Consider the following 230686-nt stretch of genomic DNA (forward strand, 5'->3'; position numbering starts at 1 on the left):
GTACCACGAGCCGTACAGCGCCCGTTCCCGCTCCACCAGCAACGGCAGCGGCTCCGAGACCGTCACCAACTCCCGCAGCGGATACCGCGCCAGGACCTTCTCCACCTCGGGAGTGAGGGCGGCGGCCAGGCGCCAGGGGGCGGGCCGTTCCTCGTCGCGGAGGGCGGCGGCCGCGGTCAGCAGGATTTCCCGTTTCTTTGCCTTGGGGACCCCGGCGGCGGCCCGTTCGTAGAGCCGGGCACCCTCCTCCAGGACCAGTTCGGTGTCGATGCCCGCGGGTATCTTGATCTGCGCGTGGTGGCGCCAGGTGGCGACCGGATCTCCCCATGCCTCGACCTGGTAGGTCCAGCGGCCCGGTTTCCCGTCGACGGTCACCGTGGCGCCCCAGCGGTCCGTGCCGGGGGCCAGTTCCCGCATCGGGGTCCAGGGGCCGGGTCGGCCCTTCGGGTCCTTCAGTACGACGTTCGCGGCGACGGCGTCATGGCCCTCGCGGAAGACGGTGGCGGTGACCTCGAACGACTCCCCGGTGACCGCCTTTGCGGGCCGGCGTCCCTGCTGGACCAGCGGACGGACGTCGAGGACGGGTATGCGGCCGACGGCGGTGGCCTCGTCCGCGGGGGGTGGCGCGCCGGGTGACGTGCGCCGGGTCGGAGGTGCTGACGGTTGGTGCGTGGCGGGCATGACCGCTCCTGTCCGCGGCAACGTGGGTGTGGGCGGATGGGTGGTGGGGAGGTGGGTCCTGCGGGGTGTACCTGGTGTTGTACCGCTGCCTGGTGTCAGTGCTGTGTCTGTGGGGTGTACCGGAGGAGCCTTCCCACCCTATTCGGGTGGGCAATCCGGCACTTTGTTAACTACTCAGCCGTATGTCTACGTACAAGACCGGCCCCGTTCACGGCGAACGGGGCCGGTGGCGTGATCGCATACCAGAAACCGCTTTACGACTCCGGCACCCGAAGCAGCCTGTTGGGCGACCCGCGCCCCGCATCCGACACCTTCCCGCTCGTCGCCCCCGCAATCAGGACGGCGGCGACCTGTGCGGGTGTCGCCCTTCGGTGCCCGGCGAGGAAGAGGGCGGCGGCGCCCGCGACGTGCGGTGCCGCCATCGACGTACCCGAGTAGGTGGCCCTGGCCGTGTCGTTCGCGTTCGAGTCCGAGGTGATCGCCACGCCCGGGGCGAACAGGTCGACGGCGGAACCGTAGTCCGAGAAGCCCGCGCGGGCGTCGGTGCGGTCGGTGGCGCCGACGGTGAGGGCCTGCGGCACATCGGCAGGCGAGTAGCGGGCGGCCGGGTCGCCGCCGTTGCCGGCGGCGACCGCGTAGGTCACGCCCGCCCTGATCGAGTTCCGTACGGCGGTGTCCAGTTGGGGGCTGTGGTAGCCGCCCAGGCTGAGGTTGGCGACCGCCGGTCTGCGGGCGTGCGCGGTGACCCAGTCGACACCGGCGATGACCTGGGCGGTGGTGCCCGCTCCGGTGTCGTCCAGGACCCGCACGGAAACCACCCGGGCCTTCTTGGCGACGCCGTACCTGGTACCGGCGATGATGCCGGCGACATGGGTGCCGTGCCCGTTGCCGTCGCCGGCCGAACCGTCGTTCCCGACGAAGTCCCAGCCGTAGCTCGCGCGTCCGCCGAAGTCGGTGTTCGTGATGCGGACACCGGTGTCGATCACGTACACGGTGACGCCCGCGCCCGCCGAACCCGGCGAGGCGTACGACCTGTTCAGCGGGAGTCCGGCCTGGTCGACGCGGTCCAGTCCCCAGGACGGCGGGTCGTTCTGGGTATGCGTCCGGGCGCGAGTCAGCCGCACCCGGCTGTCCTGCACGACGGAGGCGACCCGCGAGTCCGCGGCGAGCCGTCCGGCCTGTGCGGCGCTTGCTTCGACGGCGTAGCCGTTCAGCACGGTGCCGTAAGTATGGCTTATTTTCGCCCCATACCGGGCGGCGACGTCCCTCCCGGCCGCCGACGCCCCTTTGATCCCCTCCCTGAGCGTCACCAGATAACTCCCGCCGACCGAACCGGCCCGGCCGGCGCCGACGACGGTTCCCTCCGGTAAGGCGTGCGCGGGCAGGGTGGCCGTCGACAGCACCGCGGCCGTCACGACCGCGGTCAAGCCCCCCACCACACGCAGCCGTCGGCTGTACGTCCGTGCCATGGCTGTGAGTCCCCCTCCTCGGCTCAGAGAGGCAGGGTCTCGTACGGCACGAAAGCCGACAAGAAGGCCCCGAGGCCGAAGCGGGGGGTCTGGGGGAGGCGGCCCCCAGCGGAACCCCCGCACCGGTACTGTCGGACAGACGCCGAGCCGCACAGGGTTGTACGGCTCCCCTTGCGAACTGCACGAGGTGGAATGTGAAGGCGATCCGTCGGTTCACCGTCCGTCCCGTTCTCCCCGACCCCCTCCGCCCCCTCAGCGACCTGGCCCGTAACCTGCGCTGGTCCTGGCACGCCGAGACCCGTGACCTCTTCCAGGCCGTCGACCCCGAGCGCTGGGCCGCTTCCGAGGGCGACCCGGTGCGGCTGCTCGGCAGTGTGCCGCCGGCGCGCCTCGCCGAGCTGGCCGGGGACCGCCGCTTCCTGCGCCGGCTGACCGCGGTCGCCGACGACCTGGGCGACTACGTGACCGGCGACCGCTGGTACCAGACCCACCCGCAGCCGGCCGAACTCCCGGCAGCCGTCGCCTACTTCTCACCCGAGTTCGGGATCACGGCCGCCCTGCCGCAGTACTCCGGCGGCCTCGGCATCCTGGCCGGCGACCACCTCAAGTCGGCCAGCGACCTCGGCGTGCCGCTGATCGGCGTCGGCCTGCTCTACCGGCACGGCTACTTCCGGCAGACCCTCTCCCGGGACGGCTGGCAGCAGGAGCACTATCCCGTCCTCGACCCCAACGAACTTCCCGTGGCCCTGCTGAAGGAGGCCGACGGCACCCCGGCGCACGTCTCCCTCGCGCTGCCCGGCGGCAGACTGCTGCGCGCCCGCATCTGGCTGGCCCAGGTCGGCAGGGTGCCGCTGCTGATGCTGGACTCGGACGTCGAGGAGAACGACACCGGCGAACGCGGGGTCACCGACCGGCTCTACGGCGGCGGCAGCGAGCACCGGCTGCTCCAGGAGATGCTGCTCGGGATAGGGGGCGTACGGGCCGTACGGACGTACTGCCGGCTGACCGGCCACCCCGAGCCCGAGGTGTTCCACACCAACGAGGGCCACGCCGGCTTCCTGGGCCTGGAGCGGATCGCCGAACTGGTCGCCGCCGGGCTGGACTTCGACGCGGCACTGGAAGCGGTCCGCGCGGGCACGGTGTTCACCACCCACACCCCCGTCCCGGCCGGCATCGACCGCTTCGACCGTGAGCTGGTCGCCCACCACTTCGGCGCCGACGCCGAACTCCCCGGGATCGGGGTGGAGCACATCCTGCGGCTCGGCATGGAGACCTACCCGGGCGGCGAGCCCAACCTGTTCAACATGGCCGTGATGGGGCTGCGGCTCGCCCAGCGCGCCAACGGGGTCTCGCTGCTGCACGGCAACGTCAGCCGGGAGATGTTCTCCGGGCTGTGGCCGGGCTTCGACCCCGACGAGGTGCCGATCACCTCGGTGACGAACGGGGTGCACGCCCCGACCTGGGTGGCCCCCGAGGTGGTCCGGCTGGGCGCCCGGCAGCTCGGCGACCGCCGTACCGAGGAGGCGCTGACCGTCGGCGGCCCGGAACGCTGGGACGCCGTCGCCGAGGTCGCCGACCAGGAGATCTGGGAGCTGCGCCGCAGCCTGCGCGAGCAGCTGGTGCTGGAGGTGCGGGAGCGGCTGCGGGCGTCCTGGCGGCAGCGCGGCGCCGGTACCGCCGAGCTGGGGTGGATCGACGGCGTCCTGGACCCCGACGTGCTCACCATCGGGTTCGCCCGGCGCGTCCCCTCGTACAAACGTCTCACGCTCATGCTGCGCGACCGCGACCGGCTGATGGACCTCCTGACCCACCCCGAGCGGCCGATCCAGATCGTGGTGGCCGGGAAGGCGCACCCGGCGGACGACGGCGGCAAGCGGCTGGTCCAGGAACTGGTCCGCTTCACCGACGACCCGCGCGTGCGTCACCGCGTCGTCTTCCTGCCCGACTACGGCATGGCGATGGCGCAGAAGCTGCTGCCCGGCTGCGACATCTGGCTCAACAACCCCCTCCGACCCCTGGAGGCGTGCGGGACGAGCGGGATGAAGGCGGCGCTCAACGGCGGCCTCAACCTCTCCGTCCTGGACGGCTGGTGGGACGAATGGTTCCAGCCGGACTTCGGCTGGGCGATCCCGACGGCGGACGGCGCCGGCACCGATCCCGACCGCCGGGACGACATCGAGGCCGCCGCGCTGTACGACCTCCTCGAACAGCGGGTCACCCCGCGCTTCTACGAGCGCGGCCGCAGCGGCCTGCCGGACCGGTGGATCGAGATGGTCCGCCAGACCCTCACCCTCCTCGGGCCCAAGGTGCTGGCGGGCCGCATGGTCCGGGAGTACGTGGAGCGCCTCTACACCCCGGCGGCCCACGCCCACCGGTCCATGACCCCGGACACGGCCCGTGAACTGTCCGCCTGGAAGGGCAGGGTGCGCGCGGCCTGGCACGGAGTCTCGGTGGACCACGTCGAGACGGCCACCGCCACGCCCACCGCCGAGCTCGGCACCACCCTGGCCGTCCGGGTCCGCGTCCGCCTCGGCGACCTCGCCCCCGACGACGTGGAGGTCCAGGCCGTCTCCGGCCGCGTCGACCCGGAGGACCGCATCACGGACGCGGCCACGGTGCCCCTCAAGCCGGTCTCCGGCCCCGACCTGGAGGGCCACTGGACCTACGAGGGCCCCCTCTCCCTGGACCGCACGGGCCCCTACGGCTACACCGTCCGCATCCTCCCCACCCACCGCCTGCTGGCGTCCGGCGCGGAACTGGGCCTGGTGGTGGTACCCGTGGAAGGGGCGGTGACGGGGGCCGGGGTGCTGATGCGCTGAGCCTTCGAGCGGTGCTCCGAGGGCGGGTGGTCTCCGCTCGCCCTCACGTCCGTCCCTCAGGGCCTGCCGGGCGCGATCGCGTCAGAACTCCGGCTCCGGGTCCGCGCACAGCCGTCGCAGTACCGCGCCGCACCTGCGTGCGTACGCGTGCTGCAGGCCCCGGGCCGCGGCGCCGCCGGCGCGGGTGTACCACTTGGCGGGTCTGCTGAAGGCGGCGACCGTGAGCCAGACCGTGCCGTCGCCGGTGCGGTCGACGACGAAGGCCTCCTCGCCGCTCTCGGGGTGACCGGCGAGGGTGCCGTAGGCCCAGCCGGCGCGGCGGGACTCCTCGGCGGTCCAGACGATTCGGCAGGGGGCCTTGATGAGGCCGGCCAGGGTGACGGTGACGTCGACGCCGGGGGCCGCGCGGTCGGCGGCGGTGTCGATGCCCACACCTAGGGCGCGGTGGAGTTCCCAGGTGAGGACCGCCTCGGCGGCCCGGCGGAAGACTTCCTGGCCCTCGCCTATGCGCGTGCGCACGTGCAGGGGATGGAAGCCCGGCGGGCAGGCGGCGAGGTTCTCGCGAGTGGCGCCGACCGCCTCGTACGTGAAGGACATGGGAGAGAGCGTAGGGCGGGCCCCCGGGATGCCTTCTCCCCGGGGGCCCGCCCATGGTGCCGGGGGCGGGGTCAGCTGACGTTGACCGCGGTCCAGGCCGCCGCCACCGCGTTGTACTCGGTCGAGCCGGAGCCGTACAGGGCGGCCGCCGCGGACAGCGTGCCGGTGCGGGCCGACTTGTAGTTGGTGGTCGACGTGAAGTACGTGGTCAGGGCCTTGTACCAGATCTGCAGGGCCTTGTCCCGGCCGATGCCGGTGACCGTGGAGCCGTTGTAGGTCGGCGAGTTGTAGCTGACGCCGTTGACGGTCTTCGAACCGCTGCCCTCCGAGAGGAGGTAGAAGAAGTGGTTCGCGACGCCGGACGAGTAGTGCACGTCCAGGTTCTTCACCGACGAGGACCAGTAGTCGGCGCTGCCGCCGTCCTTGCTGGGCTTGTCCATGTAGCGCAGCGGGGTGCCGTCGCCGTTGATGTTGAGCTTCTCGCCGATGAGGTAGTCACCGGGGTCGGAGGCGTTGTTGGCGTAGAACTCGACGCCGGTGCCGAAGATGTCCGAGGTGGCCTCGTTCAGGCCGCCGGACTCGCCGCTGTAGTTGAGGCCTGCGGTGTTCGAGGTGACGCCGTGGCTCATCTCGTGGCCGGCCACGTCCAGCGAGGTCAGCGGGTGGGTGTTGCTGGAGCCGTCGCCGTAGGTCATGCAGAAGCAGCTGTCGTCCCAGAAGGCGTTGACGTAGTTGCTGCTGTAGTGGACGCGGGAGTAGGCGGCGACGCCGTTGTTCTTGATGCCGCTGCGGCCGAAGGTGTTCTTGTAGAAGTCCCAGGTCTCGGCGGCGCCGTAGGCGGCGTCCACGGCGGCCGTCTGGTCGGTGGAGGAGCTGGAGGCCGCACCGGTGCCCCAGGTGTTGTCGGCGTCGGTGAACAGCGTGCCGGTGCCGGAGGTGCCGCGGGCCAGGTTGTACGTCTTGTGGCCGCCGCGCGTGGTGTCGTACAGCTGGTACGTCGAGCCCGACAGGTTCGTGCTCAGGCTGACGGTGCCGGAGTAGAGGCTCTTGCCGGTGCCGGTGGCGTTCTCGATGCCCTGGTACTCGAAGAGCTTCTTGCCGGTGGCGGCGTCGGTGATGACGTGCAGCTGGTTGGGGGTGCCGTCGTCCTGGAAGCCGCCGACGACCGTCTCGTAGGCGAGGACGGGGGTGCCGGAGCCGGCCCAGATGACCTTGCGGGCGCCGTCGGCCGCGGACTTGGTGGAGCCGAGGGTCTTGGCGACGCTCAGCGCCGACTTCTCCGCCTTGGCCGTGCTGATCTGCGGCTTGAGGGAGGCCACCTTGATGGCGGTCTTCGTCGCCTTGGTGACGCCTTCGGTCTTGCCGGCCTTGGAGGTGTGCACGACGAGGTCGCCGCCGAGGACGGGCAGGCCCGCGTAGGTGCGCTCGTAGCGCGTGTGGACCGTGCCGTCGACGTCCTTCACGACGTCCTTGACGACCAGCTTCTCCTTGGCGCCGAGGCCTATCTGCTGAGCCGTCTCGGCGACGTTCGCCTCCGCCTTCTGGATCAGGGCGGTGCGGGCGGAGTTGGAGAGCAGGGTGGGGGCGGCGGCCAGCGGCTTCTTGTCGACGGCCGAGGCGTTCGCGGTCATACCGGTGGTGAGGAGGGCGCCGGCGGCGACAGCAGTGGCGATGGCGAGCGTGGTGCGCTTGTGACGCGCGTAGAGGGGGCTCACTCAAGCTCCTTCAGGATGTGGGGAGTTCGGGGCGGTGTGGGGTTACCGGCCCGGCTGTGGGGTTGTGGAGTTGCTGTGCTGTGCGACGGGTGAAGGAAGAGTGACATCAAGGTCGCGTACATGTCAGGACCCTGAAGTGATGTTGGCCGAAAAGCAGGTGTTGGGTGAACATTGCGGGCATGTAAAACGGGCGCCGCCCGCGGGGAGGTCCCCCGCGGGCGGCGTCGGGTGCGTGTGGTCGTTACCTGGGGTTACGGGAAGGTCAGCTTCCACCCGTTGATCGTGCCGACGTCCTGCGCGGCCTGGTCCTGGACCTTCAACTTCCAGGTGCCATTGGCCGATTCCGACGAGGCGTTCACCGTGTAGGTGTCCGTCACGTCGTCCGCCGAGTCGGACGAGCTGAAGTTCTTCAGCCGGTACGACGTCCCGGACGGACCGACCAGGTCGATCACCAGGTCGCCGCGCCACGTGTGGCTGATATTCGGCGTTACCTGCAAGTTGCTCGGCGCGTTCCCGGTCCGGCCGGAGACCGTGATCGAGGAGGTGACCGCCGGGCCGTTGTCCGGAATCGACACGGGCGTGGTGCTCTCGTACGAGGTGCCCGTACCGCCACCGCCGCCGGAGCGCGAGCCGACCGCGACGGCCGCCCAGGCGTCCTGCACCGCCTTGTACTCGGTGCTGGTGGTGCCGTACAGCTCGCCCGCCGCCGCGAGGGTGCCGGTGCGGGCGGCCGCGTAGTTGGTGGTCGAGGTGAACTTGGTGGTGAGCGCCCGGTACCAGATCTGCAGCGCCTTGTCCCGGCCGATGCCGGTGACCGGAAGGCCGTCCTTGGTGGGCGAGTTGTAGCTGACGCCGTTGATGACCTTGGCGCCGCTGCCCTCGCTCAGCAGGTAGAAGAAGTGGTTCGCGACGCCGGACGAGTAGTGCACGTCGAGGCCGCCCACCGACGAGGACCAGTAGTCGGCGCTGCCGCCGTCCTTGCTGGGCTTGTCCATGTAGCGCAGCGGGGTGCCGTCGCCGTTGATGTTGATCTTCTCGCCGATGAGGTAGTCGCCGACGTCCGAGGAGTTGTTGGCGTAGAACTCGACGCCGGTGCCGAAGATGTCGGAGGTGGCCTCGTTCAGGCCGCCGGACTCGCCGCTGTAGTTGAGCCCGGCGGTGTTCGAGGTGACGCCGTGGCTCATCTCGTGGCCGGCCACGTCGAGGGCCGTCAGCGGGTCCGCGTTGCCGGAGCCGTCGCCGTAGGTCATGCAGAAGCAGCCGTCGTCCCAGAACGCGTTCACGTACGAGTTGCCGTAGTGGACGCGGGAGTAGGCGCCGACGCCGTTGTTCTTGATGCCGCTGCGCCCGAAGGTGTTCTTGTAGAAGTCCCAGGTCTCGGCGGCCCCGTAGTGTGCGTCGGCGCCCGCGGTGGCGGCGTTCGACGTGGTGCCGTTGCCCCAGGTGTTGCTCGACTGGGAGAACAGCGTGCCGGTGCCCGAGGTGCCGTGGTTCAGGTTGTACGTCTTGTGGCCGCCGCGGTCGCCGTCGGTCAGGTTGTACGTCGACCCGGACTGGGTCGTCGTCAGCGACACCGTCCCGCTGTACTGGGTGTTGCCGGTGCCGGTGGCGTTCTCGATGCCCTGGTACTCGAAGAGCTTCTTGCCGGTGGCGGCGTCCGTGATGACGTGCAGCTGGTTCGGCGTGCCGTCGTCCTGGAAGCCGCCGACGATCGTCTCGTAGGCGAGGACGGGGGTGCCGGAGCCGGCCCAGATGACCTTGCGGGCGCCGTCGGCCGCGGACTTGGTGGAGCCCAGCGTCCGGGCGACGGCGAGGGCGGTCTTCTCGGCGCTCGCCGCGGTCTTGGCCGGGGTGAGGTCGGTGACCTTGAGCGTGGCGTTGTTCGCCTTGATGACGCGCTCGGTGGCGCCCGACTTCGCGGTGTCGACGATCAGGTCGCCGCCGAGCACCGGCAGGCCCGCGTAGGTGCGCTCGTAGCGGGTGTGCAGGGTGCCGTCGGCGTCCTTGACGACGTCCTTGACGACCAGCTTCTCCTGGGCGCCGAGGCCTATCGCCTTGGCGGTGGCGGCCCGTTCGCCGCTCGCGTCGCGGAGCAGTTCGGCGCGCTGCGAGGGGGAGAGCCTGACCGCCGCGTGGGCCGGGTTGACCCGGCCGGGCTGCGGGGCGGCCGGGGCGGCGCTGGCGGCGCCCGACTGGACGGCGGCGGCGATCAGGGCGCCGACCCCGGCGAGGGCGACGGCCGCGGTGCGGCGGTACGTGCTGTGGGGGGTGCGTCTGCGAGAGGAACTGCTTCTCAACACTGACTCCTTCTGCGTGGCCGCGGGTCGCACGGCCAGGGGAGATCCGGACGGCGGGTGGGCCGGCCGGGCAGAACTGGGCGGAACGCGGAACCATGTGCGTGTGCAGTGCCGGACCCGACAGCGACGGTGGGGGTGAAGCTGTGGGGTTGCTGTGAGTCGGCCGTGGGAAGAGTGGCAGCAGAAAACGCAACCTGTCAGGACCGCGTCAGAAACTTGGCCGGAAATCGTCCGTTGTCCGGATGTTCATGTTCGGTATGCGGATTGTTGCGAGGCCGTCGAGAGCAACAGCTGCCGCGGCATCCGCTCCGGCCGTTCAGGGCGCCGTGTCCCCGTGCCAGGTCGCCCACAGCGCCGCGTACGCCCCGCCCGCCGCCACCAGCTCCTCGTGCGTGCCGAGTTCGGTGAGGAGCCCGTCCTCCATCACGGCCACCCGGTCGGCGTCGTGGGCGGTGTGCAGCCGGTGGGCGATGGCGATGACCGTACGGCCTTCCAGTACGGCGGCCAGCGCGCGCTCGGTGTGCCGGGCGGTCGCCGGGTCCAGCAGCGCGGTCGCCTCGTCCAGGATCAGCGTGTGCGGGTCGGCCAGCACCACCCGCGCCAGCGCGAGCTGCTGGGCCCGGGAGCCGTCGGTGGCCGTCCCGCTCACGCCGCCCGTGCCGAGGGGGGTGTCGAGACCGCCGGGCAGGCCCCGCACCCAGTCGTCGGCGCCGACGGCGGTCAGCGCCGCCCACAGGTCCGCGTCGGCCGCGGCCGGTTCGGCGATCAGCAGGTTGTCCCGGACCGTGCCGAGGAAGACGTGATGCTCCTGGGTGACCAGGACGACCTGGCGCCGCAGCCGCTCCGGTTCAAGACCGGCGACCGGCACCCCGCCCACGGTCACCGTGCCCGATGCGGGCGCCTCGACGCCCGCCAGCAGCCGGCTCAGCGTCGTCTTCCCGGCGCCGGAAGGACCCACCACCGCGAGCCGCTCCCCGGGCCGCACCGTGAGGTCCACCCCGCGCAGCACCTCGCCGCCGCGCTCGTAGGCGTACCGGACCCCGCGCACGTCGATCCGGTCGTCCGCCGGCGCCGGCGCCGCGCTGTCCGCCGCCGCGCGCGGGGCCCGCGCCAGTCCCTCCACCCGGGCGAACGAGGCGCCGCTGGACTGGAGTTGCTCCACCCGGATCAGGATCTGGTCCAGCGGTTCGGTGAACTGCCGCAGATACAGCGCCGCCGACACCACCACCCCGACGCCCGTGTGCAGCAGTCCGCCCACCAGCAGTACCCCGGCCACCGGCACCGAGTACGACACCTCGACGGCCGGGAAGAACACGGTCCGCAGCCACAGGGTGTAGAACCGGGCCTTCCGGTTGGTCTCCAGCGCGTCCCGGCTCGCCGTGATCCGCTGCTCCTGGAGCCGGAACGCCTCCACCGTGCGGGCGCCCGCCACCGTCGCCGTGACGATCTCCGCGACGCCGGAGGTGGCCGCGCCCTCGGCGAGATAGCCGTCCCGGGCCCGGCGCAGGTACCAGCGCAGCGCGAACCAGACGGGGGTCAGCCCGAGCACCCCGAACGCGGCGAGCGCGGGGTCCAGGACGAACACCGCGCCCATCACGAACACCGCCTGCACCGTGTTGACCAGCAGCTCGGGACCGGCGTCCCGCAGGGTGGTGCCGACGGTGTTCACGTCGCCGGTGCCGCGCGCGGTCAGGTCGCCGGTACCGGCCCGCTCCACCACCGACGCGGGCAGTGCGAGCGCCCGGTCCACGAACTCCTCGCGGACGCGGGCCAGCGTGCGCTCGCCGAAGCGGTGGCCGAGGTAGCGGGCGGAGCGGGCGAGCAGCAGTTCGGCGAGGGAACAGAGCAGGATCCACCGGGCGAGGTGGTCCACGGCGCCGACCCCGCGGCCGGCCCGGACCTCGTCCACGATCCGGCCGACCAGCCAGGGGCCGACCAGGCCGGTGCCGGCCGCCGCCGCGTTCAGCAGCAGCGCCGCGGCGAAGGGACCGCGGTCCGCCCGCACCAGGCGGAGGGCGGCCCGGCGTACGTCGGCGCGGCCGGCGACCGGGAGTTGGCTCGTCGTCACCTTGCGAACTCCTCGTCCTCCGTGTCCCGGGCCACGAGGGCGCGGTAGCCGGGTGCGGCGTCCAGCAGGCCCTCGTGCGTGCCGGTCGCCGCGACCTTGCCGTCGACCAGGAAGACCACCTCGTCGGCGTGGGCCAGCAGCAGCGGGGAGGTGGTGGTGAGGAGGGTGGTGCGGCCCGCGCGGGCGGTACGGAGGCGCTCCGCCACCAGGGCCTCGGTGTGGGCGTCGAGGGCGGAGGTGGGCTCCACGGCGAGGAGGACCTCGGGGTCGGTGAGCAACGCCCTTACGAGGCGGATGCGTTGGCGCTGACCGCCGGAGAGATTGCGGGCCTGGGCGGTGAGTTCGGAGCCGAGGCCGTGGGGGAGGGCCTGGACGATGTCGTTCGCCGCGGCGGCGTGGAGGGCTTGGGCGGTTCGCGCGTCAGGGGATGCGGCGGGGGGTGCGTCGGCGGGTGCGGCGCCGTCGTGGCCGGTCGCGCCGTTCCCCGCGCCCCTGCGGGGCGCGTCGGCGCTTTCGGTGATGACATCGGTCAGGGGGCCCGCGAACAGGTCGGCATCGTTGTCGGCGACCAGGATGCGGGTGCGTACCTCCGCTAGGGGGACGGCGTCCAGGCGTACTCCTCCCCAGGTCACGTCGGAGGGGGTGTAGCGGCCCAGGCGGTCCACCACCGCTCCCGTCTCCGTCGCGCTGGCGCCCACCAGGGCCGTCAGGCGGCCGGGGCGGAGCCGTACGCCGGATTCGGGGTCGTGCAGGACGGCGGGGCCGGCCGGGGGGCGCCGGGTGCCCTCGTCCGGCCGTGGCTCGTGGCGCAGGAGGCGGACGACCCGGCGGGCGGCCACCACGCCGCGGCTGAGCTGGTAGCCCATGTCGAGGAAGAAGGCCACCGGGCCGATCAGGACCGCGGCATAGCCGTACACCGACACCAGCTGGCCGACCGTGATGTCGCCGCGGGCGGCCATCCGGGCGGCGATCCAGGTCACCACCGCCAGGAACACCGTCGGCAGGCCCATGCCCAGCGCCTGGACCCAGCTGGCGACCGCGCCCACCCGGTAGCCCTGGGCGCGCAGGTGCTGGGAGTCCCGGCGGAAGGCGTCCGCGAACAGGCCCTTGCCGCCGAGGCCGTTGAGGACGCGCAGGCCGCCCGCGAGGTCGCCGATCCGGGCCGTCAGGACGCTCTGGCGTTCCCGGTACTCGGTCTCCCTGCCCTGCAGCCGCCGGGCCAGCGGGCCCGCGACGAGCGCCACCACCGGCACCCCGAGCAGCACCACGCCGGCCAGCAGGGGCGAGATCGTCAGCAGCAGCCCGGCCACCACCCCGTACACGACGACCGCGCCCACCCCGGGGCCGACGACGGTCAGCGCCTGGGCGATGGTGTGCACGTCGCCGACGCCGATCGTCACCACCTCCCCGGCGTCGGACCGGCGCGACAGCTCGGCGCCGAGCCGCACCGTCTGTCCCATGAGCACCTTGACCGTACGGAAGTAGGCGTCCATCCGCACCCGGGTCATCGTGCGGTGGCGCATGATGCTGATCCAGGCGTTGACCGCCCCGAGGACGAAGATCGCCGCCGTCCACCCGGCCAGCACCCCCATGCGGCCCGGCACCAGCCCGTCGTCCACGGCCCGGGACATCAGGTAGGGCGTCCCCGCCATCAGCGTCAGCCAGACACTGGCCAGCAGCGCCCCGGCGAGCGAGCGGCCCGGCTGGCAGGCCACCAGCCACCACAGATAGGACCACCCGCCGCGCGTGTCGGGCGTGCCCGGATCCTCGTACGCGTCGATCACCCTGCGACCCCCGTTCTCGCGCCTTCTCCCGCCTCGTTGCGCCTTCTCCCGGCCTAGGCCAGGCTGTCCCGCCACGCCCGGTGCAGATCCGCGAACCGGCCCGTGCCCGCGACGAGGTCGGCCGGGCGGCCGTCCTCGGCGATGCGGCCGTGCTCCATCACCAGCACCCGGTCGGCGATCTCCACGGTGGACAGCCGGTGCGCGATCACCACCGCCGTACGGCCCTTCAGCACCGTCGACATCGCACGCTGCACGGCCCGTTCGCCGGGGATGTCGAGGGAACTGGTCGCCTCGTCGAGGATCAGCACCGCCGGGTCGGCGAGCAAGGCGCGCGCGAACGCGACCAGTTGGCGCTGCCCGGCCGAGATGCGCCCGCCGCGCTTGCGGACGTCCGTGTCGTAACCGTCGGGCAGTGCGGCGACGAACTCGTGCGCGCCGATCGCCTTGGCCGCCTGCTCGATCTCCTCGCGGGTGGCGTCCGGGCGGCCGATGGCGATGTTCTCGGCCACCGTGCCGGAGAACAGGAACGCCTCCTGGGTGACCATCACGACCCCGCGGCGGAGTTCGGCCAAGGTCAGTTCGCGCAGGTCCACGCCGTCCAGGAGGACCCGCCCGTCGGAGGGGTCGTAGAAGCGGGCGAGCAGTTTGGCGAGCGTCGACTTGCCGGCGCCGGTGGAACCGACGACCGCGACCGTCTGCCCGGCGGGGAGGGTGAGGTCGAAGGTGGGCAGCACCTCGCCGCCGGTGCGGTAGGCGAACCGGACGCCGTCGAAGACGACCTCGCGGCCGGGTAGTTCGGTCGCCGGCGGGGGCAGCTCCTTCGGGACCGAGGGCTCCGGCACGGACGGGGTCTGGGCCAGCAGGCCCGCGATCTTCTCCAGGGATGCCGCGGCCGACTGGTAGGAGTTGAGGAACATGCCGAGGCGGTCGATCGGGTCGTACAGCCGCCGCAGGTAGAGGACGGCGGCGGCCAGGACGCCCAGCTCCAGCGAACCGGACGCCACCCGGTAGGCGCCCCACAGCACGATCACCGCGACCGAGGTGTTGGCGACCAGCCGGGAGCCGACCACGTACCGCGCCATCTCGAGGAGCGCGTCGCCGTTGGTCCGCTCGTGGCGGCGGTTCAGCACCGCGAACTCGGCGTCGTTGGCGGCCTCCCGGCGGAACGCGCGCACCGGGCGGATGCCGTTCATCGTCTCCACGAACTTCACGATCACCGCCGCGATCGCCGTGGACCGCGCCTTGTACACCCGCACCGCGCGCCGCTGGTACAGCCGGACCAGCAGGTACAGCGGTACGAAGCTGGCCACCGCGACCGCGCCGAGACCCAGGTCCAGCCAGAGCAGCATCGCCGAGATGTAGAGGAAGGAGAGGATGACCGTGACCAGCTCCTGGAGTCCCTCGGTCAGCAGCTCGCGCAGCGACTCGACGTCCGTGGTGGAGCGGGAGATGAGCCGGCCCGACGTGTAGCGCTCGTGGAAGTCGATGCTCAGCGCCTGCGCGTGCCGGAAGATGCGGCCACGCAGGTCCAGCAGGACGTCCTGGTTGACGCGGGCGGAGGCCTTGACGAACGCGTACTGCAGACCGCCGGAGAGCAGCGCGCTCAGGCCGTACCCGGCCGCCACCGCGAACAGCGGGCCGTGGTCGTGGCGGCGGAACGCCGGGACGGCCGTGTCGATGGCGTACGCGACCAGCAGCGGGCCCGCCTGCACCGCCGCCTGCTGGAGCAGCAGGAGGAGTGTGGTGACGGCGACCCGGGACCTCATGGGGGCGAGGAGCGAGCGCAGCAGGGCAGCCGTGGCGCCGGGCGGGGTGGGCAGGACGTCCCGGTCGAACGGGTCGCCGCCGGAGGTGCCGGCCGGGTCAGGGTGCCGGCGCTCGTCGTCCTCGTCGGGGGCGGGGAGGGAGGTGGCTGCGGTCATCGGCGGTGATCCTCCCCGGACATCAGGTGGGCGTACTCGGCGTTCGTGCGCAGCAGTTCGTGGTGCGTGCCGACCGCGGTGACCCGGCCGCCGGAGAGCAGGGCGACGCGGTCGGCGAGCAGGACGGTGGAGGGGCGATGGGCGACGATCAGCGCGGTGGTGTCGGCCAGCACGTCGCGCAGCGCCGCCTCCACGGCGGCCTCCGTGTGCACGTCCAGCGCGGAGAGCGGGTCGTCGAGCACGAGGAAGCGGGGCCGGCCGACGACCGCCCGCGCGAGCGCGAGGCGCTGCCGCTGGCCGCCGGAGAGACTGAGGCCCTGCTCGCCGACCTGCGTCGCGGTGCCCTGCGGGAGGGCGTGCGCGAAGTCCGCCTGGGCGACGGCGAGGGCACGGGACAGCTCCGGCTCCCCGGCGCCGTCTTCGGCTCCCATGAGCACGTTCTCGCCGACGGAGGCGGAGAAGAGGGTGGGTTCCTCGAAGGCGACCGCGACGAGGGAGCGGAGTTCCTCGCGGGGCATGGCGGTGATGTCCACGCCGTCGAGGGTGATCCGTCCCGAAGTGGCCTCGTGCAGGCGGGGGACGAGCGCGGTGAGGGTGGTCTTGCCGCTGCCCGTCGCGCCGACGAGGGCCATGGACTCGCCGGGGCGGATGTGCAGGTCGATGCCGGCGAGGGTGGGCGCGGAATCGGGGGCGGCGTCGGGGTAACGGAACTGCACGTTCTCGAAGCGGATGCCGTCGGGAGCGGGAGCCGAAGGGAGCGGGCCGCCGTCGTCGGCTGCGGGTGCGTGGGGGCTGAGCGCGCAGTTCCCCGCGCCCCTTTGGGGCGCTGCGCTGAGGCGCCCCGTAAGGGGCGCGGGGAACCGCGCGACAAGCCCCCACCGGCCCGCGGCCGACGACGAATCGGCGTCCTCCGGCACCGCGTCCCGCACCTCGAAGAAGCGCTCCGTCGCCGTCGCCGCCTCCTGGCTCATCGCCAGCAGGAACCCGATCGACTCCACCGGCCATCTCAGCGCCAGCGCCGTCGACAGGAACGCCACCAGCGTGCCCGCGCTCAGCCCGCCCTCCGCGACCTGGATCGAGCCCCACAGCAGCGCCGCCCCGATCGCCACCTCCGGCAGCGTCACGATGACGCCCCAGATCATCGCCAGCATCCGCGCCTTGCGCAGCTCCGTGCCCCGCAGGGTCCGCACCAGTTCGCGGAACGCGTGCGCCTGGCTGCGGTGCCGGCCGAAGCCCTTGATGATGCGGATGCCGAGCACGCTCTCCTCGACCACCGTCGTCAGGTCGCCCACCTGGTCCTGGGCGAGCCGCGCCACCTCCGCGTACCGCTTCTCGAAGATCACGCAGGTCCAGATCACCGGGATCGTGGGGCCGAGGATGACCAGGCCCAGCGTCCAGTCCTGGGCCAGCATGATCAGCACGCCGACGAGGATCGTCACCCCGTTCACCAGGAGGAAGGTCAGCGGGAAGGCGAGGAACATGCGGAGCAGCATCAGGTCGGTGGTGGCCCGGGAGAGCAGCTGGCCGGAGGCCCACCGGTCGTGGAAGGCGACCGGCAGGCGCTGGAGATGGCCGTACAGGTCCGCCCGCATCCCCGCCTCGACGCGCGAGAGCGGTCTGGCGACCAGCCAGCGGCGCAGACCGAAGAGCAGTGCTTCCGCGATGCCGAGCAGCAGCAGGTACAGCGCGCCGAGCCACACCCCGGCCGGGTCGCGGTCGGCCACCGGGCCGTCCACCATCCACTTGAGGACGAGGGGGATGACGAGGCCCGTACAGGAGGCGACGACCGCGACGAACGCGGCGATGGACAGCCGCACCCGCACCGGCCGTACGTACGGCCACAGGCGCAGGAGGGTGCGGACGGCGGACCGGTCCTTGGTGGTTGCACGTGTCGGAGGCATCAGGGGCGAGCCTACGGATCGGCACTGACAACGCCCACCGAGTTTTGGCCGGACCGGAATCGGCCGCTGGTCCTACGACCTGGGGGTCCCTCCGGTTCGCGCGCCGCCGAGAACCGGGGAGTGTGCGAGGGTCGTACGACCGGAGGCGGCGCATCAGCCGATCGGTCGATGGCGGTTCGAGCGGGGCGGCCGATGTGGCGGACCCGGGGTGGCCGGGACCCTCGGAACATGCCAACCGACATCGAAGTGACAGACCTGCGCAAGTCGTACGGCGGCCGGGCCGTCGTGGACGGGGTGAGTCTCGCCGTCGAGGAAGGCGAGATCTTCGGGATCCTCGGGCCGAACGGCGCCGGCAAGACCACCACCGTGGAGTGCGTGGAGGGGCTGCGGGTGCCCGACGCGGGCCGGGTCCGGGTCGCCGGGCTCGATCCCGTCGCCGACCACGACAAGGTCGCCCGCGTCCTCGGCGCCCAGCTCCAGGAGAGCGAGCTGCAGCCCAAGCTCACCGTCCGCGAGGCCCTTGAGCTGTACGCCTCCTTCTATCCGGACCCGCTCGACTGGGCGCCGCTCGCCGAACGCCTCGGGCTCACCGACGGACTCGCCACCCGGTTCGGCAAGCTGTCGGGCGGCCAGAAGCAACGGCTCCTCATCGCGCTGGCGTTGATCGGGAACCCGCGGATCGTCGTCCTCGACGAACTGACCACCGGGCTGGACCCGCGGGCCCGGCGGGACACCTGGAAGCTGATCGAGGACGTCCGGGACCGCGGCGTCACCGTGCTGCTCGTCACCCACTTCATGGAGGAGGCGCAGCGGCTCTGCGACCGGATCGCGGTGATCGACAAGGGCCGGGTGGCCGCCCTCGACACCCCCGCCGGGCTGATCCGCCGCAGCGCCGGCGCCACCGTCATCAGCTTCACCCCGTCCGCACCCCTGGACGACCACGACCTCGCCGCCCTCCCCGCCCTCGCCTCCATCGAGCACAAGGACGGCCGGATCACGCTCTCCGGCACCGACGAGACCGTCAACGCCGTCATCACCCTGCTCGCCAGGCACCGCATCACCGCCCACCAGCTCCGGGTCGTGGACGCCACCCTCGACGACGCGTTCCTCGACCTGACGAAGGAGGAAGCAGCATGAACACCGCCGTCCTGCGCACCGAGTTCCAACTCTTCCGCCGCGAACCCGGCGCCGTCTTCTGGGTCTTCCTGTTCCCGACCCTGCTGCTGGTGATCCTCGGCTCGATCCCCTCCTTCCGGGAGGCCGACACGTCCCTGGGCGGACTGCGCCCGGTCGACGCGTACGTTCCCATCGCCGTGCTGATCGCCCTGATCATGGCCGGGGTGCAGACCCTGCCCCAGGCGCTCACCGGCCACCGGGAGCGGGGCATCCTGCGCCGGATGCGGCTCACCCCGGTACGGCCCTCCGCGCTGCTGTCCGCGCAGATGGCCGTGCAGGGCACGGTCGCCCTCGGCTCGGCGCTGCTGGCACTCGTCGTCGGCCGCCTCGCCTTCGACGTACGGCTGCCGAAGCAGCCCGGCGGATACCTGCTGGCCCTGCTGCTCGCGGCCACGGCCGCGCTCGCCCTCGGCTCGGTCGTCTCGGCGCTGTCCCGCACCACGAAGATCGCGGGCGCGATCGGCTCGGCGGTGTTCTTCCCGATGATGTTCTGCGCGGGCGTGTGGATCCCGGTCCAGGAGATGCCGCGCACCATGGCCCGGGTGGTGCAGCTGACCCCCTTCGGCGCGGCGGCCCGCGCCCTGGACCGCGCCGCCGCCGGTCACTGGCCCGGCTGGGAGCACCTGGGCGTCCTCACCCTCTGGACGGTCCTGCTGACGGCGGGCGCCGCCCGCTGGTTCCGCTGGGAGTAGGAGACGGCCCGGCATGCAGACTGGGGACATGACCGCCGACGACAACCGGATCGACCGGCGCTGGGAGCAGCTGCACACCTGGGGGCCGTACGGGTTCCTCGGTGTCAGCATCGTCCTCGGGGTCGTCTCCGCCGACCCCGGCACCCCCCGGTCGACGTGGCTGACCGCCTGGTCCCTGGTCGGCGCCGCGGTCGTGCTGCAGCTGTGGTGGCACGCCAAGCGGTCCCGCCGAACCGACCGCGGCCGTACGCCTTCCGCGGCCGGGAGCGCGTACTACGCGCTCCGCTGGGCCCTCGCCTTCGTGCTCACCTGGCTCAGCCCGTTCTTCGCGTTCTACGCCGCCTCCGGATACATGGACGCCGACGAGCTGCTGCCGCGCCGGTGGCGGCGGCCGGGGCTGCTGGCGAGCGCCGTCACCGTGGCCGGCGCGCAGACGGGCGGGATGCCGTTGCGCAGCGTGCTCCAGTGGCTGCTGTTCGGCGTGCTGCTGGTCGCCAACTCCGTACTCCAGGTGGGGGTCGCCCACCTCACCGAGCAGGAGAAGCAGCGGTCCCTCGAACGCACCGAGACCATCGCCGCGCTGCGCCAGGCCCTCGACGAGAACGCGGCGCTGCACGCCCAGCTTCTCCTCCAGGCACGGGAGGCCGGGGTCGCCGACGAGCGCCGCCGGCTCGCCGCCGAGATCCACGACACCATCGCGCAGGGCCTGGCCGGAATCATCGCCCAGCTCCAGGTCGTCGCCAACACCCCCGATCCGGCGGTGGCCGAGGACCACGTGGGCCGCGCCCTCGCGCTGGCCCGGCACAGCCTGGGGGAGGCCCGCCGTTCCGTGCACAACCTGGCCCCGGTCGCGCTGGAGCACGACGGGCTGCCCGAGGCGCTGCGGAAGACGGTCGCCGAGTGGGGCGAACGGACGGGCATACGCGCCGAGTTCACCGTCACCGGCACCGCCGAGCAACTCCACGAGGAGGTCGCGGCCACCCTCCTGCGCATCGTCCAGGAGGCGCTGTCCAACGCCGCCCGGCACGCGCGGGCCTCCCGGGTCGGCGTCACCCTCTCCTTCCTCGGCGACTTCCCGGGCGGCGAGGTCATCCTCGACATCCGCGACGACGGCACCGGCTTCGACCTGCTCGCCGTGCCCGCCCGCAGTCGCGCCGGCGGCTTCGGCCTGGACGGCATGCGGGCCCGCGCCGAGCGCATCGCCGGCTCCCTGACCGTGGAGTCCGAACCGGGGCTCGGCACCGCGCTGTCGGCGCGCGTACCGTTGGTCCGCCATGACAACTGAGCCCCCGATCTCGCTGCTCATCGTCGACGACCACCCGGTGGTCCGCGACGGCCTGCGCGGCATGTTCGAGTCCGCCCCCGGCTTCACGGTCCTCGGCGAGGCGTCCGACGGCGCCGAAGCCGTCACGCTCGCCGGCACCCTGGACCCCGACGTGGTCCTCATGGACCTCCGCATGCCGGGCGGCGGCGGAGTCGACGCGATCCGCGAACTCACCCGGCGCGGCGCCCGCGCCAAGGTCCTCGTCCTCACCACGTACGACACCGACTCCGACACCCTTCCCGCGATCGAGGCGGGCGCGACCGGCTACCTCCTCAAGGACGCCCCGCGCGAGGAACTCTTCACCGCCGTCCGCGCCGCCGCCCAGGGCCGCACCGTCCTCTCCCCGGCCGTCGCCTCCCGCCTGGTCTCCGCCGTCCGCACCCCCACCGCCCCCGGCAACGAGCCACTCTCCGCCCGCGAACGCGAAGTCCTGACCCTCGTCGCCCGGGGCACCTCCAACCGCGAGATCGCCCGCGAACTCTTCATCAGCGAGGCCACGGTCAAGACCCACCTCACCCACCTCTACGCCAAGCTCGGCGTCAACGACCGAGCGGCGGCGGTGGCGACGGGGTACCAGCGGGGGATTCTGGGCCAGCACGGTGCTTGACCGGCGGTCGTACAGGAATGGGGTCGGATGATTTCCCTTGCTCATTTGGCAGATCTGGCACGGCGATTCGAGGCTGACCTCTCCTTACCCGTCGAACCACTCCGACTGGGGGACCGGGCAATCGATGTCGACACCACCCCCGCCATCATGGGATGCGTCAACCTCTCTCCGGACTCCACCTATCGGGAGAGCGTCGCGACCTCGACCGGGTCCGCTGTCCGAAAGGGCCGCATCCTCGCGGCACAGGGCGCCGACATCGTCGACATCGGCGCCGAGTCGAGCAATCCCCGCACGCGACAGGTCTCCGCGGCGGAGCAGGTGGCCGCCCTGGCGCCGGTCGTGAAGGCGCTCGCCTCGGAAGGCATCGCCGTATCGGTCGAGACGTACGAGCCTGCCGTTGCCCGGTCGTGCCTGGACGCGGGGGCGCTCCTGGTCAATTACTCGGGCGGGCCGGCATCGGACGGCGAGATGTTCCCCGTGCTGGCCGACCACGGCGCGGCAGTCGTCCTGTGCCATGTCGAAGGGAGGAACTCCAGGGACGTGGGCGCCAAGGGCATAGACGAGGACCCCGTTCCGAGAATGCTGGAGTACTTCGAGAGACGCGTGGACCACGCCCGTTCGGCCGGAGTCGAACGAATCGTCATCGACCCCGGCATCGGCTTCTCCCACGACAGGCACATATCCGCCGACACCCGTGTGCACTATCAGGGCCGTGCCCTCCTGAACACGTTCCGGCTTCGGCGGATGGGCCTTCCCATCTGCCACTCCTTGCCGCATGCCTTCAGCCTCTTCGAGGACGAGTTCCGCACCGCCGAAGGCTTCTTCACGGTTCTGGCGCATCTCGGGGGAACGGGCGTCTACCGCACCCACGAAGTTCCCCGGACAAGGGCGGTACTGGCCGCTTTGCGGGCACTCGGCCCGCAGTCCTTCGCTCCCGGAGCCTAGCGCGGGCACGGCAGAGGACCGGGGGCGGTCGTCGGTGTCGACGGGTCAGTCGGCCACTCTCAGCAAGAGCACCGCGCGTCCCGGCACCGTGATCGCCGTCCCGGACTCGTGGACCACTGCCGGCTCCGCGTGCTGGTCCTCCAGTGAGGTGTCCACCAGTACCTCGTAGCGCTGCGCCCACGGCGGGCCCGGCAGGACGAACTGGGTCGGGCGGGCGCCGGCGTGCAGGACGGTGAGGAAGCTGTCGTCGAGGACGGGGGCGCCGCGGTCGTCGCGGCCGGGTATGTCCCGGCCGGAGAGGAACATGCCGAGGGTGGCGGCGGGCGCGTACCAGTCGCCCGCGGTCATCTCCTCGCCGTGGGCCGTGAACCAGGCCAGGTCGCGCAGGCCGTCCGCCGAGTGCGCGCGGCCGGAGAAGAAGGCGCGGCGGCGCAGCACCGGGTGGCGGTGGCGGAGCCGGATGAGGCGGGAGGTGAGGTCGAACAGGGGCCGCCAGGCGGGGTCGTCGAGCAGGCTCCAGTCCAGCCAGCTGATGTCGTTGTCCTGGCAGTAGGCGTTGTTGTTGCCGCGCTGGGTGCGGCCCAGTTCGTCGCCGGCGACCAGCATCGGGACGCCCGTCGAGAGGAGGAGGGTGGTGAGGAGGTTGCGGAGCTGGCGCCGGCGGAGCGCCTGTACGCCCTCGTCCTCCGTCTCGCCCTCCGCGCCGCAGTTCCAGGACCGGTTGTCGCCGGAGCCGTCCCGGTTCTGCTCGCCGTTGGCCTCGTTGTGCTTGCGCTCGTACGACACCAGGTCGCGCAGGGTGTAACCGTCGTGCGCGGTGACGAAGTTGACGGAGGCGTAGGGGCGGCGGCCGCCCCAGGCGTAGAGGTCGCTGGAGCCGGAGAGGCGGTAGCCGAGGTCGCGCACGTCCGGGAGGGCGCCGCGCCAGAAGTCGCGGACGGCGTCCCGGTAGCGGTCGTTCCACTCGGTCCACAGGGGCGGGAACGCGCCGACCTGGTAGCCGCCGGAGCCGACGTCCCAGGGCTCGGCGATCAGCTTGACCCGGCGCAGCACCGGGTCCTGGGCGATCACGGCGAGGAAGGGGGAGAGCATGTCGACGTCGTGCATCGAGCGGGCCAGCGCGGCGGCGAGGTCGAAGCGGAAGCCGTCCACGCCCATCTCGGTGACCCAGTAGCGGAGCGAGTCGGTGATGAGGCGCAGCACGTGCGGGCGGACCACGTGCAGGGTGTTGCCGCAGCCGGTGTAGTCCGCGAAGCGCCGGGCGTCGTGGTCCTGGAGGCGGTAGTAGCCCCGGTTGTCGATGCCCTTCAGCGAGAGCGTCGGGCCCAGCTCGCCCGCCTCCGCGGTGTGGTTGTAGACGACGTCGAGGATGACCTCGATCCCGGCCGCGTGCAGCGCCCGGACCATCCGCTTGAACTCGCCGACCTGCTGTCCCGTCGTACCGGAGGCGGCGTAGGCCGCGTGCGGGGCGAAGTAACCGATGGAGTTGTAGCCCCAGTAGTTCTTCAGGCCGCGCCTGAGCAGGTGGTCCTCGTGGGCGAACTGGTGGACGGGGAGGAGTTCCACGGCCGTCACGCCGAGGTTGACGAGGTGGTCGACGGCGGCCGGGTGGGCCAGGCCCGCGTAGGTGCCGCGGAGTTCCTCGGGTATCCCGGGATGCAGCCTGGTGAAGCCGCGCACGTGCAGCTCGTAGATGACGGAGTCCGCCCACGGGGTCTTCGGGCGGTGGTCGTCGGACCAGTCGTCGTCATCGTGGACGACCACGCCCTTGGGGACGTACGGCGCCGAGTCGCGGTCGTCCCGGACGGTGTCGGCGACCTGCTGGTCCGGCCAGTCCCGGACGTGCCCGTACACCTCGGGCGGCAGCGCGAACTCACCGTCCACCGCCCGCGCGTACGGGTCCAGGAGCAGCTTCGCCGGGTTCCAGCGGGCGCCGGTCCACGGGTCCCAGCGGCCGTCGACCCGGTAGCCGTACCGCTGCCCCGGCAGCACGCCGGGCACGAACCCGTGCCAGATCTCGTGCGTGAGTTCGGTCAGCGGGATGCGGGTCTCCCGCCCCTGCTCGTCGAAGAGGCAGAGCCGGACCGCCTCCGCGCCGGCCGCCCAGAGCGCGAAGTTGGTGCCCGCCACCCCGTCGGGCCCGACCCGGAACCGGGCGCCGAGCGGTGTCGACGCCCCCGGCCACGCCGCCGGGACGGGGAGGGGCGTCCCGTTCACCGCGGGCCCGTTCACCGCGGGGGCGTGCGCCGTGGCGCCGTCCGCCCTCGGGGCCCGCGCCGGTGCCCCCTGCTGCTCGGCTGCGCTCGTCACCTGTCGGCCCCTTTTTGTGTCCCGCGGCTCGCCGACCACCGGGGCGCGCCCATCCGCGTCCGAGCAGCCGACGGCGCCCGGACTCCCGGTCCCGGGCACGGTCGGCGGCTCGCTACGGACGTGCCCGCCACGGCTCGCGCACGGGCACGGCGGCTCCCCAGCTCGTCGTCCTTCCCTCTGTTCTGCCCAGTGCCGGCGTCGCACTCACGTTTCCCAGGGGCATGCCCGCTCGTTGAGCCGCACGTGAGGCATCCACAAGGGCGCGCACGGCGCGCGGGGGCCGCGTTGGCCGCGGCACTGACATGGGCGGGGCTGCTGGCGGGAGCCGCCGGCTGCTCCTCGGACGGCACGCACGGGCTCGGCATCGACCACGTCCTCGGCGGCAGACCCGCGGCGCCCGAGGACGTCATCCGCATCTCCCCGGACGACGGCACCAGGGCGGTACGGCCCGACAAACCGCTGATGGTACGGGTGCCCAGCGGCCGCCTGGAGTCCGTCAGCGTCGTCAGGTCCCAGGACGCCCAGGACTCTCCGGTCCCCGGGCACATCGCCGGGGGCGGCACGATCTGGCGGCCGGACGACCCGAAACTCGCGCTCGCCGCCAAGTACACCGTCGACGCGGTGGCCGTCGACGGCACCGGCCACCGCTCGGCCCGCCACACCACCTTCACCACGCTGGTCCCCGACGAACGCTTCATCGGGTACGTCACCCCGGAGAACCGGGCCACCGTCGGCACCGGCATGATCGTCTCCCTCGCCTTCAGCCGCGACATCGAGGACCGCGCCGCCGTCGAACGCGCCATCCAGGTCACCGCCAGGCCCGCGGTCGAGATCCGCCCGCACTGGTTCGGCAAGAACCGCCTCGACTTCCGCCCCGAGAACTACTGGCACCCCGGCACGGTCGTCACGGTCGGCCTGAACCTCCGTGACGTCCAGGGCGCCCCCGGCGTCTACGGCCTCCAGTCCAAGACGTTCACCTTCACCGTCGGCCGCAGCCAGGTCTCCATCGTCGACGCGGCCGCCCACACCATGGAGGTCCGCCGGGACGGCGAACTGCTCGCCACCGTGCCGATCACCGCGGGGGCGCCCGAGCACACCACCTACAACGGGAAGATGGTGGTGATGGAGATGCACGACGTGACCCGCATGAACAGCCGCACCGTCGGCTTCGGCGGCGAGTACGACATCCCCGACGTCCCGCACGCCCTCAAGCTGACCGACTCCGGCACCTTCCTGCACGGCAACTACTGGGCGCCGGACGCCCCGGGCCGCGTCAACGTCAGCCACGGCTGCGTGGGCCTGCTCGACGTGAAGGGCGGCAGCTCGGACACGCCCGCGGGCTGGTTCTACGACCGCAGCCTCATCGGTGACGTGATCGAAGTCGTGAACAGCAAGGACAAAATGGTCGCTCCCGACAATGGCCTCGGGGGATGGAACATGGGGTGGAAGGAGTGGAAGGCGGGCGGCGCGGTCAAGTAACCAGGTGGGGGGGCGGTGGGGGCGAGAAGTTGCGACGCAACGGTGACATTCGCCCAACACCAAGCTCAAAACCCTGCGGTTACTATGCGCCAATGCGCGCGCCTGACGCGCCGGGGTGGGCCTGACCAGGCCCTGGGAGGGGAGAACGACTTTGAACGAGCGGCCGATATCGGGGGCGTCGGTGCGGGGGAAGCGGCGCAGGCAGGGGATGGCTGTCGTCGCCGGTGTCCTGCTCATGGCCGTCACCGCCTGCGGCGGGGGCGGCTCCTCCGACAAGGGGGCGGACCCGGGCAAGGCCAAGGACGCCACCACCCAGGCGAGCAAGCAGTCCGTGGCGACCGTCAGCATCAGCCCCAAGTCCGGCGCGACCGGCGTGGACACCAGCGGGGAGCTCAAGGTCAGCGCCGCCAGGGGCAAGCTGACCGACGTCGAGGTCAAGGACGCCAAGGGCAAGGAGATAGCCGGGGCGATCGCGGCGGACGGCGCCAGCTGGACGCCCGCGACGCACCTCGCCAACTCCACGAAGTACACGGTGCACGCGGTCGCGAAGGATGCCGACGGACGTGAGTCGGCGGAGGACTCCAGCTTCACGACGCTCACCCCGAAGAACACGTTCGTCGGTTACTTCACGCCGGAGGACGGTTCCACGGTCGGTGTCGGCATGCCGTTCTCCGTCCACTTCACCCGGGGCATCACCGACCCGGCCGCGGTGGAGAAGGCGATCACCATCAAGACCGAACCCGCGGTCGACGTCGAGGGCCACTGGTTCGGCAACGACCGGCTCGACTTCCGCCCGGAGAACTACTGGAAGTCCGGCACGAAGGTCACCGTCTCCCTCAACCTCGACGGCGTCGAGGGCCGTGCCGGGGTGTACGGCGAGCAGGCCAAGACCGTGAAGTTCACGATCGGCCGCAACCAGGTGTCCGTCGTCGACGCCAAGAAGCACACGATGAAGGTCATGCAGGACGGCAAGGTCGTGAAGACCCTCGCGGTCACGACCGGCAAGCCGGGCTACGACACGTGGAACGGCCAGATGGTCATCAGCGAGAAGCTGCGCGTGACGCGCATGAACGGCGAGACGGTCGGCTACGGCGGCGAGTACGACATCAAGGACGTGCCGGATGCGATGCGGCTGACCACGTCCGGGACGTTCATCCACGGCAACTACTGGGGTGGCGACGCGTTCGGCAACTACAACGCGAGCCACGGGTGCGTCGGCCTCCGGGACATCCGGGGCGGCGGTGACCGTGCGTTGCCCGCCGCCTGGTTCTTCGACCACTCGATCATCGGGGACGTGGTGACGGTGAAGCACTCCAACGACCAGACCGTGTCGCCCGACAACGGCCTCAACGGCTGGAACATGTCGTGGAAGGAATGGACTGCGTAGTCGTTCGGCTGCGGGTGCGTGGGGGCTGGTCGCGCCCACGCGGCGGAGCCGCGCATCGACACAGCCCCGCGCCCCTGACGGGGCAGGCTGCTGAACGGGCGTTAACCTGCCAGGCATGACTGTGACCCTCGAAGTCTCCGAAGGCGTCGGCACTCTCCGCCTCGACCGGCCGCCCATGAACGCGCTCGATGTCGCCACCCAGGACCGGATCAAGGAGCTGGCGGAGGAGGCCACCCGGCGCGAGGACGTGCGCGCCGTCGTCGTGTACGGCGGTGAGAAGGTCTTCGCGGCCGGCGCCGACATCAAGGAAATGCAGAACATGGACCACGCGGCCATGGTTCTGCGGTCCCGTTCCCTCCAGGACTCGTTCAGCGCCGTCGCCCGGATTCCCAAGCCGGTCGTCGCCGCCGTCACCGGCTACGCGCTCGGCGGCGGTTGCGAGCTCGCCCTCTGCGCGGACTACCGCATCGCCGCCGACAACGCCAAGCTCGGGCAGCCCGAGATCCTCCTCGGGCTCATCCCGGGAGCCGGCGGCACCCAGCGGCTGCCGCGGCTGATCGGCCCGTCCAAGGCCAAGGACCTGATCTTCACGGGCCGTATGGTCAAGGCCGACGAGGCGCTCGCCATCGGACTCGTCGACCGGGTCGTGCCCGCCGCCGACGTCTACACCGAGGCACACGCCTGGGCGGCGAAGCTCGCGCAGGGCCCGGCGATCGCGCTGCGGGCCGCCAAGGAGGCGGTCGACACCGGCCTGGAGACCGACCTGGAGACCGGGCTCGCCGTCGAACGGAACTGGTTCGCGGGGCTGTTCGCGACCGAGGACCGCGAGCGCGGGATGCGCAGCTTCGTCGAGGAGGGGCCGGGCAAGGCCAAGTTCCTGTGATCTTCGTCCTGCTGTGAAAGCCCCGAACCCCTTGCAATTGACGCGATGTCTGATTCCGGGTCCCCCGATGGGGCGGATTATGGGAACCTTAAGGCAACCCTAAGCCCGCCTTGTCGAGGGGGTCTGGCGATTGCCCGGAGATGGAACGTCGTCGCAGGTCGGACCGGCTTCCGATGCCTTCGGAATGCCGATGGCATATGCCGATCACCCGGTGACGGGTGGAAGCTTTGCGGGGGCGTATTCCCCGGGAACGGCCACGGAGGGCGCTCCGGACGGCCATGATGGGGGCATGGCGGGGCTGGAGGGCATCGAACAGCCGCGGGGACACAGCCGTGCGGCCGCGGCGCGCTGGTCGCCTGCGGTCGAGGACGAGCGGGCGCTCAAGGCGATCGAACTGTTCGGCAATCCGACGGACGCGGAGGTTCCGCTGCCGTCCCGCCCCGAGTCCGCGGCGACCGCCCGCCGGCTCGCCCAGGTCGTCGTCCTCCGCCAGTGGCGGCTCAGCCCCAGGATGACGGAGGACGCGGTCTTACTCGTCTCCGAACTGGTGGGCAACGCCGTACGGCACACCGGTGCCCGGGTGTTCGGCCTGCGGATGCGCCGCCGCCCCGGCTGGATCCGGGTGGAGGTGCGCGATCCGTCGCGCGGCCTGCCCTGTCTGATGCCGGTTCAGGAGACCGACATCAGCGGCCGCGGCCTGTTCCTGGTGGACAAGCTGGCGGACCGCTGGGGTGTTGATCTGCTGCCGAGAGGCAAGACGACGTGGTTCGAGATGCGGGTAGCCGATCGATAGGCCACAACGTGCAAAAACAATCCATTTCGGGTCAATAGCCACCTTTCTTACCTATGCACCTTTAAATGGTGCAGGTGACCCCCACCCGCCGACGCGACCTTCTCCGCGCAAGCGCCGCCTTCACCGCCGGAGCCGCGCTCATCACCGGTTGCGGCAACCCCGGTACGGCCACCGCGGCATCCTCCGCCAGCACCGGCCCCACCGCACCGTCGGCTTCCCCCCACCGGTTCCCCTTCCAGGTCACCCACGGCCCCCGCACCACCGCGTCCGTCGCCCTCACCTTCCACGGCCAGGGCGACCCCACCCTCGCCGACCAGCTCCTCGCCACCGCCGAGCAGCACGGCGCCCACCTCACCGTGCTGGCCGTCGGCAGCTGGCTCGACACGTATCCCACCATGGCCCGCCGTGTCCTCGACGGCGGCCACGACCTGGGCAACCACACCCAGCGGCACGTCTCCATCAACGCCATGGCGGAGGCGGACGCCCGCAAGGAGATCACCGACTGCGCGGAGCGGCTCAGGCGGCTCACCGGATCGATCGGGACCTGGTTCCGTCCCTCGAGGGCGCCGACCGCCTCCCCGCTCGTCGCCCGGCTCGCGGCCGAGGCCGGCTACCCGCACGTGCTGTCGTACGACGTCGACTCGCTCGACTACACCCGGCCGGGCGCGTCGGCCATCACCCGCAAGGTGCTCGCGGAGGTCACGGGCGGCTCGGTGGTGAGCATGCACTTCGGGTATCCGGACACGGTCGCCGCCCTCCCCGCCGTCCTCCAAGAACTGAACCGCCGTGGACTGCGCGCGGTCACCACCACGGAGCTGCTCAGCTGATGCGAACCACGAACGCCGCCCGTCTGCTGTCCGCCGGTGCCGTCCTCGCCGTCCTGGCCCTGCTGCCCGCGTGCAGCGGCGGCTCCGAGAGCCCCGCCGCACCGGCCGCCGGCACCACCGCGGCCGTGCAGCCGCCGGTGAAGAAGGCGGAGCCGGCCGTCGACGTACTGCCGGGGATGCCCCCGGTCCTGGACCCGAAGGACGTGTACGCCGCCGACCGCCCCGGCAACCTCTCGCCCGTGGTCAAGGGCTTCCCGTCCCTGGTGTACGTCCCGAACACCAACTCCGACACGGTCTCGGTCATCGACCCGAAGACCTACCGGGTGATCGGGACCATCCCGGTCGGCCGGCAGCCGCAGCACGTGGTGCCGTCCTGGGACCTGAAGACCCTGTGGGTCAACAACGACCTCGGCAACAGCCTCACCCCCATCGACCCGAGGACCGGCCGGGCCGGCAAGTCGGTCGCCGTGCACGACCCGTACAACCTGTACTTCACGCCCAACGGCAGGTACGCGATCGTGATGGCCTCCAACGACCGCCAGCTGGTCTTCCGGGACGCGCACACCATGCGGACCGTCAAGGCCGTCCCGGTCAGCTGCTACGGCGTCAACCACGCCGACTTCTCCCTCGACGGCCGGTACTTCATCGTGTCCTGCGAGTTCAGCGGCGAAGTGCTCAAGGTGGACACGGAGCAGATGAAGGTGCTCCGGCAGGAGAAGCTGCCGTACCACGGCGCCATGCCGCAGGACGTCAAGGTCTCGCCGGACGGCAAGCGGTTCTACATCGCCGACATGATGGCCGACGGGGTGTGGATCCTGGACGGCGACGCCTTCACCAGGCCGACCTTCATGGCCACCGGCAAGGGCGCGCACGGGCTGTACGTCAGCCGGGACTCCCGCGTGATGTACATCTCCAACCGGGGCGAGGGCACCATCTCCCTCTTCGACTTCGCGCAGAACCGGCTGACCGGGAAGTGGCGGCTGCCCGGCGGCGGCAGCCCCGACATGGGCGGGGTCTCGGCGGACGGCAAGGTGCTGTGGCTCTCCGGCCGGTACAACTCCGAGGTGTACGCCATCGACACCCGCACCGGCGCCGAACTGGCCCGCATCCACGTGGGCAGCGGCCCGCACGGACTCGCCGTCTACCCGCAGCCGGGCCGCTACTCGCTCGGCCACACCGGCATCTTCCGCTGAGGCCGGGTGAGGCCGGGTGAGGCCGGGCCCTCGGGCCTCAGGCCTTGAGCAGCAGCGCCTCCGCGCCCACCGGCACATAGCCGGCCGCCTGGAAGGCCCGGACGCTGCGGGCGTTCCCCGGCGCGACCTGCGCCCACAGGGGTTCGTCCGCGAGCTGCCGGGCGGCGGCCACCAGGGCCCGGCCCAGCCCCCGCTGCCGTACCCCCTGGTCCACCTCCACCGAGACCTCCAGGCGTCCCGCGACGCCCCGGCCCAGTACCAGCACGCCGCCCGCCACCGTCCAGGCGCGCACCTCGTCCCGGCGGGCCCGGGCGTAGGCGACCCGGGAGTGGTCGGGGCCGGTGAGCTCGGTGAGGGGGAGTTCCGGTCGGCCGGGCAGCGGGCGGGCCACCAGCAGCGCGTCGATCGTCTCCTGTTCGCGGCCGGTGCGGTCCATCAGGGCGGTGAGGAAGCGCGAGTTCATCGTCGCGGCCAGCGGATCGCTGGGGGTGGCGCGCAGGGTGTCGTACACCCACTCCGGGTCCTCGTCGACGAAGACGACCGAGTGCGCGGTGAAGGAGAGCACACCGGCGTCCCGCGGGGAGGGCTGCGGTACGACGGTCGTACGGCCGTCGGGCGGCGGGAAGACACCCTGGGCCGCCGCGTCCAGAATGTCCCGCAGGGTCTCCGTCACCGTGCTCCTCGACTCCCCGTGGCTCCTTGAGTCTCCACCCACTGGAAGGCCCACACTCGCAGACATGATCGACGACGGCACCGGACTCTTCACCATCGGCGAGCTGGCGAAGGCCACCGGGCTGACCGTGCGCACCATCCGCTACTGGTCGGACGAGGGCGTGCTCACCCCGGTGACCCGCTCCGCGGGCGGCTACCGGCTCTACGACGCCGAGTCGTTCGCCCGCCTGGAGCTGATCCGCACCCTGCGCGAGCTGGGGCTCGGCCTGGGGCACGTGCGCCAGGTGCTCTCCGGCGAGCGGACCGTGGCGGAGGTCGCCGAGACGCACGTGGCGGCGCTGGACGCGCAGATCCGCTCGCTGAAGGTGACCCGCGCGGTGCTCTCGACGGTGGCGCGACGTGGCTCGAACGCGGAGGAGATGACCCTGATGAACAGACTGGCACGGCTGTCGGCCGCCGAACGGCAGCGGATCGTGGACGACTTCGTGGAGGAGATCTTCGAGGGGCTGGACACGGCCGACCCCTGGATCCGGGAGCGCACCCGGACCCTCGGGGTGGCACTGCCCGACGACCCCGGCCCCGAGCAGGTGGACGCCTGGGTGGAGCTGGCCGAACTGCTGCAGGACCCGGACTTCCGGGCGGCGATGCGCAGGATGATCGAGTTCAACGCGGCCGACCGGGGGCCGGACACCCCGGCCGGTGCCTCGCAGTGGTTCTTCCGCAAGCTGGTCGACGTCGTCGGTGCGGCCCGCGGGCGCGGGGTGGCGCCCGAGGCGCCGGAGGCGGACGCCGTGCTCACCGAGGTGTTCGGGGAGGGCACCGACCGGGCGGCGGTGCTGCGCCGGATCGACCTGGGCAACGAGGTCGCCCGCTATCGGGAGTTGGTGAACATCATCAAGGGTGCTCCGGCGCCGCCGCAGTACCAGGAGGAGTTCGGCTGGGTGGTCGCTGCGCTGAAGGCCTGGCCGGGCCGTTAACCTGGCCTGCGGCACTACGCCGGTACGGCAATGGAAACACGGACATAAAGGGGCGGATCGGTGGCGGACATCGACGAGGCACGCGCGCACTTCGAGCGGATCGACGCGGACGGTGACGGTTTCATCACCGCCGCCGAGTTCAAGTCCGCTCTCGCGCAGGGGGGCGACTGGAACGTCACCGAGGCGGTGGCCGAGGCCATCATCAAGACCCGCGACCTCAACGGCGACAAGGTCCTGTCGTTCGACGAGTACTGGGCCTACCTGAACAAGTAGGTCCCACGAGCGCAGGGGCGCCCGGCACCTGGAGTGCGGGCGCCCCTTTCTCATGCCCCGGCCTCGACCCGGACCGTCCAGTCCGGCGTCCGGTGCCCCGTTCACGGGTTGGTCCCCGGTGCCGTTCAGGGTTGGTCGGCGGTGCCGGTCGTGGGGTGGCCGGCGGCTCTGCGGTACTGCCCGGGTGCCGTGCCGTACTCCCGCTTGAAGGCCCTGGCGAAGGCGAACTCCGAGGTGTAGCCGATGCGTTCGGCGACCTGGCGCAGGGTGAGGGTGTTGTCGCGCAGCAGCCGGCCGGCCCTGGTCATCCGCCACCAGGTCAGATAGGCCAGGGGCGGTTCGCCCACGAGCGCGGTGAAACGGCGGGCGAAGGCCGCCCTGGACAGGCCGCCCCGGGCGGCGAGTTCGGCCACCGTCCAGGGGTGGGCCGGGTCGCCGTGCACGGCGCGCAGCGCCGCCGAGACCGCGGGATCGGCCAGCGCCGCGGACCAGCCCCTGCCCTCCTCGCCGCCCCGCTCCCGCTGCCACCAGGCCCGCAGGATGTAGAGCAGCAGGGTGTCGAGCAGCGAGGTGACGACGGCGTCCGCGCCCGGCTGCCGCCCCTCCAGCTCCATCCCGAGCAGCTCCACCGCGGCCCGCAGCGAGCGGTGGGCGCCCACCCGGGCGGGCAGACGGACCACCTCCGGCAGCTCGGAGAGCAGCCGGTGGGCACGGGAGCGGTCCAGCTGGTAGGCGCCGCACAGCAGTACCGTGTCCGGCTCCGCCGCCCGCGCCGTACGCGGCGGTTCGGGCCAGCGGCCGTCCGGTCCGGGGCGCACGTCCTGCAGCGGTACGTCCGGCCCGCTGGCCAGTGCGTGGCCGTGCCCGTGGGCCAGGAACACCACGTCCCCGGGCCCCAGCGCCACCGGCTCGCCGGCCGCCGGCAGCAGCCACGCCGACCCGCGCAGCACCACATGGAAGCCGGCACCCGCCGAGGCCGCGAACCGCATCCCCCAGGGCGCGTACTTGTCCCGGCGGGAGGAGTGCGGCCGCCCGGTACGCATCGCGGCGACCGCGTCGCTCAGTACGTCCATGTCCACACCGTAGTCCGGCGAGACGCGCGGACAGGAAAGCGAGACAGCGGAGCATGGATCGTCTCGCGGACGCCGCCTAGCGTCGACCGCATGACGAACACCGCACGCACCGTGCTCTTCCACGAGACCGGCGGCCCCGACGTCCTGACCGTCGAGGACGTGCCGCTCCCCGGCCCCGGCCCCGGCGAGGTCGCCGTACGCGTCGAGGCGCTGGGCCTCAACCGGGCCGAAGCCCTGTTCCGGTCGGGCACCTACTACTACCAGCCGACCCTGCCCGCCTCCCGGCTCGGCTACGAGGCCGCCGGGATCGTCGAGGCCGTCGGCGAGGGCGTCACCGAACCGGCCGTCGGCGACCCGGTGACCACCGGCCCCGGCATCGAGATGAGCGCGCGGGGCGTGTACGCGGAGCGCGTGGTGCTGCCCGCGTCCTCGGTCGTCCCGCGCCCCGACGGCGTGGACGCGGTCACCGGCGCCGCGGCCTGGCTGACGTACACGACGGCGTACGGCGGGCTGCTGGAGACGGCCGGGCTGCGGCCGGGCGACCACGTCCTGATCACCGGGGCGTCCAGTGGCGTCGGCACCGCGGCGATCCAGGTCGCCCGCCGGATCGGCGCGGTCCCGCTCGCCACCACCCGCACCGCGGACAAACGCGATCGGCTGCTGGAGCTGGGGGCGGCGGAGGTGATCGTCACCGGGGGATCGACGGCACAGGACGTGGCGAAGGAGGTCAGGCGGCTCACCGGGGGCGGCGGCGCCGAGGTGATGTTCGACGCGATCGGCGGCCCGGACTTCCGCCCGCTGGCGGAGGGACTGGCCGCGGGCGGCTCGGTGGTGGTCTACGGCTGGCTGGACGGCAGCCCCGCCGAACTCCCCTGGAACTGGCCCTTCACGATTCACACCTACGCCAACGGGGTCCTCACCGCGACCCCCGAGGGCCGGCGCCGGTCCACCGCCTTCCTCAACGCGGGCCTGGCCGACGGCGGCTTCCGCCCGGTCGTCGGTGAGGTGCTGGACGGCCTGGACCGCATCCGGGACGCGCACCGCCTGATGGAGTCCAACACGCACATCGGCAAGATCGTCGTACGGATCTGAGCGGGGCCCGGGTCCGGAACCGGGCCTCACCCGTTCGGACCGGCCGTGGAATAGGCCGCGCACGCCCGAGGTTGTCGCCGCACAGCAGCGTATGTATGCAGGTGCATGGACTCTCGAAAGGTGTGTCATGAAGATCGGCATCATCGGAGCGGGCAACATCGGCGGCAACCTCACCCGGCGGCTGACCGCGCTCGGTCACGACGTGTCCGTGGCGAACTCGCGGGGCCCCGAGACGCTCGCCGCCCTGGCCGAGGAGACGGGCGCGAAGGCGGTGCGGGCCGGGGAGGCGGCGCGGGGCGCGGAGGTCGTGGTGGTCACGGTCCCGGTGAAGGCGGTCCCGGACCTGCCGTCCGGGCTCCTGGACGGCGCCGCGGAGAACGTCGCCGTGATCGACACCGGCAACTACTACCCGCGGGAGCGGGACGGCCGGATCGCCGGCATCGAGGACGAGGGCATCACGGAGAGCCGCTGGACCGAGCGGCAGATCGGCCACCCCGTGATCAAGGCCTTCAACGGCACCTTCGCCCAGGACATCCTGGACCGCGGCCGCCCCGCCGGGGAACCCGGCCGCCAGGCCCTCCCGGTCTCCGGCGACGACGAGGCCGCCAAGCAGGTGGTCCGCGCCCTGATCGACGAACTCGGCTTCGACACGGTCGACAACGGCGGCATCGACGACTCCTGGCGCCAGCAGCCGGGCACCCCGGTCTACGGCCTGCGCGCCGACGCCGAGGGCGTCCGCAAGGCACTGGCGGAGGCGTCCCCTGAGCGCCCGGAGAACTTCCGCGGCTGACGGCTCCGCCGGGTCCTGCGGGACGGCCGGCGACGGGACCGGACCGGGGCGCCCGGTCCCGCCGCCACGGACCGGCGCCGCCGCTCAGTCCTTCTTCGCGGCCCAGGCCTTGAGGGCGGCCTTGCTCGCGAAGTCCGCGACGTCCTTGTCATGCGGATCGCTGGTGTACTGGTGGAAGACCCAGTCGGCCTTGATGCGGGGGTGGCCCGCGCTGACGTAGTCCGCGATCCAGAGACCGTCGCCGGCGTACGAGGTGCTGTCGATGTTGAGCCAGAAATCCCGGTTGGTGTACAGCACCACCCGGTAGCCGGGCCGCAGTGCCTTCACCTTGCGGATGAAGGAGTCCTTCTCGGCGTTGCCGGCGTGGGTGCCGTCGCCGGTGGTCTCCCAGTCGACGGCGAGGATCTCGCCCGCTTTTTCGGGGGCGTGCTGGACGAAGTACTCGGCCTGGGCGGTGAGGTTGCCGGGCCAGAGGAAGTGGTAGTAGCCGACGACCAGTCCGGCGTCGCGGCCGGTCTTGGCCTGGGCGGCGAGTTTGGGGTTGACGTACGAATGCCCCTCCGTCGCCTTGATGAAGACGAAGGAGAGGCCGTCCGTGTCGTAGCTGGAGGACTGGTACGCGCTCACGTCGATGCCGTGCAGCATGGGGGACTCCCTGGGTGCCAGTGGGGTGACACGAGTTGCAACTGCGTATGTCGTATTCCCCGCCGCGCCGAGAGGGATCCGCGTGGGCGCGTGAATTGTCAGCCGCGGGCCGCCACCTCGCCGAGCACGGCCGCCGACTTCGTCGACCAGTCGGAGGTGATGATGCTGGCGTGGTCGCCGGCCAGCAGCGCCAGCCGGGCCGCGACCTCGGCGTCGGTGGGAGCGGTCGAGGAGATCGCCGGGGAGACGTTGTAGGCGTCCGTCATGATCAGGATGTAGTGGTTCGTGGCGTAGAACGACGTGTCGTAGCCGTTGTTCACGTACGTCGCCGCGTCGCCGTCGAAGAACACGAACCAGGGCTGGATGGAGGCGTCGTACCTGCTGGTCCGTGGGTCCCCGTTCGCGGCGCCCAGGACGGCGGGGAAGGCCTGGGCCTGGGAGATGTTCCCGGCCGCGTACAGGTCCCGCAGGTGGTCGCCGTACTCCTTGTCCGTCCAGTAGTGGTCGAACGGGTTGGCCTGCTCCACCGTGCCGGGGATCAGTTCGAAGATGAACTTGCCCTTGAGCTGGTCACGGGTGGGCCAGGCGTTGGCCTTGGCGGCGGCGTCGAGGGTGGAGTACGAGGAGCCGAGCAGGTCGGCCGGCTTGTACACGCTGCTGCCGAGCTTCTGCGAGACGAGCGTGTCGAAGGCGGTGGGCCCGAGGCCGATGGTCTGGTTGAACCCGACCTTCATCTCGACCTTGACGACGATGGGCGCGTGGTCCGGGTGCAGTTGCTCCCAGGCCGCCATGTTGTCGAGGCAGCTGCCGAGGTCCTGGCTGGTGGCCTGGCCGTAGAGCTGGCCGGGGGTGTTGGCGTGTTCGCAGTTGTTGTCGTCGCCCCACGGGTTGCTGTGGCTGACCCGCCACCGCTTGCTGATGCTGTCGACGTACACGTCCAGCTCCAGCAGCGAGGCTCCGGAGTCCAGCGCCTGCGCCCAGTAGGTGTACTTGCTCCTGTCGTACGCGTTGTGCGTGCCGACGGAGGTGGTCCCGGAGAACTTCGCCGCGTTCAGGTCCGTGGCCGTGGCCGTGGCCGTGGCCGTGGCCGTGTCCGCGTGCGCGGCCGAGCCCGCCATCACGAACAGGGCCCCGGCGCCCACGACCGCCGCCAGCCGTCTCAGTACACCCATGACCCAACTCCCTTGGATTGGTGGTGAGTTGGCGGCAGCGTAGAAGCATACGGTTACTGATCGGTAGCCCCTGGGGGAACATCGGTCTCCGGAACTCCCTCAGGACTCACGAGGCCGCACGTACGCTGGCCGCGGGCGGAGGCCGGAGGAGGCGCTGGTGCGGACGGACCCGATGGCGGTGCGGCGGCCTGCGGGCCTCTTCGTGGGACTGTGCACGCTGGACGTCATCCAGCTGGTGGACCATGTGCCGGGGCCGGACGAGAAACTGACGGCCCGTGACCAGGTGGTCGCGGCGGGCGGTCCGGCCACGGGCGCGGCGGTGGCCTTCGGCCGGCTGGGCGGCCGGCCGCGGCTGCTCACCGGCCTCGGCTCCCATCCGCTGGCGCTCGGCGTCCGGGCGGATCTCGACGCGCTCGGGGTGCGCGTCACCGACCTCGCCGCCGGCCGCGGGCAACCGCCCGCGGTGTCCTCGATCCTGGTCACCGAGGCGACCGGAGAGCGCGCGGTCGCCTCCGTCAACGCGACCGGGCACCGGCTGCGGGCCCCGGCCGGCCTGGCGGAGCTGGTGGAGTCCTGCGACATCGCCGAGTTCGACGGGCACCACATGGACCTGGCCGTCGAGGTCGCGCACGCCGCCCGCGGGGCCGGGCGGCCCACCCTGCTCGACGGGGGCAGCTGGAAGGACGGCACGGAGCGGCTGCTGGCGTCGACCGACGTCGCCGTCTGCTCGGCGGACTTCCACCCGCCCGGTACCGCCTCGCCCGCCGAGACCCTGGAGTTCCTCCGGGACCACGGGGTGACCTGGGCGGCGGTCACCGGCGGCGCGGCGCCGATCATGTGGGCGGGCCCCGGCGGCGGTGGCCTGGTCGGCGTTCCGGAGACCCGCGTGGTGGACACGCTGGGCGCGGGGGACGTCCTGCACGGTGCCCTCGCCCACCAGCTGAGCGGTCCCGGCCCCCTCGACGGGCCGGCCTTCGCCGAAGCCCTGGCCCGGGCCGCGGCGGTGGCCTCCCGCGCGTGCGCCTCGTTCGGCACACGCGCGTGGCTGACCGCGGACTGACCGGCGCCCGCCGGTGAACGCGCACCTCTGCAACTTCCCTGTCGGTCCCACGGGCCGCTCGCGTATCCGCTCGCGGCGATTCGGCCACGTTCCGTGGCCCGGGAAGCGCGGTGGTCGGCGGTCGGCGATACGCGAACCCCGGATTCACGCGGCCGGGTGGCAGCCGGGACGGTCGCGCCCCGGCGTGCCGCCACCGCCCCGTCACGCCGTCACGCGCCCGATCACCGGAGGAACCATGAATCCCGTCTCCTGCCCGTCTCCACCAAGTACGGCAGCACCACGGGTCACAAGCTCGGCGTTCTGCTCAGTGATCCCCTCGGCACGGCCACCATGTCGGTGGACGAGACCAGCGGACAGCCTTACACGCGACGCTTCTTCAAGCCCTACGGAGAAGTCCGCGGCACCAAGCCGACAAGCTGGCCAAACAGTCGTTCGTGCCTCGGCAATGGCATCGACGACACCAGTACCGCCCTCACCCACCTGGGCGCGCGCGAGTACGACCCCTCCGCCGGGCGCTTCCTGTCCGCCGACCCGGTCATCGACGCGGCCGATCCGCTCCAGATCAACGGCTACGCGTACAGCCACAACAACCCCACGACGCAGAGCGATCCGACCGGACTGTACGACCTGGACCGGATGGAGTTCGAGCGGCAGCAGGAACGGAAGAAGCGAGAGGACGAGGAGAGAAGGCGCAAGGCGCGGGCTGAGGCTTTCAAGAAGCCTCAGCGAGAAGTACACCCTGGCTCACGACACCACGATTCCGATGGCCAAGTCATGGTTGGTGATGACCCAGCCGCACGGCGGCGGATCAAGGGCGGGCCGAGCGAGCATCCCGGAAGCGACTGGTCCAACCATCCCTGGATGCCCAAGAGCCCGGTCGGAGGTGGCATCCCGATGCCGCTCCCTGTCATCCCGTGAGCCGACGGTACAGTGAGGCCCCCTGAGAGCTGTGGATCGGAGTAGTCGGCCATGGATATGACGCTTCGAAGGATTTCCGCTGCGGATGCGGACAAGGGATTCCGGCATGTCGTATCCGGGTTCTCGGGTGAACGCAGCGGCGTTGAGGGCGAGTGCTTTCTCGGCCGCGAGTCGGAAGTCCTGGAGCAGATCCTGCTGGCTCAGGGGCCTGAGGAGATCAGCGAACTTCCCATCACCATGGGCGATCTTCTCGGCGACGATGACCTCGGTACCGCCTGCTTCTACCTTCCGCCGGACGAGGTGGCGGTCGCAGCCGGTTTCCTGGTCACCATCGACGTCGATCGGTCCGTCGCCGAGCACGCCGACGAGATCGCGGGGACGTTTCGCCACGGTGATATCCCGGATGGCCACCTGGAAATCCTCGGCCGTTATCTGAAGAACGTCTGTGATCTCTACACCGCGGCCGATCAGGCAGGTGAAGGCGTTGCGAAACTCGTCCAGGGCTGAGACCCGCCGCCCCGGGCCACGGCCGGTAAGGGGTTGCGGCCGTCGTGAGCGCCACGGGTGTGCCGCTGACCCTGCTCGCCGGCTGCGGTACAGCACCTGCTTCCCCGGGTGAATCCGCGTCCGCGGGTACGTCCACGACCAAGGCCGCGGACCCGGCCACGAAGGCACACGAGATCGAGCAGGACCTGAAGACCGCCGCCCGCGCCGGTGGCCTGTCCTTGTCGGATGAGCCCAACAGGGACGAGCAGGGCTGCGTCGTCGGTTACCTACTGCATCCGTTGTCCCAGAACGGACCCGACTCCGTGGACGCCACGCTCACGAGCCTTCACGACGACGGCTGTGGTGAGCGATGGCGTACTGCAAGGACGTCAGCTCGCACGAGTACTCGGACGACGCTGACGAGCCTGGCCGGGTCGGGTGCGGGCACGTCCCTGCTGAACGTGGGGTGGCTCGCTGAGGGGCAGGAGTTCCCGCTGGGCGACGTCTCCGGGTCGGTGATGGCGGCCGAGGATGTCGATGCCGCGGGTCATTCGACGTGGGCCGAACCGGGCGAGCGGCAGGCCGCCCTTGAGGACGAAGTGCTCCCGGCCCAGGGGCCGATGAACGCCTGCGATGTGCTGGAGTTCGCTGACCCCGCCGCGTCTGCTCCGGCGCAGGTAGCGGCCGAGCGCGGACAGGGCGAGGGTCTCGCCGAGGCGGCTGCGGTGGCGCATCGCGTCGACGGCGCTGCGGGCTGCTTTGTACATGGGGATGGTCTCTCCTGGGGCTGCTTCGAACCGTTCGAGACCGAGGGCGAAGGTCTTTGCGGCGTACTGCGCCACGAGGGTCGGCGGGAAGGAAATCGTCGGGCGGCATGTACCGCGCGGCACGGCGATGTGTACTGCTGCGGGGACGTCGTCGATCAGCTCATGCAGGGCCAGGACGGATTCACCGCATACGACGGCGCGAGGGGCCCGTGCGCACGCGGCCGGCAGATCCGAGTGCGCCGTCTCTCGGGGACTTTCCGCCGCGTGAGCAGGGAAGGCCCCGACAGTGCCGAAAGACACGAACGCGCTGGTCAGGGCCCATTCCCCTAGCACTCGATGATGTTCACCGCCAGCCCGCCCCGGGCCGTCTCCTTGTACTTGACGCTCATGTCGGCGCCGGTGTCCTTCATGGTCTTGATGACCTTGTCGAGGGACACCTTGTGGGAGCCGTCGCCGCGCATGGCCATGCGGGCCGCGGTGACCGCCTTGACCGCGGCCATGCCGTTGCGTTCGATGCAGGGGATCTGGACCAGGCCGCCGACCGGGTCGCAGGTGAGGCCGAGGTTGTGCTCCATGCCGATCTCGGCCGCGTTCTCGACCTGCTCCGGGGAGCCGCCGAGGACCTCGGCGAGCGCGCCCGCCGCCATCGAGCAGGCCGAGCCGACCTCGCCCTGGCAGCCGACCTCGGCGCCGGAGATGGACGCGTTCTCCTTGAAGAGCATGCCGATCGCGCCGGCGGCGAGGAGGAAGCGGACCACCCCGTCCTCGTCGGCGCCCGGGACGAAGTTGATGTAGTAGTGCAGGACCGCCGGGATGATGCCCGCCGCGCCGTTCGTGGGGGCGGTGACCACCCGGCCGCCGGCCGCGTTCTCCTCGTTCACGGCCATCGCGTAGAGCGTGATCCACTCCATCGCGTGCGCCAGCGGGTCGCCCTCGGCGCGCAGCTGGCGGGCGGTCACGGCGGCCCGGCGCTTGACCCGGAGCCCGCCCGGCAGGATGCCCTCCCGGGACATGCCGCGGGAGACGCATGCCTGCATCACCCGCCAGATGTCCAGCAGGCCCTCGCGGATCTCCTCCTCGGTGCGCCAGGCCCGCTCGTTCTCCAGCATCAGCGCGGAGATCGACAGACCCGTGTCCTTCGTCAGGCGCAGCAGCTCGTCGCCCGTGCGGAAGGGGTACTTCAGGACCGTGTCGTCCAGCACGATGCGGTCCGCGCCGACCGCGTCCTCGTCGACGACGAACCCGCCGCCGACCGAGTAGTACGTCTTGGAGAGGAGTTCGGCCCCGGACGCGTCGTACGCCCAGAGCGTCATGCCGTTCGCGTGGTAGGGGAGCGCCTTGCGGCGGTGGAGCTTGAGGTCGTCGTCGAAGGAGAACGGGATCTCGTGCTCGCCGAGCAGGGACAGGCGCTTCGTGGCCTTGATCGTCTCGATGCGGTCGTCGGCGGTCTCCACGTCCACCGTCCGTGGCGAGGAGCCCTCCAGGCCGAGCAGCACCGCCTTGGGGGTGCCGTGGCCGTGGCCGGTCGCGCCGAGGGAGCCGTACAGCTCGGCGCGTATGGAGGCGGCGGAGGGCAGCAGGTCCTCGTTGCGCAGGCGGCGGGCGAACATCCGGGCCGCGCGCATCGGGCCGACGGTGTGGGAGCTCGACGGGCCGATGCCGATCGAGAACAGGTCGAAGACCGAGATGGCCACGGGAACTCCTCCAAAGAGGGTGGGGGCACACGTCGTCGGGTGCCCCCACCAGGGAACTACTTGTTCAGACCGGGGTAAAGCGGGTGCTTCGCCGTCAGCGCCTCGACCCGGGTCCTGAGGGCCGCCGCGTCGTAGGACGGCTTCAGCGTCTCGGCGATCACGTCGGCGACCTCGGCGAAGTCCTCGGCCGTGAAGCCGCGGGTGGCCAGCGCCGGGGTGCCGATCCGCAGACCCGAGGTGACCATCGGCGGCCGCGGGTCGTTCGGGACGGCGTTGCGGTTGACCGTGATGCCGACCTCGTGGAGGCGGTCCTCGGCCTGCTGCCCGTCCAGCTCGGACTCACGCAGGTCGACGAGGATCAGGTGGACGTCCGTGCCGCCCGACAGGACGCTCACGCCGGCCTCGCGGGCGTCGGCGGCGGTGAGCCGCTCCGCCAGGATGCGGGCCCCCTCCACCGTACGACGCTGGCGCTCCTTGAAGTCCTCCGAGGCGGCGACCTTGAAGGAGACCGCCTTCGCCGCGATCACGTGCTCCAGGGGGCCACCCTGGAAGCCCGGGAAGACGGACGAGTTCAGCTTCTTCGCGAAGTCCTTGCGGGCCAGGATGATGCCGCCGCGCGGGCCGCCGAGCGTCTTGTGGGTGGTGGAGGTGACCACGTCCGCGTAGGGGACCGGGTTCGGGTGCAGGGCCGCCGCGACCAGGCCGGCGAAGTGGGCCATGTCGACCCACAGGTACGCCTCGACCTCGTCGGCGATCCGGCGGAACTCCGCGAAGTCCAGCTGGCGCGGGTACGCCGACCAGCCGGCGATGATCACCTTCGGGCGGTGCTCCTTGGCGAGCCGCTCCACCTCGGCCATGTCGACCAGGCCGGCGTCGTCCACGTGGTAGGCGACCACGTTGAACTGCTTGCCGGAGAAGTTCAGGCGCATGCCGTGGGTCAGGTGGCCGCCGTGGGCGAGGTCCAGGCCCAGGATGGTGTCGCCGGGCTGGGCCAGCGCGAACAGGGCCGCCTGGTTGGCGGAGGCGCCGGAGTGCGGCTGCACGTTGGCGTACTCGGCGCCGAACAGCTCCTTCACCCGGTCGATGGCGATCTGCTCGGTGACGTCGACGTGCTCGCAGCCGCCGTAGTAGCGGCGGCCCGGGTAACCCTCGGCGTACTTGTTGGTGAGGACCGAGCCCTGTGCCTCCATGACCGCGAGCGGAGCGAAGTTCTCCGAGGCGATCATCTCCAGGGTGGACTGCTGGCGCGCCAGCTCCGCGTCGACCGCGGCTGCCACCTCGGGGTCGAGCTCGTGCAGGGGCGTGTTCAGAAGCGACAACTCAGACATCCGTTCTACGACTCCTCAGCCGGCGGTGAAGGCGGTGTACTCGTCGGCGGAGAGCAGGTCGGCCGGCTCGTCCGTGACGCGCACCTTGAAGAGCCAGCCGCCCTCGAAGGGGGCCGAGTTCACCAGGGACGGGTCGTCGACGACGTCCTCGTTGACCGCGGTGATCTCACCGGTGACCGGGGCGTACAGGTCGGACACCGACTTGGTCGACTCCAGCTCGCCGCAGGAGTCGCCCGCGGTCACCGTGTCGCCGACCGCCGGGAGCTGGACGAAGACGACGTCACCGAGCGCGTTGGCCGCGTGCTCCGTGATGCCGACCGTCGCCACGCCGTCCTCGGCGGCCGTGAGCCACTCGTGCTCCTTGCTGTAACGCAGCTGCTGGGGGTTGCTCATGGCCTGAATTCTCCTGTACGCGGGGGAGTGCTGGTGAAGGGGGGACTGCTGGGGATACGCGTGATCAGCGGCGATGTGCGCGGGGTCACGCCCGGTGGGCTGCTCGGTGGGCTACTTCTGGCGCTTGTAGAAGGGCAGTGCCACGACCTCGTACGGCTCGTGACTGCCCCGGATGTCCACGCCGACGCCCGCCGTGCCCGGCGCCGAGTGCGCCGCGTCGACGTACGCCATGGCGATCGGCCTGCCCAGGGTGGGGGAGGGGGCGCCCGAGGTGACCTCGCCGATCACCTCGCCGCCGGCGACCACCGGGTAACCGGCGCGCGGCACCCGGCGGCCCTCGGCGACCAGGCCGACGAGCACCCGCGGCGGGTTCTGCTCGGCGCGGGCGGCGGCCTCGGCGAGCGCGGCGCGCCCCACGAAGTCGCCCTCCTTCTCGAACTTCACCACCCGGCCGAGCCCGGCGTCGAAGGGGGTGAGCGAGGTGCTGAGCTCGTGCCCGTACAGCGGCATGCCCGCCTCGAGGCGCAGCGTGTCCCGGCAGGACAGCCCGCACGGCACCAGACCGGCGCCCTCGCCGGCCTTGGTCAGCGCCTGCCACAGCTCCACCGCGTGCTCCGGCTTCACGAACAGCTCGAAGCCGTCCTCGCCGGTGTAGCCGGTGCGCGCGATCAGTGCCGGGACGCCGGCGACGGTGCCGGGCAGCCCGGCGTAGTACTTCAGCCCGTCCAGGTCGGCGTCGGTGAGGGAGGCGAGGATGCCGGGGGACTCCGGGCCCTGGACGGCGAGCAGCGCGTACGCGTCCCGGTCGTCGCGGACCTCGGCGTCGAACCCGGCGGAGCGCTCCACGAGCGCGTCGAGGACGACCTGGGCGTTGGAGGCGTTGGCGACGACCAGGTACTCGGTCTCGGCCAGCCGGTAGACGATCAGGTCGTCCAGGATGCCGCCGTCGGCCCGGCAGATCATGGTGTAGCGGGCCCGGCCCGTGCCGACGGAGGCGATGTTCCCGACCAGGGCGTGGTTCAGCAGGGCGGCGGCCTGCGGGCCGGTCACGGTGATCTCGCCCATGTGGGAGAGGTCGAAGAGCCCGGCCCTGGTGCGTACGGCGACGTGCTCGTCGCGCTCGGAGCCGTAGCGCAGGGGCATGTCCCAGCCGGCGAAGTCGGTCATGGTCGCGCCGAGCGAGCGGTGCAGGGCGTCGAGCGCGGTACGGCGGGGTGCGGCGGAATCGGTACTGCTCATCGGTCGGTCGTCTCCCGAAGGTCCCAAGGGCATGACAGGCGAGGGCTGTCCTCCCCATCTGTCATCGGAACCTGAGAGGTTCGCCCTGACCACGGACGTGATCACGGCTTGCACCTTGGGTGGAGCCACTGACACAGCGGCCCGCTTTTCAGATGTGCCTCGCCCGCGCGGTAACGGGGCCTGAGAGATTCAAGGGAGGGACTTGCTCCTTCGGCGCCCCAGCGAAGACGGCTGGGGACTCTCCCGCGCGGATTCAAGCGGCCGGTATGCAGTTGGCGCGGACATCATTGCACGCCGCCCGGGGCCGTGGCAGGCCGGACCCGTCCCGCGCCTTTGTGACGGGCCTGTGGCAGGACGCGAACGGAACCGCGAGACACCGTGCATTACCTTCTCTTTACTTCAAGTGGGGAAAACCTTTCCTGAACCCCCAGGGAGGACGATCACGGTGACAAGGACCACGGCATACGCGACGACGACGGGTATCGCCCTGCCCCAGCAGCCGGCGGCCCCGGCCCGCGAGCGGTGCGACGAGCTCCCCGCGCCGGTCGTCCGCGACCTGCGCGGCCGCGCCGGGCACAGCCCGCGCGGCCTGCTCTTCGGCACCCGGGACCTGGTCGTGGTCACCGGGCTGCCAGGCAGCGGGAAGTCCACCCTGATGCACCGCACCGTGCAGGGCATCCGCATCGACTCCCAGGACACCCGTGACCGCTGGGACGCCCGCCTGGCCCGTCTCCTGCCGTACGCCGTCTACCGCCCGCTGGTCCGCCTCGCCCACTACGCCGGGCTGCGCCGCGCCCTCGGCACCGGCGAGGGCGTGGTCGTGCACGACTGCGGGACCCAGGCCTGGGTGCGCGACTGGCTGGCCCGGGAGGCCCGCCGCCGCGGCGGCACCCTGCACCTGCTGCTGCTCGACGTCACGCCGGGCACGGCCCTGGACGGCCAGCGCGAGCGCGGCCGGGGCGTCTCCCGGTACGCCTTCCTGCGCCACCGCAGGGCGGCCGGCCGGCTGCTGCGGGCCGCGGAGAGGGGCAGGCTTCCCGAGGGCGTCGGCTCGGCGGTCCTCCTCGACCGGGCCGCGGCGGACGTACTGCGCCGGATCGGCTTCGAGCGCTGAGACGGCCGCGACGGACCCGGTTTCGGCGTGCAGGGACGGCCGTGGCGGGCGGTGAGGGCCGTGGCGCGCCGGGACGGCCGTGGCGCGCGGTGAGGGCCGTGGTGCGCCGGGACGGCCGTGGCGCGCCGGGACCGCCTTCGCGGCCCGAACCGGCTGGTGGGGTGGCTTTGTCGGCGTCACCCGCTAGCCTTTCCAGCCTCAGCAGCGGTTTCCAGCAGGCGGTAGGCAGATGGACTTCCCGGCGGACATTCCCGCGGACTTCCCGGCACAGGCGCACCCCCACCCGCACGGCGGGTGGCCCGGCAACGAACTGGAGGAGGTCCTGTCGGCCTCCCTCGGCGTGCCCGCGGCGGCCGGCCGGCTCATCGAGGTACTGGGCCGGAGCTTCCTGTGGATCCCGCTGCCCGAGGGCGGCGGCCCGCACAGCGGCCCGCTGGACCTGCCCACCACACAGATCGACGGCCAGGTGTACGTGCCGGTCTTCAGCTCCGAGGAGCAGTTCCGGCAGGTGGCCGGCTCCCACCTGTCGTACACGATCGCCCCGGCGGTCGAGTTCGCCCGCGGCCTGCCCCCGCAGGTCGGCATCGCCGTCAACCCCGGGGGAGTGGTCGGTGTCCCGCTGCCGCCGGAGGCGGTCGCCCAGCTCTGCCGGGCCGGCCGCACCGAACTGGACGGCCCCGCTTCCGGCGGCCGGGTCCGCCTCTTCGAACCGGACTGGCAGGACGACCCGATGGACTTCCTGGCCGCGGCGTCGGCGGAGTTCGCGGCGATCGGCGTGGTCGCCACGGCCCGCCGCTGCCTGGCCGTGATCGAGACGGCCGACCCGGTGATGTTCGTGGGCATCGAACTCTCCCAGTGGGAGGGCGACTTGCGCGCCCTGCCCCTGGAGGCCCTGGGCAAGGCGCTGGGCCGGGTCCCGGTGAAGTGGCCGGTGAACCTGGTCCTCCTCGACGTGGCGGACGACCCGGTGGGCCACTGGATGCGCGAGAACGTGCGCCCCTTCTATCAGTACGGTCACTAGGAACGCCCTGGGGGCAGCCGACTCGGGGGCGCGGGGAACCGCGCGCTCGGTCACGACGAAACCCGCACCCGCCGACGGACAATCGGTGCCACCCCCCTGGCGCTTAAGCTGTCTCCAAACGCGGGGCGGTCCTCCGAACGCGGGGCACCAGATGAAGGGGCGGTAACACGTGAGCGCCAGCGGCACCGCGGCGGCCGGACAGGTCGAGCACATGCTGCGCCAGGTAACCCCCGGGCGCTACGACGCCTACGAGGCACTCCTCCGCGCCCTCGCCACGCCCTCCTCCGGTCAGATCTGGATGCTGCTCTGGCACGGTCAGGCCGGCTCCCCCGACGCCCAGTACGGCAACATGGAGGTCGAGGGCCACGGCTACGCCCCCTGCGTGACCTCGGCCCAGGAACTCTCCGCGAGCGGCTGGAACCGCTCGTACGAGGTGGTCGACGGCGTCGACGTGGCCCGCACGCTGTACCCCGACCACTTCGGCCTCTGGCTCAACCCGCACGCCCCGGGCGGCGGCGTCGGCATCCCCTGGCTGGACCTGCGCCGCATCGCCACCGGCCTGGACCGCCAGCCGGCCGGGCCGCTCAGGCTCACCGAACCGGCCATCGAGGTCCCGCAGTTCTACGCCCTGCTCACGCAGAACGCCCACCGCACCCCCGCGGTCCGCTCGCTGCGCCGCGCCTGGGTGCAGCCGGCCCTCGGGGCGCCGTACCTCGCGATCGGCCTGGACGTGTACGACACCTCGCCGTCGGCCGTGGACTCGGTGCGGGGGATGATGCAGCAGTCGATCGGCGCGGTGCCGGACGGGCTGCCGGTGTCGACGGTCGCGATGACCGACGAGTACGACCCGGTCGTGATGTGGATGCGGGCGACGGCACGGCCCTTCTACGACCGCGAGGCGCACGCGGCGCCGGCACCGGCGGCGGGGTACGGGTATCCGGGCCCCGGGGTCTTCTGAGTTTCGGCCTGTCCGGCGCAGCAGGTCCCCCGCGGACGGTGCGTCGTCTTTTTTCTGTGCTGTTGGTTCCTGCGCAAAAAATCCGGGTGAGCGGCAATGAGTCTGCCGCTCACCCGGATTTCTCGTGGTGTTGTCCTGTGTCAGCCCTGCAGCGCCATCACGGCTTGGGGGTGCAGCCGTCAGAGCTCTTTGTCTGGCATTCCGCCCAGTGTTCCGACGAAGTTATTCCCTTGAGGATTCCCATGTCCTTGACGGGATACTGCTTGCAGTCACCGCCCTCGCGCCACTTTTCGATGTCGAAGTTGTGGTACTCGACCATGGGCTCCGCGTATCCGCGCTTGTGCGAGTCGACGACCATGGTGTCCGTCACGGTGACGCCCTTTGCGGCCGTCTTGGTCACCGAGTAGCTGGTCTTGGCGTTCACCGTGGCGATGGCCCACCCGACGGACACGCTGGCCTCGCCGCTCCATGCAGACGCCCGCGTGGTGCTCGTCGTCTCCGCGATCGAGAGTGTGGCCGCGTGGGAGCTGCTGTTGTACTTGCTGCGGACGGGCCCGCGTGACTTGTAGGAGGCGCCCGTCAGCCTGGTCACCTCGTAGTAGGTGGAAGGCTCGCAGTGCGCAGCGGCCGCCGAGGTCGCCGTCGCGGGAATGATGGCGAAGCTTCCGACGAGCAAGCCGACGCTCGTTGCCGCAGAATACAGAGTACGTTTCTTCGTTGCCTTCATTTCTCCCCGTTTCTTCCCCGTTTCGCGCAGCCCCGGTAATTCGGTTGCCGGAGCGGCTGTGACGGGAATGAAGCTAGCCCTGCGAATTAATTTCGGCAAGCAGTTCGTTTTGGTCGTGTTCGGTTGAATGCTCAGAGGAACCTCAGATTCGCAAAGCGCAGGAAAATTGATTCACGCCCAAAATCCCGATTGTCCACTCTGTGTGCCAGGGCAAAAGTAAGGGAAGTGGTGAATCGGGCATGACAAGCATCGAAGTGTGACGTCAGTCACTTCCATGCGGGTCAGGCCGACCGGTCCGGGCTTCGCCGCCGCTCGCGTCGGCGCGACGGTGGGTGACGATCCGCTGACCGCCCGAGTTCGATCTCCGCGCGTAGACATGGGCCATAGATGATGTTTTGCACCATTTACCTGAATCGGTTCCGTCCGCCCTCTGTGGCCGGTCGTCCGGATAGCGGAAACCCCTATCGTCATCACGGTTGCGCATACTTTCCCCATCAGGCCTGGCGCGTGATCACCAAGGCATTGAAGACTCGCCTCTCAGACGCGAAGTCACCGATCCTGCACGCCGGTGCGCAGTAACCGGCCGAAGGGTCTCGTGGACAGTCGGGCCGTAACCAATGGCGGCCACACCGCGGAACATGCAAGCGAACCAAGCCGCCCACCGCGGCGGACAAAGGCCGGTCACCGCCGGTGAGAGGGGTCAGGTCACTGTGACCGCACCGATCGAGACCACCGGGGCGGAGGCTGAAGTGCAGCCCGAGGCCGTGCTCGCCGGGGTCAAGAAGAGCCAGATCGAAGGGCGTTCACTTTCACAGATCGCCTGGACCCGTTTCAAACGGGACAAGCTGGCTGTTGCGGGCGGCGTCGTCGTCATCCTGCTCGTGCTGATGGCGGTGCTCGCGAAGCCCATCGAATGGGCTTTCGGGCTGGATCCCAACCAGTTCCACCAGGACCTCATCGACCCGGCTCTGCTGGCCCCCAAGGGCAGCTGGGGCGGTATGAGTTGGGCCCACCCGCTGGGCGTGGAGCCGCAGTACGGCCGTGACATGCTCGCCCGCATCATCGAGGGCTCCTGGGTTTCGCTGCTGGTCGCCGGCGGAGCCACCCTGCTGTCCGTGATCATCGGTACCGTGCTCGGCGTCGTCGCCGGCTACTACGGCGGCTGGGTCGACAGCGTCATCAGCCGGCTGATGGACACCTTCCTGGCGTTCCCGCTGCTGCTGTTCGCCATCGCCATCTCGGCATCTGTGCAGGACGGTTTCTTCGGGTTCAATGGTCTGCCGCTGCGCATCGGCGTGCTGATCTTCGTGATCGGCTTCTTCAGCTGGCCGTACATCGGCCGTATCGTGCGCGCCCAGACGATGAGCCTCGCGCGGCGCGAGTTCGTGGAGGCCGCCACCAGCCTGGGCGCCCGCGGCCCGTACATCCTGTTCCGCGAGCTGCTCCCCAACCTCGTCGCGCCGATCATCGTCTACTCGACGCTGATCATCCCGACGAACATCCTTTTCGAGGCCGCGCTGAGCTTCCTCGGAGTCGGTATCGCGCCGCCGCAGGCTTCTTGGGGCGGAATGCTCAGCAACGCTGTGGATCTCTACACCGCAGATCCGCAGTTCATGTTCGTGCCCGGACTGGCGATCTTCATCACCGTCCTGGCATTCAACCTGCTGGGTGACGGGCTGCGTGACGCGCTCGACCCTCGCAGCAAGTGACCCAACGATCGAGGGGGCATTCCTCACGTGAAGACGAGAAGGCTCACCGCCGCCGTGGCGACGGTTCTGGCGGTCTCGCTCGCCGCTGCCGCGTGCAGCAGCAGTAAAGACACCAACAGCGGCGGTGGCAGCACCGTCAAGAAGGACGCGGCGCTGGACTCCATCGTCAACGCGTCGAGCAAGAAGGGGGGGACGGTCAACCTCGAGGACTCCGACGTTCCGGACTCCCTGGACCCGGGTAACACGTACTACGGCTTCGTGCAGAACTTCTCGCGTCTGTACGCCCGTACGCTCGTCACGTTCAAGCCGGCAGCCGGCAAGGACGGCCTGACCGTCGTCCCCGACCTCGCCGACTCCCTCGGCAAGGCCAGCGCCGACGCCAAGACCTGGACGTACCACCTGCGTTCGGGCCTGAAGTTCGATGACGGCACGCCGATCACGTCCAAGGACGTCAAGTACGCGATCGAGCGCTCCAACTTCGCGCCCGAGGCCCTGTCCAACGGTCCCACGTACTTCAAGGCGTACCTGCAGGGCGGCGACAAGTACAAGGGCCCCTACAAGGACAAGAAGGGTCTCGACTCGATCGCGACCCCGGACGACCAGACGATCGTCTTCCACCTGGCCAAGCCGTTCGCCGACTTCGACTACCTGGCGACCTTCTCCCAGACGGCCCCCGTGCCGCAGGCGAAGGACGACGGCGCGAAGTACGTCCAGCACATCGTGTCCTCCGGCCCCTACAAGTTCGCCTCGTACGAGGAGGGCGCCAGTGCCTCCCTCGTCCGCAACCCGAACTGGGACCCGAAGACGGACCCGATCCGCAAGGCGCTGCCGGACAAGATCAACATCAAGTTCAAGGTCAACCCGGTCACGGTCGACAACGACCTGCTCGCCGACAAGATCACGGCCGACATCACCGGCGCCGGTGTGCAGCCGCAGACCCAGCCGAAGATCCTGAGCGGCAAGTACGCCAAGCAGACGGACAACTCGTACGCGGGTGCCACGAGCTACATGGCCCTGAACGTGCACGTCGCCCCGTTCGACAACGTCCACTGCCGCAAGGCCGTCCAGTGGGCCCTCGACAAGCAGTCGGTCATCGACGCCATGGGTGGATCGCCCAAGGGTGACGTGGCCACCACGCTGCTGCCGCCGTCGGTCAACGGCTACACCAAGTTCGACACCTACCCCTCGGCCGGCCACAAGGGTGACGCGGCCAAGGCCAAGGACGAGCTGAAGCAGTGCGGCAAGCCGAGCGGCTTCTCCACCACGCTGACGGCCCGCGCCGACCGCCCCGCCGAGATCGCGGCCGCCACGGCCATCCAGAACTCGCTCAAGGGCGTCGGCATCACGGTCGACATCAAGCAGTTCCCCTCCGGTAAGTACTTCGCCAACTTCGCCGGTGTCCCGAGCTACGTCCACCAGCACAAGCTCGGCATGATGATGATGGCGTGGGGTGCCGACTGGCCGACCGGCTACGGCTTCCTGGACCAGATCGTCGACGGTTCGGCCATCAAGCCCTCGGGCGGCAACAACCTGATGGAGCTGAACGACCCGCAGATCAACAAGGCTCTGTCCGACGCCATCTCCAACACCGACGCCACGGCCCGCACCAAGGCCTGGGGCGACATCGACAAGATGGTCCTGGACAACGCCTCGGTCGTCCCGCTGGTCTACCGCAAGAACCTGCTGATCAGGCCTACGTCCGCGACCAACGTCACGGTCACGCAGGCGTACCTCGGCATGTACGACTACACGCTGCTGGGCTCCTCGAAGTAACAGCAGGCCGGATACCCCTGAAAGGCAGGTGAAGGCTCCGGGCGGCCGGGACGGACACACTCCGTCCCGGCCCCCCGGAGCCGGACAGCTGTGGCTGCGTATATCATCCGACGCGTCTTTGGCGCCTTGGTACTGCTGCTGGTGGTCAGCGCAGTCACCTTCGCGATCTTCTTCCTGGTCCCCCGCCTGGGCGGCCAGACGGCCACCCAGCTGGCCACCCAGTACGTCGGCAAGGACGCCAACCCCGAGTCCATCGCCGCGATCAAGAAGAACCTGGGCTTCGACCACCCCATCTACATCCAGTACTGGGACTACATCAAGGGCCTGTTCGTAGGCGCGGACTACAAGTTCGGTCCCGACGCCACGCACTGCAGCGCCCCCTGCTTCGGGTACTCCTTCAAGAGTCACGTCGAGGTGTGGCCACAGCTCACGCAGCGCATCCCGGTCTCCTTCTCGCTGGCCGTCGGTGCGGCCGTGATCTGGTTGATCTTCGGTGTGACCACCGGCGTCATCTCGGCGCTGCGCAAGGGCAAGCCCGTCGACCGCATTTCGATGTTCATCGCGCTCGCCGGCGTCTCGCTCCCGATCTTCTTCACCGGACAGGTCATCAACGTCCTGTTCATCTACCAGTGGCCCATCTGGGACAGCACCGACTACGTGCCCTTCACCCAGAACCCGGGTGAGTGGGCCTGGCACCTGTTCCTGCCCTGGGTCAGCCTCGCGTTCCTCTTCTCCGCCACCTATGCCCGGCTCACCCGGGCGGGCATGCTGGAGACGATGAGCGAGGACTACATCCGGACGGCCCGGGCCAAGGGCCTGCGGGAGAGCACGGTCGTCACCAAGCACGGCCTGCGCGCCACCCTCACCCCGATCGTCACCATCTTCGGTATCGACTTCGGCACGCTCATCGGCACCGCGGTGCTCACCGAGACGGTCTTCTCCCTGCAGGGGATCGGTGCGTACTCGATCCAGGCCATCAAGGACAACGACCTGCCCATCGTGATGGCCGTGACCCTGGTCGCCGCCTTCTTCATCGTCTTCTCCAATCTGGTCGTCGACCTGGTGTACGCAGCCATCGACCCCCGCGTGAGGTACTCGTGAGCAAGCTCGAAAAGGCGGCACTGGGCGAACCGGCCACGGACGTCGCCGCCCCTTCCGATGCCCAAGACGCGTTCCTCTCCGTTCGCGATCTGCGCATCCACTTCAGCACCGACGACGGTCTGGTCAAGTCCGTGGACGGCGTCAGCTTCGACGTGAAGCGGGGCCAGACCCTGGGCATCGTGGGCGAGTCGGGCTCCGGCAAGTCCGTGACGTCCCTCGGTCTCATGGGTCTGCACCGCGCGGCGAACGCCACGGTCTCCGGCGAGGTGTGGCTGGACGGCCAGGAGCTGATCGGCGCCGACCCGGACGAGGTACGCCGACTGCGTGGCCGCAAGATGGCGATGATCTTCCAGGACCCGCTGTCCGCGATGCACCCGTACTACAAGGTCGGGACCCAGATCGTGGAGGCCTACCGGGTCCACAACAAGGTCAGCAAGAAGGTGGCCCGCACGCGCGCCATCGAGATGCTCGACCGGGTCGGCATCCCCGAGCCCGCCAAGCGCATCGACGGCTACCCGCACGAGTTCTCCGGTGGTATGCGTCAGCGCGCGATGATCGCGATGGCGCTGGTCAACAACCCCGAACTGCTCATCGCGGACGAGCCGACCACCGCCCTCGACGTCACCGTCCAGGCACAGATCCTCGACCTGATCCGCGATCTGCAGAAGGAGTTCGGCTCCGCGGTCATCATGATCACGCACGATCTCGGCGTGGTCGCCGAGATCGCCGACGACGTCCTGGTGATGTACGGCGGCCGGTGCGTGGAGCGCGGTCCGGTCGGGGAGATCTTCGACAAGCCGCAGCACCCGTACACCTGGGGCCTGCTCGGCTCGATGCCGCGCATCGACCGCGACACCGCCGACCGGCTCACCCCGGTCAAGGGCCAGCCGCCGAGCCTCATCAACGTCCCCTCGGGCTGTGCCTTCCACCCGCGCTGCCCGTACGCGGACCTTCCCAAGGGGAACGTCACCCGCACGGTGCGTCCCGAGCTGGAGCTGGCGGAGGGCGGCCACTGGTCCGCCTGCCACCTCTCGGCGGAGGACCGTACGCGGATCTGGACCGAAGAGATTGCGCCGAAGCTGTGAGTGAGACCAACAAAAAAGACACCGCCGAGGACGCCGCCGGGAAGGCCGCGATCCCGGAGCAGGCCCCGGCCCCCGAGGACGGCTCCGCCGAGCGTGAGGTGCTGCTCAGGGTCAAGGGCCTGACGAAGCACTTCCCGATCAAGAAGGGGCTCCTGCAGCGCCAGGTCGGCGCCGTGAAGGCGGTCGACGGCCTCGACTTCGAGGTGCGCAAGGGCGAAACCCTGGGCGTCGTCGGCGAGTCGGGCTGCGGCAAGTCGACCATGGGCCGGGTCATCACCCGGCTCCAGGACCCGACCAGCGGCACGATCGAGTTCGAGGGCCGGGACATCACGCGGCTGAGCACCGGTAAGTTGCGCCCGATGCGCCGCGACGTCCAGATGATCTTCCAGGACCCGTACGGCTCCCTGAACCCCCGGCACACCATCGGCTCGATCGTCTCGGCGCCCTTCCGGCTCCAGGGCGTGGAGCCCGAGGGCGGGGTGAAGAAGGAGGTCCAGCGGCTCTTGGAGCTCGTCGGTCTCAACCCCGAGCACTACAACCGCTATCCGCACGAGTTCTCCGGCGGTCAGCGCCAGCGCATCGGCATCGCCCGTGCGCTCGCCCTGAAGCCGAAGCTGGTCGTCGCCGACGAGCCGGTGTCCGCGCTGGACGTGTCGATCCAGGCCCAGGTCGTCAACCTCATGGACGACCTCCAGGAGGAGCTGGGCCTGACGTACGTGATCATCGCGCACGACCTGTCCGTCGTCCGGCACGTCTCGGACCGGATAGCGGTGATGTACCTCGGCAAGATCGTCGAGCTTGCGGACCGCACCTCGCTGTACGAGGCGCCGATGCACCCGTACACCAAGGCCCTGATGTCGGCCGTGCCGATTCCCGACCCGAAGCGGCGGGGCACCAAGAACGAGCGCATCCTGCTGCGCGGTGACGTCCCGTCGCCGATCGCGCCTCCCTCCGGCTGCCGTTTCCACACGCGCTGCTGGAAGGCGACGCAGATCTGCAAGACGACCGAGCCGGCGCTCGTCGAGCTGAAGCCCGGCCAGCGGGTCGCCTGCCACCACCCCGAGAACTTCGAGGACCAGGCTCCGCAGGACACCGTCCTGCTGACCGCGGCGAAGGAGGCCGCGGAACTGGTGGGCGAGGCGGTCCTGGAGGAGTCGGCGGCGACGTCGGCGGCGGAGGTCGCCGAGGCGGCCGAGGCCGCTTCCGAGGAAGCCACTGTTGCCGACGACCGGGCCGAGGCCGATGAGACCGACGAGGCCATCGGCTCGGCAGAAGCAGACGCAGAAGCAGACGCAGAGGCGGACGGTCAGGAGTCGGCCGACAAGCAGGGCTGATCGCTTGTGCCCACGGGCCGCAGCCCGCTCCGAAGGGCCCCTGCCGGTAGGCGAATTCCCGGGGTCCTTGCACCACAGGTGATCAACTGGCTGTATGCCAGTCGCATGACGAGGCGCTCGGCTGGGGTTTCCCAGCCGAGCGTTTTGCGTGGGTGGCTGTTGACTTCGTCGACGACGGCCGCCCGCGCAGCAGGCTGTTCGTGTTCTCCACTGGCCGAGTTGCGGGGCGTCACCCCCAGACCAGCACCCGCCACGACACCGAAGGCCGCACCGCGAGGCGCAGCACCCGGTCGCTCTTCGCGCCGGTGAAGCTCGTGGTGTACGCGGCCGTGGCGCTGCAACCCCCCACGTTCAGGACGCGACCGCCGGCTCCGTCGGTCACCTTCACGGCACCGGGCCCCACACAGATCAGTCGCACCGTGAGCTGGGAGCCCGTCTTCGTCAGGGGCACCTCGAACTGCCGGCCACCCTGCCCGCTCTGCGCCACCAGCAGTTTCCCGGAGGGAGCCGGGGATTTGAGCGATTCCAGCGTCGGCAACTGCGCTTTCGCGGGCTCCGAGGCGTGTGCCGCCGTCGGAGGCACCGATTGCCGCGCCGAGGAACCCCCGTCACTGCAGCCGGCCGAGGCCAGCAATGCGGCAGTCAGTGCGGCCGCGCGTACCGCGTATTGTGAGAATCTGGCTTGGGCGACGGAAATCATCTCTTGGTTCTCCAAAATGCTGGAATCGATGAAGGAGTTTCGCGACACTCTTACGCACGACGACCCTGTGGCATCCGCGGCGACCGCGGCAGACGGCGCCGCACCGCTGGTCATCGTTCTCGCATGGGGATCAGGATTTTGTCCCTCATCGAGGTTTGGGGGAGGCCGCTCAACCACCCCGTGTGGCGACTCCCCCCGCGAGTGTGAAACTAGAGCGCAAGTCGGTTGCGGGAAAGGGATTTTGCGATCTCCTTGCCATCACTTTCTCGGTAACCTCAAATAAGGCTCAGATTTAATTCACGCGGCTGTCGTTTTCGTATCCGGTGCCGAGTGGCGAGCCGGATCGCGGAGGCCAGGAGTCAACGGCCCAGTAGCGCATGACAAGTTGGTAAAGTCGTGTACATGACCGAACGGCAGGGGAGAGGGTTCGGCGTATCCGACCGAATCGGACCATGCACCGAAGGGACGACCCATGGCCTTCTCCCGTTCGGCACGTTTAGGGGCCCTCGCGATCGCGGCGGCCTCTTTCCTTGTCGTCGCGGCCGCCCCCGCCCCCACCCCGGGCGCCGACGGCATCGGCGACCCCTACTTCCCGCAGCTCGGCAACGGTGGCTTCGACGCCCGGCACTACGACCTCGACGTGGCCTACGCCCCGGACACCGGCCGCCTCGACGGCCGTACCACGCTCACCGCCCGTGCCACCCAGAACCTCTCCGCCTTCGACCTCGACCTGCAGAAGCTGGAGGTCACGAAGGTCGAAGTGAACGGCAGACGCGCCGAGTTCACGCGCGCCGGCGACGAGATCACCGTCACCCCGAAGGACGCGCTCCGCAAGGGCCGCGACTTCACCGTCTCCGTCACCTACGGCGGGATACCCGAGCCCCTCAACGGCCCCATCGTCTTCGGCTCCGACTACGGCTGGATGAAGACCACCGACGGCGTCTTCGTCGCCTGCGAGCCCAACGCCGCCTCCACCTGGTTCCCGTCCAGCGACCACCCCGCCGACAAGGCCACCTACGACATCCGGATCAAGGCGCCCCAGGGCCTGACCGGTGTCTCCAACGGCCGGCTGGTGTCGACGTACGACAAGGGCGGCTCGACGTACACGCACTGGCGCGAGTCGAAGCCGATGGCGACCTACCTCGCCACCGCCACCATCGGGAAGTTCGACGTGCGGACCGGGAAGACCCCCTCCGGCATCCCCATCTACGTCGCCATCGACCCGGTCCTCGCGAACAGCAACAACGTCGACGTGTACGCCGTCACCGCCGCCGCGACCGACTACTGGTCGCAGCTCTTCGGGCCGTACCCCTTCGAGGAGACCGGGGCCATAGTCGACGACATGCCGGAGGCCGGGTTCTCGCTGGAGGTGCAGAGCAAGCCGGCCTACTCGGCGGTGCGCAGCGAGACCACGATCGTGCACGAGCTGGCCCACCAGTGGTTCGGTGACTCGGTGAGCGTGGCGCAGTGGAAGGACATCTGGCTCAACGAGGGCTTCGCCACCTACGCCCAGTGGCTGTGGGCGGAGCACCAGGGCACCAGGTCCGCCCACGACTCGTTCCTCGCCGCCTACAACTCCCGGGCCGCCGACAACCCCTTCTGGCAGATCACCGTCGCCGACCCGCAGCGCGACACCATGTTCGCCTCGGCCGTCTACCAGCGCGGCGCGATGACCCTGCAGATGCTGCGCGAGCGCATCGGCGACACGGCCTTCTTCAAGCTGCTCCCGGCCTGGACGAAGCTGCACCGCTACGGCAACGCCGACACCGCCGACTTCATCCGCCTCGCGGAGAAGGTCAGCGGGCAGCAGCTGGACGACCTCTTCCAGACCTGGCTCTTCACCGCAGGGAAACCCGCCCTGTAGGCCTGGGTTTGTAAGGTTCATGCACCCTGACAGGTCACAATGTCAGGGTGCAGCTCCAGCAACTCTTCTCTCCCTCCGTCCAGCACACGCTCGACGTCATCGGCATCTTCGTGTTCGCCATCTCCGGCGCGCTGCTGGCCGTCCGCAAGAACTTCGACGTCTTCGGCATCGGAGTGATGGCCGAGGTCACCGCGCTGGGCGGAGGGATCTTCCGGGACGTGATCATCGGGGCCGTCCCCCCGGCCGCCTTCACGGACCTCGGGTACTTCATCACCCCGCTGATCGCCGCCCTGGTGGTGTTCTTCCTGCACCCGCACGTCGAACGGATCCAGTCGGCGGTCCTGGTCTTCGACGCGGCCGGCCTCGGCCTGTTCGCGGTCAGCGGCACGACGAAGGCCTACTCCTACGGCCTCAACCTCACCGCCTCCGCCGCCCTGGGGCTCGCCACCGCGGTCGGCGGTGGCGTGCTCCGGGACGTGCTCGCCAACGAGGTTCCCTCGCTGCTGCGCTGGGACCGCGACCTGTACGCGGTCCCGGCGATCGTCGGGGCGACGACGGTGGTGCTGTGCATCCACTACGACGCGCTGACCCCGTTCACCAGCGGGTTCGCGGTGGTCACCGCTTTCGTACTGCGCCTGCTCGCGATGCGCTACCACTGGCGAGCGCCGCGTGCGTGGAACCGGCGTTCGACGGTTCGGGAGGAGTAGCCCCGGCCCGAACGTGGCTCTGGCCCATGTTGAGCGTGAGCCACTCGAAGACCGTCGGCACCTGGGGCCGCCACAGCGCCATGTTGTGGCCGCCCGCGCTGTGCGGCAGGTACACCACGTGCACGGTCGTCGGGGCCTTGGCGATCTGCTCCAGCGCGACCCCGGCCTGGTAGCCGTCGCCGGACTCGCCGGAGATGTAGAGCGCGATCCGGGGCGGGCTGACCGCCTTGCGCAGCAGCAGGTAGGGGTTGTTCTGCTCGCGCAGGGTCACGCTCTGCGCGGCGAGCGAGTTGCGCTCGCCGATCGGGTCGTTGTAGCCGGACAGGCTGATCGCGGCCCGGTAGCGGTCCGGATGGGCGACGGCCAGCTTGACCGCGCAGTGGGCGCCCGCCGAGTAGCCGGCCACGGCCCAGTTGGCGGGGGCGGCCGCGGCGCGGAAGTTGTCGGTCACCATCTTCGGCACGTCGATGCTGAGCCAGCTGTCCGCGTTGACCGTGCCCGGGATGTTGGCGCATCCGGTGTCCACCCCGGCCAGCAGGTTGGTGCGCGGCGCGACCAGGATGAACGGCGCGACCTTGCCGCTCCTCATCAGCGGCTCCAGCTGCTCGGTGACCTTCAGCGAACCGAACCAGGCCTTGGCCGAGCCGGGGTAGCCGGGCAGCAGCTCCACGACCGGGAAGCGGTGGTTGCGGTAGGCGGCCTCGTGGTACTGGGGCGGCAGCCAGACGTAGACCTCGGCGTTGACGCCCGAGACCCGTCCCTTGAGCTGGGTGACCTCGACCCCGCCGGCCGCCCGCATGCCCGGCCCGTCGGCCGCCGAGAAGGCCTGCTTCACCTTCGGCAGCCGTTTCAGCGCTATGCCGCCGGTACCGTCCTGGCCGAGGTTCGCGGCCTGCTGGACATGGTTGCCGGTGCCGAGGAGGTCGGCCCAGTTGTCGTACAGGTTGTTCTCGTTGTTGACCAGCACGAAGATCAGCGTGACCGCGGTGGCCTGCGCGAACAGGAGCATCAGGATCCGGGCCGCGGCGCGGACGGCCTTGGGTCCGCGCATCCTCGACCACAGGACGAGCGGCAGTATGAGGGCGACCACGGACAGGACGATGGTCGTGTAGAGGAACGGAGTCCCGGTGAGGCTCATGTCCCCATAGAGGGGAATCGAGGGCTCCGGGTTACGGACGTGTCCGGACACTTACCTAGAAATTGCCGGAACCTCACTCGACGGACGGAGCCCTTACTGGCTGGGCACCGACCGGGCACCGGCCGGACCGCTGGTGCGTGGATCACAAAAGCTACCGCTTAGTAATCACATCTTGTACTGTTCAGGCATGCCAGAAGCAGCATCCACGCGGGCCGTGATCGGCGACAGCGAGTTCGACCGCGACACCGCGGTCACCCGGCGCGCTCCCGGCGTCTACGACATCGACCTCTCGGCCGGCTGGACCATCATCAGCGCCGTCAACGGCGGCTACCTGCTCGCCGTGCTCGGCCGGGCGCTCGCGGACACGCTGCCGCACCCCGACCCGTTCACCGTCTCCGCGCACTACCTGACCGCGTCCCAGCCGGGCCCGGCCGTGATCCGCACGGACATCGTCCGCGCCGGCCGCACCCTCTCCACCGGCCAGGCCTCGCTCTTCCAGTACGACGACGAGGGCAACGAGGTCGAACGCATCCGCGTCCTCGCTTCCTACGGCGACCTCGCCGCCCTCCCCGACGACGTCCGTACGACGGCGACCCCGCCCGCGATCCCGGCCATGGAGCACTGCTTCGGCCCGGAGGACGGCCCCGCCCCGGTCGACGGCAGCTCCGCCATCACCGAGCGCCTGATGCTCAAGCTGGACCCCGCCACCCTCGGCTGGGCCCTCGGCGCGCCCTCCGGCAAGGGCGAGATGCGCGCCTGGTTCGGTCTCGCGGACGGCCGTGACGCCGACCCGCTCTCCCTGCTCCTCGCGGTGGACGCGCTGCCGCCGACCGCGTTCGAGATCGGCCTCAAGGGCTGGGTGCCCACGGTCGAACTCACCGTCCACGTCCGCCACCGCCCCGCCCCGGGCCCGCTGCGCGTCTCCATCACCACCCGCAACCTGGCCGGCGGGTTCCTGGAGGAGGACGCCGAGGTCTGGGACGCCGAGGACCGCCTGGTGGCCCAGTCCCGCCAGCTGGCCCGCGTCCGCCTCGGCTGACCCCGGCCCCGGACCGGCGCCTCGCCGTTTCGACGGCGCGAACCCCGTTCTGTCACGGGGTTGTACCAGCGAGTAGGCGCCGCCGTGCAGCGAACTACCAGGTCAGCGGCGCCTCTTGAAGAGCGCTTTACCTCCCTGACAGGCGGCGAACAGTGGGGGCCCAAGAAGGCCTTAAGCGCCGTTGATTGAGTGCCACTCCTCAGGACTCCCTCATCCTCAATGGAGTTGTCTCTCATGAAGCGTGTACGTCTCGTCCCCGCCGTGGCCCTGCTCGCGCTGTCCCCGCTGCTGCTGACCGCGTGCGGCGGTTCGGGCGACTCGTCGTCGTCCTCCAACAGCGGCAACTCCGGCGGGCAGAGCTGTCGGCGGCCGACCGGCATGCCCACCGGCAACGCGTCGGGCAGGCCCAGCGGCGCGCCGACCGGCAACTCGACCGTCAAGCCGACGGGCACCCCCACCGGCATGCCGAGCGGCGGCCCGGGCGCAGGCGGTCAGGGCGGTCAGGGCGGCCCCGGCCGCGGCATGGGCGGCTGCGGCGGCGGCCAGGGCGGCCCCGGCGCGGGCGGCGCGGCGCCCAGCGGCGCACCGACCGCACAGGCGACGAAGAGCTGACCGCAGGGGTCGTACGGTTGGGCAGCGCCCCGTAAGGGGCGCGAGGAACTGCGCGATCGGCCACGACGGCGCCGCAGCAGACTGACGGCCTGCTGCGGCGCTTCCAGCGGAGCGCTCCGCTCAGTCCAGCCAGTGCTGCCGGCCGAGGCTGATCAGCCGCAGCTGCCGGGTGGCGAGCCGGACGACGCGCTGCCGCTCCGCCTCGGAGGACTCGGCCGACTGCGGGGACTCCGGAGACTCCAGGGTCTCCAGGAACAGGGAGGCGGTGATGAGCATCTGGTCCACGTAGAGGTGGGCGAGCATCAGCAGGTCGTCGTCGTTCCAGCCCTCGGCCTCGGGATCCTTGGCCAGCTCGGTCTTGACCTCCTCGGCGAACCGGGCGAGCTGGGCCCGGATCGCCTCCCGCACCGGCTGCACCCCGCCGTGCCGCTCCCGGGCGATGAACCGGACGTGCGCCGGGTGCGCTGCCACGTGGTCGGCGATCAGCTGCACGGCCCGGGTGATGCGTTCCGCGCCGCCCGTGGCGACCGTCGTGCGGACCATCGGATGCAGGCTGCCCAGCGCCTCGTCGACGAGGGCGACGCCGAGGTCCGCCGTCGAGCGGAAGTGCCGGTAGAAGGCGGTCGGGGCGACGCCCACGGCCCGGGTGACCTCGCGCAGTCCCAGGCTGCTCAGGCTCTGCTCCTCCAGCAGGGCGAGCGCCGCGTCCAGGAAGGCCTGGCGGGTCTTCTGCTTCTGGGCCTGTCGGATGCCGAGGGTGTGACTCATGTCATCCAGTTAACAACTGTTCTCCGGAATTGAAAAGCCGTGCGAGTTGCTAGACTCGAAGTCAGTGAACAACTGTTACTACAACCGTTCACCCAAATGTAACGGAGGGGGATCGAACCCATGCTGTTCCTCGTCGCCGCACTCATGCTGCTCGGCGTGGTGCTGGGCACCGTGGCCCACGCGCCGCTCGACGTCACCGCAGGCCTCGCCGCCGTGATCGTCGTCTGGCTGGCCGTCTTCGCACTCCGCGAGCGCCTCGCCCGCCGCCGTCACACCTCGGCCAACTGACCTTCCGTCCCCGCTCACTTGAGGAGCTGAGCATGATGCAACTCACCGCCCCCGCCACCCCCCGCCCCGAGACCCGCACCGGCACCCGCGACGCCGACGGCATGGCCGTGGCGTCCTTCATCCTGGGCCTGCTGGGCCTCCTGGTCCTGAACCTGTTCCTGGGCCCGATCGCGATCATCCTGTCCCTGGTCTCCCTGTGGCGCGGCACCGCCCGCAAGGGCCGCGCATACCTGGGCCTGGCGCTCGGCGTGGCGGACCTCGCGGTCCTGGCGATCGCGATGGCGGCCTCGAACACGGTCTCCTGGAGCCTGTAAGCAGGCCCCAGGGGGGCGCGCCCCAACGGGGCGCGGGAACTGCGCCACCGTCACGAACCACCGGCACCCGCACACCGGCACAGGCCGCCCACGACGCCCCGCGGTCCTACGGCGTAGCCCCCCGTAGAATCGACCGCACCATGGCCTACCTCGACCACGCAGCCACGACCCCGATGCTCCCGGAAGCGGTGGAAGCACTCACCGCCACCCTCGGCGTCACCGGCAACGCGTCCTCCCTGCACGCCTCAGGCCGCAAGGCCCGCCGCACGGTCGAGGAATCAAGGGAGACCCTCGCGGAAGCGCTCGGCGCCCGCCCCAGCGAGGTCGTCCTCACCTCGGGCGGCACCGAGGCCGACAACCTCGCGGTCAAGGGCCTCTACTGGTCCCGCCGCGACGCCGACCCGGCCCGCACCCGGGTCCTGGCCAGCCCCGTCGAACACCACGCGGTCCTGGACGCCGTCCACTGGCTCGGCGAACACGAGGGCGCGACGGTGGAGTACCTCCCCGTCGACACCTACGGCCGGGTCCACCCCGAGGCGCTGCGCGAGGCGATCGAACGCAACCCCGACGACGTGGCCCTCGCCACCGTCATGTGGGCCAACAACGAGATCGGCACGATCCTGCCGGTCCGCGAACTCGCCGCCGTGGCGAACGAGTTCGGCGTCCCGCTGCACGCCGACGCGGTCCAGGCCTTCGGCCAGATCCCACTGGACTTCGGCTCCTCCGGCCTCGCCGCGCTGACCGTCTCCGGCCACAAGGTCGGCGGCCCGTACGGCATCGGCGCCCTGCTCCTCGGCCGTGAGTACACGCCCGTACCCGTCCTGCACGGCGGTGGCCAGGAGCGGCACGTGCGCTCCGGCACCCTCGACGTCCCGGCGATCGCCTCCTTCGCGGTGGCGGGACGGCTCGCCGCCGAGCGCCGCGAGTGGTTCGCCCGGGAGATCGGCGCCCTGCGGGACGCGCTGATCGACGCCGTCCGCACCGCCGTGCCCAACGCGATCCTCGGCGGCGACCCGGTGGACCGCCTCCCCGCCAACGCGCACTTCACCTTCCCCGGCTGCGAGGGCGACTCGCTGCTCCTGCTGCTCGACGCCCAGGGCATCGAGTGCTCGACGGGCTCCGCGTGCACCGCCGGGGTCGCCCAGCCCAGCCATGTCCTGCTGGCCACCGGCACCGACCCTGACCTGGCCCGCGGCACCCTGCGCTTCTCGCTCGGCCACACCTCCACCCAGGCCGACGTCGAGGCGGTCGGGAAGGCGATCGGCCCCGCGGTGGAGCGGGCCAGGGCCGCCGGGCTCAGCTGACCGGCCGCGGGGGTCCCGGCCGCCCCCGCGACCCGCGGATCCGCCCCCCGGCTCGGCTGCGAGGAAGCCGAGTTGAGGCCTGCCGCGCCGGCCGCCGCGAACGGCTGCCGCCGGCACTTCCACTGCCGGCGGCAGCCTGCTCGGGAGGGCCGGGCGGCGGCTAGCTGTCCGTCACCATGAGGGCCGCCATCATGCCCTCGTCCTCGTGCTGCAGCAGGTGGCAGTGGAGCATGTACATGTAGGTGTCGTCGGAGAAGTCCGTGAACTCCATGGCGATCTCGATGGAGCCGCCGCCGACCACCTCGTACGTGTCGTACCAGCCGAGTTCGACGCCGGTCGGATCCTCGCCGTTGACGGAGATCAGCTGGTAAGGCACGTCGTGCAGGTGGAACGAGTGCTCCAGCTGCGTGCTGTTCTTGATCGTCCAGATCTCCTTGGACCCCAGCGTGGTGCTGATCATGGCCATGGAGGACATGCTCGTGCCCGCCGAGCCGTTGATCAGCATCGTCGCACCGGACTGGCCGAGGGTGATGGTCCGCGCGGTGAAGTCGCTGGTGTCGTACCGGTCGATGGTCCGCAGCGAGCTGGGCAGGTCGTCCGGGGTGTCGGTGCCGCTCGCGGTGACCGCCAGGAAGTCGTACGTGCCGCTGCCGCCGCGCACCCAGCCGGTGGTGATGACCGCCTGGAGGGTGACGTCGTCCGACATGTCCATCACCATCTCGGCGCGGGCGCCCGCCACCAGCCGGATCGTGGTCACGTCCGCCGCCTCGGCCAGGTAGCCCTGGTCGGTGGCGATCTGGGTCATCGTGCCGCCGTCGCTGCGCTGGACGGTGATGATGTCCGACGGCGAGGCGTTGAGCAGCCGGAACCGGGTCCGGGTCTTGGTCGCGGTGAAGGTGAGGGTGGTGTCGTCGACGTTGGTGCCGTTGACCAGCAGCGGGTAGCTCAGGCCGCTGCCGAGGTAGCCGGTGAGGTCGTACTTGATGTCGCCGGAGCTGTCGACGGCCAGGCACTGGAAGATCAGCGGTATGTCGTCCGTGCCGTAGGTGCTGGGCAGATCGGCACTCGTGGTGTTGTCGCTGTCGTCGACGATGATCATGCCGGCCAGGCCGTGCACCGCCTGCTTCGCCGTGGTGCCCAGCGCGTGCGGGTGGTACCAGAGCGTCATCGGCTCGTCCTTGACCGTGAAGGTCGGCGACCAGGTCTCCCCGTCGGAGAAGGCGACCTGCGGACCGCCGTCCATCTTGGCCGGGACGTGCGCGCCGTGGAAGTGGACCGTGGTGTCCTCGCCCAGGCTGTTGGTGATGTTGAGGACGTTCGTGTTGCCCTTGGTCCACTTCATGGTCGGGCCGAGGAAGGACTGGTTGTAGCCGGCGGTGGTGCTGGTGACGCCGCTGAGCACCTCGGCGCTGCCGGTCTTCGCCTCCAGGGTGAAGGTGGTGGTGCTGTCGGAGGTGGTGCCCTCCAGGAGGTCCGGGACGGACAGGGTCGCGGTGTTCGTCGCCGCGCCGGCCTTGTTGCCCTTGGCGTCGGTCAGCAGGGCGAAGGTGGAACCGGCCGCGGCGACGGCGCCCAGGCCGGCGCCGGCCATGCCGCCGAGGAACCTCCGCCGGTGAACACCCTTGCCGCGCTTGGCCGTTCCGTCCTTGGAGTGCTCGGCGTCGGTGACACGCGCCGCCTTGGAGTGCTCCGCGCCCTTGGCGCGCCGCCGCCGGCCGCCGGTGCCCTGCTGCTCTTCGTCTCCGTCCGCCTCGAAGGCGGGATCTGTGGTGTGGGTCATGGCCCCGGATGTTTGACCTGAGGACTGTGTGAAATCTGAGGCGAAGTTAGGAGCCGACCGGGGCGACTGTGAGGTGGCCGTGGACGATGGTGATTCTCAACTCCCTTGGGAAAAGGGTTGGTTGAGCAGCCGCAGCTAGTGCCCCGGGTGCGGGACGCAACGGACACAGACGGCGTGCAGCACGGGCACAGGATAACGATTGAGTCACAGGTGGAACCGGGGGTCAGGCCTGTCCGACGCGCCGAACGAGCCCCATGTAACGCCCCCAGTCCCAATGCTCTCCCGGGTCGGTGTGATCCGTCCCCGGCACCTCCGCATGACCGATCACGTGCTCGCGGTCCACGGCCATCCCGTACCGCCGGCATATCGCGGCCGTCAGCCGCGCCGAGGCCGCGTACATCGCGTCCGTGAAGTCCTCCGGGCGGTCCACGAACCCCTCGTGCTCGATCCCGACGCTGCGCTCGTTGTACGACCTGTTCCCCGCGTGGAACGCCACGTCCAGCTCGCGGACCAGCTGGGTGATCCGCCCGTCCTGGCGCACGATGTAGTGCGCCGCCGCCTGGTGCGCCGGGTCCTGGAAGGCCTTCACCGCGCTCGCGTAGCCGCCCTGGGTCACATGGACGACCACCCGGTCCACGGGGTAGTCGGACGGCCGGTCCGCCGTCCGGTAGTTCGCCGGGGACGCCGCCACCCAGCGCGCGCCCCTGAAGTCCACCGCGCCCGCCACCCGCGCCTTGCGCACCCCCGGCAGCCGCCAGTAGAGCCGCGACAGCTCGTCCCTGGTCAGCGCCACCGTGCCCGCGGCCGCCGCCGCCCCGCCCACCAGCAGCGCCCGCCGCCCGAGCCTGCGGTCACCGTCCCCCGCCACTGTCTGATTCGCCCCCATGCGATCTCCAACGGATACTCGCGGGCCCTGGTTCCCGCAGTCCCCGTACCCTGGAGGGGCTATGACTGACACCCCGCAGCGCACCCGCCCCCTCCGCGTCCTCGCCGCCATGTCGGGCGGCGTGGACTCCGCCGTCGCCGCCGCCCGCGCGGCGGAGGCCGGCCACGACGTCACCGGCGTCCACCTCGCGCTCTCCGCGAACCCGCAGTCCTTCCGCACGGGCGCCCGGGGCTGTTGCACCATCGAGGACTCCCGCGACGCCCGCCGGGCCGCCGACGTCATCGGCATCCCGTTCTACGTCTGGGACCTCGCCGACCGCTTCCGCGAGGACGTCGTCGAGGACTTCGTCGCCGAGTACGAGGCGGGCCGCACCCCCAACCCGTGCCTGCGCTGCAACGAGAAGATCAAGTTCGCGGCCCTGCTGGACAAGGCCCTCGCGCTCGGCTTCGACGCCGTCTGCACCGGCCACTACGCGAAGATCGTGACGCTCCCCGACGGCTCCCGCGAGCTGCACCGCGCCTCCGACATGGCGAAGGACCAGTCGTACGTCCTCGGCGTCCTGGACGAGCGGCAGCTCGCCCACGCCCTCTTCCCGCTCGGCGACACCCTCACCACCAAGGACGAGATCCGCGCCGAGGCCGAGCGCCGGGGCCTCGCGGTCGCCAAGAAGCCCGACTCGCACGACATCTGCTTCATCGCCGACGGCGACACCCAGGGCTTCCTCGCCCGGCGGCTCGGCAAGGCCGAGGGCGACATCGTCGACGAGTCCGGCACCAAGGTCGGCACCCACGAGGGCGCGTACGGCTTCACCATCGGCCAGCGCAAGGGCCTGCGGATCGGCCACCCCGCCGCCGACGGCAAGCCCCGCTACGTCCTCGACATCTCGCCGGTGAACAACACGGTGACGGTCGGCCCCGCCGACGCCCTCGACGTCACCGGCCTCACCGCGATCAAGCCCCGCTGGTGCGGCACCGCCCCCACCGCGCCCGGCACCTACACCGCCCAGCTCCGCGCCCACGGCGGCGAGACCGAGGTGCGCGCCGAGCCGGCCGACGGCGAACTGCACGTCACGTTCACCGAGCCGGTCCGCGGCGTCGCCCCCGGCCAGGCGATCGTCCTGTACGACGACACCCGCGTCGTCGGATCGGCGACGATCGCCTCCACCGTCCGGCGTCAGCCGGTGACGTCCACCTCGTAGAAGCAGAGGTGGTCCTTGATCTGGGCGACGTCCGCGTTCGGCTCCGGATACGCCCAGACCAGGTCCGGCGCGTCCGGCAGGGACCAGTAGGAGGCGGTCCCCTTGAAGGGACAGACGGTGTGCGTGTCGGAGGGCGTGAGGAGGTCCAGGCGGACGTCCTCGGCGGGGATGTAGTACCGCACGGGCGACCCGGTCTCACGCAGGACGAGAGGCCGATCGCTCTCGGCGAGGACGAGGTCCCCGTGCGTGACACGGACGTGCTGCTGAGACTGCTCGATGGTGATCGTGTGTCCAGAGGCCATACAGGGGTGACGCTCGCGGACGCCCACTTGTTCCCGACGCTCGGTGAAGCGCCCCTGCAGGGGCGCGGGGAACTGCGCGATCAGCCACAACGCACCCGCAGCCGCCGACGGCCAACGCCTACCCTTTCCCCATGCGCATCTGTGTCTTCCTCTCCGCCGCCGACCTGGACGACCGCTACACCCGCCCCGCCCGCGACTTCGCGGAACTCATCGGCAAGGGCGGCCACTCCCTGGTCTGGGGCGGTTCCAACGTCGGCCTCATGAAAGTGGTCGCCGACGGCGTCCAGGAAGCCGGCGGCAAGTTGATCGGCATCTCCGTCGAGTTCCTCGCCAACAAGGCCCGCCCGGGCGCCGACGAGATGGTCATCGCGGCCGACCTCGCCGAACGCAAGCGACTGCTCCTGGAGAGGGCCGACGCCGTGGTCATCATGGTCGGCGGCACCGGCACCCTCGACGAGGCCACCGAGATCCTGGAGCTGAAGAAGCACGGCCGCACCGACAAGCCCGTCGTCCTGCTCAACACCGCCGGCTTCTACGACGGCCTGAAGCAGCAGTTCCACCGCATGGAGGCGGAGGGCTTCCTGCCCCGCCCCCTGTCGGAGCTGATGTTCTTCGCGGAGGACCCCGCCGAGGCGATCACGTACCTGGAGACAGGCCGCGGCACCCGCTGATGCGAGCATGGCCCCCATGGCAACTCATGTGATCACCGGCGCCGGTTCCGGCATCGGCGCCGCGGTGGCCCGGCGCCTGCACGCGCGCGGGGACGACGTCGTACTGCACGCGCGCGACGCGGGCCGAGCGAAGGAACTGGCCGCAGGGTTTCCCGGCGCCCGCACCCTGGTCGGCGACCTGGCCGACCCGGACAAGCTCTCCTGGGCCTTCTCCCACCAGAGCCTCCCGGACCGGGTGGACTCGCTGCTGCACATCGCCGGCGTCGTCGACCTGGGCGAGGTCGGCGAGCTGACCCCGAAGTCCTGGCGCCACCAGCTCAACGTCAACCTGATCGCACCGGCCGAGCTGACCCGGCACTTCCTGCCCCAACTCCGCGCCGCCCGCGGTCACGTGCTGTTCGTGAACTCCGGCGCGGGTCTCCACGCGCACTCGGGCTGGTCGGCGTACGCGGCCTCCAAGCACGGCCTGAAGGCCCTCGCCGACTCCCTCCGCGCCGAGGAGCACGGCAACGGCGTCCGCGTCACCTCGGTCTACCCGGGCCGCACGGCGAGCCCGATGCAGGCCAAGGTCCACCAGCAGGAGGGCAAGGAGTACGACCCGGCGCGCTGGATCGACCCGGAGTCGGTGGCGACCACGATCCTGACGGCCCTGGACCTGCCGAGGGACGCGGAGATCAACGACCTGACCGTGCGTCCGGGCCCGCTTCCCGGCTGAGCCTGTGTGCGGCGCCCCGTCAGGGGCGCAGGGGGCACCCCCGGCCGAAGGCTGGGGGAGGAACTCCGCGACCAGCCATGAGCGTGCCCCGCCGGACCCGCACCGCCGCACACGGGACCGCCCACCCCGCTTAGGCTCCTCCCGTGAACGCAATCTCCGACTTCGGCCCCGCCACAGGCGTCGGCTCGCTCCCCGGCACCGACGCCCGCGAGGCCGCCAAGACCGCGACGGGCAGCTTCGAGGACTTCCCCTTCCTGCCCGAGCTGCCCGCCCGCGGCCCCGGCGCCGACATGATCGGCCGCACCGCGGGCCTGCTCGTCGAGCTGTACGCGCGCGTGGAGCCCAGCGGCTGGCGGATCGGCGACCGGCCGGGCCGCGACACCCGGCGGGCCAGGTCCTGGCTGGGCGAGGACCTGGACGCGCTGGAGGAGTTCACCCAGGAGTACGCGGGCCCGCTGAAGGTGCAGGCGGTCGGGCCCTGGACGCTGGCCGCCGCCCTGGAGCTGCGCAACGGCGAGTCCGCCCTCTCCGACCCCGGCGCCTGCCGTGACCTGGCCGCCTCCCTCGCCGAGGGCCTGCGTCTCCACCTGGCCGAGATGCAGCGGCGCGTCCCCGGCGCCCGCCTGGTGCTCCAGCTCGACGAGCCGTCGCTCACCGCCGTACTGCGCGGCCAGGTGAAGACCGCCTCCGGCTACCGCACCCACCGCGCGGTCGACCGCCAGGTCGTCGAGTCCACCCTGCGCGACGTGTTCGGCGTCCACGCCGACGGCCCGGTCGTCGTCCACTCCTGCGCCCCGGACGTTCCCTTCGCGCTGCTGCGGCGCGCCGGGGCGGCCGCCGTCTCCTTCGACTTCTCGCTCCTCACCGAACGTGACGACGACGTGCTCGGCGAGGCGGTGGAGGCGGGTACCCGGCTCTTCGCCGGTGTCGTGCCGGGCACGGACACGGCATTGTCAGACCCTGCCGGTAGCGTCATGGGTGTCAGGACGCTGTGGCGCAGGCTGGGGCTGCGACCGGGGCTTCTCGCGGAGTCCGTCACCATCACCCCGGCGTGCGGGCTGGCGGGCGCTTCCCCCGCGTACGCCCGGGAGGCACTCGCCCACTGCGTCCGGGCGGCGAGATCACTCGCGGACAACCCAGAGTAACGGGAGGAACACGGTGGCCGGCGACAAGCAGCAGGCGGAGACGGCAGTGCCCGCCGAGGCACGGGAGAAGCACGCGCGGCTCGCTGAGCAGATCGAGGAGCACCGCTTCCGGTACTACGTGAACGACGCTCCGGTCATCAGCGACGCGGAGTTCGACAAACTCCTCAAGTCGCTGGAGGCGCTGGAGGACGAGTACCCCGAGCTGCGCACGCCCGACTCGCCGACCCAGAAGGTCGCGGGGGCGTACGAGACGGAGTTCACGTCGGTCCAGCACCGCGAGCGGATGCTGTCGCTGGACAACACGTTCAACGACGACGACCTGGCGGCCTGGGCCGAGCGGATCCACAAGGAGCTGGGCGAGCAGGAGTACCACTTCCTGTGCGAGCTGAAGGTCGACGGTCTCGCCGTCAACCTCACCTACGAGCACGGCCGCCTCACCCGCGCGGCGACCCGCGGTGACGGCCGCACCGGCGAGGACATCACGCCCAACGTCCGTACGATCGCGGAGATCCCGGACCGGCTGCACGGCGAGCGGGTCCCGGACCTGGTCGAGATCCGCGGCGAGGTCTACTTCCCGATGGAGAAGTTCGCCGAGCTCAACGAACGCCTGGTCGCGGCCGGTGACAAGCCGTTCGCCAACCCGCGCAACGCGGCGGCCGGTTCGCTGCGCCAGAAGGACCCGCGGGTCACCGCCTCCCGCCCGCTGCACATGGTCGTGCACGGCATCGGCGCCCTGGCCGGCTTCGAGGGTCTGAACCGGCTCTCCGAGGCCTACGACCTGCTCAAGACCTGGGGCCTGCCCACCTCCCCGCACAACAGGGTGGTCGACGGCCTCGACGGCGTGCGGGAGTTCATCGCCTACTACGGCGAGAACCGGCACTCCGTGGCGCACGAGATCGACGGTGTCGTCGTCAAGCTGGACGAGATCCGGCTCCAGGGCCGTCTCGGCTCGACGGCGCGGGCCCCCCGGTGGGCGATCGCGTACAAGTACGCGCCCGAAGAGGTCAACACCAAGCTGATCGACATCAAGGTGGGCGTCGGCCGCACCGGGCGGGTCACGCCGTACGCCCAGGTCGAGCCGGTCACCGTGGCCGGCAGCGAGGTGGAGTTCGCCACCCTGCACAACCAGGAGGTCGTCAAGGCCAAGGGCGTGCTGATCGGCGACACCGTGGTGCTGCGCAAGGCCGGTGACGTCATCCCGGAGATCCTCGGCCCGGTCGTCGACCTGCGGGACGGCAGCGAGCGGGAGTTCGTGATGCCGGCCGAGTGCCCGGAGTGCGGGACGCCGCTGCGGCCGATGAAGGAGGGCGACATCGATCTGCGCTGCCCCAACGCCCGCACCTGCCCGGCCCAGTTGAGAGAGCGCGTCTCCTACCTCGCGGGCCGTGAGTGCCTGGACATCGACCACTTCGGCGGGGTCGCTGCGGCCGCGCTCACCCGGCCGCTGGAGCCCGCCGACCCGCCTCTGGTCGACGAGGGCGACCTGTTCGACCTCACCGTCGAGAAGCTGCTGCCCATCAAGGCGTACGTCCTCGACCCGGACAGCGGGCTGCCCAAGCGCGACCCGAAGACCGGCGAGGAGAAGGTCGTCACGGTCTTCGCCAACCAGAAGGGCGAGCCCAAGAAGAACACCCTCGCGCTGCTCCAGAAGATCGAGGAGGCGAAGACCCGCCCGCTCGCCCGCTTCCTCAACGGCCTGTCCATCCGCCACGTCGGACCGGTCGCCGCCCAGGCGCTGGCCCGCGAGTTCCGCTCCATCGACCGCATCGAGCAGGCCACCGAGGAGGAGCTGTCGAACATCGACGGCGTCGGCGGCATCATCGCGACCGCGCTCAAGGAGTGGTTCGCCGAGGAGTGGCACCGAGAGATCATCCGAAAGTGGAAGGCCGCCGGCGTCCCGCTGGAGGACGAGTCCACGGGAGAGGACGAGGGGCCGCGTCCGCTGGAGGGCCTCACCGTCGTCGTGACCGGAACCCTGGAGCACTACACCCGGGACGGCGCCAAGGACGCACTGCAGAGCCGCGGCGCCAAGGTGACCGGCTCGGTGTCGAAGAAGACCGCCTTCGTGGTCGTCGGTGACAACCCCGGATCGAAGTACGACAAGGCGATGCAGCTGAAGGTTCCTGTTCTCAACGAGGACGGATTCGTCGTCCTTTTGGAGCAGGGACCGGAAGCCGCGGCCGAAGTCGCCCTTCCGACCGGGGAGTAGCGGTTGAAGGCCACCCGTTCGGCGCATATCAGATGCATACGGGTGGCCGGGGCGCAATCGGGCAACCGTCTACGACCGCTGCCCGTGGAAGCCTTCTGCGGCCTACTGTTGAGACGTGCACCTGCCGTGCCCAGCTCGGTCGGGGCATTCCCGTGCTCCGGCAGGGCACGGACCGCATGGCGTGGGCACCGCCGGCTGTGAGAGGGACGGGAATGGAACCGACCGAGAGCGCCGCCACGGGCGCGCGGCTGCCGCTGCGCCGCCGGGCGTGCGCGTGGCGGGGGAGCCGGTGGACGGGGCGGGGCGACCGGCGCCCCGGCATGCCGGGTACCCCGGGCATGCCGGCGGTGAGCGCCGCGGCCGACGCGCGCGACCCGCTGCCGCTGGCCGCCGTCGAACCGCCGCCCGGCCTGGTCGGCACCGAGCACGAACGGCATCTGTCCTGGCCCGCGCTGCCCGCCGCAGTCGTCGCGGCCGCCGCGTTCGTCCTCGGCGCCGGGTTCTACCGCGCGTTCTCCGACGACCACGCCCTCTTCCCGTCCGGCACGGTCGGCTGGTCGCTGGCCGTGCTGACCGGCATCATCGTCGGCCACCTCGTCCTGCTGGGGCGCGCCCGCTGGTGGGGCGGCACCGGCTCCGGCGCCGCCCTCACCCTCGCCGTCCTCCTCCTGTACGGCTGGGTGCCGGCCGGCATGGTCAGCCTCACCGTCGTCGTCCTGGTCGGCATAGCCAGGCGCCACCGCTGGCGGCAGGGCGTCCTGCACGGCGCGGTGGACATCCTCGGCATCGGTGCCGGCGCGCTGGTGCTCCTCGTGTTCGGACGTGTCCCGACCGTCGAGTCACCCTGGAACCCCGGCAGCTGGAGCGTCGCCACCGCTCCCGAGGTCGTGCTCGTCGCGGCCGCCTACCTCGCCGTCACCCGCGCCCTGCTCTGGTACCTGCACGCCCCCCGCGGCGGCGGCCTGCCCACCGTCGCGCGCACCGCCCTGATGCGGCAGGGCCTGGTCGCCGTCGCGCTGCTCGGCATCGCCCCGCTGATCTGCGTGGTCACCGTCGCCCAGCCGCTGCTGCTGCCGCTGTTCGCCATCCCGCTGGTCGCCCTCGACTCCACCCTGTGGATAGCCCGGGCCCGCGCCGAGGAGCAGCTGCGCGACCCGCTGACCGGACTGCCCAACCGGCAGTGGCTGCTGGAACGGATCTGGACCGCCCTCGACGACGCCGAACGCATCGGCGCCCGCTCCGCCCTCATGCTGATCGACCTCGACCGGTTCCGTTCGGTCAATGACACGCTCGGTCATCTCGCCGGTGACCGGCTGCTCCTCCAGATAGCCGACCGGCTGCGGGCCGCGCTGCCGCGCGGTGCGGAGGCGGCCCGGCTCGGCGGCGACGAGTTCGCGGTCTTACTCCCGGTGGCCGACTCCACGACCTCGGCCACCCGGGTGGCGCGGGGCCTGGTCACGGCCCTCTCCTCGCCGCTCGACCTCGACGGCCTCACCCTCGTCCTGGAGGCCAGCGCGGGGGTCGCCGTCTTCCCCGACCACGCGCTCGACGCGGAGGGACTGCTGCGCCGCGCGGACGTGGCGATGTACCAGGCGAAGCGGGACCGGACCGGCGTCGAGGTGTACGAGTCCAAGCGGGACTCCAACACCCCCGACCGGCTGGGCCTGCTGGGCGATCTGCGGCGCGCCCTGGACGCCCACGAGGTGCAGCTGCACTACCAGCCGAAGGTCCGCTTCGACGGACAGGTGGCCGGCCTCGAGGCGCTGGTGCGGTGGGTCCACCCGGAGCGCGGGAAGGTGCCGCCGGACGAGTTCATAGCGATCGCCGAGTCCTCCGGGCTGATGCCCCACCTCACGGAGTACGTGCTGGAAACCGCGCTCGGCCAGGTCGCCGAGTGGCGGGCGCAGGGGCTGCGGGTGCCGGTGGCGGTCAACGTCTCGCCGCGCGACGTCCACACGCCGGGGTTCGCGGGGCTGGTGGCGGCGCGGCTGGCGCGGCACGGGGTACCGGCCGGGGCGCTGCAGCTGGAGATAACCGAGCACGTGCTGCTCGAGGACCCGCAGCGGGCCGCCGACACCCTCGCGGGGCTGAACGGGCACGGCGTGAAGATGTCGCTCGACGACTTCGGCACCGGGTACTCGTCGCTCGTGCACCTGCGGCGGCTGCCGGTGAGCGAGCTGAAGATCGACCGGTCCTTCGTGGCCCGGCTGGCGGTCGACAACGAGGACGCGGAGATCGTGCGCTGCACGGTCGACCTCGCGCATTCGCTGGGGCTGCTGGTGGTCGCGGAGGGCGTGGAGGACGACGAGACCTGGGAGCGGCTGCGGGATCTGGGGTGTGACGCCGTGCAGGGGTGGCTGGTGGCCGCGGCGATGCCGCCGGAGGAGACCACGGCGTGGTTGCTGGCGCGGGGGGCGCGGGGGTGGCAGCGGCCGCGGGCGGCTCTGCCGGCCGCCGAGTAGTTTCCCACCCGCCCGCCCGTTCACCGTTTCTCAAGAGGTGAGCGTCTGCCGTGGCGGTGCGGTGGTGTCGGCGGGTGCGGGTGCGTTGTGGCTGGTCGCGCAGTTCCTCCCCCAGCCTTCGGCCGGGGGTGCCCCCAGCGCCCCTAAAAGCAAAAGGCACAAGTAGGGGGCCTGCCCCTCACGGAGTGACGAAGTGGTCGACCAGGAGCGCCAGTCTCGTTTCGTGGGCCTCTTCCGGGAGGCGGCCGCTGCGCATCAGGGTCACCAGGCCGTGCAGGGCTGCCCAGAAGGTCTCGGTCAGGGCGCCCGCGTTCTCGCCGGCGCCGGTGATCGGCTCGACCGCCCGCAGGATTTCGCCGAAGGCCGCCTGCAGCGGCTCCGGGGCCTCGGGGGTGGCGAACGGGAGGTCCACCAGGTGGGTGAACATCGCGTCGTAGAGGGCCGGGCGACGGCGCGCGAACGACGTGTACGTGGTCGCCACCGCGGCCAGTGCCTCCCGGGTGCCCGTCACCGACGCGTGTGCCGCCCGTAGCTCCTCCGCCAGGTCCGCACAGCCCTGGACGGCCACCGCCGCCATGATCGCGTCCTTGCCCTTGAAGTGGCTGTAGAGGACCGGCTGGCTGTACTCGATCTCGGCGGCCAGGCGGCGGGTCGTCACCGCGTCCCAGCCCTCCGTCTCGGCGAGTTCGCGGGCGGCCGTGACGATCAGCCGTTCGCGCTCAGCCCGTTCGCGTTCCCGGCGGTTCTGAATCGACATGCTTCGGATTCTAGCAGCGCTAGCCAATCTGTCGATGCTCTGCTAGCTTCGCTATCAGTCCTAGCGCTGCTAGAAAACAACCAACAGGGGGCCACCATGACCGTCACCGCCTACACGCTCGCCGTCCTGCTCGACCTGTTCTGCCTGTTCCTCGGCTACCGGTTCCTGTTCCAGCCGGGGCCTGCCGCCGCCGGCTACGGCGTGCCCGCCGACCCGGCGGGTGACGCCCGCGCCTACCTCACGGTCAAGGGCCTCAGGGACGGCACGTTCGGGGTCGTGGGGCTCGCGCTGCTGGCCTTCTCCGGCGCGCAGGCCGAGGCCTGGTTCATGCTCTGCGTCGCCCTCATACCGTTCGGGGACACGGTGACGGTGCTGCGGAACGGCGGGGCCAAGGCGGTCGCCTACGGGATCCACTTCGCCACCGCGATCGTTGTACTGATCAGCGCCACCCTGCTCTTCCTCGTCTGACCGCGTCGGCGTCTCGTCATCAACCGGGGGTTCGGAAATGTCATTGTTCGTGCCGAAGTTCGATGAATCCGTGATCGTGCGGGAGGCCGACGCCGAGGTCGTCGGCGGTGACCCGGTCGGCGTCAGGCTGCTCGCCGACAGCCCGGAGGTGCAGGAGCTGTACGACAACCACTACCTGCGGAGCGAGGCCTGGGACGCCCGGGACTGAGCCGCGGACGCACGGAGGTTTCGGGGCCCGGAGGAAACCGTTTCACGGTCATCGGGCCCCGCCCCATAGGATTGGCTCCAAACCACACACACTCACCCCAGAGGAACGCTGCATGCCTGGCATCACGCGCGAGGAGGTCGCCCACCTCGCCCGGCTGGCGCGTCTGGAGCTGAAGCCCGAAGAACTCGAACACTTCGCCGGCCAGCTGGACGACATCATCGGCGCGGTCGCCCGCGTCAGCGAGGTCGCCGACCAAGACGTACCGCCGACCTCGCACCCGCTGCCGCTGACGAACGTCATGCGCGCGGACGAGGTCCGTCCCTCGCTCACCCCCGAGCAGGCGCTCTCCGGCGCCCCGGCCCAGGAGCAGCAGCGTTTCAAGGTGCCGCAGATCCTGGGGGAGGACTAGACAGCCATGACGGACATCATCAAGCTCGGCGCCGCCGAGATCGCCGCGAAGATCGCCGCCGGCGAGCTCACGGCCGTCGAGGTCACCGAGGCCCACCTCGCCCGGATCGAGGCCGTCGACGAGAAGGTGCACGCCTTCCTGCACGTCGACCGCGAGGGCGCCCTGGCGCAGGCCCGCGCCGTCGACGAGAAGAAGGCCCGGGGCGAGAAGCTCGGCCCGCTCGCCGGCGTGCCGCTCGCGCTCAAGGACATCTTCACCACCGAGGGCATCCCGACCACGGTCGGCTCGAAGATCCTCGAAGGCTGGATCCCGCCGTACGACGCCACGCTCACCAAGCGGCTGAAGGCCGCCGACGTGGTCATCCTGGGCAAGACCAACATGGACGAGTTCGCCATGGGGTCGAGCACCGAGAACAGCGCGTACGGACCGACCGGCAACCCCTGGGACCTGACCAAGATCCCCGGTGGTTCCGGTGGCGGCTCGTCCGCCGCCCTCGCCTCGTTCCAGGCGCCGCTCGCCATCGGCACCGACACCGGCGGCTCCATCCGCCAGCCCGCCGCCGTCACCGGCACGGTCGGCGTCAAGCCGACGTACGGCGCGGTGTCCCGGTACGGCATGGTCGCCTTCTCCAGCTCCCTGGACCAGGGCGGCCCGTGCGCCCGTACGGTCCTGGACGCGGCCCTCCTGCACGAGGTCATCGCAGGACACGACCCGATGGACTCCACCTCCATCGACGCGCCCGTGCCGCCGGTCGTCGAGGCCGCCCGCAACGGCAGCGTCGAGGGCATGCGCGTCGGCGTGGTCAAGCAGTTCCGCGGCGAGGGCTACCAGGCCGGCGTCATCCAGCGGTTCGACGAGTCCGTCGCGCTGCTGAAGGAGCTGGGCGCCGAGATCGTCGAGCTGGACTGCCCGTCCTTCGACCTGGCGCTGTCGGCGTACTACCTGATCGCGCCCAGCGAGTGTTCGAGCAACCTCGCCCGCTTCGACGGCCTGCGCTACGGCCTGCGGACCGGCGACGACGGCGGCCACTCCGCCGAAGAGGTCACCTCGCTCACCCGTGAGGCGGGCTTCGGCCCCGAGGTCAAGCGCCGCATCATGCTCGGCACCTACGCGCTGAGCAGCGGGTACTACGACGCGTACTACGGCTCCGCCCAGAAGGTCCGCACGCTCATCACGCGCGACTTCGAGAAGGCCTTCGAGCAGGTGGACGTCATCGTGTCGCCCACGACGCCGACCACCGCCTTCGCGATCGGCGAGCGCGCCGACGACCCGATGGCGATGTACCTGGCCGACCTGTGCACCATCCCGACGAACCTCGCGGGCAACGCGGCGATGTCGCTGCCCTGCGGTCTCGCCCCGGAGGACAACCTCCCGGTGGGCCTGCAGATCATCGCCCCGGCGCTCAAGGACGACCGCCTTTACAAGGTCGGCGCCGCCGTCGAGGCCGCCTTCGTGGAAAGGTGGGGTCACCCGCTCCTTGAGGAGGCACCGTCGCTGTGAGCAACGCACTGTCGAAGGCCAAGGGCTTCAAGAAGTCGAAGTCCGGTACGTACCTGTCCATGGCCACCACCGCGTTCGGCGCGGTCGGTGTCGCCAAGCAGATCAAGAAGGCCCGCGCCGAGCACGACACGCTCCGGCTCATCGACGCCACCGTGTCCGCCGTCGCGATCGTCACCGGCCTCGCCATCCTCTACCGCGAGCTGAAGCGGCTGGGTGACGACGACGTCCTGCTGGGCTGAGAGGGAAGTTTCACCGTGACCACCACGACCGACCTGGTGTCGTACGAGGACGCGCTGGCGTCCTACGACCCCGTCATGGGCCTTGAGGTCCATGTCGAACTCGGCACCAGGACCAAGATGTTCTGCGGCTGTTCGACCGAGCTGGGCGCCGAGCCCAACTCGCAGACCTGCCCGACCTGCCTCGGCCTGCCCGGCGCGCTCCCGGTCGTCAACGCGACCGGCGTAGAGTCCGCGATCAAGATCGGCCTCGCGCTGAACTGCGAGATCGCCGAGTGGTGCCGCTTCGCCCGGAAGAACTACTTCTATCCGGACATGCCGAAGAACTTCCAGACCTCCCAGTACGACGAGCCGATCGCCTTCAACGGTTACCTCGACGTACAGCTGGAGGACGGCGAGACCTTCCGCGTGGAGATCGAGCGCGCCCACATGGAGGAGGACACCGGCAAGTCGACGCACGTCGGCGGCGCCACCGGCCGTATCCACGGCGCGTCCCACTCCCTGCTCGACTACAACCGCGCGGGCATCCCGCTCATCGAGATCGTCACCAAGCCGATCGAGGGCGCGGGCGAGCGCGCTCCCGAGGTCGCGCGGGCGTACGTCCGTGAGCTGCGCGAGCTCATCCGGGCGCTCGGTGTGTCCGAGGCCCGCATGGAGATGGGCCAGATGCGCTGCGACGTGAATCTGTCGCTGCGCCCGATCGGCACCGAGAAGTTCGGTACCCGCTCCGAGACCAAGAACGTGAACTCGCTGCGGTCCGTGGAGCGCGCGGCCCGCTTCGAGATCATGCGGCACGCGGCCGTGCTGTCCTCCGGCGGCACGATCGTCCAGGAGACCCGGCACTTCCACGAGGACACCGGGTCGACGACCTCGGGCCGCGTGAAGGAGGAGGCCGAGGACTACCGGTACTTCCCGGAGCCCGACCTGGTCCCCGTGGCGCCCTCGCGCGAGTGGGTCGAGGAGATCCGCGCCGCGCTGCCGGAGATGCCGCTGGCCCGCCGCAACCGGCTGCTCGCCGAGTGGGGCGTCTCCGCGGTGGAGATGCAGGCGATCATCAACGCCGGCGCGCTGGACCTGATCGTCGCCACCATCGACGCCGGGGCCGACGCGGCCTCCGCCCGCAAGTGGTGGATGGGTGAACTGGCGCGCAGCGCCAACGAGTCGGGCACCTCGCTCGACGAGCTGGCGATCACCCCGGCGCAGGTCGCCCGGGTCACCGAGCTGGTCTCGAAGGGTGACCTGAACGACAAGCTGGCCCGGCAGGTCATCGAGGGCGTCCTCGCGGGCGAGGGCACCCCTGACGAGGTCGTCGACAAGCGCGGCCTGAAGGTCGTCTCCGACGAGGGCGCCCTGACCGCCGCCGTCGAGGAGGCCATCGCCGGCAACCCGGGCGTCGCCGACAAGATCCGCGGCGGCAAGGTGGCCGCGGCCGGCGCCCTGGTCGGCGCGGTCATGAAGGCGACCCGTGGCCAGGCCGACGCGGCCCGCGTCAAGGAGCTGATCCTGGAGAAGCTGGGCGTCAGCGAGGGCTGAGCGAGCGCCACGCACCTGGTACGGCCCCGGAGGCAGCGCCTCCGGGGCCGTACCACCTCCACTGGGAGAGGGGTCCTTCGACGGTGCGGGAGAGACGGCGTCGGACATGGCTGAACGGGCTCCTTGTGATCTTCGTAGTGAAGGTCGATGCGTAGGAGCTCATTCGGACCGTCAAACAACGCACCCGCTTCGGTCGTCGGCGAGGGGCCGACGGAGGCTGACCAGCGGAAGCCGGCAGTTGTCCAGCTGGTTCGCAGCCGGTTTCCTCAGGTGCGGGCACTACGCTCGCCCGCCATGACCGCACACGCCGAATCCGACGCCGAACCCGGGACAACCGGGGTGGAGGCCGCGGACGACGAGGACGAGGACCTCTGCGAGGACGCCCGCAGGGCCCGCTGGACGGCCACCGTGACCGGGGCGCTGCTGGCCCTGATGGGGCTCACCGCCGCGCTGATGAGAGTGGGCGGCGGGGTGCCCGCCCTGGTGCCGGCCGCCTACGGCTCCGGGTCCGCCGTGTGCGTGCTCGCGGCGGTGCTGGGGGCCCGCGGCCGTACCCGCTGGGCGCTGTGGCTGATGATCCTGGGGGTCATGACCATGGCTCTCGGCGACCAGTTCGACTGACGCACCCGCCCCGGACCGGCATCGGGCCGCCCGGGCACCGCGCCGCACATGAGAGGCTCGACGTGCCGATCGAGGACGCGGTGGAACTGGAGAAGACGATGTACGCGATATCCCTGGGCGACGACGCCGAACTGCGCCCACTGGAGCCCTGGCACGCCGAGGAGTTCCTGGCCCACCTGGACCGCGGGCGGGAGTTCATCGGACAGTTCATCTCCTTCGGCTCCAAGGAGACGGACGTGCCTGCCGCACGGGCCATGCTCCAGCGGTACGCCGACATGCGCGCCGCCGACACCGCCTCCCTGCACGGCCTGTGGCTTCAGGGCACGCTCGTCGGCGGGGTGCTCTTCCTGAACTTCGACGCCGAACACGGGAACGCCGAGGTCGGCTGCTGGCTGGAGCCGGCCGGCACCGGGCGCGGACTCGTCACGCGCGCCATGCGGGTACTGCTCGACTTCGCGGTCGACCAGCGCGGCATCCACCGGATCGAGTGGGTCGCCGCCTCGGGCAACGAGCCCAGCCTGAACGTGGCCCGGCGGCTGGGGATGACCCGCGATGGCGTACGCCGTCAGGCGCACCCCTATGGTGGCGTACGGCACGACCTGGAGGTGTGGTCGATCCTCGCCCCCGAATGGCGTGAAGCACGCGCGCGTGCCGCTGCGAACGATCATTAAGACGCCTCTCAGACAGGATCCGTACGGTGCCGGACATGGGAACCAAGACAGCTGACGAGACCGGTGCCGAGACGGGCGCCGAGGCCACGACCGACCAGGAGAAGGTGAGCGTCACCAAGAGCGCCGACGACGCGCCGCAGTCCGCCACCGAGACCGGAACCGAATCGGCGGCGGCCGCCGGCGCGGACACCGACCTCGACGCCGAGAACGCGGAGAACGCCGAGAACGCGGAGAACGCCGCGGACGCTGAGGACCTGGAGGACTCGGAGGACGACGCCGACCTTGCCGGGGACCTGGCCGAGGCCGAGGGGCCGTCCGGGGTCGGCCAGGGTGCCGCCGCCGTCGTCTCCGCCGTGCTCGGCCTGGTCTCCCTCACGGGTGGCTGGATCGGAACGGTGGCCGCCGCCCGTGAGACCCTCGTCGGCCAGCTCCAGACCTCGTCGACCGCGAGCGTCGCCAAGCAGGTCAAGGAGGTGTACGGCGACGCGTGGGCGACCACCGCGCTGTGGGCCGGCCTGTTCGCGCTGGCCGCGCTGCTCACCGGCGTCGTGGTGCTGGCCCGGCCCGCCTTCGGCGCCCCCGGCAAGCCGCAGGCGCCGTGGATCAAGTCGGTCGCCTGGGCGGGTGTCGCGCTCGGTGTCATCGGCCTGCTGCTCGCCGTCCTCAAGTACTCCGACGCCCTCCTCGGAGTGCCGTCGACCAGCTGAGTCCGCCGCGACGGCCCAGTTCGGGCAGGGGCCTTAGGGCGTCCGTAAGCACCTTACGGACGGTCTGAGGCCCCTTACGCGTGTCCGGGGTCCGGCGGCCCCGCGAAGATGCGGAACTCTCCCGATGTGGCACACCCCCCTGGGAGACGAAGGTGGAGACATCGCGGAAAGCGAAGCCCGATCACCCGATCTCACAAGGGACACCACCATGTTCGAGTACGAACTCCACCAGATCCGATCCACCGAACTGCGCCGGCAGGCCGAGGACGCCCGTCTCGCCCGCGAGGCCGTCCGCTCCCGCCGCGCCGCCCGCCGCGAGGCCCGGGCGGCGGGGCACGCGACGGCGACGGCAGACGCCCTGGCGGCGCAGGAGGCCCATACCGACCGCCGTGGCCGGCGCCGGCTCCCGCGCGCCGCGTGAACACGGGAGGGCCGGGCGGGACAGACCGCCCGGAGACCGGAAACGGGGAAGCCGGTGGCCGCACGGGGGTCGGCCACCGGCTTCCCCCGTTGCCGTCCACCGGTACGACAAGCGCACCGGTGCTGTGGAAAACCGCTGCCGCCGGTTCCGTGGCCCATGCGATGCTCTGGCCTGTGGAAACCAGGTCCGTGAGTCCCGTGTTCGTAGGCCGCAACGACGAGTTGGACACACTGAACGACGCGCTGGAGCGTGCCGGGGCCGCCGAGCCGCAGGCGTTGCTGCTCGGCGGCGAGGCCGGTGTCGGCAAGACCCGGCTGGTCGAGGAGTTCACCACCGCCGCCTGCCGCCGGGGCGCGGTCGTCGCCCTGGGCGGCTGCGTGGAGATCGGCGCCGACGGGCTGCCGTTCGCCCCCTTCTCCACCGCGCTGCGCGCGCTGCGGGCCGCGCTGCCCGACGAGCTGGCGGAGGCCGCCGCGGGCCAGGAGGACGAGCTGGCCCGGCTGCTGCCCGAACTCGGCGAGGCCACCTCCGGCCGCCATGACGAACAGGGCATGGCCCGCCTCTTCGAACTCACCGCGCGCCTCCTGGAGCGGGTCGCCGCCGAGCGCACGGTGGTCGTGGCCCTGGAGGACCTGCACTGGGCGGACGCCTCCACCCGCCACCTCCTCGCCTACCTGCTGCGCACCCTGCGCACCGGCCGGCTCGTCGTCCTCGCCACCTACCGCTCCGACGACATCCACCGCCGCCATCCGCTGCGCCCCCTGCTCGCCGAACTCGACCGGCTGCGCACCGTCCGCCGCCTCGAACTCGCCCGGTTCACCCGTGAGGAGGTCGGCCGCCAGATCGCCGGCATCCTCGCCGCCGAACCCGACCCCGCCCAGGTCGACGACATCTTCGAACGCTCCGACGGCAACGCCTTCTTCGTCGAGGAACTCGCCGTGGCCGGCGCCGAGGGCTGCTGCACCGGGCTCACCGACTCACTGCGCGACCTGCTCCTGGTCCGGGTCGAGGCGCTGCCCGAGAGCGCCCAGCGGGTCGCCCGGATCGTCGCCGAGGGCGGCTCGACCGTCGAGTACCGGCTGCTGGCCGCCGTCGCCCAGCTCGCCGAGGACGACCTGATCGAGGCGCTGCGGGCCGCCGTCGGCGCCAACCTCCTCACCGCCACCCCGGCAGGCGACGGCTACCGCTTCCGGCACTCCCTGGTCCGCGAGGCCGTCGCCGACGACCTGCTGCCCGGCGAACGCTCCCGGCTCAACCGCCGTTACGCCGAGGCACTGGAGGCCGACCCCCAGCTGGTGCCGGCCGACGCGCGCGTGACCCGCCTGGCCAGCTACTGGTACCAGGCACACGACCCGGCCAAGGCCCTGCCCGCCGCCCTCGACGCCTCCGTCGTGGCCCGCCGCCGGCACGCCTACAGCGAACAACTGCGGCTCCTGGAGCGGGCGATGGAGCTGTGGGACACCGCCCCCGAGGAGGTCCGCGCGGCCCTGCGCCCCGTCGACTACACCGACGTCTACCCTCCCTGCGGCTGCGATCCCGCCACCACCCCGCTGCGCTACCTGGACCTGATGGCGGAGGCGGCCGTCGCCGGCCGCTTCTGCGGGGAGCGCGAACGCGCCCTGAAGATCACCAAGAAGGCGCTGCGGATCCTCCAGGACGAGCACGACCCGCAGCGCGCCGCCTGGTTCTGGGTACAGCGCTCCCGGCTGGTCCAGGGCCTGGCCCGCGGCGACGGCCGGCAGGAACTCGGCACCGCCCAGGACCTGGTGCGCGGCCTGCCGCCGTCCGAGGTGCACGCCGACGTGCTGGCCAACGCCGCCGCCTGGTCCATGCTCCACGAGCCGGGCCCGGAGGCCTTCGCCGCCGCCGAACGGGCCGTGGAGTACGCGCGGATGGTGGGCGCCCGCGAGATCGAGCTCAACGCGCGCGTCACCCTGGGCACCCTCATGGTCGACGCGGGCGACGTCGACGACGGCCTCGCGGAGCTGGAGCGCGTCAAGGACGCCGCGCTCCAGGAAGGCGTCGCCCACGTCGCGGGCCGCGCCTACACGAACCTCCCCTCCGAGCTGGAGTCGGTCGGCCGCTCCCGAGAGGCGGTGCCGATCCAGCGCGAAGGCATCGCCTTCACCCGCAAATACGGCCTGCTGGACGCCGAGGCATGGGTCTGGGGCAACCTCTCCGAGTCGCTGTACGCGCTCGGCCGGTGGGACGAGGCCGCCGAAGCCGCCGCGGGCGCCCTCGGATCCGCGGCCAGCGCCAAGCCCCGCGGCGCCGGCGCCCTGCACCTCGCCCATATCGCCCTCGCCCGGGGCGACACGGCCGAGGCCGCCCGTAGGCTCGCCATCGCGCGAGCCCACTACGGCACCCACGACCCGATGCCCCAGGCACAGCTGCCGGTCGCCCGGATCGCGATCGGCGTCGCCGCCGCGGAGGGCAGGCTCCTCGACGCCCGCACCGAGCTGGACCGCGCCCTTGCGGCCGGCTTCCCGCCGGGCACCCACCGCTACGGCTGGCCCCTGCTGCTGGCCGCCGCCACCGCCGAGGCCGACGCCCGCGCCCTGCCCGCGGCGGCCGACGGCCGCGCCGAGACCCTCGACCGGCTCGCCGAGACCACCCGCAAGCTCGCCACCGTCGCACCCCTGTGGCAGGCGTACGAGCGCTGGACCCGTGCCGAACTGCACCGCGCCCGGGGCACCGGCACCGCCGCGGTCTGGTCGGACGTGGTCACCGACTTCGAGCGCCTGGACCGCCCCTACGACCTCGCCCGGGTCCGCCGCCGCCTCGCCCAGGCCCTGCTCGAAGAGGCCACCGGGGACGACGAACGCGACCGCGCGACGGAACTCCTCCGGCTGGCCGGGGCCGTCGCCGACCACCTCGGTGCCCGCCCGCTCGCCGAGGCCGTCGCCCTTCTCGCCCAGCGCGCCCGCCTCACCCTCGCCGCCCGCCCCGCCCGCCCGGTCCTCGACCCCGTCGAGAGCCTCGGCCTCACCAGCCGGGAGCGCGACGTCCTGCGCCTGGTCTCGGCAGGCCGTACCAACCGCCAGATAGCCGAGGAGCTCTTCATCTCCCCGAAGACCGCGAGCGTCCACGTCTCGAACATTCTGGGCAAGCTGGGCGTTGCAGGGAGGGGCGAGGCGGCGGCGGTGGCACACAGACTGGGGATGTTCCCCGCCGAGGCACTCGACCCGACCAGGTAAGGGGACGGCGGAGGAGGCACCGTGTTCAACATGTTCGAGGAGCTGTTCGCACCCGGCCGCAAACACACCCACGAGGAGCAGAAGCGGCTGGAGCTGACCCGGGAGGACGTGGGGGACACGGATCCGGGGCGCGGGCCGATAGACCTCGCGTCCGGCAAGGTCGTCATACGGCTTCCGCAGGAGGATCCCACGGCGGAGTCGGCGGCCGAGGACGAGCCAGCGGCGGACCCCGGGGACGAGGAGGCGTGAGCGGCGCCGCCCGCGCGGGCTACTTCACCTCCAGCTCCAGGATCCGGTCGTCGCCCGGCTTCGGCTTGCCCCGCCCGTCGGTGTTGCTGGTCACCAGCCACACCTTGCCGCCCCCGGCCGCCACGACCGTGCGCAGGCGGCCGTACCTACCGGTGAGGAAGGCCTGCGGAGCCGCGGCCGCGGTGGTGCCGTCCAACGGGATACGCCACAGCCGCTGCCCCTTCAGAGCGGCCATCCAGATGACGCCGTCGACGTAGGCGATGCCGCTCGGGGAGGCGTCGTCGGTGTGCCACTGGGCGACCGGATTCACGTACTTCGGGTCCGACGACCTGCCCTCCGCGTCCGGCCAGCCGTAGTCGCCGCCCGGCTTGATGGCGTTCAGTTCGTCCCAGGTGTCCTGCCCGAACTCCGAGGCGAACAGCCGCTGCTTGTCGTCCCAGGCCAGGCCCTGCACGTTGCGGTGGCCGTAGGTGTAGACCGGGGAGCTCGGGAACGGGTTGCCGGGGGCCGGGTCGCCCTCCGGCGTCAGCCGCAGGATCTTGCCGCCGAGCGACTTCCTGTCCTGCGCGAGCCCCCGCTGTCCGCTCTCCCCGGTCCCCGCGTAGAGCATGCCGTCCGGGCCGAACGCGATCCGCCCGCCGTTGTGGATGTACCCCTTCGGAATCCCCTTGAAGATCGTGTCGGGGGCGCCCAGCTGCTCCTTGGGCGGCTTGCTCTCGTCCCAGAGCATGCGGACGATGCGGTTGTCGGAGGCAGACGTGAAATACGCGTAGATCATGTGGTCGGAGGCGAAGTCGGGGGAGAGCGCGATCCCCAGCAGGCCCCCCTCACCGGCCGCGGACACCCCGGAGACGACCCCCAGTTCCGTGATCTTCCCGGTCTTCTCGTCGACCTTGCTGATCGTCCCGTCGTCCCGGTCGGAGACCAGCAGCCCCGTCCCGTCCGGCAACGGCGCCAGCCCCCACGGCGACTTCAGCCCCTCGGCGACGGTACGCACCACCTTGACCGACCCCGTGGCGGGCGCCGCCGACTCCGACGCCCCGACGGACGCGGAGGCCCCGGAGGAGTCCGCCGACGACCCCCCGGCCCAAGTCGGCGTGGGCAGGCCCCCGCCACCACCGCCGGAGGAACAGCCCGCCACCAGCAGCACGCCGGCCATGACCAACACCGCGGCCCCACCTCGACGTCGCACGATCACGATCCCTTCGAACAGGCCTCGGCTCCTCAGACCGACGGTAGTACAACGCACCCCGTCAGGGGCGCGGGACTGTCCGGCGGATCATGAAGCGAACGCCCGCTGACAGTGCCCCGAAAGGGGTGCGGGGCTGCCGGGCGGATCCTGAAGCGAACGCCCGCTGACAGTGCCCCGAAAGGTGCGCGGGGCTGCCGGGCGGTCCTGAGGCGAACGCCCGCTGACAGTGCCCCGAAAGGGGCGCTGGGGGTACCCCCGGCCGAAGGCTGGGGGAGGAACTGCGCGACCAGCCCCCACGGCGCCGCACCGGACCACCGGCAGAGCACGGCAGTCTCCGGGCTAGTCCCAAGAGCCCTGCGCAGCAGGCAGCCCGCCCAGCTCCGCCAGATCCTCCGCCGTCAGCCGGACCTCCACCGCACCGGCGTTCTCGGCCACCCAACGCCCCTGCTTGGTCCCCGGCACCGGCACCACATGCGTCCCCTGCGCCAGCACCCACGCCAGCGCCACCTGAGCGGCGGTGACGCCGCCACCCCCCTGCCGGCCCGCCACCCTCCGCAGCCCCGCCACGATCGGCTGGTTCGCCGCCATCATCTCCGCCGTGAAGCGGGGGTGCCGCGCCCGCAGGTCATCCGGCTCGAAACCCTCACCCGGAGTGAGCGTCCCGCTCAGGAAGCCGTTGCCCAGCGGCATCGCCGCGAGGAACCCCACCCCCCGGGCCGCACACCACGGCAGCAGCGACTCCAGCGCCTCCGGCGACCACACCGACAGCTCCGCCTCGACCGCGCTCACCGGAAACACCTGCTGCACCCGCTGCAGCTGCCGCAGGGTCGCGTCGTGCAGCCGCGCGCCGGACCTGCGCCCCCCGCGCGCCCCCACGGCGCACAACCCCAGCGCCCGCACCTTTCCCGCCTGCACCAACTCCGCCATCGCGCCCCAGGTCTCCTCGACGGGCACCTCGGGGTCGGCGCGGTGCAACTGGTAGAGGTCTATGACATCGGTCTGCAGCCGCCGCAGCGACGCGTCGCAGGCCCGCTTCACATAGCCGGGCCTGCCGTTGGCCACGATGTGCTGGTCGCCCACCAGCAGCCCCACCTTCGTCGACACGAAGGCCTCCGCACGCCGCTCCCTGAGCACCCGCCCCAGCAGCAGCTCGTTGGTGAACGGACCGTACATGTCCGCCGTGTCAAGGAGTGTCACGCCCAGGTCCAGCGCCCGGTGCACCGCTCTCAGCGACTCTTCGCCCCGCTGCCGCGACCCGCTGTACCCCCAGCTCATCGGCATGCACCCGAGTCCGACGGCCCCCACCGCGAGCGCCCCCGCGCCGATCGTCCTGCGCTCCACCAGCCCGTGAACCTCCTTCTTGAGCTCCCAACCTAACCCGCCCGCCGCCACACCCCTGACATAGCCTCCTGACCATGACCCGAGACGCATGGCTGCCCATCCCGCCCGACGAGTTCACGGACCTGCCCGACGGCCTCGACTACCTCTTCTGGAACGGCGACCAGGACTTTCCCGGTGACCCCGCCGACTGCGCCGTGTACGTCGTCCCCTACATGAAGCGGCAGCCCGTCAAGGTGCGCCCGCTGGCGGGAATGCGCAACGTGCGGCTCATCCAGACCCTCACCGCGGGCGTCGACGACATGACCGCGGCCCTCGACCTGATCGTCCCCGGGGTGCAGCTCTGCAACGCCCGCGGCGTGCACGAGGCGAGCACCGCCGAACTCGCGCTCGCGCTCACCCTGGCCTCCCTGCGCGGCATCCCGGGATTCGTCCGCGCCCAGCGGCAGGAGCACTGGGAGGGCGGCTTCCACCAGGCCCTCGCCGACAAGTCCGTGCTCATCGTCGGCTACGGCGCCATCGGTTCGGCCGTCGAGGACCGGCTCGTGCCCTTCGAGGTTGCGCGGGTGGCGCGCGTCGCGCGCTCCGGGCGCGCCTCGGCGCGCGGTCCCGTGCATCCGCTCACCGAACTGCCGAATCTGCTTCCGGAAGCCGATGTCGTCATCCTCACCACGCCCCTCACGGACACCACGCGCGGCCTGGTCAACGCGGAGTTCCTCGCACGGATGAAGGACGGCGCACTGCTCGTGAACGTCGCGCGCGGGCCCGTCGTGGACACCAAGGCCCTCCTCGCCGAGCTGGAGAGCGGCCGCCTCACCGCCGCCCTGGACGTCACCGACCCCGAACCGCTGCCGGCCGGACACCCCTTGTGGCAGGCGCCCGGCGTGCTGATCAGCCCTCATGTCGGCGGCCCCACCTCGGCCTTCCTGCCGCGCGCCAAGCGCCTCGTCACCGAACAGCTGAACCGTTTCGTGAACCGGGAGCCGTTGCGAAACGTGATTTTGACGACGGGATCCACCGACAACTGACCATCACGGCAATACGCGTGTAATCCGCTTCCGGTACGGTCCGCAACCTTCCGAGCGCGGTGCGTGCGCGCATAGCCCACTGGTCGTCACGGAGCGTAGAGAAGCTATGTCCCTGAGTGACGAGACTGGTGTATCGTCCCGGAAGGGGCTGCGCCGCGCACCGTACGGCGCCGGGGATGGACATTTCAGATTTGTGAGGGGGGCGACGGGCGATGCACGGCCTATGGACGAACGATCCGACGCGGCGGAGCCGCCGGCGGCGACCCTGGCGCACAGCTGCGCGCAGACGCGGCCACCACACCAGCCATCACCACCACAGGCACAGCGGACGCAGGAGGCACGCCCACCCGGCGCACCGGGACCCGCGGGACCCGGGAGCGGTGCGGACCGGGAGGGTCCGGTGACGACGCCGACCCCTGTGACGACCACCCTCCCCGGAGCGCTGCGGGCGCAGCCTCCGGCGGGGAAGCCGTACCCCCGGCCGCCGGCGACCGGCGGCGGGACCGGCGTGGTCCGCCAACTCGTCCTGGCCCTGATCTGCGCGGGATACGCCGTCGGTTCCGCGTTCGACTGGGGCTCGAACCAGATCGCCCTGTTCATGGGTGACTTCGGTCTGACCGCGGCCGCCGGCACCGCCGCCGTGTCGTGCTTCTTCTACGCCCGCTCCCCGCGGGTCCGCTTTCGACCTGCCTGGTTGCTGTTCGCCCTCTCCTCGGCGATGGCGGCCCTGGGCAACGCAGTCTGGGGATGGTACGAGGTCGTGCTCCACCGGCCCGTGCCCAGCCCGAGCTACGCCGACCTGTTCTTCCTGTGCTTCGCGCCGCCCGCCATCGTCGGCCTGCTGGTGCTGGCCAAGCGGCCGGTGACCAGGGCCGGCTGGATCTGCCTGACGCTGGACGCCTGGCTGATCGGCGGCTCGCTGCTCACCCTGTCGTGGAGCCTCGCGCTCGCCCAGGCCGCCCGGTTCGACGGACCCAGCGTCGCGCACACCGCGCTCTCGCTGGCGTACCCGCTGCTGGACATCGCCCTGGTCAGCATGGTGCTCGCGCTGCACTTCCGGCGCTCGCCGGGCAACCGCACCGCGGTGAACACCGCGATCGGCGCCCTCGCCCTGACCGTGATGTGCGACGCCCTGTTCACCTCGCCGCTGCTGCACAGCAGTTACCGCTCCGGCCAGCTCCTTGACGCGGGCTGGTTCGCCGGCTCGCTGCTGCTCGCGTACGCCCCCTGGGCCGCCCCCCGGCCGCAGGGCGCCCAGGATCCCGAGGGGCACACGCGCGTGGTCCACGAGCACGTGCCCGGCGGCCGTGCCGCGGCGGCCAAGCAGCCGCCGGCGCCCGCCCCGGGAGGGGATCACAGCCGGTACCCGGCCGGACGGCCGATCACCGGGTCCCTGGCCGCCCTCACCCCGTACCTGGCCGCCGCCGTGTGCACCCTGGGCATCCTCTACAACGTCCTCAACGGCCGCAGCCCGGACCACGTCGTCCTGATCACCGCCGGCCTGGTGGTCCTCGCGCTCGTGGTGCGCCAGGGCATCATGCTGCTCGACAACATCACCCTCACCCAGGAACTGGCGCAGCAGGAGAACCACTTCCGCTCCCTGGTGCAGGGCTCCAGCGACGTCATCATGATCGCCGCGCCGAACGGCATGCTCCGGTACGTCTCCCCGGCCGCCGCCGGGGTCTACGGCCGGTCCGCCGAGGACCTGGTGGGTTCGGAACTGGCCAGCCTCATCCACCCGGAGGACCTGGGCTGCGTGGTGCACGAGGTACGCCGCTTCCTCGCCGCCAGCTCCGCGGAGGAACCCACCACCCGCATCGAGTGCAGGTTCCGGTCCGGCGAGGGCGGCTGGCTCAACGTCGAGTCCACCGTCAACCGCCACCACGGCGGCCTCATCTTCAACAGCCGGGACGTGACCGAAAGAGTGCGCCTGCAGGCGCAGCTCCAGCACAACGCCGAGCACGACCCGCTGACCGACCTGCCCAACCGCGCCCTGTTCACCCGGCGCGTGCAGCAGGCCCTGTCCGGCCGCCGCTCCTCCGACCGGGGCCCGGCCCTGAGGAACACGGCGGTGCTCTTCATCGACCTGGACGGGTTCAAGGCCGTCAACGACACGATCGGGCACCAGGCCGGGGACGAACTGCTCGTCCAGGCCGCGCGCCGACTCCAGGACGCGGTCCGCCAGGGCGACACCGCGTCCCGGCTGGGCGGCGACGAGTTCGCGGCGCTGATCGTCGGCGACGGCACCCGTGACCGCAGTGCCCGGGAGCGGCACATCCTGGAGCTCGCCGACCGCCTCAGGGTGACCCTCTCCCAGCCGTACGCCATTGACGGCAACGATGTCCGTGTCAACGCGTCCATCGGTGTCGCCTTCGCCGAACCGGGTCTGGGCGCAGGCGAGTTGCTGCGCAACGCCGACCTGGCGATGTACCGCGCCAAGTCGGCCGGCAAGGGCTGCGTCAAGCTGTACAAGCCGCAGATGCAGCAGGACGTCGTACGCAAGGCGGAGCTGGCCACCCGGCTGCGGGCCGCCCTGCACGACGGCGAGTTCGCCCTGCTGCACCAGCCCGTGGTGTGCCTGGAGAACGGCAGGATCGAATCGGTCTCCGCGCAGGCACGCTGGCGCTCCTCGCAGGGGGTGCTGTTCACGCCGGCCGAGTTCCTGCGGGTCGCCGAGGACAGCGACAAGACGGCCGAACTGGACCGCTGGATCCTCCAGGAGGCGGTCGAGCAGGCCGCCGAGCGGGCCGCCGGCGGGCTCGTGGTGCCGGTCGCCGTCCGGACGTCCGCCCGACGGCTGCTCGACCGGTCCTCGCCGCTCGGCTCCGTGGAGGCCCTGCTCGCCCGGCACGGGCTGCCCTCGGGGGCGCTGCTCCTGGAGCTGTCCGACACCGACCCCAGGGTCCCGCTGGACGAGCTGGAACGGCGGCTGACCGCGCTCAGCCGGCACGGTGTCCGGATCGCGCTGGACGGCTTCGGCAGCGGCTACGCGGCGATCACGGCCCTGCGCAAGCTCCCCGTCGACGTGCTCAAGCTCGACCGCAGCCTGGTCGAGGGGGTCGTCGAGTCGGCCCGGCTGCACAAGATCACCAGCGGGCTGCTGCGGATCGCCTGCGATCTCGGCCTGCAGTCCGTGGCCGAGGGCGTGGACCTGCCCGAGCAGGTCACGGCGCTCCGCGCGATGGGGTGCACGCACGGGATGGGCATGTCGTTCTCCGGTCCGGTGGACGAGTACCGGCTGCGCCGGGCGCTCGGGTCCGGCCACTATCCGGTTCCGCACGCACCGGCCGAGCCGGCGTTCGCGGGAAGCGGCCCGGGGGTGTACACCGGTGGTGTGCCTGCCGGTGTACCCGCCGTGCTCGGAGGCGGAAGTGGCCTACGCTCACATAATGAGACTCCCGTCCCACCCACTTGACACGTGGTGCGCGTCAGAGGGAGGGTCAGTTCCATGCGCACCCGAATTCTCGTACTTGGACAGCGCGTCGGCTGAGCTGGGACCCACCGGAGGACGATCCGGAATCCCCAGCGACCACACCGGCGCGCTCCCCTCGCTTGCCTTTTGGCACGAGGGGTTTTTTGTTGCACCAGCATCAGACGTACGGCGGCAAAAATCCGTACGAACCTCGCAAAAACCCTCAGCATCGAGAAGAGAATGCCGATGACCGAGCAGGCCACCGGGGCCCACCATCCGCAGCCGCGGCCCCGTTCCGGAGGACAGCACACCCCGACCGTCGAGCACGTCACGGGTGCGAAGTCCCTCATCCGCTCGCTTGAGGAGGTCGGCGCTGACACGGTATTCGGCATCCCCGGTGGCGCGATCCTGCCGGCCTACGACCCGCTGATGGACTCCACCCGGGTGCGCCACGTCCTGTGCCGGCACGAGCAGGGCGCGGGCCACGCGGCCACCGGCTACGCGCAGGCCACCGGCAAGGTCGGCGTCTGCATGGCGACGAGCGGCCCGGGTGCGACGAACCTGGTGACGCCGATCGCGGACGCGCACATGGACTCGGTGCCGCTCGTGGCGATCACCGGGCAGGTCGCGTCCTCCTCGATCGGCACGGACGCCTTCCAGGAGGCGGACATCGTCGGCATCACCATGCCGATCACCAAGCACAACTTCCTCGTCACCAAGGCCGAGGACATCCCCCGGGTGATCGCCCAGGCGTTCCACATCGCCTCCACCGGCCGCCCGGGCCCGGTCCTCGTCGACATCGCCAAGGACGCCCTCCAGGCGAAGACCACCTTCTCCTGGCCGCCGGTCATGGACCTGCCCGGCTACCGTCCGGTGACCAAGCCGCACGCCAAGCAGATCCGCGAGGCCGCCAAGCTGATCACCTCCGCGAAGCGGCCCGTCCTCTACGTCGGCGGCGGCGTCATCAAGTCGCACGCCACCGCCGAGCTCAAGGTCCTCGCCGAGCTCACCGGAGCGCCCGTCACCACCACCCTGATGGCGCTCGGCGCGTTCCCCGACAGCCACCCGCTGCACGTGGGAATGCCGGGCATGCACGGTGCGGTCACCGCCGTCACCGCGCTGCAGAAGGCCGACCTGATCGTCGCCCTCGGAGCCCGCTTCGACGACCGCGTCACCGGCAAGCTGGACAGCTTCGCCCCGTACGCGAAGATCGTCCACGCCGACATCGACCCCGCGGAGATCGGCAAGAACCGCGCCGCCGACGTGCCGATCGTCGGCGACGCCCGCGAGGTCATCGCCGACCTGATCCAGGCGGTGCAGAAGGAGCACAGCGAGGGCCAACAGGGCGAGGCCGCCAGGTCAAGGTACGCAGCCTGGTGGAAGGACCTCAACCGCTGGCGCGAGACCTACCCGCTGGGCTACGACCTGCCCGACAACGGGTCGCTCTCGCCGCAGCAGGTCATCGAGCGCATCGGGCAGCTCGCCCCCGAGGACACGATCTTCGCGGCGGGCGTCGGCCAGCACCAGATGTGGGCCGCGCACTACGTGCAGTACGAGCAGCCCGCCACCTGGCTGAACTCCGGCGGCGCCGGGACCATGGGCTACGCGGTCCCGGCCGCCATGGGTGCCAAGGCCGGCCAGCCGGGCAGGACCGTCTGGGCGATCGACGGCGACGGCTGCTTCCAGATGACCAACCAGGAACTGACCACCTGCGCCCTGAACAACATCCCGATCAAGGTCGCCATCATCAACAACGGCGCCCTCGGGATGGTCCGCCAGTGGCAGACCCTCTTCTACAACCAGCGGTACTCCAACACGGTGCTGCACTCCGGACCCGACGACGTGAACCCGGACGCCCGCGGCACCCGGGTCCCCGACTTCGTCAAGCTGTCGGAGGCCATGGGCTGCTACTCCATCCGGTGTGAGTCCCCGGACGACCTCGACAAGGTCATCGAGGAGGCGAACTCCATCAACGACCGCCCCGTGGTCGTCGACTTCATCGTCCACGAGGACGCCATGGTGTGGCCGATGGTCGCCGCCGGCACCTCCAACGACGAGATCCTGGCCGCCCGGGACGTCCGCCCCGACTTCGGCGACAACGAAGACGACTGAGCGAGAGACACCAAGAGAGACGCTGAGAGAGAGACGCAGAAGAAAATGTCCAAGCACACGCTCTCCGTCCTGGTGGAGAACAAGCCGGGCATCCTGGCCCGCATCGCCGCCCTGTTCTCCCGCCGCGGCTTCAACATCGACTCGCTCGCCGTCGGGGTCACCGAGCACGCTGACATCTCCCGCATCACGATCGTGGTGAGTGTCGAGGCGCTGCCGCTGGAGCAGGTCACCAAGCAGCTCAACAAGCTCGTCGAGGTGCTCAAGATCGTCGAACTGGAGCCGGGTTCGGCCGTTCAGCGCGAACTCGTTCTGGTGAAGGTGCGCGCCGACAACGAGACGCGCTCCCAGATCGTCGAGATCGTCCAGCTGTTCCGCGCCAAGACCGTCGACGTCTCCCCGGACGCCGTCACCATCGAGGCCACCGGCAGCAGCGAGAAGCTGACCGCGATGCTCAAGATGCTGGAGCCGTTCGGCATCAAGGAACTGGTGCAGTCCGGCACCATCGCGATCGGACGCGGGGCCCGTTCGATCACCGACCGGTCGCTGCGCGCCCTCGACCGATCCGCGTAAGGCTTGACACGGGCGGCCGACGATCCGCCTCGGCCCGCCGGCCGCCCGTATGCCGAGACCCCGAAACTTCCCGTCCGCCCACCGTCATACGGTGGGACGCAACACCTGCACACCAAGGAGAGAACCCAAAGTGGCCGAGCTGTTCTACGACGCCGACGCCGACCTGTCCATCATCCAGGGCCGCAAGGTCGCGGTCATCGGCTACGGCAGCCAGGGTCACGCCCACGCGCTGTCGCTGCGCGACTCGGGTGTCGACGTGCGTGTCGGTCTGCACGAGGGCTCCAAGTCCAAGGCGAAGGCCGAGGAGCAGGGCCTGCGCGTGGTGACCCCGTCCGAGGCCGCCGCCGAGGCCGACGTCATCATGATCCTCGTCCCGGACCCGATCCAGGCCCAGGTCTACGAGGAGTCCATCGCCCCGAACCTGAACGACGGCGACGCCCTGTTCTTCGGCCACGGCCTGAACATCCGCTACGGCTTCATCAAGCCCCCGGCCGGCGTCGACGTCTGCATGGTCGCCCCCAAGGGCCCGGGCCACCTGGTGCGCCGTCAGTACGAGGAGGGCCGCGGCGTGCCGTGCATCGTGGCCGTCGAGCAGGACGCCACCGGCAACGGCTTCGCGCTGGCGCTGTCGTACGCGAAGGGCATCGGCGGCACCCGCGCCGGCGTCATCAAGACGACCTTCACCGAGGAGACCGAGACCGACCTGTTCGGTGAGCAGGCCGTCCTCTGCGGTGGTACCTCCGCCCTGGTCAAGGCCGGTTTCGAGACCCTGGTCGAGGCCGGTTACCAGCCGGAGATCGCCTACTTCGAGTGCCTGCACGAGCTGAAGCTCATCGTCGACCTGATGTACGAGGGCGGCCTGGAGAAGATGCGCTGGTCGGTCTCCGAGACCGCCGAGTGGGGCGACTACGTCACCGGCCCGCGGATCATCACCGACGCCACCAAGGCCGAGATGAAGCAGGTCCTCGCCGAGATCCAGGACGGCACCTTCGCCCGCAACTGGATGGACGAGTACCACGGCGGTCTGAAGAAGTACAACGAGTACAAGAAGCAGGACTCCGAGCACCTGCTGGAGACCACCGGCAAGCAGCTGCGCAAGCTGATGTCCTGGGTGAACGAAGACGCGTGAGCCTCAGGTGACAGGGCCGGGGCGAGCCGCCCCGGCCCTGTTGTCCAGCCCGTCGAAGCTCGGACGGGTGATCCTTCCGCAGAGGCGCAGGACGACCTCCGTCCCGCCACTACACTGCCGTACTACATACGCGTCAGGCCCACAGCGTCGTGCGTCTCCACGCGGTAGCCAACCTCCACCGCCTGCGGCCGTCGGGACGGCCGTCCGCATTGGACATGTGAGGACTCACGTGAGCTCGAAACCTGTCGTACTCATCGCTGAAGAGCTGTCGCCCGCCACCGTCGACGCGCTGGGCCCGGACTTCGAGATCCGGCACACCAACGGAGCAGACCGAGCCGAACTGCTCCCCGCCATCGCCGACGTGGACGCGATCCTGATCCGCTCCGCCACCAAGGTCGACGCCGAGGCCATCGCCGCGGCGAAGAAGCTGAAGGTCGTCGCACGAGCCGGCGTCGGCCTGGACAACGTCGACGTCTCCGCCGCCACCAAGGCCGGCGTGATGGTCGTCAACGCCCCGACCTCCAACATCGTGACCGCCGCCGAACTGGCCTGCGGTCTGCTGATCTCCAGCGCCCGCCACATCCCGCAGGCCAACTCCGCGCTGAAGAACGGCGAGTGGAAGCGCAGCAAGTACACCGGTGTCGAGCTCGCCGAGAAGACCCTCGGTGTCGTCGGCCTCGGCCGGATCGGCGCCCTGGTCGCGCAGCGCATGTCGGCCTTCGGCATGAAGGTCGTCGCCTACGACCCCTACATCCAGCCCGCCCGCGCCGCCCAGATGGGCGTCAAGGTGCTGTCCCTGGACGAGCTGCTCGAAGTCGCCGACTTCATCACCGTGCACCTCCCGAAGACCCCCGAGACGGTCGGTCTGATCGGCGACGAGGCACTGCGCAAGGTCAAGCCGTCGGTGCGGATCGTCAACGCCGCGCGCGGTGGCATCGTCGACGAGGAGGCGCTGTACGCGGCGCTCAAGGAGGGCCGGGTCGCCGGCGCCGGCCTCGACGTCTACAGCAAGGAGCCGTGCACCGACTCCCCGCTCTTCGAGCTCGACCAGGTCGTCTGCACCCCGCACCTCGGCGCCTCCACCGACGAGGCCCAGGAGAAGGCGGGCATCGCCGTCGCCCGGTCCGTCCGCCTCGCCCTCGCCGGCGAGCTGGTCCCGGACGCGGTCAACGTCCAGGGCGGTGTCATCGCCGAGGACGTCAAGCCGGGCCTGCCCCTCGCGGAGCGCCTGGGCCGCATCTTCACCGCGCTCGCCGGTGAGGTCGCGGTCCGCCTCGACGTCGAGGTCTACGGCGAGATCACCCAGCACGACGTGAAGGTGCTGGAGCTCTCCGCGCTCAAGGGCGTCTTCGAGGATGTCGTCGACGAGACGGTGTCGTACGTCAACGCCCCGCTGTTCGCGCAGGAGCGCGGCGTCGAGGTACGGCTGACGACCAGCTCCGAGTCGGCCGACCACCGCAACGTCGTCACCGTGCGCGGCACCCTCGGCAGCGGCGAGGAGGTCTCGGTGTCCGGCACGCTGTCCGGCCCGAAGAACCTCCAGAAGATCGTCGCGGTCGGCGACTACGACGTCGACCTCGCGATCGCCGACCACCTGCTGGTGCTGCGGTACGAGGACCGTCCGGGTGTCGTCGGCACCGTCGGCCGCATCCTCGGTGAGGCCGGGATCAACATCGCCGGCATGCAGGTCGCCCGTGCGGCGGCGGGGGGCGAGGCGCTCGCTGTCCTGACCGTCGACGACACGGTGGCCTCCGGCGTGCTGGCCGAGGTCGAGGCGGAGATCGGGGCCACGTCGGCTCGTTCGGTGAACCTGGTCTGATTTTTCTCGCCCACCCGCCCACCCGACTCGGTGGGCTGGAAGGCTCGCGTCATGTCCTCAAACGCCGGACGGGCTGATCTACTCAGCCCGTCCGGCGTTTGTGTGGTCACCCCCTGAGCCGTATGGTCACCGCCTCCGCAGCGTCACCCCCGCCCCCACCGCCGCCAGTGCCAGCAGTACCGCTCCCGCGATCGCGGCCCCCTGCATCCCGCTGGTGAAGGCCTCCCGCGCGGCCCGGGTCAGGGACTCTCCCGCGGGTCCCGGCAGCCGGGCCGCCGTCGCCAGGGCGCCGCCCAGGGTCTCGCGAGCGCCTGCCGGAGCCGTGGCCGGCATCTCGTGGCGGTAGACCGCCGTACCGATCGAGCCCAGGACGGCCATGCCGAGCGCACCGCCGAACTCCGCCGCCGTCTCCAGGAGCGAGGACGCCGTCCCGGCCCGCTCCACCGGAGCCCCGGTCATCGCGAGGTCGGTCAGCTGGGAGACGATCGCGACCATCCCGCAGGCGAGGACGCCGGCGCCGGTCAGCACCAGCCACAGCGCGTCGGTGCCGGTCAGGGCGAGCAGCACGAACCCGGCCGCCATGGCCGCGAAACCGCCGGCGACCACGTACCCCCGGTCGGCGCCCCGCTGCACCAGCTGTGCCGTGAGCGGCCCCGCGGCTCCGATGAACACCGAGGGCAGCAGACTCCACAGCGCCGCCGCGAGCGGGCTCATCCCGAGGACCGACTGCAGGTACTGCGTGGTGTAGATCGCCGAACCCATCATCGCGAGCGAGGCGACCAGGTTCAGGACCAGCGCCGGGGTGAAGCCCCGGGCCGTGAGCAGGGCCGGCGGGATCAGCGGGGATGCGGTGGTGCGCTGACGGTGGACGAAGAGGACGGCGAAGAGCAGGCCGACGGTGACCGAGACGACGTAGAGCGGGTGCCAGCCCTCGGAGGGGATCTCCTTGACGCCGTAGACCACGGGGAGCACGGCGGCCAGCGAGAGAGGGACGCTCAGCCAGTCGAAGCGGCCGGGGGAGGGGGTGCGGGACTCCGGGAGCAGGAACGGGCCGACGACCAGGAGCAGGGCCATCGCCGGGAGGTTGACCAGGAAGACCGAGCCCCACCAGAAGTGCTCGACGAGGATCCCGCTCATCACCGAGCCGAGCGCGATCCCGCCCGTCATCACTCCCGACCACAGGCCGATCGCCTTCGCGCGCTGGCCAGGGTCGGTGAACATGGTGCGCAGCAGCGCCATCGTCGACGGCATCAGGGTCGCGCCGCCGATGCCGAGGACCGCGCGGGCGGCGATCAGGGTCCCGGCGCTGTCGGCGTACGCGGCGAGCAGCGAGGCGCCGCCGAAGGCCGCGGCGCCGAACAGCAGCAGGCGCCGGCGGCCGATGCGGTCGCCAAGGGCGCCCATCGTCATCAGCAGACCGGCCAGGACGAAGCCGTAGATGTCGAGGATCCACAGCTGCTGGGTGCCGCTCGGGGCCAGGTCCGCGCCGATCGCCGGGAGGGCGAAGTAGAGGACCGAGACGTCCATCGAGACCAGGAGCAGCGGAAGCATCAGTACGCCGAGCGCGGTCCATTCGCGGCGTCCGGCCAGGGAGCCGGCGGTCGGTTGTGCGGTCGTCGTGCTCGTCGGGTTCGTCATGCCAAGGAATGTACGAGCGTCTTAAACGATTGTCTAGAACGTTTGTATAATTCACGTGTCTAGGACGGTTGTATGGAACCCGGGTAGGGTGGTCGGCATGGGACACCGTGAGGATCTGCTGGAAGGCGCCAAGCGCTGCCTGCTGGAGAAGGGGTTCGCGCGGACGACGGCGCGCGACATCGTCAGGGAGTCGGGCACCAATCTCGCCTCGATCGGCTACCACTACGGCTCCAAGGACGCGTTGCTCGCCCAGGCCTACATCGCGCTGGTGGAGGAGATGTCCTTCGAGGGCGGCGACGCTGGGCTGACCGGAGCTCCCGGCTCCCTGGAACGGTTCCGCGAGGTGTGGACGAACATCGTCGGCAGCATGCGTGAGCCCGGCACGATGTGGCGGCTGAGCGTGGAGATCATGGCGATGGGTGATCAGATGCCCGAGGTGCGCGACCAGTTGGCCCGCGCCCAGCGCGAGGGCGGCCGCGGACTGACCTCACTGATGATGGGCGTACCGGAGGAGGAGGTCTCCGACGAGACCGCGGACACCCTCGGCCGCTTCTACATGACCCTGATGTCCGGCCTGATCTCCGCATGGACCTTCGACCCGAAGACCGCACCCGACGGGGACGCGCTCACCGAGGGACTGCGCCAGATCGTCGAGGCCGCGAACCGCAGCTGACCCGCCCAGGACGCCGGCGCCGGTGCGCCGGGTCAGCCGAGCGGGTACGTCACCACAGCGCGGGCCGGGAACCGGAGCGCGTCGCCGTACAGCGGTGAGCGCTCCACGGTGACCCGGACGCCGTCAACGGAGTGGTAGTACCAGACGGGGCTCTGCAGGGCGGGCCCGCACAGGCCGTCCGGGAGCTTGTGCGGCTCCCCGGCCACGCCGACGCTGCCGTGGCGCTCGTCGAACAGGTCCGCGCCCGCCGGCACGATGCCCGCGTCGCGCAGGTAGTCCGGGAGCAGGCCGCTGCGGAAGGACACGGCGGCCCTGCCGTTCCGGGTGAAGTAGTGGACGTCCGCGGCGTCGGAGGGGATCGGCGTGCCATGGACGAGGATCCGGTCCGGCAGCCGCTGCTCGCTTCCGGCGCAGGCCCGTTCGTCGCCGAGCGGATGGGGCAGGTCGTCCCGGAAGAGCCAGACGGCTCCGGACGCGCACCCCGCGAGGGCGAGCGCCCCGATCCCCAGCGCGGCCGCCCGGCGGCCCGGCCGAAGCCGTCCGCGGGCCCGGCGCCCCTCCACCGGCAGGGCGGCGCCGCCCTGCCGTATGTCCGGACCCGAGTCACCCATCGTCCGCCCCCGCCGACACCCTTGATGTGAACACGCGGAGCATACGCCGGTCGGCCTCCCCGCAAGGCACCGGGAACGCGCACCTCAGGCGAGCCGGGCCGCCTTCAACGCCATGTGCAGCAGCAGGCGGTCCTCGCCGTCGTCCAGGTCGAGACCGGTGAGCTGTTCGACGCGGGACAGGCGGTAGTACAGGGTCTGGCGGTGGATGCCGAGCGCGGTGGCCGTGCGGCCCGCCTGGCCCGCGTGGTCGAGGTAGGCCTCGGCGGTGCGGGCCAGTTCGTGGTGGGCCGGGGTGAGGAGCGGGGCCACGGCCGGGTCCTGCGGGGCCTGCGGCGGCAGCGCGGTCAGCAGTCGGTACGGGCCGATCTCCGCCCACTGGGCGACCGGCCCGAGCCGCGGCTCCGCCAGCGCCGCCCGGGCGGCCGCCGTGGCCTCCTGCCAGACCGCGCCCAGCCCGGCCAGCCCGGTCCGGGCCCCGCCCACCCCCGCGGCGCAGCCCTGCGGCGCCGGGACCGGCCCCGCGAGCCCCGCGGCGACCGCCGCCGCCGTCCGTGCCCCGGCCCCGCGGGCCGTCGCCGACCGGGCCTCCTCCGCCTCCTTGAGCAGCCGGGCGGCGGCCGTCAGGGCGGGCGTGGCCGTGTCCGTGCTGCGCAGCCGGACCAGTACGGCGAGGCTGTGGCCCGTCGCGCCCCAGGGCAGGGCGCACAGCGCGGTGGCGTGCGGGACCGTGCGCGGGGACGGGGCGTCGTCCGGGCCGGCGGACGGCCAGGGCGCGACACAGACCAGGGTGTGCGGGGCGTCCGCGCGGGTGCCGAGGGCGGTACGGAGTTCGGCCACCGCCATGTCCCGCTGCCAGCCGCCCTCCGCGACCAGCACCGCCCGCAGCTCCCGGCCGAGCCCGGCCCCCGCCTGCGCCTCGTCCGCGAGCAGCGCCCCGATCCGCCCGGCCACCTCCATGGCCGCGGCCAGCTGGGCGTCGGTCGGACCCGGATCGGAGTCGAGCAGCCACACATAGCCGAGGACGACACCCCGATGGCGTACCGGAAGGCAGATCCGCCCCCGGTACACGCCGGCCTCCGGGGTCGGCGGGATCCGTACCGGTCCGGTCGCCCGGGTGATGCCGAACCCCTCGAACCAGGTGCGGACCGCCGCCGTCGATCGCCGGGTCAGGATCGAGCGGGTGCGGACCGGGTCCAGCGCCGACGGATCGAGATCGCCCTCGCTGTCGTACGCCCCGAAGGCGATCAGCTCGAAGTCGCGGTTCTCCAGGGTCGCCGGGACGCCGAGGAGCTCCGAGATCTCGTCGACCAGCTCCTGGTAGTCACCCTTGAATTCCGACGTCACCCGGGCATTCTCCCGCAATTCACGGCCGCCTTCATACATCTGTCTGAGATCCCCTGCACGGATGCGTGACAGCTGTCGATGGCCCACGATCGGAGGGATCCTTGACTATCACGGTGGTTCCCCGTGCCGTATCCAAATCGTCGGATCGCGGCCTGTCTGGCATGTGTTGTGGAGGTGCCCCGTGCTGGGTCCCGTGATTCTCGCCGCGTCGCGCAGCGACCGGATGCGACGTCTGATCTCGGCGGCCCCGGTGACGAAGCAGGTCGTCGACCGCTTCATCCCCGGCGAGTCGGTCACGGACATCGTCCCGATCATCGAGGAGCTCACGGGCCGCGGCCTGGAGCTGACGATGGACGTCGTCGGCGAGGACATCACCACCCCCGAGCAGGCCGGCGCCGCCCGGGACGCCTACCTGGCGCTCATCGACCGCCTGCGCGAGCTGGGCCTCGGCGAGCGCGTCGAGATGTCGGTGAAGCTGTCCATGTTCGGCCAGGCGCTGGAGGGGGGCCACGAACTGGCCCTCGCCAACGTCCGCCCCGTCGTCGAGGCCGCCGCCGCCATCGGTACGACCGTCACCCTCGACGCCGAGGACCACACCACCCTCGACTCGATGTTCGCGATCCACGAGGGACTGCGCCGGGACTTCCCGCAGACCGGCTGCGTCATCCAGGCCTACCTCTTCCGCACCGAGGCCGACGCCCGCCGTCTCGCCGACTCCGGCAGCCGGGTCCGCCTGGTCAAGGGCGCCTACAAGGAGCCCGCCGAGGTCGCCTACCAGCAGAAGCACGAGATCGACAAGGCGTACGTACGGATCCTGCGGACCCTGATGGACGGCGAGGGGTACCCGATGGTCGGCTCCCACGACCCGCGCCTGATCTCCATAGCCCAGGAACTCGCCCGGCGGGCCGGCCGCAAGCCCGACGAGTACGAGTTCCAGATGCTGTACGGCATCCGCAGCGACGAGCACCTGCGGCTGGCCGCCGAGGGCCACCGGATGCGCGTCTACACCGCGTACGGCACCGACTGGTACGGCTACTTCATGCGCAGGCTCGCGGAGAAGCCGGCCAACCTGCGCTTCTTCCTCCGCTCGATGGTCAGCAAGGGCTGAGCCCCACCAGGCGCCCGCCAAGCCGCGACAAGCCTCAACACCCGCTCAAGTTCAAGGAGTTACGGATCTCATGGACGCTGTGACCCAGGTCCCCGCCCCCGTCAACGAGCCGGTGCACGGCTATGCCCCCGGCTCCGCCGAGCGCACCCGCCTGGAGGCGAAGCTCAAGGAGCTCGCCGAGAACCCGCTCGAGCTGTCGATGACCATCGGGGGCGAGAAGCGGCTCGGCGGCGGCGAGCCCTTCCAGGTCGTGCAGCCGCACAACCACAAGGCCGTCATCGGCACCGGCCGGCACGCCACCCAGCAGGACGCCCGGGACGCGATCGACGCCGCCCTCGCCGCCGCGCCCGCCTGGCGCGCGATGTCCTTCGACGACCGCGCCGCGATCATCCTGCGCGCCGCCGAGCTGCTCGCCGGCCCCTGGCGCGAGACGATCGCCGCCTCCACCATGCTCGGGCAGTCCAAGACCGCTCAGCAGGCCGAGATCGACACCCCGTGCGAGCTGGTCGACTTCTGGCGCTTCAACGTGCACTACGCCCGCCAGATCCTGGCCGAGCAGCCCCCGGCCAACTCCCCGGGCGTCTGGAACCGCCTCGACCACCGCCCGCTGGAGGGGTTCGTCTACGCGATCACGCCGTTCAACTTCAGCGCGATCGCCGGCAACCTGCCGACCGCGCCGGCCCTCATGGGCAACGTGGTCGTGTGGAAGCCGTCCCCGACCCAGACCCACGCCGCCGTGCTGCTGATGCAGCTGCTGGAGGAGGCCGGTCTGCCCAAGGGCGTCATCAACCTCGTCACCGGCGACGGCATCGAGGTGTCGAAGGTCGCCCTCGAGCACCGGGACCTGGCCGGCATCCACTTCACCGGTTCCACCAAGACCTTCCAGTACCTGTGGAAGACGGTCGGCAACAACATCGAGAAGTACCGCTCGTACCCGCGTCTGGTGGGCGAGACGGGCGGCAAGGACTTCCTCGTCGCCCACCCGAGCGCCGACCGGGCCGTCCTCAAGACGGCGCTCACCCGTGGCGCCTTCGAGTACCAGGGCCAGAAGTGCTCGGCGACCTCCCGCGCCTACATCCCCGCGTCCATCTGGAACGACGGCTTCCGCGAGGAGTTCGCCGCCGAGGTCGACTACCTGACCATGGGTGACGTCACCGACCTGTCGAACTTCATCGGCGCCGTCATCGACGACCGCGCGTTCGCCAAGAACAAGGGCGCGATCGACCGCGCGAAGACCGACCCGACCTGCGAGATCGTCGCCGGCGGCTCCTACGACGACTCGGTCGGCTACTTCGTCCGCCCGACGGTCGTCGTGTGCAGCGACCCGGAGAACGAGGTCTTCCGCACCGAGTACTTCGGCCCGTTCCTCGCCGTGCACGTCTACGAGGACGACCAGTACGACGAGATGCTGACCCAGATGGAGTCGGTGTCCGACTACGCGCTCACCGGCTCGGTCATCGCCAACGACCGCGCGGCGGCGGCGTACACGATGGAGAAGCTGCGTTATGCGGCCGGCAACTTCTACATCAACGACAAGTCGACCGGCGCCGTCGTCGGCCAGCAGCCCTTCGGCGGCGGCCGCTCCTCCGGCACCAACGACAAGGCCGGCGCCCCGCAGAACCTGCTGCGCTGGACGCTGACCCGCGCGATCAAGGAGACGCTGGTCGCCCCGACCGACTACGCGTACCCGCACATGGGCTGACCCACAGCACCCCGAACAACGGCCCGGGAAGCCCGACCCACGAGCAGGCTTCCCGGGCCGTTCCCATACCCGGCCCCGCCGCCCGCCGGTCCGTACGAGACTTGGGCCATGTCTCTCCGCATCGCGCACACCGCCGACCTCGACCCCGCCGAGCTGCGCGCCGCGCGCACCCTCCTCCACGAGGCGTTCGGCGGGGACTTCGCCGACAGCGACTGGGAGCACGGGCTGGGCGGCCTGCACGCCCTCGTCCACGACGAGGCCGGGCTCGCCGCCCACGGCTCGGTCGTCATGCGCCGCGCCCGGCACCAAGGTCGCTGGCTGCGCGTCGGCTACGTCGAGGCGGTGGGCGTACGGCCCGACGCCCGGCGCCGGGGGCACGGCGGGCGGGTGATGGCGGCGCTGGAACGGATCGTCGAGCGGGCGTACGACCTCGGCGCGCTCGGCGCGAGCGACGACGGCGCCCGGCTGTACACGGTCCGGGGCTGGCAGCGCTGGCCCGGCCGGATCTGCGCCCTGTCCCCGGACCGCGGGATCGTGCGGCTCGTGGCGGAGGAGGGGGACGTGTTCGTGTGGCCCGCCCTGGCCGGTGCCCTGGACCCCGCCCACGAGCTGATCTTCGACTGGCGCGACGGAGACGTCATGTAACCCGTTCGCCCCAACCGCCCCAGGCGTCAAAACCCCAGCTCACAGGCGGGTGGCCGGCCTCGCCGTCTCAGATAGTAGGAAGTCCGAGTAATTGTGCAGACAGAAGCGGGCCGCTCCCTTACTTTTGTAGGAGCCGAACGTCTCGCTCGATCAAGCGAATGGCGGTCGTGAGCCGGGCCCCGTGCAGGCAACCCCTGCGGCACCGCTCCCCGCCCCTTCCGGCGTCTCGTATCCCCCCTGCCGTACTCCACGTATGCCGAAGGAGTCGATTCCCATGGCCGAGACGACCGTCCGCCGCCGGGTCCGCCACGTGTCCCGCGCCAGCGAGTCCGAGCGCAAGAACGCCGCAGCCGCCCTCCAGCGCGCCCTCGACCGCCGCGACAACGGCGGCGAGACCGGCCACTGAGCCGACGGCGCACCGTTGACGCACCGCCGGTAACACGTGTAGCAACCCCTCAACGGGAGCCGCACCCGCACGGAGTACGGCGCGGCCGGGACAGCCGCGCCGTACTCCGGGGGTCAGCCGCCCCGGCGGATCTCGAAGTGGTCGATCCGCGCACCGCTCTGCGCCAGTGCCGACACCTTCAGCCGCGGGGCCGAACCCGCCTCCGCCTCGACCCTGAGGAAGGAGAAGCCGGTGTACCGCACCCGCGACCACTCCACCGTCTCCGCGACGTTGTGCTGCCCCGCGGCCCAGTGGAAGCTGTGCACCGCGTCGTGCCGGGTGACGTGCCCCTCGTAGCTGTCCCGGACCCCCGAGGGGAACCCGTACAGGTTCCGCCCGCCGCCGCCCGCCGTCACGTACACGATGCCGTCCCGCGTGGGGTCGGTCGAGCCGCCGACCGGGACCGCGCGTCCGACCCCGCCGCCCTGCACCGCGTCGGTGCGCTCGTAGACGTGGTTGTGCCCGTTGATCACCAGGTCCACCTGGTACCTGGTGAACAGCGGCAGCCAGGCCGCCCGGATCCCGCCGTCGGAGGCGTGCGAGGACGTCGAGTACGCGCAGTGGTGGAAGAAGACGACGACGAAGTCCACGTCCTTCGCCGCCCGCAGCTCCTTCAGCTTCTGCTCCAGCCATGTCGTCTGCCGGCCGCCGCTGTAGCCGAGGTTGGCGGGGATCTCGTACGACACGTCGTTCGCGTCCAGCGCCACGAAGCCGACGTTGCCATAGGTGAACGCGTACACGCCCGGTGAGCCGTGCGGGTCGAAGCCGTTGTCCGGGAGGGCGAAACGGGCGTACTGGCCGCCGTAGCCGTCGGGGGAGTACCAGGCCTCCATGTCGTGGTTGCCGGTCGTCACCATCCACGGCACGGACCGCGCCACCGGGTCGTTCTGCTCCAGGAACCGGTCCCACTCCCGGGCGTCGTAGCCGTCCGAGGTCTTCCCGGCGCCGCTGCCGTCCGCGTAGCAGATGTCGCCCGCGTGCAGGTGGAAGGCCGGGTTCTGCTTCAGCAGCGCGTTGTCACTGGCCTTCCCGGCCCGGCTGACGCCCTGGTCGCCGAAGGCCGTGAACACGAACCGCTCCGGGCTCGCGGGCGCGGTGCGGAACGGGGTGATGGTGGCGCGGTGGCCGGGGGCGGCCGGGTCCCAGCCGTCGTGGCCGACGCCGTAGTAGTACGTGGTGCCGGGAGCGAGGCCGGTCAGGGCCGCGTGCACGTAGTACTGCTCGACCACCGGGCGCACCCCCCGCACCCCGGGCGTGTGCAGGTGCCGGATCTCCGCGGCGGCGCGCGTGCCCAGCTGGTCCGGGCGCGTCCCGATCCGCACGAACGGCTTCGTCACGGCGAACGGCACCTGCCAGGAGATCCGCATCTGCGTCCGCGGGTCGGCGCCGAAGGCGAGATGCCGGCCGAACGGCACGACCGCCGCACCGCGGACCGCGGAGGTGGCCGGAGCCGGGCTCCCCGACCCCGCCGTCCTCGCGCAGCCGCCCACCAGCGCGCCGCCCGCCACCGCGCCCGCCGTCACCAGCGTGCGGCGGCTCACCAGCCGGCCGCGCAGGTACTCGTACTGCTCGGCCATGCTCATCCGGGCGGCGAGCCGCGGCGGGACGCCGAAGTCGGGGATGTCCGTGCCGGGGCGGCCGGTGCCGGGGATGTCCATGCCGGGAGCGTGCCCAGCACGGGCCAACACCAGCCCCACGTACGGGTGAACGCCAGTCGGCGGAACGACCCGCCGCGTCCGCATGCCGGACGGTGTGTGTCATCCCATGGGACGCGGAGTAGGGTGCCGACATGTCTCGCAGCATCGATCTCGCAGTGATCCCCGGTGACGGCATCGGGCAGGAAGTCGTGGCCGAAGGCCTCAAGGTCCTCTCCGCCGTCCTCCCCGAGGACGTGAAGCTGGAGACCAAGGAGTACGACTTCGGCGCCAAGCGTTACCACGCCACCGGTGAGACCCTCACCGACGCCGACCTCGACGCGCTGAAGCAGCACGACGCCATCCTGCTGGGCGCCATCGGCGACCCGAGCGTGCCCTCCGGCGTCCTGGAGCGCGGCTTCCTGCTGAAGCTCCGCTTCGCCTTCGACCACCACGTCAACCTGCGTCCGTCGAAGCTCCTCCCGGGTGTCGCCACCCCGCTGGCAGGCGAGCCGCAGATCGACTTCGTCGTGGTCCGCGAGGGCACCGAGGGCCCGTACACCGGCAACGGCGGCACCATCCGCAAGGGCACCGAGCACGAGGTCGCCACCGAGGTGTCCGTCAACACGGCCTTCGGTGTCGAGCGTGTCGTCCGGGACGCCTTCGCCCGCGCCCAGGCCCGCCCGCGCAAGAAGCTCACGCTGGTCCACAAGAACAACGTGCTGACCTTCGCCGGGCACCTGTGGACGAACGTCTTCAACAAGGTGGCCGCGGAGTTCCCCGAGGTCGCCACGGACTACATCCACGTCGACGCGGCGACCATCTACCTGGTCACCGACCCCGGCCGTTTCGACGTCATCGTCACCGACAACCTCTTCGGCGACATCATCACCGACCTCGCCGCGGCCGTCTCCGGCGGCATCGGCGTCGCGGCGAGCGGGAACATCAACCCCTCCCGCGAGTTCCCGTCCATGTTCGAGCCGGTGCACGGGTCCGCGCCCGACATCGCCGGCCAGGGCAAGGCCGACCCCACCGCCACGGTCCTGTCCGTCGCCCTGCTGCTGCGCCACCTCGGCTACGAGGCCGAGGCCGCCCGCATCGACGAGGCCGTCACCGCCGACCTCACCGAACGCCAGGGCAAGCCCGCCCGCTCCACCTCGGAGATCGGCGACGCGCTCGCCGTACGAGTAGCCGGCTGACCCGCCGAGCCTCTTCGCAGATCGTCGAAGCCGCCGGGTCGCACAAGCGCTCGGCGGCTTCCCCATGCCTGCCGCCGGGTGCCACCATCAACCCCGGGTCCGCATTCACCCCGATTCCTTCCACCTCGGCCCCCGCGCGATAATCGAACGCGGAGCCGCGCCCTGAGGGAATGCTCGGACGTCCTAGGACAAGGGTGTGAGCGCGGCCCATCACTACAACCGGTGAAGGACACCTACTCATGACGACGCCCACGATCGAGCTCAAGCCGTCCGCGCACCCGCTGCCCGCCGCGGAGCGCGAGGCGATCCTGGCCAGCCCCGGATTCGGCCGCCACTTCACCGACCACATGGTGACGATCAAGTGGACCGAGGGCCGCGGCTGGCACGACGGCCAGCTCGTCCCGTACGCGCCGATCCCCCTCGACCCGGCCACCAACGTCCTGCACTACGCCCAGGAGATCTTCGAGGGCCTGAAGGCCTACCGCCGTCCCGACGGCTCGGTGGCCACCTTCCGCCCCGACCAGAACGCCAGGCGCTTCCAGCGTTCCGCCCGCCGGCTCGCCATGCCCGAGCTGCCGGTGGAGACCTTCATCGAGGCCTGTGACCTGCTCGTCCAGCAGGACAAGGCATGGGTCCCGGCGCACGGCGGCGAGGAATCCCTCTACCTGCGCCCCTTCATGATCGCCACCGAGGTCGGTCTGGGCGTCAAGCCGGCCAACGAGTACCTCTTCCTGGTCATCGCCTCCCCGGCGGGCGCCTACTTCCCCGGCGGCGTGAAGCCGGTCTCCATCTGGGCCTCCGAGGACCGCGTCCGCGCCGTCCCCGGCGGCATGGGCGACGCCAAGACCGGCGGCAACTACGCGGCCTCCCTGCTCGCCCAGGCCGAAGCCGCCGCCCAGGGCTGCGACCAGGTCTGCTACCTCGACGCGGTCGAGCACAAGTGGGTCGAGGAGCTCGGCGGCATGAACCTGTACTTCGTGTACGGCGACAAGATCGTCACCCCGACCCTGACCGGCTCCATCCTCGAAGGCGTCACCCGCGACTCCCTCCTCACCGTCGCCCGCGACCTCGGCTACGAGTCCGAGGAGGCCCGGGTCTCCATCGAGCAGTGGCAGCGCGACTCCGAGAACGGCACCCTCACCGAGGTCTTCGCCTGCGGCACCGCCGCCGTGATCACCCCCGTCGGCACGGTCAAGCGCGCGACCGCCGAGTGGCAGCAGTCGGGCGGCGAGCCCGGCGAGGTCACCCTCAGGCTCCGCGAGGCCCTCCTCGACATCCAGCGCGGCAAGGCCGAGGACAAGCACGGCTGGATGCACCAGCTCGGCTGATCGATCTTCGGTTGTCCGTTCGACGCGTATCGCCTCCCCCGTACGGGTATCTCCTGAGTCCACACGGGGGAGGGAGCACGCGTGAGCGGACGGTCGCCATTGCCACGGCTGCGCTGGCTGATGCGCACGTTACGCACCCCGCGCCGCCCGCAGAGCCTCACCGTGCTCGCCCTGCTCACCGCCGTCGCGGGCCTGCTGCTGTGGCGGGCCTCGACGATGGACAACTACGGGCAGAACCTCGCCCTCAACCTCGGCACCGACATCGTCGGCGTGGTCGTCACCGTGTTCGTCATCGGCCCGCTGATATCCCGGGCCCAGGAGGGCCGGGTCCGCGAGCACACCCGGCTGGACTACGAGTGGTTCGCCGCCCAGGTGCACGGCTCGACGTCCAACGTGAAGGTCCTCGACACCTTCTCCAACCTGTTCGGACCGCAGTTCTCCGAGCGCCTGTTCCGGGGCGTCAGATCGGCCACCGCGAACGGTGCCCGGGTGCAGATCCTGCTCCTGGACCCCGACTCCCTCGCCGTCATCCTGCGCGGCCGCGAACTGGGCGAGCAGAGCGCCGACATCCGCCGCGACATCATGCGCAACCTGCGCACCCTGGACGGGTTCGCCCGCCGCCTCGACACCGCCTCCCGGCAGCTCCTGGAGGTACGGCTGTGCTCCACCTCCCCGGGCGTCACCCTCTACCGCTGGGACGAGCGCTGCCTGGTCTCCTTCCTGACCGTCGGCCGGCTCTCCGGCGAGGGGGTCCAGCTGGAGGTCGCGGTCCGCTCCCCGCTGGGCACCTTCGTCGAACAGCGCTTCGACGAGCTGTGGCAGCAGGGCAAGCCGATGGAACGCTTCACCCGCCTGCCCGTCACCCTCGTCGACGCCACGGACGGGCGACGCGAGTTCGTCTGCCACTTCGTCTTCCTCGACGACCGCCTGTACGTCGCCGCCCCCGACCTCGTCACCTACCTGGCCCGCCGCCGCCTCGACCAACTCAGCGCCTACAGCGAGACGCTGACCGGGTCCGGCGCGCACGACGTCATCGTCGTGGACGACGAGAGCGAGCTGCACCGGCGGCTCATCCACCACTTCGGGGAGAAGTACGATGCGCAGGCGGCCGCCTTCGTGGAGTTGCGGCCGTCCACGGTCCTGGTCACGGAATAGAGGGCCCCCGCACCATGAGTTCAGCGCACCACCCCCGTTTCCGCGCCTTCACGCCCCGTGACCTGGAAGGTCTGCTCCGGCGGGTCTCCCTGACGGACGATCAGCGGCTGGCGCTGCGGGCGGTCTCCTCGGTCCTGCCGTTCCGTACGAACGCCTACGTCGTCGACGAGCTGATCGACTGGTCGGCCGTGCCCGAGGACCCGGTCTTCCGGCTGACCTTCCCGCAGTCCGGGATGCTGCCCGCGCCCGACGTCCGCCGGATGGCCGACCTGCTGACGGGGGACGCGCCGCGCGCCGAGATCCAGCGTGCCGCGCACGAGATCCGGATGCGGCTCAATCCGCACCCCTCCGGCCAGCTCGACGTCAACGTCCCCGTGCACGAGGGGCAGCGGCTGACCGGCCTCCAGCACAAGTACCCGGAGACGGTGCTGGTCTTCCCGCGCCAGGGCCAGACCTGCCACGCCTACTGCACCTACTGCTTCCGCTGGCCGCAGTTCGTCGGCGAGGCCGACCTGCGCATCGCGACCGACGACATCGCCGCGACCGATGCGTATCTGCGCGCCCACCCCGAGGTCGCCAGCGTCCTGGTCACCGGCGGCGACCCGCTGGTGATGAGCACGGCGGTACTGCGCCGCTACGTCGAGCCGCTCCTCGCGATCGACACGGTCCGCTCGATCCGCATCGGCACCAAGTCCCTCGCCTTCTGGCCGTACCGTTTCACCACCGACCGCGACGCCGACGACCTGCTGCGGCTCTTCGAGGAGGTGGTGGCGAGCGGCCGGCACCTGGCTCTGATGGCCCACTTCACGCATCCGCAGGAGCTGCGTCCACCCGTCGTCCGGGAGGCGATGCGGCGTGTCCGGGACACCGGGGCCGTGATCCGCTGCCAGGGTCCGCTGGTGGCCGGGATCAACGACAGCGCGGACGCCTGGGCCGAGCTGTGGGAGGAGACGACCACGCTGGGGGCGGTGCCGTACTACCAGTTCGTGGAGCGGGACACCGGCCCGCAGGGCTACTTCGGCGTCCCGCTGGCCCGCGGCCACGCCGTCTTCCGCGACGCCTACGCCCGCGTGTCGGGCCTCGCCCGTACGGTCCGCGGGCCGGTCATGTCGGCGATGCCGGGGAAGGTCTGCGTGGACGGCGTCGCCGAGGTGGCCGGTGAGCGGGTCTTCGTCCTGCACCTGATCCAGGCCCGTGATCCGGGCCTGGTCGACCGGCCGTTCTTCGCCGCGTACGACGAGGGGGCGACGTGGTGGACCGACCTGAAGCCGGCGTTCGGGGCAAGCCGGTTCCTGCCGGGGCTCGAGCCGGGGTGAGGGGCGGCGGACGTTGTCGGGTGCGGCGCCGTGGGGGTGGCGGTCCCTCTGGGGGCTGCGCCCCCAGACCCCCCTTCGGCCTGAACGGCCTCGTCCTCAAACGCCGGACGGGCTGAGGGGTGGTGCGGACCGGTCTTCGTCCTCAAACGCCGGACGGGCTGAGGGGTGGTGCGGACCGGTCTTCGTCCTCAGACTCCGGAGGGGCTGGGGGGTGGTGCGGACCGGTCTTGGTCCTCAGACTCCGGAGGGGCTGGGGGGTGGTGCGGGCCGGTCTTCGTCCTCAGAGGCCGGGCGGGCTGGGGGGTGGTGCGGGCCGGTCTTCGTCCTCAGAGGCCGGACGGGCTGGCAAGTGGTGCCGTCCGGCCTTCGTCTTCCGAGGCCGGACGAGAGGGGTCGGCCGGGCGGGAGGACAGCAGCAGGTAGACCAGTCCGCCCACGGTCCCCGACAGCAGGAAGCTGCAGTCCACCCCGCCCGTCAGGGACAGCAGGGGGCCCTCGTACGACGGCAGGGAGACCGCGAGCAGGCCGACGGCCGCTCCCAGCGCCCAGGACGCGGTCGCCCGGACGTTCCAGCCCGCCCGGTACCAGTAGACGCCGCCCCGCGAGCGGCGGTTGAAGACCTGGAGGGCGTCCGCGTCGTACACGCCCCGGCAGCGGGCGAAGCCGATGAGGGTGATGACCGCCCAGGGGGTGCCGATGGCGGTGAGCAGGAGGACGAAGGAGGTCATCGCGGACTGCGCGTTCCAGGCGTAGTGGCCGGCGAAGACGCAGGCCGTGGCGACGATGGCGACCGTGTAGGTGGCACGGGCGCGGGACGCGCGGGGGAGGATCGCGTCAAGGTCGAGGCCCATGGAGTAGAGCATGAGGCCCGCGTTGCCGACCGAGCCCGCGGAGGCGGAGAGCAGGAGCGGGACCAGGTACCAGGCGGGGGAGGCCGACACCAGCGGGCCCGCGTAGTCCGCGGCCGCCCGTGCCGCGTACGCGGTGAACGTGCCGAAGAGCTGCGGGACCAGCAGGCCCAGGATCAGGCCCAGCCAGGTCGCGTGCAGGACCCGGCGGGAGGTGTGGCGGGCCGGGGAGATGTAGCGGGTGTAGTCGCCGAGGAGGGTGATGAAGGCGACCGGTCCGGACAGGCCCGCGGCGACGGCCGCCAGGCACCACGTGGGCCAGAAGCCGCCCAGCAGGTAGCCGCCCGCCTCCGGCAGCGCGGAGGTCGTGAAGTGCGGGGCGTAGGCGAAGATCCCGAGGAGCAGCAGGGCCGTCATGCCGATGGCGAGGACCTTGGACATGGCGAGCAGCACCCGGTATCCGTAGACCGCGCCCGCCACCGTCGCCGCCGCGAGCACCGTGTAGACCACGGCGTATGCCATCCCGTCCGCCGGCAGCCCGAACAGCCGGTTCAGCACGCCCACCATCACGTCGCCGCCGATCCACACGGTCAGCGCGGTGTAGCCGAGGGCCAGCAGGAGGCCCACCACCGAGCCGACCAGCCGCCCGCGCACCCCGAACTGGGCGCCCGAGGAGGTGGAGAGGTTGGTGGCGGTGCGCAGCGAGACCAGCGCCAGCGGGGCAGTGAAGACCGTGCCGATCAGTGTGCCCGCCACGATCGCGCTCACCGACGCCCACCAGCCGAGTCCGAAGGACGGCGGCAGCCAGCCGAAGATGATCACGCCGAGGCAGAGGTTGGAGCCGAGCAGGATCGAGACCAGGTCCTTCGGGCCGCTGGTGCGTTCCCCGTCCGGGATCGTGTCGACTCCGCGCTGTTCTATCGGCATGGCTGGTCTCCTTCGACGGCCGCCCACAAGTTAGAGCGACGTTCAATGTGGGCGACCTGCCGTGCGATGTCAATGGTTCCCTTCTCGTAATCCGGCATTTAGAGTGTTGTTCTAAATGGAGCCAGGGATGAGGAAGCTAAGGAGGTGCCGGCCGTGCGACTGACCCCCACGGAACGGGACCGGCTGCTGCTCTTCGGAGCCGCCGAACTGGCCCGTGCCCGCCGCGCGCGGGGCCTCAGGCTCAACGTGCCGGAGGCCACCGCGCTGATCGCGGACACCGTCTGCGAGGCCGCCCGGGACGGCCGACGGCTCGCCGAGGCGATCGAGGCGGCCCGCTCCGTCCTCGGCCCGGCCGACGTACTGCCCGGCGTCGCCGACATCGTCACCGAGGTGCACGTCGAGGCCGTCTTCGACGACGGGTCCAGGCTGGCCGTGGTCACCGACCCGATCGGGGGCGGGGGACTGGGCGAGGACGCGCCCGGCGCGCTGCTGCCGGGGCCCGAGCACGCCGACCCCGAGGCGGTCGTACGGCTGACCGTCACCAACACCGCCGCCGTCCCCGTCTCCGTCACCTCGCACTTCCACTTCTTCGAGGCCAACCCGCGCCTCGACTTCGACCGCGCCGCCGCCTACGGCCTGCGGCTCGCCGTGCCCGCCGGGTCGTCCGTGCGGTTCGGGCCGGGGGACTCGCTGGAGGTCGGTCTGGTGCCGATCGGCGGCGACCGGGTCGCCATCGGCTTCGCCGGTCTCGTCGACGGGCCGCTGGACGCGCCCGGCGCCCGCGAGGAGGCGCTGCGCCGCGCCGCCGCCTGCGGATACCTGGGTGTACGAGAGACAGAGGAGGCCGGCCGATGAGCCGCCCCGGAGGCCACCCCGCCGAGGCCCGCCGCCTCACCCCGCACGAGTACGCGGCCACCCACGGCCCGCGCGCCGGCGACCGCGTCCGCCTCGGGGACTCGGGGCTCGTGATCCGCGTCGAGGACGACTCCCAGCGCTACGGCGACGAGTTCCTGGCCGGCTTCGGAAAGACGGCCCGGGACGGGCTGCACCTCAAGGCCGCCGCCGTCCGCGAGACCTGCGACGTCGTGATCAGCAACGTCGTCGTGATCGACGCCGTGCTCGGGATCCGGAAGGTCTCCATCGGTATCCGCGAGGGGCGGATCTGCTCGATCGGGCGGGCCGGGAACCCCGACACCCTCGACGGGGTGGACGTCGTGGTCGGCACCGGCACCTCGATCGTGTCCGGCGAGGGGCTCATCGCCACCGCCGGGGCCGTCGACACGCACGTCCACCTGCTGTCGCCGCGCATCATGGAGGCCTCGCTGGCCTCCGGTGTCACGACGATCATCGGGCAGGAGTTCGGTCCGGTGTGGGGCGTCGGCGTCAACTCGCCCTGGGCGCTGAAGCACGCCTTCAACGCCTTCGACGCCTGGCCGGTCAACATCGGCTTCCTCGGCCGGGGTTCGTCCTCGCACGCGGCCCCGCTGGTCGAGGCCCTGGCCGAGGGCGGCGCCTCCGGCTTCAAGGTGCACGAGGACATGGGCGCCCACACCCGGGCGCTGGACACGGCCCTGCGGGTCGCCGAGGAGCACGACGTCCAGGTCGCCCTGCACAGCGACGGGCTGAACGAGTGCCTGTCGGTCGAGGACACCCTCCGGGTCCTCGAGGGCCGCACCATCCACGCCTTCCACATCGAGGGCTGCGGCGGCGGGCACGTGCCCAACGTCCTGAAGATGGCCGGCGTCCCCAACGTCATCGGCTCCTCCACCAACCCCACCCTGCCCTTCGGCCGGGACGCGGTCGCCGAGCACTACGGGATGATCGTCTCCGTCCACGACCTCAAGACCGACCTGCCCGGCGACGCCGCCATGGCCCGCGACCGGATCCGCGCCGGCACCATGGGCGCCGAGGACGTGCTGCACGACCTGGGCGCGATCGGCATCACCTCGTCCGACGCACAGGGCATGGGCCGGGCCGGGGAGACCGTCCGCCGTACCTTCGCCATGGCCGGCAAGATGAAGGCCGAGCTCGGCGCCCCGGACGACGGCCACGACAACGAGCGCGTGCTCCGGTACATGGCCAAGCTGACCATCAACCCGGCCATCGCGCACGGGCTCTCGCACGAGGTCGGCTCCATCGAGGTCGGCAAGCTGGCGGACATCGTGCTGTGGTCGCCCGAGTACTTCGGGGCCAAGCCGCAGCTCGTCCTCAAGTCCGGCTTCCCGGCGTTCGGCGTCACCGGTGACCCGAACGCGGCCACCGACACCTGCGAACCCCTCGTCCTCGGCCCCCAGTTCGGGGCGCACGGCGCCACCCCGGCCGACATCTCCGTCGCGTTCGTGGCGCAGGCCGCCCTCGACCAGGGCCACGACACCATGCCCACCCGGCGCCGCCGGGTCGCCGTCCGCGGCACCCGCGGCATCGGCCCGGCCGACCTGCGGCGCAACTCCCGCACCGGAGCGGTCGACGTGGACCAGCGCACCGGCCTGGTCACCCTCGACGGCGAACCGCTCCGCTCGGAGCCCGCCGACTCCGTCTCCCTCAACCGCCTGTACTTCCTCTGAGGATCACCGATGACTGCTGCCTCCGACGGTTTCCGGATGCCCGCCGAGTGGACCCCGCACGAGCGCACCTGGATGGCGTGGCCGGGCCCCAACCCCACTTTCGACGACGCCGACGACCTCATCGCCGCCCGGACGGCCTGGGCGTCGGTGGCCCGTGCCGTCCTGCGCTTCGAACCGGTGACCGTCGTGTGCGGCCCCGGCCAGTCGACGGCGGCACAGGCGCTGCTCGGGCCCGGCATCGACACCGTCGAACGGGACCTCGACGACGCCTGGATGCGGGACATCGGCCCCACCTTCCTGACCAACGGGCGTGAACTGGCGGCCGTGGACTGGACGTTCAACGGCTGGGGCGCCCAGCACTGGGCGCGCTGGGGGCACGACGCGAAGATCGCCGCGCACGTCGCGGACCTCGCGGGCGCGCGGACGTACGCCTCGCGGCTGGTCAACGAGGGCGGTGCGATCCACGTCGACGGCGAGGGGACCGTCCTGCTCACCGAGACCGTGCAGCTGGGCCCCGAGCGCAACCCGGGCTGGACCAAGGCGGAGGTCGAGGCCGAGATCCACGGCATGCTCGGCACCCGCAAGGCGATATGGCTGCCCCGCGGCCTGACCGGCGACTACCCCCCGTACGGCTTCGGCACCCTCGGCCATGTCGACATCGTCGCCGCCTTCGCCCGCCCGGGAGTCGTCGTCGCGCACTCCCAGCCGGACCCCGCGCACCCCGACCACGAGGTGAGCAAGGAGGTCATCGGCCTGCTGCGGTCCCAGACCGACGCCCGCGGCCGCAGCCTGGAGGTCGTCGAGGTGCCCGCCCCGATCGTCCTGGAGGCCGACGGCCACTGGGCCGACTACTCCTACATCAACCACTACCTCTGCAACGGCGGGGTCGTCCTGTGCGGCTTCGACGACCCGCGCGACGAGATCGCCGCCGGGATCTTCCGCCGCCTGTTCCCCGAGCGGACCGTCACGCTGGTGGACGCCCGTACGATCTTTGCGGGTGGTGGAGGCATCCACTGCATCACCCAGCAGCAGCCGAAGATCTAGTTCCGGAAGATCCAGTTCCGGTCGCAGTTCGAGGAGCCGAAGATGGCCGGTGGGCGCAGACAGGCCCCGCCCCGCGAGGACGTGCTCGCCGCCGCCATGACGATGATCGCCGGGCGGGGCCTGGAGAAGCTCACCATGGCCGCGCTCGGCCGTGAGGTCGGAATGAGCAGCGGCCATCTCCTCTACTACTTCCACTCCAAGGACGAACTCCTGCTCCAGACCCTGGAGTGGAGCGAGGGCCGGCTGGGCGCCGAGCGCGGCCGGCTGCTCACCCGGCGCGGCACCGCCCGCGAGCGCCTCGACGCCTACGTCGACCTGTACGTCCCCGACGGGCACCGGGACCCGCACTGGACGCTCTGGCTGGAGGTCTGGAACCGCTCGCAGAACGCCGACGAGGCGGCCCGCGACCGGCAGGCCGCCATCGAGGGCGCCTGGCACCGCGACCTGGTCGCGCTGGTCGCCGAGGGCGTCTCGCGCGGCGAGTTCCGGCCCGTCGACCCCGACCGGTTCGCCGCCCGCCTGCGCGCCCTGCTCGACGGCTTCTCCATCCACGTGGCGATCGGCCTGCGCGGCACGGACCGGGCGCAGGTGCTCGGCCATGTGCGCGACTTCCTGGCGGCGGAGCTCCTCACGGACGCGTGACGCACTGCACACTGTTCGCATCATGAGACGGACGGTGAGCACAGGGGCGGTCTGTGCCAGACTTCCTCCGTGCTCTCGTTCGCCATGATTATTGGCAGCAGGCGCGCCGGTCCGCAGTGACCACCACGTACGACCAGGTACGGGTGGCCATCGTCGTCCTCGACCCGCGCGCAGACCTCTCGCACCCGCGAGGGGTTTTTTCGTTTTCCGGCCCACCTTCAGCCGGAGGACGGGCGCGAGGGACCATGGAGGGACGGTGGAGCCGGTCATTCCGGTACGACCGAGATTCGACATCAGGAGCCTTGAGACCATGACCGAGACGGAAACCAACGAGCTGGACGACTCGTTCCACGTCTTCGACACCACGCTGCGCGACGGCGCGCAGCGCGAGGGCATCAACCTCACCGTCGCGGACAAGCTGGCCATCGCCCGGCACCTGGACGACTTCGGCGTGGGCTTCATCGAGGGCGGCTGGCCGGGCGCCAACCCGCGGGACACCGAGTTCTTCGCCCGTGCCCAGCAGGAGATCGACTTCAGGAACGCCCAGCTGGTCGCCTTCGGCGCCACCCGCCGGGCGAACGCCAAGGCCGCGGACGACCCCCAGGTCAAGGCGCTGCTGGACTCCGGCGCCCCGGTGATCACCCTGGTCGCCAAGTCCCATGACCGGCACGTCGAACTGGCCCTGCGCACCACCCTCGACGAGAACCTGGAGATGGTCCGCGACACGGTGTCCTTCCTCAAGGGCCAGGGCCGCCGGGTCTTCGTCGACTGCGAGCACTTCTTCGACGGCTACCGCGCCAACCCCGAGTACGCGAAGGCGGTCGTACGGGCCGCGTCCGAGGCCGGCGCCGACGTGGTCGTGCTCTGCGACACCAACGGCGGCATGCTCCCCGCCCAGGTCAACGCCGTCGTCTCCACCGTCCTCGCGGACACCGGCGCCCGGCTCGGCATCCACGCCCAGGACGACACCGGCTGTGCGGTCGCCAACACCCTCGCCGCGGTCGACGCGGGTGCCACCCACGTCCAGTGCACGGCGAACGGCTACGGCGAGCGGGTCGGCAACGCCAACCTGTTCCCGGTGGTCGCCGCCCTGGAGCTGAAGTACGGCAAGCAGGTACTGCCCGAGGGCCGGCTCCGCGAGATGACCCGCATCTCCCACGCCATCGCCGAGGTCGTCAACCTCACCCCCTCCACCCACCAGCCCTACGTGGGTGTCTCGGCCTTCGCGCACAAGGCCGGGCTGCACGCCTCCGCGATCAAGGTCGACCCCGACCTCTACCAGCACACCGACCCGGCCCTGGTCGGCAACACCATGCGCATGCTGGTCTCCGACATGGCCGGCCGTGCCTCGGTGGAGCTCAAGGGCAAGGAACTCGGCGTCGACCTCGGCGGCGACCGCGAACTGGTCGGGCGGGTGGTGGAGCGCGTCAAGGAACGCGAGCTGAAGGGCTACACCTACGAAGCCGCCGACGCCTCCTTCGAACTGCTCCTGCGCGCCGAGGTCGAGGGCAAACCCCGCTCCTACTTCCGCGTCGAGTCCTGGCGGGCCATCGTCGAGGACCGCCCCGACGGCACCCACGCCAACGAGGCCACCGTCAAGCTCTGGGCCAAGAGCGAGCGCATCGTCGCCACCGCCGAGGGCAACGGCCCGGTCAACGCCCTCGACCGCGCCCTGCGCGTGGGCCTCGAGAAGATCTACCCGCAGCTCGCCAAGCTGGACCTCGTCGACTACAAGGTCCGCATCCTGGAGGGCAAGCACGGCACCGAGTCCACCACCCGCGTCCTGATCTCGACCTCCGACGGCAGCGCCGAGTGGTCCACGGTCGGCGTAGCCGAGAATGTCATCGCCGCCTCCTGGCAGGCCCTGGAGGACGCATACACGTACGGTCTGCTGCGCGCGGGCGTCGAGCCGGCGGAGTAGACGATAGCCGGAGGCCGGCCGCTCGCCCCCGCCGTGCCGGAGGCAGGGCGGCCTGCCCCGCCCCTGCCGTGCCGGGCGCCGGGCGGTCTGCCCGGCGCCGGTTCGGCCGACGCCGGGCGGGTCTCACCCCTCACCTCTCTCCCGACCGAGTCGGGTGGCGGGTGGGCGAAGGGCCGGGGGTCCAGGGGGCGGTGCCCCCTGGGTGGGTCGTCTACTGCAGGTGCCACTTCTGGTTGGCGGCGCCCGTGCAGGACCAGATCTGCGCCCGCGCCCCGTTCGCCGACGAGTTGTCCGTGACGTCCAGGCACTTGTTGGCCGCCGTGTTCACCACGTCACCGGTGGACGAGTTGTACGACCACTGCTGCGCCCCGGTTCCGTTGCAGTCGTACAGCTGCACCTTCGCCCCGTCCGCCGTCGACGCCGACGTCACGTCGAGGCACTTGCCGAGCGCCCGGATCGACCCGTCGGACTGCACGGTCCACTGCTGGGCGGTGGACCCGTTGCAGTCGTAGAGCTGGACCGCCGTGCCGTTCGCGGTCGCACCGCCCGCCACGTCCAGGCACTTGCTCGCGAGCCCCACGAACGCGCCGGTCTGGCTGCCGCCGCCCGACTGGGTGCCGGACCAGGTGAAGGTCGCCGAGGTCTTGCCGGGGAGCGAGTACGTGGCGTGCTGGGAGCCCCAGTTGATGGTCACCGTCTGCGCGCTGGACGAGTCGTTGTAGGCGATCAGCGCCTTCGAGCCGTCGGGGTTGCGCCAGGCCACGTTCGGCACGGTGGTGGACGCGGTGGAGGCGATCCGCTGCGCGCCGGGCCGGACGAACTTGGTCAGGTGGCCCATGTCGTAGTACTCGACGGTGTAGTCGACCGTGCCGCTCGCCCCGTCCCCGTTGTGCACGGTGACCAGGCCGGTGCAGGTGCCGCAGCCGCCGTTGTGCGGGCCCATGTTCTGGTCCACGGCCAGCGACCACTTGGTCACCGACTTCGCCCAGTTACGGGTGTAGTCGATGATGTTGGACATGTCCTCCTTCTGCTGGTTGGCGACCCAGGTGCCACCGGAGTGCTCGGTGCCGAAGGCGTCCAGCGTCGGGTACTGGTTGTGCACGGTGGTCTGCTCGGAGACGTCACCGCCGTAGCCGTGCCAGGCGATCCCGCCGAAGTTGGGGTGGTTGCGGATCGTGGAGTCGTTGACGAGCGCGGCCGCGTACGAGTCGTACACGTCCCAGTTCCAGTCGTGCGCGAGGACCTTGGTGGACAGGCCGGCCGACTGGAGCTGCGGCAGCAGGTCGTTCTTGAGGAAGTACTGCAGCCCGGAGGCGTTCCAGCTCATCGACGGGTAGCCGGAACAGCAGGTGGGCTCGTTCTGCGGGGTCACGTAGGAGACCTTGACGCCCTGCGCCTGGTACGCCTGGAGGTACTTCACGAAGTACGCGGCGTAGGCGGCGTAGTCCTCCGACTTGAGCCAGCCCCCGTTGAGCGAGCCACTGTCCTTCATCCAGGCCGGCGCCGTCCATGGCGAGGCCATGACAGTCAGAGAGGGGTTCAGCTGGAGCGCCTGCTTGGTGAGCGGTACGACGTCCGCGAGGTCGTGCGAGATGGAGAAGCTGTTGAGGTTCGGGTCGGTCTGCCCGGCGGGTACGTCGTCGTACGTGTACCCGTACCGTGCCAGGTCCGAGGCGCCCATCGGATTGCGCAGGAACGACAGTCCGATGCCGTCCGTGGGGGAGAACAGCTTCTTCATGGTGGCGTCCCGGGTGGCCTGGGACAGCGCCCCGCTGCTGTTCATCAGCCAGGCCGCGGTGTCCGTGAAGGACGCGCCGCCGCCGGTGAAGGTCTGGTAGCGGGTGTTCTCGTCGACGGTGATGTTCGTGCCGCCGCCCCCGGTACCGGAGGAGAAGGCGAACGGCGTCTGCGCCTGGAGCCCGCGGGTCACATGGCGCCCGGCGGAGTCGTCGGTGGTGGTGAGGTACGCGGTGACCTGCTCACCGGCCGCGTGCGCAGGCGGCACGACGGCGCTGAAGCCGGCCGCGGTGAGCAGCCCGGCCAGCAGCAGACGCAGTGTGTGGGGGGTTTTTCTCATGGGCACATCGCCCTTCCTGACGGGACGTCTTGACGGGTGTGCGAGCCGTTAGTTAACTCACGACGTGATCTAAGCCATGAGTGAACTGTGAGAGCCCCGAGTGAACCAGAGAGTCGAGGGAAGGTCCATGCCAAGAGCCGCCCTGCTCGTCTCCACCGCCCTACTCGCAGCCCTGATCCCCCTGTCCGCCGCCAGCGCCGCCGACGACCCCGTACCCACCCCCGTCGACCGTTTCGAGGGCGAGGTCCCCTTCGCCGCCCAGCCCGCCGAGGGCATCTTCACCTGGGGGAGCGACAGCGACGACCCGCCGGCCCTCCAGTTCGCCGACCGCGCCGACGCCCCCGAGGGTGCCAAGGTCCTCTCCGGCACCTACGACATCAGCGGCTACGGCGGCTTCACCCACGACTTCGCCGCGACCGAGCCCGCCCACGACTGGTCCGCCCACAAGGGCATCCGCTTCTGGTGGGACGGCCAGGACAACGGCAAGAAGATCGCCTTCGAGATCAAGGACGGCGGCACCAACGGCGAGGCCTCCGAGCTGTGGACGACGTCCTTCACCGACGACTTCACCGGCTGGAAGCAGATCGAGATCCCGTTCACCGACTTCGTCTACCGGACGGACTACCAGCCGGTCGGCGGTATCGACCACGTCCTGGGCCTGACCCAGATGTGGGGCTACGCGGTCACCCTCCCCGTCGGGGTCAAGGGCCGGTTCGCCATGGACGACGTGGAGTTGTACGGCAAGGCCGACCAGGCGCTGCGCGCGTCGGTCACCACGGACGCGGCCGTCTATCCGGTGAAGGAGGGCTCCACGGCGAGCGTGAAGGTCACCGTCGCCACCACCGGCTCGGCCCCGATCGACGACCCGGTCACCGTCGCGTACACGACGCAGGGCGGGACCGCCGAGGCCGGCAAGGACTACAAGGCGGTCTCCGGCACGGTCACCTTCCCGGCGGGCACGGCCTCCGGGACTACGCAGACCATCAAGGTGCCGACGCTGAAGGACCGGTCGGCCGAGTCGGCCGAGACCATCCCGCTGAAGCTCACGGTCACCGGCGCCAAGGCCCCCGCGGAGACCCCGCAGGTCGTCATCGACGCGCACGGACTGCCGTACCTCGACAGCAAGCTGCCCGTGAAGAAGCGGGTCGCCGATCTCCTCTCCCGGATGTCCCTGGAGGAGAAGGCCGGCCAGATGACCCAGGCCGAGCGCGGTGCCGTGGGCACCGGCGGTGACCTCACCACGTACGACCTGGGCTCGCTGCTCTCCGGCGGCGGCTCGACCCCGACGCCCAACACGGCCGCGGCCTGGGCGCAGATGATCGACGACTTCCAGCTCCGGGCGCAGGCCACCCGGTTCCAGATCCCGCTCATCTACGGCGCCGACGCCGTGCACGGCCACAACAACCTGGCCGGCGCCACGATCTTCCCGCACAACATCGGCATCGGCGCCACCCGCGACCCCGGGCTCGCCGAGCAGGCCGGTGCGGTCACCGCCTCCGAGGTCCGGGCCACCGGCGTCTCCTGGGACTTCGCCCCCTGCCTCTGCGTCAGCCGTGACGAACGCTGGGGCCGCTCCTACGAGTCCTTCGGCGAGGACCCGGCCCTCGTGAAGTCCATGGAGACCGTCATCCAGGGCCTCCAGGGGCGCGCGGACGGACGGGACCTGAAGGACGACGACAAGGTCCTGGCCACCGCCAAGCACTTCGTCGGCGACGGCGGCACCGCCTACGGCTCGTCCACGACCGGCACGTACACCATCGACCAGGGCGTCACCACGGTCACCCGGCAGCAGCTGGAGGCCATCCACCTGGCGCCGTTCCAGACGGCCGTGGACCGGGGCGTCGGCACGGTCATGCCGTCGTACTCCTCGCTGGAGATCGTCGGCGACGGCCAGGGTCCGGTGAAGATGCACGCCCGCGCCGACATGATCACCGGGGTGCTCAAGGGCCGGATGGGCTTCCAGGGCTTCGTGATCAGCGACTGGAACGCCATCGACCAGCTCCCGGGTGACTACGCCTCCCACGTCAGCACGGCCGTCAACGCGGGCGTCGACATGATGATGGTGCCGTACAGCTACAAGGACTTCACGTCGACCCTGATCGCCCAGGTGAAGGCCGGCACTGTCAGCGAGCGGCGCATCGACGACGCGGTCTCCCGCATCCTCACCCAGAAGTTCAAGCTGGGCCTCTTCGAGCACCCGTACGCCGACACGGCCAACGCCTCGAAGATCGGCTCCACCAAGCACCGGGCCGTCGCCCGCCAGGCGGCCGCCGAGTCGCAGGTGCTGCTGAAGAACTCCGACGGCGTCCTGCCCCTGAAGAAGTCGCAGAAGGTGTACGTCGCCGGGTCCAACGCCGACGACCTCGGCAACCAGACCGGCGGCTGGACGATCACCTGGCAGGGCCAGTCCGGCACCCACACCACCGGCACCACCATCCTCCAGGGCATGAAGAACGCCGGGGGAGACGTCACCTACTCCAAGGACGCCTCGGCGCCGACGAGCGGGTACGACGTGGGCGTGGTCGTGGTCGGCGAGACCCCGTACGCCGAGGGCGTCGGCGACGTCGGCAACGGCAACGACCTCGTGCTGTCGGCCGCCGACCAGGCCGCCGTGGACAAGGTGTGCGCGGCCATGAAGTGCGCGGTGCTGGTCGTCTCCGGGCGCCCGCAGCTCATCGGCGACCGGCTCGGCGAGATCGACGCCCTGGTGGCGTCCTGGCTGCCGGGCACGGAGGGCGACGGCGTGGCCGACGTGCTCTACGGCAAAAAGGCCTTCACGGGCCAGCTCCCGGTCACCTGGACGAAGTCCGAGGCGCAGCTGCCGATCAACGTGGGCGACGCGTCGTACGACCCGCAGTACCCCTACGGCTGGGGTCTGACCACGCTGACCAAGGCACCCAAGGGCGGCGAGGCCACCCTGAAGGCGCTCGGCGCGGCGGCGAGGGCGGCCGAACGGACGGGCTCCGACTCGGCCGGCCGGAAGCTCGTCGGCAAGGCCCGGCTGCTGGTCCAGGCGAAGATCGGGCAGTCGGTCACCGCGGCCGTCTCGAAGCCCTTCGCCGACGCGGACCACCTGCTCCTGACCGGCAAGTACGCGGCGGCGGTGGAGAAGCTGACGGAGGCCTACCGGGCAGCGTAGGAGGACAGCGCTCCCAGGGAGGCTTCGGGGTAGGTTCGAAGCATGAACGCGGTGCGACGGACCACCCGAAGCCTCCCGGGGCTGCTGTTCCTGGCCCTTGCGCTGGCTCTGGTCGCCCTGACCGCGCCCGCCCCACGGGCGAGCGCGGCCACCGGCGTCTCGGCGGTCGCCGACGCCCTGCGCAAGAACCCGGTGTACGTCGACCCGGCGGCCGCCGCCCAGCTCTCCCCGGCCGACGCCGACGCGCTGGCCCGGCAGATCAAGGACGCGGACAAACCCCTGTTCGTCGCCGTCCTGCCCGCCGGTTACCCCACCAAGGACCTCTTCACCGACCTGCGCACCGCCACCGGCATCACCGGCCTCTACGCCGTCCGCCTCGGCGACCGCTTCGACGCCCGCGCCGACTCCTCGGTCCTGCCCAGGACGGCCGTGCAGAACCTGGTCACCAGCGTCCAGGGCGAGAGCGCCAAGGCCCAGCTGACCGACTTCACCGACCGCGCCCTGACCAACATGGGCGGCAAGGCCCCCGCGGGCTGGGGCGGCGGCAGCACGGGCGGCTCGGGAGTCTCCAGTACGGCGCTGATCGCGCTCGGCGCCGTGGTCGTGGCCGGTGGGGCGGGCGCCTACGCCCTGGTCCGCCGGGGCCGCCGCCGCCACGAGGAGGAGCAGCGGGCCGCCCTGGACCGGCTCCGGGTGGTCGTGGACGAGGACATCACCGCGTTCGGCGAGGAACTGGACCGGCTCGACTTCCGCCCGTCCGAGCCGGGCGCCGACGACGCGATGCGCGCCGACTACGAGAACGCGCTCAACGCCTACGACCAGGCGAAGTCCGCGATGGCCGACGCCCGCAGACCGGAGGACGTCCGGGCGGTCACCCAGGCCCTGGAGGACGGCCGTTTCTCGCTCGCCCGGCTGGCCGCCCGCCGCGAGGGCCGACCGCTCCCGGAGCGCCGCCCGCCCTGCTTCTTCGACCCCCGGCACGGCCCGTCCGTCACCGATGCCACCTGGACCCCGCCCGGCGGCGCGCCCCGCGAGGTCCCGGTCTGCGCGGCCGACGCCACCCGCCTCGCCGACGGCCACGATCCCGCGGTCCGCGAGGTCGACACCGACTACGGCCGCCGCCCCTACTGGGACGCGGGCCCGGCCTACGGCCCCTGGGCGGGCGGCTACTTCGGCGGCGGCATCCTCCCCGGCCTCCTCATCGGCACCGCCCTGGGCGGCTGGATGTCCGCCCCCGCCTACGCGGCCGACTACGGCACCGGGTACGGCGACTTCGGCGGCTTCGACTCCGGCGGTTACCAGGGCGGCGACGTGTCGGGCGCGGACTTCGACCCCGGGGACTTCGGCTCCTTCGGCGGGGGCGGGGACTTCGGGGGCGGGGGCGGCGACAGCGGGGACTTCGGCGGCGGTTTCTGAGCCGGCTGGGCTACTCCGCATCCCCCAGCCGCTCCAGCACGGCGGCGGCGAGCGACAGCACCCCGCGCTCGGTCTCGCCCAACGCCCCGAGCGCCCCGGCCAGCCAGGCGTCCCGCTGTGCCATGTCGTCCTCCAGCGCCCGCCGCCCGTCGTCGGTGAGGCTCAGCACGGACTGCCGCCGGTCGGACGGGTCCGGCGCCCGTCCGACCAGCCCCTCCGCCTCCAGTTCCGCGAAGACCCGGGTCAGCGACTGCGGCCGCTGTCGCTCCGTGGCCGCGACCTCGCCGGGCGTGGACGGCCCGTGCCGGTACAGATGGCCGAGCACCGTCAGCTGGTTGGCACTGAGGCTCCCGTCCCCGCGCTCCTGCCGCAGCCGGCGGTTGAACCGCAGGACGGCACGACGGATACGGGCGGCTTCGGCGAGGTGCTCCATGGCGGCAAATCGTACGCGATTACTTACTACTTCTTCGCATCCATGCCCGTATTATCGCCACCGTGACCGCCAAACTCATACGCAACGCGTACGAAGCCGGGCTGACGATGACGGCCGTGCTGCTCTCCTGGGGAGCCGCGCTGGCACTGGAGGGGACGGCCGGGCTGCACACCGACGTGCTGGTCCTCGCGGTCGCCCTCACCCTGACCCTCGCCTCGACGCAGCGCACCGCCGACACCCGCAGGCGGCTGACGTCCCTGGTGCTGCTGCCCGTGACGGCCGCCGCCTCGATCTTCGTCGGCCGCCTGCTCGCCTCCCACTACGCGGCGGGCGCGGCCGTCTACACGGCCGGGATGGCACTGGCCGTCTGGATCCGCCGCTTCGGCCCGGCCGCCACCAAGGCGGGCACGCTGATCGCCCTCCCCCTGGTGGCCCTGCTCGTGGTCCCCGGCCCCGCGCTGCCGGCACAGGCCCAGAGCGGGCTGGTGACCTGGGGCTGGTCGGCCCTGATCGGGGCGACGGCGTGCGGCTCGGTCTGGCTGGTGCAGTTCCTCGGCGACCGTTTCGCCCCCTGGCCCCCGGCGCCGGCCCCGGCCACGCCCTCGCGCCGGTCCCGCCTCCATCCCCGCCCCAGCACCCGCATGGCACTCCAGATGGCCGCCGGGATCGCCGCCGCCTTCACCCTCGGCCACCTGCTCTTCGACGACCACTGGCCCTGGGTCGTACTGACCGCCTACGTCGCCGCGAGCGGCAACCGCGGCCGAACGGACGTACTGCGCAAGGGAATCGAGCGCCTGGCCGGTGCCTGCGCGGGCACCCTCCTGGCGACGGGCGTGGCGGCGGCAGGCATCACCGGCCACACCGCCGTGGCCCTGATGTTCACGACCCTCGCGATCGCCCTCTGGCTGCGCCCCCTCAACTACGCCTACTGGGCGGCCGGCATGACCTGCGCCCTCTCCCTCCTCCTCGGCTACTTCGGCCAGCACGCGGGCTCCCTGCTGCCGACCCGCCTGGAGGGCATCGCGGTGGGCGCGGTCCTGTCGGTGGCCTCGGCCTGGTGGCTGCTACCGGTACCGAAACGCCGCGAGCCCGCCGCGACACGGCCCGCGTGGACCTGATCGGCCTTCGTCGGGTCCTGGGTCTGGTTCTGCTGGTGGTGAGGGGCCGGCCACAAGTGGCGCAGGTGCCGGTTCAGCACCGCGGCAGATCCTGAAGGACGTAGAGGACCTGCCGACGGGGGCAGGCGCGGCCCCCGCGTGGGGCTCACGCTTCCCCGTCGTCGGTGTCCCGGGCGCTGTGCGCCCGCAGCGCCAGCCGGCCGCACAGCGCGGCGAGTGGCAGCTCGGCGCCGAGCGCCATGGCGACCGCGGTGGCGAAGTCGCCGCCCGCGGCCGCGGTCGTGGTGTCGAACCAGGCGTCCACCACAAGCAGCGTCGCGGTCGCGGCGGCTGCCAGGGCGTGCCGCCGGTCGCCGCGGGCGGCGAGGAGGCCGGTGGCGATCAGGCCGAGCGCCTCCAGTGCGTCGAGCCCGACCCAGGCGGCCGGCCAGTGCGCCGCGGTCGCGGTGGCCGGCAGGCCGGTGGCCAGCACGTACAGCCACGGCAGCAGACCGAGCCCGCAGGCGACCAGCAGCCCCCCGGCCCGCCGCATGCCCCGCGCCGGGCGCGGCTCCTCCACCTCTTCGTGGAGCGGGATGACCTCGGCACGGTCGAAGCCCTCGGCACCGGCCAATTCGTCTTTGCGCACCACCAGTTGACGCATCGTCTGCCCCCGCTCCCCGTCGGCTCTCCCCTTCACGTGCTCCAGCCTCCGCCGCACACGGAGGCGCCGTCAGTCACGCAGGGTTCCGACCCGGGGTGGAGAAAAGTGCACCCCCGAACCGGGCGGGAGCGCCATGGCACGGGGATGGCCTGCGGCTTTACCGTGTGACGCATGCAACTCACGACGTGGCTGCGGCTGGTGCTGGTCCGGCCGTTCCGCGGGGCGGGACACCGGACCGCGCTCGTCGCCGCCGGCCTGCCGCTCCACCTCGCCGTCATACCCCTGTGGCTCTGGCTGGCCGGCGCGATCGCGGGGGCGCCGGCCGTGATTCCGCTGCCCGTACTGCTCACGCTCGTGGTGACACCCCTGCTGACCGCCGGGCAGCGGCGGCGCTACCGGGCACTCGTCGGCAAGGACCTCCCGCGCCCCGCCGTACCCGGGCCGGGACGCAACCGGAAGTCGGCGGTACGTCGGCTGACCACGCGGGCCTTGTGGCGGCAGGCCTGCTACCACGCCGTGGCGGGTCCGCTGCTCGCCGTCCTGGACCTCGCCGTCCTCGCCCTCTGGGCCGCCGCTCTCGTGGCCGCCTCCCTCTACGTGTGGATCTGGGCGCTGCCCCCGCAGTGGCGGGTCGCCGACCTCGGGTACGCCACGCAGGCCGTGTACATCACTGCCGGCGGCCTCGCCCTGTTGTTCCTCGGACCTCGGCTGACCGGCGCCCTGGTGCGGCTGGACACCCGGACGGCCGAGGCCCTGCTCGGCCCCAGCCGCGCGGAGAAGCTGGCCCGCCGGGTGGCCGACCTCGCCGAGAGCCGGGCGGGTGTGCTTGACGCCGCCGACGCCGAGCGGCGGCGGATCGAGCGCGACCTGCACGACGGCGCACAGCAGCGCCTCGTCTCACTCGCCGTCAACCTGGGCCTGGCCAGGTTGACCCTCGGCGACCTGCCGGAGGACGCCCGCAAGGTGATCGACGAGGCGCACCGCGAGGCGAAGGAGGCGATCGCCGAGCTGAACGACCTGGTGCGCGGCCTGCATCCGGCCGTCCTTGAGGACCGCGGCCTCGACGCCGCGCTGTCCGGGGTCGCCGCCCGCCTCCCGATCCCGGTGCGCGTGGCGGTGGACCTGCCGCAGCGCCCCTCACCCACGGTCGAGGCCGTCGCGTACTTCGTGGTCTCCGAAGCCCTGACGAACGTGGTCAAACACGCCCAGGCGACCCGGGCGGACGTGACCGTGGCGCGGATCGGGGCGACACTGCTGGTGGTCGTCGAGGACGACGGCGCGGGCGGCGCGGATCTCGCGGCGGCCGGTGGTGGCACCGGGCTCGTCGGGCTCGCCAAGCGCGTCGCGTCCGTCGACGGCACGTTCTCCTGCCGCAGCCCCGCCGGGGGCCCGACCGTCATCACCGTGGAGCTGCCGTGCGCGCCGTGATCGCCGAGGATTCCGTCTTGCTGCGCATCGGTGTGGTCAAGGTGCTGGAGGCGGCCGGTTTCGAGATGTGCGCGCAAGTCGCCAACGCGGAAGGGCTGCTGGCAGCCGTCGAGGAGCACCGGCCCGACATCGCCGTGGTCGACGTGCGCATGCCGCCCGGCTTCACCGACGAGGGAGTGCGCGCCGCGCTGGTGATCCGCCGCCAGTACCCGCGTACCGCCGTGCTCCTGCTGTCGCAGTACGTGGAGGAGCGGTACGCCGCCGATCTGCTCGCCGCCCACACCTCGGGCGTCGGCTATCTGCTCAAGCAACGGGTCGCGGACGTCGCGGAGTTCACCGAGGCGGTACGCAGGGTGGCGGCCGGCGGCACCGCGCTCGACCCGCAGGTCGTCGCGCAGCTGCTCGTGCGCCGGCACAGCGATCCGCTCGACCGGCTGACACCGCGCGAGCGGGAGGTGCTGGAGCTGATGGCGGGCGGCCGGTCCAACTCCGGCGTCGCCGCCGAGCTGGTCGTGAGCGAGAGCGCGGTCGCCAAGCACATCAACAGCATCTTCACCAAGCTCGACCTGCCCAAGGCCGACGCCGACCACCGCCGCGTCCTGGCGGTGCTGCGCTTCCTGGGCGTTGCGACCGCATAGTGCGCGATCACGCCCTCGGCGGTCGTCGCGTCAGCGCCCTCGTCCCGGGGTCGGCGGCGCCGGTGCGTGGGAGTCGGCGGAAGCCGGGGAGGACTGGTCGGTCCCGTGGCGGACTGACCACGAGGACATCTCATGTCGTCGGCAGGTCAAGGTGGGTCGCCGGTTATGGGGGGCTGGGCCTCCTGTGGTTCGCCGCCGGTTGAGGAAGGCGGTAGCGTCCACGGCGTGCTGGACGGTCCTGATGTAGCGGTGGCTCTGCGACGCGGAGTGCCTTCTCGCTCCCACGCCTGGGAGTTCGTGCGCTGGTTCGCCGACGCGTGGATGGGCCGTCCGGTGGAGCCGGACGATGGCTGCACCGCTGACGAGCTGGCGGCAGTGGAGGCCGATCTGGGCTTCGAGCTGCCGGCTGCTCTGCGTGACGGGTATGCGCTCATCGGCCGCCGGGACGACCTGACCCGGCAGCAGGATCCACTGGTCAGACCGCCTGGCCTTGATGTCGATGACGCCCTGGGTGGCGTCCTGGTCTTCCGCCGGGAGAATCAGGACTGTGCCTTCTGGGGAATCCCCCTGAGCCAGGTCGACCAGGACGATCCACCGGTGGTGGTGGAATCACATCAGGGCTGGATTCCCTTCCTCGATCGAACGTCCCTGGCGTGGGTCGAGCTGGTGCTGAGCGAGTCACTCTTCGCCGTAGACAGCCTCTATGACGCCTGCGAGCTGCCCGACGCACTGATGCCTGTTCTCCACGCCGGGTATGCCCGAGTCGGCCTGCCCGACCATCCCATGTGGGCGAGCGACAGCGACTCACCCGTCCGCTGGTACGCAGCTCCCGGCCGGCTGGTCCGCCGGGACGGCCTTCAGGAGCAGTCCTGGATCCACGCGCGCGGGCGCACGTTTTCCGATCTTGAGACCATCCGTGAACAGCTCCCAGGCCCCTGGGTCGGCTGAAGCCGCACCCGCCATCAGCATGGGCATGTTCGTGACGGGGACCGTTCAGGCGATCACGCAGCGAGCGCGACGGCAGGCGCAAAAGTGACTGCGGCAGCGTAGAGGGTGCGCGCTTGCAGGCAGCGGTAGAGACAGCCGAGGAACTTGTTGAACAACTGCTTCGCGGAGAAGTAGCCGACCAGCACCACGTCGGCGCCCGCGGCCGGGAGCCGGAACGTCCGCCGCTGGACTGGCACCGACGGCTGAACGCGGGGCTTCCTCCAGCGACACTCTGTTTCCGCCTTGGCCCCCGATCTCGGTCAGGATCCGTCGGCTGAACCCGGCGACCTTCGATCCGGACGTGCGGTGGCATAACGCAGCCCGGCGGCATGCCACCAGCCGGGCGGAGAAGGGCCGTTGACGGCGGAGGACGGCTGGTCCGGGTGCAGGCCGAGCCGCCGCAGGGCACCGGCCTCCACCGACAGGCCTATCCACCCGCGCCAGCGCCCGGTGTTCTCCCGGCGGCAGGCGAGGTCCCACCGGAGTTCGTCTTCCGTGAACGGCATCCAGTCGATGCCCCGCTCACGCAGTCAAGCGCAGAGCGCGACGAAGGGGCGAGGACGCCCCGGCACGTTCTCGTACGAGGTGATGAGGACCCAGTCGGTCTGCTCAGTCGCGGATGACGCGCTCAAGGAACTCGCTCCAGACGGAGGGGGAGACGGTGAGTATCGGCCCGTCGGGTGCCTTGGAGTCACGGACGTGGACGGTGGCGGGTGTGGAGGCGACCTCGACGCAGTCGCCGCCCTGGCTGCCGCTGTAGCTGGACTTGAACCATGTCAGTGCTGCGGTCTTCATGACTCTCCAAGCAGTCCATTCAAGAGACGCACGCTCTCGTCGGGAGAGAGGGCCTGTGACCGCAGCATTCCATACTGGAGGTGGTAGTCGCTGACCTCGTCGGGGTCCGCGACCAGGAAGCTGGCGCGCTGCACTTCCAGGTAGACCAGGCGCTCGAACTCCGGTGTTTCCAACAGCACCATCGGGCCGTCGAGGCAGGCGTGCGGCGTCCGTGCCTCAGGCATGATCTGGAAGCTCATGTGGACCGGCTCGGTGTACTCCAGGATCTGCTGGATCTGCTCCCGCATCACCTCCGATCCTCCGACCTTCCGCCGCAGGACGCTCTCCTCGATCACGAAGTGACCCACGGGCGGCCGTTCCCGCTGCCAGACCAACTGACGCTCCATGCGGGCGTTCACCCACTGCTCAGCGGTCTCGCTGCCGATCGCCGGATATCGATAGCCGAAGACCGCGCGACAGTAGTCCCTGGTCTGCAGGAGCCCTGGAACCACCTGGCTCTGGTACGAGAGAACGCTGACGGCCTCCTGCTCATGGTCGACCAGCCCCTGCGCGAACTGCACGATCCGCTCCCGCACCGGCAACTTGGCCACCAGCACACCCAACACCCCACCCGTCCGCAACAGTTCGTCGAACTGCTCGGCCCGGTCCGGCTGAAGCGCCAGCCTCCCCTGCTCGATGGACCCCACCGTGTCCACATGGATGCTCGCCATCTCGGCGAACTGCTCCTGCGTGACCCGGGCTTGTTTCCGGCAGTGGGCCAGCACCGCCCCGACCGCCTGCCACGATCCCACCTTCTTGGGCTTGCTCACCGAGTGCATGCGTGGTCCTTTCCCCCGTGCGCATCCGAAGTCCTCGTAGCGGGGTCGTAGCAATCAGAACTACGACCTCACTCACTGATCCATAGTAGTGACGCACAGTGACACTCGCCTCATGAACCCGGAACCCCAACACCCCCACACCCGCGAGGCGTTCTACCGCCGTGACCGCAGATCCGTACGTCTGGCCCGGGACTTCACCCGCGAAGCCCTAGCGGACTGGGAGGTCGGCCCGCGCACCGACGACGTGCTGCTCTGCGTGAGCGAACTGGCCACCAACGCGCTGCTCCACGGCGTCCCCCCGGGCCGTGGCTTCCGTCTCCGGCTGGCCCTGCATCCCGACGGGGTCCTTCGCACCGAGGTGCACGACAGCGGTCCGGGTGAACTCCGCTACGGCGACACGTCCCCGGAGTCGGAACACGGCCGGGGGCTGTTGCTGGTCACGTTGCTCGCGGACAAGTGGGGGGTGGGGGAGCGGGAGCCGGGGAAGGTGGTGTGGTGCGAGTTCGCGGTCAGGGGGATCCAGGAGCCTTCTGCGGAGCCGGCAGTCGAAGACCGGGGCGGACGCCTTCGGGGGCCTGCGTCACACTAAGCTCTTTCGTAACGCCGTATCCCCGTGACGAATGACTGGAGCCGCCCATGAGCGGACGGATCTGTCAGGTCTGCGCCGCCCCGCTGGCGGATCGCGTCCGTGGCCGGACCTCCCTCTACTGCTCGGCGGCCTGCCGCCAACGCGCCTACCGCCATCGGCGCACCGCGATCGACCAGCCGGCGGCCGACGTCCTCGCGGACATCGAGCGGCGGGTGCGGACCCTGGCCCTGCAGCCTCCCCATGCCTTCCGCTCGGACGCCGAGGACCTGGCCGCGGCGGTCCGCAAGCTGCGGCGGCTGGCGGCCCGTAACGTCACGCGGATCGCCGTGACGAAAACCGCGGAACCGCCGCCGGAGGCCGACGGCGAGGCCGACTTCGCCGCACTCGTCGAACCCCACCGCAAATGGCTGCACCTGCACTGCTACCGCATGGTCGGCTCCTACGACGACGCCGAGGACCTGGTGCAGGAGACCCTGCTCAGGGCCTGGCGCGACCGGTCCGGTTTCGAGGGCCGAGCGGCGCCCCGGACCTGGTTGTACCGGATCGCCACCAACACCTGCATCGACCACCTTCGCCGCACCGGCCGCCGTCCCCGGCGCTACGAGCCGGTGCCCGGCATCGAGTCCGGCAGCGGCGAGCCGCCGGACCGGCTGCCCTGGTTGCAGCCCTACCCGGACCGGCTGCTCGACGAGCTGTCGGCCGACGACGAGCAGCCGGAGAGCGCCGCCGAGTCGCGGGAGACCGTGGAACTGGTCTTCCTCGCCGCACTCCAGCACCTCCCGCCCCGGCAGCGCGCGGTGCTGATCTTCCGTGACGTGCTGGGCCGTCCCGTGGAGGAGGCGGCGAAGCTGATGGACATGAGCGTCGCGGCGTCCAACAGCGCCTTGCAGCGGGCCCGGCAGACGCTGCGCGAGCGGCTGCCCCGGCGGCGGACGAGCTGGGCAGCCGGGCAGCACAGTCAGCAGGAGCGCGACATCGTGCGCCGCTACATGGCCGCGGCCGAGCGCGCGGACCTGTCGATGATGGCCGATCTGCTCGGCGCCGACGTGGTGGTGACGATGCCGCCCAATCCGGTGTGGTTCGCCGGCCGGGACGCGCTGCTCCAGCAGATCGGACGGGTATTCGACCCGGCCTCGCCGGGGTACTTCGGCCGCTGGCGGCACCTGCCGGTCCGGGCGAACCGCCAGCCGGCCGTCGCCGGGTACGTACAGCGGCCGGGGACCTCGGTGTACCGGGCGCAGCTGGTCGACGTGCTGCGCATCGAGGCCGGGCACATCGTGGAGATCACCACGTTCGAGGCCCACCTGGTCACCGCGTTCGGTCTGCCGCTCAGACTGCCGGTCGAACGTCCTGCCGACGGGGACCGATGACGAATCTCCCCGGCCGACGTCCAACTCTCTGAAGACATCACCGATCCGGGAACCCAGGAGAGATCATGACCACGCAGAAGATCCAGATCGAGCGCACCTACTCCGCCGCTCCGGAGAAGATCTGGGAGCTGTGGACCACCGGCGCCGGCATCGAGGCCTGGTGGGCGCCGGAGGGGTTCACCGTGCACGTCGACGCCCTGGACCTGAGCGTCGGCGGCACCTTGACCTACACGATGACCGCGACCGGCCCCGAGCAGGTCGCGTTCATGGAGAAGGCGGGCCTGCCGCTGAGCTCGACCTCGCACAAGACCTTCACCGAGGTCGAGCCCACCAGGCGTCTGGCCTACAGCACGCTCGCCGACTTCATCCCGGGCGTCGAGCCGTACGAGTTCCTCACCGAGGTCGAGCTGCGTCCGGCCGCCGGCGGCGGAACACACGTGACCATGACGGCCGACGCCATGCACGACGAGGAATGGACAGGGCGGCTGGCCGCCGGGCGGACGAACGAGATGGACAACCTCGCCAAGGTGGTCGCGTCCTAGACTCGAAGGACGGCCACGTGGGACGCCTGCCCCGGGAGGACGCGATGGTGCGGCAGACCAGGCTGGACGGGGAGTCCGAGGACCACCTCGGTGCCCGGGAGAAGCTGCGGCTGGCCGAGATCGACCTGATGCGGCGCCGGGAGGAGGTCGCGGCGCTGTGCCGGGCGCTCCCGCCGGGGCCGGCCGTCGACGACTACGTCTTCCTCGAAGGACCCGGCGACCTCGGCGCGGGCGACGCCCCGGTGCGCGAGGTCGCGTTGAGCGAGCTGTTCACCGGGCCCGAACGGCCGCTGATCGTCTACCACTTCATGTACGGCAAGCTCCAGACCGGCGCCTGCCCGATGTACCCGACCATCGACTACTAGGACCTACTGGGCCGCGGCACGCGAGGGACGTCCGGACACGGCAGAGCGCCGCCCTCAGGGGAGAGGAGGGCGGCGCTCAGCGGGCGTGCTCGGGGCCGGCGGTCCGGCGCCGCGGGCTCACGCGCTCTTGATCGCCGAGATGTCGAAGTTCAGCTTGATCTTGTCGGACACGAGGACGCCACCGGTCTCCAGCGCCGCGTTCCAGGTGACGCCCCAGTCGGAGCGCTTGATCTCGGCCTTGCCCTCGAAGCCGACGCGCTCGTTGCCGAACGGGTCCTTGGCGGCGCCGTTGAACTCCAGGTCGATGGTGACCGGGCGGGTGACGCCGAGGATCGTGAGGTCGCCGGTGATGCGGTAGTCCTCGCCGCCGAGGGCCTCCGCCTCGGTGGAGCGGAAGGTCATCGTCGGGAACTCGTCGATCTTGAAGAAGTCGGCCGACTTCAGGTGACCGTCGCGGTCGGGGCTGCCGGTGGTGATGCTGTCCATCTTGATGTCGAGGGAGGCCGTGGACTTGGACGGGTCGGTGCCGTCCAGGTGCAGGGTGCCCTCGAACTCCTGGAAGCTGCCCTTGACGTTGGTGACCATCGCGTGGCGGGCCACGAAGCCGAGCGTGGTGTGCGCCGGGTCGATCGTGTAGTCGCCGGTCAGCGCGGCCGTTTCGGCGGTCGTGCCGGCGGCGGGGGTCGCGTCGTTCTTGCGGCCGAAGATGCCCATGAGGTGCTCCTTGAGAGGTGATGTTTAACGTTCAACGAACTCAACGAAAGACACCGTAGACCCATTCCCTTCAACCTTCAACATCATCGGTACGCGTGTTGCGTTCCTTACTCACCGTAACGCCGTGTTGGTTCGGTGTCGTGGCGGGACCCCCTGGGGGAGCGGCTAGGCTCTGTGTGGGTGAACCGCCGTCCGGAGGCCTGTGTCACTCCGCGGGTGGTATGGACCGGCCATGAATGTGAGGCGCATCTCGGCCCCGCCCTTGTGGTACTCCTACAACGGCAAAGCCCCCTGAGCAGTCGGAACGGCTGCATGGGGTTCTGGTTCTGTTCAGTGGTTCCAGGAAAACGCGCCGGAGACTGTACGGAGTCGACGTCTCGCAATCCTTGGTGTCCTTCGTAAGGTCGCTACATGACCGTTTTGGAAGAGACGACGGGTGAGCCCACCGGTGAGCCGACGGACGCGCGCGGGCGGGTCGCGGAGCTGCACGAGATCCGTGCGGCGGCCGTGGCGGGCCCCGGCGAGAAGGCGACCGAGGCGCAGCACGCCAAGGGCAAGCTGACGGCCCGGGAGCGCATCGAGCTGCTCCTGGACCCGGGTTCCTTCCAGGAGGTCGAGCAGCTGCGCCGGCACCGCGCGGTCGGCTTCGGCCTGGAGGCCAAGAAGCCGTACACCGACGGTGTCATCACCGGCTGGGGCACGGTCGAGGGCCGTACGGTCTTCGTCTACGCGCACGACTTCCGGATCTTCGGCGGCGCGCTGGGCGAGGCCCATGCCACCAAGATCCACAAGATCATGGACATGGCCATCGCGGCCGGCGCCCCGCTGGTCTCGCTGAACGACGGCGCCGGCGCCCGGATCCAGGAGGGCGTCTCCGCCCTCGCCGGCTATGGCGGCATCTTCCAGCGCAACACCAGGGCGAGCGGTGTCATCCCGCAGATCTCCGTGATGCTCGGCCCCTGTGCCGGCGGCGCGGCCTACTCGCCGGCCCTCACCGACTTCGTCTTCATGGTCCGCGAGACCTCGCAGATGTTCATCACCGGACCGGACGTCGTCAAGGCGGTCACCGGCGAGGAGATCACCCAGAACGGACTCGGCGGCGCCGACGTCCACGCGGAGACCTCCGGTGTCTGCCACTTCGCCTACGACGACGAGGAGACCTGCATCGCGGAGGTCCGCTACCTCCTCTCGCTCCTCCCGCAGAACAACCGCGAGAACCCGCCGCGCGTCGAGTCCACGGACCCCGTCGACCGCCGCAGCGACGTCCTCCTCGACCTGGTCCCGGCCGACGGCAACCGGCCCTACGACATGGCCAAGGTGATCGAGGAGATCGTCGACGACGGCGAGTACCTGGAGGTCCACGAGCGCTGGGCGCGGAACATCATCTGCGCGCTGGCCCGGATCGACGGCCAGGTGGTCGGCATCATCGCCAACCAACCGCAGGTCCTCGCGGGCGTCCTGGACATCGAGGCGAGTGAAAAAGCTGCGCGCTTTGTCCAGATGTGTGACGCTTTCAATGTTCCGATCGTCACCTTCCTGGACGTACCGGGCTTCCTCCCCGGTGTCGACCAGGAGCACGGCGGGATCATCCGCCACGGCGCGAAGCTCCTCTACGCCTACTGCAACGCGACCGTGCCCCGGATCTCCCTGATCCTGCGCAAGGCGTACGGAGGTGCCTACATCGTCATGGACTCCCAGTCGATCGGTGCCGACCTGACCTACGCCTGGCCGACGAACGAGATCGCGGTCATGGGCGCCGAGGGTGCCGCCAACGTGATCTTCCGTCGGCAGATCGCCTCCGCCGAGGACCCCGAGGCCATGCGGCAGAAGATGGTCAAGGAGTACAAGGCCGAGCTGATGCACCCCTACTACGCGGCCGAGCGCGGCCTGGTCGACGACGTCATCGACCCGGCCGAGACCCGCGAGGTGCTCGCCAAGTCGCTGGCGATGCTGCACACCAAGCACGCCGACCTGCCGTCCCGTAAGCACGGCAACCCCCCGCAGTAATCCTGCGGAAACCTCTCTCACGGAGACTGACACCCATGAACGTGCCTGACATCCGCGTCGAGAAGGGCAATGCCGACCCGGAGGAAGTCGCCGCCATAACGGCGGTCCTCCTGGCCCGCGCGGCCGCCCGGCCGACCTCCGACACCGAGCAGACCCACCGCGGCCGCGCCAAGGCAGGCTGGCGCCGCCTGGAACGCGAGAACGGCTTCCGCGCCCCGCACAGCTGGCACGGCTAGGCTGCGCCGCCTGGCCGGCAGTACGCAGGAGAAGGGCCCCTCTGGCTTCAGAGGGGCCCTTCTCCATGTGCGCCAACGCTCCCGGCCGGTCCGGCACCGCCGACCACCGCCATCGGGGCTGAGCGCCGCCGCGGCGGAAAGGATCTGAGCTGCGCTGCGGAGGGGAGGGAGGACTGCGCTGCGTCGCGGTGGAAAGGATCTGAGCTGCGGTGGGGGAAGGGGGCTGGGCCGCGTCGTGGGGGAAGGAACTGGGCTGCGACTGCGGTGCGGGAAGGGGGCTGGGCCGCGTCGTGGGGGAAGGGACTGCGCTGCGTCGCGGTGGAAAGGAACTGGGCTGCGATGCCCAGGGGGAAGAACTGGGCTGCGGCGGGTGTGAGGCGGGGCGGGGCGGGGAGGAGGACGGGGTGTTGTGGGAAAAAAGGTCGGGCCCCTTCGCGGGAAGGGGCCCAGAGGAGCGCCCCTTCAGGGGCGCTGGGGGTACCCCCGGCCGAAGGCTGGGGGAGGAACTGCGCGACAAGCCACGAACCACCCGCAGTCGGCGAGCGGGCAGCCGTGGCCGCCCGGTGGCCGGAACTACCGCAGCCGAGCCATCAGAGCGTGCTCCACGAGAGTGATCAGCGCCGACTTCGCGTCGGCACGGTGCCGCGCGTCGGTCGTGATGATCGGGGTGTCGGGGCCGATCTGGAGCGCCTCGCGGACCTCTTCGGGGTTGTACGGCTGGTTGCCGTCGAAGCCGTTGAGGGCGATGACGAAGGGGAGACCCGAGTTCTCGAAGTAGTCGACCGCGGGGAAGCAGTCGGCGAGACGGCGGGTGTCCACGAGGACGATGGCGCCGATCGCGCCGCGTACCAGGTCGTCCCACATGAACCAGAAGCGGTCCTGACCGGGGGTGCCGAACAGGTACAGGATCAGGTCCTGGTCCAGGGTGATGCGGCCGAAGTCCATGGCGACCGTCGTGGTCGTCTTGTCCCCGGTGTGGGTGAGGTCGTCGATGCCGGCAGACGCGGACGTCATCACGGCCTCTGTGCGCAGCGGGTTGATCTCCGAGACGGCGCCGACGAACGTGGTCTTGCCCACGCCGAAGCCGCCCGCCACCACGATCTTCGCGGAGGTGGTGGAGCGGGAAGGACCGCCGCTAGAGCTTGCGAAGTCCACTGAGCACCCTTTCGAGCAGTGTCACGTCTGGCTGGCCACCGGCGTTCTCGTCGCCGCCGGGCTGATGGATGGCGACCAGGCCCGCCTCCGCCAAGTCGGCGACGAGGATCCTGGCCACGCCGAGAGGGATCGTCAGCAGGGCCGAGACCTCGGCCACCGACTTGATCTCCCGGCAGAGGTTGCAGATCCGCTGATGCTCGGGCAGCTGGCCCTGCATCTGGTGCGGCTGCGCGGTGGTGTGCACCAGCGCCTCGATGGCGAGCTGGTACCGCGGGCGGGTCCGGCCGCCGGTCATGGCGTACGGACGCACCAGGGGGTTGCTGGACCCCGAGGCCGGCGCCGGCTCGGGGCGGCGCTGCGGCTGCACCGGCTGGATGCGCGGCGCCGGCGGCTGGTCGTACGGCGAGGGACCGGGGCCCTGCGGAGCGTACGGCTGGCGGTGGCTCGGCGTGGAGGGGAAGTTGTACCGGTTCCCGGAACCGTCGCCCTGGCCCTGCGCAGGCCCGTACGACCAGTTGCCGCTATGAGAACCGCCTGGGGGTGTTGCCACTTTCTCTCCTCCTCCGACCGTGCCGGGCACCCAACCTTGTGGAGCCGCGTCCCGAAACCTTACGGCCCCGGGACGCGAAAACGCACCGTCTGACTATTAGTTGAGAAGGCTTCCCTGGAGTTCCGCACGCAGATCCGGGGTAAGGACCGTGCCCGCGCGGTCCACCAAAAGGGCCATCTCGTACCCAATCAGGCCGATGTCGGCCTCCGGGTGGGCCAGGACGGCCAGCGAGGAACCATCGGAAACGGACATGATGAACAGGAATCCCCGCTCCATCTCCACAACCGTCTGATTCACGCTGCCACCCTCGAAGATGCGGGAGGCGCCTGCCGTCAGAGACGTCAGACCGGAAGCGACGGCCGCGAGCTGGTCGGCGCGGTCGCGGGGGAAGCCTTCGGACATCGCCAGAAGGAGTCCGTCGGCGGAGACCACCACCGTGTGGGACACCCCCGGGGTGTTGTCCACGAAGTTGGTGATCAACCAGTTCAGGTTCTGTGCCGCCTGGCTCATCGGGCTCACACTAACGCTCCTGGTTGTAGGTGCTGTCAGGACCGAAGCCCTGGCCGTTCGTTTCACTGCCTGCGCTGCGCCCGCGCTCGACGCCGCGACGCAGGTTGCTCAGCCTGCCCCGGATGTCCTCCGGGGCGCGGGAGACCTGTGGGCCTCCCTGAGGGGTGCTCTCGGCGGCTCCCTCGACCAGGTTGGCCTTGGGTACCCGCCTCGGCAGACCAGAGGAGGTGACCCCGCCCGCCTTGGGCCTGCGCAGCGCCGAGGCCTGCTGCCAGCGCTCGTCGTTCTGCGAACGCCAGGAGTTGTCGCCGGCCGGCTCGGGAGCCGAGGCCGCCGGTGCCGGTGCCGGTGCCGGTGCCGGTGCCGGCGCCGGTGCCGGTGCCGCCGGTGCCGCGGCCGGAGCCTGCTGCATGGGACCCGCGCCGTTCCGGCCGCCCGTGCCGCTGCCGGAGCCTCGGCGGGGCAGCCCCGCGTCGGTCAGCCGGTGGCCGTTGGAGGGGGCCGGTCCCGGACGGTCGAAGCCTACGTGGTTCCGCTCGTCCACGTCACCGGCCTGCGCCGATTCCGCCTGCGGAGCGTACTGGGCCGGGTAGCCGTTCTGGTAACCGCCCTGCTGCGGCCAGTCGTCCTGGTAGGGCTGCTCGCCGAAGGCCGGGAAGGCCTCCGCGGCGGCCTGCGCGGCCGAGGGCTCCTCCTGGGCCGGCTCCTGATAACCGGGCTCCGGGTAGCCGCCGTTGACGGAGAACGCGTCGGGGGAGAACGTGTCGTTCTGCGGCAGGCCGCCGTTCGGCGCGTAGTACTGCTCGTCGTACGTGCCCTGCGGCTGCTCCTGGTACGCCTGCCGCCCGTCGTAGCCCGTGGGCTGCTCCTGGAAGCCCGTACCGCTCGGGTCGTAGTCCGCCCGGCCGCTGTCGAACTCGTCGGCGTACGCCGGTATCTCGGCGGTCTCCTGCGGGGCCTGTGCGGCCTGCGGAGGCTGCGCCTGGGCCTCCAGGGCCGCACGGCGCTCCTCGCGCATCAGCGAGCGGCCCACGGGGTCGAGGTCGCGGATGTCGTCGGGGACCTCGATGTAGCGGCTGTCGTCGAAGCCGAGCTCGGCCGCCGTACGCATCGGCTGGAGCTGCGGCTGGTTGAAGTTCTCGGCCTGGAACTGCTGCTGCGGGATGATCTGCGACACCGTGAACTCGTCACGGTCCAGCTGCTGTTCGCCGCCACCGCCGTGCGTGATCGCGTCCGGCAGCATGACCAGCGAGGTGGTGCCGGCCTGCTCGCCGGAGGGGCGCAGCTGGACCCGGATGCCGTGCCGGTCGGAGAGCCGGCCGACCACGAACAGGCCCATGCGCTGGGAGATCGCGGCGTCCACGGTCGGCGGGTTGGCCAGCTTGTGGTTGATGTCCGCGAAGTCCTCGGCGGTGAGGCCGATGCCCTTGTCGTGGATCTCGATCATGATGCGGCCGTCGGGCAGCCGGGTCGCGGTGACGCGGACCTTGGTCTGCGGCGAGGAGAACGTGGTCGCGTTCTCCAGGAGCTCGGCGAGCAGGTGCACGAGGTCGGTGACCGCGCGGCCGTGGATCTCGGCCTCCGGGACGCCGGAGAGCTCGATGCGCTCGTACTGCTCCACCTCGGAGGAGGCGGCGCGCAGCACGTCGACCAGCGGGACCGGCTGGTCCCAGCGGCGGCCGGGCTCCTCGCCCGCGAGGACCAGGAGGTTCTCGCCGTTGCGGCGCATACGGGTCGCGAGGTGGTCCAGCTTGAAGAGGTTCTCCAGCTGGTCCGGGTCGGCCTCGTTGTTCTCCAGGTCGGTGATCAGGGTCAGCTGGCCCTCGATCAGCGACTGGTTGCGGCGCGAGAGGTTGGTGAAGATCGCGTTGATGTTGCCCCGCAGCAGGGCCTGCTCGGCGGCGAGCCGCACGGCCTCGCGGTGGACCTGGTCGAAGGCGCGGGCGACTTCGCCGATCTCGTCGGTCGAGGTGATCGGGATCGGCGCCACCCGGGTGTCGACCCGGCCCGGGTCGGTGCGGGAGAGCTGGTCGACCAGCATCGGCAGGCGCTGCTCGGCGATGCCGAAGGCGGCGTTGCGCAGCTGGCGCATCGAGCGGGACATCTGGCGGGCCACCATGCCGGCCAGGATGAACGCGGCGAGCAGCGCGACCATGACCGCGGCACCCGTGATGAAGGCGTCCGTCTTCGCGTTGTCCGCGATGTCGGAGGCCTCGCTCACCGCCTTGTCGGCCATGTCCGACTCGATCGTGCGGTAGGCGTTGTACTTGAGGGTGTTGACCGTCCACCAGTTCTCGGCGGTGACGCCCTGGGAGGCCAGCGCCTGGCGGGTGCTCGCGCTGGTGTCCTGCAGCGTGGCCAGTGCGCTGACCATCGCGTTGTCCTTGGACGGCGGGGCCACGTAGTTCGGGTCCTTGGCCTTGGCCTGCTGGACCAGCGCCGCGCCGTCGGTCTTGATCTTCTGCTCGAGGTCGGTCAGCTTCTGCGCGTCCGCCTCGGTGCCGCCGCCGATGTACTCCTCGACGGCGATGCCCTCGAGGTAGGCGTACGAGGAGAGGGCGACCCGCTGGCTGGCCAGGTTGCCGGCGTCCGGGCCCGGCTTGACCAGCAGGTGCATGCCGATCGACCGCTCCAGCGACAGGGCCGCCTTGGTGAGCGAGATGGCGTAGACGGTACGGCCGTAGGAGGTGATGTTTCCGGTGCCCAGACCGAGCTCGTTGGCGAACTCCATCAGCGGGTGGGCGACCGCGACGTACCCCTCTTCGGTCTTCACCCCGGGGAGCTTGCTGGTGTACGAGGCGGCACGCAGGTTGGTGAGCTGCGGCTCGGCCTCGCGGAACAGCTTCAGGCGGCGCTCCAGGCCCGGCTTCTGCGGCATGTTCTGCGCGGCCGCGTCGAAGGCGTCGGCGGCCTTGTCGGTCGCGGCGCGGGCCTGGGCGACGGTCGCCTTGTCCTTGTTCAGGAGCAGCGGTGCCGCGCTGACGTCACGCTCGTTGTAGAGGGCGTCGGCGTAGGTCAGGGACGCACGGACCAGGCGCGCGGTGTTCTCCGCGTCGCGGGCGTCCTGCCAGGTGTTGATGGAGCTCTTCACCTGGAAGCCGCCCATCACCAGGCCGACGGCCACGGGTATGAGCAGGATCGCGTTCAGCCTGGTCGGCACTCGCCAGTTCCGCGGGGAGAAACGGCCGCCGCTCTTCGCGGGTGCGGCCGGTGGTTCCGCGGCTGGCACAGGGGTGGGCGCCGCAGCGCGCGGCGGCGGGGTGAAGTTGCCCCGTGCCGACGGCTCGGGACCGTTCTTGCTTCGCCTCACTCGACCAACAACCTCTCGGCGGCGGGCACCTATCGTCGTGCCGCAGTCTCTCAGAGCCCGGTGTGTCATCGACCACTACTCAGTACGTCGTTGACTAATGGGCAGTTCAGGCATTCCAGCACGGGGGCCGGTGCACTTCCAAACAGTCCATTGGGGCAGAGCGCACGGATGTAAGCCCCAGATAAAACGGTCATAAAGAGCGAGCCCCGCCAAAAGGCGGGGCCATTGTGAGCGCAGCGGCACCACTCGACCGCGACGCGTGGCGATACCACTGGATTCCTCTGCCGAAACGTTATGAACACCGGAGCCGACCGTGTCAAAGGCCACAGTCGGCTCCGGTTTCCATACGACAACTGCCGTACACGACGTCGGACTTGGGTACCGCCGGCGCGCTAACGCAGGCGGGCCATGAGGGCGTGCTCGACCAGCGTGATCAGCGCGCTCTTCGCGTCGGCGCGGTGCCGGGCGTCGGTCGTGATGATCGGCGCGTCCGGTCCGATCTGCAGTGCCTCGCGCACCTCTTCGGGTGTGTAGGGCTGGTGTCCGTCGAAGCCGTTGAGGGCTATGACGAACGGCAGACCGCTGTTCTCGAAGTAGTCCACGGCCGGGAAGCAGTCCGCCAGGCGCCGGGTGTCCACGAGCACCACCGCGCCGATCGCACCGCGCACCAGGTCGTCCCACATGAACCAGAAACGGTCCTGACCGGGCGTGCCGAACAGGTACAGGATCAGGTCCTGGTCGAGCGTGATACGGCCGAAGTCCATGGCCACCGTGGTGGTGGTCTTGTCCCCGGTGTGCGTCAGGTCGTCGATGCCCGCCGAGGCGGACGTCATCACGGCCTCCGTGCGCAGCGGGTTGATCTCGGAGACCGCTCCCACGAACGTGGTCTTGCCGACGCCGAAGCCGCCCGCCACCACGATCTTCGCGGAGGTGGTGGCCCGCCCTCCGTCAGAGCTTGCGAAGTCCACTGAGCACCCTTTCGAGCAGCGTCACGTCAGGAGCGCCGCCGTTGTTCTCGTCGCCGCCCGGCTGGTGGATGGCGACCAGGCCGGCCTCGGCGAGGTCGGCCACCAGGATCCGGGCCACACCGAGCGGCATGGCGAGCAGCGCCGAGACCTCGGCCACCGACTTCACCTCGCGGCACAGGTGGCAGATGCGCTGGTGCTCCGGGAGCAGCCCCATGAGCGCTGCCGGGTCGGCCGTCGTGCTGATCAGCGCCTCGATGGCGAGCTGGTAGCGCGGCCGGGTCCGGCCGCCGGTCATCGCGTAAGGACGTACCAGCGGCTGGTCGCCCTCGTCCCCGTACGGCTCCGCGTACGGATCATGAGAGGCGGTGGGCGGGGTCATCGTTCCTCCGGGCGGGACAGCAAGTCGGTCGGGCTAGCCGTCGGACGTGGCCGGTGGGGGGATTGTGGCGGCCGGACGGTGATTTGGTGAGGCGGGTTGGATCCGGGCTGTCAGTGGAGCAGACTGCCTTGCAGTTCGGCGCGCAGGTCAGGCGTGAGGACCGCGCCCGCGCGGTCGACCAGGAGCGCCATCTCGTAGCCGACGAGGCCGATGTCGCACTCCGGGTGGGCCAGGACCGCGAGGGACGAGCCGTCGGAGATGGACATCAGGAAGAGAAAGCCGCGTTCCATCTCGACGACCGTCTGCGCCACGTTGCCGCCCTCGAAGATCCGGGAGGCCCCGGCCGTCAGCGAGGTGAGCCCGGACGCGACGGCCGCCAGCTGGTCGGCACGGTCGCGTGGGAAGCCTTCGGACATCGCCAGAAGGAGGCCGTCGGCGGACACGACGACGGTGTGGGACACACCTGGGGTGTTGTCCACGAAGTTGGTGATCAACCAGTTGAGGTTCTGTGCCGCCTGGCTCATCGGACTCAACTAACGCTCCTGCTGGTGAGTGGGGCTCGGGAAGGTGCCGGTCTGCGGGCCGGTGCCGGCCTGCCGACCCTGTGCGATACCCCGACGGAGATTGGTCAGCCGACCGCGAACGTCATCAGGCGAACGCGAGACCTGCGGACCCGCTTGGTGCTGTTGCTGCTGTGCCGTGCCCGGGACGAGGTTCGCCCGGGGGACCCGGCGCGGCAGACCGGAGGTGGTGACACCGCCCGCCGCCGGCTGCCGTACACGCTCCGCCTGCCGGACGAGGTCGTCGTTCGGGGAGGTGCGCCAGGCTGCCTGGGCGGGACGCTGGGGGGCCGCGGCCGCGGGGGCCGGCGGCTGGGCGGGCACCGGCGGGACCGGCGGAACCGACGCCGCCGAGCCGTTGCCGTTGCTCTGGGGGTGCTGCTCCTGCTGGCCGCCGTGGAACCAGTTGGTCTCCAGGGTGTCGTACAGCGGGGTACGACCGTCACCCGGACCGGTGGCCGGCGGCAGCGCCTCCGGCTCCTGGCGGGCCGGCGGCACGGGCGGGCGCTGCGGCGCACCATAGTCGAGGCCGCGGCCGTCGGACCCCGGACGCTCGAACTGCCCGGTGCCGTACTGCCCGTTGCCGTTCTGGCCGTTGCCCGGGTAGCCGTTCTGCCGGCCCGGCAGGGAGTGCTGACCAGTGGAGCTGCCGTCGTAGGACGGCGTGGCGAACTGGCCGGTGGAGCCGTTGTCGTAGGCCTGCGGGGCGGCGAACTGCCCGGTGTTCCGCGAGCCGTTCTGCGGCGCGGCCGGCGTGCCGAAGACGTCGGAGCGCACGAACTGGCCGGAGTCCTGCTGGCCGTTGACGTTCGGCCGTGGGAACGAACCGGTGTCGTGCTGGCCGTTCACGTTCGGGCGCGGGAACGAGCCGGTGTCCTGCGGGCCGGTCGTACCCGGTCGCGGGAACGATCCCGTGTTCTGCGAGCCGTTCGGCGCGTTGAAGTCCGGGCGCGGGAACTCGCCGGTCGGCGGAGCCTGCGGGACCGCCGGCATCTGCGAGGTGGCGCCGAGGTCGTGCCGGTCGTCGACGCGGGGCATCGGCGCGGTGTGGGCCGGGTCCTGCTCGTCGTGACCGCGCGGGGTGTCCAGCGAGGCACGGGACAGCGGCGGCTGGGCGTTGTCGTCGCTCCAGCTGGGCCTGCCCGCCGACGGGTTGGCGCCGGGCAGTTCGGCCCGCGGGCCGCCGCGCGGCGGCAGCTGGGGCTGACGGCCCTGGTCGGAGGAGTTCGCGGAGCGCTGCGGCGGGACCGGGGGGCGGTTGCCGAAGGCGTCCTGGCCACCGAAGGAGTTCTGCGAGTTGCCGAACGCGTCCTGGTTGCCGAAGGCACCGGCACCCGCGTTCGACCGCCCCTGCGAGCCGCGTCCGCCGCCCTGCGCACCGGGACGGCCGCCGTTCGGGCCCGCGCCGGGCAGCGCGGCCCGGGGACCCTGGCCGGCGCCGACCTGGCCGCGCGAACCCGCACCGGCGCCGAGCTGCCCGCCGCCGGAGGGAGCGCCGGAGCCGAGGGCACCGCCGCGTCCGCCGGCCGTACCGGCACCGCCGCCGAGCGCCGGGGCCGGAGCACCCGCGCCGAGCGGACCACCGGCACCGCCCTGACCGCCGCCGCGGCGGGCGGCGGCCGCACCGGCCGCGGCCTGCGCGGCGGCCGGACCGCCGGACTGAGCGGGGGCACCGGGCTTGCCGGGAGCGGGCTTCTTGCCGCCCTGGGCGACGTCGACCGGGAGCATGACCAGCGCGGTCGTGCCACCGGAGTCGGACGGGCGCAGCTGGATGCGGATGCCGTGCCGCTGCGACAGACGACCGACCACGAAGAGGCCCATGCGGCGGGAGACCGAGACGTCCACGGTGGGCGGCGAGGCGAGCCGCTCGTTGATCGCCGCGAGGTCCTCGGGGGAGAGGCCGATACCGGTGTCGTGGATCTCGATCAGCACCCGCCCGTCGGGCAGCGCGTGACCGGTGACCTTGACCTTGGTCTGCGGCGAGGAGAACGAGGTGGCGTTCTCGAGCAGCTCGGCGAGCAGGTGCACGAGGTCGTTGACCACGCGGCCGGCCACTTCGGTGGTCGGCACGGCGGCCAGTTCGATGCGCTCGTACTGCTCCACCTCGGAAGCGGCGGCGCGGAGCACGTCGACCAGCGGGACCGGGCGGGTCCAGCGGCGGCCGGGCTCTTCACCGGCGAGGACGAGGAGGTTCTCACCGTTACGGCGCATACGCGTCGCGAGGTGGTCGAGCTTGAAGAGGGAGGACAGCTGGTCCGGGTCGGCCTCGCGGGACTCCAGTTCGGAGATGAGCGAGAGCTGACGCTGGATGAGGCCCTGGGAGCGGCGCGAGAGGTTGGTGAACATCGCGTTGACGTTGCCCCGCAGAAGGGCCTGCTCGGCGGCGAGGCGGACCGCCTCGCGGTGCACGTCGTCGAAGGCCGCGGCCACCTGGCCGATCTCGTCCCGGGAGTGCACACCGACCGACTCCACGGACGTGTCGACGTCCTGCGGGTCGGACTCGGAGAGCTGCTTGACCAGCTCGGGCAGGCGGTCCTGGGCGACCTTGGTGGCGGTCTCCTGGAGGCGGCGCAGCGAGCGGATCATGGAGCGGGCCACGATGAAGGCGCCGACCAGCGACACACCGAGGACGAGCAGGATCAGCGCACCGGAGATGATCGCCGACTGCTCGGAGGAGGCCCGCAGCTCGCGCGCCTTCTGCTCCATGTCCTCGAGCAGCGTGTGCTCGATCTTCTTCATCTGGTCGATCTTGGTCGAGCTGTCGTCGACCCAGTCGAGGTACGAGCGCTTGCTGAGCTCGTTCAGACCGTTCTGGGCGCCGAGCGCGCGCTTGGCGTAGGTGTCGGCGGCCTCGATCGTCGGGTTGTTGCCGTCGATCGGGCTGAGCAGGTCGGCCGCGTTGCCAGCGTAGATCTTCCGGAAGATCGTCAGCTCGGAGGTCTCGCTCGCCTGGGCGGACTCGCCGTACAGGCGGTCGTTCTCGGAGAGGTCGCCGACGCTGGTGCCGTTGGCGGGCAGGGCCGCGGCGATGACGGCGCGCTGTACGGACGCGTACTCCTTGGCGGTGGAGAACGCCGCCAGGGCGCGGGTGCGCTGGATCATCTCCGGGTTGCTGGAGGCCTGCGCCATGTCCTGGGAGAGGTCGATCAGCTGGGTGATCAGCCGGTGGTAGGCCTCGACCGTCTGGGTCGAGTTCTCCTTCTGCTGATAGGCGTCCTTGCGGATCTTCGCCAGGTCGTCCAGCTGGCCGGCCAGACCGACGAGGCTGTCGCGGACGCCCTGCAGCTGACCGTTCTTGCTCGCGGTGTCGATCGACTCGGAGGCGTTGAGGAAGTTCTCGCGGGCGCGGTCGGTCTGGTCCTCGTACCCCTTGACCGCGACGCTGGAGACCGACCCGCCGTGCGCCAGCGGACCGGCGGTCTTGTCGCGCTCGGTCTGGAGCGCTGTGGCCAGCTCGGTGGCCTGCGTGGTCATGTCCGTCAGCAGCTGCATGTTGTCGAGCTGCTGGATGTCGTCGAGCGACTGGTTGATGCGCACCGCGCCCAGCGTCGTCGCCGCCACCACGGGGAGGGCGAGCAGCGACACCAGGCGCGTGGAGATACGCCAGTTGCGCAGGGCTATGCGCGAGCCCGGGTTGCCGAGGCCCTGCGCGGGCTTGATCGTCGGAGTCGGAGTCGCGGTCGGCTGGGGGCCCGAGGACCCCGAAGACGCAGACGCGGCAGGGCGCCCGGAGCGCTCACCGCCGTCACCACCGCCGCCGGCCGGGGCCGGGCCCGGGTTCTGGGCGTGCTGGGGCGAGGAACCGCGGTCGGTCCCGCCGTGCGCCTCCGGCTCCGCCGAAGCGCTGCCATCCCTCTTGAAACGTCCCTGCACTAGCGTCGCAACCTCTGGACCAGGCGCCCTTCCGGGAACGGAAGGACACGGTGTCGGCGTTGAACGGGGAGCGCCCTGAATACGCACCCTGTTGGTCGTGAGTGTGACCGGCGCTGGCTCCCCCTGTCTCGCCGCCACTCGGCGCTGCGTTGCGCCCCCTGCGCGCCGGCTCGATCCTGCGGCGGTTCCGTGGAATTCCAGCACAGTGCCGGATCTCCAACAAGGGCCGTGGACCGAGCTGTGACCTCCGTGACAGCGTGTGAGTGACACGTTACGAGATGTGGAAGCCGATCGCGTACATAAAGGGCGTATCCCTGTCAGTCGCCGGTGCGCGAGCCGTGTCCCAGTCGCCATGATCAGGAGCGGAATGACAGGTTCAGTTCGCCAATGTCCGTTTCGTTGCGGTGACTTGTCAGCCGGATATGACCGCTTTGACCCTCGGGTCGTGAGCAAACTCACATGTAGATCAGGGCCTCTTCACGGCTTCGGCCGGGAATTCGATGTTTAGCCTGGCGCTTTACAAGAGGGAAGTCTCTGCCAACCCACACATGACGGGGTCCAGTACAACCGTGAAGACGACGATGATGTTCCGCAACATAGCCAACCCCCGGCGCACCACCCTCGCCCACCTCAAGGACGCCGAGGAACTGCAGACCCCCGAGCTGCCCGAGCACTCCCTCGACCTTCCCTCCCAGACCGCCAACCCGCGGCGCACGATCCTCATGGAGATCCCGGCCGGGATCTCGGTCGCGGAGTAGTACGGGACCCGGCCGTCGATCACTCACCCACCCGGTGACCGGGTTATTCCGCGGCGGCCACCCCTCACCGCGTTAGCCTGGAGCGTCAGACTTCAGCCGGCTCAGTGAGGGGCGCCAGGATCCCGTGCGCATCGCCAGGTTCTCCATCGACGGGAACGTCGCCTTCGGCGCCGTCGAGGGCGACAAGCAGGACGAACTCGTCCTCGACATCATCAAGGGCATTCCGTTCGCGGACTTCGAGCTCTCCGGTACGAAGGTCCCGCTGAGCAAGGTCCGCCTGCTCCCGCCGGTGCTCCCCAACAAGGTCGTCGCCTACGGCCGCAACTACGCGGAGCACGCGAAGGAGCTGGGCAACGAGGTCCCGGACGCTCCCTTCGCCTTCTTCAAGCCGTCCACCTCGGTGATCGGCTCCGGCGACGACATCCAGTACCCGTCCTTCTCCCAGGACCTCCACCACGAGGCCGAACTGGCCGTGGTCATCGGCCGCATGTGCCGCGAGGTCCCGCGCGAGCGCGCGGCCGACGTCATTCTCGGCTACACCTGCGCCAACGACGTCACCGCCCGCGACGTCCAGAAGCGCGAGAAGCAGTGGGCCCGTGCCAAGGGCTTCGACACCTCCTGCCCGCTGGGCCCCTGGGTGGAGACGGACCTGGACCTCGCCACCGCGTCCGACCTGACGATCCAGCTCACGGTCAACGGCGAACAGCGCCAGCTCGGCCGTACGAGCGAGATGATCCACTCCATCGCGGACCTGATCGTCAACATCACCGAGGCCATGACGCTGCTCCCCGGCGACGTCATCCTCACCGGCACCCCGGCAGGGGTCGGCCCCCTCAGCGTCGGCGACGAGGTCGCCGTCACCATCGAAGGCATCGGCACTCTCACCAACAAGGTTGTCAAGCGTGGCTAGCGCACCCGGCACTCCCGTTCGCGTTCGTTTCTGTCCGTCCCCCACCGGTAACCCCCACGTGGGCCTGGTCCGCACCGCCTTGTTCAACTGGGCGTTCGCCCGGCACCACCAGGGCACGCTGGTCTTCCGCATCGAGGACACCGACGCGGCCCGTGACTCCGAGGAGTCGTACACCCAGCTGCTCGACGCGATGCGCTGGCTGGGCTTCGACTGGGACGAGGGCCCCGAGGTCGGCGGCCCGCACGCGCCGTACCGCCAGTCGCAGCGGATGGACATCTACCAGGACGTCGCCGCCAAGCTCCTCGACGCCGGCCACGCCTACCACTGCTACTGCTCCCAGGAGGAGCTGGACAGCCGCCGCGAGGCCGCCCGCGCCGCCGGCAAGCCCTCCGGCTACGACGGCCACTGCCGCGACCTGACCGCGGAGCAGGTGGCGGAGTACAAGGCCCAGGGCCGTACGCCCATCGTCCGCTTCCGGATGCCCGACGAGACGATCACCTTCACCGACCTGGTCCGCGGCGAGCTGACCTTCACCCCGGAGAACGTCCCGGACTACGGCATCGTCCGCGCCAACGGCGCCCCGCTGTACACGCTGGTCAACCCGGTCGACGACGCCCTGATGGAGATCACCCACGTCCTGCGCGGCGAGGACCTGCTCTCCTCCACCCCGCGCCAGGTCGCCCTCTACAAGGCGCTGATCGACCTCGGTATCGCCCGGCAGATCCCGGCCTTCGGTCACCTCCCCTACGTCATGGGCGAGGGCAACAAGAAGCTGTCGAAGCGCGACCCGCAGGCCTCCCTCAACCTCTACCGGGAGCGCGGCTTCCTGCCCGAGGGCCTGCTCAACTACCTCTCCCTGCTGGGCTGGTCGCTCTCCGCGGACCAGGACATCTTCTCGGTCCAGGAGATGGTCGCGGCCTTCGACATCTCCGACGTGAACCCCAACCCGGCCCGCTTCGACCTGAAGAAGTGCGAGGCGATCAACGCCGACCACATCCGCATGCTGGACGTGAAGGACTTCACGGAGCGCTGCGCCCCCTGGCTGCGGGCCCCCTTCGCCCCCTGGGCGCCGGAGGACTTCGACGAGGCGAAGTGGCAGGCGATCGCCCCGCACGCGCAGACCCGCCTGAAGGTCCTCTCGGAGATCACCGAGAACGTCGACTTCCTGTTCCTGGCGGAGCCGGTCCATGACGAGGCGTCCTGGACCAAGGCGATGAAGGAGGGCAGCGACGCCCTCCTCGCCACGGCCCGCGAGAAGCTGGAGTCGGCCGACTGGACCTCTCCCGAGTCCCTGAAGGAGGCCGTCCTGGCCGCCGGCGAGGCCCACGGCCTCAAGCTCGGCAAGGCCCAGGCCCCGGTCCGCGTCGCCGTCACCGGCCGCACGGTCGGCCTGCCCCTCTTCGAGTCCCTGGAGATCCTGGGCAAGGAGAAGACCCTGGCCCGGATCGACGCGGCACTGGCGAAGCTGACGGCGTAACGCCGGGACATGCGTGAGGGGCGGCACCCGGTGACTCCGGGGGCCGCCCCTCGGGCGTTCGGGTGAGACGGCGACGGCCTTGTCGATCAGGTGCCGGACCGCGCTACCGTCGGAGCCATGAGCATCAGAGCCGTGGTCTGGGACGTCGACGACACTCTTTTCGACTACACCACCGCCGACCGTGAGGGGATGCGGGCGCACCTGGTGGCGGAGGGGCTGCTCGCGGGGTGGGGGAGTGCGGAGGCGGCCCTGGTGCGGTGGCGGGAGATCACCGACCAGCAGTGGGCGCGGTTCTCGGCGGGTGAGCTCTCCTTCGAGGACCAGCGCCGCGACCGGGTGCGGGTCTTCCTCGGCGCGGAGCTGACCGACGTGCAGGCCGACGACTGGTTCCGCCGCTACCTGACGCACTACGAGGCCGTCTGGGCCCTCTTCCCGGACGTCCTGCCCGCCCTGGACGCCCTGGCGGCCGGCTACCGACACGCCGTGCTCTCCAACTCCAGCCGGCACGTCCAGGACCGCAAGCTGCGCACGCTCGGGGTCCACGACCGCTTCGAGGCCGTCCTGTGCGCCGCCGAACTGGGCGTCTCCAAGCCCGCGGCCGGCGCCTTCCTGGCAGCCTGCGAGGCCCTGGAACTCGCCCCGCACCAGGTCGCGTACGTCGGCGATCATCCGGAGATCGACGGACGGGGGGCCGCCGACGCCGGGCTGCTGTCGGTGTGGATCGACCGTAACGGAGCGTTCACCGGGCCGGTCACCAGGGCCGACGCACCCGTCGGCCCGCACCGGATCGCCTCCCTCGCCGAACTGCCCGCGATCCTCCGCGCCGATACCCGTTTTGGAGCCCCGTCCACCTTCAGGTAATGTTCTTCCTGCGCCGCCGGGGAGCGGGCCGAAAGGCCGGAACCGGAGGCGCGAAACTAGAACAAGGTCCCCTCAGGGGCTTGCGTTCCAGTGGCCTATGGTGTAATTGGCAGCACGACTGATTCTGGTTCAGTTAGTCTTGGTTCGAGTCCAGGTAGGCCAGCTCGCAGAGCTCATCTGCAAAGCCCCCGTTGTGTAGCGGCCTAGCACGCTGCCCTCTCAAGGCAGTAGCGCCGGTTCGAATCCGGTCGGGGGTACGGAGATCTTCCACGGATGATCGCTAGGGCCCCCGTTGTGTAGCGGCCTAGCACGCCGCCCTCTCAAGGCGGTAGCGCCGGTTCGAATCCGGTCGGGGGTACGAACTGGTCTAAACCATCATTGGTCTATGGTGTAATTGGCAGCACGACTGATTCTGGTTCAGTTAGTCTTGGTTCGAGTCCAGGTAGACCAGCTCGGATCTGCGGCGGTGCAGTTAAACGCTCGTAAGATCCACGCCCCCGTTGTGTAGCGGCCTAGCACGCCGCCCTCTCAAGGCGGTAGCGCCGGTTCGAATCCGGTCGGGGGTACGCGAGGAAGGCCCTCCGCTTCGGCGGGGGGCCTTCTGTCTGTGCGCACGGCGCCCTACTCGAAGCCGTAGCGGCGGGCCGACTCCTCCTCCTGGGCCAGCCGGTGCAGCGCCTGGAGCATCGGCTCCACCAGCACCGCGCTGGCCACCGCGGCCTCCACCTTCTCCTCCTCCGACGGACGCGTCTCCAGGAAGTCCAGGTCGGCGACGGCCGCCTGGTACATCAACTTCGCGTGCGGGACGAGGAGTTCGGCGCCCCAGTCGTAGCCGAGCCGACGGAACGCGGCCAGTGCCACCACCAGCTGCCGGTACGCAGGCGAGATCGTCGTCAGCTGCTTGGCGTTGTCCCAGCCGAGGGCGTCCAGCAGGGCGTCGGCCTCCCGGTGCGCGCCCCGCACGTACTCGTCGTCCTCGTCCGGCTCCGGCAGCTGCGGCAGCGCCCACAGTGCGGCGCCCACCCGGATCGTGCGGCCCAGCGAGTCGTCGTCGACATGCCCGAGCACCTCGCGGACCGTCGCCACGGGGATCCGGCCCACCTGGATCATCGCCCGCACCAGTCGCAGCCGCCGCAGGTGCTCCTCGTCGTACTCGGAGGTCGTGGCGTTGACCTGCCGGCCGGGCGGCAACAGCCCCTCGCGCAGGTAGTACTTGATCGTCGCGGCGGACACCCCGCTGCGCTCGCTCAACTGGGCAAGCCGCATGCCTTGCGCGCCTCCTTGGTAAGTGCCACTATCCAAGCATCGACAAAAGGATAGTGCCGCTATCCGACAGGCCTCCGGGGGTGCCGTTCCTCATGTCCGCCAAACCGATTCGGGGCCGTACGACCGCTGCCCGCGAGGGCGATGCCGTGGTTCTGCTCATCGGCATGCGCATCAACCACTTCCGGGCGGTCCACCAGTGGCTCCCGGTCATGCTGTCGATGTTCCGCATGCTGAAGGAGCTGGCGCGGGACCCCGGCCGGGGGCTGCTCGGCCGCGTCCTGCTGACGGCGTCGCCGCGGACGTACTACGTCGTCCAGTACTGGGAGTCGAAGGAGAAGCTGTACGCGTACGCGAGTTCGCCGGACATGGTCCACCACGGGATGTGGAGCATCGTGAACCGCAAGGAGCGCGCTGGGAAGCTGCGCGGCCATGTGGGCCTGTGGCACGAGACGTACGTGGCGCCCGAGGGCGGCTACGAGTCGATCTACTTCGACATGCCCGAGTTCGGCCTGGGCGCGGCGAGCGGCGTGCTGCCGCTGGAGCGCCGGGGACGTCTTGCGAAGGACCGGCTCGCTTATCGCGCCGGGAGCTGACCTACCCAGGGGCGCGGGGAACTGCGCGACCAGCCACGACGATGTCGCAGACGGCTGACGGCCTGTGGGGCACATCCTGCGCCGTGGGAGCTCCGGTCACTGGGTGGGTGCGGGCAGCATGTGGCTGATCGCGCAGTTCCCCGCGCCCCTGAGTATCTCCGCTCCAGTCGGAAGAGACCTGCCGCGGCGTTGAGGCCGGTCTCTCCTCGGCGGGAGCTTTGTCTGTCAGCCCGTGCGGCGCAGGGCCTCGGAGAGGCGGGCGGCGGCGTCGATCACGGCCTGCGCGTGCATGCGGCCGGGGTGGCGGGTCAGGCGCTCGATGGGGCCGGAGACGGAGACGGCGGCCACCACCCGGTTCGAGGGCCCCCGCACCGGCGCCGACACCGACGCGACGCCCGGCTCCCGCTCGCCGATGGACTGGGCCCAGCCGCGGCGGCGCACACCCGACAGGGCCGTCGCCGTGAAGCGGGCGCCCTGGAGGCCGCGGTGCAGCCGCTCCGGCTCCTCCCAGGCCATGAGGATCTGGGCCGAGGAGCCGGCCTTCATCGTGAGCGTCGAGCCGACCGGGACCGTGTCCCGCAGACCGGACAGGCGTTCCGCGGCGGCCACGCAGATCCGCATGTCGCCCTGGCGGCGATACAGCTGTGCGCTCTCTCCGGTGATGTCACGGAGGTGCGTCAGCACCGGGCCCGCCGTCGCGAGCAGGCGGTCCTCGCCGGCCGCCGCGGCCAGCTCCGCGAGTCGCGGGCCGAGAATGAAACGGCCCTGCATGTCGCGTGCCACCATGCGGTGGTGTTCCAGGGCCACGGCCAGCCGGTGGGCCGTGGGTCGTGCCAGTCCGGTGGCCCCGACCAGACCCGCGAGGGTGGCCGGACCGGACTCCAGGGCGCTCAGGACAAGGGCCGCCTTGTCCAGCACGCCGACGCCGCTACTGTTGTCCATGCAACGATACTCACGTCTCACTCTGTGAAACGCAAGTTCAATTTTCCGTGGAACGCGCCACCCTGGAATCACACAGTGGCCCGCAGACCAACGGGCCCGGCGGCGGACGCCCGGAACCACGACTTCAGGGGCCCGGAACACGGGCAGCCGCCTCCTCAAGATCTCTAGTTGGGCCGGTGCACGACTGCCGGCCGGAGGGAAAGCGATGGGTAGGACACTCGCGGAGAAGGTCTGGGACGACCACGTCGTCCGGCGCGCCGAGGGCGAGCCCGACCTCCTCTTCATCGATCTGCACCTGCTGCACGAGGTGACCAGCCCGCAGGCCTTCGACGGGCTGCGCCAGAACGGCCGCCAGGTGCGCCGCCTCGACCTCACCATCGCGACCGAGGACCACAACACCCCGACCCTCGACATCGACAAGCCCATCGCGGACCCGGTCTCCCGCGCCCAGCTGGAGACGCTGCGCAAGAACTGCGCCGAGTTCGGGGTGCGCCTGCACCCGCTGGGCGACGTCGAGCAGGGCGTCGTCCACGTCGTCGGCCCCCAGCTGGGCCTGACCCAGCCCGGCACGACCGTGGTCTGCGGTGACTCCCACACCTCCACGCACGGCGCGTTCGGCGCGCTCGCCTTCGGCATCGGCACCTCCCAGGTGGAGCACGTGCTGGCCACCCAGACGCTGCCGCTGGCCCGCCCGAAGACCATGGCCATCACGGTCGACGGCGAGCTGCCCGAGGGCGTCACCGCCAAGGACCTGATCCTGGCGATCATCGCGAAGATCGGTACCGGCGGCGGCCAGGGCTACATCCTGGAGTACCGCGGCTCCGCCATCGAGAAGCTCTCGATGGAGGCCCGCATGACCATCTGCAACATGTCGATCGAGGCCGGCGCCCGTGCGGGCATGATCGCCCCCGACGAGACCACCTTCGCCTACCTCAAGGGCCGTGCCCACGCCCCCGAGGGCGAGGAGTGGGACGCGGCGGTCGCGTACTGGAAGACCCTGAAGACGGACGCGGACGCCGAATTCGACGCCGAGGTGCACATCGACGCCGCCGCGCTCTCGCCGTTCGTCACCTGGGGCACCAACCCGGGGCAGGGCGCGCCGCTTTCGGCGGACGTCCCCGACCCGGCTTCGTACGAAGACGCTTCGGAGCGCCTCGCCGCCGAAAAGGCCCTGGAGTACATGGGGTTGGAGGCCGGCCAGCCGCTGCGCTCGATCAACGTGGACACTGTTTTCGTAGGCTCCTGCACCAACGGCCGGATCGAGGACCTGCGCGCCGCCGCCGAGATCCTCAAGGACCGCAAAGTCGCGGACGGCGTACGGATGCTGGTCGTCCCCGGCTCCGCGCGGGTCGGGCTGCAGGCCGTCTCCGAGGGCCTGGACGTGGTCTTCAAGGAGGCCGGCGCCGAATGGCGGCACGCCGGCTGCTCGATGTGCCTCGGCATGAACCCCGACCAGCTGGCCCCCGGCGAGCGCTCCGCGTCCACCTCCAACCGCAACTTCGAGGGGCGGCAGGGCAAGGGCGGCCGTACCCACCTGGTGTCGCCGCAGGTCGCGGCCGCAACCGCCGTCCTGGGCCACCTGGCCTCCCCGGCCGACCTGTCCGACGCTCGTACGCCCGCTGGAGTCTGATCAGCCATGGAAGCATTCACCACGCACACCGGCCGGGCCGTCCCGCTGCGCCGCTCCAACGTCGACACCGACCAGATCATCCCTGCTCACTGGCTCAAGAAGGTGACCCGGGACGGCTTCGAGGACGGTCTGTTCGAGGCCTGGCGCAAGGACGAGAACTTCGTCCTCAACCGCCCCGAGCGGCAGGGCGCGACCGTCCTGGTCGCCGGCCCCGACTTCGGCACCGGCTCCTCCCGTGAGCACGCCGTCTGGGCGCTGCAGAACTACGGCTTCAAGGCCGTGATCTCCTCCCGCTTCGCCGACATCTTCCGGGGCAACTCGCTGAAGAACGGCCTGCTCACGGTGGTCCTGGACCAGAAGATCGTGGAGACGCTGCAGGAGCTCTCGGAGAACGACCCGCAGGCCGAGATCACCGTCGACCTGGAGGCCCGCGAGGTGCGCGCCGAGGGCGTCACCGCCTCCTTCGAGCTGGACGAGAACTCCCGCTGGCGGCTGCTGAACGGCCTGGACGACATCTCCATCACCCTCCGGAACGAGGCCGACATCGCCACTTACGAGGCCAAGCGGCCGTCGTACAAGCCGCGGACGCTCCAGGTCTGACCCGGATCCGCTTCGGCGGGATCCGTCACATCTGAATACGGCTGGTTTCAGCCATCGCAACACCCCGCCTGTACCCCCGATCGCCACGATTGGGGGTACAGCCATGTCTGCACCCGAACGGGCGCTCGCGTTGTCGCAGGTCTTGCCAACTTCCCACGTTAGGGCGGATGTTGTCGGGGTAAGTGAGTGCTGTGTCCGCGGCTTCCGCAAGTGCCCGGAAGGCCATTTGAGGCGCCAGTTGCACCCTGCGCAGGCGACAACTCGCCCCAGATGGCACAATCTGTGCATGGAACACGACGGCCAACTCCAGCTCTATGCGGCGGTCGCGGGCCAACTCAAGGAAGCGCACACAAAAGTGCGCGCACTGCAAGTCCCGGAGGGCGTACGGATGGCGCTGACCCGGAAGCTGCTGGTCATTACGGCCGCGGCCAAACACGACGTCGCCGACGCGGCGCGGCGGCTCGAACGGTTCAACGCGGACCTCGACGCGGGTCGAATCCCCGAAGAGGACCGCTGACCGGACCGTACGAACCGGCCGAGTCCGTTGCGGCACAAGGGTGATAAGCCCGTTTCGTGTTTGATTTGCGGTATATATCTGCCTAACGTGCGAAAAAGCTTGAACACATTCGTTCTGGCGATGTCTCCGAAGGGGAAGACGTGAACAAGGCGCAGCTCGTAGAAGCGATTGCCGACAAGATGGGCGGCCGCCAGCAGGCCGCCGAGGCTGTCGACCATGTCCTGGACGCCATCGTCCGCGCGGTCGTCGCGGGTGAGCGGGTCTCGGTCACCGGCTTCGGGTCCTTCGAGAAGGTGGACCGTCCCGCCCGTTACGCCCGCAACCCCCAGACGGGCGAGCGGGTTCGGGTCAAGAAGACCTCCGTGCCGCGCTTCCGCGCCGGTCAGGGCTTCAAGGACCTGGTGAGCGGCTCCAAGAAGCTCCCGCGCGGCGGCGAGGTCTCGGTTAAGAAGGCGCCCAAGGGCAGCCTGACCGGCGGCGCTTCGGCGACGGTCAAGAAGGCTGCGGCGAAGAAGACCACGGCTGCGGCGAAGAAGACGACGGCGAAGAAGACCACCGCCGCGACCGCGAAGAAGACGACGGCGAAGAAGACCACCGCCGCGACCGCGAAGAAGACCGCGGCCAAGACCACCGCCAAGAAGACCACGGCGACGGCGAAGAAGACGGCCGCGAAGAAGGCGCCGGCGAAGAAGGTCACCGCGAAGAAGGCGCCGGCCAAGAAGTCGACGGCCCGCAAGGCCACCGCCAAGAAGACGACGGCCGCGCGCTAAGGCGGGGCCCAGCTCGACAGCGCGGCCGGGATACTCACGCGACGGGCCGGATTCCCTTGGGGAGTCCGGCCCGCGGTGTGTTCGGGGCGCAGAGTTCCCCGCGCCCCTGAGTCGGTCGGCTCAGAGCGTCTGCAAAGTCACCAGGGTGATCCGGAGGTCGGCTCCGGCCCCCTCCGTTTCGATCCGTACCCGCTGCCCAGGCCTGAGCAGGCGCAGACCGCCCGCCTCGAAAGCCGCCCCGTCGAAGGGCACCGGCGTTCCGTCGTCGAGGAGTACCTGACCGCTGCGGGTCTCGGGGTCGTACGTGTATGCGGTCGCCTGCATGAGCGCAGCCTACTGGTCCGGGATCAGCAGGCGGGCGGCCACCGCGGCCGTGCGGGGGCCGACGCCCAGGGCGAGGGCCGCGCGCAGGTCGGCGCCGGTGTCCACGTCCTGGCGTACCGAGTCCACGCCCGCCAGGCGCAGTTCCGCGGCGCCCGAGGCGGCGTGCCGGGCGCGGGAATCCGGGCCGAATGCGGGCGCCAATTCCTGGCCGGGGACCGCCGCCAGCAGGGTGGTGCCGATTGCCGCGGCATCCGGCAGAAAAGCGCGTGGGAATTCCGCGGCCGCGTCGAGGACCCGGGCCAATTCCAGCGGGCGGACGGCCGGGAGATCGGCGTTCAGGGCCGCCACGGGGCTTTCCGGACGCGATGCCCGGACGGCCGCCGCCCCGTGCCGCAGCGCCGCGTTCAGGCCGCCGGCGGGAGTGTCCGGGACGATCCGCGCGCCCAGCGCCGACAGCTCCCGCCCGGCCAGCGTGTCGTCCGTGACGACCGCCACATCCTTCACCGACTGGCAGGCCAGGGCGGCCGCCACCGTGTCCTGGGCGAAGGCGAGGGCCAATGACGGGCGGACGCCGTCCGCCGCGGTGTCCGCGAGCCTGCTCTTGGCACGGGCCAGCGGCTTGAGCGGGATGACCAGGGTCCACTGCACAGTCGTACCGTCCCTCCCTTGTTGCCTCATTGTCACCCGGGCCCACGGGGTGGTCGCGACACCGAGGCGTACGGTGTTCTCGACAGGCCGGCGGGCCGGGGCCACACTTCTTCCCGATCCCAGGCCGGGAAGAAGTCCTAGAGGAAGGTGTCCGCGTGCCCCGCCGGAGAATCGGCTTCTGGTACCGCTTCGCTGCGGTGCTCTGCAAACCTCCGCTGGTGGTTCTGATCAAGCGGGACTGGCGTGGAATGGAGAACATTCCGGCCGAGGGCGGTTTTATCACCGCGGTGAACCACAATTCTCACATCGACCCCTTCGCCTACGCCCACTATCAGTACAACACCGGCCGTGTTCCGCGATTCCTCGCGAAGAGCGGGCTTTTCAAGAAGGGATTCGTCGGCGCCGCGATGCGCGGTACCGGCCAGATCCCCGTCTACCGCGAGTCCACCGACGCGCTCAGCGCCTTCCGGGCCGCGATCGACGCCGTGGAGCGCGGCGAGTGCGTCGCCTTCTACCCCGAGGGAACGATCACCCGCGACCCGGACCAGTGGCCCATGACCGCCAAGACCGGTGCCGCCCGGGTCGCCCTGCAGACCAAGTGCCCGGTGATCCCGGTCGCCCAGTGGGGCGCCAACGAACTCCTCCCGCCGTACGCGAAGAAGCCCAACCTGCTGCCCCGCAAGACGCACCACGTCCTCGCGGGCCCGCCGGTCGACCTCACGCGCTTCTACGACAAGGAGATGACCCAGGACGTCCTCAAGGAGGCGACCGAGGTCATCATGGCGGCCATCACCCGCCAGCTGGAGGAGATCCGCGGGGAGAAGGCTCCCGAGACCCCCTACGATCCACGCCAGGTGCGGATCGAGCAGCGACGCCGCACGCGTGCGCAGAGTGGTCTGGAAGAGGAGAGCGGCAAGTGAGCATGCCTGCCAAGGCGGCGGTCTTCAGCGCGGGTTCGTGGGGTACCGCCTTCGGGATGGTACTCGCCGACGCCGGGTGCGAGGTCACCCTGTGGGCGCGGCGCCCGGAGGTGGCGGAGGCCGTCAACTCCGGCCGTACCAACCCCGACTACCTGCCGGGTGTGGAACTCCCCGGGAACCTGCGGGCCACCACCGACCCAGCCGAGGCGGCAGCCGGCGCCGACTTCACGTTCCTGTCGGTTCCGTCCCAGACCATGCGGGCCAACCTCGCCGAATGGGCGCCGCTGCTCGCGCCCAGAACGGTCCTCGTCTCCCTCATGAAGGGGGTCGAACTCGGCACCGCCATGCGGATGAGCGAGGTGATCGAGGACGTCGCCAAGGTCGGCCCGGACCGCGTCGCCGTCGTCACCGGCCCCAACCTCGCCCGGGAGATCGCGGCCCGCATGCCGGCCGCCGCCGTGGTCGCCTGCACCGACGAGACGGTCGCCCGGCGGCTGCAGGCGGCCTGCCACACGCCGTACTTCCGGCCGTACACCGAGACCGACGTGGTCGGCTGCGAACTGGGCGGCGCGGTGAAGAACGTCATCGGCCTCGCCGTGGGCATCGCCGACGGCATGGGGCTCGGCGACAACGCCAAGGGTTCGCTCATCACGCGCGGTCTCGCGGAGACCGCGCGGCTGGGCACCGCCCTCGGTGCCGACCCGCTGACCTTCTCGGGGCTCGCCGGGCTCGGCGACCTGGTGGCCACCTGCTCCTCCCCGCTCTCCCGCAACCACACCTTCGGCACCAACCTCGGCAAGGGCATGTCCCTTGAGGAGACCATCGCGGTCACCAAGCAGACCGCCGAGGGCGTCAAGTCCTGCGAGTCCGTGGCCGATCTGGCCCGCCGGCACGGCGTGGAGATGCCGATCACGGAGACGGTCGTCGACATCGTGCACGAAGGCAAGCCTCCGGTGGTCGCTCTCAAGGAGCTGATGTCGCGCAGCGCTAAGCCCGAGCGACGCTGAGCGACCCCGTCCCGCCGACGCTGTCTCGGGGCCCTACCACCGGGTACTCTCAACGCGATATGAGCACCGAGAACCTCCCCCAGAGCCCTGAGCAGCCCTCTCGCAAGCCGCGTGTGGCCGTCGTCTTCGGCGGCCGCAGCTCCGAGCACGGGATCTCCATGGTCACCGCCGGAGCCGTCCTGAGCGCCATCGACCGGACCAAGTACGACGTCCTGCCGATCGGCATCACCCGGGAAGGCCGCTGGGTGCTCACGGCCGACGAACCCGAACGCATGGCGATCACCGAACGCCGTACGCCCGAGGTCGCCGACCTGGCGGAATCCGCCGAGGGCGGCGTGGTGCTCTCCGTCGACCCGGCCGACCGCGAGGTCGTCTACAGCGAGCCGGGTTCGGTGCCCAAGGCGCTCGGCGAGGTCGACGTGGTCTTCCCGATGCTGCACGGCCCGTACGGCGAGGACGGCACCCTGCAGGGCCTCCTGGAGCTGTCCGGCGTCCCGTACGTCGGCTCGGGTGTGCTCGCCTCGGCCGTCGGCCAGGACAAGGAGTACATGAAGCGGGTGTTCGCCTCCTTCGGGCTCGCCGTCGGCCCCTACCTGGTGATCCGGCCCCGCGAGTGGCAACAGGACGAGTCCGCCGCCCGCAAGCGGATCGTCGACTTCGCCGGCGAGCACGGCTGGCCGCTGTTCGTGAAGCCCGCGCGTGCGGGTTCGTCGATCGGCATCACCAAGGTCGACGACCTCTCCGGCCTGGACGAGGCGATCGCCGAGGCCCAGTCCCACGACCCCAAGATCCTGGTCGAGGCAGCCGTCCGCGGCCGCGAGATCGAGGTCGGCGTCCTGGAGTTCGAGGACGGCCCGCGGGCCTCGGTACCGGCGGAGATCCCGCCGCCCTCGGAGCACGCGTACTACGACTTCGAGGCCAAGTACATCGACTCCACCCCCGGCATCGTCCCGGCCCCCCTCACCCCCGAGGAGACCGCCGAGGTCCAGAAGCTCGCGGTGGACGCCTTCGAGGCCGCCTCCTGCGAGGGCCTGGTCCGTGCCGACTTCTTCCTCGCGGAGGACGGCCGTTTCGTCATCAACGAGATCAACACGATGCCGGGCTTCACGCCGATCTCGATGTACCCCCAGATGTGGCAGGCGACCGGTGTCGCCTACCCCGAGCTGATCGACCGCCTGATCCAGGCCGCCCTGAACCGCTCGACCGGGCTTCGCTAGAAAACGCCCCGCACCGAAGCGCCCCGTCAAGGGGCGCGGGGCTGTGTTCGGTATGCGGCTCCGCCGCGTGGGCGCGAGCAACCACCGACGACCCGCGGCCGAACAAGCGCGCAATACGCCGTCAGTCGACTGCGGCGCCATCGTGGCTTGTCGCGCAGTTCCCCGCGCCCCTGAAGGGGCGCCGCCGCCTAGTCGGCGATTCCCTCAGGAATCGCCTTCTTGATGGCCGGCGCCAAGCTCACCAACGGCGCCATGCCGTCCCCGGTCCGCCCCGCGGGAATCGTCACCTCCACGTACGCCTTCCGCAGCGTCGTCGTGAACCGAAACGATTTGTCGGCCTGCTGCTCCAGCAGCCACCCCACCCCGTTCACCTCGACCCCGTCGGCTTCTGGGTCGGCCATCTTCGCGGGCCGCGAAACACCACAGCGCAGTATGATCGCCGGGTCGCCGCCCCAACCTGCGGTCAGCGGAGACGCCGGTTCGGGATCCTGCCGGCCCAGCTTGTCGACCTTCGTCGGCAGCACCCGGTCAAGGCGATCGCAGAGCGTCACAACCGCCCCGCCCGGACTGGGAACCGCCGCCGACGGGGCGTCGTCTGCTGATGAGCAGCCCGCTGCCGCGGTCATCAGCGCGGCGAGCACGGGCAGACCGAATGGCCGGTGACGGAAGAAGTTCACCGGCCAAGGGTAGACGGGGGCTACAGATGGACGACCGGGCAGGTCAGGGTGCGCGTGATGCCGTCCACTTGCTGGACTCTCGCGACCACCAGCCGGCCGAGTTCGTCGACGGTCTCCGCTTGCGCGCGCACGATGACGTCGTACGGTCCTGTCACATCCTCGGCCTGGATGACTCCAGGGATCTTGCTGATGATCTCGGCGACGGTCGACGCTTTGCCGACCTCCGTCTGGATCAGGATGTACGCCTGTACCACGGAACCTCCAGGGCGGCCACGAGGATCATGTGGGGAAAAGGAACGCCACGGTATCGCGTCGCCGCTCACCGAGGGGAGACCTGCGCGGACAGGGGCTTGCGCGCCGGGGTGCAGGCAGCACAGATGTTGACGGTCACCTCGACCGTATCCAGGACGACGGTGACGCGCGAGCGGGCACGGCAAGGCAGAGAAGGGGCGAAAGGGCAATGAAGGGCACTGTTGGTGAGCTCGGGGAGTTCGGGCTCATCAGGGAGCTCACCTCCCGTCTCACCACCACTCCGGCGGTCCGGGTCGGTCCCGGCGACGACGCCGCGGTGGTCGCCGCGCCCGACCGCCGGGTGGTGGCGAGCACCGACATCCTGCTGGAGGGCCGGCACTTCCGCCGCGACTGGTCCACGGCCTACGACGTGGGCCGCAAGGCGGCCGCGCAGAACCTCGCGGACATCGCCGCCATGGGCGCCGTGCCGACCGCCCTGCTGCTCGGCCTGGTCGTGCCCGCCGAACTCCCGGTGACCTGGCCCAGCGAGCTGATGGACGGCATCCGGGACGAGTGCCAGGTGGCCGGCGCCTCGGTGGTCGGCGGCGACGTGGTCCGCGGCGACACGATCATGGTGTCCATCACCGCGCTCGGCGACCTGCGCAACCAGGAGCCGGTCACCCGGGCCGGCGCCCAGCCCGGCGACCTGATCGCGGTCACGGGCTGGCTGGGCTGGTCCGCGGCCGGCTACGCGGTGCTCTCCCGCGGCTTCCGCTCGCCCCGGGCGTTCGTGGAGGCGCACCGCCGACCCGAGCCGCCGTACCACGCGGGCCCGGCCGCCGCCGCCCTCGGCGCGACCGCGATGTGCGACGTGAGCGACGGGCTGATCGCCGACCTCGGGCACATCGCCGAGGCCAGCAAGGTGCGGATCGACATCCGCTCCGGCGCGATCGACATCCCGACCCAGATGAACGACATCGGCCAGGCCGTCGGCGTCGACCCCATCCAGTGGGTGCTCACCGGCGGCGAGGACCACGCGATCGTGGCGACCTTCCCGCCGGACGTGAAGCTGCCCGCCCGCTGGAAGGTCATCGGCGAGGTCCTGAACCCGTCCGCGCTGCCCCAGGTGACCGTCGACGGCGCGCCCTGGACCAGCAAGGGCGGCTGGGACCACTTCGGGGACATCGAGTCGTGAGCCTGCCGCGCGTACTGACGGTCGCGGGCTCCGACTCCGGCGGCGGGGCCGGGATCCAGGCCGACCTGAAGACCATGCTCGCGCTGGGCGTGCACGGGATGAGCGTGCTCACCGCGGTCACCGCGCAGAACTCCGTGGGTGTGCAGGGGGCTTGGGAACTGCCGGTCGAGGCCGTCCGTGCCCAGTACCGCAGCGTGGTGGACGACATCGGCGTCGACGCGGTGAAGACCGGGATGCTCGCCTCCGCCGAACTCGTGGAGGCGGTGGCCGAGTTGCTCGCCGGGACCGACGCGCCCGTGGTCGTCGACCCGGTCGGCGTCTCCAAGCACGGCGACCCGCTGCTCGCCGCCTCCGCCCTGGACTCGGTCCGCACCAGGCTCCTCCCGCTCGCCACCGTCGCCACCCCGAACCTCGACGAGGTGGCCCAACTCGCCGGCGTGCACGTCGAGTCGGAGGCCGATCTGCGCCGGGCCGCGGCGGCCGTGCTGTCGTACGGCCCCACCTGGGTGCTGATCAAGGGCGGGCACCTGCCCGGCGAGGCGGTCGACCTGCTCACCGACGGCACCGACGAACTCCTGCTGCGCGCTCCCCGGTACGACAACCGGCACACCCACGGCACGGGCTGCACCCTCGCGTCCGCGATCGCGTCGCAGCTCGCGAAGGGGCGGTCCGTGCCGGAGGCGGTGACGGCGGCCAAGGAGTACGTCACCGGGGCGATCGAGGCCGGCTTCCCGCTCGGCGCCGGGATCGGTCCCGTGGACCACGGCTGGGCCCTCAGGCCCGGGACAGGGCCGGGTACTCCCGCAGCCTGATGTCCGTGGCCGCCTTCTCGGTCATCCTCTTGAAGAAGCGGGCCAGCGGACGGGAGGCGAGCACCCGGTACATCCGGTCCCGGCTGCGGATGCGCCGCTCGGTCGGCGGGGCGAAGAACGGGCCGGCGTTCCCGGAGATCTTCTGGCAGCCCTTGGCGAAGTCCCGGATCCGGGACTCGTACTCGGCGAAGGCGGTACGGAAGTCACCGCCCGCGAGGGCCAGTTCACCGGCGAGGACATAGGCGCCGACGATCGCCACGCCCGTCCCCATCCCGCCCATCGTCGCCCCGTACCCGGCGTCCCCGAGCAACGCCACCCGCCCCTCGACGAGCCGGTCGACGTGGATCTGGGCGATCGCGTCGAAGTACAGGTCGTCGGTCTCGTCGAGGGCCTGGAGGAGGGCGGGGCCCTCCCAGCCCATCCCGGCGAAGCGGTCCATGACGATCCGCTTGACCGCCGCGAGGTCCCGGCGGTCGTACGACAACTCCTCGGAGCGGAAGACCAGCAGCGCTCCGGCGCGGTCCGGGTCGCCGTCGTAGTTGCCGATGACGAACGCGCGGCCGGGCTCGCTGTAGACGCGGCCGGTGCGGTCCAGGCCCAGGTGGTTGGGGACGTCGAAGCCGGCCACGTAGTGGTCGAAGAAGCGCAGGTAGCGGGACTCGTCGCCGAAGACCAGGCGGCGGGTGTCGGAGTGCAGTCCGTCGGCGCCGACGACCAGGTCGAAGCGGCGGGGCGCGCCCTTGTCGAAGGTGACGTCGACGCCCTGCGGGTCCTGGGCGACGGAGGCGATCGAGTCGCCGAAGACGTACTCGACGTCGTTCCTGGTGCGTTCGTACATGATCTGCGCGAGGTCGCCGCGGAAGATCTCCACGTCGCCGCTCATCAACTCGGCGGGCAGGTCCACCCGCGGGCTGCCGTCGGCGTCGACGACCGTCTGGCGGCCCATGTGGGTCTGGCGGGCGTGGATCTCGTCCCAGATGCCCATCGAGGTCAGGACCGTGCGGTGGACGTGGCCGCGGAAGTCGACGGCGAAGCCGCCGCCGCGCAGTCGGGCCGCCTTCTCGACGACGGTGACGCGGGCGCCGAGCCGGGCCAGGTTGAGGGCGAGGGCGGGTCCGGCGACGCTGGCGCCGGAGATCAGGACGCTGAGGTGGGCGAGGTTCTTCGCGGTGGTCTGGTCCGTGTTCTTCGTCATGCGACGAGCTTCGGCGGGGGCGCTGACCGTCCCCCTACCGTTCGCTGACCGCCGCTGACCGTCGCCGCCGGCCCTGCTCGAAGGCCTGGTCGTACGCCTCGGCGGAGAGCTTCGCCCGCGTCTCCCGCTCGACGCGTGCGACGTCCGGGTCGCCCTCGGTCCGGCCGCCCCGCAGGCCCGCCGCGGCGCCCAGCAGCTCCGCGGCCCGCTCGGCGGAACCGGCGGCGGAGGCCAGTGCCTCGGCCGCGTCGGCGAGTTCCAGGTCGCCCGGCCCCTCCACGGCCAGCTCGGCGGCCTGCCGGAACCAGTCGCCGGCCTCCTCGGCGTGCCCCTCGGCGGCGGCCGTGCGGCCCAGCCCGATGAGGCTGCGGACGGTCTCCCCGACGCTGAACCAGTTGGCGGCGCACTCCCGCAGGGCGATCTCGTAGTGCACGCGCGCGTGGGCCGTGTTCCCGGACAGCCGGGCCGCGTCGCCCAGGCCGCGCCGGGCGGCCGCCACCTTGTCGGGGAGCCCGGCGCCCCGCGCGAGCGCCAGCGCCTCCTCGAAGTGGGCCACCGCGGTCGCCGTGTCGCCCCGGTGCAGCAGCACGGTGGCCCGGGTGCGCAGCAGGTCGGCGGTCTCCTCGGGTGCGGCCAGCTCCCGCACGTGCGCCAGCCCCTCGTCGAGCAGTTCCAGGGCGCGTTCGGACTCCCCGCGCGCGTGGGCGAGCAGGCCGAGCGGGTCGAGGCAGTTGGCCAGGCCCCAGCGGTCCCCGGTGGCCCGGTATCCGGCCAGCGCCCGGGCGAAGCACTCCTCGGACTCCCGCGGCCGTCCGGCGAACTGCGCCCGGAAGCCGAGGCCCACGTCGAGCAGGGCGCGCGCCCAGGGGGAGCCGCCGGCCAGGGTGAGCGCGTGCGCGTCGGTGGCGGGCCGCGGACCGGCCGCGACCGCCCACAGCACGAGGATGTACGGCAGCCGCAACGGCCCCCGGTACGCGTCGAGAACGGCGTCCACGCGCGCGATGAGCTCCGGTTCGTCGCCCGCGCCGGAGAGCGCGTTGACCGCGCACAGCACGTACTCCTCCTCAAGGCCGGGCGGCGGCGCGTCCCCGGCCGCGGCCAGCAGTTCCCGGGCCGTCGCCACGCGTTCGCCGTGCACCCCGCGCAGCCGCCAGAACCAGGAGAGGGGGCCCATGAGACGCAGGGCTCCGCCGGTGTCGTGGCGCACGAGATGGCGCAGGGCCGCGTCCAGGTTGGCCTGTTCGGCGGCCAGCCGGGCCAGCCAGGGCAGCTGCCCGCCGCCGCGCAGGTGCGGCTCGGCCTCCTCGGCCAGCCGCAGGAAGTGGCCGGCGTGGGCGTCCGCCAGGTCCTGCGGACCGGACATGCTCTCGGCGGCGAAGGCCCGGATCGTCTCCAGCATCCGGTAGCGGCCCTCGGTCCCCGCCACGAACTCCACGAACGACTTCTCCACCAGCGAGGCCAGCACGTCCTCCGGATACGGCAGCCCGCACACCGCCTCGACCGCCGTCAGGGTCGCGCCTCCGGAGAAGACGGTCAGCCGCCGCGCCAGCTCCCGCTCCTCCTCGTCCAGCAGCCCCCAGCTCCACTCCACGACCGCGCGCAGGGTGCGGTGCCGGGGCGCCTTGGACCGGTCGCCGCGGGACAGCACTCGGAAGCGGTCGTGGAGGCGGTCGGCGAGTTCGTCGGGGGTGAGGGTGCGCAGCCGGGCCGCGGCCAGCTCGATGGCCAGCGGCAGCCCGTCCAGGGCGGCGCAGATGTCCGCCACGCGCGCGTGCCCGTCGAATCCGGGGCGCACCGCGCGGGCCCGGTCCAGGAAGAGCCGCACCGCGGGCTCCGGCGGCAGCGGGGGCACCGGGACCAGGACCTCGCCGGTGATGCCGAGCGACTCCCGGCTGGTGGCCAGCACGCGCACCCCCGGACAGGCGGCGAGGAGCAGCGCGGTGAGCCGCGCGGCCTCCTCGACCAGGTGCTCGCAGTTGTCCAGGACGAGCAGCAGCTCGCGCTCCTCCAGGGCGGCCAGCAGCCGGTCGGTGGTGTCGGCGGCGGGGCTGCGCAGGCCCTCGCGGACGCCGAGGGCGGCCAGGACGGCGTACGGGATCGCGGCGCCGTCGGTGAGCGGCGCGAGCTCCACGAAGCAGGCGCCGGGGTGCTGCTGGGCCGCCTCGATCGCGAGCCGGGTCTTGCCCGCCCCGCCGGGGCCGGTCAGCGTGAGCAGCCGGGAGGCGGCGAGCCCGGCGGCGATCCGGGCGAGTTCGGGCTCGCGGCCGACGAAGCGGGTGAGCTGGACCGGGAGGCGGGGCCGCTCGGGCGCCGCGCCCCGCAGCAGCTCCAGATGGAGCGCGGACAGTTCGGGGGAGGGATCGGCGCCCAGCCGGTCGGCGAGGGTGCGGCGTGCCTCCTCGTACACGGTGAGGGCCTCGGCGGGCCGCCCGGCCGCGTGCAGGGCCCGCATCAGCTGCCCGTACAGCCGCTCGCCCAGCGGCCGGCCGGCCAGCAGCGCCCGCAGCTCAGGCACCAGCTCCGCGCCGCCGCCGAGCGCCAGGTCCGCCTCGATGCGGTCCTGTACGGCGGCCAGCCGCAGCTCTTCGAGGCGCGCCGCCTCGGCCTCGGCGTCCGGGAGGTCGGGCAGCGCGGGGCCGCGCCACAGGGCGAGGGCCTCTCGGAGCCGGGCCGCGGCGGCCCGGTGGTCGCCGGCGGCGAGGGCGGCGCGCCCGGCCGCCGACCAGATTTCGAACTGGTGTGCGTCCACCGTGTCGGGGGTCACCGCGACCCGGTACCCGGTCGCGGTGGCCTCGATCTCCGCGTGCGGGGCCAGCCGCCTGCGCAGCCGCGAGATCTGCGACTGGAGCGCGTTGGCGGCCCCGGCGGGCGGCTCGGCGCCGTACAGGCCCTCGGTGAGGCGCTGGGTGGAGACCGGCCGGCCGGCGTCCAGGAGCAGCAGGGTGAGCAGGGCGCGGGGGCGGGGGCCGCCGGGGTCGACAGGAGTGCCGTCGTCGGTGCGTACGTCCAGGGGGCCCAGGATGCCGAAGCGCATGGGATCAGCTTGTCAGGGCACGGTCGGCCGGGGTCCGGGGTTTCCGGCACGGCTGAACGCGGGCACGGCAAAAAGCCGGCCCACCCGGAGGTGGACCGGCTCTGTGCAGCGAACCAGCGGTGGCCGCGCGCTCAGCGACAGTGCGTCAGCGCGAGACCTTGCCGGCCTTGATGCACGAGGTGCAGGCGTTCACGCGCTTCGGCGTCCCGCCGACCACGGTACGCACACGCTGGATGTTCGGGTTCCAGCGGCGGGACGTACGGCGGTGCGAGTGCGAGATGTTGTTGCCGAAGCCCGGCCCCTTGCCGCAGACGTCGCAGTTGGCAGCCACGGGTCACTCCAAAGACTTCAGATGCACTTACGGATGAATCCCGGCGTGCCGGGATCGAGATCCTGGGGATCTGAGATCTTGAGTGGCCTGCCAGGGGAATGGCCCGATCGGATCGGGCAACCGGAGCAGCATACAACGACCGCGTCCGTTAGACGAAACTAGCATGGCAGCTCAGGGGCCCGCCCCCGGCCCTCTTCCGGCGGACACCCTTCCGGGGTCTACGCTGCGTCCACGTTCGGCCGGCTCAAGGAGGCGCAGGTGGCGCAGGTGCCGCAGACATTCTTCGATGCTCTCGCGGTACGCACCTGGTGCGGACTGTCGCTCGGGGCCCTCGGGCGGGCGCGCGAGGAGATCGACGCGATCAACGTCTACCCCGTGGCCGACGGCGACACCGGCACGAACCTGTACCTGACGGTCGAGTCGGCCGCGGGGGCCGTGGAGGCCGTCTTCGCCGGCTACGAGCTGGGCGAGGAGGTGCCGACCCTGGCCGACGCCGTCCGCGCGATGGCGCACGGCGCCCTCATAGGCGCGCGCGGCAACTCCGGCACGATCCTGGCGCAGTTGCTGCGGGGCATGGCCCACGTCCTCACCGAGGGTGAGGCGACTCACACCGACGCGGACCGACTGCGGCTCGCCCTGCGGCACGCCGCCGACGCCGCCCGCCAGGCCGTCGCGCACCCGGTGGAGGGCACGGTGCTCTCGGTCGCGGCGGCCGCCGCCGACGCCGCCGACACGGCCGAGGGCGACTGCGGGGCGGTCGCCCGGGCCGCCTACGAAGGCGCGTGCAAGGCGCTCGCGGCGACGCCGGGACAACTGGCCGCACTGGAGCGGGCCGGGGTGGTGGACGCCGGCGGCCGGGGGCTGGTCGCGGTGCTCGGTGCGCTGGTGGAGGCGTTCACGGGGGAGACGCCGGCCGCTTTCGACCCGGACGCGCGCGTGGCGGGCGGGGTCGTCCACGCGCGCGTGGACGCCGTCTCCGGCGCCCAGGCCGAAAGCTGCGCGGAACGCGCCGGCGGACCCTCGTTCGAGGTCATCTACCTCCTGGAGGCCGAGGACGCCGCCGTGGACCGGCTGCGGACCCGGCTCGACCTCCTGGGTGACTCCCTGGTGATGGTCGGCGGCGACGGCCTCTGGAACGTCCACGTGCACGTCGACGACGCCGGCGCCGCCGTCGAGGCGGGTGTGGAGGCCGGGCGCCCCCACCGGATCCGGATCACGCACTTCGGCGCCGGAGACGTGCACACCGGCGGGGCGCGGCCGCCGCGCGAGCGGGTGCAGCGGGCCGTGGTGGCCGTCGTGCCGGGGGAGGGGCTGGTGGGGCTGTACTCCGAGGCCGGCGCGACCACCGTGCTCGCGCGCCCGGGGGAGCCGCCCGCCAGCGGGGAACTGGTGGACGCCGTGCGCCGCGCCAACGCGCGCGAGGTGGTGCTGCTCCCCAACGACGCCGACCTGCGGCACACCGCGGCCGCCGCGGCCGAACAGGTCCGCGCGGAGGGCATCCGGGTCGCCCTCATCCCGACCCGTTCGGCGGTCCAGGGCATCTCCGCGCTCGCCGTGCACCAGCCGGACCGCCGCTTCGACGAGGACGTCGTCCAGATGACCTCGGCGGCCGGCGCCACCCGCTACGCCGAGGTCGTGTTCGCGGAGCGGCAGTCCTGGACCATGGCCGGCATCTGCCAGGCCGGGGACGTACTGGGGCTGATAGACGGGGACGTGGCGGTGATCGGCTCGGACGTGACGGCCACCGCCGAGACCGTCCTCGACCGCATGCTGCAGGCCGGCGGCGAGCTGGTCACCCTCGTCCTCGGCGACGAGGCCCCCGACGGCGTCGCCGACCGCCTGGAGGCACGCGTGCGCGAGGCGTACCTCGCCGTCGACACGGTGGTCTACCGGGGAGGCCGGCAGGGGGCCCCGCTCCTCATCGGCGTCGAGTGAGCCCCCCGCGTCGGTCCTCGTTCACTCCTCCGTGGGCTCCAGCAGCTGCCGGGCCTCCGCCCGCCGGGCCCGGACCGTCTCGTCGGCCGGGTCGGCGCCCTCGTAGGCGTCCAGCACCGCACGCGCGCGTGCCGTCGCCGCGGCCGGCCTGCTGAGGTCGGCCTCCAGCCAGCCCGCGGCCAGTTCCGCGGCGGTACGGCTGTGCAGCCCGTCCTCGCCGAGCCCGGCGAACACCGAGATCGCCGCCGTCATCTGCGCGAGCGCCGCCTCGAACGCCTCCTGGATCGCCGGGTCGTCCGCGTCCTCCGGCACCGAACGGGCCAGCAGGTCGCCGAACTGGCGGTGGGTGTGCCCGAGTTCACCGGCGAGCCGCTCCACGGCGGCCGGGTCCCCGGCCGTCTCCAGCGCCGTCTCGCACTCCCGCACCGCCTCCGCCATCAGCCGCCGCGCGCCCTCAGCGCCCGCCTCCGTCCGCAGCGCCAGCCAGGCGCGGGCCCGCAGCGAACGCACCAGGAAGTGCACGTTGCCCACCGCCCGCCACAACTCGCCCGCCCGCGTGTACGCCCGGTCCGCCTCCGCGGGCAGCCCCGCGTTGCCCAGTGACTCGGCGGCCAGGTGAGCGAGGGTGGCGTGGTCGTGCTGCTCGGGCCAGTGCCGGGCGATCTCGGCCGCCTGCAGCCGCCGTTCGGCCGCCGCGTGGTGCTCGCCGAGCTCGCTCAGGCAGTCCCCGAGCCACCATTGGGTCTGCACGACCGCGCCGTCGCCGTGCGTCTCGGCGCTCAGGTCGGCCAGCGCCGACTCCAGCACCTCCGCTGCCTCCGCGAACCGCCCCTGCCGCAGCAGGAAGCCGCCCAGCTGGTGCCGGGCCCAGGCGCCCAGCGTGCCGCTCTGCCCGGCCTCGTCGGCCCAGTGCGCCGCCTCCAGGGCATGCTCGGCGGCCTCCTCGGCCGCGCCCCGGCCGCCGACCACCTCGGCGAGCTGGAGATGCAGCTGGGCCCGCCCGACCGGCTCCACGTACGACCCGCCGTGCTCCAGCGCCGCACGCAGCGCCCGCTCCGCCTCGGCCAGGTCGCCCTGCTCGTGGGCGAGCGCGGCCACCCGCACCTCGTACTCGACCGCGAACCACGGCAGCTCCGCGCCCACGAACTGCGCCGTCGCCTGCCGGAACAGCTCGCCCGCCCGCTCCCCGTCCCCGGCGTGCTCGGCCAGCTCGGCCAGCATCGCCCGCCCCTCGGCCGCCCGGGACACCAGCCGCAGGTCGGACCCGCCGCGCCCGCCGACCAGCGCCAGCAGCTCCCGTACGGCCTGCTCGGCGTCCCCGGCCCCCGCGGACCGCTCGTGCACCCGGCGCATCAGGATCCGCGCCCGGCTCATCAGCACGGACGCCGTCTGCCGCACCCCGGTCGCGTCGTCCGCGTAGAGGGCGAGGATCCGGTCGTACGGCTCGTCGATCGCGGCCAGCGCCTCGTCAAGCTCCCCCGACAGCGCCCGGACGTAGGCGGCACGCGCGCGTGCCGCGATCGCCTCGCCCTCGTCGCCGGCCTCCGCGTACAGCTCCGCCGCCCGCTCGAACAGCTCGACCCCCTCGGGGCCGCGCCCCATCGCCATGTGGTCGGCGATCTCCGCGCGGACGTACGTGTCCACCTCGGTCTCCTCGGCGGCCCGCGCCACCGCGGCCCAGGCCTCCAGGGCGTGCGGCCGGAGCGTGTCCGACTGCCGGCGCGCCTCGGCCAGGAGCGCGGGGAACGACGGCTGCTCCGACGGCTCCGGCGCGGGAGCCGGGGCGACCGGCGTGCGGGGCCCGGCGGGCGCCTTCCGAGGCGCCCGCACCCCCAGCGGCAGCCGGTCCACCAGCGGCCGCTGCGCCATCCGCTCGCGCAGCTGGTCGCCGACGTAGGAGGTGCCGTTGCGGGCGTCGAACCGCGCGGCCAGCTCCAGGGCCTCCGCGCGCGCGTGCCCGGCGAGTTCTCCTGCGGTCCACGCCCGCCCGGCGGGCCCCGGCACCTGCTGCCCGCCCAGCCCCAGCCCGGTCAGCCGGTCCATCAGCAGCGCCACCACGGCAAGGAAGTCCATGCGGCTGCGTGGCTGCCCGGTGTCCGTGAAGTAGGCGGGACGTTCCGCCAGCAGCTCGAGACCGCGCGCCTCGTTGCCGGTCAGCGCACAGAACTCGACGTGGTCCGCGTAGGCGCCCCGCATGCTCTCCATGGGGCGCACCAGACGGAAACCGCGCAGGTGGTGAGCGCGGGCCTCGTCGACACGGCCGAGCCGCAGCAGCGGCACCAGGGAGGACGCCAGGACCGTGTGCGGCTCGTGGGCGCAGCTGTACTCGCCGTCCAGCACCGGCCCCCACAGCTCCAGGGCCGCCTCGTCCCGGCCGTTCTTCAGCTGCCAGCCGCCCTGCCCGTGCAGCTCGCACGCGTGGCAGTCGGCCATCCGGTCCCGGTCCGCCGCCAGCCAGGCCGCGTACGCCCGCTCCGCGCGCGGCAGGTCACCGACGTGCCCGGCGACACTGAACTCCGCGCTGCGCACCGCCCGCTCGGAGTGCCCGGCCAGCCGGTAGCGGTGCTCCATCTCGCCCAGCCACTTCTCGATCGAGGCGAGCGGGATGTGCGGCTGGTCGAGCATCCCGGCCGTCATCCACTTGAAGACCCAGTGCAGCGAATGCGTCTCGTACTCGTCGAAGTCCTCGGGCCGCTCGTCCCACATCCGCAGCAGCCGCGCGAACGGGACGAACATCTTGTCCTTCTCGGAGCTGTAGTTGTAGACCTTCAGCTGGTGCCCGAGCGCCTCGATCACGGCGAGCGGGATGTTCAGCCGCTCGGCCGCCGCAAGCAGCTGCTCCGCGCGCGCGTTGCGGGCGGGGCCCTCCGGCTCCTCGGAGTTCTCCGCCATCGCCCGGCGCAGCGAGTCGAAGTCAGCAATCTCCATCAGCGATCGTCTTCCCCATGAGTGGCCCACTCCAGGAGGCCGATGAACGAGCGGTTGAGCAGCGCCGAGTCGGCCGGGCGCAGCGGGCGCTGGGCCATCAGCAGCGCCTGACCGTAGAGCGACTCGGTCGCGGTGCCGATCAGCTCCGGGTCCTTGAGGGCGCTGATCCGCCGGACAAGCGGGTTGAGGTGGTTGAGCACCAGACGGGCGCGGGGCGCGCTGCCGCGCAGCGAACCCAGGATGCCCGCCCACAGGTCGTCGGCCTGCTCCTCGGCCTCCGCACGGGCCTGTTCGTGGCGGGCGGCGCGGTCGTCGAGGTGGAGGGCGGCGACCGAGAGGGGGTGGAAGGCCCTCAGTGCTATGTCACATTGCAGTGGGTCCAGCTTGGCCCGCGCCACCCCCAGGAACCCCGCCACCGCCAGCTCCTCCGCCGGATCCACGGCGTCCAGATGCGCGGTCACGGTGTCCGCGTCCAGCTCCGCGACCACCGTCCCGGGCCGCACCGAAGGCAGCGCCTCGACCAGCTCGCTGTCGTACGTGTAACCGCCGTTGATCACCCCGATGCCCTGCGCGGAGGCGATCGGCGCGACCTGCCGGTACTCCTCGACCGTCCGGGTGAAGTGCACCACCGGGTGCCGCTGCGCGAACTCCTCCAGCGAAAGCTGCCCGTCCGTCGTCTCGAAGGGGAGCCACGGCAGCATGGTCCGCAGCATCTCCGCGTCGTGCCGGGCCAGCGACTTCACCCCGAGGTGGTGCACGGACAGGAACGCGGAGAGCCGTTCCGGGTCCCCGGCCGCGAGCCCGGTCAGCCAGGACCGAATCCTTTCGCCGAGCGCCTCCCGTACGGCCGCCAGCGTCTCGTCCTCGTACAGCGACTCGCGCGAGGCGGTCGGCCGCAGACTGTCCGTGTCCAGGACGCAGCGCACGAAGAACGCCCAGTCCGGCAGCAGCTGTTCGGCCCGCTCGGTGAGCAGCATGCCCTTGATGTGCACGCGGTGCGTGGCCCGCTGCGCCGGACTCACCGCGGACGGCAGCACGTACGCCACCCCGCGGATCCCGGCCAGCGGCACGTCCAGCGCGATCGAGTCCAACGGCGTGAAACCGAACAGCTCGTGACAGTGCCGGGCCAGCGCCACCCGCCGGGTGCTGGGGGAGGGGTACGGCCGGTCCCAGGGTGCCGGCAGGTCGGTGACCGCCTCGTCGCCCACCCGGACGTCGTACGGCAGCAGCGAACCGAAGTCCCGCGCCAGCGCGAGCACCCGCCGCTCGTCCAGCCACTCCGCCGCACCCGCCCGCGCCACCAGGTACACGGTGGTACCGGGCTCGGGCCGGGCCTCGGGCGCCAACGTCCTTACGGTGTACGACCCGTCGTCCCGGGCCGTCCACTCCACGGGCGGCGCGTCCGGCGTACGTGCGCTGCGGCTGACCACCCGGATCCGCTCGGCGACCACGAAACAGGCCAGCAGCCCGATGCCGAACTGGCCCAGGAAGTCGGAGCGGGCCTCCTGCAGCCCGTCGCCCCGCTTGGAGCTGCGCCCGATCGTGGCGAGCAGGCTGTGCACGTCCGACTCGGTGAGCCCGACGCCGCTGTCCTCCACCCGGAGCGAGCTGCCGTCCGCGTACAGCCGCACCCGCGCCGGGGCGTCTGGCTGCTCGGCCCGTCTCGCGGTGATCGCGTCCACGGCGTTCTGCAGCAGCTCGCGGAGGTAGACCTTGGGGCTGGAGTACAGGTGATGGGAGAGCAGGTCCACCAGACCACGCAGGTCGACCTGGAACGTATGAGGTGACTGTGATGCCTGGGATGACTGTGAGGTCTGGGAGTCCATCGTCGCTGCGCCGGAGGGGGGAAGAGGTGGTCGGCGCGGGGTCGGGCGGTCCCTGGTGGGGCGGTGACCGCGGAAGGATGGCCGGAGCGCGCCATCCTATGACTCAAAACGGCCGCCTGACCAGGGGTTTCCCGAGACATATACGGCATTGTCAGTGGTGTGGTGTGCAATGGATCTCGTGCCCGCACTGCAAGAACCACTGAAGAAGGTGCTCGGCCCAGCCACCGCGAAGGTGATGGCCGAGCACCTCGGCCTGCACACCGTCGGCGACCTCCTGCACCACTACCCCCGCCGATACGAGGAGCGCGGCCAGCTCACCCACCTCGCCGACCTGCCCATGGACGAACACGTCACGGTGGTCGCCATGGTCGCCGACGCCCGCCTGCACACCTTCGCCTCCGCCAAGGCGCCCCGCGGCAAGGGCCAGCGCCTGGAGGTGACGATCACCGACGGCAGCGGCCGGCTCCAACTGGTCTTCTTCGGCAACGGCGTGCACAAACCCCACAAGGAACTCCTGCCCGGCACCCGCGCGATGTTCGCCGGCAAGGTCTCGGTCTTCAACCGGCGCCTGCAACTGGCACACCCGGCCTACGAGTTGCTGCGCGGCGACGACCCGTCCGAATCCGTGGAGACCTGGGCCGGAGCCCTGATCCCGCTCTATCCGGCCACCGCCAAACTGGAGTCCTGGAAGATCGGCAAGGCCGTCCAGACGGTCCTCCCCAGCGCCCAGGAGGCCCTGGACCCCCTCCCGCCGGCCCTCCGCGAGGGCCGCGGGCTGGTCTCCCTGCCCGAAGCCCTCCTCAAGATCCACCGCCCGCACACCAAGGCGGACGTCGCGGCGGCCCGCGACCGCCTCAAGTGGGACGAGGCCTTCGTCCTCCAGGTCGCCCTGGCCCGCCGCCGCCACGCGGACGCCCTGCTCCCCGCGGTGCCCCGCCGACCGGCCCCCGACGGCCTCCTGACGGCCTTCGACGACCGCCTCCCCTTCGCCCTCACGGACGGCCAGCAGAAGGTCTCGAAGGAGATCTTCGACGACCTGGCGACCGAACACCCGATGCACCGGCTCCTCCAGGGGGAGGTGGGGTCGGGCAAGACGCTGGTCGCCCTCCGCGCCATGCTCGCCGTCGTCGACGCGGGCGGTCAGGCGGCCATGCTCGCCCCCACCGAGGTCCTCGCCCAGCAGCACCACCGCTCGATCACCGAGATGATGGGCGAGCTGGCCGAGGGCGGCATGCTCGGCGGCGCGGAGCACGCCACCAAGGTCGTCCTCCTCACCGGCTCGATGGGCACGGCGGCCCGCCGCCAGGCGATGCTGGACCTGGTCACGGGCGACGCGGGCATCGTGATCGGCACACACGCCCTGATCGAGGACAAGGTCCAGTTCCACGACCTCGGCCTGGTCGTGGTCGACGAACAGCACCGCTTCGGCGTCGAACAGCGGGACGCCCTCCGCGGCAAGGGCAAGCAACCGCCCCACCTCCTCGTCATGACCGCCACCCCCATCCCCCGCACGGTGGCGATGACGGTCTTCGGCGACCTGGAGACCTCGGTCCTGGACCAGCTCCCGGCCGGCCGCTCCCCGATCGCCACCCACGTCGTCCCCGCCGCCGACAAGCCCCACTTCCTGGCCCGCGCCTGGGAACGGGTCAGGGAGGAGGTAGGCAACGGCCATCAGGCCTACGTCGTCTGCCCCCGCATCGGCGACGAGGAGGACGACCCCAGGAAGGCGAAGAAGTCCGCCGAGGACGAGGCGGAGAAGCGTCCGCCGCTGGCCGTCCTCGACGTGGCCGACCACTTGGCCAAGGGCCCGCTGAGCGGCCTCAAGGTCGAGGTCCTGCACGGCCGCATGCACCCCGACGACAAGGACGCGGTCATGCGTCGCTTCGCGGCGGGGGAGACCGACGTCCTCGTCGCGACCACGGTCATCGAGGTCGGCGTCAACGTCCCCAACGCCACCGCCATGGTGATCATGGACGCCGACCGCTTCGGCGTCTCCCAGCTCCACCAGCTGCGCGGCCGGGTGGGCCGCGGCTCCGCCCCCGGTCTCTGCCTCCTGGTCACCGAGATGCCGGAGGCGAGCCCGGCCCGCCAGCGCCTCACGGCGGTCGCCTCGACCCTGGACGGCTTCGAGCTGTCGAGGATCGACCTGGAGCAACGACGAGAAGGCGACGTCCTCGGCCAGGCCCAGTCCGGCGCCCGCTCCAGCCTCCGCGTCCTCGCCGTGATCGAGGACGAGGAGATCATCGCGGAGGCGAGAGAAGAGGCGACGACCCTGGTCTCCCGAGACCCCGACCTCAGCGACCTCCCGGGCCTACGAACGGCCCTGGACGCCCTCTTGGACGAGGAGAGGGAACAGTTCTTGGAAAAGGGCTGAGCTGCAGCGCCCCGAAAGGGGCGCTGGGGGGTACCCCCGGCCGAAGGCTGGGGGAGGAATGCGCGAGCGACCACGACGCACCTGCTGCCAAACTGAATCCGCAACCACCCCGAACCGAGGATTCAAAATGACCCGCGTGATCGCCGGCGCAGCCGGTGGACGTCGGCTGACGGTGCCGCCAGGCACAGGCACCCGCCCCACCTCCGACCGCGCACGCGAAGGCCTCTTCTCCACCTGGCAGTCCCTCCTCGGCGGCCCTCTGGACGGCGAACGCGTCCTCGACCTCTACGCCGGCTCGGGCGCCGTGGGCCTGGAGGCCCTCTCCCGGGGCGCCGGCCACACCCTGCTCGTGGAGGCCGACCCCAGAGCCGCCCGCGTCGTACGTGAAAACGTAAAGAATCTGGGGCTCCCCGGCGCCGAGGTGCGAGCGGGCAAGGCCGAGCAGATCATCCGGTCCCCAGCTCCCGCACAGCCCTACGACATCGTCTTCCTGGATCCTCCGTACGCCGTCACCGACGACGATCTTCGGGAGATTCTCCTCACACTCCACTCCGAGGGCTGGCTCGCGCCGGACGCTCTCGTCACCGTGGAGCGCAGCACCAGAGGTGGCGTTTTCAACTGGCCGGCCGGCTTCGAGGGCCTCCGGTCCCGTCGCTACGGCGAGGGAACGTTTTGGTACGGTCGCGCCGCCGCTACGTGCGAAGACGCACGATGACCGGACCGGAGAGCGAGGGATCTCAAGTGCGCCGCGCCGTCTGTCCCGGGTCGTTCGACCCGATCACCAACGGACACCTCGACATCATTGCCCGTGCGTCCCGTCTCTACGACGAGGTCTACGTCGCGGTGATGATCAACAAGTCCAAGAAGGGCCTGTTCGAGATCGACGAGCGGATCGACCTGATCCGCACGGTCACCGCCGACTACGGCAACGTCCGGGTCGAGGCGTTCCACGGCCTCCTCGTCGACTTCTGCAAGCAGCGCGACATCCCGGCCATCGTGAAGGGTCTCAGGGCCGTCAGCGACTTCGACTACGAACTGCAGATGGCCCAGATGAACAACGGTCTGTCGGGCGTCGAGACGCTGTTCGTGCCGACCAACCCGACCTACAGTTTCCTCTCCTCCTCGCTGGTGAAGGAGGTGGCCCAGTGGGGCGGCGACATCGCCCACCTGGTTCCGCCGGCCGTTCTGGAGGCCCTCAACAAGCGTCTCGGCAAGGACTGATGGGGCTACAGTCGTCCCGTCCGTCTCCAACCCAGCTGTAGAGAGTGGCGAGCACAGGTGGACGTGCAGAAGAAGCTCGACGAGATCGTGAGCACGGTCTCCGGCGCCCGGTCCATGCCCATGTCGGCGTCGTGCGTGGTCAACCGCGCCGACCTGCTCGCGATGCTCGAAGAGCTGCGCCAGGCGCTGCCCGGCTCGCTCGCGCAGGCCGAGGAGCTGATCGGCGGCCGGGACCAGATGGTCGAGCAGGCCCGCATGGAGGCCGAGCGGATCATCGAGACCGCGCACGCCGAGCGGGGCTCGCTGATCTCCGACACCGAGGTGGCCCGCCGCTCCCAGGCCGAGGCCGACCGGATCCTCGCCGAGGCCCGTCAGGAGGCCGAGGAGGTCCGTGCCGACGCCGACGACTACGTCGACTCCAAGCTCGCCAACTTCGAGGTCGTCCTCACCAAGACCCTCGGCTCGGTCGGCCGCGGCCGCGAGAAGCTGCTCGGCACCGGCCCGGGCCTGGACGAGCAGGGGTACGAGGACGAGGACGCCCCCGAGCGCAGCCACGACCCCGAGACCCTGCGCCGCGACGCCGACGCGTACGTGGACGCCAAGCTCGGCGCCTTCGAGGCGGTCCTCGCCAAGACCCTGGAGGCCGTCGGCAAGGGCCGCGCCAAGCTGCACGGCCGGATCGCCTCCGACGCCCTCGGCGCCCTGGCCGACGACAACACGACCTTCCAGCACTCCAGCGACGCCGACTACCTGGCCGACCTCGCGGCCCTCGCCGACCAGGACGCCCGGGCGGCGGAGGCGGCCCAGGCCGAGCAGCCCGCCGCCCAGCCCCACCCGCAGCCGCAGTACGACCAGCAGCCCATGCAGCAGCCCGTGGCGCAGGATCCGTACGGCTACCCCCAGCAGCAGCCCGTCTACGCCCAGCAGGACGCGTACGGCTACCAGCAGGACCCCTACGGCTACCAGCAGGCCGATCCGTACGCCGCCGCCTACCAGGGCTACGACACCGGCCAGCAGCCCGTCTACGACCCCCAGCAGCAGGCGGCTCAGCAGCACCAGCAGCACCAGTCGTACGCCCTCGACGAGACCAGCCTCTTCGACACCAGCATGATCACGCCGGAGCAGCTGCGGGCCTACGAGCAGGGGCGGGGCCTGTAGCAACGCCTGGAGAAACCCGGCGGGGAGCGGCGGAGGACCGCCGGATTGGGCCGACAGCGAAAGGTCCAGTATCCTGGCTCTTCGGTCGCGTCTACGTCCGCGATCCACGCTGCCCGGAGGCTTCTCCGGACGGCGTCCCTCTGAACTCGTAGATCGAAAGCAGGAATGGCTCCTCACGCGCGCCTCGACCACCGCAACCCGTTCGTGTTCGACACACACGAGCTGGGACGGCGTCCTGGTGCCCTGCAGCGCCTGACCCGCACGATCGACGCTCCCGAGGACTTCGGGATCAAGGGGGTCATCGGAGTGCCGCAGGGTGCCCCGGTGGAGCTCGAACTCCGGCTCGAGTCGGTCATGGAAGGTGTGCTCGTCACAGGCACCGCCCGTGCACAGGCCGAGGGGGAGTGCGTAAGGTGTCTGGAGCCGGTCGGGCAGGAGCTCGAAGCCGACTTCCAGGAACTGTTCTCGTACCCTGACGCCGACGACCGGGGCCGCGTGATCGCGGAACCGGGCGACGACGCCGAGGACGACGAGGACAGGTTCTTCATCGAGGACGGCCTGTTCGACCTCGAACCCGTGCTGCGTGATGCGGTGGTGCTCGCACTGCCGATGCAGCCGGTGTGCCAGGACGACTGCCTGGGCCTGTGCTCCGAGTGCGGAGCCCGGCTCACGGACGACCCGGACCACCACCATGCCGCTGTCGACATCCGTTGGGCGGCTTTGCAGGGACTCGCCGGTTCCATGAAGGACGGCGAGAAGGACGAGATGAGCGGCGCTGACGCGGAAGCGGGCGTCGACGAGAAGCAGGAGAAGTAGCCGTGGCTGTTCCGAAGCGGAAGATGTCGCGCAGCAACACGCGCCACCGCCGGTCGCAGTGGAAGGCTGCGGTCCCCACCCTGGTTGCGTGCGAGCGCTGCCACGAGCCCAAGCAGCAGCACATCGCGTGCCCGTCTTGCGGCACCTACAACAAGCGCCAGGTCCTCGAAGTCTGAGCGGCCAGGTGAGAGGCACTGTGTCCAGTCCCAAGAAGGGCGATGAGCCCAAGGCGGACCCAACCGCCAAGAAGAAGACGGACAGCACGGCCTCGTCCCACACGCTTCTGGAAGGGCGGCTCGGCTACAAGCTCGAGTCCGCCCTTCTGGTGCGTGCGCTGACCCACCGTTCCTACGCGTACGAGAACGGCGGTCTGCCGACGAACGAGCGGCTGGAGTTCCTCGGTGACTCCGTCCTCGGTCTCGTCGTCACGGACACGCTGTACAACACCCACCCCGACCTGCCCGAGGGCCAGCTGGCCAAGCTCCGGGCCGCGGTGGTGAACTCGCGTGCGCTCGCGGAGGTGGGCCGCGGTCTCGACCTGGGCTCCTTCATCCGGCTCGGCCGCGGTGAAGAGGGCACGGGCGGCCGGGACAAGGCGTCCATCCTCGCCGACACCCTGGAAGCGGTGATCGGCGCGGTCTATCTCGACCAGGGCCTCGATTCGGCGTCCGAGCTGGTGCACCGGCTCTTCGACCCGCTGATCGAGAAGTCCTCGAACCTCGGAGCCGGCCTGGACTGGAAGACCAGTCTCCAGGAGCTCACCGCGACGGAGGGCCTCGGCGTGCCCGAGTACCTGGTCACGGAGACCGGCCCCGATCACGAGAAGACCTTCACTGCTGCCGCCCGCGTCGGAGGCGTCTCGTACGGCACCGGCACCGGCCGCAGCAAGAAGGAGGCGGAGCAGCAGGCCGCCGAGTCCGCCTGGCGCGCGATTCGCGCCGCGGCGGACGAACGAGCCAAGGCCAGGGCGGCCGAGCAGGCCGCCCGCGCCGAAGCCGAGGAGGACGACGGCCCGCCGTCGTCCGCCGCCTCCGCCTGACGAACAGCGCAGCCCGAGCGCCCGCCACCGTTCCACGGAGGCGGGCGCTCGGATCGTCCACGGTCCTTCCCGGGAGTCCCGATGCCTGAATTGCCCGAGGTCGAGGTCGTCCGGCGCGGCCTGGAGCGGTGGGTCGCCCATCGCGTCGTGGCCGAGGCCGAGGTCCTGCACCCGCGTGCCGTACGACGGCACCTCGCCGGGGCCGACGACTTCACGCACCGGCTCAAGGGCCACCGCATCGGCACCCCGAGCCGGCGCGGCAAGTACCTGTGGCTGCCGCTGGAGGACACCAACCAGTCGGTCCTCGCGCATCTCGGCATGAGCGGCCAGCTGCTGGTCCAGCCGCACGAGGCGCAGGACGAGAAGCACCTGCGCATCCGCGTCCGGTTCGGCGACGGCCTGGGCACCGAACTCCGGTTCGTCGACCAACGCACGTTCGGCGGACTGTCGTTGCACGACAACACGCTCGACGGGCTGCCGGACGTCATCGCGCACATCGCCCGCGACCCCCTCGACCCGCTGTTCGACGACGAGGCCTTCCACCAGGCGCTGCGCCGGAAGCGGACCACCATCAAGCGGGCGCTGCTCGACCAGTCGCTGATCAGCGGAGTCGGCAACATCTACGCGGACGAGGCCCTCTGGCGCGCCCGCGTCCACTACGAGCGGCCGACCGCCGGCTTCACCCGCCCGCGCACCGCCGAACTCCTCGGCCATGTACGGGACGTGATGAACGCGGCCCTCGCCGTCGGCGGCACCAGCTTCGACAGCCTGTACGTCAACGTCAACGGCGAGTCCGGGTACTTCGACCGTTCGCTGGACGCCTACGGCCGGGAGGGGCTGCCCTGCCGGCGGTGCGGTACGCCGATGCGCAGGCGGCCCTGGATGAACCGGTCCAGCTACTTCTGCCCGCAGTGTCAGCGGGCGCCGCGCGTCTCGTCGTAACGCTCGCGGGCGGCCAGCACCTCGTCCATCCGGCCCTCCACGTAGTGCACGACGGCCAGCAGGTGCTCGGCGACCCCACGGCCGAGCGGGGTGAGCTCGTAGTCGACGCGCGGCGGGTTGGTCGGCTGCGCCTCGCGGTGCACCAGCCCGTCGCGCTCCAGCGCCTGGAGCGTCTGGGAGAGCATCTTCTCACTGACACCGTCCACGCGCCGGCGCAGCTCGTTGAACCGGAACGACCCCTCGTGCAGCGCGCTCAGGGTGAGCCCGCCCCAGCGGCCCATGACGTGCTCGAGGGTCGTACGCGAGGGGCAGTCCCGGGCGAAGACGTCGTACGGAGGCTGCGGCTCCACGACGCCGTCCTGGGTGATGGTCATGCGCCAAGCGTACGGGAGTGCAGCGCTAACCTGACAGGGTGCGCTAACTGTTGGTTAGCGTGGGCGCGGTGCACGAACGGCCTGGCCCGCGAAGCGCTCAGTAGCCGAAGTCCTGCGTCCACCACGGACCGCCCTCGCCGAAGTGCACGCCGACCCCGAGGGTCTTGAAGTCGCAGTTCAGGATGTTGGCGCGGTGGCCCTCGCTGTTCATCCAGGCGTCCATGACGGCCTGGGCGGTGGCCTGGCCGCGGGCTATGTTCTCGCCGCCGAGGTTGGTTATGCCGGCCGCCGCGGCCCGGTCCCACGGCGTCTTGCCGTCCGGGTCGGTGTGGTCGAAGAAGTTCCGCGCGGCCATGTCGTCGCTGAACGCCTCGGCCAGCTTGGCCAGCGAGGAGCTCGCGGACAGCGCGCTGCAGCCGACCTTCGCCCGCTCCTCGTTCACCAGTTTCAGCACCTCGGCCTCGACGACCGCCTCCTGGGAGGTGGTGATCGGCGCGGCGGTCTTCACCGGCGCCTTGGTGGCCGTCCTGCTCGGGCTCGCCGTCGCCTTCCTGGACGGCGTTTCGGCGGTCGTCGGCTTCTCGGTCGCCGTCTTCGTCGGGGTGGCGGACGCGGACGCGGACGTGGACGCGGAGGCTGAGGCTGAGGCTGAGGCGGAGGCGGACTTCGAGGCGGACGCCGACGGGGCCGGCGAGGCGGAACGCTGGGTGTCACGGCTGGTCGAGGAGCCGGTGCCGCGGCTCTCGGCGCTGCCGGAGGTGCCGCCCTGCTCGGTGGCCGTGTTGGTGGGCGCGCCGTCGGCCTGCACCCGCTCGCCGCCGGTCGTGCTGCTGCCGCCGCCGAGCTTGTAGTTCTCCAGGCCGGGCACCAGACCGGTGGCCACCGCGACCGTGCCGATGGCGACCGCGGCGGAGACCCCGAGCAGGCCGGTGGCCACGGGCCGTCCCGACTTCTTGCGGCGCCGGTGCCCGCCGCCCGAGGAGGAGCCACGGCCCGAGGTGAGCTCCTCGACCGGGAACTCGGCGGTGTTCATGAAGAGGGCGTAGTCGTCCTCGTTCGCGAAGAGGTAGGCCGAGCTGCGCGCGTTGGTGTCGGCGTACTCCTCCTGGCGCAGGTAGGCCGCCGTGCCGGTGCCGTAGCGGAGGCCCGCGTACGAGTCCTGCGGGTCGTGGCCGCCCGGGTACGAGCCGTCGTGCTCCGTGACCCCCGTGGCGTGGCCCGTGGCGGCGCGGCCGGCGGCGTGGCGTCGGTGGCGTCCCATGTCCTTGCCCTCTTCCCTCGTCCTCGCGGTCTGGTCGACCAGGGACCGGTGTGGCCCATGACTCCATCTGATCAACCAGGCTCACCCGATCGAGTGAGTTTCATATGAGATTCATTGGGTGGGGACGGTACCGCATGCCGCTGATTGAGGGAGTGCCCCGAGTGACATTGGCCGGTTAGGTTGCACCCATGAGCGAGGATGTGCGACTGGTCGCCTGGGTGCGCGGACGTGTACAGGGCGTGGGTTTCCGCTGGTTCACGCGGGCCAAGGCGCTGGAGATCGGGGGCCTGAGTGGCTTTGCTCTCAATTTGGGCGACGGTCGCGTCCAGGTGGTCGCGGAGGGCTCCCGGGCGGGCTGCGAAGGGCTGCTCGACTGGCTCCAGGGCGATGACACGCCCGGGCGGGTGGAGGGTGTCACCGAGATCTGGGACACACCACGGGGCGGCTACGAGGGCTTCGCCATCCGCTGAGCCCGCGCCGTGAAGCCGCACGCGCGGAAGCGGAGCGAACTGCCACCGGTATGTGCCCCGAGCAGAAATGGCCTGGTGGTTGCCAAGAACCGCGTGTCGTGGCAGGCTCCGCACTTACAGATGATCGCCACGCCCCGAGGGCCCCGTGGGAGTCGCAGCGCCGCCCGGTCAGGGCCGCCCGACTACGGGCTCGCCCGCCAATGCAGGGCGTGATCGTGTTGACCGTCAAACTTTTTGGTGAGACGCTGAAAGCCCCGCGCACCTGAGCTGTTTGGCATGGCGCAACAGTCGAGAAACACTCGGATGTGTCAAGCACCGCGGGTGCGAATCCCTCACGACCCACACCGCTTCGGTCGGTCACTCAGTGTGGAGGACCATCCATCATGGCAAAGGCGCTTCTCGGTTACGTCGGCGGCTCCGACCCGCGACTCCTCGCCGAGATGCGACGGCTCCAGCAGCGTGTCCAGGACCTCGAATCCGAGCTCGTACGGATCCAGGCCGAGAACGACGCGCTGACGGCTGCCGCTTCTCCCGACAGGATCATGGAGAGCATCGACGCAAACCAGGCGGAGCCTGCGCTCACCTGATCGCTGCATCGCTCCACAACAGCACATGCGGCGGTTGGGCAGCCCTTTAACCGCTTAAGTTGTCAAGATTTGCAAGGGACGCCTCCGGCGTCCCTTCTTTCTTGCGCTCCCGCCCCGTTCCAGCCCCGCGCATCCTTTCACCTTCTTTAACGTCTGGTGTGCCCTGCATGTTCATGCGCGAAACCGCGAGGTTGCGAGGGGTCGTGGAGTGCGGTAGCGGCGCCGGGTAGAGTCCCACGGCGTGCACCTCAAGGCCCTGACCCTCCGAGGGTTCAAGTCGTTCGCCTCGGCGACCACACTCCGGTTCGAGCCGGGGATCACGTGTGTCGTCGGTCCGAACGGCTCGGGCAAGTCCAATGTCGTGGACGCGCTCACCTGGGTCATGGGCGAGCACAGCGCCAAGTCGCTGCGCGGCGGCAAGATGGAGGACGTCATCTTCGCCGGCACCACCGGGCGCCCCCCGCTGGGCCGTGCCGAGGTGTCCCTGACCATCGACAACTCCGACGGCGCGCTGCCCATCGAGTACGCCGAGGTCACCATCACGCGGATCATGTTCCGCAACGGCGGCAGCGAGTACCAGATCAACGGCGACACCTGCCGTCTCCTGGACATCCAGGAACTCCTCTCCGACTCCGGCATCGGGCGCGAGATGCATGTCATCGTCGGCCAGGGCCAGCTCGACTCCGTCCTGCACGCGGACCCGATGGGCCGCCGCGCCTTCATCGAGGAGGCGGCCGGCGTCCTCAAGCACCGCAAGCGCAAGGAGAAGGCGCTGCGCAAGCTGGACGCGATGCAGGCCAACCTCGCGCGCGTGCAGGACCTGACCGACGAGCTGCGCCGCCAGCTCAAGCCCCTCGGCCGGCAGGCCGCCGTCGCCCGCAGAGCCGCCGTCATCCAGGCGGACCTCCGCGACGCCCGCCTGCGCCTGCTCGCCGACGACCTCGTACGACTGCGCCAGGCGCTCCAGACCGAGGTCGCCGACGAGGCCGCCCTCAAGGAACGCAAGGAAGCCGCCGAGCAGGAGCTGAAGAAGGCCCTCCAGCGGGAGGCGCTCCTGGAGGACGAGGTACGGCAGCTCACCCCGCGCCTGCAGCGGGCCCAGCAGACCTGGTACGAGCTCTCCCAGCTCGCCGAGCGGGTCCGCGGCACCGTCTCGCTGGCCGACGCCCGCGTGAAGAGCGCCACCTCCACGCCCCCCGAGGAACGGCGCGGCCGCGACCCCGAGGACATGGAGCGCGAAGCCCACCGCATCCGTGAGCAGGAGGCCGAGCTGGAGGCCTCCCTGGAGGCGGCCCAGCACGCCCTGGACGACACCGTCGCGCACCGGGCCGAGCTGGAGCGCGCGCTCGCCCTCGAAGAACGGCGCCTGAAGGACGTGGCCCGCTCCATCGCCGACCGCCGCGAGAGCCTGGCCCGGCTGAACGGCCAGGTGGGCGCGGCCCGCTCCCGTGCCGCGTCCGCCCAGGCCGAGATCGACCGGCTGGCCGCCGCCCGCGACGAGGCCCAGGAACGGGCGGTCTCGGCGCAGGAGGAGTACGAGGCGCTGAAGGCGGAGGTCGACGGCCTCGACGCCGGCGACGAGGAACTCGCCGGACAGCACGACGAGGCCAAGCACCGGCTGGCCGAGGCGGAGGCGGCCCTGACCGCGGCCCGCGAGGCCGTCACGGCGGCGGAACGCAGACGCGCCGCGACCCAGGCCCGCCACGAGGCGCTGGCCCTCGGCCTGCGCCGCAAGGACGGCACCGGCATACTGCTCGGCGCCCGTGACCGCCTCACCGGCATCCTGGGCCCGGCTGCAGAACTCCTCACCGTGACCCCGGGCCACGAGGTCGCCCTCGCAGCAGCCTTCGGCACCGCAGCGGACGCGATCGCGGTGACCACCCCGTCCTCCGCCGCCGACGCAATCCGCCTGCTCCGCAAGCAGGACGGCGGCAGGGCGGCACTACTACTGGCAGGCGCCCCGGAAACCCCCCACCCTGAAACGCCCCAGTCCGAAGGGCCCCATAGAGGCGCGGGGAACGGCGCGACCAGCCACGACGCACCCGCACCCGAAATCGGCGACACCGAGGCAGCGCCCCATGGGGGCGCGGGGATCGGCGCGACCAGCCACGACGGCGCCGCACCCGGCCGACGACCCACCCCGGCCCCCCCGTCAGGGAACTTCGCCGCCGACCTCGTCCGCGGCCCCGCCGACCTGATGCCCGCCGTACGACGCCTCCTCGGCGGCATCGTCGTCGTCGACACCCTCGAAGCCGCCGAGGACCTGATCTACCGCCACCCCCACCTCACCGCCGTCACCGCCGAAGGCGACCTCCTCGGCGCCCATTTCGCCCACGGCGGCTCCGCCGGCGCCCCCAGCCTGCTGGAAGTGCAGGCCTCCGTCGACGAGGCCGCCGCCGAACTGGAAGAGCTCGCCGTCCGCTGCGAGGAGCTGGCCCACGCCCAGGAGTCGGCCCAGGCGTACCGCAGGGAGTGCGCGGCACTCGTCGACGAGCTCGGCGAGCGGCGCCGCGCCGCCGACCGCGAGAAGTCGGCCGTGGCCCAGCAGCTCGGCCGCCTGGCCGGACAGGCGCGCGGCGCGGCGGGCGAGGCGGAACGGTCCACGGCGGCCGCCGCCCGTGCCCAGGACTCCCTCGACAAGGCACTCGAAGAGGTCGAGATCCTCGCCGAGCGGCTCGCCGTGGCCGAGGAGATGCCCGTCGAGGAGGAGCCGGACACCTCCGCACGCGACCGCCTCGCCGCCGACGGCGCCAACGCCCGCCAGACCGAGATGGAGGCCCGCCTCCAGGTCCGTACCCACGAGGAGCGGGTCAAGGGGCTCGCCGGCCGGGCCGACTCCCTCGACCGCGCCGCCCGCGCGGAACGCGAGGCACGCGCGCGTGCCGAACAGCGCCGGGCCCGGCTGCGCCACGAGGCGGCGGTCGCCGAGGCCGTCGCCGCCGGTGCGCGCCAGCTGCTCGGACACGTCGAGGTCTCGGTCGGCCGGGCGGAGCGGGAACGTGCCGCGGCCGAGGCCGCGAAGGCCCGCCGCGAGCAGGAACTGACCGCCGCCCGCACCACCGGCCGCGACCTCAAGTCGGAGCTCGACAAACTCACGGATTCAGTTCACCGGGGCGAGGTACTCGGTGCAGAGAAGCGGCTGCGGATCGAGCAGCTGGAGACCAGGGCGCTGGAGGAACTCGGTGTCGAACCGGCGGGGCTCGTCGAGGAGTACGGCCCGCACCAGCTCGTGCCGCCCTCGCCCCCCGCCGACGGCGAGGTGCTGCCGGACGACCCCGAGCACCCGCGCAACCAGCCGAAGTCCTTCCACCGGGCCGAGCAGGAGCGCCGGCTCAAGGCGGCCGAGCGGGCCTACCAGCAGCTCGGCAAGGTCAACCCGCTGGCCCTGGAGGAGTTCGCGGCCCTTGAGGAACGGCACAAGTTCCTCAGCGAGCAGCTGGAGGACCTGAAGAAGACCCGCGCCGACCTGCTCCAGGTCGTGAAGGAGGTCGACGAGCGCGTCGAGCAGGTCTTCACGGAGGCGTACCGGGACACGGCGAGGGAGTTCGAGGGCGTCTTCAGCCGGCTGTTCCCGGGCGGTGAGGGACGACTGATCCTCACCGACCCCGACAACATGCTCACCACGGGCGTGGACGTCGAGGCCCGGCCGCCGGGCAAGAAGGTCAAGCGGCTCTCCCTGCTGTCGGGCGGCGAACGCTCGCTGACCGCCGTCGCGATGCTGGTGTCGATCTTCAAGGCGCGCCCCAGCCCCTTCTACGTCATGGACGAGGTCGAGGCGGCCCTGGACGACACCAACCTGCAGCGGCTGATCCGCATCATGCAGGAGCTCCAGGAGTCGTCCCAGCTCATCGTGATCACGCACCAGAAGCGGACGATGGAGGTCGCCGACGCGCTGTACGGCGTCTCCATGCAGGGCGACGGTGTGTCGAAGGTCATCAGCCAGCGCCTTCGGTGACGCCGGGTCCCGGCCGACCTCTTCGGTGCGGGCACGTCGGGGCTGGTCGCGCAGTTCCTCGCGCCCCGTTGGGCGCGTCATCTTCGCCACTTCTTCAAGAAGTGAACGCATCTTCCTTGCGTGGTATCTGCAACTTCACACGGCACCCGGTATTGACTTCGAAACTTGAAGGCATAGTCTCTGCAACGTTGCTTTTACCTTCAGGTGTGAGCGGTGTGAGGATGTGCGCCACTTAGACCTGGGAGGGCTCATCCCCCCACCCCCGGCAGCGTTGCCGGTGGCCCGAGGAGTTTCTTGTGACCAGCACTGCGCAGGCACCCCAGTCAGGAGCCGGGACGGCTCACCCCGATCACCTCGGGCATGTCATCTTCATCGCGGCGGCGGCCGCGATGGGTGGTTTCCTCTTCGGCTACGACAGTTCCGTCATCAACGGTGCCGTCGAGGCCATCCGGAGCCGTTACGACATCGGGTCCGCGGCCCTCGCCCAGGTCATCGCCATCGCCCTGATCGGCTGCGCCATCGGCGCCGCGACCGCCGGCCGCATAGCCGACCGGATCGGCCGGATCCGGTGCATGCAGATCGCGGCCGTGCTGTTCACCATCAGCGCCGTGGGCTCGGCACTGCCCTTCGCGCTCTGGGACCTCGCCTTCTGGCGGATCATCGGCGGCTTCGCCATCGGCATGGCCTCCGTCATCGGCCCCGCCTACATCGCCGAGGTCGCCCCGCCCGCCTACCGCGGCCGCCTCGGCTCCTTCCAGCAGGCCGCGATCGTCGTCGGCATCGCCATCTCGCAGCTGGTCAACTGGGGTCTGCTGAACGCCGCCGGCGGCGACCAGCGCGGCAAGCTGATGGGCCTTGAGGCCTGGCAGGTCATGCTCGGCGTCATGGTGATCCCGGCCGTCCTGTACGGCCTGCTCTCCTTCGCGATCCCCGAGTCCCCGCGCTTCCTGCTCTCCGTCGGCAAGCGTGAGCGGGCCCGCGCGATCCTCGAAGAGGTCGAGGGCAAGGGCGCCGACCTGGACGCCCGGGTCGCCGAGATCGAGCACGCGATGAAGAGCGAGCACAGGTCCACGTTCAAGGACCTGCTCGGCGGCTCCTTCTTCTTCAAGCCGATCGTCTGGGTCGGTATCGGCCTGTCGGTCTTCCAGCAGTTCGTCGGCATCAACGTGGCGTTCTACTACTCCTCCACGCTGTGGCAGTCGGTCGGCGTCGACCCGACGGACTCGTTCTTCTACTCCTTCACGACGTCGATCATCAACATCATCGGCACCGTGATCGCGATGATCTTCGTCGACCGCGTCGGCCGCAAGCCGCTGGCCCTCATCGGCTCGGTCGGCATGGTGGTCGGTCTGGCGCTGGAGGCCTGGGCGTTCTCGTACCACCTCGTCGACGGGAAGCTGCCGTCCACGCAGGGCTGGACCGCCCTGATCGCGGCCCACATCTTCGTCCTCTTCTTCGCCCTGTCCTGGGGTGTCGTCGTCTGGGTCTTCCTCGGCGAGATGTTCCCGAACCGGATCCGCGCCGCCGCCCTGGGCGTGGCCGCCTCCGCGCAGTGGATCGCCAACTGGGCCATCACCGCGAGCTTCCCGTCGCTGGCCGACTGGAACCTCTCCGGCACCTACGTGATCTACACGGTCTTCGCGGCCCTCTCCATCCCGTTCGTCCTCAAGTTCGTCAAGGAGACGAAGGGCAAGTCCCTGGAGGAGATGGGCTGAGCAGCCCCCCGACTCGGGGAGAAGGGCCCAATCCCCGCTGCCCCTCTCCTCGTATCCCCCGCCGCCCCGCCCGGTCACTGCCCGGGCGGGGCGGCGGCTCGCATACGGCCCTCCGCAGCGAGGTTCCTCGGTCCCGGACTCCACCGCCACGGCGACCGGCCACGACGGCGGTTCCCGGCGGCGCGGTCGGCTTCGTGGTGGCGCCGTGTCGGTCGGGCTCTTCGTCTCTCGGCCGGCGGCAGGGTTCCCGGCCCTGAACGCCGCCGCACCACTTCTTTCCGCCGCCACGGCGACCGGCCACGACGGTGAAGCCCGGCGGTGCCGCACCCGGCCGGACTCGCCCGCCGGGTGCGGCCGCCCCCGCTACGCCGGCAGCGCCGGAAGCACGGTCTCCGCGAACAGGCGCAGGCTCCGCCACCCCTCCGCCACCGGCATCCCGCCCGCCAGCGGGTGCAGGACCAGGTTGTCCAGTCCTGCCGTCACGCACTCGTCCGGGGTGAGGATGCGGTACACGCCCTCCTCGCGCAGTTCGGCGACCGTGGTCGCGGCGGACCGCACCGCCGAGTGGATGTCGCCGGACTGCCAGGACGCGTACGTCCGGGCCTCGTGCAGGAAGTGCTCGCCGTAGTCGGCCCACGCCCGGTCCGGGTCCTCGGCGATGTGCAGCAGCGGGGTCTCTGCCGTGGGCATCATCGTCCAGCCCTCCGTGCCGTACTCGGTGAGCCGCTCCTTGTAGTACGCCTCCAGCTCCGGCAGGTGCGCGCTGGGGAAGAACGGCAGGCCGAGGCGGGCGGCCCGGCGGGCGGCGGCCCGGGAGGAGCCGCCGACCAGGAGCAGGGGGTGGGGGTCCGTGAAGGGGCGCGGGGTGACCCGTACCGTACGGCCCCGGTACTCGAACTCCTCGCCGGTCCACGCCTTCAGCAGCGTCTCCAACAGCTCGTCCTGCAGCCGCCCGCGCCGCTTCCAGTCCACGTCGAACAGCGCGTACTCCTCGGGCCGGTAGCCGATCCCGGCCACCGTCACCAGCCGGCCCCCGCTGAGCAGGTCGAGGACCGCGATGTCCTCCGCCAGCCGCAGCGGGTCGTGCAGCGGGCCGATCACCGCCGACACGGTCACCGCGATGGTCCGGGTCGCCCCGAACACCGCGCCCGCGAAGGCGAACGGCGACGGCAGCCAGTTGTTGTCGACGCCGTGGTGCTCCTCGGTCTGCACGGTGGTGACCCCGTGCGCGTCGGCGTACGCGGCCATGTCGAGGGCCGCTCGGTACCGGGTGCCCAGGGCGGCCGGGGAGGCGCCGGGCTCGACGAGGTTGAAGCGGACGACCGAGACGGGCATGGGAGTTCCCCTTCACCTTGGCTGGCCGGCGGGTGTGCGGGGACAGTAGCTGACGGTGCGTCAGACGGCCAGGGGTGCGGGCTTCCCCGCCTCCGCCGGTACCACCGCCGGCTTCGGGAGCACCGCGTACAGCAGGCCCGAGACGGCGATCGTCGCGACCCAGCCGAGGCCGTAGCGGCCGACGGGATTGTTCGTGGCGAGCGGGCCGGTGAACCAGTCGCACGTGGTGAAGGGCAGGCCGGCCGCCAGGCCGAGCGCCCAGGCCGCGACGGCGGCGGGGGAGAAGCCCGCCCGGTACCAGTAGGCACTGGTGCGCGTGGTGTCGAGGAGGGCCGTGGCGTCGTACTCCCGGCGGCGGAGCATGTCGGCCCCGAAGACCCCCACCCACGCCGAGAACGCCACCGCCAGCAGCGACAGGAAGGCGATGAAGGAGGCCATGAACGAAGTCGCGGCCAGCATCAGGACGGCCCCGAGGACCAGCGAGATGACCGCGTTGACGGCGACCGCCCAGGGGCGGGGGATCCGGAAGCCGAGCGTCTGCGCGGTGAAGCCCGCCGAGTACATCGACATCGCGTTGATCAGCAGCATCCCGACCAGGGCGACGAGGAGGTAGGGGACCGCCAGCCAGCGGGGCAGGATCTCGCCGAGGAAGGAGACCGGGTCGGCCGAAGCGGCCAGGCCCGGGGCGGCGGACGCCGTCACCGCACCCATCAGGACGAGGGGGAGTACGACGATCCCGGCACCGCCGACCGTGTTGCGTACGATCGCCGCCGAGGACGCCGTACCCGGCAGATACCGCGTGAAGTCCGGTGCGGTCGGCGCCCAGCTCACCCCGCCCGCCGCGATCAGCCCGGCCCCGGTGACCATCGCGGCCGCGGAACCGGCGGGCTGTCCGAACACCCGGTCCCAGTCCGTCGTCGCGATCAGCCGGCCGAGGACCAGCAGTGAGAAGGCGCCGAACAGCCGGCTCGCCCACCGGTTGCAGTACCGCAACGCCCTGATGCCCATGCCGGAGATCGCGAACGTGGCGATCACGAAGAGGACGAGCGTGACGACGACCAGGGCGGTGGTGCGCCTGATCCCGAACAGGATGTCGAGGACGCTCAGCAGAGCGTAGGCGCCGGTCACCGCGTTGATCGTCTCCCAGCCCCAGCGCGCCACCCAGATCACCGCGCCCGGGAGCAGGTTGCCGCGCTGCCCGAAGACCGCCCGGGACAGCGCCATGCCCGGTGCCCCGCCGCGCTTGCCCGCGATGCCGATGACCCCGACCAGGCCGAACGACACGATCGGCGCCGCGACGCCGACCACCAGGGACTGCCAGAAGTTCAGCCCGAACGACACCGCCAGGCTCGCACCCACGGTCACCAGCAGGACGGTGATGTTGGCGGTGATCCAGGTGGGGAGCAGACCGCGCGGTGTGCCGGTGCGCTCGGAGTCCGGGACCGGCTCGATGCCCCGGGTTTCGAGGCCGTGGTGCTCCAGCGACTCTTCGAGATGTTCGAGCGCGCCATCGTGGTGGGCGGTGGTGCTCATAGGCAGTCATCGTACGTTAGCCGGGCGAATACCCTCAAAAGGGACAGCTGGTCTCGGAGGATCGTCCGGAAACTCCCGCGCGAGGGAGCAAAGTCGGCCGCGGGGGAGGGATGGATACTGGTCGGGTTATGGAAACCGTCATCCTTGCTGTAGTCATCGCCGTAGTCGTGCTCGGCGCGCTCGGCGGGCTCGTCGTCGGCAGCCGGCGCAAGAAGTCGCTGCCCCCGCCGCCCCCCGCCGCGCCCGACATCACCGCACCCCCGGCCGAGCCGCACGTCGGCGACGAGGCCGAGACGCCGCGCGACGAACCGCGCCGGACGATAGAGGAGGTCGACCTTCCCGACGGCTCGGCTCCCGTCGCCGTCGAAGAGCCCCCCGCGGTCGAAGCGCCCGAGATCGAGATCCCCGAGCCCACGGCCGGCCGGCTGGTCCGGCTGCGCGCCCGGCTCTCCCGGTCGCAGACCGCCCTCGGCAAGGGGCTGCTCACGCTGCTCTCGCGCGAGCACCTCGACGACGAGACGTGGGAGGAGATCGAGGACACGCTGCTCACCGCAGACGTCGGCGTGCAGCCCACCACCGAGCTGGTCGACCGGCTCCGCGAGCGTGTGAAGGTGCTCGGCACCCGCACCCCCGAGGAGCTGCGCGGCCTGCTCCGTGACGAGCTGCTCAAGCTGGTCGGCACCGACGTCGACCGCGAGGTGAAGACCGAGCCCGCCGACCGCAAGCCGGGCATCGTGATGGTCGTCGGCGTCAACGGCACCGGCAAGACCACCACCACCGGCAAGCTCGCCCGCGTCCTCGTCGCCGACGGCCGTACGGTCGTGCTCGGCGCCGCCGACACCTTCCGGGCCGCCGCCGCCGACCAGCTCCAGACCTGGGGTGAGCGCGTCGGTGCCCACACCGTGCGCGGCCCCGAGGCCGGTGACCCCGCCTCCGTCGCCTTCGACGCGGTGAAGGAGGGCAAGGAGATGGGCGTCGACGTGGTGCTCATCGACACCGCCGGGCGGCTGCACACCAAGACCGGCCTCATGGACGAGCTGGGCAAGGTCAAGCGGGTCGTCGAGAAGCACGCCCCGCTCGACGAGGTGCTGCTCGTCCTCGACGCCACCACCGGGCAGAACGGCCTCGTCCAGGCCCGGGTCTTCGCCGAGGTCGTCGACATCACCGGCATCGTCCTCACCAAGCTGGACGGCACCGCCAAGGGCGGCATCGTGATCGCGGTCCAGCGCGAGCTGGGCGTCCCGGTCAAGCTCATCGGCCTGGGCGAGGGCGCGGACGACCTCGCGCCCTTCGAGCCGGAGGCGTTCGTGGATGCCCTTATCGGTGACTGATACCAGGCGGGTGAATCTGCCCGCCCCGAGATCGCGCAGAAGCGCCCGATCCCCGAGCTTCAGCCCGGGGGCGGGCGCTTCGGCGTACGAAGCCGGAGCTCGCGGTTACGCCCGTGACCGGTGTGCGACGTAGGCCAGTGTCCCGAGCAGCAGCCTCGCCGCCGGGGGCCTGGTCGCCGAGTCCAGGGCCGGCGGGCGCAGCCAGCGCACCGGGCCCAGGCCGCCCCGGTCGGAGGGCGGGGCGGTGATGTACGTGCCGGTGCCGAGGCCGCGCAGGTCCAAGGAGGTCGGGTCGTCCCAGCCCATGCGGTAGAGCAGCGCGGGGAGTTCGGCGGCGGCGCCGGGGGCGACGAGGAAGTGCGCGCGGCCGTCCGGGGTGGCGGTGACCGGGCCGAGCGGGAGGCCCATGCGCTCCAGACGGACCAGGGCGCGGCGCCCTGCGGGTTCGGCCACCTCGATCACGTCGAACGCGCGGCCGACCGGGAGCATCACCGCAGCGCCCGGGAACTCGCCCCAGGCCTTGGTGACCTCGTCGAGCGTGGCGCCCGCGGGCACCTGGGGCGCGAAGTCCAGCGGATGCGCGCCCGGCGCGGGACAGCCGGCCTGCCCGCAGGAGCACGCCCCGGCCGCGGCCCGGGCGCCGGGCACCACGTCCCAGCCCCACAGTCCGGTGAACTCGGCGACGGCGGTGCAGTCCGATGAACGACCGCGCCGGCGTGTGCCGGAGCGGATCTCGCGAATGCCGCCGATCGTGAAGCCCATGCCCCCTCCAACGGGTCCGGCGCGCCGGTGGTTACGACACGGAACGAGACGGAAACGGAACGTGACGCTACGGCTCCGCCTTCCCTCCGGCCCGCAAGGTCATGGCAGCGCCCTGAAGCTCCCCGGGTGGTGCGCCTGAGGACATGCGCCCCCGAGTGCACCGCTCCGCCTACTCCCGGCCGTCCTATGTCAAGTGAATCGCGCCATGGGCATCGTGAGTTCATTCGAAGGGGTGGCGAATGGTGGCGTTTCCGGGATCGCCGTGGCTGGAGCAGTGATCGTAGGATTACTTTGAGTGCACGAGGCCTGGGGGCACTTGCACTCGTGGGTATGCCGGAGGCAACTCGGCATCCCGTTCGAAGGGTGAGAACTACCGGACGGGCGGCCGTATTTACCGGCATTCTGATAGGGCTTGGCGCATCCGGCATCAAGTGGTCTCAGGGATGGGGGCGTTCCAGTGGGCGGCAACGGCGGAAGCGGGGCGACCGCGACCAGCACCGACAAGCGCCCCAACGAGCTGCTCAACTCGTGGTTCGTGCGCAGCGGCTGGTCGAAGGGCGAGCTGGCGCGGCAAGTGAACCGCAGAGCACGCCAGTTGGGCGCCAACCACATCTCCACGGACACGTCCAGGGTGCGCCGCTGGCTCGACGGGGAGAACCCGCGCGAGCCGATCCCCCGGATCCTCTCCGAGCTGTTCTCCGAGCGGTTCGGCTGCGTCGTCTCGGTCGAGGACCTCGGGCTGCGGGCCGCCCGCCAGTCACCGTCCGCGACCGGCGTCGACCTGCCCTGGACGGGCCCGCAGACCGTGGCCCTGCTCAGCGAGTTCTCGCGCAGCGACCTGATGCTGGCGCGGCGCGGCTTCCTCGGAACCTCGCTGGTGCTGTCTGCGGGCCCGTCCCTCATCGAGCCCATGCAGCGCTGGCTGGTCCCCTCGCCGGGCGGCCCGCAGCAGACCCCCGAGCCGTCCGCCGACCCCCGCCGCCCCGGCCGCATCTCCCGTCCCGAGCTGGCCCTCCTGGAGTCCACCACGGAGATGTTCCGCCAGTGGGACGCCCAGTGCGGCGGCGGCCTGCGCCGCAAGGCGGTCGTCGGCCAGCTGCACGAGGTCACCGACCTCCTCCAGGAGCCCCAGCCCGAGGCCACCGCCCGCAAGCTCTTCAAGGTCGCGGCCGAACTCGCCGAGCTGGCCGGGTGGATGTCGTACGACGTCGGCCTCCAGCCCACCGCCCAGAAGTACTTCGTGCTCGCCCTGCACGCGGCCAAGGAGGCCGGTGACAAGCCGCTCGGCTCGTACATCCTCTCCAGCATGAGCCGCCAGATGATCCACCTGGGCCGGCCCGACGACGCCCTGGAGCTGATCCACCTCGCCCAGTACGGCAGCCGGGACTGCGCGAGCCCGCGCACCCAGTCGATGCTGTATGCGATGGAGGCCCGCGCCTACGCCAACATGGGCCAGCCGGGCAAGTGCAAGCGGGCGGTCCGGATGGCCGAGGACACCTTCTCCGAGGCCGACGAGTGGGACGAGCCGGACCCCGACTGGATCCGCTTCTTCTCCGAGGCCGAGCTCTACGGCGAGAACAGCCACTCCTTCCGCGACCTGGCCTACGTCGCAGGCCGCAGCCCCACCTACGCCTCGCTGGCCGAGCCGCTGATGCGCAAGGCCGTCGAGCTGTTCGCCAAGGACACCGAGCACCAGCGGTCGTACGCGCTCAACCTCATCGGCATGGCCACCGTGCACCTGCTGCGCGGCGAGCCCGAGCAGAGCACGGTTCTGGCCTCAGAGGCGATGGGCATCGCCAAGAAGGTGCGCTCCGAGCGCGTCAACACTCGTATTCGAAAGACGGTCGACACGGCCGTCCGCGACTACGGCGGCCTCGCGGCCGTCGTCGACCTCACCGAACAGCTCGCCGCCGACCTCCCGGAGACCGCCGAGGCGGTCTGAATCCCGGCGCTTCCCAGACCCCGGCCGCGGCCGGCCCTCCCGAACTGCCCGACTCGGCTCCCCCATGCCAGGTCATCGGACGGCCGACCGCGGCCGGTTCTTTCCTCCGAGAGAAGGTTGCGCCACGATAACGATCCCGCAGCGCGACATCTCGCAATTCATCCACCCGTAACACGCCAGGCGCCTTCGTCACTCCGGCGAAACAACGAGGGGCAACGACCGAAACCGCGCTGCGTCAATCTCATGGCGCATAACCGGCCCACCCCCCGCTTCACCGGACCGCTCACGCTCCGACCCGCACGGGGCCGTACAACCGACGAGGAGACGCCGATGGCACCAGCCGCCATCACGCTTGCCGCGGAGGCACCCAAGCTGTCCTCCGCGAACACAGGCTTCATGCTCATCTGCTCCGCCCTGGTGCTGCTCATGACGCCGGGTCTCGCCTTCTTCTACGGCGGCATGGTCCGCGTCAAGAGCACCCTGAACATGCTGATGATGAGCTTCGTCAGCATCGGGATCGTCACCATCCTGTGGGTGCTCTACGGCTTCTCCCTGGCCTTCGGCTCCAGCAACGGCTTCATCGGCTACGACTCCCACTGGCTGGGCATGAGCAACGTCGGGCTGACGGAGCTCTGGCCCGGCTACACGATCCCGGTCTTCGTGTTCATGGTCTTCCAGATGATGTTCGCGGTCATCACGCCGGCCCTGATAAGCGGCGCCATCGCCGACCGCGTCAAGTTCTCGGCCTGGGCGCTCTTCGTCGCCCTGTGGCTCACGGTCGTCTACGTCCCGGTCGCCCACTGGGTCTGGGGCGCCGACGGCTGGGCCTACAAGCTCGGTGTGATCGACTTCGCCGGCGGTACCGCGGTCCACATCAACGCCGGTGCCGGCGCCCTCGGCGTCATCCTGGTCATCGGCAAGCGCGTCGGCTTCAAGAAGGACCCGATGCGCCCGCACAGCCTCCCGCTGGTCATGCTCGGCGCCGGTCTGCTGTGGTTCGGCTGGTTCGGCTTCAACGCCGGCTCCTGGCTCGGCAACGACGACGGCGTCGGCGCGCTGATGTTCGTCAACACGCAGGTCGCCACCGCCGCCGCCATGCTCGCCTGGCTCGCCTACGAGAAGATCCGGCACGGCGCCTTCACCACCCTGGGTGCCGCCTCCGGCGCGGTCGCCGGCCTGGTCGCCATCACCCCGTCCGGCGGTGCGGTCTCCCCGCTCGGCGCGATCGCCGTCGGCGCCATCGCCGGTGTCGCCTGCGCCGCGGCAGTCGGCCTGAAGTTCAAGTTCGGCTACGACGACTCCCTCGACGTGGTCGGTGTCCACATGGTCGGCGGCATCATCGGCTCCCTGCTCATCGGCTTCTTCGCCACCGGCAAGGGCCAGTCCGCCGCGACCGGCGTCTTCTACGGCGACCACTCCTTCACCCAGCTGTGGAAGCAGTTCGCCGGTGTCGGCGCGGTCCTCGGCTACTCCCTGGTCGCCTCCGCGGTCCTCGCCTTCCTCCTCGACAAGACCCTCGGCATGCGGGTCACCGAGGACGAGGAGGTCTCCGGCATCGACCAGGCCGAGCACGCCGAGACTGCATACGACTTCAGCGGCACGGGCGGCGGTGTCATCGGCTCCGTCTCCGCTCCGGCCCTGGCCGGGACGAGCAAGAAGGTGGACGCATGAAGCTCATCACCGCCGTCGTGAAGCCTCACCGGCTCGACGAGATCAAGGAGGCCCTGCAGGCCTTCGGCGTCCACGGCCTCACGGTCACCGAGGCCAGCGGCTACGGTCGGCAGCGCGGCCACACCGAGGTCTACCGTGGTGCGGAGTACACCGTCGACCTGGTGCCCAAGATCCGCATCGAGGTGCTGGCCGAGGACGAGGACGCCGAGCAGCTGATCGACGTCATCGTCAAGGCCGCCCGCACCGGCAAGATCGGTGACGGCAAGGTCTGGTCGCTCCCGGTCGAGACCGCCGTACGGGTCCGCACCGGCGAGCGCGGACCGGACGCACTGTAGAACAGAACCATCTGAATACAGGCAGGAGTCGCTGGGTGACGGGTACGGAAGTTCGGAACGACGCGGAGAACGCGGGACCCAGCGGCTACGCGGCGGCCCGGCTGCGCCTCCTCACCGAGGGGGCGCGGTCCGGGCCGCCGCGCCGTACCGCCCTCGCCGAGCTGACCGACGAATGGCTGACCGGGCTGTTCGCGGCGGCGACCGAGGGCATCAGGGGCGGCGTCTCCCTGGTCGCCGTCGGCGGCTACGGCCGCGCCGAACTCTCCCCGCGCAGCGACCTCGACCTCCTGCTGCTGCACGACGGCGCCGACTCCGGAGCCGTGGCCGCCGTCGCCGACCGGCTCTGGTACCCCGTCTGGGACCTGGGCCTGGCCCTCGACCACTCCGTACGCACACCCGCCGAGGCCCGCAAGACGGCCGGCGAGGACCTCAAGGTCCAGCTCGGCCTCCTCGACGCCCGCCACATCGCCGGCGACCTCGGCCTCACCTCCGCACTGCGCACCGCGATCCTCGCCGACTGGCGCAACCAGGCGCCCAAACGACTCCCCGAGCTCCAGGAGCTGTGCGCCGAGCGCGCCGAACGCCAGGGCGAGCTGCAGTACCTCCTGGAGCCGGACCTGAAGGAGGCCCGCGGCGGCCTCCGGGACGCCACCGCCCTGCGCGCCGTCGCCGCCTCCTGGCTGGCCGACGCCCCGCGCGAGGGCCTCGCAGACGCCCGCAGGCGCCTCCTCGACGTCCGCGACGCCCTGCACCTGACCACGGGCCGTGCCACCGACCGCCTCGCGCTCCAGGAGCAGGACCAGGTCGCCGCCGAACTGGACCTCCTCGACGCCGACACCCTGCTTCGCCAGGTCTACGAGGCCGCGCGCGTCATCTCGTACGCCAGTGACGTCACCTGGCGCGAAGTGGGGCGCGTCCTGCGCTCGCGCGCCGTCCGGCCCCGGCTGCGCGCCATGCTGGGCGGCGGCAAACCGGTCACCGAGCGCTCCCCGCTCGCCGAGGGCGTCGTGGAGCAGGACGGCGAGGTGGTGCTCGCCCGCGCCGCCCGCCCCGAACGCGACCCGGTGCTCCCGCTGCGCGCCGCGGCCGCCGCCGCCCAGGCCGGCCTTCCGCTCTCCCTGCACGCCGTACGGCGCATGGCCGCCACCGCGCGCCCCCTGCCCACGCCGTGGCCCGCCGAGGCCCGCGAGCAGCTGGTCACCCTGCTCGGCTCCGGCCGCCCCACCGTCGAGGTCTGGGAGGCGCTGGAGGCCGAGGGCCTGATCACCCGCCTGCTGCCCGACTGGGAGCGGGTCCGGTGCCGCCCGCAGCGCAACGCCGTGCACGTCTGGACCGTCGACCGGCACCTCATCGAGACCGCCGTGCGCGCCTCCGAGTTCACCCGCCGTGTCCACCGCCCCGACCTGCTGCTGGTCGCCGCCCTGCTGCACGACATCGGCAAGGGCTGGCCCGGCGACCACTCGGTGGCCGGCGAGATCATCGTCAAGGACGTGGCGGCGCGGATCGGCTTCGACCGCGGCGACGTGGCGGTCCTGTCCACGCTCGTCCGCCACCACCTCCTGCTCATCGAGACCGCCACCCGGCGCGACCTGGACGACCCGGCCACGGTCCGCCTGGTCGCCGACGCGGTCGGCACCCAGGGCACCCTGGAGCTGCTGCACGCCCTCACCGAGGCCGACGCGCTGGCCACCGGCCCGGCGGCCTGGTCGTCCTGGCGCGGCTCCCTCGTCGCCGACCTGGTGAAACGGGTATCGGCGGTCCTCGCGGGGGACACCGCCGACGAGCCCGAGCCGGGCGCGCCCACGGCCGAGCAGGAGCGGCTGGCCATCGAGGCCTTCCGTACCGGCGCCCCGGTCCTCGCCCTGCGCGCCCAGACCGAGCCTGCCGCCACCGACGAGGAGCAGGCCGGCGACCCCGAACCGCTCGGCGTCGAACTGCTCATCGCCGTACCCGACCAGCCGGGCGTGCTCCCGGCCGTCTCCGGCGTGCTGGCCGTGCACCGCCTGACGGTGCGCACCGCCGAGCTGCGCGCCGTCCGGCTCCCGGACGACGTCGACGACGGCACGGTCCTGCTGCTCGACTGGCGGGTCGCGGCCGAGTACGGCTCCCTGCCGCAGGCCGCCCGCCTGCGGGCCGACCTCGTGAGGGCGCTGGACGGCTCCCTGGACATCGCGGGCCGCCTCGCGGAGCGGGACGCCGCCTACCCGCGGCGCCGGGGCTGGGTGGCCCCGCCACCGCGCGTGACGGTGGCCTCCGCGGCCTCCCGGCACGCCACCGTGTTCGAGGTACGCGCCCAGGACGCACCGGGCCTGCTGTACCGGATCGGGCGGGCGCTGGAGGACGCCGAGGTGCGGGTGCGCAGCGCGCACGTCAGCACGCTCGGCTCCAACGCCGTCGACGCCTTCTACGTCACCGGCACCGACCACGCGCCGCTGCCCGCGGAGGAGGCGGCCTCCGTGGCGCGCAAGCTGGAGGAGACGCTGAGGGGCTGATCGCACGACTGTGCAAGGCGGGGACCACTTCCTTGCGCGGCCGGATACCCTGGAAGACGCTCACCGACCCCGACTCCGAGGACCGACGCCGCCGTGTTCGACACTCTCTCCGACCGCCTTTCAGCGACCTTCAAGAATCTGCGCGGCAAAGGGCGTCTGAGCGAAGCGGACATCGACGCCACGGCCCGGGAGATCCGCATCGCGCTCCTCGAAGCCGACGTGGCCCTCCCGGTCGTCCGCACGTTCATCAAGAACGTCAAGGAGCGCTCGCTCGGCGCCGAGGTCTCCAAGGCGCTCAACCCGGCCCAGCAGGTCCTGAAGATCGTCAACGACGAGCTGGTCACGATCCTCGGCGGCGAGACCCGCCGGCTGCGGTTCGCCAAGCAGCCGCCCACCGTGATCATGCTGGCCGGTCTCCAGGGTGCCGGTAAGACCACCCTCGCGGGCAAGCTCGGCCGCTGGCTCAAGGAGCAGGGCCACTCCCCGCTGCTCGTCGCCGCCGACCTGCAGCGCCCCAACGCCGTCAACCAGCTGAGCGTGGTCGCCGAGCGCGCCGGTGTCGCGGTCTACGCGCCCGAGCCGGGCAACGGCGTCGGCGACCCGGTCAAGGTCGCCAAGGACTCCATCGAGTTCGCGAAGTCCAAGGTCCACGACATCGTGATCGTGGACACCGCCGGCCGGCTCGGCATCGACCAGGAGCTGATGCAGCAGGCGGCCGACATCCGGGACGCCGTCTCGCCCGACGAGATCCTCTTCGTCGTCGACGCCATGATCGGCCAGGACGCCGTCACCACCGCCGAGGCCTTCCGCGACGGCGTCGGCTTCGACGGCGTCGTGCTCTCCAAGCTCGACGGCGACGCCCGCGGTGGTGCCGCGCTCTCCATCCGCCAGGTCACCGGCAAGCCGATCATGTTCGCGTCGAACGGCGAGAAGCTCGACGACTTCGACGCCTTCCACCCGGACCGCATGGCATCCCGCATCCTCGACATGGGTGACCTGCTCACCCTGATCGAGCAGGCGGAGAAGACGTTCAGCCAGGAAGAGGCCCAGAAGATGGCCTCCAAGCTGGCGTCGAAGAAGGGCCAGGACTTCACCCTGGACGACTTCCTGGCCCAGATGGAACAGGTCAGGAAGATGGGTTCCATCTCGAAGCTCCTCGGGATGCTGCCCGGCATGGGACAGATCAAGGACCAGATCCAGAACCTCGACGAGCGGGACGTCGACCGCACCGCCGCGATCATCAAGTCGATGACCCCGGCCGAGCGCCAGGAACCGACGATCATCAACGGCTCGCGCCGCGCCCGTATCGCCAAGGGTTCCGGTGTCGAGGTCAGCGCGGTGAAGAACCTGGTCGAGCGGTTCTTCGAGGCCCGCAAGATGATGTCCCGCATGGCCCAGGGCGGCGGGATGCCGGGCATGCCGGGGATCCCGGGCATGGGCGGCGGCCCCGGCCGGCAGAAGAAGCAGCAGAAGCAGGCCAAGGGCAAGCAGCGCTCCGGCAACCCGATGAAGCGCAAGCAGCAGGAGCTGGAGGAGGCCCAGCGCCGCGAGGCCGCCGGGCAGGGTGGCGCCTTCGGACTCCCGCAGCAGGGCGCCCAGGACTTCGAGCTGCCGGACGAGTTCAAGAAGTTCATGGGCTGAGTTCACCTGTGCGGGTGCCAGGGGTTGGTCCGTGCCGTACGGTCCGCATATGACCAACCCCGCCCCGCCGCGCAAGTCGCCCGACCAGCCCTGGCGCACCGAGGGCGCTCCCGAGGAGCCGCCCAAGCCACCGAACGGCGGGCGGCGGATGCACGGCGGCTGGTGGCGGCTGATCGTCACCGCCCTGGTCGTGTACCTGCTGGCCAACCTGGTGCTGTCGTACTTCGACCAGGCGAACGAGCCGACGATCTCGTACACCGAGTTCAGCAAGCAGGTGAACGCGGGCAACGTCGAGAAGATCTACGCCAAGGGCGACTCGATCCAGGGCCAGCTCAAGAGGGAGCAGAAGAACCCCGAGGGCGGCGGGAACTACACCAAGTTCAACACCGAGCGGCCCTCCTTCGCCGGGGACGACCTCTGGACCAGCCTGACCAAGCACAACGTGACGGTCACCGCGGAACCGGTCGTCCAGCACCGCAGCTTTCTCGCCAATCTGCTGATCTCCCTGGCGCCGATCATCATCCTGGTCGCGGTGTGGGTCTTCATCGCCCGCCGGATGAGCGCGGGCCTCGGCGGCGCGGGCGGCATGCTGGGCCGCAAGGCGCCGCCCAAGCCGGTCGAACTGGAGCCCGGTCAACAGCGGACCACCTTCGAGGACGTGGCCGGCATCGACGAGGTCGAGGGTGAGCTCAACGACGTCGTCGACTTCCTGAAGAACCCCGACGCCTACCGCAGGATGGGCGCCAAGATGCCGCGGGGCGTGCTCCTCGCCGGCCCGCCCGGCACCGGCAAGACACTGCTCGCGCGGGCCGTCGCCGGCGAGGCGGGCGTGCCCTTCTTCTCGGCCTCCGCCTCCGAGTTCATCGAGATGATCGTCGGCGTCGGCGCCTCCCGCGTGCGCGAGCTGTTCGCCGAGGCCCGCAAGGTCGCCCCGTCCATCATCTTCATCGACGAGATCGACACCATCGGCCGGGCCCGCGGCGGCGGCGCCTCCATGGGCGGCCACGACGAGCGCGAGCAGACCCTCAACCAGATCCTCACCGAGATGGACGGCTTCTCCGGCTCCGAGGGCGTCATCGTCATCGCCGCCACCAACCGCGCCGACATCCTCGACCCCGCGCTCACCCGCCCCGGCCGCTTCGACCGGGTCGTCCAGGTCTCGCCTCCCGACCGCACCGGCCGCGAGGCCATCCTGCAGATCCACACCCGCCAGATCCCGCTCGCCGAGGGCGTCGACCTCGCCCAGGTCGCCCGCACCACCCCGGGCATGACCGGCGCCGAACTGGCCAACCTGGCCAACGAGGCCGCCCTGCTCGCTGTCAAGCGCAAACAGGACAAGGTCACCCAGTCCGACCTCTCCGAGGCCCTGGAGAAGGTCCAGCTCGGCGCCGAACGGCCGCTGGTGATGCCCGAGGAGGAGCGCCGCAGGACCGCCTACCACGAGAGCGGCCACGCCCTGCTCGGCATGCTCCAGCCCGGCGCCGACCCGGTCCGCAAGATCACCATCGTGCCGCGCGGCCGCGCCCTCGGCGTCACGCTCTCCACGCCGGACGCCGACAAATACGCGTACACCGAGGAGTACCTGCGCGGCCGGATCATCGGCGCCCTCGGCGGCATGGCGGCCGAGCAGGTCGTCTACGGCGTGATCACCACCGGCTCGGAGAGCGACCTGGAGCAGGTCACGGGCATCGCGCGCGGAATGGTCTCCCGCTGGGGCATGAGCGAGGAGGTCGGCCGCCTCTCCGCCCTCCCCAGCGACGCCCAGCAGGCCTACGGTCTCGCCGCGGCGCCCCAGACCCTCGACGTCATCGACACGGAGATGCGCCGCATCGTCGACGAGTGCTACGACGAGGCCCGCCGCAAACTCCAGGACCACCGGCCCCAGCTGGACGCCCTGGCCCAGGCCCTCCTGGAGAACGAGACCCTGGAGGAGGCGGACGCGTACCGCATCGCGGGCATCACGAGGCTGACCAAGGACCTGGACGAGGCCTGATTCTGAGCGCCCCGGTTCCAGCGCCCCAAAGGGGCGCGGGGAACTGCGCGACCAGCCCCCACGGCGCCGCACCCGAACACGGCGGCCCCCGCGAAGCGTCAGCGCACCCGTGCGATCAGGTACCGGAACACATTCGGCATCCACACCGTGCCGTCGGCACACACGTGCGGATGAAGCGCCTCCGCCAGCTCCTTGCCGACCTGCTCCTCGCCGACCGCCAGAATCCCCGCATCGAACAGCCCGGTCGACAACAGCCCCCGCACCGCGCTGTCCGCGTCGGCGTACCCGAACGGGCAGGACACCCGCCCGGACCCGTCGATCCGCAGGCCGGCCCGCTGGGCGACCTCCTCCAGATCGTCCCGGCACGCCGGACGCCAGCTTCCCGAGCTCCGCAAAGGATCGGCCAACTTCGCCGCCACCCGCAGCACGGACGAGGTCGCGCACCGCTCCGGCGGACCCCAGCCGGTCAGCACCACGGCGGCCCCGGGTTCCGCCAGGGGAGTCGCCTCGGCCAGCAGGTCACCGAGCCGTTCGGCGTCGCCGGCCCGGCAGCCGATCGGGTCGAAGGCGGTGATCAGGCTGTACGCCGGTGCCTGCGCGGCCGCCGCGTTCCGGGGCGTGCCCTCGACGATCCGGGCGGCACCGATCCGGGCGGCACGGCCACGCGCGCGTGCGCCCGGGGCCGGTTCGGGCAGCAGACGCTCACGGGCGAGGGCGAGCCGTTCGGGGGAGGAGTCGACTCCGGTGACCGCGGCCCCTCTGGCCGCCGCCATCAGCAGGGCGAGACCGGAACCGCAGCGAAGGCCGAGCAGCCGGGTGGCCGGACCCACTTCGAGTCGCTCGTGGACGGTCTCGTAGAGCGGCACCAGCATGCGCTCCTGGATCTCGGACCAGTCACGCGCGCGTGCGCCCAGGTTCACACGGGGTGGTGAGTCCACGTGAGACAGGTGGTGCCGCACGAGCGTAGGTGTCATAGGTAAGCGCCCCAATCCGCCGAGAGTTACGCACTGACCGATTCCGTGGCCCCCGTGCCGTGCGCTCGCACTTCCCACCTATGCCACATAACTCCGGGCTCGCGATGGCGTCCAGAGGTCGCGGGTCACCGCTTGTACGTGGGCTGTGACTGTGGCGAGATTTCACATCCCGGCAACTTGGGGCTCTACCATCGGACCCACGACACGGCGGTTCTGGCCATGGTCGGCGGGTGCGGTGGGCGCACATGTCAGCGCGTCAGAGCCGGGGCGGTGCCGGGTGACGACGGGCTGCCAGTAACGTCGGCGCCGCCGCGGACGCTGACCGGGATGAGACCCGGCCACGAGAGCGACCGAAACGCCTCTTGCGCATCCGTCGACCTCCGTCGTCCATGCGTCCGGACCAGGGATACGTGACGGGTCGTACGTCAGACTACGCACCGGCTTGGTAGGAGCTGTGAGGCTTCTCCGCAGATCAGCGCACCCGTGCTCGTCTCCACGCATCAGCGGCAACTGACGGGTACGTGCAAATTATTTGGGATGCCCCGGAATAGGAACACAGGGGCCCTCCCGCTCGTTCTCATTACGTGAGCACGACACAGACACCACCTGTTCTCGCCGCAGAGCTGGCAGAGGCGTGGGCCGACATTCAGCGGTACCACCCCGAGCTGCCCGACCTTGCCGCGCCAGAGTCCCTGATCGGGGAGTCGTCGTCCGCGTGCGGTCACGAGCTCTCCTTCGAACGGCTGCTCCATGAGGCAGTCCACGGCATCGCCGCCTCCCGTGGAGTCCGCGACACCTCCCGGGCCGGCCGCTACCACAACCGCCGATTCCTCGCGATCGCCGAGGAGCTGGGCCTGGACCATCCCGACGAGCCGCATCCCAGCAGCGGCTTCTCGCTGGTCACGCTCAACCCCGAGGCGAAGCGACGCTACCGCCCGACCATCGAGAGACTGCAGCGCGCTCTCAAGGCGCACACGGTGGCCACGTCCGCCGACACCTCCCGCACCTTCCGCGGCCCCGCCGCCCGCCACGGCTCGTCCGGCGGCGGCGTCCGCGTCAAGGCGGTGTGCGACTGCGGCCGCAACGTCCGGGTGGTCCCGTCGGTCCTGGCGCAGGCACCCATCGTCTGCGGCGGCTGCGGCAAGCCGTTCCGCATCCCGGAGGTCGTGGGCGCGGCATAGGCCACGGCTGCTCGTGGCAGCCGCAGCCATCGCCACCCCGATCCGGTCAGCGCACCCGACGTGACCTCACCTCCACGCCGGGTGCCTCTCCGGCATGCCCGAAGCCGGCCATTCACCCGCCGGCCCAGAGCGACCCGCGGGGTATGGCACAATGGCTAGCTGTACTCGACAGCCGCACAGGACCCCTCTCTCCTCCGGCTGACGCGTCCATCGGGCACTCGGGTACCGCAACCCCACGCGGCAGTCTCGCCGTGCCCAACCACGTCAAATCCAGGAGAACCCACTCCCGTGGCAGTCAAGATCAAGCTGAAGCGTCTGGGCAAGATCCGTTCGCCTCACTACCGCATCGTCGTCGCCGACTCCCGCACCCGCCGTGACGGCCGTGCGATCGAGGAGATCGGCAAGTACCACCCGACCTACAACCCGTCGGTCATCGAGGTGGACGCCGACCGCGTGGCGTACTGGCTCGGCGTCGGCGCCCAGCCGACCGAGCCCGTCCTCGCCATCCTGAAGAAGACCGGCGACTGGCAGAAGTTCAAGGGCGAGGCCGCCCCGGCGCCGCTGCTCGTGGCCGCCCCGAAGGCCACGCGTCCGTCGTTCGAGGCGCTCGGCGGTGACGACGAGGGCAAGGGTGAGGCGATCACCCAGAAGAAGAAGGCTGAGAAGAAGGACGAGGCCGCGGCTGAGTCCGAGTCGACCGAGGCCTGAGCAGCATGCTCGAAGAGGCGCTTGAGCACCTCGTGAAGGGCATCGTCGACAACCCTGACGATGTGCAGGTCGCCTCGCGCAACCTGCGCCGCGGGCGCGTGCTGGAGGTCCGGGTGCACCCCGACGACCTCGGCAAGGTGATCGGCCGCAACGGCCGCACCGCGCGTGCCCTGCGCACCGTCGTGGGCGCCATCGGCGGTCGCGGAGTCCGCGTCGACCTCGTCGACGTCGACCACGTCCGCTGACGCTTATCGCAACCGGCTCGGGCCGGGGAGGGCCACTGGCCGTCCCCGGCCCGAGCCGTATGAGCAGGTCGAGCAGGAGATGACAGGAGAACAGGCACAGTGCAGCTCGTAGTCGCACGGATCGGCCGCGCCCACGGCATCAAGGGCGAGGTCACCGTCGAGGTACGTACCGACGAGCCGGAGCTCAGGCTCGGGCCGGGCGCCGTACTCGCCACCGATCCCGCCGGCGTGGGACCGCTCACCATCGAGACGGGCCGCGTGCACAGCGGCCGCCTGCTCCTGCGCTTCGCGGGCGTCAGTGACCGCACCGGCGCCGAGGCCCTGCGCAACACCCTCCTGATCGCCGAGATCGACCCGGAGGAGCTGCCCGAGGGCGAGGACGAGTACTACGACCACCAGCTCGTCGACCTGGACGTGGTCACCGAGGACGGCATCGAGGTCGGCCGGATCACCGAGATCTCGCACCTGCCCTCCCAGGACCTGTTCATCGTGGAGCGGCCCGACGGCAGCGAGGTGATGATCCCGTTCGTGGCGGAGATCGTCACCGAGATCGACCTGGAGGAGCAGCGGGCCGTCATCGCGCCGCCGCCCGGCCTGATCGACGACCGGGCGGAGACCGTCTCGTCCAGGGACGACGACGCATGAGGCTCGACGTCGTCACGATCTTTCCCGAGTACCTGGAGCCCCTGAACGTCTCGCTGGTCGGCAAGGCACGCGCGCGTGGACAGCTCGACGTCCATGTGCACGACCTGCGCGGATGGACGTACGACCGGCACAACACGGTCGACGACACGCCGTACGGTGGCGGGCCCGGCATGGTCATGAAGACCGAGCCCTGGGGCGACGCCCTCGACACCGTCCTCGCCGACGGGTACGAGACCGGCGCGCACGCCCCCGCGCTGATCGTCCCCACCCCCAGCGGCCGTTCCTTCACCCAGGAACTCGCCGTCGAACTCTCCGAACGCCCCTGGCTGATCTTCACACCGGCCCGCTACGAGGGCATCGACCGGCGGGTCATGGACGAGTACGCCACCCGGATGCCGGTCTACGAGGTGTCCATCGGCGACTACGTCCTCGCCGGCGGCGAAGCGGCCGTACTGGTGATCACGGAGGCCGTGGCGCGGCTGCTGCCCGGTGTTCTCGGCAACGCCGAGTCGCACCGCGACGACTCCTTCGCGCCGGGCGCCATGGCCAACCTCCTGGAGGGCCCCGTCTACACCAAGCCGCCCGTCTGGCGCGGCCGGGACATCCCCGACGTGCTGCTCAGCGGTCACCACGGCAAGATCGCCCGCTGGCGCCGCGACGAGGCCCTGAAGCGGACTACCGCCCACCGGCCCGACCTGATCGAGCGCTGCGACCCCCAGGGCTTCGACAAGAAGGACCGGGAGATGCTCTCCATCCTGGGCTGGGCCCCGGACCCGGAGGGCGGACCCCACGGCCGATTTTGGCGCAGGCCACAGGGCGTGGAAGAATAGGCCGCTGTTGTGCGTCCGTCCGGCGTGCGCCCCTGCCACAGGGGGACACGACGTCCGCCCCGACCCGCGCGACAGACCCCATGGAACACCTAGTTTCCGTTGATGACCTGTGGCATCAGCGAGGAAAGCAGACGAAATGTCTCACCTGCTCGACACCGTCGACTCCGCGTCGCTGCGCAGCGACGTCCCGGCCTTCCGCCCGGGTGACACCGTCAACGTCCACGTCCGCGTCATCGAGGGCAACCGCTCCCGTGTGCAGCAGTTCAAGGGCGTTGTGATCCGCCGTCAGGGCAGCGGTGTCCGCGAGACCTTCACGGTCCGCAAGGTCTCCTTCTCCGTCGGCGTCGAGCGCACCTTCCCGGTGCACACCCCGATCGTCGAGAAGATCGAGCTCGTCACCCGCGGTGACGTGCGTCGCGCCAAGCTGTACTACCTGCGTGACCTGCGCGGCAAGGCCGCGAAGATCAAGGAGAAGCGCGACAACTGATCTCGCGTGCCGGCCTTCGGAAGCCGCAGGCGGACGAGCCGGTAAGAAGGAGTCTCATCGGCGCCGGATAGCATCTGGCCCCGATGGACACCGAAGCACAGCACACGGAGCGCGACCGCTCCTCCAGCCCCGAACCCGAGGCCGCGGAGGACCGGTCGCGTTTCGCGTTGGTGGCACGCGCCACCGAGCGGGTCACCGACTGGCTGCCGGGCGGCTGGATCACCCTCACCCTCTTCGCCTGCCTGGCGTTTTTGCTCGTCCTCAACACTTTCGTGGCGCAACCATTCCAGATTCCCAGCGGATCCATGGAACAGGGATTGAGGATCGGGGACCGCGTTCTCGTAAATAAGTTGGCGTACCGTTTCGGTGCCGGGCCGCGCCGGGGAGATGTCGTGGTGTTCGACGGCTCCGGATACTTCGGGGACGCCGACTACATCAAACGCGTCGTCGGCGTGGGAGGAGACCACGTGGTCTGCTGCGACAAGAAGGGGAGGATCGAAGTGAACGGCCGGCCGGTCGACGAGACCTCGTTCCTCTATCCGGGGGACACCCCCTCCACCGTGCCCTTCAACGTCGACGTCCCCGACGGCACGCTCTTCGTTCTCGGCGACCACCGCAGCGACTCCAGCGACTCCCGCGACCACCTCGGCTCGCCCGGCGGCGGCATGATCCCCGTCAGCAGGGTCGTCGGCCGGGCCGACTGGATCGTCTGGCCGTACGCCCACTGGACCCGTCTCGTCCGTCCCGCCGCCTACGCGCGCGTGCCGGCCGCCGGAGCGTCCCATGGGTAACCGCGGCCGACCGCGCGGCGTGCCGGTCGACGCCACCGCCAACCTGCTGCCGACCGGGGCCCGGCGTGCCTCAGGGTCGTCCGGCGGCCGCTCCCGCGCGGAGCGGCGCAAGCTGCAGCGCAAGGTCAAGCGCAAGCGACGGCGCAGTGCGGTGCGGGAGATACCGCTGCTGGTCGGCGTGGCCGTCCTGATAGCCCTGGTGCTGAAGACGTTCCTCGTCCAGGCCTTCGTGATCCCGTCCGGTTCCATGGAACAGACGATCCGGATCGGCGACCGCGTCCTGGTGGACAAGTTCACGCCCTGGTTCGGGTGGCAGCCGCACCGCGGGGACGTCGTCGTCTTCCACGACCCCGGCGGCTGGCTGGCGGACGAGCAGACCACCAAGGCGAACGACCCGGTCGGCGTCAAGCAGGTCAAGGAAGGGCTCACCTTCATCGGCCTGCTGCCCTCCGCCAACGAGAAGGACCTCATCAAGCGGGTCATCGGCGTCGGCGGCGACCACGTCAAGTGCTGTGACGCACAGGGCCGGGTGACCGTCAACGGCGTACCGCTGACCGAGGGCGACTACCTGTATCCCGGGAACGTCCCCTCCGCTCAGCCGTTCGACATCACCGTGCCGAAGGGCCGGCTGTGGGTGATGGGCGACCATCGCGGCAACTCCGCCGACTCCCGTGCCCACCAGGACACCGACTACGGCGGCACGGTGGCCGTGACCTCCGTGGTGGGCCGGGCCATGATGATCGGCTGGCCCATCGGGCACTGGACCAAGCTCGACGAACCTAAAACCTTCGCAAGCGTTTCTGACTCCGGGTCGGGGTCGACCGCGGTCCCCCGGCTGTCGCATAGGGTTGCCTCCGACGATCCGAACGGATACATCCAACTCCCGACCCCTGCGGAACTCCCGCTCGTTATGGGAGTGGTGGGCCTGCGCCGGGGATGGCGCAGGCGGCGGCACGGAGTAAGGAGTTGGCGTGGGGGATGTGGCGGTTGGCGCACGGTCGGGACACGACGGCGAGGAGCACAGCGGGCGCCCCGTGGAGAATGTCTCCCCCGCAGACGGCGCCTTGACCTCCGGGAACGGCACCGGGCCCGGTGGCGACGGCACCCCGGCAGACGGTCCGTACTCCGGCGGTGACGGCTCGGGCACGGACGGGGACCCGGGCGGTTCGGCGGCGCCCGCACCGAAGAAACCGCGCTCCTTCTGGAAGGAGCTGCCGATCCTGGTCGTCATCGCACTGGTGCTGGCGCTGCTGATCAAGACGTTCCTGGTGCAGGCCTTCTCGATCCCGTCGGACTCGATGCAGAACACCCTCCAGCAGGGTGACCGGGTCCTGGTCGACAAGCTCACCCCGTGGTTCGGCTCCAAGCCGGAGCGCGGCGAGGTCGTCGTCTTCCACGACCCGGACGACTGGCTGGCGGGCGAGCCCACGGCTCAGCCGAACGCGATCCAGACGTTCCTCAGCTGGATCGGCCTGATGCCGTCCGCCGAGGAGCGGGACCTGATCAAGCGGGTCATCGGCGTCGGCGGCGACACCGTCTCCTGCAAGGGCAGCGGCCCGCTCATGGTCAACGGCCATGCGCTGAGCGAGCCTTATGTGTACCCGGGCAACACCCCGTGCAGCGTCGACGACCAGGGTGGCCAGTTCACGGTGCACGTGCCCAAGGGCTACATCTGGGTGATGGGCGACCACCGCCAGAACTCCCGCGACTCGCGCTACAACCAGTCCGACAAGCACCACGGCATGGTCCCGGTGAAGGACGTCGTCGGCCGTGCCATCGTCAAGGCCTGGCCGATCAACCGCTGGGGCACGCTGCCGATCCCGGACACCTTCGACCAGAGCGGCATCAACACGCAGTCGTCCGCCGCGGCCTCCCTCACGGTGGCGCCGCAGGGCGCGGCCGTCGCCGCCGTGCTCCCGGTCGCGGTGTGGCGCCGCCGCCGGGGTGACCGCATCGAGCGGAAGTTCGACACGCGTGCGGCCGCGGGCAAGCGCTGACCGGGTCCCGCACGCCCATGCCGACCGTCCTGTGTGAAGCCCTTGGGGAGCTTGTGACCAGGGGTGCCGAAGAAGGGCTGCCCCTGCCCGGTACCGCCGGGTAGGGTGCGGCCTCATGGGCGACAGCACGATACGTACGGCTCCGCGCGGCGGCGCAGGCACCAGCACGAGCGCGGCACAGGCCGGCAGCAGGCTCGGACAGCGGCTGTCCGGGATCGCCGTCGCCCTGGGCATCGTGCTGTTCCTCGGAGGATTCGGCTGGGGAGCGGTCGTCTACCGGCCGTACACCGTGCCCACCACGTCGATGACGCCGACGATCGACGCCGGGGACCGGGTCCTCGGCCAGCGCATCGACGGCGGCGAGGTGCGCCGGGGCGACGTCGTCGTCTTCAAGGACAAGAGCTGGGTCACCAACGCGGACGTCGTCAAGCGCGTGGTCGCGGTCGGCGGCGACACGGTGGCCTGCTGCACGAACGGCAAGCTGACGGTCAACGGCAAGCAGATCGACGAGCCCTATCTGCCGGCGGGCAGCCAGGCGGAGCTCCAGGGCTTCCCCACCGTCACCGTCCCCAAGGGCCGGCTCTTCCTCCTCGGCGACGAGCGCCAGGGCTCCCTGGACTCCACCGCCCACCTCACGGACGCCGCGAAGGGCACGGTCGCCCGTACCGCCGTGACCGCCCGGGTGGACGCCGTGATCTGGCCGATGAAGGGGCTGCTCAAGCGCCCGACCGGCTTCGAGACCCTCGGCGCGCTCTCCCAGCCCGGCCCGTTGCGCATCATCGAGTTCATGATCGTGGCCGGCGGCGTGCTGGTCCTCGCGGGCGGCGCCTACGGCCCGGTCGCGAACCTGCTGGGCCGCTCCCGCAGCCGGGCCAGGACGGAGCCCGCCGGTGCCCGCTGAGGCACTGCCCGAGGCGCCCGAGGGCGGCCTGCGCAAGGTGGCCCGGGTGGTCCTGCTCGACCCCGAGGACCGCATCCTGCTCCTGCACGGCCACGAGCCCGACGACCCGGCCGACGACTGGTGGTTCACGCCCGGCGGCGGCCTGGAGGGCGACGAGACCCGTGAGCAGGCCGCTTTGCGGGAACTCGCCGAGGAGACCGGCATCACCGACGTCGACCTCGGTCCGGTGCTGTGGCGCCGGACGTGCTCCTTCCCGTTCGCGGGCCGCCGCTGGGACCAGGACGAGTGGTACTACCTGGCCCGTACGACGCAGACGGTCACCGAGGCCACGGGCCTGACCGAGCTGGAGCGGCGCAGTGTGGCCGGAGCACGTTGGTGGACGTGCCAGGAACTGACCCGGGCACATGAGACGGTGTATCCGACCAGACTCGCCGAGCTGTTCCGTAGGCTGCTCGACGAAGGTCCCCCCGCCGGGCCCGTCACCCTTGACACGGAAATCGTCTAGGGGCGCGCGGGACTGGCGCACAATGGTGGGATCGCACGGCTGAAGGGGAACATGCCATGAGCGCCGAGGACCTCGAAAAGTACGAGACCGAGATGGAGCTGAAGCTCTACCGGGAGTACCGCGATGTCGTCGGTCTGTTCAAATACGTGATCGAGACCGAGCGGCGCTTCTACCTCACCAACGACTACGAGATGCAGGTGCACTCGGTCCAGGGCGAGGTGTTCTTCGAGGTGTCCATGGCGGACGCCTGGGTCTGGGACATGTACCGGCCGGCCCGTTTCGTGAAGCAGGTCCGTGTCCTCACGTTCAAGGACGTGAACATCGAGGAGCTGAACAAGACCGACCTGGAACTTCCGGGCGGCTGAGGTAGCCCGCACGGGTGACGGAGTTGTCCACAACCGCTGAGTAACTCACCAAGATCAACTTCTTGGCGGGGGATGCCTGACCGTTGGCGCCGGAGGTGGTGCCGACATGAACACGAATCAGGCACGCACGAATCAGGCACGCACGAATCAGGCACGCACGAATCAGGCACGCACGAATCAGGCACGCACGAATCAGGCACGCACGAATCAGGCACGCAGCGCACTCGGCAGGTACGGCGAGACGCTGGCCGCACGGCGGCTGGCCGAGGCCGGTCTGACGGTCCTGGAGCGCAACTGGCGCTGCGGCAGGACGGGCGAGATCGACATCGTCGCGCGGGACGGCGACGTCCTGGTCGTCTGCGAGGTCAAGACCCGGCGGGCGGGTGTCTTCGAGCACCCCATGGCCGCGGTCTCCCCGGAGAAGGCGCAGCGCCTGCGCGGCCTCGCGGAACACTGGATCCACGCCCACGGAGGGGCCCCGCCGGGCGGCGTCCGCATCGACGTGGTCGGCGTGCTGCTGCCGCAGCGCGGGGCACCCGTGGTCGAGCACGTCCGGGGGGTGGCGTGAGATGGGGTTCGCGCGGACCTGCTCGGTGGCGCTGGTGGGCGTCGAGGGCGTGGTGGTGGAGGTCCAGGCCGACCTGGAACCCGGGGTGGCGGCCTTCACCCTGGTGGGGCTGCCGGACAAGAGCCTGACGGAGAGCCGGGACCGGGTCCGGGCGGCGGTGGTGAACTCGGGCGCCTCCTGGCCGTCGAAGAAACTCACCGTCGGGCTGAGCCCGGCATCCGTGCCGAAGAGCGGCAGCGGCTTCGACCTCGCGGTGGCCGCGGCCGTCCTCGGGGCGGCCGAGCGGATCGACCCCCGGGTGCTCGCCGAGATCGTGATGATCGGGGAGCTGGGCCTGGACGGCCGGGTCCGGCCGGTCCGGGGCATCCTGCCCGCCGTGCTGGCCGCCGCCGACGCCGGGTACGAGCAGGTGGTCGTGCCGGAGAACGCCGTGCCTGAGGCCTCGCTGGTGCCCGGGGTGTCCGTGCTGGGCGTCCGCAGCCTGCGCCAGCTGATCGCCGTCCTCACCGACGAGCCGGTGCCCGACGAGGAGCCCGTCCCCGGCGAGATCCGCCCCGACCCCTTCCTCGCCGGGCTCGCCCTGCCCGGCATGGGACTCGGCACCGGCACGGCCACCGGCGACCACGCGCCCGACCTCGCGGACGTCGCCGGCCAGCACGTCGCCCGGGCCGCCCTGGAGGTGGCCGCCGCCGGACGCCACCACGTCTTCTTCAAGGGCCCGCCCGGCGCAGGTGCACAGCGAAGGAGTAAGACTAGCAGCAGGTCACTGCACACCGACTGACCTGGTCTTATGCGTCCGCCACGAAGTAGCCACGGCCGCTGACCACGTACACCAGGCCATCAGGGCGGAGGCTCGCCAGCGCGCGCGATGCCGTCGACTGGGACACGTTGAATTCGACCGCAAGCGCCACGGTTCCCGGCAGACGTTCGCCAGCGCGATAGGTGCCGTTCTGGATACGCCGCCGGATCTCCGCTGCCACCTGTGGCCAATGCGGCTCAGCCCTGTTGATCTCCACCTAGTCAGCCTGCGACCAATTCACCCAACACGCTATCGAGGTAGTCAGCTACCGAGCTAGTCTGAGAGGCCAAACAGAAACGCCCCTGAACCGTCCGGGCTGGGACAGTTCAGGGGCTGAGACACGAACGGAGCGTGTCCTATGGGCGAGACTACCGAAGCTGTTTCCGGGCTCCGCCGGTTGCCGTGGAAGACAGACAGCGGGAAGCCTGCGTTCCTCGCGACCGATGACCCGAACAGCATGCTGTCTCTGATGGCGGATCAGATCGAGGAGCAGCACCTGACGAACGCTTCAACGGTCCTGGGTCTGGTTCAGCCGATGTGGGGGCCGGACGCTCGCCTGACAGCAGCAGAAGCCGTGTTCATGCTCCGGCGTACCGCTGAGTGCCTGGCGGACGTGGTCGACGTTGCCCGCATGCGGGGCGAACGGCTCAACGCCGAGTAGGACCAGGAACGCGCAGAAGCCCCGTGGAGGCTCCCGGGAACTCCCAGAGTCCCTACGGGGCTCTGTCGTGCTCTCAGGCGCTCTCAGCGCCATATAGGCCACTCCTCGGGGCCAGCCGGTTGGCCAGCTCGCGTCTCCTGTGCACCGGTCACTTATGCGACGCAGTGCAGCTCTTTCCCTTAACCGTCTGCACTCCGCACTGTATCTGCCGGATTGTATTTTTCAGTTGGTGATAAGTTTTTCCCGGACCCACATTCGGAGCGACGAAATTCCACCGGGGTGTCCATTCGTGCCCCTTGTACTCAGGGTGGTAGATAGATCCGGCGCATACACCAGTGTCGCCGACCTTATCGCAACCCTTGTGCATAATGTACGTGGGCGTGCTGTGGGATTTCGGAATTGGGTGTTGCCCTGGGTGAGCGTGCACCTCGCGGTACCCGCTTAGCGGCCTGCTCTTGGGGTTCCCCTTACTGTGTTGCAAGGTCGATTCATGTTGCGTCTGCTGACCTTGCGACATGGACTGACCATTGGCGGATGGATTCTGTACCCCCGCTTGATGGCTGACACCCAGCACGCTGCTGGGCTGGCTGGTGTTTCCCTGGCTGCTGTTGCCTGGGCTGATATTGCCCTGACTGGAGTTGTCCTGGCTGGTGTTTCCCTGGCTGGTGTTTCCCTGACTGGTGTTTCCCTGGCTGGTGTTTCCCTGACTGGAGTTGTCCTGGCTGATATTGCCCTGACTGGAGTTGTCCTGGCCGGTGCCCCAGCCTTGATCGGTGTTGTTCTGGCCCGACCCGCTCTGATCGGCACTGGACTGGTTGGAACTACTCTGATCACTGCCGCTCTGGTCACTGCTGGATTGGTCACCACTGCCTTGGTCTGAGCCGCCCCCGCTATCGTCCTGCACTGCTGATGCTGGGCGGGCAGGAGCCTGAGGCGCCCCTGTAGCGGCAGGCGCGCCAACCGAAAAGGCAAGGAATGCGGTCAGGAATGATGCGCCGAGAACTTCAGGTAGCCGTCGGCGTGGGATGCTGTTCACGATTATCCCCAGGCACACGTGTTTGTGCTTTGAGGCTGGCAGTAGGTCAGCCGGTGGCTGTTTCACAGCCTTGCTGAAGACTTGCCAATCCATGCTACGCGGGCGGCAAGCCATGCGGATGGGCCAAATGGCCCAATTAATTTGAAGCGGCAATGTCTTCCACTGCAAGTCTGGAAGACGGAAGCACAGTTCACGAGTCGCGATTGAGGTGGCGCTGTGTTAGCGCACGTACAACCAGCCGCAAACGCACCTCCAGAAAAAACCGCAGGTCAGAACACCTAAGAGGCCACGCCGGCGAAAACCTGGGATTTTCAGGTGCCAACGGTGCTCCGGACACAGGGAAGCCCCGTACCGGCAGGAAGCCAGTACGGGGCTCATCTCATGCGGCCATTGCCAGGTAACGGCGGCCGGTCCGTTCGGACACTCCGAAATGCCGGGCGATAGAGGCACCGGTCACGCGGACACCGGAAGCGGCCAGCGTGGACACGGCGGAACGGACGTCATCCGGGGTCGGCCGGTCATTGTCGGCCACGTCCGGCGCGCTGTCTTCAAAATCCTGCCAGAGGTCATCCGGGATCACCGACTCAGGAAGCCTCTCAGCGGCCACGTGCGGGCCGTTGACTGCCTCGCTGGGGTTCCCGTCCGCCGGAATGGCCGAACGGCCCTCAGGGGCACGTACACGCGGCCGGACATGCATTGCCCACACGACCAGCGGAGCGGCGATGGCAGCGGCCACGGTCACGGCCATAAGCCACCGGCCGGACAGCGGGACATGGGCGGCCACATTGAATGCCACAACGGCTAGCACAGAAGCGGCCACGGCTCGACGCTGGCGAATGGACCAGATCATGAACAGATCCAGGGCGACGGGAAAGGCCGGGGCAGTGAACCGGCTGAATCCGCATTCCAGCGCCAGGCCGTATTCGGCGCTGTAGGACAGATACATAGCAGCGAGTAGCGCCGACCACTTGAGGAAAGCGTTAGTCTTCAATTTCGTCTCTTTTCCTGGCATGAAAGAGGCCGGTCGGCTCAACTAGCGCGCCAGGAAAGCGCCAGGAACCGACCGGCCAACCGGGGCCGCGAATCCCCGGAGTCATTTACACTTAGTGAGCTGATGGAGCGTCAGAACGGGCTCGCCGGCTCGAATTTCGTATGTTTATGCGTGAACCGACGACTATTTCGGCCAGACCCCCACCCCTTGAATTTCGCAGCGGTGTGTCTCTGGGTGATGGGCCGGGTCCCCGGAACGATCTTGCTAGAGATTGGACTAGGGGGGAGGGGTGGCATACATGTCGCGCCTTTATGCGAGAATTCCGCATGAGTATGCGGCTACAGCGCGTAGCTACCACCCTGGTTATCTGGTTTAGATCCACGCCGGGAATTGCACGACCGGCACAGCACGCGGAGGTTTTCTCTGTGGTGCGTTCCGCCTTTAACCAGCGGAATGATGTGGTCAACCGTGAGATCCTGCGCGGCGTGCGCTGACACTCCCCACCCTGGACACCACTCACCGTTCTGGTTTCGCCATCCCCTGAGCACCTGCGCACGCACCCTGCGATAGGTGACGTCGTATCCTCGCTGGCTTGCACTGCCTCGCTTTGCGTCACGCTCACGCTGGCGCGCTGCCATCCATTCCTTCTGGTGGGTATCGCAGCGAGAGGGGTTCGAAGTGAGGCGTCCGCAATTCAGACAGGGTCTTTTTGGCATGAGCAATACCGTCTTTCCTGCGCAGTGGGCCAGTCACACAGCGGGATCGAGGCTGCATGACTGACCCACAGTTTGTGCGCGCCAGCGCTTACAGGGTGTTCGTCGACGTGAAGCCGGAACCACTCAAGACCGACACACCGCCCGGATACCGTGCAGCCGTAAAGGCCATGTATTCGTAGGCTCGGGCCAGGAGCGAGAGGTTAGCCGCGTAGGTCTGCGGGAACACCTCGAACTTCGGCTGGCTTTCCCAAAGGCGGATCTCGGAACTGCGCATCACAATCGCGCGGTCTTCGTTGCTGGAACCACCAAGCGTCAACGGTATCCCGCCGTCAATGTACACATTCAGCCCACAGAAGCGGCCGATAGGGCCCTCCGTGGCCAGCAGGGGCGCCAGCACACCCATGGAATTCGTCGGGCCGTTGTCGGCCGGAACCAGCAGGGGGCGTCCGGTCGAATCCTTCTGGGCCATCAACCAGACTGCGCGACGGGGCGCCAGCACCAGCGAGTCAGGAGCCTCAAAGGTGGACGCGAATACCTGCCCAATTGCCTTGAGTACGGCAGCCTGGAAAGTGGCCCCATCGGTGCCAGTCCAGCTCACCTGACCGGTACCCGCGAGGGTCAGTATGCCAGTGGCGTTTCCGCCCGTACCCGAGCCGCTGATTACCTGCGCGTTCACCTTGGTCGCAAGATCAGCGGCCAAATCGCCGAGGATTACGGTGTCGACGTTCAAGGGGCTTTGCTCTGCGAGCTGAAGGCTGATCACCTGCGAACCCGCCAGGGTCAGCACATTCGCGGTAATCGCCGTAGTCGTCATATCCACCTGAGTCACGGCGGTATTCTGCGTGCCCTGAAGGCCCGTAGCCGTACCCGTGGCCACCTTAGGGATGTTCAGCGAGTCCGTTCCGGCCGGAAGCGGCTCGTTAACCACAAGATCCGCCGTGACCCTCTTCGATCGAGCGAGGCGGATCCACTCGGATTCCATCCAGAGCGGCGGGACCATCTCACCACCCGCGCCGTTCGTGGTGCTCAGCGCACGGCCTTCCTGCTTGCGCTGGTCGGTTACCTGGCGCGCATTCCGCTGGAGGCGTTCACGGGCCGCAGAATCACCACTCTTGCTGACTGCGTACGCGTCAAGGAACCATGACGTGTCCTTGGAATCCCGGCGGTAAACGGCGGGCTCGGAGGTGATACGGGCGGAAGCGGTCGGCATAGATACTCCAGAGTTGTTGCGGGCGGCAGCGCCAGGGGCAAAGCGGCGGGCTGTTTCAGCGGCGGAATCATCCATGCGCTGAGCCTCTTCGAGCTCCTCGATACGCTGGTTAAACGCCTCTACTTCCGCTGTGCGCTTGTCGAATACCTGGCGCTCACTATCAGAGAACGCGCGGTTTCCTCGCTTCACTCGGTCAAGAATGAAGTCCATGGAGCGCTTTGCTTCGTCGCGCTTGATGCGGAGATCATCAATCAGGTCTAGCCTGCTCATGCTTTTCTTTCCTTCCAGGGGACGCCGGTATGTCGTCCCGACTAGCGGCAGGGAATGGCCAGCCCTTAGGCGGCGGGGCGGTTCTCAGGCTCACCAGTGAGCATTCGGCGCGTTTCCGGATCGGCGAGCCAGCGCGTGACCATGTTTTCCGCGTCATCCAGCGGAATGCCGCGCTTTACCATGGCGCTGATCATCTGGGAGCGGGCATCACCGGGATGCACTCGCGACGCGTACTCAAGAGGTGCTTGCTTGGGCATGGAGAATCCCTGTTTTTCTCGTGAATTGGGAACACCTGCGGATTTCCGTAGGTGGTTGGGTGCGAAGAAATTCGCTATTTCAGCCGGCCTGGGGTCGGCGGGTAAGGCGCGCAAGCGGGGTGGTGACAGATTTTCTGTCACCTGTACATCCCCCCTTATGAACTAAGAGGGGTTACTACAGGTGACAACTTTTTTGTCATCACTCGCTCACGCGTCCCATCCCGCTGTGCGTTTACGCGTTTTCTGCGCGGTTGAAGATGCCGGGTCCGCTGGTCGAATCAGAGTCGGACATAAGTCGGATACCCCGGTACTTCCATCCCTCGGACTTGTGCCGGTACTCCTCGACCTTTCCGCTGTCGATGAGATGGCGCTTCACGCTGGCCGGGCTGTATTTGGCGGACTTGTCGCCGTTCGTGTCGCGCCAGATCTTCAACTCAGCGTTGAAGGTGGACCGGCGCACTTCGCTGTCCTCCGAGTAGTCGAAGAGTTCCCCCACAAGGTCCTTCAGCGGGTCCACGGAATCCTTGTGGAACTCCGTTGCAGCGATGACAGCGAGCGGGTCACGCAAACCCTCTGCGTAGTAGCGCACGGCGCCCTGAACAATCCACGCGGCCACGCCCTCGCACTCCGGGCCCTGAATGGTCGGCTCTAGGTCCGGGTCGCGCCGGTCGGCAAAGCTCTGCCCGAACAGAACTGCCTTAGTCCGTGCCCATAGTGCTGCGCCACCGGACGAGAATTCCGGCAGATGGTTTGTGGCAAGCACGATGGTGAACGTCGGCTCATACGAGAACGTACGGCCCTGAAGATGGCGGGTACTTACGCGGTCGCCGCCGCTGAGATTCTTCAGCAGCGCGGTATTCATTGGCGTGCCCTGGTTGCCTTCCTGCGCTACAACCATGCGGGCTCCACGTAGTCCTGCTATTTGCTCGGTGTGGGGTGCTTGTCCGCGTACGTTCTCAAATACGGAGAACTCGACTTCCCGAATGATGTCCGGTCCGAATGCTGCTTGCATCGTCCGAACCGTGGTTCCCTTGCCATTGCGCCCGTGTGCGCCGTACCAGACTCCTAGGGCGTGCTCGCGCACTTCACCGGTCACGCAATAGCCCAGGAACGTTTGGTAATACCGCTGGAGTTCCGTGTCATTGGGGAAGATTTCGTCAACGAAACGGAGCCAGCGAGGGGCAGTTGCGTCGGGACGGTAATCCACCTTGGCGCACTGGGTCAGCATGTCTGCCGGATCGTGGTGGCGCAGTTCGCCTGTGCGCAGATCTACCGTGCCATTGGTGAATGTCAGCAGGTGCCGCGCGCTGTCGAATTCGTCCGCTGTGACTCGCAGGTTTCGCAGGTTCTCTAGCTCAGCGACGATTGCGCGCCGATGTGGACTGTTGAGCATGAGCTTCACGGCGCTGTTCACCCATCCGAGTGCGGCTGGGTTCTCAGTGGCGTGCCTGTTGAGTACGTGCGCTGCGTCGGTAATTGCCTGAAATGCTGCGCCCGTTCCGCCGGTCGCTTCCCAGACAGCACCATTCCAGCGATACCAGCCCACGTGTTCCATATAGCGCAGGTGGTGACCAGTGTGCCGAGCGACGAACCGCGCGTAATTCACGTGCTGTATGGGCTGATCCCTGCTGTATTCCAGCTTGGGCGGCAGGGTTTCCCAGTTTTCAGCGGTCATAGTCACGCAT

At 70.8% G+C, this 230686-nt stretch carries 206 protein-coding genes, 5 tRNA genes, 2 pseudogenes and 1 riboswitch (1 of these 214 cut by a window edge); of the genes and pseudogenes, 140 read left to right on the forward strand and 73 right to left on the reverse strand.

Translation table 11 applies throughout. From position 1 onward, the window contains the following. The coding region (locus ACFY0K_RS37935) for a maltotransferase domain-containing protein (protein WP_390643696.1) at positions 1–681 on the reverse strand (681 nt) is incomplete at its 3' end. A gap of 254 nt (positions 682–935) precedes the next feature. Beyond that, positions 936–2150, reverse strand: a complete 1215-nt coding sequence (locus tag ACFY0K_RS37940) for a S8 family peptidase (RefSeq protein WP_390643697.1) — start codon at positions 2148–2150, stop codon at positions 936–938. 194 nt (positions 2151–2344) lie between these two features. Here ACFY0K_RS37940 and ACFY0K_RS37945 point away from each other — a divergent pair, with 194 nt between their 5' ends. Beyond that, complete coding sequence (locus ACFY0K_RS37945; protein WP_390643698.1) at positions 2345–4969, forward strand: glycosyltransferase family 1 protein; 2625 nt, start codon at positions 2345–2347, stop codon at positions 4967–4969. 81 nt (positions 4970–5050) lie between these two features. On the opposite strand, the gene ACFY0K_RS37950 is transcribed toward ACFY0K_RS37945, so the two are convergent. The 7 genes from ACFY0K_RS37950 to ACFY0K_RS37980 all read right to left on the reverse strand — a co-directional run bounded on the left by ACFY0K_RS37950 (position 5051) and on the right by ACFY0K_RS37980 (position 17253). Then, positions 5051–5566, reverse strand: coding sequence for a DUF1990 family protein (locus ACFY0K_RS37950; protein WP_382717643.1), 516 nt, complete (start codon positions 5564–5566; stop codon positions 5051–5053). Positions 5567–5637: 71 nt separating this feature from the next. Next, on the reverse strand, positions 5638–7281 hold the full coding sequence (locus tag ACFY0K_RS37955) for a M4 family metallopeptidase (RefSeq protein WP_390643699.1): 1644 nt from the start codon (positions 7279–7281) through the stop codon (positions 5638–5640). Positions 7282–7532: 251 nt separating this feature from the next. Further along, positions 7533–9578 (reverse strand): M4 family metallopeptidase, encoded by a 2046-nt coding sequence (locus tag ACFY0K_RS37960; RefSeq protein ID WP_390643700.1) that lies wholly within the window; start codon positions 9576–9578, stop codon positions 7533–7535. A 316-nt stretch (positions 9579–9894) separates the two neighbouring features. Continuing rightward, positions 9895–11646: an ABC transporter ATP-binding protein gene (locus ACFY0K_RS37965; RefSeq protein ID WP_390643701.1), complete on the reverse strand. Its 1752-nt coding sequence runs from the start codon at positions 11644–11646 to the stop codon at positions 9895–9897. Then, the gene (locus tag ACFY0K_RS37970) at positions 11643–13430 is read right to left on the reverse strand and encodes an ABC transporter transmembrane domain-containing protein (protein ID WP_390643702.1); all 1788 of its coding nucleotides are present in this window, start codon (positions 13428–13430) and stop codon (positions 11643–11645) included. Before ACFY0K_RS37970 ends, ACFY0K_RS37965 begins: the two co-directional genes overlap by 4 nt. A gap of 53 nt (positions 13431–13483) precedes the next feature. After that, complete coding sequence (locus ACFY0K_RS37975; RefSeq protein WP_390643703.1) at positions 13484–15352, reverse strand: ABC transporter ATP-binding protein; 1869 nt, start codon at positions 15350–15352, stop codon at positions 13484–13486. Further along, positions 15349–17253: an ABC transporter ATP-binding protein gene (locus ACFY0K_RS37980; RefSeq protein WP_390643704.1), complete on the reverse strand. Its 1905-nt coding sequence runs from the start codon at positions 17251–17253 to the stop codon at positions 15349–15351. The genes ACFY0K_RS37975 and ACFY0K_RS37980 overlap by 4 nt, the downstream gene beginning before the upstream one ends. 228 nt (positions 17254–17481) lie before the next feature. Between ACFY0K_RS37980 and ACFY0K_RS37985 the strand changes: the two genes are divergently transcribed. Genes ACFY0K_RS37985 through ACFY0K_RS38005 form a run of 5 tightly spaced genes read left to right on the forward strand, consistent with a single transcriptional unit; the run spans position 17482 to position 21997 of the window. Beyond that, positions 17482–18390, forward strand: coding sequence for an ATP-binding cassette domain-containing protein (locus ACFY0K_RS37985; RefSeq protein ID WP_390643705.1), 909 nt, complete (start codon positions 17482–17484; stop codon positions 18388–18390). Then, positions 18387–19121 (forward strand): ABC transporter permease, encoded by a 735-nt coding sequence (locus ACFY0K_RS37990; protein WP_390643706.1) that lies wholly within the window; start codon positions 18387–18389, stop codon positions 19119–19121. Before ACFY0K_RS37985 ends, ACFY0K_RS37990 begins: the two co-directional genes overlap by 4 nt. Positions 19122–19149: 28 nt before the next feature. Beyond that, positions 19150–20406: a sensor histidine kinase gene (locus ACFY0K_RS37995; RefSeq protein WP_390643907.1), complete on the forward strand. Its 1257-nt coding sequence runs from the start codon at positions 19150–19152 to the stop codon at positions 20404–20406. Next, the gene (locus tag ACFY0K_RS38000) at positions 20396–21052 is read left to right on the forward strand and encodes a response regulator (protein WP_390643707.1); all 657 of its coding nucleotides are present in this window, start codon (positions 20396–20398) and stop codon (positions 21050–21052) included. Before ACFY0K_RS37995 ends, ACFY0K_RS38000 begins: the two co-directional genes overlap by 11 nt. A 27-nt stretch (positions 21053–21079) precedes the next feature. Further along, positions 21080–21997, forward strand: a complete 918-nt coding sequence (locus tag ACFY0K_RS38005; RefSeq protein ID WP_390643708.1) for a dihydropteroate synthase — start codon at positions 21080–21082, stop codon at positions 21995–21997. A 45-nt stretch (positions 21998–22042) separates the two neighbouring features. Here ACFY0K_RS38005 and glgX read toward each other — a convergent pair whose 3' ends face one another. Further along, positions 22043–24229, reverse strand: coding sequence for a glycogen debranching protein GlgX (gene glgX, locus ACFY0K_RS38010; RefSeq protein ID WP_390643908.1), 2187 nt, complete (start codon positions 24227–24229; stop codon positions 22043–22045). Between the two features lie 321 nt (positions 24230–24550). On the opposite strand from glgX, the gene ACFY0K_RS38015 reads away from it, so the two are divergent. From ACFY0K_RS38015 to ACFY0K_RS38040, 6 genes are all read left to right on the forward strand, one after another. Further along, entirely contained in the window at positions 24551–25786 is a 1236-nt protein-coding gene (locus ACFY0K_RS38015) for an Ig-like domain-containing protein (protein ID WP_390643709.1), read from the forward strand. A gap of 208 nt (positions 25787–25994) precedes the next feature. Continuing rightward, complete coding sequence (locus tag ACFY0K_RS38020) at positions 25995–27173, forward strand: Ig-like domain-containing protein (RefSeq protein ID WP_390643710.1); 1179 nt, start codon at positions 25995–25997, stop codon at positions 27171–27173. A gap of 115 nt (positions 27174–27288) precedes the next feature. Beyond that, positions 27289–28056 (forward strand): enoyl-CoA hydratase/isomerase family protein, encoded by a 768-nt coding sequence (locus ACFY0K_RS38025; protein WP_390643711.1) that lies wholly within the window; start codon positions 27289–27291, stop codon positions 28054–28056. A gap of 289 nt (positions 28057–28345) precedes the next feature. Then, a complete protein-coding gene (locus ACFY0K_RS38030; protein ID WP_351961362.1) occupies positions 28346–28849 on the forward strand; it encodes an ATP-binding protein in 504 nt (167 codons plus the stop codon). A 65-nt stretch (positions 28850–28914) separates the two neighbouring features. After that, complete coding sequence (locus ACFY0K_RS38035) at positions 28915–29676, forward strand: polysaccharide deacetylase family protein (protein WP_390643712.1); 762 nt, start codon at positions 28915–28917, stop codon at positions 29674–29676. After that, positions 29676–30869: a hypothetical protein gene (locus tag ACFY0K_RS38040; protein WP_390643713.1), complete on the forward strand. Its 1194-nt coding sequence runs from the start codon at positions 29676–29678 to the stop codon at positions 30867–30869. The genes ACFY0K_RS38035 and ACFY0K_RS38040 overlap by 1 nt, the downstream gene beginning before the upstream one ends. 37 nt (positions 30870–30906) lie before the next feature. Here the strand turns inward: ACFY0K_RS38040 and ACFY0K_RS38045 are convergent, their stop codons facing one another. Continuing rightward, the gene (locus ACFY0K_RS38045; protein WP_390643714.1) at positions 30907–31542 is read right to left on the reverse strand and encodes a GNAT family N-acetyltransferase; all 636 of its coding nucleotides are present in this window, start codon (positions 31540–31542) and stop codon (positions 30907–30909) included. 64 nt (positions 31543–31606) lie between these two features. On the opposite strand from ACFY0K_RS38045, the gene ACFY0K_RS38050 reads away from it, so the two are divergent. Beyond that, positions 31607–32518, forward strand: coding sequence for a MerR family transcriptional regulator (locus tag ACFY0K_RS38050; protein ID WP_390643715.1), 912 nt, complete (start codon positions 31607–31609; stop codon positions 32516–32518). A gap of 60 nt (positions 32519–32578) precedes the next feature. Beyond that, positions 32579–32791, forward strand: a complete 213-nt coding sequence (locus ACFY0K_RS38055) for an EF-hand domain-containing protein (protein WP_093498975.1) — start codon at positions 32579–32581, stop codon at positions 32789–32791. Between the two features lie 125 nt (positions 32792–32916). Here ACFY0K_RS38055 and ACFY0K_RS38060 read toward each other — a convergent pair whose 3' ends face one another. Further along, positions 32917–33864 carry an AraC family transcriptional regulator gene (locus tag ACFY0K_RS38060; protein WP_390643716.1) on the reverse strand — a complete coding sequence of 316 codons (948 nt, stop codon included), beginning with the start codon at positions 33862–33864 and terminating at the stop codon, positions 32917–32919. Positions 33865–33954: 90 nt separating this feature from the next. Here ACFY0K_RS38060 and ACFY0K_RS38065 point away from each other — a divergent pair, with 90 nt between their 5' ends. Then, on the forward strand, positions 33955–34956 hold the full coding sequence (locus ACFY0K_RS38065) for a zinc-dependent alcohol dehydrogenase family protein (RefSeq protein WP_351961356.1): 1002 nt from the start codon (positions 33955–33957) through the stop codon (positions 34954–34956). 127 nt (positions 34957–35083) lie between these two features. Continuing rightward, the gene (locus tag ACFY0K_RS38070) at positions 35084–35746 is read left to right on the forward strand and encodes an NADPH-dependent F420 reductase (RefSeq protein ID WP_390643717.1); all 663 of its coding nucleotides are present in this window, start codon (positions 35084–35086) and stop codon (positions 35744–35746) included. 84 nt (positions 35747–35830) lie between these two features. Here ACFY0K_RS38070 and ACFY0K_RS38075 read toward each other — a convergent pair whose 3' ends face one another. Further along, complete coding sequence (locus tag ACFY0K_RS38075) at positions 35831–36391, reverse strand: glycoside hydrolase family 25 protein (protein WP_388602137.1); 561 nt, start codon at positions 36389–36391, stop codon at positions 35831–35833. Positions 36392–36489: 98 nt separating this feature from the next. Then, the gene (locus tag ACFY0K_RS38080) at positions 36490–37563 is read right to left on the reverse strand and encodes a phosphatidylinositol-specific phospholipase C domain-containing protein (protein ID WP_390643718.1); all 1074 of its coding nucleotides are present in this window, start codon (positions 37561–37563) and stop codon (positions 36490–36492) included. Between the two features lie 172 nt (positions 37564–37735). Between ACFY0K_RS38080 and ACFY0K_RS38085 the strand changes: the two genes are divergently transcribed. The 4 genes from ACFY0K_RS38085 (at position 37736) to ACFY0K_RS38100 (ending at position 41124) form a co-directional block, all read left to right on the forward strand. Further along, positions 37736–38623, forward strand: coding sequence for a PfkB family carbohydrate kinase (locus ACFY0K_RS38085; protein ID WP_390643909.1), 888 nt, complete (start codon positions 37736–37738; stop codon positions 38621–38623). A 330-nt stretch (positions 38624–38953) separates the two neighbouring features. Beyond that, positions 38954–39541: an RHS repeat domain-containing protein gene (locus ACFY0K_RS38090; protein ID WP_390643719.1), complete on the forward strand. Its 588-nt coding sequence runs from the start codon at positions 38954–38956 to the stop codon at positions 39539–39541. Between the two features lie 51 nt (positions 39542–39592). Further along, on the forward strand, positions 39593–40048 hold the full coding sequence (locus ACFY0K_RS38095) for a hypothetical protein (RefSeq protein ID WP_390643720.1): 456 nt from the start codon (positions 39593–39595) through the stop codon (positions 40046–40048). Positions 40049–40092: 44 nt separating this feature from the next. Further along, complete coding sequence (locus tag ACFY0K_RS38100; protein ID WP_390643721.1) at positions 40093–41124, forward strand: hypothetical protein; 1032 nt, start codon at positions 40093–40095, stop codon at positions 41122–41124. Here ACFY0K_RS38100 and ACFY0K_RS38105 read toward each other — a convergent pair. The 4 genes from ACFY0K_RS38105 to gcvT all read right to left on the reverse strand — a co-directional run bounded on the left by ACFY0K_RS38105 (position 41121) and on the right by gcvT (position 45448). Next, the gene (locus tag ACFY0K_RS38105) at positions 41121–42488 is read right to left on the reverse strand and encodes an L-serine ammonia-lyase (protein ID WP_390643722.1); all 1368 of its coding nucleotides are present in this window, start codon (positions 42486–42488) and stop codon (positions 41121–41123) included. The genes ACFY0K_RS38100 and ACFY0K_RS38105 overlap by 4 nt on opposite strands. A 56-nt stretch (positions 42489–42544) precedes the next feature. After that, a complete protein-coding gene (gene glyA, locus ACFY0K_RS38110) occupies positions 42545–43807 on the reverse strand; it encodes a serine hydroxymethyltransferase (RefSeq protein ID WP_390643910.1) in 1263 nt (420 codons plus the stop codon). A 24-nt stretch (positions 43808–43831) separates the two neighbouring features. Beyond that, positions 43832–44209, reverse strand: coding sequence for a glycine cleavage system protein GcvH (gene gcvH / locus ACFY0K_RS38115; RefSeq protein ID WP_390643723.1), 378 nt, complete (start codon positions 44207–44209; stop codon positions 43832–43834). Between the two features lie 111 nt (positions 44210–44320). Further along, positions 44321–45448: a glycine cleavage system aminomethyltransferase GcvT gene (gene gcvT / locus ACFY0K_RS38120; RefSeq protein ID WP_351961346.1), complete on the reverse strand. Its 1128-nt coding sequence runs from the start codon at positions 45446–45448 to the stop codon at positions 44321–44323. Positions 45449–45606: 158 nt separating this feature from the next. Further along, a riboswitch (glycine riboswitch) is annotated at positions 45607–45704 on the reverse strand. A 183-nt stretch (positions 45705–45887) separates the two neighbouring features. Between gcvT and ACFY0K_RS38125 the strand changes: the two genes are divergently transcribed. From ACFY0K_RS38125 to ACFY0K_RS38135, 3 genes are all read left to right on the forward strand, one after another. Continuing rightward, the gene (locus ACFY0K_RS38125; RefSeq protein WP_390643911.1) at positions 45888–46562 is read left to right on the forward strand and encodes an AAA family ATPase; all 675 of its coding nucleotides are present in this window, start codon (positions 45888–45890) and stop codon (positions 46560–46562) included. 229 nt (positions 46563–46791) lie between these two features. Next, a complete protein-coding gene (locus ACFY0K_RS38130) occupies positions 46792–47583 on the forward strand; it encodes an enhanced serine sensitivity protein SseB (protein ID WP_390643724.1) in 792 nt (263 codons plus the stop codon). 169 nt (positions 47584–47752) lie between these two features. Continuing rightward, positions 47753–48541 (forward strand): enhanced serine sensitivity protein SseB C-terminal domain-containing protein, encoded by a 789-nt coding sequence (locus ACFY0K_RS38135; protein ID WP_390643725.1) that lies wholly within the window; start codon positions 47753–47755, stop codon positions 48539–48541. Between the two features lie 157 nt (positions 48542–48698). Here the strand turns inward: ACFY0K_RS38135 and ACFY0K_RS38140 are convergent, their stop codons facing one another. Further along, positions 48699–49217: a hypothetical protein gene (locus tag ACFY0K_RS38140; protein ID WP_388602121.1), complete on the reverse strand. Its 519-nt coding sequence runs from the start codon at positions 49215–49217 to the stop codon at positions 48699–48701. A gap of 761 nt (positions 49218–49978) precedes the next feature. On the opposite strand from ACFY0K_RS38140, the gene ACFY0K_RS38145 reads away from it, so the two are divergent. From ACFY0K_RS38145 to ACFY0K_RS38165, 5 genes are all read left to right on the forward strand, one after another. Continuing rightward, a complete protein-coding gene (locus ACFY0K_RS38145; RefSeq protein WP_390643726.1) occupies positions 49979–50977 on the forward strand; it encodes an ABC transporter permease in 999 nt (332 codons plus the stop codon). Positions 50978–51004: 27 nt separating this feature from the next. Then, a complete protein-coding gene (locus tag ACFY0K_RS38150) occupies positions 51005–52750 on the forward strand; it encodes an ABC transporter substrate-binding protein (protein WP_390643727.1) in 1746 nt (581 codons plus the stop codon). A gap of 90 nt (positions 52751–52840) precedes the next feature. Continuing rightward, positions 52841–53851 carry an ABC transporter permease gene (locus ACFY0K_RS38155; RefSeq protein ID WP_390643728.1) on the forward strand — a complete coding sequence of 337 codons (1011 nt, stop codon included), beginning with the start codon at positions 52841–52843 and terminating at the stop codon, positions 53849–53851. After that, positions 53848–54936, forward strand: coding sequence for an ABC transporter ATP-binding protein (locus tag ACFY0K_RS38160; RefSeq protein WP_351961337.1), 1089 nt, complete (start codon positions 53848–53850; stop codon positions 54934–54936). Before ACFY0K_RS38155 ends, ACFY0K_RS38160 begins: the two co-directional genes overlap by 4 nt. Beyond that, positions 54933–56270, forward strand: coding sequence for an ABC transporter ATP-binding protein (locus tag ACFY0K_RS38165; RefSeq protein ID WP_390643729.1), 1338 nt, complete (start codon positions 54933–54935; stop codon positions 56268–56270). The genes ACFY0K_RS38160 and ACFY0K_RS38165 overlap by 4 nt, the downstream gene beginning before the upstream one ends. A gap of 229 nt (positions 56271–56499) precedes the next feature. On the opposite strand, the gene ACFY0K_RS38170 is transcribed toward ACFY0K_RS38165, so the two are convergent. Further along, positions 56500–57084: a hypothetical protein gene (locus tag ACFY0K_RS38170; protein WP_390643730.1), complete on the reverse strand. Its 585-nt coding sequence runs from the start codon at positions 57082–57084 to the stop codon at positions 56500–56502. A gap of 358 nt (positions 57085–57442) precedes the next feature. On the opposite strand from ACFY0K_RS38170, the gene ACFY0K_RS38175 reads away from it, so the two are divergent. Further along, a complete protein-coding gene (locus ACFY0K_RS38175) occupies positions 57443–58834 on the forward strand; it encodes a M1 family metallopeptidase (protein WP_390643731.1) in 1392 nt (463 codons plus the stop codon). Between the two features lie 47 nt (positions 58835–58881). Further along, entirely contained in the window at positions 58882–59541 is a 660-nt protein-coding gene (locus ACFY0K_RS38180) for a trimeric intracellular cation channel family protein (RefSeq protein ID WP_390643732.1), read from the forward strand. Here the strand turns inward: ACFY0K_RS38180 and ACFY0K_RS38185 are convergent. Beyond that, positions 59450–60679 carry an alpha/beta hydrolase gene (locus ACFY0K_RS38185; RefSeq protein WP_382717780.1) on the reverse strand — a complete coding sequence of 410 codons (1230 nt, stop codon included), beginning with the start codon at positions 60677–60679 and terminating at the stop codon, positions 59450–59452. The two genes, ACFY0K_RS38180 and ACFY0K_RS38185, sit on opposite strands and share 92 nt — an antisense overlap. Positions 60680–60866: 187 nt before the next feature. On the opposite strand from ACFY0K_RS38185, the gene ACFY0K_RS38190 reads away from it, so the two are divergent. Together ACFY0K_RS38190 and ACFY0K_RS38195 are read left to right on the forward strand one after the other, a co-directional pair. Further along, on the forward strand, positions 60867–61718 hold the full coding sequence (locus ACFY0K_RS38190) for a thioesterase family protein (protein WP_390643733.1): 852 nt from the start codon (positions 60867–60869) through the stop codon (positions 61716–61718). 234 nt (positions 61719–61952) lie between these two features. Beyond that, complete coding sequence (locus ACFY0K_RS38195) at positions 61953–62330, forward strand: hypothetical protein (RefSeq protein WP_390643734.1); 378 nt, start codon at positions 61953–61955, stop codon at positions 62328–62330. 120 nt (positions 62331–62450) lie between these two features. Here ACFY0K_RS38195 and ACFY0K_RS38200 read toward each other — a convergent pair whose 3' ends face one another. Further along, on the reverse strand, positions 62451–63098 hold the full coding sequence (locus ACFY0K_RS38200; protein WP_390643735.1) for a TetR family transcriptional regulator: 648 nt from the start codon (positions 63096–63098) through the stop codon (positions 62451–62453). A gap of 120 nt (positions 63099–63218) precedes the next feature. Here ACFY0K_RS38200 and ACFY0K_RS38205 point away from each other — a divergent pair, with 120 nt between their 5' ends. The 3 genes from ACFY0K_RS38205 (at position 63219) to ACFY0K_RS38215 (ending at position 65004) form a co-directional block, all read left to right on the forward strand. Then, on the forward strand, positions 63219–63386 hold the full coding sequence (locus tag ACFY0K_RS38205; RefSeq protein WP_089098627.1) for a hypothetical protein: 168 nt from the start codon (positions 63219–63221) through the stop codon (positions 63384–63386). A 35-nt stretch (positions 63387–63421) separates the two neighbouring features. Beyond that, on the forward strand, positions 63422–63700 hold the full coding sequence (locus ACFY0K_RS38210) for a DUF4190 domain-containing protein (RefSeq protein ID WP_390643912.1): 279 nt from the start codon (positions 63422–63424) through the stop codon (positions 63698–63700). A 140-nt stretch (positions 63701–63840) separates the two neighbouring features. Further along, positions 63841–65004, forward strand: coding sequence for a cysteine desulfurase family protein (locus ACFY0K_RS38215; RefSeq protein ID WP_390643736.1), 1164 nt, complete (start codon positions 63841–63843; stop codon positions 65002–65004). Between the two features lie 160 nt (positions 65005–65164). Here the strand turns inward: ACFY0K_RS38215 and ACFY0K_RS38220 are convergent, their stop codons facing one another. Beyond that, the gene (locus ACFY0K_RS38220) at positions 65165–66784 is read right to left on the reverse strand and encodes a multicopper oxidase family protein (protein WP_390643737.1); all 1620 of its coding nucleotides are present in this window, start codon (positions 66782–66784) and stop codon (positions 65165–65167) included. A 223-nt stretch (positions 66785–67007) separates the two neighbouring features. Beyond that, positions 67008–67670 carry an N-acetylmuramoyl-L-alanine amidase gene (locus tag ACFY0K_RS38225; protein ID WP_390643738.1) on the reverse strand — a complete coding sequence of 221 codons (663 nt, stop codon included), beginning with the start codon at positions 67668–67670 and terminating at the stop codon, positions 67008–67010. Between the two features lie 61 nt (positions 67671–67731). On the opposite strand from ACFY0K_RS38225, the gene mnmA reads away from it, so the two are divergent. Further along, entirely contained in the window at positions 67732–68868 is a 1137-nt protein-coding gene (gene mnmA, locus ACFY0K_RS38230; RefSeq protein ID WP_390643739.1) for a tRNA 2-thiouridine(34) synthase MnmA, read from the forward strand. Here mnmA and ACFY0K_RS38235 read toward each other — a convergent pair. Then, positions 68844–69170 (reverse strand): DUF427 domain-containing protein, encoded by a 327-nt coding sequence (locus ACFY0K_RS38235; RefSeq protein ID WP_390643740.1) that lies wholly within the window; start codon positions 69168–69170, stop codon positions 68844–68846. The genes mnmA and ACFY0K_RS38235 overlap by 25 nt on opposite strands. Positions 69171–69301: 131 nt before the next feature. Between ACFY0K_RS38235 and ACFY0K_RS38240 the strand changes: the two genes are divergently transcribed. The 5 genes from ACFY0K_RS38240 (at position 69302) to ACFY0K_RS38260 (ending at position 76372) form a co-directional block, all read left to right on the forward strand. Then, positions 69302–69841, forward strand: coding sequence for a TIGR00730 family Rossman fold protein (locus tag ACFY0K_RS38240; RefSeq protein ID WP_390643741.1), 540 nt, complete (start codon positions 69302–69304; stop codon positions 69839–69841). Between the two features lie 7 nt (positions 69842–69848). Beyond that, on the forward strand, positions 69849–70556 hold the full coding sequence (locus ACFY0K_RS38245; protein WP_390643742.1) for an SDR family oxidoreductase: 708 nt from the start codon (positions 69849–69851) through the stop codon (positions 70554–70556). Positions 70557–70699: 143 nt separating this feature from the next. Beyond that, positions 70700–71701 (forward strand): methionine synthase, encoded by a 1002-nt coding sequence (locus tag ACFY0K_RS38250; RefSeq protein WP_390643743.1) that lies wholly within the window; start codon positions 70700–70702, stop codon positions 71699–71701. A 13-nt stretch (positions 71702–71714) separates the two neighbouring features. Continuing rightward, entirely contained in the window at positions 71715–73910 is a 2196-nt protein-coding gene (gene ligA / locus ACFY0K_RS38255) for an NAD-dependent DNA ligase LigA (RefSeq protein WP_390643744.1), read from the forward strand. A 212-nt stretch (positions 73911–74122) separates the two neighbouring features. Next, on the forward strand, positions 74123–76372 hold the full coding sequence (locus ACFY0K_RS38260; protein ID WP_390643745.1) for a putative bifunctional diguanylate cyclase/phosphodiesterase: 2250 nt from the start codon (positions 74123–74125) through the stop codon (positions 76370–76372). Between the two features lie 178 nt (positions 76373–76550). Here ACFY0K_RS38260 and ACFY0K_RS38265 read toward each other — a convergent pair whose 3' ends face one another. Continuing rightward, positions 76551–77129: a TetR/AcrR family transcriptional regulator gene (locus tag ACFY0K_RS38265; RefSeq protein WP_390643746.1), complete on the reverse strand. Its 579-nt coding sequence runs from the start codon at positions 77127–77129 to the stop codon at positions 76551–76553. Between the two features lie 96 nt (positions 77130–77225). Here ACFY0K_RS38265 and ACFY0K_RS38270 point away from each other — a divergent pair, with 96 nt between their 5' ends. The 12 genes and pseudogenes from ACFY0K_RS38270 to ACFY0K_RS38325 all read left to right on the forward strand — a co-directional run bounded on the left by ACFY0K_RS38270 (position 77226) and on the right by ACFY0K_RS38325 (position 87349). Next, entirely contained in the window at positions 77226–77597 is a 372-nt protein-coding gene (locus ACFY0K_RS38270) for a DUF4267 domain-containing protein (RefSeq protein ID WP_390643747.1), read from the forward strand. Between the two features lie 37 nt (positions 77598–77634). Continuing rightward, positions 77635–77739, forward strand: a pseudogene (locus ACFY0K_RS38275) (cupin); the annotation flags it as partial. A gap of 178 nt (positions 77740–77917) precedes the next feature. Further along, positions 77918–78214 carry an Asp-tRNA(Asn)/Glu-tRNA(Gln) amidotransferase subunit GatC gene (gene gatC / locus ACFY0K_RS38280; protein WP_007384860.1) on the forward strand — a complete coding sequence of 99 codons (297 nt, stop codon included), beginning with the start codon at positions 77918–77920 and terminating at the stop codon, positions 78212–78214. 6 nt (positions 78215–78220) lie between these two features. Further along, positions 78221–79714: an Asp-tRNA(Asn)/Glu-tRNA(Gln) amidotransferase subunit GatA gene (gene gatA, locus ACFY0K_RS38285; RefSeq protein ID WP_351961317.1), complete on the forward strand. Its 1494-nt coding sequence runs from the start codon at positions 78221–78223 to the stop codon at positions 79712–79714. Continuing rightward, positions 79711–79953 (forward strand): hypothetical protein, encoded by a 243-nt coding sequence (locus ACFY0K_RS38290; protein ID WP_123973960.1) that lies wholly within the window; start codon positions 79711–79713, stop codon positions 79951–79953. Before gatA ends, ACFY0K_RS38290 begins: the two co-directional genes overlap by 4 nt. A 15-nt stretch (positions 79954–79968) precedes the next feature. After that, positions 79969–81483 (forward strand): Asp-tRNA(Asn)/Glu-tRNA(Gln) amidotransferase subunit GatB, encoded by a 1515-nt coding sequence (gene gatB, locus ACFY0K_RS38295; protein WP_390643748.1) that lies wholly within the window; start codon positions 79969–79971, stop codon positions 81481–81483. Positions 81484–81777: 294 nt separating this feature from the next. After that, a complete protein-coding gene (locus ACFY0K_RS38300; RefSeq protein ID WP_390643749.1) occupies positions 81778–82104 on the forward strand; it encodes a hypothetical protein in 327 nt (108 codons plus the stop codon). Between the two features lie 98 nt (positions 82105–82202). After that, a complete protein-coding gene (locus tag ACFY0K_RS38305; protein ID WP_351961379.1) occupies positions 82203–82775 on the forward strand; it encodes a GNAT family protein in 573 nt (190 codons plus the stop codon). A gap of 35 nt (positions 82776–82810) precedes the next feature. Further along, positions 82811–83482, forward strand: a complete 672-nt coding sequence (locus ACFY0K_RS38310; RefSeq protein WP_390643750.1) for a hypothetical protein — start codon at positions 82811–82813, stop codon at positions 83480–83482. A 208-nt stretch (positions 83483–83690) separates the two neighbouring features. Next, a complete protein-coding gene (locus ACFY0K_RS38315; RefSeq protein ID WP_390643751.1) occupies positions 83691–83903 on the forward strand; it encodes a hypothetical protein in 213 nt (70 codons plus the stop codon). A 161-nt stretch (positions 83904–84064) separates the two neighbouring features. Continuing rightward, complete coding sequence (locus tag ACFY0K_RS38320; protein WP_390643752.1) at positions 84065–87100, forward strand: AAA family ATPase; 3036 nt, start codon at positions 84065–84067, stop codon at positions 87098–87100. 21 nt (positions 87101–87121) lie between these two features. Continuing rightward, a complete protein-coding gene (locus ACFY0K_RS38325; protein WP_390643753.1) occupies positions 87122–87349 on the forward strand; it encodes a DUF6191 domain-containing protein in 228 nt (75 codons plus the stop codon). Positions 87350–87368: 19 nt separating this feature from the next. Here the strand turns inward: ACFY0K_RS38325 and ACFY0K_RS38330 are convergent, their stop codons facing one another. After that, the gene (locus ACFY0K_RS38330) at positions 87369–88508 is read right to left on the reverse strand and encodes a PQQ-dependent sugar dehydrogenase (RefSeq protein WP_390643913.1); all 1140 of its coding nucleotides are present in this window, start codon (positions 88506–88508) and stop codon (positions 87369–87371) included. Between the two features lie 372 nt (positions 88509–88880). Then, entirely contained in the window at positions 88881–89882 is a 1002-nt protein-coding gene (locus tag ACFY0K_RS38335; RefSeq protein ID WP_390643754.1) for an aldo/keto reductase, read from the reverse strand. 74 nt (positions 89883–89956) lie between these two features. On the opposite strand from ACFY0K_RS38335, the gene ACFY0K_RS38340 reads away from it, so the two are divergent. From ACFY0K_RS38340 to serA, 6 genes are all read left to right on the forward strand, one after another. Beyond that, the gene (locus ACFY0K_RS38340; protein ID WP_390643755.1) at positions 89957–90907 is read left to right on the forward strand and encodes a 2-hydroxyacid dehydrogenase; all 951 of its coding nucleotides are present in this window, start codon (positions 89957–89959) and stop codon (positions 90905–90907) included. Between the two features lie 223 nt (positions 90908–91130). Beyond that, positions 91131–94322, forward strand: a complete 3192-nt coding sequence (locus tag ACFY0K_RS38345; protein ID WP_390643756.1) for a putative bifunctional diguanylate cyclase/phosphodiesterase — start codon at positions 91131–91133, stop codon at positions 94320–94322. Positions 94323–94565: 243 nt separating this feature from the next. Next, entirely contained in the window at positions 94566–96431 is a 1866-nt protein-coding gene (locus ACFY0K_RS38350; protein ID WP_352366136.1) for an acetolactate synthase large subunit, read from the forward strand. A gap of 45 nt (positions 96432–96476) precedes the next feature. Next, a complete protein-coding gene (gene ilvN / locus ACFY0K_RS38355; protein WP_351961306.1) occupies positions 96477–97001 on the forward strand; it encodes an acetolactate synthase small subunit in 525 nt (174 codons plus the stop codon). 130 nt (positions 97002–97131) lie between these two features. Then, positions 97132–98130, forward strand: a complete 999-nt coding sequence (gene ilvC / locus ACFY0K_RS38360) for a ketol-acid reductoisomerase (protein ID WP_351961305.1) — start codon at positions 97132–97134, stop codon at positions 98128–98130. 229 nt (positions 98131–98359) lie between these two features. Continuing rightward, complete coding sequence (serA, locus tag ACFY0K_RS38365) at positions 98360–99949, forward strand: phosphoglycerate dehydrogenase (protein ID WP_351961304.1); 1590 nt, start codon at positions 98360–98362, stop codon at positions 99947–99949. A gap of 126 nt (positions 99950–100075) precedes the next feature. Here serA and ACFY0K_RS38370 read toward each other — a convergent pair whose 3' ends face one another. Continuing rightward, positions 100076–101587 carry an MFS transporter gene (locus ACFY0K_RS38370; protein WP_390643757.1) on the reverse strand — a complete coding sequence of 504 codons (1512 nt, stop codon included), beginning with the start codon at positions 101585–101587 and terminating at the stop codon, positions 100076–100078. A 97-nt stretch (positions 101588–101684) separates the two neighbouring features. Here ACFY0K_RS38370 and ACFY0K_RS38375 point away from each other — a divergent pair, with 97 nt between their 5' ends. Continuing rightward, on the forward strand, positions 101685–102260 hold the full coding sequence (locus ACFY0K_RS38375; RefSeq protein ID WP_390643758.1) for a TetR/AcrR family transcriptional regulator: 576 nt from the start codon (positions 101685–101687) through the stop codon (positions 102258–102260). Positions 102261–102292: 32 nt separating this feature from the next. Here ACFY0K_RS38375 and ACFY0K_RS38380 read toward each other — a convergent pair whose 3' ends face one another. Then, a complete protein-coding gene (locus ACFY0K_RS38380; protein ID WP_390643759.1) occupies positions 102293–102871 on the reverse strand; it encodes a hypothetical protein in 579 nt (192 codons plus the stop codon). An 84-nt stretch (positions 102872–102955) separates the two neighbouring features. Next, on the reverse strand, positions 102956–104254 hold the full coding sequence (locus ACFY0K_RS38385; RefSeq protein WP_390643760.1) for a PucR family transcriptional regulator: 1299 nt from the start codon (positions 104252–104254) through the stop codon (positions 102956–102958). 142 nt (positions 104255–104396) lie between these two features. Here ACFY0K_RS38385 and ACFY0K_RS38390 point away from each other — a divergent pair, with 142 nt between their 5' ends. From ACFY0K_RS38390 to ACFY0K_RS38405, 4 genes are all read left to right on the forward strand, one after another. Beyond that, positions 104397–105323: a proline dehydrogenase family protein gene (locus tag ACFY0K_RS38390; RefSeq protein WP_390643761.1), complete on the forward strand. Its 927-nt coding sequence runs from the start codon at positions 104397–104399 to the stop codon at positions 105321–105323. A gap of 70 nt (positions 105324–105393) precedes the next feature. Further along, positions 105394–107025, forward strand: a complete 1632-nt coding sequence (gene pruA, locus ACFY0K_RS38395) for an L-glutamate gamma-semialdehyde dehydrogenase (protein WP_351961298.1) — start codon at positions 105394–105396, stop codon at positions 107023–107025. 108 nt (positions 107026–107133) lie between these two features. Then, positions 107134–107670: a GNAT family N-acetyltransferase gene (locus tag ACFY0K_RS38400; RefSeq protein ID WP_390643762.1), complete on the forward strand. Its 537-nt coding sequence runs from the start codon at positions 107134–107136 to the stop codon at positions 107668–107670. 274 nt (positions 107671–107944) lie between these two features. Then, on the forward strand, positions 107945–108076 hold the full coding sequence (locus ACFY0K_RS38405; protein WP_386576564.1) for a hypothetical protein: 132 nt from the start codon (positions 107945–107947) through the stop codon (positions 108074–108076). Positions 108077–108189: 113 nt separating this feature from the next. On the opposite strand, the gene ACFY0K_RS38410 is transcribed toward ACFY0K_RS38405, so the two are convergent. Beyond that, positions 108190–109773 (reverse strand): purple acid phosphatase family protein, encoded by a 1584-nt coding sequence (locus ACFY0K_RS38410; RefSeq protein WP_390643763.1) that lies wholly within the window; start codon positions 109771–109773, stop codon positions 108190–108192. Positions 109774–109904: 131 nt separating this feature from the next. Between ACFY0K_RS38410 and ACFY0K_RS38415 the strand changes: the two genes are divergently transcribed. The 4 genes from ACFY0K_RS38415 to ACFY0K_RS38430 all read left to right on the forward strand — a co-directional run bounded on the left by ACFY0K_RS38415 (position 109905) and on the right by ACFY0K_RS38430 (position 114747). After that, on the forward strand, positions 109905–110948 hold the full coding sequence (locus ACFY0K_RS38415) for a 3-isopropylmalate dehydrogenase (RefSeq protein WP_390643764.1): 1044 nt from the start codon (positions 109905–109907) through the stop codon (positions 110946–110948). A 239-nt stretch (positions 110949–111187) separates the two neighbouring features. Then, on the forward strand, positions 111188–112276 hold the full coding sequence (locus tag ACFY0K_RS38420) for a branched-chain amino acid aminotransferase (protein WP_390643765.1): 1089 nt from the start codon (positions 111188–111190) through the stop codon (positions 112274–112276). A gap of 81 nt (positions 112277–112357) precedes the next feature. Then, on the forward strand, positions 112358–113431 hold the full coding sequence (locus ACFY0K_RS38425) for a hypothetical protein (protein ID WP_351961294.1): 1074 nt from the start codon (positions 112358–112360) through the stop codon (positions 113429–113431). 14 nt (positions 113432–113445) lie between these two features. Beyond that, positions 113446–114747 (forward strand): KamA family radical SAM protein, encoded by a 1302-nt coding sequence (locus ACFY0K_RS38430; RefSeq protein WP_390643766.1) that lies wholly within the window; start codon positions 113446–113448, stop codon positions 114745–114747. A gap of 326 nt (positions 114748–115073) precedes the next feature. Here the strand turns inward: ACFY0K_RS38430 and ACFY0K_RS38435 are convergent, their stop codons facing one another. Next, complete coding sequence (locus tag ACFY0K_RS38435) at positions 115074–116522, reverse strand: cytosine permease (RefSeq protein WP_390643767.1); 1449 nt, start codon at positions 116520–116522, stop codon at positions 115074–115076. A 153-nt stretch (positions 116523–116675) separates the two neighbouring features. Between ACFY0K_RS38435 and ureA the strand changes: the two genes are divergently transcribed. The 5 genes from ureA (at position 116676) to cimA (ending at position 122693) form a co-directional block, all read left to right on the forward strand. Then, the gene (ureA, locus tag ACFY0K_RS38440; protein ID WP_351961291.1) at positions 116676–117377 is read left to right on the forward strand and encodes an urease subunit gamma; all 702 of its coding nucleotides are present in this window, start codon (positions 116676–116678) and stop codon (positions 117375–117377) included. After that, positions 117374–119086: an urease subunit alpha gene (locus ACFY0K_RS38445; RefSeq protein WP_390643768.1), complete on the forward strand. Its 1713-nt coding sequence runs from the start codon at positions 117374–117376 to the stop codon at positions 119084–119086. Before ureA ends, ACFY0K_RS38445 begins: the two co-directional genes overlap by 4 nt. Positions 119087–119095: 9 nt before the next feature. After that, positions 119096–120130 carry an agmatine/peptidylarginine deiminase gene (locus ACFY0K_RS38450; protein ID WP_390643769.1) on the forward strand — a complete coding sequence of 345 codons (1035 nt, stop codon included), beginning with the start codon at positions 119096–119098 and terminating at the stop codon, positions 120128–120130. A gap of 42 nt (positions 120131–120172) precedes the next feature. After that, complete coding sequence (locus tag ACFY0K_RS38455) at positions 120173–120772, forward strand: TetR/AcrR family transcriptional regulator (protein WP_390643770.1); 600 nt, start codon at positions 120173–120175, stop codon at positions 120770–120772. A 310-nt stretch (positions 120773–121082) separates the two neighbouring features. Continuing rightward, the gene (cimA, locus tag ACFY0K_RS38460; RefSeq protein WP_390643771.1) at positions 121083–122693 is read left to right on the forward strand and encodes a citramalate synthase; all 1611 of its coding nucleotides are present in this window, start codon (positions 121083–121085) and stop codon (positions 122691–122693) included. Between the two features lie 211 nt (positions 122694–122904). Here cimA and ACFY0K_RS38465 read toward each other — a convergent pair whose 3' ends face one another. Then, positions 122905–124770: a ricin-type beta-trefoil lectin domain protein gene (locus ACFY0K_RS38465; protein ID WP_351959726.1), complete on the reverse strand. Its 1866-nt coding sequence runs from the start codon at positions 124768–124770 to the stop codon at positions 122905–122907. A 127-nt stretch (positions 124771–124897) separates the two neighbouring features. Between ACFY0K_RS38465 and ACFY0K_RS38470 the strand changes: the two genes are divergently transcribed. Both ACFY0K_RS38470 and ACFY0K_RS38475 read left to right on the forward strand, forming a co-directional pair. Then, positions 124898–127909: a glycoside hydrolase family 3 N-terminal domain-containing protein gene (locus tag ACFY0K_RS38470; RefSeq protein WP_390643772.1), complete on the forward strand. Its 3012-nt coding sequence runs from the start codon at positions 124898–124900 to the stop codon at positions 127907–127909. 42 nt (positions 127910–127951) lie between these two features. Beyond that, positions 127952–129325 carry a hypothetical protein gene (locus ACFY0K_RS38475; protein ID WP_390643773.1) on the forward strand — a complete coding sequence of 458 codons (1374 nt, stop codon included), beginning with the start codon at positions 127952–127954 and terminating at the stop codon, positions 129323–129325. A 10-nt stretch (positions 129326–129335) separates the two neighbouring features. Here ACFY0K_RS38475 and ACFY0K_RS38480 read toward each other — a convergent pair whose 3' ends face one another. Beyond that, positions 129336–129758: a MarR family winged helix-turn-helix transcriptional regulator gene (locus tag ACFY0K_RS38480; protein ID WP_390643774.1), complete on the reverse strand. Its 423-nt coding sequence runs from the start codon at positions 129756–129758 to the stop codon at positions 129336–129338. Between the two features lie 62 nt (positions 129759–129820). Here ACFY0K_RS38480 and ACFY0K_RS38485 point away from each other — a divergent pair, with 62 nt between their 5' ends. Beyond that, positions 129821–130876: an FUSC family protein gene (locus ACFY0K_RS38485; protein WP_390643775.1), complete on the forward strand. Its 1056-nt coding sequence runs from the start codon at positions 129821–129823 to the stop codon at positions 130874–130876. Between the two features lie 145 nt (positions 130877–131021). On the opposite strand, the gene ACFY0K_RS38490 is transcribed toward ACFY0K_RS38485, so the two are convergent. Then, positions 131022–131555 carry a hypothetical protein gene (locus ACFY0K_RS38490; protein ID WP_390643776.1) on the reverse strand — a complete coding sequence of 178 codons (534 nt, stop codon included), beginning with the start codon at positions 131553–131555 and terminating at the stop codon, positions 131022–131024. Between the two features lie 135 nt (positions 131556–131690). Here ACFY0K_RS38490 and ACFY0K_RS38495 point away from each other — a divergent pair, with 135 nt between their 5' ends. The 3 genes from ACFY0K_RS38495 (at position 131691) to ACFY0K_RS38505 (ending at position 134533) form a co-directional block, all read left to right on the forward strand. Continuing rightward, on the forward strand, positions 131691–132947 hold the full coding sequence (locus ACFY0K_RS38495) for a sensor histidine kinase (protein ID WP_390643777.1): 1257 nt from the start codon (positions 131691–131693) through the stop codon (positions 132945–132947). Beyond that, complete coding sequence (locus ACFY0K_RS38500) at positions 132935–133585, forward strand: response regulator (RefSeq protein ID WP_390643778.1); 651 nt, start codon at positions 132935–132937, stop codon at positions 133583–133585. The genes ACFY0K_RS38495 and ACFY0K_RS38500 overlap by 13 nt, the downstream gene beginning before the upstream one ends. 297 nt (positions 133586–133882) lie before the next feature. Beyond that, positions 133883–134533 carry an SMI1/KNR4 family protein gene (locus ACFY0K_RS38505; protein WP_390643779.1) on the forward strand — a complete coding sequence of 217 codons (651 nt, stop codon included), beginning with the start codon at positions 133883–133885 and terminating at the stop codon, positions 134531–134533. A 53-nt stretch (positions 134534–134586) separates the two neighbouring features. Here the strand turns inward: ACFY0K_RS38505 and ACFY0K_RS38510 are convergent, their stop codons facing one another. From ACFY0K_RS38510 to ACFY0K_RS38525, 4 genes are all read right to left on the reverse strand, one after another. Then, complete coding sequence (locus ACFY0K_RS38510; RefSeq protein WP_390643780.1) at positions 134587–134721, reverse strand: hypothetical protein; 135 nt, start codon at positions 134719–134721, stop codon at positions 134587–134589. A gap of 111 nt (positions 134722–134832) precedes the next feature. Beyond that, positions 134833–135078 (reverse strand): hypothetical protein, encoded by a 246-nt coding sequence (locus ACFY0K_RS38515; RefSeq protein WP_390643781.1) that lies wholly within the window; start codon positions 135076–135078, stop codon positions 134833–134835. A gap of 103 nt (positions 135079–135181) precedes the next feature. Continuing rightward, the gene (locus tag ACFY0K_RS38520) at positions 135182–135367 is read right to left on the reverse strand and encodes a DUF397 domain-containing protein (RefSeq protein WP_390643782.1); all 186 of its coding nucleotides are present in this window, start codon (positions 135365–135367) and stop codon (positions 135182–135184) included. Continuing rightward, positions 135364–136185, reverse strand: coding sequence for a helix-turn-helix transcriptional regulator (locus ACFY0K_RS38525; RefSeq protein WP_352367131.1), 822 nt, complete (start codon positions 136183–136185; stop codon positions 135364–135366). The genes ACFY0K_RS38520 and ACFY0K_RS38525 overlap by 4 nt, the downstream gene beginning before the upstream one ends. Positions 136186–136297: 112 nt before the next feature. Here ACFY0K_RS38525 and ACFY0K_RS38530 point away from each other — a divergent pair, with 112 nt between their 5' ends. The 4 genes from ACFY0K_RS38530 (at position 136298) to ACFY0K_RS38545 (ending at position 139051) form a co-directional block, all read left to right on the forward strand. Then, the gene (locus ACFY0K_RS38530) at positions 136298–136774 is read left to right on the forward strand and encodes an ATP-binding protein (RefSeq protein ID WP_390643783.1); all 477 of its coding nucleotides are present in this window, start codon (positions 136298–136300) and stop codon (positions 136772–136774) included. Positions 136775–136821: 47 nt separating this feature from the next. After that, positions 136822–138144, forward strand: coding sequence for an RNA polymerase subunit sigma-70 (locus ACFY0K_RS38535; protein ID WP_390643784.1), 1323 nt, complete (start codon positions 136822–136824; stop codon positions 138142–138144). A 65-nt stretch (positions 138145–138209) separates the two neighbouring features. Further along, on the forward strand, positions 138210–138686 hold the full coding sequence (locus ACFY0K_RS38540) for an SRPBCC domain-containing protein (RefSeq protein WP_390643785.1): 477 nt from the start codon (positions 138210–138212) through the stop codon (positions 138684–138686). A gap of 17 nt (positions 138687–138703) precedes the next feature. Beyond that, positions 138704–139051 carry a DUF899 family protein gene (locus ACFY0K_RS38545; protein WP_390643786.1) on the forward strand — a complete coding sequence of 116 codons (348 nt, stop codon included), beginning with the start codon at positions 138704–138706 and terminating at the stop codon, positions 139049–139051. 117 nt (positions 139052–139168) lie between these two features. Here the strand turns inward: ACFY0K_RS38545 and ACFY0K_RS38550 are convergent, their stop codons facing one another. Continuing rightward, complete coding sequence (locus ACFY0K_RS38550) at positions 139169–139765, reverse strand: YceI family protein (protein WP_351959714.1); 597 nt, start codon at positions 139763–139765, stop codon at positions 139169–139171. 411 nt (positions 139766–140176) lie between these two features. Here ACFY0K_RS38550 and ACFY0K_RS38555 point away from each other — a divergent pair, with 411 nt between their 5' ends. Both ACFY0K_RS38555 and ACFY0K_RS38560 read left to right on the forward strand, forming a co-directional pair. Beyond that, the gene (locus tag ACFY0K_RS38555) at positions 140177–141772 is read left to right on the forward strand and encodes an acyl-CoA carboxylase subunit beta (protein ID WP_390643787.1); all 1596 of its coding nucleotides are present in this window, start codon (positions 140177–140179) and stop codon (positions 141770–141772) included. Between the two features lie 35 nt (positions 141773–141807). Beyond that, positions 141808–142008: an acyl-CoA carboxylase subunit epsilon gene (locus ACFY0K_RS38560; protein ID WP_390643788.1), complete on the forward strand. Its 201-nt coding sequence runs from the start codon at positions 141808–141810 to the stop codon at positions 142006–142008. Positions 142009–142581: 573 nt separating this feature from the next. On the opposite strand, the gene ACFY0K_RS38565 is transcribed toward ACFY0K_RS38560, so the two are convergent. From ACFY0K_RS38565 to ACFY0K_RS38600, 8 genes are all read right to left on the reverse strand, one after another. Continuing rightward, a complete protein-coding gene (locus ACFY0K_RS38565; protein WP_046729246.1) occupies positions 142582–143163 on the reverse strand; it encodes an ATP/GTP-binding protein in 582 nt (193 codons plus the stop codon). Next, entirely contained in the window at positions 143144–143713 is a 570-nt protein-coding gene (locus ACFY0K_RS38570; protein WP_351959712.1) for a DUF742 domain-containing protein, read from the reverse strand. Before ACFY0K_RS38570 ends, ACFY0K_RS38565 begins: the two co-directional genes overlap by 20 nt. Positions 143714–143809: 96 nt before the next feature. Continuing rightward, positions 143810–144223, reverse strand: a complete 414-nt coding sequence (locus tag ACFY0K_RS38575; RefSeq protein ID WP_005479603.1) for a roadblock/LC7 domain-containing protein — start codon at positions 144221–144223, stop codon at positions 143810–143812. A gap of 10 nt (positions 144224–144233) precedes the next feature. After that, positions 144234–147533, reverse strand: coding sequence for a nitrate- and nitrite sensing domain-containing protein (locus tag ACFY0K_RS38580; protein ID WP_390643789.1), 3300 nt, complete (start codon positions 147531–147533; stop codon positions 144234–144236). Positions 147534–147925: 392 nt separating this feature from the next. After that, the gene (locus tag ACFY0K_RS38585) at positions 147926–148501 is read right to left on the reverse strand and encodes an ATP/GTP-binding protein (protein ID WP_046729249.1); all 576 of its coding nucleotides are present in this window, start codon (positions 148499–148501) and stop codon (positions 147926–147928) included. After that, positions 148482–148880 (reverse strand): DUF742 domain-containing protein, encoded by a 399-nt coding sequence (locus tag ACFY0K_RS38590; protein ID WP_019058642.1) that lies wholly within the window; start codon positions 148878–148880, stop codon positions 148482–148484. Before ACFY0K_RS38590 ends, ACFY0K_RS38585 begins: the two co-directional genes overlap by 20 nt. A gap of 110 nt (positions 148881–148990) precedes the next feature. Continuing rightward, positions 148991–149404, reverse strand: coding sequence for a roadblock/LC7 domain-containing protein (locus tag ACFY0K_RS38595; RefSeq protein ID WP_030382516.1), 414 nt, complete (start codon positions 149402–149404; stop codon positions 148991–148993). 9 nt (positions 149405–149413) lie between these two features. Continuing rightward, entirely contained in the window at positions 149414–153313 is a 3900-nt protein-coding gene (locus ACFY0K_RS38600; protein ID WP_390643790.1) for a nitrate- and nitrite sensing domain-containing protein, read from the reverse strand. A gap of 569 nt (positions 153314–153882) precedes the next feature. Between ACFY0K_RS38600 and ACFY0K_RS38605 the strand changes: the two genes are divergently transcribed. From ACFY0K_RS38605 to ACFY0K_RS38645, 9 genes are all read left to right on the forward strand, one after another. Then, complete coding sequence (locus ACFY0K_RS38605; protein ID WP_351959709.1) at positions 153883–154071, forward strand: hypothetical protein; 189 nt, start codon at positions 153883–153885, stop codon at positions 154069–154071. A gap of 124 nt (positions 154072–154195) precedes the next feature. Next, on the forward strand, positions 154196–154981 hold the full coding sequence (locus ACFY0K_RS38610) for a fumarylacetoacetate hydrolase family protein (protein ID WP_390643791.1): 786 nt from the start codon (positions 154196–154198) through the stop codon (positions 154979–154981). Beyond that, a complete protein-coding gene (gltX, locus tag ACFY0K_RS38615; protein WP_390643792.1) occupies positions 154974–156458 on the forward strand; it encodes a glutamate--tRNA ligase in 1485 nt (494 codons plus the stop codon). The genes ACFY0K_RS38610 and gltX overlap by 8 nt, the downstream gene beginning before the upstream one ends. A 117-nt stretch (positions 156459–156575) precedes the next feature. Beyond that, positions 156576–157319 carry an HAD family hydrolase gene (locus tag ACFY0K_RS38620; RefSeq protein WP_390643793.1) on the forward strand — a complete coding sequence of 248 codons (744 nt, stop codon included), beginning with the start codon at positions 156576–156578 and terminating at the stop codon, positions 157317–157319. Between the two features lie 91 nt (positions 157320–157410). Then, positions 157411–157482 (forward strand) — tRNA-Gln (locus tag ACFY0K_RS38625). A gap of 21 nt (positions 157483–157503) precedes the next feature. Next, positions 157504–157576, forward strand: a tRNA-Glu gene (locus ACFY0K_RS38630). A gap of 28 nt (positions 157577–157604) precedes the next feature. Further along, positions 157605–157677: transfer RNA gene (locus ACFY0K_RS38635), tRNA-Glu, on the forward strand. Between the two features lie 21 nt (positions 157678–157698). After that, positions 157699–157770, forward strand: a tRNA-Gln gene (locus tag ACFY0K_RS38640). 42 nt (positions 157771–157812) lie between these two features. Beyond that, a tRNA-Glu gene (locus tag ACFY0K_RS38645) sits at positions 157813–157885 on the forward strand. A 55-nt stretch (positions 157886–157940) separates the two neighbouring features. Here the strand turns inward: ACFY0K_RS38645 and ACFY0K_RS38650 are convergent. Beyond that, the gene (locus ACFY0K_RS38650; RefSeq protein WP_351959705.1) at positions 157941–158585 is read right to left on the reverse strand and encodes a MerR family transcriptional regulator; all 645 of its coding nucleotides are present in this window, start codon (positions 158583–158585) and stop codon (positions 157941–157943) included. Positions 158586–158677: 92 nt separating this feature from the next. Between ACFY0K_RS38650 and ACFY0K_RS38655 the strand changes: the two genes are divergently transcribed. Continuing rightward, complete coding sequence (locus tag ACFY0K_RS38655) at positions 158678–159178, forward strand: DUF4188 domain-containing protein (RefSeq protein WP_382717908.1); 501 nt, start codon at positions 158678–158680, stop codon at positions 159176–159178. Between the two features lie 225 nt (positions 159179–159403). Here the strand turns inward: ACFY0K_RS38655 and ndgR are convergent, their stop codons facing one another. Next, entirely contained in the window at positions 159404–160120 is a 717-nt protein-coding gene (gene ndgR / locus ACFY0K_RS38660) for an IclR family transcriptional regulator NdgR (RefSeq protein WP_089098541.1), read from the reverse strand. A gap of 205 nt (positions 160121–160325) precedes the next feature. Between ndgR and leuC the strand changes: the two genes are divergently transcribed. The 4 genes from leuC to ACFY0K_RS38680 all read left to right on the forward strand — a co-directional run bounded on the left by leuC (position 160326) and on the right by ACFY0K_RS38680 (position 163637). Beyond that, complete coding sequence (gene leuC, locus ACFY0K_RS38665; protein ID WP_388717611.1) at positions 160326–161750, forward strand: 3-isopropylmalate dehydratase large subunit; 1425 nt, start codon at positions 160326–160328, stop codon at positions 161748–161750. A 6-nt stretch (positions 161751–161756) separates the two neighbouring features. Further along, entirely contained in the window at positions 161757–162350 is a 594-nt protein-coding gene (gene leuD / locus ACFY0K_RS38670; RefSeq protein ID WP_390643794.1) for a 3-isopropylmalate dehydratase small subunit, read from the forward strand. A 286-nt stretch (positions 162351–162636) separates the two neighbouring features. Beyond that, complete coding sequence (locus ACFY0K_RS38675; protein WP_181802287.1) at positions 162637–162867, forward strand: hypothetical protein; 231 nt, start codon at positions 162637–162639, stop codon at positions 162865–162867. A 140-nt stretch (positions 162868–163007) separates the two neighbouring features. Beyond that, entirely contained in the window at positions 163008–163637 is a 630-nt protein-coding gene (locus ACFY0K_RS38680; protein WP_390643795.1) for an HU family DNA-binding protein, read from the forward strand. A 120-nt stretch (positions 163638–163757) separates the two neighbouring features. Here ACFY0K_RS38680 and ACFY0K_RS38685 read toward each other — a convergent pair whose 3' ends face one another. Both ACFY0K_RS38685 and cofC read right to left on the reverse strand, forming a co-directional pair. Next, the gene (locus tag ACFY0K_RS38685) at positions 163758–163961 is read right to left on the reverse strand and encodes a hypothetical protein (protein ID WP_351959701.1); all 204 of its coding nucleotides are present in this window, start codon (positions 163959–163961) and stop codon (positions 163758–163760) included. Positions 163962–163970: 9 nt separating this feature from the next. Further along, positions 163971–164609, reverse strand: a complete 639-nt coding sequence (gene cofC / locus ACFY0K_RS38690) for a 2-phospho-L-lactate guanylyltransferase (RefSeq protein WP_388602029.1) — start codon at positions 164607–164609, stop codon at positions 163971–163973. 155 nt (positions 164610–164764) lie between these two features. On the opposite strand from cofC, the gene ACFY0K_RS38695 reads away from it, so the two are divergent. From ACFY0K_RS38695 to ACFY0K_RS38705, 3 genes are read left to right on the forward strand one after another with little or no spacing between them, the layout of a single operon-like run. Next, complete coding sequence (locus ACFY0K_RS38695) at positions 164765–165529, forward strand: 1-acyl-sn-glycerol-3-phosphate acyltransferase (protein ID WP_352363368.1); 765 nt, start codon at positions 164765–164767, stop codon at positions 165527–165529. Beyond that, on the forward strand, positions 165526–166536 hold the full coding sequence (locus ACFY0K_RS38700) for an NAD(P)H-dependent glycerol-3-phosphate dehydrogenase (protein ID WP_351959698.1): 1011 nt from the start codon (positions 165526–165528) through the stop codon (positions 166534–166536). The genes ACFY0K_RS38695 and ACFY0K_RS38700 overlap by 4 nt, the downstream gene beginning before the upstream one ends. Before the next feature lie 59 nt (positions 166537–166595). Then, entirely contained in the window at positions 166596–167753 is a 1158-nt protein-coding gene (locus tag ACFY0K_RS38705; RefSeq protein ID WP_382717924.1) for a D-alanine--D-alanine ligase family protein, read from the forward strand. Between the two features lie 188 nt (positions 167754–167941). On the opposite strand, the gene ACFY0K_RS38710 is transcribed toward ACFY0K_RS38705, so the two are convergent. Further along, positions 167942–168430, reverse strand: coding sequence for a DUF3515 domain-containing protein (locus tag ACFY0K_RS38710; RefSeq protein ID WP_390643796.1), 489 nt, complete (start codon positions 168428–168430; stop codon positions 167942–167944). 20 nt (positions 168431–168450) lie between these two features. Next, on the reverse strand, positions 168451–168684 hold the full coding sequence (locus tag ACFY0K_RS38715) for an Lrp/AsnC family transcriptional regulator (RefSeq protein WP_093498875.1): 234 nt from the start codon (positions 168682–168684) through the stop codon (positions 168451–168453). Positions 168685–168890: 206 nt separating this feature from the next. Here ACFY0K_RS38715 and ACFY0K_RS38720 point away from each other — a divergent pair, with 206 nt between their 5' ends. Both ACFY0K_RS38720 and thiD read left to right on the forward strand, forming a co-directional pair. Next, complete coding sequence (locus ACFY0K_RS38720) at positions 168891–169856, forward strand: thiamine-phosphate kinase (protein WP_093498874.1); 966 nt, start codon at positions 168891–168893, stop codon at positions 169854–169856. Continuing rightward, positions 169853–170668, forward strand: coding sequence for a bifunctional hydroxymethylpyrimidine kinase/phosphomethylpyrimidine kinase (gene thiD / locus ACFY0K_RS38725; protein ID WP_390643797.1), 816 nt, complete (start codon positions 169853–169855; stop codon positions 170666–170668). The genes ACFY0K_RS38720 and thiD overlap by 4 nt, the downstream gene beginning before the upstream one ends. Here the strand turns inward: thiD and ACFY0K_RS38730 are convergent. The 3 genes from ACFY0K_RS38730 to rpmB form a co-directional block, all read right to left on the reverse strand. Continuing rightward, entirely contained in the window at positions 170631–171863 is a 1233-nt protein-coding gene (locus ACFY0K_RS38730) for an FAD-dependent monooxygenase (RefSeq protein WP_390643798.1), read from the reverse strand. The genes thiD and ACFY0K_RS38730 overlap by 38 nt on opposite strands. A 34-nt stretch (positions 171864–171897) precedes the next feature. Next, positions 171898–174897, reverse strand: coding sequence for a BTAD domain-containing putative transcriptional regulator (locus tag ACFY0K_RS38735; RefSeq protein WP_390643799.1), 3000 nt, complete (start codon positions 174895–174897; stop codon positions 171898–171900). Between the two features lie 145 nt (positions 174898–175042). Next, positions 175043–175228, reverse strand: a complete 186-nt coding sequence (gene rpmB / locus ACFY0K_RS38740; protein WP_003993230.1) for a 50S ribosomal protein L28 — start codon at positions 175226–175228, stop codon at positions 175043–175045. Positions 175229–175486: 258 nt separating this feature from the next. Here rpmB and ACFY0K_RS38745 point away from each other — a divergent pair, with 258 nt between their 5' ends. Further along, a complete protein-coding gene (locus ACFY0K_RS38745) occupies positions 175487–177163 on the forward strand; it encodes a DAK2 domain-containing protein (RefSeq protein WP_390643800.1) in 1677 nt (558 codons plus the stop codon). Positions 177164–177184: 21 nt separating this feature from the next. Here ACFY0K_RS38745 and ACFY0K_RS38750 read toward each other — a convergent pair whose 3' ends face one another. Together ACFY0K_RS38750 and ACFY0K_RS38755 are read right to left on the reverse strand one after the other, a co-directional pair. After that, complete coding sequence (locus tag ACFY0K_RS38750; RefSeq protein ID WP_390643914.1) at positions 177185–180094, reverse strand: tetratricopeptide repeat protein; 2910 nt, start codon at positions 180092–180094, stop codon at positions 177185–177187. After that, entirely contained in the window at positions 180091–181917 is a 1827-nt protein-coding gene (locus tag ACFY0K_RS38755) for an HSP90 family protein (RefSeq protein ID WP_390643801.1), read from the reverse strand. Before ACFY0K_RS38755 ends, ACFY0K_RS38750 begins: the two co-directional genes overlap by 4 nt. Positions 181918–182086: 169 nt before the next feature. Between ACFY0K_RS38755 and recG the strand changes: the two genes are divergently transcribed. The 8 genes from recG to mutM all read left to right on the forward strand — a co-directional run bounded on the left by recG (position 182087) and on the right by mutM (position 189467). Continuing rightward, the gene (gene recG, locus ACFY0K_RS38760; protein WP_390643802.1) at positions 182087–184291 is read left to right on the forward strand and encodes an ATP-dependent DNA helicase RecG; all 2205 of its coding nucleotides are present in this window, start codon (positions 182087–182089) and stop codon (positions 184289–184291) included. Between the two features lie 58 nt (positions 184292–184349). Continuing rightward, on the forward strand, positions 184350–185006 hold the full coding sequence (rsmD, locus tag ACFY0K_RS38765) for a 16S rRNA (guanine(966)-N(2))-methyltransferase RsmD (RefSeq protein WP_390643803.1): 657 nt from the start codon (positions 184350–184352) through the stop codon (positions 185004–185006). A 26-nt stretch (positions 185007–185032) separates the two neighbouring features. Beyond that, positions 185033–185512, forward strand: coding sequence for a pantetheine-phosphate adenylyltransferase (gene coaD / locus ACFY0K_RS38770; protein ID WP_294004943.1), 480 nt, complete (start codon positions 185033–185035; stop codon positions 185510–185512). 57 nt (positions 185513–185569) lie between these two features. Further along, positions 185570–186670 carry a cell division initiation protein gene (locus tag ACFY0K_RS38775; RefSeq protein WP_390643804.1) on the forward strand — a complete coding sequence of 367 codons (1101 nt, stop codon included), beginning with the start codon at positions 185570–185572 and terminating at the stop codon, positions 186668–186670. Between the two features lie 165 nt (positions 186671–186835). Continuing rightward, positions 186836–187486, forward strand: coding sequence for a YceD family protein (locus ACFY0K_RS38780; RefSeq protein ID WP_390643805.1), 651 nt, complete (start codon positions 186836–186838; stop codon positions 187484–187486). 2 nt (positions 187487–187488) lie between these two features. Then, positions 187489–187662, forward strand: a complete 174-nt coding sequence (gene rpmF / locus ACFY0K_RS38785; protein WP_003951102.1) for a 50S ribosomal protein L32 — start codon at positions 187489–187491, stop codon at positions 187660–187662. 8 nt (positions 187663–187670) lie between these two features. Continuing rightward, positions 187671–188525, forward strand: coding sequence for a ribonuclease III (rnc, locus tag ACFY0K_RS38790; RefSeq protein ID WP_294004786.1), 855 nt, complete (start codon positions 187671–187673; stop codon positions 188523–188525). Positions 188526–188606: 81 nt separating this feature from the next. Next, positions 188607–189467, forward strand: a complete 861-nt coding sequence (mutM, locus tag ACFY0K_RS38795) for a bifunctional DNA-formamidopyrimidine glycosylase/DNA-(apurinic or apyrimidinic site) lyase (protein ID WP_390643806.1) — start codon at positions 188607–188609, stop codon at positions 189465–189467. Here the strand turns inward: mutM and ACFY0K_RS38800 are convergent. Then, positions 189440–189841: a winged helix-turn-helix transcriptional regulator gene (locus tag ACFY0K_RS38800; RefSeq protein WP_390643807.1), complete on the reverse strand. Its 402-nt coding sequence runs from the start codon at positions 189839–189841 to the stop codon at positions 189440–189442. The genes mutM and ACFY0K_RS38800 overlap by 28 nt on opposite strands. Positions 189842–189938: 97 nt before the next feature. Continuing rightward, positions 189939–191102 (reverse strand): CAP domain-containing protein, encoded by a 1164-nt coding sequence (locus ACFY0K_RS38805; protein ID WP_390643808.1) that lies wholly within the window; start codon positions 191100–191102, stop codon positions 189939–189941. A gap of 188 nt (positions 191103–191290) precedes the next feature. Here ACFY0K_RS38805 and ACFY0K_RS38810 point away from each other — a divergent pair, with 188 nt between their 5' ends. The 4 genes from ACFY0K_RS38810 (at position 191291) to ACFY0K_RS38825 (ending at position 197829) form a co-directional block, all read left to right on the forward strand. Beyond that, entirely contained in the window at positions 191291–191572 is a 282-nt protein-coding gene (locus ACFY0K_RS38810; protein ID WP_351485020.1) for an acylphosphatase, read from the forward strand. Positions 191573–191955: 383 nt separating this feature from the next. Continuing rightward, the gene (locus tag ACFY0K_RS38815) at positions 191956–192159 is read left to right on the forward strand and encodes a hypothetical protein (protein ID WP_093498859.1); all 204 of its coding nucleotides are present in this window, start codon (positions 191956–191958) and stop codon (positions 192157–192159) included. Between the two features lie 241 nt (positions 192160–192400). Further along, on the forward strand, positions 192401–196114 hold the full coding sequence (locus ACFY0K_RS38820; RefSeq protein ID WP_390643809.1) for an AAA family ATPase: 3714 nt from the start codon (positions 192401–192403) through the stop codon (positions 196112–196114). 296 nt (positions 196115–196410) lie between these two features. After that, positions 196411–197829, forward strand: a complete 1419-nt coding sequence (locus ACFY0K_RS38825) for a sugar porter family MFS transporter (protein WP_351959680.1) — start codon at positions 196411–196413, stop codon at positions 197827–197829. 363 nt (positions 197830–198192) lie between these two features. On the opposite strand, the gene ACFY0K_RS38830 is transcribed toward ACFY0K_RS38825, so the two are convergent. Together ACFY0K_RS38830 and ACFY0K_RS38835 are read right to left on the reverse strand one after the other, a co-directional pair. Next, positions 198193–199164 carry an LLM class flavin-dependent oxidoreductase gene (locus ACFY0K_RS38830; protein WP_390643810.1) on the reverse strand — a complete coding sequence of 324 codons (972 nt, stop codon included), beginning with the start codon at positions 199162–199164 and terminating at the stop codon, positions 198193–198195. A 60-nt stretch (positions 199165–199224) separates the two neighbouring features. After that, entirely contained in the window at positions 199225–200697 is a 1473-nt protein-coding gene (locus ACFY0K_RS38835; protein ID WP_390643811.1) for a cytosine permease, read from the reverse strand. A 128-nt stretch (positions 200698–200825) separates the two neighbouring features. On the opposite strand from ACFY0K_RS38835, the gene ftsY reads away from it, so the two are divergent. Continuing rightward, entirely contained in the window at positions 200826–202028 is a 1203-nt protein-coding gene (ftsY, locus tag ACFY0K_RS38840) for a signal recognition particle-docking protein FtsY (RefSeq protein ID WP_351959677.1), read from the forward strand. 105 nt (positions 202029–202133) lie between these two features. Here ftsY and ACFY0K_RS38845 read toward each other — a convergent pair whose 3' ends face one another. Beyond that, entirely contained in the window at positions 202134–202790 is a 657-nt protein-coding gene (locus ACFY0K_RS38845; protein WP_351959676.1) for a bifunctional DNA primase/polymerase, read from the reverse strand. A gap of 457 nt (positions 202791–203247) precedes the next feature. Between ACFY0K_RS38845 and ACFY0K_RS38850 the strand changes: the two genes are divergently transcribed. The 6 genes from ACFY0K_RS38850 (at position 203248) to ftsH (ending at position 212864) form a co-directional block, all read left to right on the forward strand. Continuing rightward, complete coding sequence (locus ACFY0K_RS38850) at positions 203248–204732, forward strand: hypothetical protein (protein ID WP_390643812.1); 1485 nt, start codon at positions 203248–203250, stop codon at positions 204730–204732. A gap of 330 nt (positions 204733–205062) precedes the next feature. Continuing rightward, positions 205063–206403 carry an ammonium transporter gene (locus ACFY0K_RS38855; RefSeq protein WP_093498851.1) on the forward strand — a complete coding sequence of 447 codons (1341 nt, stop codon included), beginning with the start codon at positions 205063–205065 and terminating at the stop codon, positions 206401–206403. Continuing rightward, a complete protein-coding gene (locus ACFY0K_RS38860; RefSeq protein WP_093498850.1) occupies positions 206400–206738 on the forward strand; it encodes a P-II family nitrogen regulator in 339 nt (112 codons plus the stop codon). The genes ACFY0K_RS38855 and ACFY0K_RS38860 overlap by 4 nt, the downstream gene beginning before the upstream one ends. Positions 206739–206773: 35 nt before the next feature. Beyond that, positions 206774–209230 carry a [protein-PII] uridylyltransferase gene (locus tag ACFY0K_RS38865; RefSeq protein ID WP_390643813.1) on the forward strand — a complete coding sequence of 819 codons (2457 nt, stop codon included), beginning with the start codon at positions 206774–206776 and terminating at the stop codon, positions 209228–209230. 93 nt (positions 209231–209323) lie between these two features. Continuing rightward, positions 209324–210871, forward strand: a complete 1548-nt coding sequence (gene ffh, locus ACFY0K_RS38870; RefSeq protein WP_390643814.1) for a signal recognition particle protein — start codon at positions 209324–209326, stop codon at positions 210869–210871. A gap of 49 nt (positions 210872–210920) precedes the next feature. Next, positions 210921–212864: an ATP-dependent zinc metalloprotease FtsH gene (ftsH, locus tag ACFY0K_RS38875; RefSeq protein WP_390643815.1), complete on the forward strand. Its 1944-nt coding sequence runs from the start codon at positions 210921–210923 to the stop codon at positions 212862–212864. A gap of 98 nt (positions 212865–212962) precedes the next feature. Here ftsH and ACFY0K_RS38880 read toward each other — a convergent pair whose 3' ends face one another. Further along, complete coding sequence (locus ACFY0K_RS38880) at positions 212963–213838, reverse strand: class I SAM-dependent methyltransferase (protein WP_390643816.1); 876 nt, start codon at positions 213836–213838, stop codon at positions 212963–212965. A gap of 584 nt (positions 213839–214422) precedes the next feature. Between ACFY0K_RS38880 and ACFY0K_RS38885 the strand changes: the two genes are divergently transcribed. The 14 genes and pseudogenes from ACFY0K_RS38885 to ACFY0K_RS38950 form a co-directional block, all read left to right on the forward strand. Continuing rightward, a complete protein-coding gene (locus ACFY0K_RS38885) occupies positions 214423–215019 on the forward strand; it encodes a hypothetical protein (RefSeq protein ID WP_093498845.1) in 597 nt (198 codons plus the stop codon). 288 nt (positions 215020–215307) lie between these two features. Further along, positions 215308–215727 carry a 30S ribosomal protein S16 gene (gene rpsP / locus ACFY0K_RS38890; protein ID WP_352363426.1) on the forward strand — a complete coding sequence of 140 codons (420 nt, stop codon included), beginning with the start codon at positions 215308–215310 and terminating at the stop codon, positions 215725–215727. A gap of 5 nt (positions 215728–215732) precedes the next feature. Further along, positions 215733–215972, forward strand: coding sequence for an RNA-binding protein (locus tag ACFY0K_RS38895; protein ID WP_003973401.1), 240 nt, complete (start codon positions 215733–215735; stop codon positions 215970–215972). 99 nt (positions 215973–216071) lie between these two features. Beyond that, positions 216072–216617, forward strand: a complete 546-nt coding sequence (rimM, locus tag ACFY0K_RS38900) for a ribosome maturation factor RimM (protein WP_388601988.1) — start codon at positions 216072–216074, stop codon at positions 216615–216617. Then, positions 216614–217447 carry a tRNA (guanosine(37)-N1)-methyltransferase TrmD gene (gene trmD / locus ACFY0K_RS38905; RefSeq protein WP_390643817.1) on the forward strand — a complete coding sequence of 278 codons (834 nt, stop codon included), beginning with the start codon at positions 216614–216616 and terminating at the stop codon, positions 217445–217447. Before rimM ends, trmD begins: the two co-directional genes overlap by 4 nt. Before the next feature lie 136 nt (positions 217448–217583). Beyond that, positions 217584–217934 (forward strand): 50S ribosomal protein L19, encoded by a 351-nt coding sequence (rplS, locus tag ACFY0K_RS38910; RefSeq protein WP_351323547.1) that lies wholly within the window; start codon positions 217584–217586, stop codon positions 217932–217934. An 83-nt stretch (positions 217935–218017) separates the two neighbouring features. Beyond that, entirely contained in the window at positions 218018–218725 is a 708-nt protein-coding gene (lepB, locus tag ACFY0K_RS38915; protein ID WP_390643818.1) for a signal peptidase I, read from the forward strand. After that, positions 218718–219860, forward strand: a complete 1143-nt coding sequence (lepB, locus tag ACFY0K_RS38920) for a signal peptidase I (RefSeq protein ID WP_390643819.1) — start codon at positions 218718–218720, stop codon at positions 219858–219860. Before lepB (ACFY0K_RS38915) ends, lepB (ACFY0K_RS38920) begins: the two co-directional genes overlap by 8 nt. Then, entirely contained in the window at positions 219760–220722 is a 963-nt protein-coding gene (gene lepB, locus ACFY0K_RS38925; protein ID WP_390643820.1) for a signal peptidase I, read from the forward strand. Before lepB (ACFY0K_RS38920) ends, lepB (ACFY0K_RS38925) begins: the two co-directional genes overlap by 101 nt. A gap of 115 nt (positions 220723–220837) precedes the next feature. Then, complete coding sequence (gene lepB / locus ACFY0K_RS38930; RefSeq protein ID WP_390643821.1) at positions 220838–221623, forward strand: signal peptidase I; 786 nt, start codon at positions 220838–220840, stop codon at positions 221621–221623. Further along, positions 221613–222128 carry an NUDIX hydrolase gene (locus ACFY0K_RS38935; RefSeq protein ID WP_351959664.1) on the forward strand — a complete coding sequence of 172 codons (516 nt, stop codon included), beginning with the start codon at positions 221613–221615 and terminating at the stop codon, positions 222126–222128. Before lepB (ACFY0K_RS38930) ends, ACFY0K_RS38935 begins: the two co-directional genes overlap by 11 nt. A 56-nt stretch (positions 222129–222184) precedes the next feature. Beyond that, positions 222185–222493 carry a DUF2469 domain-containing protein gene (locus ACFY0K_RS38940; protein ID WP_008745401.1) on the forward strand — a complete coding sequence of 103 codons (309 nt, stop codon included), beginning with the start codon at positions 222185–222187 and terminating at the stop codon, positions 222491–222493. 76 nt (positions 222494–222569) lie between these two features. Next, complete coding sequence (locus tag ACFY0K_RS38945) at positions 222570–223061, forward strand: YraN family protein (protein ID WP_390643915.1); 492 nt, start codon at positions 222570–222572, stop codon at positions 223059–223061. Between the two features lies 1 nt (position 223062). Continuing rightward, positions 223063–223794: pseudogene (locus ACFY0K_RS38950) on the forward strand (magnesium chelatase domain-containing protein); the annotation flags it as partial. A gap of 55 nt (positions 223795–223849) precedes the next feature. On the opposite strand, the gene ACFY0K_RS38955 reads toward ACFY0K_RS38950, so the two are convergent. Next, on the reverse strand, positions 223850–224077 hold the full coding sequence (locus tag ACFY0K_RS38955; protein WP_390643822.1) for a winged helix-turn-helix domain-containing protein: 228 nt from the start codon (positions 224075–224077) through the stop codon (positions 223850–223852). 141 nt (positions 224078–224218) lie between these two features. On the opposite strand from ACFY0K_RS38955, the gene ACFY0K_RS38960 reads away from it, so the two are divergent. Both ACFY0K_RS38960 and ACFY0K_RS38965 read left to right on the forward strand, forming a co-directional pair. Next, on the forward strand, positions 224219–224521 hold the full coding sequence (locus tag ACFY0K_RS38960; protein ID WP_390643823.1) for a hypothetical protein: 303 nt from the start codon (positions 224219–224221) through the stop codon (positions 224519–224521). Between the two features lie 490 nt (positions 224522–225011). Next, positions 225012–225401 (forward strand): pentapeptide repeat-containing protein, encoded by a 390-nt coding sequence (locus tag ACFY0K_RS38965; RefSeq protein WP_390643824.1) that lies wholly within the window; start codon positions 225012–225014, stop codon positions 225399–225401. 535 nt (positions 225402–225936) lie between these two features. On the opposite strand, the gene ACFY0K_RS38970 is transcribed toward ACFY0K_RS38965, so the two are convergent. The 6 genes from ACFY0K_RS38970 to ACFY0K_RS38995 all read right to left on the reverse strand — a co-directional run. Continuing rightward, the gene (locus tag ACFY0K_RS38970) at positions 225937–226503 is read right to left on the reverse strand and encodes a transfer protein spdA (protein WP_390643825.1); all 567 of its coding nucleotides are present in this window, start codon (positions 226501–226503) and stop codon (positions 225937–225939) included. A gap of 383 nt (positions 226504–226886) precedes the next feature. Then, positions 226887–227264: an HNH endonuclease gene (locus ACFY0K_RS38975; protein ID WP_390643826.1), complete on the reverse strand. Its 378-nt coding sequence runs from the start codon at positions 227262–227264 to the stop codon at positions 226887–226889. Between the two features lie 88 nt (positions 227265–227352). Beyond that, positions 227353–228744 carry a phage major capsid protein gene (locus tag ACFY0K_RS38980; RefSeq protein ID WP_390643827.1) on the reverse strand — a complete coding sequence of 464 codons (1392 nt, stop codon included), beginning with the start codon at positions 228742–228744 and terminating at the stop codon, positions 227353–227355. A 65-nt stretch (positions 228745–228809) separates the two neighbouring features. Then, positions 228810–229001 carry a hypothetical protein gene (locus ACFY0K_RS38985; protein ID WP_390643828.1) on the reverse strand — a complete coding sequence of 64 codons (192 nt, stop codon included), beginning with the start codon at positions 228999–229001 and terminating at the stop codon, positions 228810–228812. 232 nt (positions 229002–229233) lie between these two features. Further along, positions 229234–230676 carry a phage/plasmid primase, P4 family gene (locus tag ACFY0K_RS38990; RefSeq protein WP_390643829.1) on the reverse strand — a complete coding sequence of 481 codons (1443 nt, stop codon included), beginning with the start codon at positions 230674–230676 and terminating at the stop codon, positions 229234–229236. Positions 230677–230678: 2 nt separating this feature from the next. Further along, positions 230679–230686: the end of a hypothetical protein gene (locus ACFY0K_RS38995; protein ID WP_390643830.1), read on the reverse strand. It continues 235 nt past the right edge of the window; 8 of the gene's 243 nt are visible here — the last part of the coding sequence; its start codon lies beyond the right edge, outside the window; the stop codon is at positions 230679–230681.

It is taken from the genome of Streptomyces sp. NPDC001507 (assembly GCF_042894765.1).
Lineage (GTDB): Bacteria > Actinomycetota > Actinomycetes > Streptomycetales > Streptomycetaceae > Streptomyces.

Coding starts and splice junctions, on each gene's coding strand:
- ACFY0K_RS38305 (WP_351961379.1), top strand. CDS start 82,203: ATGTACGCGATATCCCTGGGCGACGACGCCGAACTGCGCCCACTGGAG.
- cimA (WP_390643771.1), top strand. CDS start 121,083: ATGACCGAGACGGAAACCAACGAGCTGGACGACTCGTTCCACGTCTTC.
- ACFY0K_RS38340 (WP_390643755.1), top strand. CDS start 89,957: ATGACCCGAGACGCATGGCTGCCCATCCCGCCCGACGAGTTCACGGAC.
- ACFY0K_RS38380 (WP_390643759.1), bottom strand. CDS start 102,871: ATGGGTGACTCGGGTCCGGACATACGGCAGGGCGGCGCCGCCCTGCCG.
- ftsH (WP_390643815.1), top strand. CDS start 210,921: ATGACCAACCCCGCCCCGCCGCGCAAGTCGCCCGACCAGCCCTGGCGC.
- ACFY0K_RS38420 (WP_390643765.1), top strand. CDS start 111,188: ATGACGACGCCCACGATCGAGCTCAAGCCGTCCGCGCACCCGCTGCCC.
- ACFY0K_RS38095 (WP_390643720.1), top strand. CDS start 39,593: ATGGATATGACGCTTCGAAGGATTTCCGCTGCGGATGCGGACAAGGGA.
- ACFY0K_RS38020 (WP_390643710.1), top strand. CDS start 25,995: ATGGCTGTCGTCGCCGGTGTCCTGCTCATGGCCGTCACCGCCTGCGGC.
- gcvH (WP_390643723.1), bottom strand. CDS start 44,209: ATGAGCAACCCCCAGCAGCTGCGTTACAGCAAGGAGCACGAGTGGCTC.
- ACFY0K_RS38080 (WP_390643718.1), bottom strand. CDS start 37,563: ATGGGTGTACTGAGACGGCTGGCGGCGGTCGTGGGCGCCGGGGCCCTG.
- ACFY0K_RS38535 (WP_390643784.1), top strand. CDS start 136,822: ATGAGCGGACGGATCTGTCAGGTCTGCGCCGCCCCGCTGGCGGATCGC.
- ACFY0K_RS38450 (WP_390643769.1), top strand. CDS start 119,096: ATGACTGCTGCCTCCGACGGTTTCCGGATGCCCGCCGAGTGGACCCCG.
- ACFY0K_RS38525 (WP_352367131.1), bottom strand. CDS start 136,185: ATGCACTCGGTGAGCAAGCCCAAGAAGGTGGGATCGTGGCAGGCGGTC.
- ACFY0K_RS38475 (WP_390643773.1), top strand. CDS start 127,952: ATGAACGCGGTGCGACGGACCACCCGAAGCCTCCCGGGGCTGCTGTTC.
- ACFY0K_RS38685 (WP_351959701.1), bottom strand. CDS start 163,961: ATGCAGGCGACCGCATACACGTACGACCCCGAGACCCGCAGCGGTCAG.
- mnmA (WP_390643739.1), top strand. CDS start 67,732: ATGACTGACACCCCGCAGCGCACCCGCCCCCTCCGCGTCCTCGCCGCC.
- ACFY0K_RS38035 (WP_390643712.1), top strand. CDS start 28,915: ATGGTGCAGGTGACCCCCACCCGCCGACGCGACCTTCTCCGCGCAAGC.
- pruA (WP_351961298.1), top strand. CDS start 105,394: ATGGACGCTGTGACCCAGGTCCCCGCCCCCGTCAACGAGCCGGTGCAC.
- ACFY0K_RS38940 (WP_008745401.1), top strand. CDS start 222,185: ATGAGCGCCGAGGACCTCGAAAAGTACGAGACCGAGATGGAGCTGAAG.
- ACFY0K_RS38445 (WP_390643768.1), top strand. CDS start 117,374: ATGAGCCGCCCCGGAGGCCACCCCGCCGAGGCCCGCCGCCTCACCCCG.
- ACFY0K_RS38190 (WP_390643733.1), top strand. CDS start 60,867: ATGCCAGAAGCAGCATCCACGCGGGCCGTGATCGGCGACAGCGAGTTC.
- ACFY0K_RS38215 (WP_390643736.1), top strand. CDS start 63,841: ATGGCCTACCTCGACCACGCAGCCACGACCCCGATGCTCCCGGAAGCG.
- ACFY0K_RS38675 (WP_181802287.1), top strand. CDS start 162,637: ATGGAACACGACGGCCAACTCCAGCTCTATGCGGCGGTCGCGGGCCAA.
- ACFY0K_RS38980 (WP_390643827.1), bottom strand. CDS start 228,744: ATGAGCAGGCTAGACCTGATTGATGATCTCCGCATCAAGCGCGACGAA.
- ACFY0K_RS38320 (WP_390643752.1), top strand. CDS start 84,065: ATGCTCTGGCCTGTGGAAACCAGGTCCGTGAGTCCCGTGTTCGTAGGC.
- ACFY0K_RS38830 (WP_390643810.1), bottom strand. CDS start 199,164: ATGCCCGTCTCGGTCGTCCGCTTCAACCTCGTCGAGCCCGGCGCCTCC.
- ACFY0K_RS38185 (WP_382717780.1), bottom strand. CDS start 60,679: ATGAGCCTCACCGGGACTCCGTTCCTCTACACGACCATCGTCCTGTCC.
- ACFY0K_RS38000 (WP_390643707.1), top strand. CDS start 20,396: ATGACAACTGAGCCCCCGATCTCGCTGCTCATCGTCGACGACCACCCG.
- ACFY0K_RS38515 (WP_390643781.1), bottom strand. CDS start 135,078: ATGCCGTTCACGGAAGACGAACTCCGGTGGGACCTCGCCTGCCGCCGG.
- lepB (WP_390643818.1), top strand. CDS start 218,018: ATGGACACCGAAGCACAGCACACGGAGCGCGACCGCTCCTCCAGCCCC.
- gatC (WP_007384860.1), top strand. CDS start 77,918: ATGCCTGGCATCACGCGCGAGGAGGTCGCCCACCTCGCCCGGCTGGCG.
- ACFY0K_RS38595 (WP_030382516.1), bottom strand. CDS start 149,404: ATGAGCCAGGCGGCACAGAACCTCAACTGGTTGATCACCAACTTCGTG.
- ACFY0K_RS38960 (WP_390643823.1), top strand. CDS start 224,219: ATGGGCGAGACTACCGAAGCTGTTTCCGGGCTCCGCCGGTTGCCGTGG.
- ACFY0K_RS38235 (WP_390643740.1), bottom strand. CDS start 69,170: ATGGCCTCTGGACACACGATCACCATCGAGCAGTCTCAGCAGCACGTC.
- ACFY0K_RS38815 (WP_093498859.1), top strand. CDS start 191,956: ATGGCAAAGGCGCTTCTCGGTTACGTCGGCGGCTCCGACCCGCGACTC.
- ACFY0K_RS38530 (WP_390643783.1), top strand. CDS start 136,298: ATGAACCCGGAACCCCAACACCCCCACACCCGCGAGGCGTTCTACCGC.
- ACFY0K_RS38780 (WP_390643805.1), top strand. CDS start 186,836: ATGGCTCCTCACGCGCGCCTCGACCACCGCAACCCGTTCGTGTTCGAC.
- ACFY0K_RS38040 (WP_390643713.1), top strand. CDS start 29,676: ATGCGAACCACGAACGCCGCCCGTCTGCTGTCCGCCGGTGCCGTCCTC.
- ACFY0K_RS38065 (WP_351961356.1), top strand. CDS start 33,955: ATGACGAACACCGCACGCACCGTGCTCTTCCACGAGACCGGCGGCCCC.
- ACFY0K_RS38975 (WP_390643826.1), bottom strand. CDS start 227,264: ATGCCAAAAAGACCCTGTCTGAATTGCGGACGCCTCACTTCGAACCCC.
- ACFY0K_RS38375 (WP_390643758.1), top strand. CDS start 101,685: ATGGGACACCGTGAGGATCTGCTGGAAGGCGCCAAGCGCTGCCTGCTG.
- ACFY0K_RS38370 (WP_390643757.1), bottom strand. CDS start 101,587: ATGACGAACCCGACGAGCACGACGACCGCACAACCGACCGCCGGCTCC.
- gatA (WP_351961317.1), top strand. CDS start 78,221: ATGACGGACATCATCAAGCTCGGCGCCGCCGAGATCGCCGCGAAGATC.
- ACFY0K_RS38845 (WP_351959676.1), bottom strand. CDS start 202,790: ATGGGCTTCACGATCGGCGGCATTCGCGAGATCCGCTCCGGCACACGC.
- ACFY0K_RS38410 (WP_390643763.1), bottom strand. CDS start 109,773: ATGGACATCCCCGGCACCGGCCGCCCCGGCACGGACATCCCCGACTTC.
- ACFY0K_RS38400 (WP_390643762.1), top strand. CDS start 107,134: ATGTCTCTCCGCATCGCGCACACCGCCGACCTCGACCCCGCCGAGCTG.
- ACFY0K_RS38195 (WP_390643734.1), top strand. CDS start 61,953: ATGAAGCGTGTACGTCTCGTCCCCGCCGTGGCCCTGCTCGCGCTGTCC.
- leuD (WP_390643794.1), top strand. CDS start 161,757: ATGGAAGCATTCACCACGCACACCGGCCGGGCCGTCCCGCTGCGCCGC.
- ACFY0K_RS37980 (WP_390643704.1), bottom strand. CDS start 17,253: ATGCCTCCGACACGTGCAACCACCAAGGACCGGTCCGCCGTCCGCACC.
- trmD (WP_390643817.1), top strand. CDS start 216,614: ATGAGGCTCGACGTCGTCACGATCTTTCCCGAGTACCTGGAGCCCCTG.
- ACFY0K_RS38985 (WP_390643828.1), bottom strand. CDS start 229,001: ATGCCCAAGCAAGCACCTCTTGAGTACGCGTCGCGAGTGCATCCCGGT.
- recG (WP_390643802.1), top strand. CDS start 182,087: ATGGATCTCGTGCCCGCACTGCAAGAACCACTGAAGAAGGTGCTCGGC.
- ACFY0K_RS38810 (WP_351485020.1), top strand. CDS start 191,291: ATGAGCGAGGATGTGCGACTGGTCGCCTGGGTGCGCGGACGTGTACAG.
- ACFY0K_RS38970 (WP_390643825.1), bottom strand. CDS start 226,503: ATGTATCTGTCCTACAGCGCCGAATACGGCCTGGCGCTGGAATGCGGA.
- ACFY0K_RS38130 (WP_390643724.1), top strand. CDS start 46,792: ATGGACTTCCCGGCGGACATTCCCGCGGACTTCCCGGCACAGGCGCAC.
- ACFY0K_RS38070 (WP_390643717.1), top strand. CDS start 35,084: ATGAAGATCGGCATCATCGGAGCGGGCAACATCGGCGGCAACCTCACC.
- ACFY0K_RS38090 (WP_390643719.1), top strand. CDS start 38,954: ATGTCGGTGGACGAGACCAGCGGACAGCCTTACACGCGACGCTTCTTC.
- ACFY0K_RS38385 (WP_390643760.1), bottom strand. CDS start 104,254: ATGTATGAAGGCGGCCGTGAATTGCGGGAGAATGCCCGGGTGACGTCG.
- ACFY0K_RS38415 (WP_390643764.1), top strand. CDS start 109,905: ATGTCTCGCAGCATCGATCTCGCAGTGATCCCCGGTGACGGCATCGGG.
- ACFY0K_RS38210 (WP_390643912.1), top strand. CDS start 63,422: ATGCAACTCACCGCCCCCGCCACCCCCCGCCCCGAGACCCGCACCGGC.
- ACFY0K_RS38350 (WP_352366136.1), top strand. CDS start 94,566: ATGACCGAGCAGGCCACCGGGGCCCACCATCCGCAGCCGCGGCCCCGT.
- ACFY0K_RS37975 (WP_390643703.1), bottom strand. CDS start 15,352: ATGACCGCAGCCACCTCCCTCCCCGCCCCCGACGAGGACGACGAGCGC.
- ACFY0K_RS38555 (WP_390643787.1), top strand. CDS start 140,177: ATGACCGTTTTGGAAGAGACGACGGGTGAGCCCACCGGTGAGCCGACG.
- ACFY0K_RS38540 (WP_390643785.1), top strand. CDS start 138,210: ATGACCACGCAGAAGATCCAGATCGAGCGCACCTACTCCGCCGCTCCG.
- ACFY0K_RS38470 (WP_390643772.1), top strand. CDS start 124,898: ATGCCAAGAGCCGCCCTGCTCGTCTCCACCGCCCTACTCGCAGCCCTG.
- ACFY0K_RS38575 (WP_005479603.1), bottom strand. CDS start 144,223: ATGAGCCAGGCGGCACAGAACCTGAACTGGTTGATCACCAACTTCGTG.
- ACFY0K_RS38835 (WP_390643811.1), bottom strand. CDS start 200,697: ATGAGCACCACCGCCCACCACGATGGCGCGCTCGAACATCTCGAAGAG.
- ACFY0K_RS37995 (WP_390643907.1), top strand. CDS start 19,150: ATGACCGCCGACGACAACCGGATCGACCGGCGCTGGGAGCAGCTGCAC.
- ACFY0K_RS37940 (WP_390643697.1), bottom strand. CDS start 2,150: ATGGCACGGACGTACAGCCGACGGCTGCGTGTGGTGGGGGGCTTGACC.
- ACFY0K_RS38860 (WP_093498850.1), top strand. CDS start 206,400: ATGAAGCTCATCACCGCCGTCGTGAAGCCTCACCGGCTCGACGAGATC.
- ACFY0K_RS38560 (WP_390643788.1), top strand. CDS start 141,808: ATGAACGTGCCTGACATCCGCGTCGAGAAGGGCAATGCCGACCCGGAG.
- ACFY0K_RS38330 (WP_390643913.1), bottom strand. CDS start 88,508: ATGGCCGGCGTGCTGCTGGTGGCGGGCTGTTCCTCCGGCGGTGGTGGC.
- ACFY0K_RS38220 (WP_390643737.1), bottom strand. CDS start 66,784: ATGACCCACACCACAGATCCCGCCTTCGAGGCGGACGGAGACGAAGAG.
- ftsY (WP_351959677.1), top strand. CDS start 200,826: ATGGAAACCGTCATCCTTGCTGTAGTCATCGCCGTAGTCGTGCTCGGC.
- ACFY0K_RS38075 (WP_388602137.1), bottom strand. CDS start 36,391: ATGCTGCACGGCATCGACGTGAGCGCGTACCAGTCCTCCAGCTACGAC.
- ACFY0K_RS38965 (WP_390643824.1), top strand. CDS start 225,012: ATGTTGCGTCTGCTGACCTTGCGACATGGACTGACCATTGGCGGATGG.
- ACFY0K_RS38345 (WP_390643756.1), top strand. CDS start 91,131: ATGGACGAACGATCCGACGCGGCGGAGCCGCCGGCGGCGACCCTGGCG.
- rplS (WP_351323547.1), top strand. CDS start 217,584: ATGTCTCACCTGCTCGACACCGTCGACTCCGCGTCGCTGCGCAGCGAC.
- rsmD (WP_390643803.1), top strand. CDS start 184,350: ATGCGCGAGCGACCACGACGCACCTGCTGCCAAACTGAATCCGCAACC.
- ACFY0K_RS38175 (WP_390643731.1), top strand. CDS start 57,443: ATGGCCTTCTCCCGTTCGGCACGTTTAGGGGCCCTCGCGATCGCGGCG.
- ACFY0K_RS38085 (WP_390643909.1), top strand. CDS start 37,736: ATGGCGGTGCGGCGGCCTGCGGGCCTCTTCGTGGGACTGTGCACGCTG.
- ACFY0K_RS38800 (WP_390643807.1), bottom strand. CDS start 189,841: ATGACCATCACCCAGGACGGCGTCGTGGAGCCGCAGCCTCCGTACGAC.
- ACFY0K_RS37985 (WP_390643705.1), top strand. CDS start 17,482: ATGCCAACCGACATCGAAGTGACAGACCTGCGCAAGTCGTACGGCGGC.
- ACFY0K_RS38495 (WP_390643777.1), top strand. CDS start 131,691: ATGCAACTCACGACGTGGCTGCGGCTGGTGCTGGTCCGGCCGTTCCGC.
- ACFY0K_RS38245 (WP_390643742.1), top strand. CDS start 69,849: ATGGCCCCCATGGCAACTCATGTGATCACCGGCGCCGGTTCCGGCATC.
- ACFY0K_RS37990 (WP_390643706.1), top strand. CDS start 18,387: ATGAACACCGCCGTCCTGCGCACCGAGTTCCAACTCTTCCGCCGCGAA.
- leuC (WP_388717611.1), top strand. CDS start 160,326: ATGGGTAGGACACTCGCGGAGAAGGTCTGGGACGACCACGTCGTCCGG.
- ACFY0K_RS38655 (WP_382717908.1), top strand. CDS start 158,678: ATGTCCGCCAAACCGATTCGGGGCCGTACGACCGCTGCCCGCGAGGGC.
- ACFY0K_RS38880 (WP_390643816.1), bottom strand. CDS start 213,838: ATGACACCTACGCTCGTGCGGCACCACCTGTCTCACGTGGACTCACCA.
- ACFY0K_RS38455 (WP_390643770.1), top strand. CDS start 120,173: ATGGCCGGTGGGCGCAGACAGGCCCCGCCCCGCGAGGACGTGCTCGCC.
- ACFY0K_RS38805 (WP_390643808.1), bottom strand. CDS start 191,102: ATGGGACGCCACCGACGCCACGCCGCCGGCCGCGCCGCCACGGGCCAC.
- ACFY0K_RS38895 (WP_003973401.1), top strand. CDS start 215,733: ATGCTCGAAGAGGCGCTTGAGCACCTCGTGAAGGGCATCGTCGACAAC.
- ilvN (WP_351961306.1), top strand. CDS start 96,477: ATGTCCAAGCACACGCTCTCCGTCCTGGTGGAGAACAAGCCGGGCATC.
- lepB (WP_390643821.1), top strand. CDS start 220,838: ATGGGCGACAGCACGATACGTACGGCTCCGCGCGGCGGCGCAGGCACC.
- ACFY0K_RS38270 (WP_390643747.1), top strand. CDS start 77,226: ATGACCGTCACCGCCTACACGCTCGCCGTCCTGCTCGACCTGTTCTGC.
- ACFY0K_RS38705 (WP_382717924.1), top strand. CDS start 166,596: ATGAGCACCGAGAACCTCCCCCAGAGCCCTGAGCAGCCCTCTCGCAAG.
- ACFY0K_RS38520 (WP_390643782.1), bottom strand. CDS start 135,367: ATGAAGACCGCAGCACTGACATGGTTCAAGTCCAGCTACAGCGGCAGC.
- lepB (WP_390643819.1), top strand. CDS start 218,718: ATGGGTAACCGCGGCCGACCGCGCGGCGTGCCGGTCGACGCCACCGCC.
- ACFY0K_RS38550 (WP_351959714.1), bottom strand. CDS start 139,765: ATGGGCATCTTCGGCCGCAAGAACGACGCGACCCCCGCCGCCGGCACG.
- ACFY0K_RS38990 (WP_390643829.1), bottom strand. CDS start 230,676: ATGACCGCTGAAAACTGGGAAACCCTGCCGCCCAAGCTGGAATACAGC.
- ACFY0K_RS38465 (WP_351959726.1), bottom strand. CDS start 124,770: ATGAGAAAAACCCCCCACACACTGCGTCTGCTGCTGGCCGGGCTGCTC.
- ACFY0K_RS38735 (WP_390643799.1), bottom strand. CDS start 174,897: ATGCGCTTCGGCATCCTGGGCCCCCTGGACGTACGCACCGACGACGGC.
- ACFY0K_RS38855 (WP_093498851.1), top strand. CDS start 205,063: ATGGCACCAGCCGCCATCACGCTTGCCGCGGAGGCACCCAAGCTGTCC.
- gcvT (WP_351961346.1), bottom strand. CDS start 45,448: ATGAGCAGTACCGATTCCGCCGCACCCCGCCGTACCGCGCTCGACGCC.
- ACFY0K_RS38200 (WP_390643735.1), bottom strand. CDS start 63,098: ATGAGTCACACCCTCGGCATCCGACAGGCCCAGAAGCAGAAGACCCGC.
- ACFY0K_RS38060 (WP_390643716.1), bottom strand. CDS start 33,864: ATGGACGTACTGAGCGACGCGGTCGCCGCGATGCGTACCGGGCGGCCG.
- ACFY0K_RS38240 (WP_390643741.1), top strand. CDS start 69,302: ATGCGCATCTGTGTCTTCCTCTCCGCCGCCGACCTGGACGACCGCTAC.
- ACFY0K_RS38170 (WP_390643730.1), bottom strand. CDS start 57,084: ATGACCAGCGGTGCGGCGCCGTCTGCCGCGGTCGCCGCGGATGCCACA.
- ACFY0K_RS38005 (WP_390643708.1), top strand. CDS start 21,080: ATGATTTCCCTTGCTCATTTGGCAGATCTGGCACGGCGATTCGAGGCT.
- ACFY0K_RS38050 (WP_390643715.1), top strand. CDS start 31,607: ATGATCGACGACGGCACCGGACTCTTCACCATCGGCGAGCTGGCGAAG.
- ACFY0K_RS38310 (WP_390643750.1), top strand. CDS start 82,811: ATGGGAACCAAGACAGCTGACGAGACCGGTGCCGAGACGGGCGCCGAG.
- ACFY0K_RS38225 (WP_390643738.1), bottom strand. CDS start 67,670: ATGGGGGCGAATCAGACAGTGGCGGGGGACGGTGACCGCAGGCTCGGG.
- ACFY0K_RS38590 (WP_019058642.1), bottom strand. CDS start 148,880: ATGACCCCGCCCACCGCCTCTCATGATCCGTACGCGGAGCCGTACGGG.
- ACFY0K_RS38435 (WP_390643767.1), bottom strand. CDS start 116,522: ATGCCGATAGAACAGCGCGGAGTCGACACGATCCCGGACGGGGAACGC.
- ACFY0K_RS38620 (WP_390643793.1), top strand. CDS start 156,576: ATGAGCATCAGAGCCGTGGTCTGGGACGTCGACGACACTCTTTTCGAC.
- ACFY0K_RS38205 (WP_089098627.1), top strand. CDS start 63,219: ATGCTGTTCCTCGTCGCCGCACTCATGCTGCTCGGCGTGGTGCTGGGC.
- ACFY0K_RS38030 (WP_351961362.1), top strand. CDS start 28,346: ATGGCGGGGCTGGAGGGCATCGAACAGCCGCGGGGACACAGCCGTGCG.
- ACFY0K_RS38720 (WP_093498874.1), top strand. CDS start 168,891: ATGAAGGGCACTGTTGGTGAGCTCGGGGAGTTCGGGCTCATCAGGGAG.
- ACFY0K_RS38300 (WP_390643749.1), top strand. CDS start 81,778: ATGACCGCACACGCCGAATCCGACGCCGAACCCGGGACAACCGGGGTG.
- ACFY0K_RS38480 (WP_390643774.1), bottom strand. CDS start 129,758: ATGGAGCACCTCGCCGAAGCCGCCCGTATCCGTCGTGCCGTCCTGCGG.
- ACFY0K_RS38265 (WP_390643746.1), bottom strand. CDS start 77,129: ATGTCGATTCAGAACCGCCGGGAACGCGAACGGGCTGAGCGCGAACGG.
- ACFY0K_RS38315 (WP_390643751.1), top strand. CDS start 83,691: ATGTTCGAGTACGAACTCCACCAGATCCGATCCACCGAACTGCGCCGG.
- ACFY0K_RS38755 (WP_390643801.1), bottom strand. CDS start 181,917: ATGGACTCCCAGACCTCACAGTCATCCCAGGCATCACAGTCACCTCAT.
- ACFY0K_RS38650 (WP_351959705.1), bottom strand. CDS start 158,585: ATGCGGCTTGCCCAGTTGAGCGAGCGCAGCGGGGTGTCCGCCGCGACG.
- ACFY0K_RS38025 (WP_390643711.1), top strand. CDS start 27,289: ATGACTGTGACCCTCGAAGTCTCCGAAGGCGTCGGCACTCTCCGCCTC.
- ACFY0K_RS37950 (WP_382717643.1), bottom strand. CDS start 5,566: ATGTCCTTCACGTACGAGGCGGTCGGCGCCACTCGCGAGAACCTCGCC.
- ACFY0K_RS38260 (WP_390643745.1), top strand. CDS start 74,123: ATGGAACCGACCGAGAGCGCCGCCACGGGCGCGCGGCTGCCGCTGCGC.
- ndgR (WP_089098541.1), bottom strand. CDS start 160,120: ATGGACAACAGTAGCGGCGTCGGCGTGCTGGACAAGGCGGCCCTTGTC.
- mutM (WP_390643806.1), top strand. CDS start 188,607: ATGCCTGAATTGCCCGAGGTCGAGGTCGTCCGGCGCGGCCTGGAGCGG.
- ACFY0K_RS38730 (WP_390643798.1), bottom strand. CDS start 171,863: ATGACGAAGAACACGGACCAGACCACCGCGAAGAACCTCGCCCACCTC.
- ACFY0K_RS38405 (WP_386576564.1), top strand. CDS start 107,945: ATGGCCGAGACGACCGTCCGCCGCCGGGTCCGCCACGTGTCCCGCGCC.
- ACFY0K_RS38430 (WP_390643766.1), top strand. CDS start 113,446: ATGAGTTCAGCGCACCACCCCCGTTTCCGCGCCTTCACGCCCCGTGAC.